Source organism: Rhodanobacter aciditrophus (assembly GCF_050026795.1).
Lineage (GTDB): Bacteria > Pseudomonadota > Gammaproteobacteria > Xanthomonadales > Rhodanobacteraceae > Rhodanobacter_A.
Window position 1 is genome coordinate 675,572 of sequence record NZ_JALBWP010000012.1, and the last position, 226,987, is coordinate 902,558.

The window sequence follows — 226,987 nt, forward strand, 5'->3', positions numbered from 1 at the left end:
AGTCTCGCCTTGTCCGCCAGGCACCGCCATGCGAATCTTCTTGGCCCACCCCCAAGATTTTTTTGAGCGCCGTGAACCCGGAACTGCGCTATCTGCCGGCCTTCCGTGCCGTGTGCGAAGCCGGCAGCCTGCGCGCCGCAGCCGCGGCGATGCACCGCTCCGAGCAAGCGGTGGGCTATCAGCTCAAGCGCCTGGAAGAGACGCTCGGCATGCCCTTGTTCGAGCGCGGCAGCGGTCCTCTCACACCCAACGCAGCCGGCCTGCGCCTGCTTGCCTTCTGCCGCGACATGCGGCACGACTGGCGTCGCATCGGCGAGCTGATTGGTGCTCCTTCGCCGGGCGGAGATCCCCTGCGCATCGCCACGGTCAGCGGTTACGGTCGTTACGCCCTGCTGCCGCTGTTCCACCAGGGCCCCCTGGCCGGCGTCTCCCTGCGCCTGCGTTATCCGCTGGCCGAGGAGGTGATCCGGAGCGTCGAGTCCGGTGATGCCGACCTTGGCTTCCTGCACCGCCAAGTGGCCTCTACCCGCCTGGTGGTGCGCGCCGTGGATCGCGAGGAACTGGTGCTGATCTCGGCACCGGCTCATCCTGCACCGGCGCTCGCCGACCTGGCCGGGGCCGAGTTCGTGACCTACGACGAGAGCGAGGACGTATTCGCCTGCTGGTTCGGCCAGGCAGCCGGCGCCGCCCTGCCGCGGTTGCGTTCCGGCGCGCACTTCGAGGAACTGGAGGAGGTGCTCGACTGGGTTGCTGCCGGCCGCGGCCTCTCCATCGTGCCGATGGACTGCGCGCGGGAGTCGGCGTCGAACGGCCGGCTGGTGGTCCATCGTCCCGAGGGCCGTCGCTGCTTCAACCCCATCTATGCGATCTACGATGCCGCTGCGCCTCATCCGCTGGCGCAGCGCGTACTGGACGCCGTAGCGGCAAGAAGTGCCGCCTAACCGCCGAGCACCGCGACTTCCGCAGGGGTGAGATGCCGCCAGCCGCCCTTGGGCAGCTCACCCAGTGCCAGTGGTCCTATGGCCACGCGAACCAGCCGCAGCACCCCCACACCGTGCGCCGCGAGGAGGCGCCGGATATGCCGGTTGCGGCCCTCGTCCAGCGTCACTTCCAGCCAGGCGTTCTTCTCGCCATGGCGCAGCAGCGTGGCACGCCGCGCCGCCAGCCGCTCGCCCTGCTCCACCACACCGGCCTCGATTGCCGCCAGCAGGGCGGGATCGGGCACGCGATCGACCTGCACGTGGTAGATCTTCTCCACATGGTGCATCGGCTCGGTAAGACGGGCCGCCCATGCACTGTCGTTGCTGAGCAGCAGCAGGCCTTCGCTGGCTTTGTCCAGGCGCCCCACCGGCCCCAGCCACGGCAGGCCGGCATCGCGCAGCAGGTCGTAGACCGTGTCGCGGCCGCGCTCGTCGGCCGCGCTCACCACGATGCCGCGCGGCTTGTTCAGGGCGATATAGACGCGTTGCACAGCCTCTGCAGCGACGCCGTCCAGGCTGAGTTGCTGGCCTGCCTCGACCGGGTACTCGGGATCACGCACCACGCGGCCGTCCACGCTGACGCGCCCCGCTCGCACCGCGGCCTCGGCCTGGCTGCGCGAACACACGCCCAGCTTGCTCAGCACGCGAGCCACGCCGTGGCGCTTGCCGCCTTGTATTCCGGATGGTCGTGCAGGGGACATCGGGCAAGCCTAGGGTGCACGCACTGAAAGAAAAAGCCCGGCATGCGCCGGGCTTTTTCGTGACACTGCCGCAAGTCCGCTTACTGCTGGACCTGCAGTTCCACGCGACGGTTCTGCGCACGGCCCGCGTCGGTGGCGTTGTCGCCGATCGGGTTGTCCGCACCGTGACCGATCGGTCCTTCCAGACGGCTCGCGTCGATCCCGTGGCTGGTCAGGTAGTCGTACACGATCTGTGCGCGACGCTCCGACAGTGCCTGGTTGTACGCCGGCTTGCCCACGCTGTCCGTGTAGCCCGCCACCGTCACGTGCACGTCGGGATAGCGCTTCAGCGTATCCACCGCCTGGTCCAGGATCGCGATCGAGTCCGACGTCGGCACCGCCAGCGCCTTGTCGATTTCCGATGCGTGCACATGGCCCTTCTTCGGATAGTCGAACTTGAAGTTCACGCCACGCAGGTCGATCACCACCTTCTGCGGCGCCGGGGCTTCCACCGGGGCCGGAGCCGGCGGCGGCGGCGGGGCCACCGGAGCCGGAGCTGCCGGCACCGCGCCGAAGCGCGACACGATGCTCAGGCCCAGGAACCAGTCGCCGTAGCCGCTCTTGCTTGGCTGGCTCTTGTCGTCCCAGTCGTAGCGGTAGCCACCTTCCACGCGCACGTCGGAGCTGTCGGTCACCGACTTGGACAGACCCAGACCCAGTTCGGCCGCAGGCGCCCAGCCACTGTCCACCGGGTTCTTGTGGTGGCTGCCCATCACACCCGCCAGCAGGTAGGGGTGCCACGCAGTGCTGCCCAGGTAATAGCGCACGGCAACACCGAGGTTGTTGCTGGCCCATTTGCCCGCGTTATGGTCGATCTTGCGCTTGGTGCGGTCGAAGAACACGTCCACCGAGGTGTTGGACGAAAGGAACTTGCCCACGCCCAGGCCGTAGTAGAACTGGCGGCTGTTGGTGTTGCGATCCGTGTCGTTGTAGTAGCCGCCGATGGTCGGCGCGATGTACCAGCGGTCATCGAAACCCTTCGGCCACGCCGGAGCGGCGGCGCTATCGCTGCTGCCCGTGGTTGCCGCCGTGTTGTCCTGCGCGTGAACGGCGCCCACGCCGCCCAAGGCCAGGGCAACCATGAAATAAAGGCCCTTGTGCTTCATCAGGTCTCTCCTCGTCAATTTGGTCTTCGCGTCCGTTACACGCCAAACGGGGACTGCGTGGCATTGCTTTTTAACGTCTTCGACGGTTTGTAATGCTTTACTGCCTGGCGTCCGTACTCTCTGCAAGCGGAAATGAGTGTAGCAAAATCGTTAAACGCCGCACACGGGGGACAAAACAGCTTTTGCACTTCCCAGTACACTATCGTTCAGGGTCGATGGTCGTTTTCCCTACTCCTGTCCGTGTGTATTTTTTGTATTGAACGGCATCTCCCGCGACCCAGTCCGCCGGTATCGCTCCATTCCACGAAAAAGCCCGGCATGCGCCGGGCTTTTTCGTGACACTGCCGCAAGTCCGCTTACTGCTGGACCTGCAGTTCCACGCGACGGTTCTGCGCACGGCCCGCGTCGGTGGCGTTGTCGCCGATCGGGTTGTCCGCACCGTGACCGATCGGTCCTTCCAGACGGCTCGCGTCGATCCCGTGGCTGGTCAGGTAGTCGTACACGATCTGTGCGCGACGCTCCGACAGTGCCTGGTTGTACGCCGGCTTGCCCACGCTGTCCGTGTAGCCCGCCACCGTCACGTGCACGTCGGGATAGCGCTTCAGCGTATCCACCGCCTGGTCCAGGATCGCGATCGAGTCCGACGTCGGCACCGCCAGCGCCTTGTCGATTTCCGATGCGTGCACATGGCCCTTCTTCGGATAGTCGAACTTGAAGTTCACGCCACGCAGGTCGATCACCACCTTCTGCGGCGCCGGGGCTTCCACCGGGGCCGGAGCCGGCGGCGGCGGCGGGGCCACCGGAGCCGGAGCTGCCGGCACCGCGCCGAAGCGCGACACGATGCTCAGGCCCAGGAACCAGTCGCCGTAGCCGCTCTTGCTTGGCTGGCTCTTGTCGTCCCAGTCGTAGCGGTAGCCACCTTCCACGCGCACGTCGGAGCTGTCGGTCACCGACTTGGACAGACCCAGACCCAGTTCGGCCGCAGGCGCCCAGCCACTGTCCACCGGGTTCTTGTGGTGGCTGCCCATCACACCCGCCAGCAGGTAGGGGTGCCACGCAGTGCTGCCCAGGTAATAGCGCACGGCAACACCGAGGTTGTTGCTGGCCCATTTGCCCGCGTTATGGTCGATCTTGCGCTTGGTGCGGTCGAAGAACACGTCCACCGAGGTGTTGGACGAAAGGAACTTGCCCACGCCCAGGCCGTAGTAGAACTGGCGGCTGTTGGTGTTGCGATCCGTGTCGTTGTAGTAGCCGCCGATGGTCGGCGCGATGTACCAGCGGTCATCGAAACCCTTCGGCCACGCCGGAGCGGCGGCGCTATCGCTGCTGCCCGTGGTTGCCGCCGTGTTGTCCTGCGCGTGAACGGCGCCCACGCCGCCCAAGGCCAGGGCAACCATGAAATAAAGGCCCTTGTGTTTCATCAGATCACTCCTTTTTGTTATTGAAACCATCGCACCTTTGTTCTGATGCGGCCACTCTCGCGCGAATCGGGTCGGCTCATTCGGCTTTACACAAATCTAACATATCGCGGATGCCGTGACAATTTAAAGCCATCGCCTCGTTAAGACCCGTACAGTTTCGACGAGATTTGCTGTCAAGGCGTATTCAGAGCGTGAACAGGCCGAGGAACTGCTGGATCGGCATCGCGTCCAGCTTCGCCGGGTCACGGGTGGCCTCCAGGATCGCCTTGACCTTGTGTGCCGGCAGATGGCCGCGCATGGCCGCCTCGAACTTCTTCAGCAACACCGGAATTCCCTCGGCGCGACGCTTGCGATGGCCGATCGGGTAGTCGATCGAGACTTTCCCGGTGCTCGATCCGTCCTTGAAGAACACCTGCACCGAGTTGCCGATGTAGCGCTTCTCCGGGTCGAAATAATCCCTGGTGAACTGCGGATTCTCGCTCACCACCATCTTCTCGCGCAGCGCGTCGATGCGCGGATCGACGGCCACGTCGTCGTTGTAATCGGACGCTTCCAGGCGGCCGAAGATCAGCGGCACCGCCACCATGTACTGGATGCAGTGGTCGCGATCTGCATAGTTGGCCAGCGGGCCGGTCTTGTCGATGATGCGGCAGCCGGCTTCCTGGGTCTCGATCACCACCTTCTCGATCTGGTCGAGCTTGCCGGCCACTTCGGCATGCAGCTTCATCGCGCACTCCACCGCGGTCTGCGCGTGGAACTCGGCCGGGAAGCTGATCTTGAACAGCACGTTCTCCATCACGTAGCTGCCGAACGGGCGCTCGAACTCGAACGGTTTGCCCTTGAACGCCACGTCGTAGAAGCCCCAGGTCTTCGCCGACAACGCCGACGGATACCCCACCACGCCGCGATGGACCGCGTTGATCGCGTGGGTGACGGCGCGGCGGCAGGCATCGCCCGCGGCCCAGCTCTTGCGCGGCCCGGTGTTCGGCGCGTGACGGTAGGTGCGCAGCGCGCCGTTGTCGATCCAGCTGTGCGAGACGGCGGTGGTGATCTGCTCCTTGTCGCCGCCAAGCATGTGTGTGGCGACGGCAGTGGAAGCCAGGCGCACCAGGATCACGTGATCCTGGCCCACGCGGTTGAAGCTGTTCTTCAGCGCATAGCAGCCCTGGATTTCGTGCGCCTTGATCGCGTAGCCCAGCACGTCGCGCACGGTCGGCGCCTGGCCGCCCTCGCGCTCGGCCCGGCGGCCCTGCCAGTCGGCCACAGCGAGGATCGCGCCGAGGTTGTCGGAGGGATGACCCCACTCGGCCGCGAGCCAAGTGTCGTTGAAGTCCAGCCAGCGGACCTGCGTACCGATCGCGAACGCGGCCTGCACCGGGTCCAGCTCATGGCTGGTACCCGGCACGCGCGCGCCACCCGGCAGCGTGGCACCCGGCACCACGGGGCCGAGGTGCTTCACGCACTCGGGGAACTTCATCGCCATCATCGCCGTGGCCAGCGAATCCAGCAGCATGTAGCGCGCGGTGTCGTAGGCCTCCTTCGACTCGATCCGGTAGTCGGCCACGTAGTCGGCGATGTCGACCATCGGCTGGTCGGGATCGGGACGGACGGCGGAACGGATGTCGTGTGCGCTCATGGCGAATCTCGCGTCGAGGGGAAACGCCCATTGTATCCGGCCCGCGCCATCGGCAGGAACGCAGCGCGCTTGCCCGCTGCCCCGCCCGCCCGGATAATGGCCTGACTACCACCCAAAGGGGAGTAGTTCCGGATGCAGCCACGCATCCGTGCGGTGTTCGTCACCACGAGCGATGCCTCGCTCCGGACACCACGGCGGCCGATGTCGCGAACGAGACTTTTGCGGTGACGGCGGGTCTGCGCGCACCTGCCGTTGCTGCCTGGTCCCGGCGCGTCGGAACCCCGCATGGAAACCCTTGCCAGCCTCCTCTCCGGTCTATTCACCATCGTCCTGCTCGATCTGGTGCTGGCCGGCGACAACGCCATCGTGATCGCGCTGGCCGCGCGCAGGCTGCCCAAGGCGCTGCAGCGGCGCGCCGTGTTCTGGGGCAGTTTTGGCGCGGTCGCGGTGCGTATCGTGCTCACCGCCGCGGTGGTGTGGCTGCTGAAACTGCCGGGCCTGATGTTGGCCGGCGGCCTGCTGTTGCTGCCGATCGCCTGGAAGCTGCTGACGCAGGACGACACGCCCCACGAGATCTCCGCCGCGGGCAGCTTCTGGGGCGCGCTGCGCACCATCATCGTCGCCGACGCACTGATGGGCCTGGACAACGTGCTGGCGATCGCCGGCGCGGCACGGGGCGAGATGCTGCTGGTGGTGCTCGGCCTGCTGATCAGCGTGCCGCTGGTGGTCTGGGGATCGACCCTGATCCTGAAGCTGGTGGAGCGCTTCCCCGTCATCGTCTACCTCGGCGCCGGCGCGATCGCCTGGACTGCCGGCCGCATGATCGCGCACGATCACCTGCTGCACGGCTGGTTCGACCCACACGCCTGGGCAGGCTATCTGCTGGACGCCGTGCTGGTCGCCGGCGTCTGCGGAGGAAGCTGGTGGATGCGGCGCCGTCGCCGCACCCATGCCCGGGAGCCTGTCCAACAACGCTGAGCCTCCCTCAATACGTCATGGGCAGGCGCACGGTCACGGTGGCGTCAGGGGTATCGCGCGTCACGCCAACGCCCAGCGAGAAGTTCAGGGTGCGCTTGTCGTTGAAACGGTAGGAGCCGCCGACCAGCAGGGTGCCCAGCACGGTCTTGGCAGACCCGGCCACCGTCCGGTTGTTCTGCTTGGTGATGCCGACGAAGCTCTGGTCGTAGCCCAGGCTGATGGAGGCCTTGTCGTTGAGCGCGAAGCCCATGCCCAGGCTGACGTCGACGACATCGCCAACGCTCACCGTACCCAGCGGCTCGGTGCCGCCCAGCAGCACGTGCCGGCTGACGTTGTGGCGCGGGAAGTTGTGCAGGTAGCTCACGTTGCCGAAGAACACTACCGGGTCGGACGGGAAGAGCCAGGTCAGGCCGGGCTGCAGCGAGTAGAAACCCGAGCCGGTCGGCACCTGCAGCGGCAGGCCGGTGCCGGTCGCGTTCTGCACACAGCGCGTGACGCAATCGGTGGTGACCTCGAAGGGGTCCGTGCCGGTGCGCGACTTGAAGCGCAACCAGCCGATGTAATACGGCCGGTCCGCGCCGCCGTCGTTGATCTGGTAGCGCGCGGTGGCCTCGATGTCACCGAGGCCGTGGCCGCTGCTGGTGAAGACCCGGTCCTCGGCGCTGCCGGTGAAGATTTCGCGGCTGATCGTGTCGGTGTGGTTGTACAGGTAGGGCACCCGCACCTCGAACTCCAGCCGGTTGGTGAGGCCGTAGCGCATGGCCAGGGTGGCCGTCTGGGTGGTGGTCTTGACCTGGCGCGCATCGATCAGGCCGATCAGGATCGCCGGGATCACCGTGTATCCGATCAGGTCCACCCGGTCGGCGGAGGAGTAACCGAACTGGTAGGACGGCTCCACCACCAGCTTGCCGCGCGGCGTCAGCACGCCTGGCTGGTTGAAGATCGGCGCCACCGCCGGCGGCCCTGAGGACGGCGGCGCCTGCCCGACCGGCGGCTGCTCCTGCACCTGCGCGACGCCTGCCCCATCCGCGGGCATTGGCCGCGCCGATGCGGACGTTCCGGCGACGTTCGCGCTGCCGCCACGCTGCCGGGCAAGGACATCCATTCCCACGGCGTGGCGCAAAGCCCGGTAGTTGGCCTCCTGCACGGCCAGTTCGCGCTGCATGGCCTCGATCTGCCTGATCTGCGCCGCGATCTGGCTGCGCATCGCATCGAGCCGCTCGCCCTGCGCGATGACGCTTTTCCTGATCGTCTCGGACAGCTGCGCCGGATCGTCGCCGGAAGGCGCGGCTCCTCCTGCAGGAGCCGACGCCTCCTGCGCGACCGCGATCCCGCCGAGCATCGCCAGGCCGACGCAGCCGGCCGCACACCTGCCTATCCATGAGTTCCGTGCCATCGTGCCTCCCCATGAGAAAACTGCGATCGAGCGGTGCGGCCCGCGCCAAGCTTGCCGACCAGCCTGACTGCTTCCTTGAATGCGATATCGCGAACCGGCTGCCTCAGTGCCCCAGCGATCGAACCAGGGCCGACTGCAGGCTGTTGGAGAAATTGATGCTGCGGAACGCGTCCAGGTTGTTCACCGAAGTGCTGATCGTGGTCAGGCTCTGGATGTGCTGCGCGTCGAGGCTGTTCTGGATCACGGTCGCTGCCGTCGCATGGTTCAGCACCGCCGGGTCGAAACTGTTGCCCGGACCGTTCCGGATCACGTTGACGGTGCCGACGGCCGTCGCCAGCGCACCGGCCTGCGCCGGGGTCATCCGGGCGATGTCGGGGATGTTCACGCTGATGCGGGTGGCCAGGTTGCCGTTGACGTAGACCAGCCGCTCGATGCCGAAGGAAGCCTGCAGGCCCTGGCCAAGATCGAAGCCGCCGCGCATCGCGTCCAGCCGCCGGTTGCTCACGGCCTGCCAGACTTCGCTCGGCGCGATCGCAATGCCGGTCTGCGCCGGCGTCGTACCCGCCTGCGCAGCGGGCGCTGCGCCCTGCCCGTGCACCACTCCCATTCCCGCCAGCGCGAAGACGGGCAACACCCCCTTCCAGGCGCGTCCGATGCATGTCTGCTTCATGATCGTCACTCCGTTGTCTCGCGCTTCATCAGATGTCTCCCGGCCCGCGCTTGGGCAGGGTGATGTCGCCGAGCCCGGTGCGGTCGACGGCGGAACCCAGCGGCGCCAGCGGGGCGGCGCGCCAGTCGCCGGCACTGTTGAACACCGCCAGCGCGCGCCGGTTGTGGATGACGAACAGCAGCCGGTTCGTCCACTCGCGCTGGAACCGCGCCAGCGGAATCGCACGCGTGCCGCGCGCCGGATCGCCCACCAGCACACGGCCGTAAGCCAGGCCCTTGATCACCACGAAATGGTGGTAACCCTTCTCGTTGATCAGCACGATTGCCGGCAGGTGTTCCTGCTGCAGCTTTTCCAGCGGCACGATGAAGCCATCCGCCACGAAGCCGTTGGCCTGCAGGAAGCGCTTGATGTCCAGCAGCGAGAAACCCTCCTTGCGGATCTTGGCCTGGTCGCCCCGGGCGTACATCTGCTCGAAGGCCCACTGCTCGTCGACGGGATAGCCGTACTGGTAGGTGAGCAGGGTGGCCACCGCGGCCGAGCCGCAACTGAAGTCGTACTGCTGCCGAATCGTGTTGCGGAAACGCACGTCCTTCAGGCTGGTGAGGTGGATGGTGTAGCTGTTGCCCTGGATGCCCGGCACCGACATGGTCGCCGCTGCTGCCGCGCCCACCGGCAACATCGCCGCCATCCATGCCAGGAACAGACGCCGTTTCATGGCTGGAACTGCACGTTGATGATGGTGGCGTTCTGGATCAGCACGTTGTTGCCGGAGTTCTGGATCACCATCGGCACGCCGGCGGCGCCGCCGAATGCGTTGCCGTCGATCAGGTTGAATCCGGTCACCACCTGGTTGTCGGTGTTGTGGTCCACCGAACCGCTGAGCGTCATGGTCTCGGTCACCTGGGTGCCGCCGCGAAGCTGCGCCAGGGTGGCGCCACTCACGCTGACGCCAAGGTCGTCGACATAGCCGGATTTCGCTGGCGCAGCCGCGGCAGCCGGCATGGTGCCGGACGATGACGCCGTTGCGACGGGCCTCGGCGCTTCCGCCGCCGGCACGTCAAGCGCAACGACGCAGAGCAGCAGCATGAATCCGGAACCGCATCGGGACATTCGCATGGTCTGTACTCCCGCCGCGGCTGCCGCCTTGCGGGATACCCTTCGCCGCCGCCCTCGGCAGCTCGGCATCCCGGCGTGCAGTCGCCGCAAAACCGCGGTGGGGCGCGCACGCCCCACCGCGGGAGATTCCACTCAGTGACCCACCGTGAGGTTGGCCTGCACGTTCACGCTCTGCTGCAGCAACGCGGCTGCGCCGCTGTTCTGGGCAATCACCGCGATGCCGGCGGCGGCCGCGGCCGTGCCGTTCATCTGGTTGGCCATGTCGAAGCTGCCGGCATTCGCCGAGGTCGCCCCGCCAGCACCACCCATGCCGCCCGTGCCGGCGCCGCCGGCACCGCCGTTGCCACCCGCACCGCCGGTGCTGGCGCTGGAGCCGCTGCCGCCGCCGTTGGCCGAAGCGTTGCCGCTGCTCGCGTCGGCGCTGCCGCTGGCGGGAGAACCCGCTGCCCACGAGCCGCCGCCGCCGCTGGACGAGCTGGAGTCATTGCCGCCATTGCCGCCACCGCTGCCGAGGAACGAGTTGTTGCCGCCGTTCGACGCGGAGCTGCCGTTGTTGCCGTCGCCGGCGCGGCCGTTGCTGTTGCCGCCGCTGGCCATGCTGGAACCGCCCACCGCGGCGCTGATGCCCAGGCCCGCGCCACCGTCACCGCTGTGGCTGTGTGCGCTGCCGCCGTCGCCGCCGGGAGCGGAGGTGGCGCCCAGGCCGATGCCGCCGGCACCGCCATTGGCGTTGCCGGAGTTCATCGCGTTGTTGCCGATGCCGGAGACGCTGACGCCCGAGACCGTGCCGTTGAGCACGCTGTTCGCCACGACGTTGTTGGTCGAGTTCGAGGTGTTGTTGGAATTGCTCCAGCTGTTGTTGTTGGAGTTGTTCTGGTTGGCCACGTTCTGCAGCGCCGCGGAGCTGTCCTGGGCGTTGGTGCCGCCGGCGTTGGTCTGCTGGTTGTGGCTGCCGGCTAGGGCCGAGAAGCTGAGACCGAGGCCCAGGCAGACGGCGGTAGCGATGAGTGTCTTGCGCATGATTTGTTCTCCTTGAAATAGCCTGATCAGGCTTTGCATCGTCAATTCCGGCGAGCGCCGGAACCGGTTGCCTGCAGCGCCAGACCCCCGCCACGTTCCGGCATGCGTCGGGTTGCGGATCTGCACGGGAATTCCCTGCTGGACGCGGGCCATCCCGCCTAGTCTTGCGTGCGCAGCAAGCTGAACTGGCAAAGGGAATGCCAGCCAGCCCGCCTCGACGAAATCGATGCAAATCAGCAAGTTGAAAGGCGCCGCCAGAACCGGGCGGCATCGGGTCGCCATGCGCGCCGTTCCAGCATCGTTACAGCCGGCAATGGGCGGGAATCGCCCAAGCCGCCACGGATGGCGTCGTACAAAGCTTCGAGCGGCCTGCCCCTGCGTGCTGTGCGCTGTATCAGGAGCGCAACACCTGCAACAGGTGCCTGTGCGTTGGCGCAGGCAGCGCCACGCCCACGAAAAAGGGAGCCTTGCGGCTCCCTCGTCGTTTCGCGTTCCGGCGCTCAGCGCTTGTCGATCGGCACGTAGACCTGGTCTTCCGGGCCGGTGTAGTTCGCGCTGGGGCGGATGATCTTGCCGTCCTGGCGCTGCTCGATCACGTGCGCGCTCCAGCCGGAGGTGCGGGCGATCACGAACAGCGGCGTGAACATCGCGGTGGGCACGCCCATCATGTGGTAGGCGCTGGCCGAGTACCAGTCGAGGTTGGGGAACATCTTCTTGATCTCGCCCATCACCTTCTCGATGCGCTCGGAGACGTCGAACAGCACCGGGTTGCCGCCGTCGGTGCACAGCTTGCGCGAGATCTCCTTGATGATCACGTTGCGCGGGTCGGACACGGTGTACACCGGATGGCCGAAGCCGATGATGATCTCCTTGCGCTCCACTCGGGCGCGGATGTCCGCCTCGGCCTCGTCGGCGCTGCGGTAGCGCGCGATGATCTCCATCGCCACCTCGTTCGCGCCGCCGTGCTTCGGGCCGCGCAGCGCACCGATCGCGCCGGTGATCGCCGAATAGATGTCCGAGCCGGTACCGGCGATGACGCGGGCACTGAACGTCGAGGCGTTGAACTCGTGCTCGGCGTACAGGATCAGCGACTTGTCCAGCGCATTGGCATGCAGTTCGCTCGGCGTCCTGCCGTGCAGCAGGTGCAGGAAGTGCGCGGCGATCGACTCGTCGTCGGTCTCGGTCTCCACGCGCTTGCCGTTGTGGCTGAAGTGGTACCAGTACAGCAGCATGGAACCGAAGCTGGCCATCAGGCGGTCGGCGATCTCGCGCGCGCCGGTGACGTTGTGGTCGTCCTTCTCCGGCAGCACGGTGCCCAGCACCGAGCAGCCGGTGCGCAGCACGTCCATCGGGTGCGTGGCGGCGGGCAGCAGCTCCAGCGCGCTCTTCACCGGCGCCGGCAGGCCGCGCAGGCGCTTCAGCCGGGCCTTGTAGTTCTGCAGTTCGGTCCAGTTCGGCAGCACGCCGTGCACCAGCAGGTGCGCCACTTCCTCGAAGCAGCCCTTGGTGGCCAGGTCATGGATGTCGTAGCCGCGGTAGTGCAGGTCGTTGCCGCTGCGGCCCACCGTGCACAGGGCGGTGTTGCCGGCGGCTACGCCGGACAGCGCCACGGATTTCTTGGCCTTGGGGAGGACTTGCTCGCTCATCGGATATCTCCAGTGATGCAGTGAATGCCGAACGGTGTGTTGCTGCAGGGGCGCACCCGGTGCGCGGGCGCCTTTCGCGAAAAGCTTTCGTGCACGGGACGCACTCCTGCGGCGTGGCGTCAACCCTTGTGGGCGAACAGCGCGTCGAGCTTGTCCTCGTAGGCGTGATAGCCCAGGAAGTCGTACAGCTCCTCGCGCGTCTGCAGGGTGTCGATGATGTGCTTCTGGGTGCCCTCGCGGCGCACCGTCTCGTAGAAGTTCAGCGCGGCCTTGTTCATGGCGCGATAGGCGCCGCAGCAGTACAGCGCGATGTCCACGTTGGCCGAGCGCAGTTCGTCGGTGGTGAAGAACGGCGTGGAGCCGAACTCGGTGAGGTTGGCCAGGATCGGCACCTTCACCGCCGCCTTGAACCTGCGGTAGTCGTCCAGCGTCTTCATCGCCTCGGGGAAGATCATGTCCGCGCCGGCCTCGACGTAGGCCGCCGCACGCTCGACCGCCGCGTCGATGCCTTCCTTCGCCGCCGCGTCGGTGCGCGCCATGACCACGAAGCCGGGATCGGTGCGCGCGTCCACCGCCGCCTTCACGCGGTCGACCATCTCCTCCTTCGGCACCACTTCCTTGCCGGGACGATGGCCGCAGCGCTTCTGGCCGACCTGGTCCTCGATGTGCACCGCGGCCACGCCGACGCGCTCGAAGCTGCGGATGGTTCGAGCGATGTTGAACGCCCCGCCCCAGCCGGTGTCGATGTCGACCAGCAGCGGCAGGCCGGTGGCGTCGACGATGCGGCGCGCGTCGATCAGCACGTCCTCCATCGTCGAGATGCCGAGGTCCGGCATGCCCAGCGAATTGGCGGCCACGCCGCCGCCGGACAGATACAGCGCCTGATAGCCCACGCGCTTGGCCATCAGGCCGGCGTAGGCGGTGATCGCGCCGATCACCTGCAGCGGCGATTCGGTGGCGAGGGCGGCACGGAAACGCGCGCCGGCGGATTCGAGTGGGGACATGCGGGTTCTCCGAAACTGCGTATTGTAGGCGATGCGCCGACCTACCCGTGTCGCGGCGCACGAAGCGCCGCCGCAGCGGCATCGGCGCCGCTCCAGAACACTTCCTGGCCGTGCGCCTGGGCGTCGGCCAGGTGCAGCCCGCGCGGACCGGGCCACAGGTCCAGCTGCAGCGACGGCAGCTGCCGCGGGTCGGCGAACTCGAAACGCAGCCACGCCAGCGGCGCCGCCGCGCTGGCCGTCCGCCCGGCACGCTCCAGCGTCGCCACGATGCGCGCGCGCTCCGCTGTCGACAGGTAGCTCCAGAAGATCGAGTGGTAGACCACGGTGACCACGCCTGTCGTCGGCACGGCCAGTTGCCGCGCCAGCCACGTGTCCGCCTGCTCCCGCTCGACATGCACCGGATGGCGGCGGGCGACGCCCAGCGCCGCGTCGAGCTGGCACAGGCGCCGGTGCTGGTCGGCCCAGACGTAGGAACGCAGGCGCAGGCATTGCGCGGGATCGCCCGCATCGACCGGCGCACGGTCGCAACCCGATCGCGAAGCGATGTGCAACGCCGCCATCGCCGGCAGGTCGCCGTGCCAGGCAGGCGCCAGTTGCAGCGCGCCGTCCGCCCTGCCCCATTTCACCGCGCCGAAGCGGTAACGGTAGTGGTCCCAGTTGAGGTTGAGTCCTGCGCTGGCGCCGAGTTCCAGCAGGCGCAGCGGCAGGCCGATGCGGGAGGCGATCGTCAGGAAACCGCCGAGCAGGACCGCCGCACGGCCCACCTCGTTGGTCTGCGGCGGCGAGGCCAGGTAATCGGCCAGCACTTGCGGATGCGCGCGCAACGCGTCGGCCGCGGCGTGCCACAGCGCTGCGTCGCTGTCCTCGGCGCCGCCGCCCGGATAGTGTCGCGCCAGCTCGCCGGCGCGACCGTCCAGCACCAGCCCATGCAGCGCCCCTGCCAGCCGCAGCGGCAAGGCATCGGCCACCGGGTCGCCCGGCCACGCGGCCAGCGGGCGCAGTACCGGTTCGCCGCGGTCCAGCGCGCGCGCCGCGGCATGCAGCACGCGCGCGGTGAAGGGCGAGCCGTGCTCCCGGCAATACCGCGCCTGCCTGGCGAAAGCGTCGGACACCGGCTGGATCGTGGACATCGCACACTCGCATCAGCGGCAACGGGCGCCACTCTGATGCCGGCCGATGCATTGATCAATCTTGACCGACACGATCAATATGTCGCCATGCATACCGGCTACCTCTCCGCCCGTGACGCCGCCGCGCGGCTCGGCATCAGCCTCGCCACGCTGTACGCCTACGTCAGCCGCGGCAAGGTCGATTCGCGGCCGGGTCCGGACGGCCGCAGCCGCGAGTACCTGGCCGAGGACATCGAGCGCCTGATCGAGCGCCGCCAGGCCGGCCGCGGCGCCGCGCAGGGAGCCGCGCACAGCCTCACCTGGGGACTGCCGGTGCTGGAGACGCGGATCTCGCTGATCCGCCCGCACGGCCACTACTACCGCGGACGCCCGGCCATCGAGCTGGCCCGGGACGGCGCCAGCCTGGAGGACGTCGCCAGGCTGCTGTGGGAATGCGGCGACCGCGATCCGTTTGCCGCGACGCCGCCGGCGTGGCCGCCGGCCGTGCAAGGACTGCTGCGCCAGCGCGGGTTGCCGCCGCTGGAACGCACCGTCGCCGCGCTGCCGCTGCTGTCGCTCGCAGCGCCGTGCTCGCACAGCACCGATCCGCTCCAGCTTCGCAACGGCGCAGCCAGCCTGCTGCGCGAGACGGCGGCCCTGGTCTGCGCCGCGAAGCCCAGCCGGCGCCCCGTCCACCGAGTGTTCGCAGCCAGCTGGCGGCCCGCGGCCGGGCAGGCCGATCCGCTGCTGCGCGCCGCTCTGGTGTTGTGCGCCGACCACGAACTGAACGCCTCGGCCTTCGCCACCCGCGTGGCCGCTTCCACCGGCGCCGGTCTGCACGCGGCCGCCTGTGCGGGACTCGCAGCGCTTTCCGGCCCGCGGCATGGCGGCGCCACCGCGCGCGCCTACGCGCTGATCCGCCAGGCCATGCGCGAACGCCACCCGGACAACCACGTGCGCGAACGTCTGCGCCAGGGCGACGAGCTGCCGGGTTTCGGCCATCCCTTGTACCCGGACGGCGACCCGCGTGCCGCGCTGCTGCTGTGCATGCTGTCCGCGTCGCGCCCGCGGCTGCCCGGCATGGCGCGTGTGCAGCGGCTGGTCGACGCGGCCGCCGCATGTTGCGGCCGCGCCCCCAGCCTCGACTTCGCCCTCGCCGCCGCTGCCCTGCTGCACGGCCAGGATGCGGACGCCGCGCTGTCGCTGTTCGCCGCCGGCCGCATGGCCGGCTGGCTGGCGCACGCGCTGGAGCAACAGGAGGCCGGCGGCCTGATCCGCCCACGCGCGAACTACGCCGGCGCGATGCCCGAGCGCCTGCGCTGACGCGCCCGCACCCGCCGGGCGCCGTGGCGCGCTCGCCAGCCATAGCCAAGATCTATCCAGCCAATCCCAACAATCAATTGGAATGATGAAATGCAATCCCTACAATTGAGCCCATCAACCACCCGCAAACGGAGATCAGCAAGTGTCTTTGATCAATACCGAAGTGAAGCCGTTCAAGGCGCAGGCGTTCAAGGCCGGCCAGTTCGTCGAAGTGACCGAGGCCGACCTCAAGGGCAAGTGGTCCGTCGTGTTCTTCTACCCCGCCGACTTCACCTTCGTCTGCCCGACGGAACTTGAAGACCTGGCCGACCATTACGCCGAGTTCCAGAAGCTGGGCGTGGAGATCTACAGCGTCTCGACCGACACCCATTTCTCGCACAAGGCGTGGCACGACACCTCCGACGCGGTGAAGAAGATCGGCTACACCATGGTCGGCGACCCGACCCACGCCATCAGCCGCAACTTCGAGGTGCTGATCGAGGACGCCGGCCTGGCTGACCGCGGCACTTTCGTGGTCGACCCGCAGGGCAAGATCCAGATCGTGGAGATCACCGCCGGCGGCATCGGCCGCGACGCCAAGGAGCTGCTGCGCAAGGTCAAGGCCGCGCAGTACGTCGCCAGCCACCCGGGCGAGGTGTGCCCGGCCAAGTGGCAGGAAGGCGAGAAGACCCTGGCCCCTTCGCTGGACCTGGTCGGCAAGATCTGATCCACCCGCAGTAGAGCAGTACCGGAACCGGGCGCCGCGGCGCCCGGCTCCCTCCCCCGAGGATGCTTGTGCCAGCGGCTTGCGCCCGGCTTCGCTCCCCCTCCGCAGCCGCCCCCTCCGATGGCGCCGGCCGCTGCCACAAGTGTCCCTTCCCCTCCCCGCATCCGAACCCGGAGTGCTCGCCATGCTCGACGAAGCCATCAAGGCCCAGCTGAAGGGCTACCTGGAAAAACTCACGCAGCCGATCGAACTCGTCGCCGCACTGGACGACAGCGCGAAATCGCGCGAGCTGGACAAGCTGCTGCAGGAGATCGCCGCGATGAGCGGGAAGATCTCGCTGCGCCGCGACGACGACGAGCCGCGCAAGCCCTCGTTCGCGATCAACCGCGTCGGTACCGGCGTCCAGGTGCGCTTTGCCGGCATCCCGCTGGGCCACGAGTTCACCTCGCTGGTGCTGGCGTTGCTGCAGGTGGGCGGGCATCCGTCCAGGGCCACGGCCGAGACCATCGCGCAGGTGCAGAACCTCGAGGGACAGTTCCGCTTCGAAACCTATTTCTCGCTGTCCTGCCAGAACTGCCCGGACGTGGTGCAGGCGCTCAACCTGATGAGCGTGCTGAACCCGAACATCCAGCACGTCGCCATCGACGGCGCGCTGTATCCGGACGAGGTGGAAAAGCGCCAGATCATGTCGGTGCCCACCGTGTACCTGAACGGCGAGCTGTTCGACCAGGGCCGCATGAGCCTGGAACAGATCGTGGCGAAGCTCGACACCGGCGCAGAGCAGCGCGCCGCCGAGGCGATCAAGGCCAAGGACGCGTTCGACGTGCTGGTGGTGGGCGGCGGCCCGGCCGGCGCCGCGGCGGCGATCTACGCCGCGCGCAAGGGCATCCGCACCGGCGTGGCGGCGGAACGTTTCGGCGGCCAGGTGCTGGACACCATGGCGATCGAGAACTTCGTCTCGGTCGACTACACCGAGGGCCCGAAGCTGGGCGCCGCGCTGGAGCAGCACGTGCGCAACTACGACGTGGACATCATGAACCTGCAGCGCGCCACGAAGCTGGTGCCTGCAGGAGAATCGGCCAGCGGCCTCATCGAGGTCGAACTGGAAAACGGCGCCACGTTGAAGTCGAAGGCCGTCGTGCTTTCCACCGGCGCGCGCTGGCGGCAGATGGGCGTGCCCGGCGAAGCGGAATACCGCAACAAGGGCGTCGCCTACTGCCCGCACTGCGACGGCCCGCTGTTCAAGGGCAAGCGCGTGGCGGTGATCGGCGGCGGCAACTCCGGCGTCGAGGCCGCCATCGACCTGGCCGGCATCGTGGCCCACGTCACCCTGATCGAGTTCGACGACAAGCTGCGCGCCGACGAGGTGCTGCAGCGCAAGCTGCGCAGCCTGCCCAACGTGGACGTGATCGTCGGCGCGCAGACCACCGAAGTGCTGGGCGACGGCCAGAAGGTCAGCGGCCTGGTCTACAGGGATCGCGCCGACGGCACCATGCACAGCCTCTCGCTGGAAGGCATCTTCGTGCAGATTGGCCTGCTGCCGAACACCGAGTGGCTGAAGGGCACGCTGGAACTGTCGCCCCGCGGCGAGATCGTGATCGACGCGCGCGGCCAGACCTCGCTGCCCGGCGTGTTCGCCGCCGGTGACGCCACCACGGTGCCGTACAAGCAGATCGTGATCGCGATGGGCGCCGGCTCCACCGCGGCGCTGGGCGCTTTCGATCACCTGATCCGCACGTCGGCACCGGTGGCGGAAGCCGCCGCGGCTTGAGGCTTTTTGGCCCTCTCCCGCAGGCGGGAGAAGGGCGCGCTCCGTGCAAGCAATACCGCAGGCGTCAGGCTTCCGGCCCGCGCTCCAGCGCCTTGCGGATCTCCTCCAGCGCGGCCGGGTCGTCCAGCGTGGAGAGATCGCCCGGATCGCGCTGTTCAGCCAGCGCCTGCAGCGAGCGCCGCAACAGCTTGCCCGAGCGCGTCTTGGGCAGCGTATTGACCACGTAGACCCGCGCAGGTTTCGCCACGCTGCCGAGCTGGTCCACCACGCACTGCTGCATGCCACGCGCCACCTCGGCGGTGCTCTCGCCCGCCGCCTGCTTCAGCGTGGCGAACACCACCGGCACCTGGCCCCTCAATTCGTCGCGCACGCCCACCACCGCCGCCTCGGCCACTGCCGGGTGGCTGGCCACCGACTCCTCGATCTCGCGCGTGCCCAGGCGGTGGCCGGAAACGTTGATCACGTCGTCGGTGCGGCCGAGGATGAAGGTGTAGCCGTCGGCGTCGCGGATCGCCCAGTCCAGCGAGCTGTAGACGAGCTCGCGGAAATGGCTGAAGTAACTGTGCACGTAGCGGTCGTCGTCGCGCCAGATGGTGCTGAGGCAGCCCGGTGGCAGCGGCGGCTCCAGAACCAGCACGCCCTTCTCGCCGGGCGGCACCTCGCGGCCCGAGTTCTCGTCGACAACCTTCATCCTGTAGCCGGGCGCCGGCAGGCCGGGCGAGCCGAGCTTGGCCGGCTTCATCTCCAGGCCCGGCATCAGGGTAATCGCGGGCCAGCCGGTCTCGGTCTGCCAGTAGTTGTCGACCACCGGCACGCCCAGTTCGGCGTTGATCCACTGCGAAGTTGGCTCGTCCAGCGGCTCGCCGGCGAGGAACAGCCACTCCAGCTTCGACAGGTCGTGCGCGTGCAGGAAGCGTGCGTCCTGCTTCTTCAGCACACGGATCGCGGTGGGCGAGGAGAACATGCTGCGCACGCCGTACTTCTCGCACAGGCCCCACCACACGCCCGGATCGGGCCGCGTGGGCAGCCCCTCGTAGAGCAGCGAGGTGGCGCCGCCGATCAGCGGACCGTACACGTTGTAGGAATGCCCCACCGCCCAGCCCACGTCGGAGGTGGAGAACATCACCTGCCCGGGCGAGATATCGAAGATGGTGCGGATCGACATTGCCATCGCCACCGCGTAGCCGCCGGTATCACGCTGCACGCCCTTGGGCTTGCCGGTGGTGCCCGAGGTATAGAGCAGGTAGCTCGGTTCGTTCGACTCCAGCCATGCCACCGGCACTTCGGCGTCCTGGTGCTGCGCGCGCAGCTCGGCGTAATTCTGGTCGCGGCCCGGCACGCGGTTCATCTGCGCATCGAGTCCGCGATCGACCACCAGCACCTTGGGCGGCGGCGCCGAGGCCTCGTTCAGGGCTGCATCCACCAGCGGCTTGTACGGGATCACCTTGCCCGCGCGCATGCCCGCGTCGGCGCAGATCAGCAGCTTCGGCTGGGCGTCGTCGATGCGCAGCGCGAGGTTGTGCGCCGCGAAGCCGCCGAACACCACCGAGTGGATCGCTCCGATGCGCGCACAGGCCAGCATCGCGAACACTGCCTCGGCGATGTTCGGCAGGTAGATCACCACGCGGTCGCCCTTGCCCACGCCGAGCGACTGCAGCACCGCGGCGAACGCATTCACCTCGCGATGCAGCTCGCGATAGCTGAACTCGCGGGTGACGCCGGTCTCGCTGGACACCGCCACCAGCGCCAGCTGTTCCGCGCGTTCGGCAAGGTGCCTGTCCACCGCGTTGTAACAAAGGTTGGTGGTGCCGCCCACGAACCAGCGGCGGAACGGCGGCCGCGACTGGTCGAGGATCTGCCGCGGCGGCGTTTCCCAATGGATGCGCCGCGCCTGCTCCGCCCAGAACAGTTCGGGCTGCTCGACCGACTGCCGGTAGAACGATTCGTAGTCCATGCGCGCTTCCCGTGCCGACCCGCCACAAGCCTAGCCTCGGCGTCGCCGCCTGGGCAGCGCGACGATGGTCGCAGGCGTCGCGACGGCCGCACGGCCGATCCCCGCACCGAAACGAAGAAGGGCGGCCAGGCCGCCCTTCTCCGTCGAGCAAGCGCGTCGCGCCTGCCTACTTCGCGAACAGGTGCTCGACGCCCGCGCGCTCCTCGCGCAGCTCCTTGTTGGTGGCGTCGATGCGGGCCTGCGAGAACGCGTTGATTTCCAGACCCTGCACGATGGCGTACTTGCCGTCCTTCACGGTCACCGGGTAGCCGAAGATCACGCCCGGCGCGATGCCGTAGGAGCCGTCGGACGGAATGCCCATCGACACCCAGTCGCCCTCGGCGGTGCCCTGCGCCCAGGTGCGCATGTGGTCGATCGCGGCGGACGCGGCCGACGCGGCCGAGGACGCGCCGCGCGCCTTGATGATCGCGGCGCCGCGCTGCTGCACGGTGGGGATGAAGTCGTTCTCGTACCAGGCCTGGTCGACCAGGCTCAGCGCCGGCTTGCCGTCCACGGTGGCGTGGTGCAGGTCGGGGTACTGGGTGGAGCTGTGGTTGCCCCAGATGGTGACCTTCCTGACGTCGGTGGTGTGCTTGCCGGTCTTTTCGGCCAGCTGGCCCAGCGCTCGGTTGTGGTCCAGGCGCACCATCGCGGTGAAGCACTTCGGATCCAGGCTCGGCGCGTTCTGCTGGGCGATCAGTGCGTTGGTGTTGGCCGGGTTGCCGACCACCAGCACCTTCACGTCGCGCTTGGCGTGATCGTTCAGCGCCTTGCCCTGCGGGGCGAAGATCGCGCCATTGGCTTCCAGCAGGTCCTTGCGCTCCATGCCCGGGCCGCGCGGACGGGCGCCGACCAGCAGGGCGTAGTCCACGTCCTTGAAGGCCACGTTGACGTCGTCGGTGGCGACCACGCCCGCCAGGGTCGGGAACGCGCAGTCGTTGAGTTCCATCACCACGCCCTGCAGCGCAGGCAGCGCCGGGGTGATCTCCAGCAGGTGCAGGATCACCGGCTGGTCGGGGCCGAGCATGTCGCCGGCGGCGATGCGGAACAGCAAGGCATAGCCGATCTGGCCGGCAGCGCCGGTAACGGCAACGCGAACGGGGGCTTTCATCATGGTTCTCCGGGATGGGTCGTGCGGGATTCGAAAGCGTTCTGCGCCTCAGGCGAGTTCGGCGAAGAACTCCTGGATGCGCTCGAGGCCGGGCTGCAACTGGGCCGCCGGGCAGGTGTAGGAGATGCGCAGGGCGCGCGGTTCGCCGAATGCGGAGCCGGGTACGCAGGCCACGCCCTTGGCTTCCAGCAGCGCCGCGCAAAACTCCACGTCGTTGGAAATCTTCGTGCCGTTGTGGCTCTTGCCGAATGCCACGGATATGTCGGGGAACGCGTAGAACGCACCCTGCGGCCGCGGGCAGGTGACGCCCGGGATCGCGTTGAGCGCGGCGACCACGGTGTCGCGGCGGGCGGCGAACTCGGCGCACTTCGCCTGCGGGATGTCCTGCGGGCCGCTGAACGCCGCCACCGCGGCGGCCGTGATCACTTCCGGGATGCTGGTGATGTGGTTGGAGTTGAGCGTGGTGACCGCCTTGGCCACCGGCTCCGGCCCGGCCATCAGGCCCACGCGCCAGCCCGGCATGCCGTAGGTCTTGGACACCGAGTCGACGAAGACCAGGCGCTCCTTCAGCTCGGGCCGCGCGAACGCGAAGTTGTGGTAGCCCAGCCCGTCGAACACCATCGCGTTGTAGATGTCGTCGGTGACAATCCAGGTGTCGGGGTGGCGCACCAGCACGTCCGCCAGCGCGGCGATTTCCTCACGCGTGTAGACCATGCCGGTCGGGTTGGACGGATTGTTGAACAGGAACACCCTGGGCTTGCGCGCCAGCGCGGCGTCGAGCTGTGCGGGCGTCAGCTTGTAGGCCTGCTCCGGGCCGCAATGCAGCACGTTGGCCTTCGCGCCCACGATGTCGGCGATGTCGCGGTAGGTGGTCCAGTACGGCGCGGCGAAGGCGATCTCGTCGCCCTCGTCCAGCAGCGCCTCGGCCAGGTTGTACAGCACCTGCTTGGCGCCGATGCCCACCGACAGGTTGGCATGGCCGTAGCCGCTGAAGCCCAGCGCCTCGATGTGCTTGAGGAACGCGTCCAGCAGCGCATCGGCGCCGCGGTTGCTGCCGTACTGGCCGCTGTCGTGGCTGAGCGCCTCGCGCGCCGCCGCGTACACGTGCTCGCCGGGCAGGAAGTTCGGCACGCCGATGGAGAAGCTGATGATGTCGCGACCGGCGGCCTTGAGCTGCTTCGCCTTGGCGGCGATGACCATGATCGCGCTGGGCTTGGCGCGGCCGACGCGCTGGGCGAGCTGGGGCATGACTTCCTCGGGTTCGTGGGGGACGGAAGCGGCAAACCCCGTGATTTTAGCATGCGGCGTGGCCGCATCTCCCGTTCCCCCGAATGCCGGCGTCATCACGATCCCTGGATACAAGCCCCCGCGCGCGGATGGCATGATGCCGGCGCCGCGGTGCCTGCAACGGCGCATGCGGCAAGGGGCCGCCAGGACGGGCGGCTCCTGCGCTGTCCAGGGGACGTCATCAACCACGCATGAGGACACACGGATATGCACTGGCTCTGGGTCATCATCATCGGCTTCATCGTCGGCGTCATCGCCAAGTTCATCCGCGGCGGCAAGGACTCGGTGGGTTTCATCGTCACCATCGTCATCGGCATCGTCGGCTCGATCCTCGCCACCTGGGTGGGCGAGAACCTGGGCTGGTGGCCTGCGACCGGCTTCGTGCACTTCATCGCGTCGATCGTGGGCGCGGTCATCCTGCTGGCGATCTACCACGTGCTGTTCAAGCCCAGCGCCTCCTGACGAGGCGCGGCCGTGCGGGCGGGCAAGCACCCGCCCGCACGATGCGTGGCGATGCGCGCGCGTCAGCCGAACAGCTTGTCGGCCAGGCCCGCCAGCGCGCCAAGATCGAAGCCGCCCTGCCCCTGCGGCACCTGGCCGTCGGGCGTGAGATGGTCTACCGCATGCGGCAGCACCTGCGACAACTGGCCCAGCAGCTGGCCGGGGTCCACGCCCAGCCTGCCGGCCGCCTCCTGCACCACCGAACCCAGGCCGCCATTCTGCAGCGCCTGGCCGAGCTGCTCGCCCGACACCGGCTGGTTTGCTCCCGTGCCGATCCACGACTGCACCGCCTCGCCAAGGCCATGCTGCTGCAGCATGCCGGCCAGCCCCTGCACGCCGCCGGCCTGCTGGATCAGCTGCCCGGCCAGCGAAATCAGCGAACTGCCGCCTGCCGCGTTGGCCTGGCCGCCGCCGAGCAGATCATTGAGTATGGACATCGCTACGCTCCCTGGTGGTGACGACAGGTTGAACCCGTCAGGCGAATAGCGCCGGCGGGGTGAGGACGCCGTGAACAGGAAAGCCGCCGTGACACGTCACGGCGGCTTCGATCGGATGCCCCGGTGGGACAGGCGGATCAGCCGCGCTGGTCCAGCACGCCGTTCCACTCCTTCACACGGTCGGCCTTGGCCGCCAGCAGCGCATCCACGTCGCCTTCGACGGTGACCTTCTCGATCACGTCGCCCTGGCTGATCGCGTCGACCACCTGCTGGTCGTTGGCGTCGATCACCTCGCCGAACACGCTGTGCTTGCCGTCCAGCCACGGCGTGGGGCCATGGGTGATGAAGAACTGGCTGCCGTTGGTGCGCGGGCCGGCGTTCGCCATCGACAGCACGCCCGGCTTGTCGTGACGCAGCGAGGGATGGAACTCGTCCTCGAAACGGTAGCCGGGACCGCCGCGGCCGCTGCCTTCCGGGCAACCGCCCTGGATCATGAAGTCGGCGATCACGCGGTGGAACGACAGGCCGTCGTAATAGCCGCGCTTCGCCAGGTTCACGAAGTTCGCCACGGTCAGCGGCGCCTTGTCGTCGTGCATGCGCAGGCGGATCGGGCCGCGGTTGGTGTGGAGGGTGACTTGGATGGCCATGGGCATTCCTCGGCTTGGGCGTGATGGGGCGTCGGCGACGCGCGAACGCCCAAGCATACCGCAGCGCCGGCGGCGCATTCGACGCGCCGGCAGCGCAACACCGCACAAGCGCGTATAATCGACCGATTCGCCCTTCAGAAACCTGCGCGACGATCCCCGCATCGCCCGAGCCCGCCCATGTCCATCGAAAACCTGCGCAACATCGCCATCGTCGCCCACGTCGACCACGGCAAGACCACCCTCGTCGACCAGCTGCTGAAGCAGTCCGGCACGCTCAGCGAGCGCACCGTGCTGGCCGAGCGCGTGATGGACTCCAACGACCAGGAAAAGGAACGCGGCATCACCATCCTGGCGAAGAACACCGCGATCAAGTGGAACGGCAACCGCATCAACATCGTCGACACCCCCGGACACGCCGACTTCGGCGGCGAGGTGGAGCGCGTGCTGTCGATGGTCGACTCCGTGCTGCTGCTGGTCGACGCGATGGACGGCCCGATGCCGCAGACCCGCTTCGTGACGCAGAAGGCCTTCGCGATGGGCTTCAAGCCGATCGTGGTGGTGAACAAGATCGACCGCCCCGGCGCCCGCCCGGACTGGGTCGTCGAGCAGGTGTGGGACCTGTTCGACCGCCTCGGCGCCACGCCTGAGCAGATGGATTTCCCGATCGTCTACGCCTCGGCGCTGAACGGTTACGCCAGCCTCGACCCGGAGGCCCGCGAGGGCGACATGACGCCGTTGTACGAGGCGATCATGCAGCACGCGCCGAAGCCCGACGTGGACCCCGAGGGCGCGTTCCAGATGCGCATCAGCCAGCTGGACTACAACAGCTTCGTGGGCGTGATCGGCATCGGCCGCATCCAGCGCGGCACGATGAAGAAGGGCATGCCGGTGGCGATCATCGACCGCGAGGGCAAGAAGCGCTCGGGCAAGATCGGCCAGGTGCTGGGCTTCATGGGCCTGGAGCGCATCGAGCAGGACAGCGCCGAGGCCGGCGACATCGTGGCGATCTCGGGCATCCCCGAGCTCACCATTTCCGACACGGTCACCTCGCCCGACGTGCCCGAGGCGCTGCCGGCGCTGACCGTGGACGAACCGACCATCTCGATGACCTTCCAGGTCAACAACTCGCCGTTCGCCGGCAACAAGGACATGTCCGGCGGCAAGTTCCTCACCAGCCGCCAGATCCGCGACCGCCTGGACCGCGAGAAGGTGCACAACGTGGCGCTGCGCGTGGAGGACGGCTCGGACGCCGACAAGTTCCTGGTCTCCGGCCGCGGCGAGCTGCACCTGTCGGTGCTGATCGAGAACATGCGCCGCGAGGGCTACGAGCTGGCCGTGTCGCGCCCCGAGGTGATCATCAAGGAGATCGACGGCCAGCAGATGGAGCCGTTCGAGCAGCTGGTGGTGGACGTGGAGGAAACCCACCAGGGCGCGGTGATGGAGCGCCTGGGCGTGCGCAAGGGCCAGCTGAAGAACATGGAGTCCGACGGCAAGGGCCGCGTGCGCCTGGAATACATGATCCCGGCGCGCGGCCTGATCGGCTTCCAGAACCAGTTCAAGACCCTCACCCAGGGTTCGGGCCTGCTGTTCCACGTGTTCGACCACTACGGCCCGAAGGAAGAAGGCCAGATCGCCAAGCGCCCGAACGGCGTGATGATCTCCAACGGCACCGGCCCCACCCCCGCCTACGCGCTGAACATGCTGCAGGAGCGCGGCCGCCTGCTGGTGGGCGACGGCGACGAGGTGTACGAGGGCCAGCTGGTGGGCATCCACGCGAAGGACAACGACCTCACCGTCAATGCCCTGCGCGCCAAGCAGCTGACCAACATGCGTGCCGCCGGCAAGGACGACGGCATCCAGCTGACCCCGCCGATCCGCATGTCGCTGGAGCAGGCGCTGGACTTCATCGACGACGACGAACTGGTCGAGGTGACCCCGAAGGCGATCCGCCTGCGCAAGAAGTACCTCACCGAGAACGACCGCAAGCGCGCCTCGCGCGGCTGAACACGCCGACCGATGCGCCGGAGCAGATGGCCGCCGCAAGGCGGCCTTTTGCTTGGCCGCGGGACTTACGGCCTGCTGCAGGGAAGCGTATCTTCACCCGACTCGCGGCGGCGCCCTTGCGCCATCGACGGACACCCCCCAACCGATCGCCACCCGAAGGACTCGCCATGCAGACACACATCCAGGGAACGACCATGCCGGTGCTCGAAGTGCAGCTCGATCCCGGCGAGAGCGTGTTTGCCGAAAGCGGCGAGCTGTCCTGGATGAGCGCGTCGATACAGATGACCACCCACACCCAGATGGGCGGCGGTGGCGGCCTGCTCGGCATGTTCAAGCGCGTGGCCGGCGGCGGCAGCCTGTTCATGACGGACTACCGCGCCGTGCAGTCCCCCGGCATGGTGGCGTTCGCCACCAGGGTGCCCGGCCACATCGTGCCCGTAACGGTGGCGCCCGGCAGCGAATACATGGTGCATCGGCACGGCTTCCTCTGCGCCACGTCGCAGGTCGCCATCGGCGTGGGCTTCCAGCAGTCGCTCGGCGCGGGCATCTTCGGCGGCGCCGGCCTGCTGCTGCAGCGGATCAGCGGCACCGGCACCGCGTGGCTGGAACTGTCCGGCGAGCTCATCCGGAAGGACCTGGCGCCCGGCGAGACGCTGCGCGTGCATCCCGGCCACGTCGGCGCGTTCCAGGCATCCGTGAATTTCCAGATCACCACCGTGCCCGGCATCAAGAACGCCCTGTTCGGCGGCGATGGCATCTTCCTCGCCTCGCTCACCGGGCCCGGCACGGTGTGGCTGCAGACCCTGCCGATTTCGCGCCTGGCCCACCAGGTTGCCGAATACCTGCCCGGCGAGGGCAACAGGGCGGCATCGACCGGCATCGGCGCCGGCCTGCTCGGCGGCGTCATCGGTTCGGTGCTCGGCAACAACGACTAGGAACGCGGTCTTCCCCCGAAAGCGGGAAGCGGAAATCACGCCTGCAACTGCGCCCGCTCCAGCGCGGCGACATGGCGCTCCAGTCGTGGCCCCACGTAGCAGTGCGAGCCGCAGGGCAGGAGACCCACCCTGCCGAACTCGCGCAGATACCAGGACGGCGCACGCGCCAGGTAGCCCTGGCGGTCGCCGACGACGTCGTCGCGGCTGGTGAACACTTCGAGGAAGGCGATGCCTTCGAGCATCTCGCCGATGCCGACGAGGCCCGCGCGGATTTCTGCGGGCCTGAGGTAATGCAGCACGTCGCTGCACACCACCAGGTCGAAGCGTGCGTCGAAGCGCAGGTGTTCGAGCTGGCCGAAACGCGCGAGGCCGATGTTGCGGCTGCGGCCGTAGCGCGCCACCACGTACTCGCTGGCGTCCAGCCCGCGGTAGTCGAGGCCGGGCCGCAGCGCGCGCAGCGGCGCGCGCCAGCTGCCTTCGCCGCAGCCCACGTCCAGCACGTTGCGGATCGGCCGGCCGAGGTAATACTCCGCCTGCGCCACCGCCATCGCCACCTTGCGCCGCAGCGCGACGGACGAGCCCACCGCCAGGGACGGGTCGCGGTACCACTTGTCGAAATAGGCGCGGTCGTAGGTCTTCGGCATGGCGGCACTCCTGCGGGATGCGCATGGTAACCGGCGTGATACGGCAGCTCACGCAAAATGCTGCGAAAGATGAATCGCCAGCGAGTCCACCTGGCGCATTGCAATGCCGTGGTCATCCACCCCGGCACCCTCGGCGTTGAAGGCCCGACATCCTCGCCGGAGAACGGACGCATGCCTGCCGCACCGATACGCCGCCCCGGCCTCGTGCCGGGCCTGTTGCTGGGATGCCTGCCCATGTTGGCCTGCGCCGGCCAGGCCGCCCCGCGGCGCATGCCTACGACCGCCGTTACCGCGGACGTGGGTGGCCTGAGCCTCTCCGACCTCGCCTGGCTGCGCCGCGACGGGTTCGGCCTGGACAGCGCCACCCTGGCGCACTACCGCGAGCTTGGCCGCACGCGTTTCCTGGACGAGCAACTGGCCGGTGGCGACGACACACTGCCGCCGCAGGTGGCTGCGCAGATCCACGCCCTGCCCGTGGTGCACACGCCGCTGCCGCAACTGTGGGCGGACTTCCGCGACCGTCAGAAGCAGTTCAAGGACACGCCCGCTGGCCCCGCCAAGGACGCCGCGAAGAAGGCGCTCGCGCAATACCGCCGCGACCTGTACCAGCAGGCCGCCCAGGCCGAACTGCTGCACGCGGTGTACGGCGGCGACCAGCTCAAGGAACAGCTGGTGTGGTTCTGGCTCAACCACTTCAGCGTCTACGCCAACAAGGGCCCGGTGCGCGTGTTCGCCGCCGACTACGAGGAAAACGTGATACGCCCGCACGCGCTGGGCAAGTTCCGCGACCTGGTGATGGCCACGCTGAAGAGCCCGGCGATGCTGGTGTACCTCGACAACGTGCACAACATCAAGGGCAAGACCAACGAGAACTACGCACGCGAACTGATGGAGCTGCACACGCTGGGCGTGGGCTCGGGCTACACGCAGGACGACGTGCAGCAGCTGATGCGCGTGCTCACCGGCGCCGGCCTGTTGCCGCCGAAGCTGGCGATGCGTGGCGGACGCTTCGGCCGCGGGCGGCCCGGTCTGGTACGCGACGGCCTGTTCGCCTTCATCCCGGCCAGGCACGACTTCGGCGACAAGGTGTTCCTCGGCCAGACCATCAAGGGCAGCGGCTACGCCGAGATCGAGCAGGCGGTGGACCTGATCGTGCACCAGCCCGCCTGCGCGCACTTCGTCTCGCAGCAGCTCGCCGAGTATTTCATCGCCGACAAGCCCTCGCCCGCCCTGGTGGGCGCCATGGCGCACACCTTCCAGCGCACCGACGGCGACATCGCGGCCGTGCTGCGCACGATGTTCCTCTCGAAAGAGGCCGTCGCCGTGGGCGGACACAAGTTCAAGGATCCGATGCGTTTCCTGGTTTCCGCGATGCGGCTGACCTACGACGGCCAGCCCATCCCCAACGCGGTGCCGCTGGTGAACTGGCTGCGCCAGATGGGGGAGCCGCTGTACGGCCGCATCACTCCGGACGGCTGGCCGCTGGATTCGGCGAGCTGGACCGGCTCGGGCCAGATGAGCAAGCGCTTCGACTTCGCGCGCGTGATCGGCAGCGGCCGCAACCGGCTGTTCGCGGATGACGGCGGCAACGCCCCGCGCGCCCTGCCGCCGGGCCCACCGGACATCCGGGACTCCGCGCTGTATCGCGACGCGATCGCCCCCGTCCTTTCCGACGCCACCGGCGACGCGCTGGCCAAGGCCAGGTCGCCGATGGAGTGGAACACCTTCCTGCTGTCCTCGCCCGACTTCAACTACCGCTGAGGTGACGCCATGAACCGTCGCGAATTCCTGCTTGCCGCCGCCGGCGCAGCCGCTGCGTCCACGCTGTCGTTTTCCAGCCGGCTGTTCGCCGCGCCGGCGAGTTCGCCGCGCTTCCTGCTGGTGTTCCTGCGCGGCGGCTACGACTGCAACAACCTGCTGGTGCCCTGCGGCAGCGATTTCTATTACGCGTCGCGCCCCACCCTGGCCATCGCCAGGCCCGACCCGGGCAATCCGGACAGCGCCGTGGCGCTGGACACGGGCTGGGGCCTGAACCCGGTGGTGCGCGAATCGCTGCTGCCGCTGTGGCAGAAGAAGCAGCTCGCCTTCATCCCGTTCGCAGGCACCAACGACCTCACGCGCAGCCACTTCGAGACGCAGGACCACATCGAGCGCGGCGAACCGCTGGGGCCGGTGGCCAACTACCGCTCCGGCTTCCTCGCGCGGCTCTCCGGCGTGCTCGACAAAGCCACCCCGGCGATCGCCTTCACCAACAACTTGCCGCTGAGTTTCCAGGGCGCGCGGCGCGACATCCCCAACATCTCGCTGAAGGGCGATCCCAAGGCGCATTTCGACGAGCGGCAGGCGGCGATCCTCGCCGGCATGTACAAGGGCACGCCGCTGGCGCAGGCCAGCGCAGACGGCCTCACCCTGCCCAAGACCGTGTCCGCCGACCTGCGCAACGAGATGATCGCCGCCAGCCGCGGCGCGCCCAGCGCGCACAACTTCGCCGCCGAGACGCGGCGCATCGCCACCCTGATGCGCGACCAGTACCGGCTCGGCTTCGTCGACGTCGGCGGCTGGGACACCCACGTCAACCAGGGCAGCACCAGGGGCGGCCTCGCCTACAACCTGAAGAACCTCGGCGAAGGCCTCGCCGCCTACGCCGACGCGATGGGCGACGACTGGAACGACACCGCCGTGGTGGTGCTCTCCGAGTTTGGCCGCACCTTCCGCGAGAACGGCGACCGCGGCACCGACCACGGCCACGGCACTGTGCACTGGGTGTTGGGCGGCAAGGTGGCCGGCGGTCGCATCGCCGGCGAGCAGCTCGCGGTGACCCAGCCGAACCTGTTCCAGAACCGCGACTACCCGGTGCTCAACGACTACCGCGCCGTGCTGGGTGGGCTGTTCGCGCGACTGTGGGGCCTGAACGCCAGCCAGTTGCAGACGGTGTTCCCGCAGGCCAAGCCGAAGGACCTGCGGCTGGTGTAGGCACCTGCCGGGGGGGAGGGCTTGCCGGCGGACCGGGCATGCGGGATTCCGGACCCGCATCGCGCGCACCCTGCCCTTGCCATGGCGCATCCGCGCCGGCGCGGCAGCCTCCCGCGACACCCGCGCATCGACGCAATGCGAGAATGCGCCGATGACCCCGCTGAAATACCTCCAGGCGTACCCGTCCGCCGTGCAGGACAAGGTGCGCCAGCTGATCGCGCAGCAGCGCCTCGGCGAACACCTGGCCACGCGCTACCCGGGCCGCCACGACGTGCAGAGCGACAAGGCGCTGTACGGCTACGTGGCTGCGCTGAAGCAGCGGCACATGAAGCAGGCGCCGGCCATCGACAAGGTGCTTTACGACAGCAAGCTCGACGTGGTGCAGCGCGCGCTGGGCCTGCATACCGCGATCTCGCGCGTGCAGGGCAGCCGGCTCAAGGCGAAGAAGGAGATCCGCGTGGCCAGCCTGTTCAAGAGCGCCGCGCCGGAGTTCCTGCAGATGATCGTGGTGCACGAGCTGGCGCACCTGAAGGAAAGCGAGCACAACAAGGCGTTCTACCAGCTGTGCCAGCACATGCTGCCGGACTACCACCAGCGGGAATTCGACCTGCGCCTCTACCTGACCTGGCGCGAATTGCCTTCGACCAACACACCCCACCCGCAGGAATGACGATGGATAGCGCGGCACTGCAGAAATACCTGTTGCGGCTGTTCGAGCGAAATGGCGTGGAGCTCGACGCCGACGAGGACGGCTGGCTGACCACCGACGGCGACTTCCCCTCCGTGCGCACCCAGTGGCACGCGGGCACGGCCGACGAACCGGGACACCTCGACATCGACGTCGTGCTCAGCGAGGAACGCTGCATCGAGGAAAGCTTCGCCGGCCACGGCACCGACGCGGAAGGCTGCATGGCCGCCCTGCGCGCGTTCGAGCACAGCGCATTCCATCCGTTGCTGGCCGCCTGCTGGTACGTCACCGACGACCGCAAGCTGGCGATCACGGCATGGGAAACCGCCACCCGCACCTGGGACGTGTTCGCCGGGCCCTTCACCCTGCACGGCGCGGACATCACCGACCTGGAGATGCTGGAGCAGGTACCGAAGGCGATCGAGACCGCATGGCAACGCGAGGCCCCGCCCGCCGAACTGCACTGGCTGCGACTGGTGTACCGCCGCTCGGCGGAAGGCGAAACGCGCTGCGAAGTCCTGCTCGACAACGAGCCGTGGGTGGCGGGCACCGATGCGCTGAACACGCTGCCGTGGCCGCCGCTGGGCGACTACGGCGCCCACGGTTTCATGGTGCTGGACGTGCGGGATTACTGAGGGTGGGTGCCGCCCTCAATTCACGTGGTCGAACTCCGGCATCGCCTTGAACAGCTGCCCGCTGCGCCACGCCTCGGCGCCCTTCCGCTGGTACACGAGCTTGCCGCCCACGATGGTGTAGAGCACGCGGGTGCGCAGGATCTGGTCTTCGGGGAGGGTCAGCAGGTTGCCGGAGATCACCACCATGTCGGCGAGCTTGCCGGGGCTCAGCGAGCCGAGGTGGCGGTCCTCGAACACGGCATAGGCGTTGTTCCAGGTGTAGGAGCGCAAGGCTTCCATGCGGGTCTTCACCTGGGCCGGGAAGAAGCGTTGGCCGCGGCCGTCGTCGCGGGTCACCGCGCAATAGAAGCCGGCGATGGGGTTGGTGTCTTCCACCGGGGTGTCGCTGCCGTCCAGCACCATCGCGCCGCTCTGGATCAGCGAATGCCACACGTAGGCGCCCTGCTCGGCGCGCTGCTCGCCGAGGCGGGGGATCACGTACGGCGCATCGGAGCAGGCGTGGATGGACTGCATCGAGGCGATCACGCCGAGCTGCGCGAAGCGCGGGATGTCGGCGGGATCGAGGTGCTGTGCGTGCTCGATGCGCCAGCGCAGCGCGTGCGCCGCCGGGTCCTGCGCGTAGGTCTGCTGGAACACGTCCAGCACCTCGCGGTTGGCGCGGTCGCCGATGGCGTGCACGGAAAGCTGGAAGCCGTCGCGCGCGGCGATCCGGGCGATCTGCCGGATGTCGTCCATCGCCACCACGTTCTTGCCGCTGATGCCGGGCGCGTCCGTGTACGGCTTGAGGAACCACGCACTGTGCGTGCCCAGCGCGCCGTCGGACAGGACCTCGCCGATGCCACGCAGGGTGAAGTGGTCGTCCGCATAGCCGAGCGTGCGGTATCCCGCCAGGTTCGCGTCCAGCGACGCCACCGGCTCGCCGGCGATGTTGGCATACAGGCGCAGCGGAAAGCCCTTGCCCGCCTGCTGCTTGAGCCAGCCCGCCGTCTTGAAGTCCACGCCCATGTCCACGAAACCGGTGATGCCCTTGCTCACCTCGTTCTGCATGGCGAGCTTCAGCGCCTGCTCCTTGTGCGCCGCCAGTTCCTGCGGCGGCAAGGTGGCGAGATAGCGGTTGTAGGCGGCGAATACCGCGTCGCCCGCGGTATCGCGCAGCGCGCCGATGGCGTTGCCCTGCGCGTCGCGCACGATACTGCCGCCGGCCGGGTCGGGCGTGTCGCGGCCGATGCCGGCGAGCTTCAGCGCCATGGCATTCGCGTAGATCGCGTGGCCGCTGGTATGCGACAGCAGCACGGGATTGGCGGGCGACACCGCGTCGAGGCTGGCCGGCAGCGGCAGTCCGTCCACGTTGGGTTGCGGCACCTTGTTCCACTTGCTCTGCTGCCAGCCCTGGCCGACGATCCATTCGCCCGGCCTGGCCTTGGCCACCGCGGCCTTCACCATCGCCACGATCGTGTCCCAGTTCGGCGCCTTGCCGAGGTCCAGTTCCATCAGCGACTCGCCGGTATCCAGCAGGTGGCCGTGGCCTTCCATGAAACCCGGCGCGACGAAGGCACCGTGCAGGTCCATCACCCTGGTGTGCGGGCCGATGTAGCGGGCGATCTCGGTGTCGCTGCCCAGTGCGGCGATCTTGCCGCCCTCCACCGCCAGCGCCTGCGCGTGCGGCTGCAGCGGATCGAGCGTGGCGATGCTGGCATCGCGCAGCACCAGGTCGGCGGCGGGCAACGCGGGCGGGAAGCCCTTGACCGGCGCGTCGGCCGCAGACGCTGCCAGCGAGGCCAGCAGGAAAACCGGAAGCCAGGAGCGGCGCAGGTGCATGATGTTTCCCCGATGAGCGCGCACGGGCGCGTCGAGGCAGCGTAGAAAGCCGGCCGGGCGGGGTCAACCGGACGAAAGGCACCCCGCCCCCTCCCGCGCGGCAACGAAGGGAGCGGCTACGCCACGCGCCGATAGCTTCCCTGCATCACCGGTTCCCAGCGCACGCCGCCGTCGAAGGAGCTCTCCAGCGCCAGCTCGAACGCATCGTCGCGCAACGCGTAGGTGTGCCGTGTCTGCCCCCGCGGCGAGCTGCGCAGGAACACCAGCCGCTCGCCGTCCCAGTGTCCGGGCGCCGGTTGCGCGGGAGCAAAGCCATAGCTGTCGAACCAGTACAGAGCGTATTCGTCGTGGCCGGGGCCGGCGGTGAACACGGCGTGCGCCTGCAGCGCAGGCTGGCCATCGCGCTCCTCGCGGTAATCCATCAACAGCGCGCGGCCACCGAGATCCAGTCGTGCGGAGATGCGCCCGCGAGCCGGCCCACCCTCGCCCCACCGCGTGGTGGCGATGGTCTCCTCGCCTTCCCACTCGCCTGCCAGCAGACCCAGCGCATGCTTCATGTCCATGATCAGGCCCTGCGCACGAGCAGGTGCTTGGCGAGCTGGCCGTGCAGGTAGCCCAGGCCGCGCACCATGTGCAGCAGCAGGAAGAACAGCAGCAGGCCCAGCACGCACAGCACGGTCGCGCCGCCCCAGCCGCTCAGCCACTCGACGCTGCTGCAGATCCACTCGGGCGCGCCGACGCAGGTGCCCACATCCCAATGCCCCAGCACGGCGACCAGCTTCAGGACAGGCGCGGCGATGAAACTCAGCGAAACGGCAAGCCAGGCCACGATCAACGTGAAGTAGAAGATGCCCAGCGGGAGCAGCAGCAGCGCGTACAGCATCGAGCTCCAGCTGCGCGGATCGGTGAACATCGCGCCGATGCGCTGGAACAGCGACATGTGCCTCGGCGGGTACGGCGGCCGGCGCGGCATGCGCACGCCGAGCATGGTTTCCACGAGCCGCCCTTCCAGCAGCGCCAGACCGCGCACGCTGCCGAAGAACAGCACGACGAACGGCAGGCCGATGATGAGCAGCGAGAAGCCCGCCGACATCGCGAGGCCGGCGACCACCCAGGTGAAGTACGCGATGCCGGTGACCAGCCCGAACAGCAGGTAGAACAGCGCTCCCCAGGCACGCGGGTCGGCGATCACGCCGAAGAAGCGGCCGGCGGCCGAGCGGCGCCTCGGCGGCGGCGGCGGACGGATCGCGCGCTGGATCCTGATCTCCTGGTCACGGTAGATCTCGGCCACCTCGTCCGGCGCGCCGTAGCTCTCCACCACGTGCGCGAGCATCGCGGCCTCGTCGCGGCCGGGGCGTTCGTACAGCTCGGCGCGCAGGTGTTCCTCGGCGTCGTAGAGCGCATCCTGGACCAGCGCGGGGTCGGCGCCACGCAGGGCGGCGCGCAGTTGTTCGAGGTATTCGTTGATGGTGCGCGGTGTAGTCATCACAACTCTCCCTGCAGAACCTTGTCGACGGAGTCGCGGCTGGCGCTCCACGCGGCGGTCCACTCGCGCAGCACCTCGCGGCCGAATTTCGTGATGCGGTAATAGCGGCGCGGCGGCCCGCTCACCGAGGGCTCCACTTCGCTGGCCAGCAGGCCGGCGCCCTCCAGGTTGCGCAGCACCGGGTACAGCGCGCTCTGCTTGCCGGCCAGCACGCCTTCGCCCGCCTGCTCCAGCCGCTTGGCGATCTGGTAGCCGTACAGCGGCTGGCGCGACTGCCCCAGCACCGCCAGCAGCACCAGCGACACCGTGCCGGTGGACAGCTCCTTCTGGAACTTCTTCAGTTGGCCGCCGATGTCGTCCACGCGCTTGCCCGCACTGCCTCATAACTTGAAGTGAAGCATAGTGTTTACTTCGTACTAGCGCATGCGCCGGAAGTCATGGAGCGCCGAGGCCCAGGCGTGTGGGCATGACACCAATGTTTGTGCACGTTGTACAAACAATGGTGATAACGGGTGTGTACAAACATTGGTGATAGAGGCGTCGCGGCGATATGGGCAACAGTCGCTTGCAACACACCGGCTGGGCCAGGCGCCCCGCGACGCCAAACCTGCCCGGCGGCGCCGCGCCCGCTCCGCTCGCCATGCACGGGCACAAGATCCGGATGGCCGCGACGAACGTTCCGGCGGAAAGTGGCGCTATCAGCCATCCACGGAACTCTCATGTCTTTCCGCATCAGCGGGCTTTCGCCCGAAACTTTCCGCCATCTGTTCGGCGCGAGCGACGCCACGCTGAAGGCGCATCGCGCGGTGCGCTGCATCGTCGACGTGGCCCACGGCTACCCCGAACGCATTGAGCTGCGCGATGCAGCCGTCGGCGAATCCCTGTTGCTCGTCAATTACACGCACCTGCCCGCCGACACGCCTTACCACGCCAGTTACGCCGTCTACATCCGCGAAGGCGCCGAACAAGCCTACTCCTCGATCGACGAGGTGCCCGACGTGATGCATCGCCGGATCATCGCGCTGCGCGCCTTCGACCGGAACCACATGCTGATCGCCGCCGACCTGGCCACGGGCGATGACATCCGGGACACGATCGAGCGCCTGCTCGCCGACGAACGCACCGGTTACCTGCATGCGCACTACGCCAAACCCGGTTGCTATGCCGCCCGCATCGACCGAGCCTGAACGCCCGCGGGTAGCACGGGCACACCAGGACGACCCGTGGGATGGCGAGTCGCCCACCAGTGGCGCGGCAGGTCGACCCGGCACCCGGGGCCGCTTCGAGTCGTGGATTCCACCGACGAAGACGGCGCGCTGTCAGCCGCATCGGCAGCCGTGGCCGATGCGCCGTAGCGCCACCATCATCGTCCGGCAAGCTGCACGGCCAGCCGTGCCCTCACTCCCGGCCACTCCTCCTGCAGGATGCTGTAGAAGGCCGTGTCCCGCGGCTTGCCGTTGGGTTCGATCTTGTCCTTTCGCAGGATGCCCTCGAACACCGCACCGATCTTTTCGAGCGCGCGCCGGGATCTGACGTTGTCGGCCTTGGCACGGAACTGGATCCGATTGACGCCGAGGGTTCCGAAACAATACTCGAGCAGGAGCAGCTTGCATTCGGTGTTGATGCCGCCGCCCCAGAATTCACTCGCAATCCAGGTGACTCCGATTTCGATCTTCCTGTCGTGCGGCAGGAAATCGAGCAACCGGGTGGTGCCGACAACCCGGCGGCTGCCGGCGAGACACACCAGCAACGGATAAGCGTTGCCGAGCGCCCGATCCTGCAACGCCGCCCTGAAGTTCGGGTAGAAGATGGCGGGATCGGAGTAATCCACCGACGTCAGCCGCCAGATGTCGCGATCGCGGCCGACGTCGAACAGTTCGGCCAGGGTTTCTTCTTCCACCGGTCGAAGTTCGACCAGGCGGCCTTTGAGGATGAGCGGATGTTCAAGTTGTCGGGCGTCCACGGTGCAACCGTTGCCTGTTCGATTCGAGCAATAGAGGGTGCGGCATATTGCGCACCTGTCGACTGGCTTTTCCGCGGCGCAAGCGAGGCGCCCGAAGGGCAAGACCGATGAGAGGCTCCCCGTAGCCGGGATCCGGCTTGCCTCGTGCCGATGTGGTCGCTTCCGACCGAAGGCGCCGCAAGACCCACGACCAGCGCCTCGCGCCGAAGCTGGCCAGTTGACCCGCGCTGCTAACGAGCGTTGCCAGTTCCCCTTGCCGCGACGTTGTCCACGCCCGACCGCAATGCGGGGGTGAGCCGTCGCAGGCTCGCGCGCGCCCGCACGCCTTGCCATCGAGCGGCGCGCAAGCACTGCCGCCCGGTGCCCGTTTGCGATGCATCCCTCGGGGTCATGTCATGGACCGCGGTGCGTCCATGCGCCCGGCGGACATGTCCATGCCGCGACCGCGTGGCGGCGTTCGTTGACCCAGATCAACCTCCCCGCTGCACAGGGTGGTCATCTGCCTGCATGCGTACCTCGATGCCCTCCCATCGCCGGCGGCCCCACGGGCGCCGGCGTCCCACGCGGAGATCACCACGGTGACCGGCGCGTCCGGCGCATGGGCGGGCCGCGTCGAGTCCGTGCAGGGTTCGGTGGTCGACGTCGCCTGCAACGATCCGCCGCTGTTGCGGCAAGCCCTGCTTGCGGGCACCGGGACATCGACGATCCATCTCGAAGTGCAGCAGGAGCTCGGCCCGGGACACGTCAGGACGCTGGCCCTGGGCCGGACCTCGGGCATGCGCCGCGGCGAGGCGGTCACCGACACGCAGGCGCCCGTGTGCGTCCCGGTGTGCCCGGAGGTGCTCGGGCGCCTGCTCGACGTCTTCGGCGCTCCGCTGGACGGAGGCGCAGCCATTCCCGGGGACCGGCGCCTGCCGATCACCGGGCACCCCGTCCCCCTCAGCGACACCAGGCCGCTCAGCGGCATCCTGGAGACGGGCATCAAGGTCATCGACCTGCTCTGCCCTTTCGCGCGCGGTGGCAAGACCGGGCTGTTCGGGGGCGCGGGGGTCGGCAAGACGGTGCTGATCACCGAGTTCATGCACGCCATCGTGCACCTGCATCGCGGCACCAACGTGTTCTGCGGCGTGGGCGAGCGCATCCGCGAAGGCCATGAGCTGTGGCACGACATGCGCGACGCCGGCGTGATGCCACACACCCTCATGGTGTTCGGCCAGATGGACGAGGTGCCCGGCGTGCGCTTTCGGGTCGGCCTTGCCGGCATCACCTATGCCGAATACCTGCGCGACACGCTGGGCGGCGACGTGCTGTTCCTGATGGACAACGCCTTCCGCTTCGCGCAGGCGGGCAGCGAGGTGTCCGGCCTGCTGGGCCGCATGCCGGCCACCGTGGGCTACCAGCCCACCCTGCTCTCGGAGATCGCGGAACTGGAGGAACGGATCTGCTCGACGCAGAGCGGCAGCATCACCTCGGTGCAGGCCGTGTACGTGCCGGCGGACGACATGACCGACCCGGCCGTGATCGCGATCCTCGCCCATCTCGACACCAGCGTGATCCTCTCGCGCGAGCAGGCGGCGCAAGGCATCTACCCTGCGGTGGATCCGCTGGCCTCGCGCAGCCGCCTGCTCGATCCTTCCGTCGTCGGTGCGCGCCATTACGGGGTCGCCACCCGGGTGCGCGAGCACCTCGCCCGCTACAAGGAACTGGAAGACGTCATCGCGATGCTGGGCATCGAGGCCCTGTCGGCGGTGGACCGCAAGCTGGTGCTGCGCGCGCGCCGGCTGCAACGCTACCTGTCGCAGCCGTTCGCGGTGGTCGCCGCGTCCACCGGCATCGCCGGCGCCAGCGTGCCGCTGGAGGGCACCCTGGCCGACTGCGAGGCATTGCTGGAGGGCCGCCACGACGACACGCCCGAGGCGCAGTGCTACATGCGCGGCCGGCTTCCGGGAGCCGGGGCATGAGCAGCTTCGACCTGCACCTGCTGAGTCCCCGCGCCGACGAGCGCATCGTCGGCGTGGCCGCGTTCGCGGGCGAGGATCCGAGCGGCCAGTTCGCCCTGCGCGCGCACCACGAATGCTTCGTCACGGCGCTGGTGCCGGGGCTGTCGCGGCTTCGCTACGACGATGGCCGCGTCGAATACCTGGCGCAGCCGGGGGGTGTCCTGTACTTCGCCGGGAATACCCTGACCTTCGCCGCGCGCGACTACCTGCGCAGCGACGACCTGCATGCCGTGAGCCGCGCACTGGAGGAACGTTTCGCCAGCGAAGAAGCGTCGCTCGGCCAGCTCCACGAGCAGCTGCGCCAGATGGAGCGCGAGATGTTCCGCCGGCTCTGGCGCCTGCAGCGGGAGCGCGCGCGATGACCACGCCGAACGACCGCCACTGGCATCGGTCGACGCTGCGCGAGGTGCGGCGCGCGGTGCGCGCGCAGCGCGAAAGGCAGGGGCTGATCGGCCAGTCGCTCTACCTCGGCACGCTCGGCCTGGTGTTCGTCCTGCCGGTGGTCGCCGCCACCTACATCGGGCTGTGGATCGACGAGAAGCTGCCCGGCTATTCGGTGCGCGGCACGCTGTCCGGCATCGTCGCCGGCATCGCGATCGGCGCGCTGAACGTCTACCTCATCATCAGGGAGCGGCCGTGATGGACGAGAACGGTACCCTCCTGCGCCTGGGCCCCTTGCTGATCACCAACGCGGTGGCGACGACCTGGGGCATCATGGCGGTGCTGGTGCTGGCCTGCTGGCTGGTGACGCGCCGCCTCGCGCTCTCGCCCAGCCGCTGGCAAAGCGTGCTGGAAGGCGCCGTGCTCGCCATGCAGGGAGCCATCGAAGACATCGCTCCCGGACAGTCGCAGCGCCTGCTGCCGTTCGTCGGAAGCCTGTGGATCTACCTGGTGTTCGCCAACCTCGCGGGGCTGATCCCGGGGCTGCATTCGCCGACCGGCCAGCTATCCGTCACCAGCGGCCTGGCCCTGCTGGTCTTCGCCGCCACGCACTGGTTCGGCATCCGCGAAGCCGGCTGGCTGCCGTACCTGCGCCACTACGTGCAGCCCAACCCGATCCTGCTTCCGTTCAACGTCATCAGCGAGCTGTCGCGCACGCTCGCGCTGGCGGTGCGCCTGTTCGGAAACATCATGAGTCTGGAAATGGCGGCGCTGCTGGTGCTGCTGGTGGCCGGCCTGCTGGTGCCGGTACCGCTGCTGATGCTGCACGTGGTGGAGGCGCTGGTGCAGGCCTACATCTTCGGCGTGCTGGCGCTCGTGTACATCGCCGGCGGCCTGGAATCCCATGCTGCCGTCCGTTCCGATGGAGACCCCGCATCATGAAAGACCTGAACCTGTTCGCCCTGTTTTCGACCGTGGGCGCGCTCGCGGCCATCGCCCTCGGCGTGATGTTTCCCGCCCTGGCCATGGGACGCGCGATAAGCCGGGCGCTGGATGCCCTGGCCCGCCAGCCCGAGGCCGAGAAGTCGATCCTGCGCGCCCTGTTCATCGGCCTGGCGATGGTGGAGTCGCTGGCCATCTACGTGCTGGTGATCGTGCTGATCGTGCTGTTCCGCAATCCGTTGCTGGCGTACCTGCTGAAGTAGGCGCGCGGCCATGGGCTTCGACTGGTCCACCTTCGTCCTGGAGACCATCAATTTCCTGGTGCTGGTCTGGCTGCTCCGGCACTTCCTCTACCGGCCGGTGCTGGCGATGATCGAGCAGCGCCAGCGCGCCGTGCAGCAGACCCTGGACGATGCGCAGAAGGCACGCGACGAGGCGCGTGCGCTACAGGCGGATTACCAGGCGCGCAACACCCAGTGGCAGGTCGAACTGGAACAGCGCCGCCAGGCGCTTGGCAAAGACCTGGAAGCGGAGCGGCAACGCCGCATGCAGGCGCTGCAGGCCGACCTGGCCGCCGAACAGCAACGCCAGCAGGCGCTGCGCAAGCACGAACAGGAAGCCTGCGAGCGAGCCGCCCAGACTCGCGCCGCCGGCCAGGCCGCCCGGTTCGCCTCGCGCCTGCTGCACGACCTCGCCACGCCGGCGCTGGCCCAGCGCATCTTCGAGGTGGCGCTGCGGGACCTGGCCGCGTTGCCGCCAGACCGCGTCGAGGCGCTGCACAGCGCGCTGGCGTCCGCCAGGGCCGTCGTCGTGCAGAGCAGCGCGCCCCTCGCGGCGGACCAGCGTGCCCGCCTCGAAGCGACGCTGGCCGCATGGGCCGCCACCCTGCCGGACATCCGGTACGCGGAAGACACCGCCCTGGTCTGCGGGTTGCGCATCCGCATCGATGCATGGGAGCTCGACGCCAGCATCGCAGGCGAACTGCGGGCCTTCGCCGAGGCGGACGGCCATGGCTGACGCCGCCTCGGCGCGTGCCCTCGACCGCCGCGAACAGTGGCTGGCCGACTACGGCTTCGGCCTGCGCGTCCACGAAAGCGGCACCGTCGTCTCGATCGGCGACGGCGTCGCCTGGCTGTCCGGCCTGCCCTCCGCGGCGCTGGACGACATCGTGTCCATCGAGGACGGTGGCGACGCCTTGATCTACCACCTCGAACCGGACAGGATCGGCGTCATCCTGCTCGACGCCGACAGCCGGCTGCGCGCCGGTGCGCGCGCCACGCTGAGCGGCCGCCAATTGCAGATCGGCGTGGGAGACGCCCTGCTGGGCCGCGTGGTCGACCCGCTGGGCCGCCCGCTGGACGGCGGCGAGGCACCGCGGACCGCCGCCATGCGCGCGCTCGACGACGTCTCGCCGCCGCTCATACATCGCGCCTTCGTGCAGCGGCCGCTGTACTCGGGCAACAAGATCGTCGACACGCTGATCCCCATCGGCCGTGGCCAGCGCCAGCTCATCATCGGCGACAACGGCACCGGCAAGAGCGCGCTGGCGCTGGACACCGTCCTTCGCCAGCAGGGCGAAGCCGTCCGCTGCGTCTACGTGCTGATCGGGCAGAAGCGCTCCGACGCGGCCAGCACCATTGCCGCACTGCGCGATCACGGCGCCTTGTCCTACTCCTCCGTGGTGGTGGCCGACGCCAACGCGCTGCCGGGCATGAAGTACCTGGCGCCCTTCGCCGGCTGCGCCATTGCCGAGGCCTGGATGGCGGCGGGTTGCGACACCCTGGTCGTCTACGACGACCTGAGCACGCACGCCAAGGCCTATCGCGAACTTTCGCTGCTGCTGCGCCGGCCGCCCGGGCGCGAGGCGTATCCCGGCGACATCTTCTACCTGCATGCACGCCTGCTGGAGCGTGCCACCGCGTTGTCGGCCGAACAGGGCGGCGGCAGCATGACCGCCCTGCCCCTGGTGGAGACCGAGCAGGGCGAGATCGCCGACTACATTCCCACCAACCTCATCTCGATCACCGACGGGCAGATCTTCCTGGACCAGCGCCTGTTCGCGCAGGGGCAGCTGCCGGCGATCGACGTGACGCGCTCGGTCTCGCGCATCGGCGGCAAGGCTCAGCACCCCGACATCCGCGACCAGGCCGGCCGGATCAAGCTGGATTACCTGCAGTTCCTCGAGCTGGAGGTATTCACGCGCTTCGGCGCCAAGCTCGAGGCCGGCGTGGAGGAACGCATCCGGCGCGGACGCGCATTGCGCCAGGCGCTGAAGCAGCCGCGCTTCGAGCCATGGCCCGCCGCCGCACAGATGGCCTGGCTGGTTGCCTACAACGAAGGCCTGCTGGAACGGATCGCCCCCGGCGACATGACGGCGGCCATGCAGCAACTGCTCGACCATTGCCGGCATGAGCAGGCGGCCGTCGGCGACCCGCCGGACCGCTGGCGCGAACGCGTGCATCGGTGGCTGGAGAAAGGCCATGGCGCGGTGGCGTGAACTGGGCCGCCACATCCAGGCGCTCGAGGACATCGGCACGATACTGTCGGCGATGCGCAGCCTCGCATTCATCGAGGCGCGCCGCATCGCCGAGGGAGCGGCGCGCCAGCAGGAAGCCGTATCCGCCATCCGCGTGGCGATCGACAACGTGGTCGCGCACTACCCCGGGGCCCGCCCCGGCGTGATGCCCTCGCGCGACGTGGTCGTCCTCGTTGGTTCGGAGCGCGGGTTGTGCGGCGACTTCGACGAGCGCATCGCCTCGCGGCTGGATGCCACCGGCCGCTCCGGCACAGTCGCCTGCATCGCGGTGGGCAGCCGGCTCGGCCAAGTGCTGGACGAACGGGGCGTGCCGCATCTTTCCGTCGCCGGCGCGGCCGTCAACGAGGACATCCCGGGCGTGATGTCCGACATCGTGGCCTCCATACAGGCATCCGCCCGGCGCGACCATGAGGCCACCGCCGGGCTGGTGGTCGTCCATCACGACGCGCAGGGCGAGGTGAACCGCGAGCGCATCCTGCCGGTGCCGGCGGCGCCAGCCAGCCGATGCTGGCCGCACAGGCCGCTGCTGCAGCTGCCGGCCCGCGACCTGCACCGCATCCTCATCGACCACTACGTGTTCGCCTCGCTGAACGCCCTTCTGCTCGCCTCGCTGCTGGCCGAGAATCGCCGCCGCCTCGACCAGATGAGCGCCGCGCTCGATCGGCTGCACGAGCGCGTGGGCGTGCTCGACCGCGGCCGGCGGCGCGCGCGGCAGGAGGCCATCACCGAAGAGATCGAGATCATCCTGCTGGGGCAAGGTGCGGCAGTCGCGGGCAACCGGGCGCCGGTTCCGAACGTCGTTCGGCGCGCCCCTTGAGGGACGATGCCCGCGCTGCCCCCCGGGCCTCCCCTGCCGAAGGTCACGTCAAACCGGCGGCGATGCCCCGGCATCCTACGCAGGCACATTCCAACCACTGGAGAGATCCCCATGCGCCGTGCCGTGCTTGCCCTCGCACTCCTGCTTCCGCTCGCCGCGACCGCGGCGGACAACGACATCAATCGCATCAGCGACGACATCCACGTCAAGGCCGGCCAGCACGCCGGCGACCTCAGCACCGTGAGCGGCGACGTGGAGGTGGGCGACCGCGCCGCGGTCGGGAAGGCCGCCACAGTCAGCGGCGCGGTGACGCTGGGTGCGCAGGCCCAGGCCCGCGAACTCGGCACGGTCAGCGGCGACATCCAGCTTGGCAGGGAATCCATCGTCGCTGGCGACGTGCGGAGCGTCAGCGGCAGCGTCCGCCTGGCGCAAGGCGCGCGGGTGCAGGGACACCTGTCCAACGTCAGCGATTCCATAATGCTGGACGACGCGCAGGTTGCCGGCGGCATCGAGACCGTGGCCGGCGACATCACGGTGGGCGCTGGATCGCGCGTCGAAGGCGGCATCCTGGTCGACCGGCCGAACCACGGCGCGATCCACTTCGGCAACGACCGTACGCCGCTGATCGTGATCGGCCCGCACGCAGTGGTGCGAGGCACGCTGGATTTCCGCCAGACGGTGGTCCTGAAGGTCAGCGACAGCGCGCAGATCGGGATGGTGAAGGGGGCCACGGTGGAGAAGTTCAGCGGCGCGACGCCGTAACCCGCGCGCCAGGCCGGGCGGCATCGCTCCGTCCATTGCCCGGCACGGGGCAGCGCGAAGGGCGGCCCGCACGACGCCGCCGGCCCTGCCGCGCCTTCGCGCAGGGAGGTGGCGCCGGTGCGCGGTCGCGCCATCGCGGCGCGGCCGGGCGGTCGCCGCGGGCTGTCCTTCCCAGGGGCCGGGGCGTTTCTTTATGCTGGCGGCCCCTCCCGACCACGGCACCCACATGTCCGCATCCACCGAGCAACCGGAGCACCTGCGGCGCAGCCTCTCCAACCGCCACCTGCAGTTGATCGCGCTCGGCGGCGCCATCGGCACCGGCCTGTTCATGGGCTCGGGCAAGACGATCAGCCTCGCCGGGCCGTCGATCCTGCTGGTGTACCTGATCATCGGCGTAATGCTGTTCTTCGTGATGCGGGCGATGGGCGAGCTGCTGCTGTCGAACCTGGAGTACAAGTCGTTCATCGACTTCTCCACCGACCTGCTGGGGCCGTGGGCCGGGTTCTTCTGCGGCTGGACGTACTGGTTCTGCTGGATCGTCACCGCGATCGCCGAGGTGATCGCGATCTCCTCCTACACGCAGTTCTGGCTGCCGCAGCTCGCGCCGTGGATACCGGCGCTGCTGTGCGTGCTGCTGCTGCTCGGCCTGAACCTGACGACGGTGAAGATGTTCGGCGAGCTGGAATTCTGGTTCGCGCTGATCAAGGTCGTGGCGATCTGCGCGCTGATCGTGGTCGGCGGCGCGCTGGTGCTGTGGGGCTTCCATTCGCCGGCCGGCAACCGGGCCTCGCTGGCCAACCTGTGGAACGACGGCGGCTTTTTCCCGCATGGGTTGTCGGGATTCTTCGCCGGCTTCCAGATCGCGGTGTTCGCCTTCGTCGGCATCGAGCTGGTCGGCACCACCGCCGCGGAAACCGCGGACCCGCGGCGCAACCTGCCGAAGGCGATCAACTCGATCCCGGTGCGCATCATCATCTTCTACGTGCTGGCGCTGGCGGCGATCATGGTGGTGACGCCGTGGCACCTGGTGGCGCCGGACAAGAGCCCGTTCGTGGAGCTGTTCGTGCTGGCCGGCGTGCCGGCGGCGGCCAGCCTGATCAACTTCGTGGTGCTGACCTCGGCCACCTCGTCGGCCAACAGCGGCATCTTCTCCACCAGCCGCATGCTGTACGGCCTGGCCGACGAGAGCCATGCGCCGAAGGCGTTCGCCCACCTGTCGAAAGCGGCGGTGCCGTCGCTGGGCCTGCTGTTCTCCTGCTTCTGCCTGCTGCTGGGCGCGGCGCTGATCTACCTCGTGCCCAACCTGATGACCGCGTTCACGCTGGTCACCACGCTGTCCGCGGTGCTGTTCATGTTCGTGTGGTCGCTGATCCTGTGCGCGTACATGGCCTACCGGCGCAAGCGCCCGCAGCTGCACGCCGACTCTGCGTACAAGATGCCCGGCGGCGTATTCATGTGCTGGGCGTGCCTGGCGTTCTTCGCGTTCGTGCTGGTGCTGCTCTGCCTGCAGTCCGACACCCGTGCCGCCCTGCTGGCCAGCCCGGTGTGGTTCGTGCTGCTGGGGATCGGCTACGCATGGAAGAACCGGCGCGCCGGCAAGCCCGCCGTCGAAACGGGCTGAGCGCGTCCACCGTAGCGCGGCCGCAAGCAAGGTAGAACGGTGCGGCATCGACGGCCTGATCCACGGCCGTGGTATCCCGGCGACGGCACCCACGAGAACCGCAACGGGACGAGCCTGGACCGCTCCGCCGCGGAAACGGCGCCACGCCACACACCTGATTGCGCGAACCGCCGGCTGCCGCCGCTCCTGGACGAAGGACGGCGCCGACCGGCGGCGACGTGGCCGGGAGCAGCCAGCTGGTCGAGCGGCGCGACGCGCACATCCGCATGCCCTACGCCGGGAACACCGCGCTGCGCCGGGTCCAGGATGCCGGCCTCACCGGGCACCTGCTGTACCTGGCCAAACGGGCCTTCGTGCGTTTCCGCAAATGGCGCGCGCACGGCCTTGCGGCTCCTGCTAACGTGCCGCGACGCCAACCATCCGGGGAGAAAACCATGCGCCACCATCTTGCCGCCGCCGTCGCGCTGGCGCTCGGCCTCGCCTCGATACCGGCCTTTGCCGCGCAGGACAAGCCCACGCCCAGCGCGAAGGAGATTCTGGCGGCGTCGCAGCCGTCCGAATGGCGCACGCCCGACCCCGACAACCTGCTCTACATGCAGCTGCCCGCCGGCCGCGTGGTGATCGAGCTGGCGCCGGACTTCACCCCGCTGCACGCAGCCAACATCCGCACCCTGGTGCGCGGGCACTACTTCGATGGGCTGTCGATCAACCGCGTGCAGGACAACTTCGTGGCGCAGTGGGACGATCCGGAGAGCGACGGCGACCGCCCCGACCCGAAGAAGCTCAAGCCGCTGGGCCGGGCGCAGCGCACCCTGCCGCCGGAATACACCCGCGCGATCGATCCGAAGCTGCCGTGGACGCCGCTGCCCGACGGTGACGTGTACGCGCCGGAGGCGGGCTTCGTCGAAGGCTTCCCGGCCGCGCGCGATCCCGCCACCGGCCGCGAATGGCTCACCCACTGCTATGGCGCGGTGGGCGTGGCGCGCGACATCGCGCCGGACAGCGGCAACGGCAGCTCGCTGTACGCGGTGATCGGCCAGGCGCCGCGCGCGTTGGACCGCAACCTCGCCATCGCCGGCCGCGTGCTGGAAGGCATGCCGCTGCTGTCCAGCCTGCCGCGCGGCCCCGCGCCGATGGGCTTCTACACCCGGGCCTCGCAGCGCGTGCCCATCCTCTCGGTGCGGCTCGCTTCCGAACTGCCGCCGGCGCAACGTGCGGACATCCGGGTGCTGCGCACCGACAGCGCCACCTTCGCCAAACTGGTCGAGGCCAAGCGCAACCGCCGCGACGCGTTCTACACCGTGCCCGCAGGCAAGGTGAACCTGTGCAGCATCGACATCCCGGTGCGCGACGGCGGCAAGCCGGTAATTCCCTGATCGTGACCACCACCCCGGCCGGATAACCGTATCCGAACATCCGCGCCGGCCGGTGGGGTTATCGTGGCTGCCGGCAAACCACGGTCCGGCCATCGATGTCGCTGAACGACAACCTGCATCTGCTGCGTGCCTGGCTGCGCGACCCGCGCAGCGTGGGCGCGCTGGCGCCGTCCGGCCCCGCGCTGGCGCGGCTGATGACCGCCCATGTCGACCGTGCACACGGCCCGGTGATCGAACTGGGCCCCGGCACCGGCGTGTTCACCCGCGCCCTGCTGGAACGCGGCCTGCCGGGACACCGGCTGGTGCTGGTGGAGACCGACGCCGTGCTGGCCGCCACGCTGGCGCAACGCTATCCGCATGCCCGCGTGCTGCGCATGGACGCCGCGCGGCTGGGCCGGGCCTCGCCGCTGTTCGGCGACGAACGCGCCAGTGCCGTGATCAGCGGCCTGCCGCTGCGGTCGATCCCGGCCGACAAGGTCGCCGCCATCGTCGAGGGCGTGTTCGAGCGCCAGCTGCAGGCCGACGGCGCGCTCTACCAGTTCACCTACGGCCTGCGCTGCCCGGTGCCGCGTGCGCTGCGGCAGCGGCTGGAGCTGCAGGCCGAACGCGTCGGCGGCGCCTGGCTCAATCTGCCGCCGGCGTGGGTCTGGCGCATTCGGCGCAGGGGCTGACTCGCCCGGGTTGGCGCGCTCTCGTTCGTTTGCGGGTTGTGGCGGGGAGCTGAGCGGTTTGGGGCGCTTGTCGCTGCGGACGAGGTGGTTTCGGACGCCTGGCGCAAGCAACAAGGCGGTTTCGGTCGCCTGACGTTGGGGACAAGGCGGTTTCGGGCGCCTGCCGGCGCCCGAGTCCCTTCTCTTTGCTGGCCCACGCCGCTGCAGGAGCGGTGGCGAACGGTGAAGCCGGCCCGAAGGGCGGAGGGCAGGATGCCCGGAGTCAAGAGAAGGAACCAAGAGAAATGGCCTGATTCGATCCGCCGGAACTACAAGCAGGCTGTGTCGAGGGCTTGGGAGCCACTCCCGCCTATGCGATAGACGTGGCGGCCACCCCGCGACGTATCTGGGAACTGAGGGGGCAAAGCCTCGCAGCGCTGCGCGCTGCTTTGGCTTTGGCTTTGCCGTTGCCTCTGCGCGCTGGGAGCGCGCTGCTTCTCCGGGGCCCCTGGGCGGCGGTGAGGCGGGGACGAGCAGGCCGCGCAGCGGGCGTTGCCATGGACGGCAACGCCTTTTCGCGCGGGCAGGAGCCCGCTCGAAAAGCCCGGCCCCGCCTCACGCACTCGCAGGGCAGGATGCCCGCAGAGCGCCGCCCCGGGGTGTCGTTTCCTCTTGGTTACTTCTCCTTTGGACAAGCAAAGGAGAAGTAACTCGGGCCGCGGCAGCGGCACGAAATCGCCTTGTCCCTTGCGCCAGGCGGACGAAACCGCTTCGTCGCCCGCAAGAAGCATGAGCGCCATGCCCCCAACCGCGCTTGCGGGAACCCACCCCGGGAGTTGCAAACGACATATCTACGATATATCGTATCTTTGTCATTTCGATATATCGGGAGCCGCCATGCGCATGCACCACTTCTTCAGTCACCTCCGCCACCACCATCACCACGACTTCCCCATGGACCAGGGCGGGCACGGCTGCCACGCCGGCCGCCACGGCCCGTTCGGCGAGCACCACGGCGGCGGCGCCTTCGGCGGCTGGGACGGGCTGCGCGGTGGCGGCCGACGCGGCGGCGGCGGGCGCATGTTCGGCCACGGCGACCTCAAGCTGCTGCTGCTGGCGCTGATCGAGCAGCAGCCGCGCCACGGCTACGAGCTGATCCGCATCATCGAGGAGATGTTCCACGGCCAGTACACGCCCAGTCCCGGCGCGATCTACCCCACGCTCGCCATGCTGGAGGACATGGGCTACGCGCAAGTGGAGAGCGAGGCAGGCAACCGCAAGCTGTACGCCATCACCGAGGCTGGCCGCGCCTTCCTCAACGAGAACCGCGCCGCGGTGGACGCGGCGACCTCGCGCACCGAACACAGCGCGCGCCTCGCGGCGAAGATGGCCGCGCCGATGGCGGTGCGCAAGGCGATGCACGCGCTGAAGCATGCCCTGCTGATGCGCACGGGCTGGGACAAGGCCGAGGCGGAGCGCGTGGCCGCGATCCTGCAGCGCGCGGCCAGCGAGGTCGCCGCCGGCAAATCGCACGATTGAACGGTACACGCCGCACCCCGCGGCGGCCCTCTCCATGCGCCAGCCATCGCCAGCGCCCGCCCCACGAGGTAACCACGATGGTCCTTCATGCCCATCAGCGCCTGCGCCACGACATCGTGCTCCGCAGGCTCGAAGTGCTGCGCGTCGAGCGCCTCACCCCGCACATGCAGCGGGTAACGCTCGGCGGTCCCGGATTGCAAGGCTTCCACAGCGCCGCGCCCGACGATCACGTGAAGCTGTTCTTTCCCAACCGCGAGGGCGAACTGGTGCTGCCCGCACTGGGCGCGAACGGCCTGGAGTTTCCGACCGGCCGCGAGCCGTCGCCGATGCGCGACTACACCCCGCGTCGCCATGATGCCGCGCGCGGCGAACTGGTCGTCGATTTCGTGCTGCATGGCGACGGCATCGCCGCCCGCTGGGCGGCACAGGCGTCGCCCGGCCAGCATCTCGGCGCCGGCGGCCCGCGCGGCTCCTTCGTGCTGGCCGCCGACTTCGAGCGCTACGTGCTGGTAGGCGACGAGAGCGCCCTGCCCGCGATCGGCCGCCGGCTGGAAGAGATGCCCGCCGGCGCGCACGCCATCGCGCTGATCGAGCTGCCCGGGGCAGCGGATCGCCAGCCGCTGCACTCGCGTGCCGATGTCGAGATCCAATGGCTCGAACGCCACGGCGAACCTGCCCCGGACAGCCGCCGGCTGGAACAGGCACTGCACGCGCTGCCGGGCGTCGAAGGCGACAGCTTCTACTGGATCGCCGCCGAATCGGGCCGCGCCCGCGCCATGCGCCAATGGCTGGACCAGCGCGGCGTGCCGAAGGACTGGATCAGGGCCACCGGCTATTGGAAGGCCGGCGTGGACGACGACGATTGATCCCTCGCGGCATCCGCAAGTGAACGCACCGTAAGCGGAGCCCGGCCGTCACCACGAAACCTTGCCGCGCCATCGGTTATCGGTAGGCCATCGCCACCACCGGCCGCGCCATGGCCGCAGGAGACGGCATGAAACGCAGGCACAAGCTGCTGGCATGGATCGTCGGCATACCGGTGACCCTGCTCATCGTGCTGGTTTCCGCGCTGGTGACAATGCTGTCGCTGTTCAACTGGAACAAGCTGAAGCCCACCATCGACGCGCAGGCCAGCACGGCGATCGGCCGCCCGTTCGCGATCGACGGCAACCTCGGCGTGCAGTGGATGCGCGAGCCGCGATCGCAGGGCTGGCGCGCGTGGGTGCCGTGGCCGCACATCGTGGCGCAGGACATTTCCATCGCGAACCCGGCATGGGCGAAGCAGCCGCAGTTCGCGCATCTCGACGCGGTGCGCTTCAGCCTCTCGCCGCTGGATCTGCTGCGGCACCGTGTGCGCATCCCCACCCTGCAACTGGTGAACCCCAGCGTGGACCTGGAGCGCGACAAGCAGGGCCACGACAACTGGACGTTCGAGCTGCCGCAAAACAGCACGCCCTCCGCGTGGACGGTGGATCTCGGCGCCATCGGCTTCGACGCCGGCCGGATCGCACTGGACGACGCCGTCGGCCGCGTGCACGTCCACGCTCGCATCGAACCGCTGCAGCAGGCGATTCCCTACGACCAGATCGTGGCGCAGGCGACGGCGGACGCGCGCACGCAGGCGATCAGCAGCGCCGGGCGCGGCGCTGCCAAGGCGATGGCCAAAGGGCACGGACAGGACCGGCCCGACGATGCGGCCGCGCGGCAATCCAGCTACCAGTTCGCCTGGACCGCGCAGGGCCGCTACCAGGGCGCGCCGCTGGACGGCGGCGGCAGGATCGGCGCCGTGCTGGCGCTGCAGCAGGCCGACCGGCCGTTCCCGCTGCAGGCGAAGCTGCGCATCGGCGACACCCACATCGCCCTGGTCGGCACGCTCACCGATCCCCTGCACCTCGGCGCGCTGGACCTGCGCCTGTGGCTGGCCGGCTCAAGCATGGCGAAGCTCTACCCCATCCTCGGCGTGACCCTGCCCGACACGCCGCCCTACGCCACCCGCGGCCGGCTCGCCGCCACGCTGGGGCGCCACGGCAGCCGCTTCGCCTATCACGGTTTCCACGCACGCGTGGGCGGCAGCGACCTCGCCGGCGATGCCGACTACGTCACCGGCGGCGCACGCCCCAAGCTCAGCGGCAAGGTACAGGCCACGCAGCTGCGCTTCGCCGACCTCGCGCCGCTGGTCGGCGGCAGCGGCTCCAGCACCACCGTGCCGCCGCCCGCCGCCTCGGATCGCGTGCTGCCAATGCAGGCCTTCCGCACCGACCGCTGGAAGGCGATGGACGCCGACGTGGACTTCTCCGCCGGGCGCATCGAACACGGCCCGTCGCTGCCGATCCAGTCGCTGTCCACGCATCTGGTGATGGACGACGGCACGCTCACGCTGGACCCGCTGCTCTTCCGCGCGGCCGGCGGCCAGGTGGCTGGCATGCTGCGGCTCGACGGCAACGCCGCGCCGATGCGCGGCACGCTGAAGCTGGGCGTGCGTCGCCTGCGCATCGAGCAGTTGTCGCAGCGCTTCGCGGCGATGCATACCAGCCTCGGCGAGATCAACGGCGACGCTACGCTGGACGCGCGCGGCAATTCCGTCGCCGCCCTGCTCGGCAGCGCCAGCGGCCAGCTGAAGCTGCTGATGGACAACGGCGCGATCAGCCGCAACCTGCTGGAAACGGCCGGCCTCAACGTGGGCAACATCGTGCTCGGCAAGCTGTTCGGCGACCGGACGGTGAAGATCGACTGCGCCGCCAGCGACTTCGCGGCACAGGACGGCCTGTTCCGCACGCGGCTGTTCGTGTTCGACACGCAGGACGCGCTGATCGACGTGAAAGGCACGGTGAATTTCGCCGACGAAAAGCTGGACCTTGACGTGATCCCCCACACCAAGGGCCTGCGCGTGCTGTCGCTGCGCTCGCCGCTGTACGTGCGCGGCACGTTCAAGCAGCCCGATGTGGGCGTGCACGCCGGCCCGCTGCTGGCGCGCGGCGCCGGCGCGGTGGCGCTGGGCGTGGTCGCCGCCCCCGCGGCCGCGCTGCTGGCGCTGGTGGCTCCCAGCCACGACACCGGCAACGCCAACACCTGCACCACGGTCCTGCAGCGGTTGCGCAACTCCACCCGGCGCTGAACCGTTGCGATCGTCCCTGATCGCGAGCCTCAATCGGACGGCCATCCCTGGCCACACTCTTCCATGCCAGGGCAGGTGGGTGCAGCGTAGAATGCCGCGTCTCCCATCGATGCGCCCCCATGCAAGCCACCAGCCAGGCCCGCCTGCAGATCCACTTCTGCGTGCTGTTGTGGGGCTTCACCGCGATCCTCGGCAAGCTGATCACCCTGCCCGCGCTGCCGCTGGTGTGGTGGCGCATGCTGCTGGTGACCGCCGCGCTGCTCCTGATGCCGCGGGTGTGGCGCGGCCTGGCTGCGATGCCGCCGCGGCTGCGTTTTGCCTATGCCGGCATCGGCGTGCTGGTGTCGCTGCACTGGCTCACCTTCTACGCCGCGATCAAGCTGGCCAACGCCTCGGTGGGTGCCACCTGCATCGCGCTGGGGCCGGTGTTCCTGGCCTTCGTGGAACCGTGGATCGCGAAGCGCAGCTTCGATCCGCGCGAGCTGCTGGTCGGCGTGGCCGTGGTGCCGGGCGTGGCGATGGTGGTGGGCGGCGTGCCCCACGGCATGCGCCTCGGCATCGCGGTGGGCGTGCTGTCCGCGCTGTTCGTGGCACTGTTCGGTTCGCTCAACAAGCGCCTGGTGGAACACGGCGATCCGCTCACCGTCACCTGCATCGAACTGGGCACCGGCGCCGCCTTCCTCACCCTGCTGGCGCCGCTGCTTCCGCACGCCGGTGCCGCCTTCGTGCTGCCGAATGCCCATGATGCGCTGCTGCTGCTCGCACTGGCCTTCGGCTGCACCCTCTTGCCGTTCGCGCTGGCGCTGGTGGCGCTGCGCCACCTGAGCGCGTTCGGCACGCAGATGGTGACGAACCTGGAACCGGTCTACGCGATCGTGCTGGCGATGCTGCTGCTCGGCGAGCAGCGACAGCTCGACGGCTGGTTCTACGGCGGCGTGGCGGTGATCCTCGTGGCAGTGTTCGCGCATCCGCTGCTGGGGCGCAGGCAGCAACTAACTGGCCAGCCGGAGTTGCTCGGGACGGCCGAGAGCCACGGCATCGTGGAGTAGCACATGGCGTGACCGGGGTCGGCAGGCCTGTGGCGGGGATGGCCACGCCAAGGTGGGCGATGAAGGCGCGAGCCTCGGCCGGAACGCGCAGGCCGCTGCAGACCTCATCGAGAACGGCGACACCCCGCACCGCCGCATCACCGCGGCTTACCGCGCGGGCGGGGATTCTGTCGTGCCGTCCATGCCGGAATGACCGGCGTCGGCGTGGTCGTGCCCCATGTCCATGTCCTCGTCCGGCGGCGCCTTGGCCACGATGGCCTTGTACTCAGCCGGCGTCATGCCCGGCAGCTTTTCGAGGAAGGCCACCATGCTCCAGATGGTGGGATCGTCGTGGCCGGCCATCCCCCACGCGGGCATCGCGCTCATCTTGATGCCGTGCTTGATCACCCAGAACGCCACCTTCGGATCGACGCGTACCTTGGCAAGATCGGGCGGCTGCGGGTACATGCCCACGCGCAGTTCGGAATCGTCCATGCCGGGTGCGAGGTGGCAGCCGGTGCACATGGCGGCGTACTGGCCCGCCCCCTTGAGGATCAGCTGCGGGTCATTGAGATCGGGAACCTTGATGTCCTCCGCGCGCCGATGGATCGAACGCTCGCGCAAGGTCTGCAACAGGTCGAAGACCGGCCGGGTGTGATGGTCGTCCGCGCCGATGTCGTAGAGGCCGGAGTAGACGAAGACCCCGGTGCCCGCGGCCAGGATCGCCAGCATCGCGGCGACGGCCAGGCTGTGTTGTTTGATGCGTGGTTTCATCTTGGCACTCCCTCAGAACCAGATGCGGAGGCCGGCCACCCACTGCCGGCCGAAGATACTTTGGTGATGGTCGCGGGCGAAACCGGCCGTGCCGCCGAAGCGGCGTACCCACACCACGCCAAGGTAAGGGGCGAACTGCCGGCGGACCTCGTAGCGCAGGCGCAGGCCGAACCGGGCGTCGGACACCCCGCTGCCGAGGTGCCGTGCCGGATCGGATCGGCCATAGGCGTTGACCTCGAACTCCGGCTGCAGGATCAGCCGCTGCGTGAACGGCAGTTCGTACTCCGCGCGCAGGCGGGCCGCGGTTCGCCCGCTGGGTCCAAGGTAGGCGGTGGCCTCCAGCTCGAACCAGTACGGCGCCAGGCCCTGGATGCCGAAGGCGGCCCAATCGCGCGCAGGCCCTTCGCCCAGGTCCTGGCGCAGGCCGAGCTGCGTATCCCAGAACGTTGCGACGGCATGGCTCCACAGCAGCTCGGCGTCGCCGTCCTCGATGCGGCGGCGGCTGCGCTCACCTTCGCTGCGCACCCACAGCTTGTCGCTGTCGTTGCCGTACCAGCCCTGCAGCTCCCAGGCTTGCCCATTGCCGTCGTTGCCGTGGAACGCCTCCAACTGGTCGAAGCGCAACATGCCCAGCGGTGCGGCGTCGCGCATGTCCATGCCGGGCATGGCGCCGTAGCCGATGCCGTCGGAATAGTCGGGGCTACGCGCGCCCGGCGGCGCGCTGCCGCCCTGCATGGGCCCCATCGGCATGCCGGCCATCGCGCCCTGCGCGTGCGACGCGCGGCCCGCAGCAGGCATCGCCGCGTGATCCATGTCCTGCATCGCCTCCGGTCGCATGCCTGGCATCGCGTGCGGACTCACGCCTTCCGTGTTCGCGGTGGCAGCCGGCCGGACCGGCGGCGCCTCCGGCATCGTGTCGTGGCTCATGCCGGGCATGGTGCCCATCGGCGCCGTGGCGCCATGGCTGGTGGCCGGCATGTGGTGCACGGGCTTTGCGGACGGCTTTCGACGGCGCTTGCGTGCCTTGGCTGCGGCGGCCAGCATGGGGACGCTGGCCGATGCCGCCGGCATGGACATGCCGCTGCGGCTCATGTCCATGCCGGGCATCGAACTCATGTCAGTCGTCGCCGAACTGCTGGCCGTGGCGGGCGTCGTCTGCACGGCGGCCACGGCGGGCGCAAGCAGCAGCCCCGCCGCCAGCCACAGGGAATGCCGCAAGGCAGTGATGGTGGTCGACCGGTGCCGGCTCATGACACCACCACCTCGCGCATCATCCCCGCCTCCATGTGGTAGAGCATGTGGCAGTGGTAGGCCCAGCGCCCCGGCGCGTCGGCCGTCACGCCATAGGCCACGCGCTGCGCCGGCTGCACGTTGACGGTGTGCTTGCGCACCTGGAAGCCGCCGTCGGGATTCTCCAGCTCGCTCCACATGCCGTGCAGGTGGATGGGGTGGTTCATCATGGTGTCGTTGACCAGCACGATGCGCAGCCGCTCTCCGGCGCGGAAATGGATGGGCTTGGCATCGGAGAACTTCACGCCGTCGAAGGACCACATGTAGCGATCCATGTTGCCGGTGAGGTGCAGCTCGATCTCGCGACCCGGTTCGCGCGGGTCGAGGGAGCCGCCGAGCGTGTGCAGGTCGGCATAGGTGAGCACACGGCGGCCGTTGCCGCGCAGGCCCGCGCCCGGGTCGTCGAGGTTGCTGCGCGGCGTGTCCACGCGCATGTCCACGCCGGGGCCGTACTCGGTACGGGCGTGGTGCACGGCCGCTGCGGCGGCCGTGGCGGCCCTGTCCATGCCGGCCATCCCCGGCATCGCGCCGTGGTCGTGCGCGCCACCCTGCGCCATCGCCCCCATCATGTCCTGCATGCCCAGCCAGACGAGCGGATCCGGCGCGGGCACGTCCGCCTGCATGCCGGGCCGCGGCGCCAGCGTGCCGCGGGCGTAGCCGCTGCGATCGATGGACTGCGCGAACAGCGTATAGGCGCGATCCTCCCTGGGCTGCACGATCACGTCGCAGGTCTCGGCCACGGCGATGCGGAACTCGTCCACGCTCACCGGCTCCACGTCCTGGCCGTCGGCGGCGACCACCGTCATCTCCAGTCCGGGGATACGCACGTCGAAGAAGCTCATCGACGAGCCGTTGATGAAACGCAGCCGCACCTTCTCGCCGGGTCTGAACAGGCCGGTCCAGTTGCCGGCCGGCGTCCGGCCGTTCACCAGGTAGGTATAGGTGTGTCCCGACACGTCGCTGTAGTCGGTCGGGTTCATGCGCATCCGCTCCCACATCCGGCGCCGGGCCAGTGCCTGCTCCAGCCCATGCTCGCGCACGTCGCGGAAGAAGTCCGGCGCGGTGGGCATGGCGAAGTTGTAGTAGTCGCTCTGCCGCTTCAGCGTGGCGAAGATGTGCGCGGGATCGTCGTCGGACCAGTCGCCCAGCATCACCACGTAGTCGCGGTCGGCGGGAAAGCGTTCGCCGCGTGCGGGCTCGATCACCAGCGGGCCGTACAGGCCGGTCTGTTCCTGGAAGCCGGAATGGCTGTGGTACCAGTAGGTGCCGCTCTGCCGCACGGGGAAGCGGTAGGTGAAGCTTTCGCCCGGCGCGATGCCCGGAAAACTGATGCCGGGCACGCCGTCCATGCCGAACGGCAGCAGGATGCCATGCCAGTGGATCGAGGTCGGCACGCGCAGGCGGTTGCTCACCTTGAGCGTCACCGTGTCGCCCTCGCGCCAGCGCAGCAGCGGCGCGGGCAGCTGGCCATTCACCACGGTGGCGAGGCGCTTGCGGCCCGTGAAATCCACCGGCAACTCGGCGACGGACAGCTCGAAATGCGTGCCGCGCAATTCGCGACGTGTCACGGTGGCCTGTGCCGGCGCGGTGCCGGCGCGCAACCCCAGCCCGGCGGCCACGCCGCCCAGCGCGAGGCCTTGCACGAAACGTCGGCGCGACAGCCGCACGTCGCGCGGATCCTGCGTGTTCATTCTTCACTCCTGCGCGGAATCACCGGGATTCCGCCTGGCGTTGGCGCGCAGATGGCAACGGGCGCGCGACATGCGGTCAGCCGAACGGGTCGGCGTGAAGGGAGGACGTCAGGCCAGCGGCGGCCGCAAGGGCGGCGCACGGGGACGTTCGGAAGCGGCGGTCGGCCATGCCTGCCAGCTCGTGGCAACGAGGCGTACCGGCACCACCGATGCGGCCGGTTCCGGCAACGCCGCCGTCGCGTGCGCGCAGGCGCAACCGTCATGCATGCCGTCCGCGTGCAGCTGCGGCGTACCGTCGCGGTGCGCCGTCACCGTGGCCATGCCACCCATGCCGATGCAGCAATCGGCATGGGCCGATACGGAACCCGCCAGGCCCAGCCACGCGCACAACGCCAGCACGAACAGCAGGCGGCATCGGCGCAGGTGACGGAGGAACGAACGACTCATGCCGCGAGCATAGCGACGCGCTCCGCGCCCGCTCAACCCTGGACCGGGCTTCATGCGGCCGGCATGCCACCCGCAGCCTATACTTGTGCGCCTTGTCCGCGGCCGCCGCCATGAACTACCGCCACGCCTACCACGCAGGCAATTTCGCCGACGTCCTGAAGCACGCCGTGCTGCTGGCGCTGGTCGAGGCGCTCAAGCTGAAGCCCGCGCCGTTCTGCGTGATCGACACCCACGCCGGCAGCGGCTGCTACGCGCTGGATGGCGCCGAGGCCGGCAAGACCGGCGAATACAGGGACGGCATCGCCCGCCTGCTGTTCCCCGACCTGCACGGCGGCGACGCCCATGCCTCCGCGCTGCCGCCGCTGCTGCGCCGCTGGCTGGATGCCATCCTCGCCCTGCCGGGCAACGAGCAGGGCCTGAAACTCTACCCCGGCTCACCGCTGCAGGCCGCGCTGGCCATGCGCGACATCGACGGCGCGCAGCTGTGCGAGCTGCACCCGGAGGAAGCCACGCGGCTGCGCGAGCTGTTTCGCCGGGACGCGCGCGTCCACGTGCACGAACGCGACGGCTACGAGGCGCTGAAGGCCCTGCTGCCGCCCAGGGAAAAGCGCGGCCTGGTGCTGATCGATCCGCCCTACGAGGCGCAGGAGGCCGAATACCGGCTGATCGAGCAGGCCTTGAAGGAAGCGCTGCAGCGCTGGCCCGGCGGCATCTACGCGGTGTGGTATCCGATCAAGCGGCGCAGCCAGGTACAACCCTTCCTGCGCTGGCTGCAGCATTGCGGTGCGAAGCGCGTGCTGCGCGCGGAACTGCTGGTGCACGGCGACGACTCGCCGCTGCGCCTCAACGGCTCCGGCATGGCGATCGTCAACGCGCCCTGGCAACTCGACGAAACCCTGCGCGAGCCGTTGCGCGCGCTGGCCCGCCTGCTCGCGCAGGAGCGTCCCGCCGAGTGGACGCTGGACTGGCTGGTGGCCGAATCCGCCGGCACCCCGCCGAAACCCGCCAGATCCGCGCGGCTACCGCCCACCCCGCGCCGCCGCTAAGCTCACGACGTCAGCCAAACCCGGTCGTGTCGAACGTGGCGGAACGACATTCCGCGAAGTCGGAACACGCCGGCCCTGCTTCGAGACATGTCCCAGCAAGACCTCGGCCCACCGCTTCGGGAGTCCGCCATGCGCCACGCCGCCGTTGCCATCCGCATCCTTCTTCCCGCCCTGCTGCTGGGCCTCGCCGCCTGCGCTCCCGCGCCGATCTACAAGGTCGCGCCCGGCACCCTCTCCGCCACGCCCGTGCAGGTGGCGCAGGCGCCGGAGCAATACGTGCGCGGCCAGGTGATTTGGGGCGGCCGCGTGGTGGGCGTGAAAAACCTGCCCGACCACAGCGAGATCGAAGTCCTCGCCTTCCCGCTGGACTCCTCGCAGCGGCCGCGATTCGGCGCCGGCGGCAACGGTCGCTTCATCGCCCTGGTCCCCGGCTACGCCGAACCGATGAACTATCCCTCCGGCGCGCCCATCACCGTCGATGGCCAGCTGGCCGGCAGTCGCTCCGGCAAGGTCGGCGAGGCCGACTACGTGTTCCCGCTGGTACAGACCGCGCAATCGCACGTGTGGACCGCCGAGGAGATGCGCAGCGGGCACCCGAACGTCAGTTTCGGCCTGGGCGTGGGCGTAGGCATTCATTGAACCGCGGCGCGCGGCCGGCGACCGCGCGCCCTGTCCCTTCACCTCCTACGCATCGCGGCCGCGGGCGACCAGCCGGCTCTGCATCAGCGCCGCGGTATGCAACATCAGGAACAGCGGGACCAGAAACGCGGGGATCACCAGCAGCGGCAGCGTCGCCATCGGGGCGGTCGTGATCTCGCCTGGGGCCCCCGTGGACAGGCTGGCACTCAGCGTGCCAAGCGCGATGGCAACCGAAAGATCGAGCATGCCGAGCACGTTCCAGCGGACGAATGCCCGGCTGGCGGCGAAGTCGCGGCGGCGCACGAGCGCCAGGATCATCCACGGGGCGGCGAAGCCTACCGCCATGTCGCCGAGACCCGCCGGCAACGCGAACATGGCCGGCAATACGCCGTGCGCGTACAGCGACAGGAAACCCAGGCCGGCCCATCGCCAGGCCTGCATGCCGGTGATCAGGCGCAGGTCCAGCGAGAGCACGAACGCACGGAACGACGGCGAGATCCGCAGCGCCGCGAAGAACAGCAATAGCGGCGCCCCGACTCCGATGGCGATGGCGACCGGTGGCTGCCCGGGGCGCCCGACGAAGGCGCCGGCTGCACCAAGCGACATGACCAGCGCGAACCAGGCGGACAGGATCAGGATGATTCCCGGACGGATGCCGCCGCCCATGGGCCGCGACCCGGTCGGGGGCGGAAGAACTGTGGCTGACATGGACACTCTCCTCATGTAACTTGCATTTTGCAAGCGACAGCAAAGCTACCCACGTTTCTTGCATAATGCAAGCGACAGATCTTCCGCTCATGGAGAACCGCAAGCATGGGTCCCGCCAAGCCATTCGCGCGCTCCGCCTGCGCAGTCGCCAACTCGCTGGACATCGTGGGCGACAAATGGTCGTTGCTGGTGGTGCGCGACCTGCTGCACGGCAAGAGCACCTATGGCGAACTCGCGCACTCGCCGGAACACATCCCGACCAACATCCTCGCGGAGCGCCTCAAACGCCTGGAGGCAGCCGGCATCATCCTCGCCACGCCCTACCAGGAACGCCCGGTGCGCTACGCCTACACGCTTACCCCGAAGGGCAAGGAGCTGGGCGATGTGCTGCTCGCGTTCGTACGCTGGGGCAAGCGCCACATACCGGGAACGGTGGTGCTGGACCGGGCACCGGCGGACAGCGGCGCAGCGGCAGCGGCCACGACTACGCGGAGCACGCGCAAGGCGCGCGCGAAATAAGGCCCGCCGGCGAACGCCACGCGACGACCGCGCACGACTACAATGGCGATTCCCCAGACCATGGCTCGCCTGCACGACCATGCCGACGTCGCACGCCGCGCCCTTCACCGCTTGCCCCATCGCCCACCTGCGCTCGCCCTATGCACGGCGCATCGATGCACCGCACCAGTCCACCGTGGTGGCGGGCACCGAAACCGGCGCCGAGGCGGAGGCGCGCATCGAGTTCGCGGACGACCTGCCTGGCGAGGCGTTTCGCGATCTCGCCGGCTTCGAGCGGATCTGGCTGTTGTTCGTGTTCCACCGCAGCGAGGGCTGGAAGCCGCAGGTGCGGCCACCGCGCGGCGGCGGCAAGCGCGGCGTGCTGGCCACGCGCTCGCCGCACCGGCCGAATGCGATCGGGCTGTCCGCGGTGGAACTGGTCGCCGTGGAGGAGCGCGCGCTGCGCGTGCGCGGCGTGGATCTGCTGGATGGCACGCCCATCCTCGACATCAAGCCCTACGTACCTTACGCCGACGCCTTCCCCGCCGCACGGGCGGGCTGGATCGACACGATCGATGCCGCACAGGGCCGGCGTTCCGCCCCCGGTCCGAAGCGTCCGCGCAAACCGGCGGCCAGCGCCGGCCCCTGAACGGCAGTGCTTGCGTGACTGCGGCAAACCGGCGCAAGGGCTTGTGCGTCCGCAGGAATCGGATCATGCTGCACCGCACACAATACGCTAAAGTATTGAGATGATCACCGCCGGCCTGCGCTCCACCGTCCCCCCTCCGCCGCTGCCTCCGCGCAGCCGCGAGCGCTATGCCGGCGCGCTCACCGTGCACACCGCCCATGGCGAGCGAATGCGCAGCCACGACGGTCGCGAACTGTGGCTGCGCGAGATCGAGCCGGGCGACGTGGCCGCACTGCGGCGCTGCTTCACCCGGTTGTCGCCGGAGGAGATCCGCCGCCGCTTCCTGCATGCGATGTCCGAACTGCCCATGCCGATGGCGCAGCGCCTGTGCACCATCGATCCGGTGCGCGAAACCGCCCTGGTGCTGGTGGACGAGTCGGTGCGCCCCGCCGAGATCCGCGGCGTGGGCCGCATTTACGTGGACGATGCGGCCGACAGCGCCGAGTTCTCGGTACTCGTGGAACACGCCTGGGCGCGCGTCGGCCTCGGCTTGCTGCTGATGCAACGGCTGGTCGACGACTGCCGCCGCCGCGGCCTCGCCGAGCTCTGGGGTTACGTGCTGCTGGAGAACCGCCCGATGCTGGAACTGTGCCGGGAACTGGGCTTCACCCGGCGCCTGATGCCGGACGAGCCGGGCACGGCGCAGCTCACGCTGCGGCTCTGACCCCGCGGCGATCCTTCGCTGCACGCGAGCGAGGGAGCCGCGGCGCATCGCGTTACACTTGACCGCTTCGCACGCGGCCGCAGGCTGCGGCACGCCAGCGCGTCCCCATGTCGAACACGATCCCGCATCCACCGCTTCCCACCACCCCGAAACAGCGCCGCTACTGGACCCCGCCGCACGGCTCCGCGCGCGCCCTGCTGCTGGCCGAATCGGCGCGTTCGCACGAAGGCCTGCTGGTGGCGGTGACGCGCGACACCCAGCGCGCCTCGGCGCTGGAGGACGAGCTGCGCATCTTCGCCGGCGACCTGCCGGTGCTGCATTTCCCTGACTGGGAAACCCTGCCCTACGACGCGTTCAGCCCGCACCCGGAGATCGTCTCGCAGCGCATCGCCACGCTGTACCGGCTGCCCGGCGTGAGGCGCGGCGTACTGGTGGTGCCGGTGGCCACGCTGATGCAGCGCATCGCGCCGCGCTCGCACATCGCCGGCTCCGGGCTGGTGGTGGCGAAAGGGCAGACATTCGACCTCGCCACCGAACAGCGCCGGCTGGAAGCCAGCGGCTACCGCAATGTGCCGCAGGTGGCCGAGCCCGGCGACTTCGCGGTGCGCGGCGCGCTGATCGACATCTTCCCGATGGGCGCGGCAGAGCCGTACCGCATCGAGCTGTTCGACGACGAGGTGGATTCGATCCGCAGTTTCGATCCGGAGACGCAGCGCTCGGCCCAGCCGGTGGAGAAGGTGGAACTGCTGCCCGCGCGCGAGTTTCCGCTCACCGACGATGCAGCGAAGAACTTCCGCAACGCCCTGCGCGAGCGCTTCCCCATCGATGTGCGCCGCTGCCCTCTGTACCAGGACATGAAAGAAGGCGTCACGCCCGGCGGCATCGAATACTACCTGCCGCTGTTCTTCCCCCAAACCTCCACGCTGTTCGATTACCTGGCCGGCGACGCGCTGTTCGTGCTCGGCGAAGGCGCCGGCGAAGCCAGCGAAGCGTTCTGGGCGCAGACCGCCGAGCGCTACGACCAGCGCGCCCACGACATCGAGCGCCCGGTGCTGCCGCCAGCCGAGCTGTACCTGTCGCCCGAGCAGCTGCGCGAGCAGCTCAACCGGCGCCTGCGCGTGGAGGTGGTGGAGCGGAGCCATGCCCACGCGGTGGACGCCGGCACGCAGCCGGCGCCGGAGTTGCCGCTGAACCGCAAGGGCGAGGAACCCGGAACCTCGCTGCGCCACTTCCTGGAGAACTACTCCGGCCGCGTGCTGGTCGCCGCCGATTCGGCGGGGCGGCGCGAGGCGCTGCTGGAGACGCTGGCGGGCGCAGGGCTCAAGCCCGAAAACGTCGAAAGTTGGCAAGCCTTTCTCGTTCGTCACCCCGGCGCAGGCCGGGATCCAGTTGCGGCCGCGCACGAGCAAGCGACAAGGTCCCCGGATTCCGGCCTGCGCCGGAATGACGAGCCATCGCGCTTCGCCATCACCATTGCCCCGCTGGAACAGGGTTTCGCACTCAGGAAGCCCGCGCTCACCGTGCTCACCGAGCGCGAGCTGTTCGGCGAGCGCGTGCGCAGCGAACGGCGCCGGCGCCGCGGCGCGGCGCGCGATCCGGACGCGATCATCCGCGACCTCACCGAACTCTCCGTCGGCGCGCCCATCGTGCACGTCGACCACGGCGTGGGCCGCTACCAGGGCCTGCTGTCGATGGAGCTCGGCGGCATGGAAGGCGAGTTCCTGGTCATCGAGTACGCCAAGGGCGACAAGCTCTACGTGCCGGTGGCGCAGCTCGGCCTGGTCAGCCGCTACTCGGGCACCGCGCCGGAACTGGCGCCGCTGCACTCGCTGGGCGGCGACGCCTGGGAACGCGCGCGCAGGAAAGCCGCGGAGAAGGTGCGCGACGTGGCCGCCGAACTGCTGGCCATCTACGCGCAGCGCGAGGCGCGCGGCGGCGAGTCGCTGCCGATCGATCGCCAGCTGGTCGAGGAATTCGGCGCCAGCTTCCCGTTCGAGGAAACGCCCGACCAGGAACAGGCGATCGACGCCGTGCTGCGCGACCTCGCCGCGCCGCGCGCAATGGATCGCGTGATCTGCGGCGACGTGGGCTTCGGCAAGACCGAGGTCGCGCTGCGCGCCGCCTTCGCCGCCGCCACCGCCGGCAAGCAGGTGGCGGTGCTGGTGCCCACCACCCTGCTCGCACAGCAGCACTACCGCAACTTCGCCGACCGTTTCGCCGACTGGCCGGTGAAGGTGGACGTGCTCTCGCGCTTCCGCTCCGCCAAGGAAGTGAACGAGGCCCTGAAGCGGCTCGCCGATGGCCAGATCGACGTGATCGTGGGCACGCACAAGCTGCTGCAGCCGGACATCAAGTTCAGGAACCTGGGCCTGGTCATCGTCGACGAAGAGCAGCGCTTCGGCGTGCGCCAGAAGGAACAGCTGAAGAAGCTGCGCGCCGAGGTCGACCTGCTCACCATGACCGCCACGCCGATCCCGCGCACGCTGAACATGGCGATGGCCGGCCTGCGCGACCTTTCGCTGATCACCACGCCGCCCGCGCACCGCATGGCCGTGCGCACCTTCATCAGCACCTGGGACCCCGCCACCATCCGCGAGGCGTTCCAGCGCGAGCTGCAGCGCGGCGGCCAGGTGTATTTCCTGCACAACGAGGTGGAGAGCATCGAACGCACCGCGCGCGAGCTGGAGGAGCTGGTGCCCGAGGCGCGCATCGGCATCGCCCACGGCCAGATGGCCGAGCGCGAGCTGGAGCGCGTGATGGCGGATTTCCACCGCCAGCGCTTCAACGTGCTGGTGTGCACCACCATCATCGAGACCGGCATCGACATCCCCACGGCCAACACCATCATCATCGACCGCGCCGACCGCTTCGGCCTGGCCCAGCTGCATCAGCTGCGCGGCCGCGTGGGCCGTTCGCACCACCGCGCCTACGCCTACCTGATCGTGCCCGACCGCAAGGCGATCACCGCCGATGCAGAGAAGCGGCTGGAGGCGCTGGCCTCGCTGGAGGAACTCGGCGCCGGCTTCACGCTGGCTACGCACGACCTGGAGATCCGCGGCGCGGGCGAGCTGCTGGGCGACGAGCAGTCCGGCCAGATCCAGGAGATCGGCTTCGGCCTCTATACCGAGCTGCTCGACCGCGCCGTGCGCGCGCTGAAGAGCGGCAAGGTGCCCGACTTCGACCTGTCGAGCGAACACGAGACGGAAGTCGAGCTGCACCTGCCCGCGCTGATCCCCGACGACTACCTGCCCGACGTGCACACGCGCCTGACGCTGTACAAGCGCATCGCCAGCGCGCGCAACGAGGACCAGCTGCGCGACCTGCAGGTCGAGATGATCGACCGCTTCGGCCTGCTGCCCGAGCCGACCAGGACACTGTTCGCGCTGTCCGGGCTCAAGCTGATGGCCACGCCGCTGGGCATCCGCAAGCTGGACTTCGGCGCCAACGGCGGCCGCATCACCTTCCGCGACAAGCCGGAAGTCGACCCGATGGCCATCATCAAGCTGATCCAGAGCCTGCCGCGCGTGTACAAGCTGGACGGCCAGGACAAGCTGCGCGTCACCCTCGACCTGCCCGGTGCCAGCGAGCGCATCCGCAGCGCACAGGAAGTACTGGTGCTGCTCGGCGCGCGGCGGCCAGGTTGACCGCTCCACGCGCCGGCGTTCATCCGCAGAATCCATCCTGCGGACCATCGCCCATGGGTTCGCCGCGTGCACGCCCCGCGCGCGAACCTCGATCCTTCCGCCTCCAGGCATAGGCACTGGCCAGGCATCGCCGCATGGTTTATGCCTGCGTCTCCGGGTGAGCAAGGCACCGCGCCATCCCGGACGCGTGGCATCACAAAACTCCTGCCGAGGTTTCCATGTCAAACAGAACGGCTTCATGCTGCTGCGGACAGCTTCAGGTCGAAGTGCAAGGTGATCCGCTGGGCGCCGGCGTCTGTCACTGCCTCGCATGCCAGAAGCGTACCGGCAGCGTTTTCGCGACGCTTGCCGCCTACTCCACGCCTTTTGCCGTTTCCGGCACCGCCACGGAATACGTCCGGACGGGTGACCATGGCACGCAGTTCCGCTTCAGGTTTTGCCCCATCTGCGGCAGCACGGTTTTCCATACCGAGGAAGGGAACGACGAGTACCTGATGGTGGCAGTCGGTGCATTTGCCGACCCGGATTTTCCCGCGCCGCAAGACTCCGTCTACGAATGCCGCAAGCACGCATGGGTCCGATTGCCCGACGGGATCACCCGTTACGCAAAGGATCCGGACTGACGCCGCATCCCACGTGCCGTATTCCACTGTCCGATCGACGCATGCATGCGATGCGCCGATCGCCTGGCCGCATTCCATCCGCGTGACAGCTGTCACTGGATCGCCAGGCCGGCACACCGGGATGATGAGCGAATCGGCACATGGAGCAGGCGCCATGCTGGACAACATCCGCGGGGTCGAACGCAAGCACGCCAACAGCAAGCCGCACTTCGGCATCGACGCGCCGGGCCTGGTGCTGGGCTTCGCCGCCGGTGGCCCGTTGTTGCTGCTTGCCAGCCTGTTGCACGGCGTCGTGCCTCCGCTGGCATGGACGATGCGCTGCACGGGCCTGGTGATGTGTGGCGAGGCGATCCTGATGACGCTCGGCAGCCTGCACGGCAAGCGCCGGGTGGTGCGCGACATGATCGACTCGCTGCAGCTGCATGGCGACGAACAGGTGCTGGACGTGGGTTGCGGCCGCGGCCTGCTGCTGCTCGCGGCGGCGCGGCACCTGCCGCGCGGGCGTGCCACCGGCATCGACCTGTGGAGCACGCGCGACCAGGGCGGCAACGCGGTCGCGCAGCGCAATGCCTGGCTCGCCGGCGTCGCCGGCCGCGTGCGCACCGACACCGGCGACATGCGCCACCTCCCCTATGCCGACGCCAGCTTCGACGTCGTCGTCTCCGGCCTCGCCATCCACAACCTGCCCACCGAGACCGAACGCGAGCAGGCGGTGCGCGAGATCGCCCGCGTGCTGAAGCCGGGCGGCCAGGTCGCCCTGCTCGACGTCCGCTGCACGGCGCTCTACGCGCAAACCCTGCGCGAAGCCGGGCTGGACGTGCGGCGTTCGTGGCCGGAGTTCCGCATGTTTCCGTGGGCAAGGATCGTGCGCGGGCGCAAGGGCTGAGTCAGGAGCTGCACGAGAGCATCGAGCAACCGGGCCTGTGCCGAGCCCAGTCGGGGCGCTTGCGCGCGAAGGCCTCGCGGCCGGCCTGCTCGTCGCAGGGACGGCGCAACACGTCGAGCAGTTCGTGGATGCCGCCGCAGTCGCCCTGCTCCGCACGCTCGATCGCCTGCTGGGCAAGGTAATTGCGCAGCACGTAGCGTGGGTTCGCGGCGCGCATGCGGGCGCGGCGCTCTGCGACCGGCAGCGGATCGTCGGCGAGGCGGGCAGCGTAGCGCGCCAGCCAGTCCACCAGGGCCGGTTCCTGCGCGCGCCGCTTCGCCTCGTCGTAGAACGCGTCGTGCAGCGGTTCCAGCGCCGGACGCTGCGGATCGAAGTCGACGAGGCCGCGGAACCACAGCGTCATGTCCACCTCGGCCTCATGCAACAGGTCGTGCAGCGACTGCATCAGCGCGGTGTCCCCGTCGCGGCAGGCGGCGAGGCCCAGCTTGGCGACAATGCTGGCGCGGTCCGCCTCCGCGTAGACCGCGACGTAGCGGTCCAGCCCCGCCTGCAGCGGGGCGATGTCGCCGAACAGCGGCGCCAGTGCGGCGGCGAGCCGCGACAGGTTCCACCATGCCACGTCCGGCTGCTGCTCGTAGCGGTAGCGGCGACGCTGCGCGTCGGTGGTGTTCGGCGTCCAGTCCGGGTCGTAGTCCTCGATCCAGCCGTAAGGGCCGTAGTCCAGGGTGAGACCGAGGATGGACATGTTGTCGGTGTTCATCACCCCGTGCACGAAGCCGACGCGCATCCAGTCGGCCATCAGCCGCGCGGTGCGTGCGCAGACCTCGCCGAACCAGTCGCCGTAGAGGCCCTCGCCGTGCCCGGCGAGATGCGGGAAATCGCGACGGATGGTGAAGTCCGCCAGTCGCCGCAACAGGGCCGTGTCGCCGTGCGCGGCGGGCAGCTCGAAACTGCCGAAGCGGATGAAGGACGGTGCCGCGCGACAGACGATGGCGCCCGGCTCCGCGCGCGGATGGCCGTCGTAGAGCATATCGCGCACCACCTGCTCGCCGGTGCCGACCAGGCACAGCGCGCGCGTGGTCGGGATGCCGAGGTGGTGCATCGCCTCGCTGCAGAGGAATTCGCGGATCGAGGACCGCAGCACCGCGCGCCCGTCCGCGCCGCGCGAATACGGCGTGGGACCGGCACCCTTGAGCTGCAGCTCCCAGCGTTTGCCGCCCACCGTGAGCACCTCGCCCAGCGAGATCGCGCGGCCGTCGCCCAGCTGGCCTGCCCACACGCCGAACTGGTGGCCACCGTAGTTCGCCGCGCTGGGTTGCATGCCGGGCAGCAGCGCGTTGCCGCCGAACACGCGGGCGAAGGCGTCGCTCGCGAGTTCCTCGACGCCGAAGCCCAGCGTTGCGGCCATGTCCGCCGAATGGGCGAGCAGGCGCGGTGCCGGCACCGGCGTGGGCATGACCCGCGAGTAGCAGGCATCGAGCACTTCGCGCGGCCCGGGCGCATCGGAGCAATCGCCGGGGAGTTCGCGGAGCAGGACGTTGTCGAAGAGCAGCGAGGGCATGTGGCGATGGTAGCCCGCTGCATGGGCTCTGCCCCAGAGCGGAGCCGGTCCCTGGTGTCCCGGAAGTGCAGTCCCGCACTTCCGGGGCCCACCGGGCCCGGCCGCGGGCCGGCTTCGCTCCACCGGCCGATCTCCTCGGTGACCGGCCACAGGCGCGCCATCCACGGCACGCAGCCGCCGCTTACTTCGGCTTGCGGAAGCGGTAGATGAACTGGTCGGTGTGGCCGCGTATCGACTTGTCGAACACCGCGATGGTATGCGGGTCGGCCGGATTGCGCAGCGCATCGCTCTCGCCGTCGAACACGAAACCGGCAGCCTCCACCTCCTTCCTCACCACCGCGGGATCGATGCGATGCAGGGTGTCGGTGTCGGCGAGGCCCGAGCCGGCCGGCGCAACGTGGTCGATCACCACGAACAGCCCGCCGGGCTTGAGCGCGTCGTAGACCTGCCGGTCGAACTTCGCCATGTCCACCGGCCCCATGAACGGATCGTGGTAGTCGTGGTAGTTCTGCGCGGTGAACACCAGGTCGACCTTGACCGGCACGCTGAGCCGGGCGGCGGGCTGCTTGAGCAGGCTGACGTTCTCGTAATGCGGCGTGGTGACCAGCCGCTGCCAGTTCGCGTAGCTCTTGGCCGAGTATTTCGCCATCTCGTCCGGCCACACGGTGTAGACGTGACCCTGCGGCCCCACGATGGCACTGAACACGCGCGTCCAGTAGCCGCTGTCGGGGACCAGTTCCAGCACCTTCCCGCCCGGTTTCACCTCGGCAAAGCTCATCACCGCGGCCATCTGGCGGCGCGCATCGTCATGCCGGTCGGCGGCGCGCGCGGGATCGTTGATCGCGGCGGTGACATAGGCGGGTACGGCCTGGCTGCCGTGGGACGGTGCGGCAGCCATGGCGGGCACGGCAACCGGGAGGGAAAGCGCAAGCAGCGCGGCAAGAACGGTCGAACGCATGACGAACTCCGTTTTCCAGCGGGGGAAGGTGCATTGTGCGCCGATCCGCGCGCAGCGCGGCCATGACTTGTGGCGCATCAGTCGTGCAGCGGCCAGCCCGCCAGCGTGCGGTAATCATGCCGGCCCACCACGCTCTGGACCAGCGCCACCCCGCTCACCCGCCAACGCACCGGCTCGACCTCCGTCTCCGGCAGCAGTTCGCGGCCATAGGCCAGCGTGACATGCGGCACGAAGCGGCTCTCCAGCCGCAGCCCCGGCACCGTACGCAACAGCGCTTCGCGCCAGCGCCCCCACAGCGCCTGCAACGGCTCGGGCAGCACGCTGCCACACAGTACCCGCGGCGGACGACGACCATGGAAGCTGCGTACGCGGTCCAGAGTCCAGTCGAAAGCCTCGCCGCGCAACACGTCACCAGCGCGCTCCACCGCCGCAACCAGGTCGGGGCGCGGCGACGGGTGATCGCCAAGGAAATGCACGGTGGCGTGATAGCGCAGCGGATCGATCCAGCCGGCGGGCGGCCCCTGCCGCGCGCGCAGGGCGGCTGCCGTCCGTGCCAGCGCGGCGCGCACGCACTCGTCCGGCAGCAGCGCCAGGAACAGCCGATGGACGCTCGCAGAAGGCGCGTTCCCGTCTCCGAACAGGTCATGCTGCAGTACGTGCGGTTTGTTCATCGAGTGCTCGTCACATGGAATCCCGGTTCCACCTGCCTGTGGCGCAGTTTCCGCCGCGGGCCGGCAGCATGAAATCGCCACGGGTTATTGCGACGCAACATGCGATGCCGCGCACAGTCAGCGAACGGCAATTGTGCAAGCGAAGTGAATGCAGGTAGAGTGCGCGACGGCCACGCAGGGGTGGCCGAGGGGTGAAGCATGCATATGCCGCTGACCCGCTCCGCGGTGGAACGCGGAGTACTGAGGGTCGCAGGGATGCTCGCCGGAAAGACTCCCGGGGTACCGACTCCGAAGCGCCCCCCGATGGAAGCGCCCACACTGGTGTCGTGGCTGTCGGAAACCCACTCGCGCCGCGCCGACGAGGATGCGCGGCGCGCGCAGCTTTGCGCAGCGGACTGAAGCCTCGACGCTTTCGACGGCACCCGATGCGTCAGTGCCCCGACGCGGCCGCCGGCGGTCGTGCCGTCAGCAGGTCGCGGATCGTGCGCAGCTTCGCCTTGAGTGCGGCCTCGTTGGCCAGGCCAAGCCGCAGCATCAGTTTCTGCCCCACCGAACGCGATTCCAGCGCGGGGTCGACGTAGCGGTAGCGCCCGTTCTCCAGCTGCAGCGCAGGCGGCTGTGCCGGCTCCGGCGCGGCGAGCATGTCGTCGATCGCCGCGACCAGCCGGTCGTTGAAATAGCCCCTGGGGTAGCCCAGCTCGCGATAGGCCTGCTGGAACAGCGGATAGCCGTGCACGTACCACGCCACCAGCGCCTGCGGATCGGCGTGCTGCACGACGGCCATGTACGGCGCGTAGCGCTCGGCGTTGTGTGGGTCGGCAACTAGGATGCCCTGGGTTTCGCTGGCACGGAACGCGCCGCGCGGCGTCTGCAGCGGCAGGATGAAACTGCTGCCCAGCGTGTGCCGCGGCAACGCGTCGACGGTGGCCACGATGCGTCCCACCACCTGCTGCGGCAACAACAGGCCTTTGAGCTGGTCGCCACCCAGCGCGTACAGCGCCGAACGCACGCTGGCGTCGCTGTCGTCCAGCGCGGGCAGCGGCGCGGTGGAGGCGGAAGCCGGTACATCGGCCCCTGCGATCGGATGCCGGATGCTGGCTGCCGGGACGGGCGCCGTGGCGCCCGGGGCAACGGTTGCGGTGGACGCCGGCGCCGGCTGGCTGCCTGCGTTCGGCCGGGTGGCACGCCACCCCACGTAGACGGCCGCCGCGGCGATGACGGCCACCGCGATCACCGCCAGGGCCCAACCCATGCCACCTGCTTTGCGCCGGTACGTCACCGTCCACCTCCGTGCCGATTGTCTCGATGAAGATTCGACTCGCGCGGGACGGAATCGTTCAGCACCCGCGTCCTCACACTTTCAGCCGGTAACCGGTCCTGAAGATCCACCATACCGCGGCCAAGCACAGTACGAGGAAAACCAGCGTGGCGGCAAGGCTGACGCCCACGCCGACGTCGGCCAGGTCGTAGAAGCTCCAGCGGAAACCCGAGACCAGGTAGACCACCGGATTGAACAGCGTCACCTTCTGCCAGAACGGCGGCAGCATGTGGACGGAGTAGAAGCTGCCGCCGAGGAAGGTCAGCGGCGTGATCACCATCAGCGGCACCACCTGCAGTTTCTCGAAGTTGTCCGCCCAGATGCCGATGATGAAGCCGAGCAGGCTGAAAGTGACCGTGGTGAGCAGCAGGAAGGCCAGCATCACCAGCGGATGCGCGATGGAGTAGTCCACGAACAGGCGCGCCGTGGCCATGATGATCGCCCCCACGATCACCGCCTTGGTGGCGGCCGCGCCCACGTAGCCGAGCACGATCTCCAGGAACGACAGCGGCGCCGAGTGCACCTCGTAGATGGTGCCCACGAACTTGGGGAAGTAGATGCCGAACGAGGCGTTGGACACGCTCTGCATCAACAGCGACAGCATCACCAGTCCGGGGATGATGAAGGCCCCGTAGCTGACCCCTTCCACGCTGGTGATGCGGGAGCCGATGGCCGAGCCGAACACCACGAAGTACAGCGAGGTGGACACCACCGGCGAGGCGATGCTCTGCATCAGGGTGCGCCCGGTGCGGGCCATTTCGAAGCGGTAGATCGCGCGGATGCCGTACCAGTTCATGCGTTTTCCCTCACCAGTTGCAGGAAGATCTGCTCCAGCGTGTCCTGTCGCGTGCTGAGGTCGCGGAAGCGGATGCCGGCCGCGGCCAGTCCGGCCAGCAGCGCGGTGATGCCGGTATGCTCGCCCTGCGTGTCGTAGGTGTAGACCAGCTCGTTGCCGCCGGCGGCCAGTTCCAGCCGGTACGACGCCAGCACCGCCGGCACCTCGTCCAGCGGATCGTGCAGTTGCAGCCGCAGCTGCTTGCGGCCGAGCTTGTGCATCAGCGCGGCCTTCTCCTCCACCACGACCAGTTCGCCCTTGTTGATCACGCCCACGCGGTCGGCCATCTCCTCGGCCTCCTCGATGTAGTGCGTGGTGAGCAGGATGGTGACGCCGCTCTCGCGCAGCCGCCGCACCATCGCCCACATGTCGCGGCGCAGCTCCACGTCCACTCCCGCGGTAGGCTCGTCGAGGAACAGCAGCTGCGGCTCGTGCGACAGCGCCTTGGCGATCATCACGCGCCGCTTCATGCCGCCGGAGAGCATCAGCATCTTGTTGTCGCGCTTGTCCCACAGCGACAGTTCCTTCAGCAGCCGCTCGATGTAGACGTCGTCCGGCGCCTTGCCGAACAGGCCGCGGCTGAAGCGCACCGTGTTCCACACCGTCTCGAACGCGTCGGTCTTCAGCTCCTGCGGCACCAGCCCGATCAGCGAGCGGGTGGCGCGCCAGTCGCGCACGATGTCGTGGCCGTCCACCGTGACGCTGCCGGCGCCGAGGTTGACGATGCCGCAGATGATGCTGATCAGCGTGGTCTTGCCCGCGCCGTTGGGGCCGAGCAGCGCGAAGATCTCGCCGCGCCGGATGTCGAGATCGATGTGCTTGAGCGCCTGGAAGCCGCCCGGGTACACCTTGTCCAGTCCCCGCACGACGAGGATGTCGTCGTGCGTCGCCTGTGCCGCTGCGTTCATGCGTGTCTCCGATTTCGACGGGTGAACTGCCTCGGTTGCCGGTTTCGCTGCGTTCCATTCCGGCCTGCGCCGGGATGACAGGCAAGCATCAAGCCTGCTCCGCCACCACGCCGCCCACGGTAGGCTCGCCATCCCGGCGCAGCGTCAACCGCGCCAGCAGGAAGGCGACCACCGCGCAACCGGCGATGCCGCCCACCATCGGCAGGGCGGTGCCGTCGAGGAAGCGCCCCACCACCGCGATCAGGCCCGCGCCGGTGACGAATTGCAGCGTGCCCATCAGCGCCGAGGCCGTGCCCGCGATCGGGCCATGCCGATCCAGCGCCAGCACCGCAGTGGTCGGCGTCACCAGCCCCAGGAAACCGTAGCCCACGAACAGCAGCGCCATCAGCAGGCCCAGCCGGTCGAGGCCCGCGGCGGTCAACGCCAGCAACAGCAGCATGGTCGCCATGTAACCGGCTACCGCGGTGCGCACCACCCGGCGCAGACCGAAGCGCCCGCCCAGCCGCCCGGTGAACTGCGCCGCGCCGATGAAGGACACCGCGTTCACCGAAAACGCAAGGCCGTACTGGGTCGGCGTGAGCCCGTAATGCCCGATCAGCACGAACGAGGAATTGGCCAGGTAGATGAAGAAGCTGGACACGCCGAATGCGCAGACGAACACCAGGCCCAGGAACTCCGGATCCTTCAGCAGCGTGCGGTACGCCGCCAGCGCCGAGCGCAGGCTGCTCTCCACCCGCTTTGCCTTCGTGCGCGTCTCCTGCAACACGAAGGCCGCAAGCAGCAGGCCAAGCAAGGCCGCACCGGTCACGATCCAGAAGATGCCGCGCCAGTCCGACAGGCGCACCACCAGGCTGCCGGTCAGCGGCGCCAGGATCGGCGACACGCTGAACACCAGCATCAGCAGCGCCATCAGTTTCGCCGCCTCCACGCCGGTATGCAGGTCGCGCACGATGGCGCGCGGAATCACCATGCCCGCGCAGGCGCCCAGTCCCTGCACGAAACGGGCGGCGATCAGGGTGTGGATGTCCGGTGCCAGCGCGCAGCCGATGCTGGCCAGCGCGAACAGGCACAGGCCGAAATAGATCGGCGGCTTGCGGCCCAGCATGTCCGACACCGGCCCGTAGATCACCTGCCCCGCCGCGATGGCCGCGAAGAACGCCATCAGGCTCATCTGCGCCGCGTCCACGTCGGTATGCAGGCTGCGCTGGATGCTGGGCAGCGCAGGCAGGTACATGTCGATGGCGAACGGGCCGATGGCCGAGAGCAGGCCGAGCACCAGCGCCGCTCCGAACAGGCGGGACGTCATGGCGAAACCTCGATGAAGACGGGACGGAGCGACTCGCCCCGCGGACGGCGCGCAGGCACGCGCGCCTGGCCGGGGCGGGTGATACTAAACCAATTGGTTCTGAAATCAACCCGTCCGGCGCAAACATTCCTGACGCCTGTAGACGAGCCTGCCACATCCATTGATGCAACCATATTGTTGCATTTCACCGCACATGACATAACATGCAACCGTAAGATTGCCAAATAGCCCCGCGGAGGCCACCCGATGAATGCCAGCAACAGCACCGACCGCATCGAGCGGCAGATCCACCTGCAGGCGCCGCGCGCAAAAGTCTGGCGCGCGCTGGCCGACGCCGAGGCCTTCGGCGACTGGTTTGGCGTGGACCTGAAAGGCCAGCGTTTCGTCGTCGGCGAGACCACCCGCGGCCGAATCACCTATCCCGGCTACGAGCATCTGGTGTGCGAGATGCAGGTGGAGCGCATCGAACCCGAGCGCCTGTTCGCGTACCGCTGGCATCCCTACGCGGTCGATCCCGCCGTCGATTACTCGGCCGAGCCGACCACGCTGGTGGAATTCGCGCTGGAAGAGGCCGCCGGCGGCACCCTGCTGCGTCTGGTCGAATCCGGCTTCGACCGCATCCCGCTGGCCCGCCGCGCCGAGGCGTACCGCATGAACAGCGGCGGTTGGGATGCGCAGATGGAAAACATCGAAAAGTACCTGGCTGGGCACTGAGCGCGACATGGCGAAGAAGACCGCCTGGCAGAAATCCGCGCCGGTGTTCGCCGCGCTGGGCGACCCGACGCGGCTGCGCCTGGTCGCCGCGCTGTGCGCCAGCGGCGCACTGTCGATCACCCAGCTCACCGCAGGCACTGCGGTCACCCGCCAGGCCGTCACCAAGCACCTGCAGGTGCTCGCCGACGCCGGGCTGGTGCGCGACGCCTGGCAGGGCCGCGAGCGGCGCTGGGAACTGGAGCCGTCGCGCATCGACGAAGCACGCCGCGCGCTGGACGCGATCGCGGCGCAATGGGACCAGGCGCTGGCGCGCCTGAAACGCTTCGTCGAAGGTTGAGCCACGGAGACTGCAGACAGCTTCTCATGCCGCTTCGCTGCAGTCTTCCATCACCTGGCGCAGCTCGCACTCGATCTCCCATTCGTCGCCGTGCACGTCCAGGAAGCGGCGAGTCAGCGCCAGTGCCTCATCCATCGAGGCGGCCTGCAGCATCGCGTAGCCGCCGATCACTTCCTTCGCCTCGGTGAACGGGCCATCGGTCACCGTCTGCGTGCCGCGCGACAGGCGCACCCGCTTGCCTTCGGCGGTGGGCCGCAGTCCCGCGGTATCCAGCAGCGAACCGGCCGTGGTCATTTCGGCCATCAGCCTGCCCATGTCTTCCATCAGTTTTGCGCTGGGCTCCTGGCCGGCGCGCTCGTTGATCCGGATCATCGAAAGGAATCGCATCTGCCCTCTCCCGTGGTGGGTCATGCCGCGCAACCCGCGGCATTCGGCTAGGCGACGAACGGCGTGTCGGCAAATCGACAAGCAGGCAGCGGCCGGCGAGGTCCGTCGTCGCCGCCGGAATGCCCGTGGGGCGGGAAAACGCTTCAGGTCGTTGCCAGCAGGAAAGGTTCCGCGCTACCGGGCCGCAGGCCATCGTCGCGACCGGCGAAATAGCGCTGCGCCAGTTCGGCTGCCGGTACGACCTCCGCATGGCGGAAGCCGGCCCCGCACGCCAGCGCCAGCATCTGCGGCGGCGCGAGCAGGCTGAGGAAAGGCGTGCCGCTGGCGCGCGCGCCACGCAGCGCCGCCTCGAAGCCGGGGCGCTCGTCCGGTTCGGCGCATTCCGGCGGCACGATGAAGGTCATCGCCAGCATCGAGCCCGGCGCGAACGCCGCGATCTGGCGCAAGGTGTCGGCGAGGGCCTCGTGGCTGAGATACATGCTGACGCCCGTGCAGGCAACCAGCGCGGGACGCGCGGCATCGAAGCCGGCCGCCGCCAGCCGTTCCGGCCAGCGTTCGCCCGCCTCGAAATCGACCGGCACGAAACGCAGCCAGCCGGGTTCGCCCTGCCCGAGTTCCGCAAGACGGCGGCGCTTCCACGCCTGCGTGCCAGGCTGGTCGATCTCGAACAGCGTCAGGCGCGCGGCCAACTCCGGCCGGCGCTGGGCGAAACTGTCCAGTCCGGCACCGAGGATCACGTACTGGTCGACGCCACGGCCAACCTGTTCCGCCACCAGATCCTCCACGAAGCGGGCGCGGGCGACGATGCCGGCTCGGAACGCCCGCGTGAACTGCAGATCCATGTCCGGGCGCTTGCGCCAGTCCGCCCCGGGGGCGGCCAGGCGCAGGCCGAACTCGTCTTCCAGCACATGCGGCAGCGGATCGGCCTGCACGTGCAGCGCCCGCCACAGGGCCACACGGACGGCGGTGCTGTCGGGCGTGGTGTCGCGTTCCGTCATGGGCATGCTCCTTGCGCACTGCCGGGCAGGCGATCAGCCCCTGGCCGGCGCCTGCAGCCGCCACAGGCGGCCATCGGGATCACGAACGGTGGCTTCGCGGGTACCCCAGTGGGTATCGGCAAAGGGCTCGACCAGCGCGAGGTTCGGTCCGGGCCGGAACGCCTGTTCGTCGGCCAGCTTCAGCACGGCCTGCATCTGCGGCAGCTGGTCGGCGGGCACCTCGGCGATGAACAGGTACGGCCCGCTGCCGTTGCGCAGCTGGCCGGAGTGGTGGTCGGTCTCGAACTCCAGCGCATAACCCAGCGACTGGAAGAACTTCGCTGCCTTTCCCCAGTTGTGGGTGGTCAGGTAGACGGCCTCGATTCCCTGGGTGCTCATGCTCGGTCCTCCGGTACGGGTGGCGGTTGGCGGGGTGCATCGAGGTAGGCGCGCAGTGCCGCGGCAACCAGCGCCGACAGCGACAACTCGGCCTCGATGGCATGGTGCTTGACCTGCCGGATCAGGCTGACCGGCAGGTACACGTTGAACTGCTTGACGTCTTCCTCGCCCATAGGGCTATTTTGCTAGCAAAATAGCAATTAGGTCAAGCATGTGATGAAACGGCAGGAACGCGGCGAGCCGCTGCTGCTGGACGAGCGCGATCACGCCATCGACGTGCGCCACCCGCACCGCCTACTTCGTGATGCTGACCGGCTTGATCGTGACCGGCGTGGTGATGCCCTTCAGCGACACCGGGTGAACGACTGCCAACACTGCCCTGCTCGCCATCGTGCTGGCCGAGACGGTGCGTTACGTGCCGATCTTGATGGGCTGCCGCAGGACGCCAAGCCATGCCCATTGAAGCGCTGACCCACGAGGTGCGCTTGGCTCCGCATTCCTGGCGCAGGACATGACCCAGGGGCCGAGCTGGGCCGGCGCGTGGGCCTCGCGCGCCAGACCATCGCCGCCATCGAGCAGGGGCGCCATCCGTCGTCGCTGGAGGTGGCTTTCCGCATCGCCGACGGGTTCGGCAAGCGGCTGGGCAAGGGGTTCCATTGGAACTCCAGCCGCACCGCCAGTCCCGACCACGACCCGTAGCGTCATCTTTCTCCTTGCCAGCCTCGCCGGGGCACGGGGCGGCATGCCATCGCGCCTCACTTGATCCTGGTGTAGTCCAGCTTGACCGTGAGCGCCTCGCGTCCGTCGCGTCGCTCGTAGTACGCATAGCTGAAATGGTCGGCGTCGGCGACCTCCATCACTTCGCGCACCGGCACCGTGGCACCCTGCCTGGCGGACATCGCGCCGCGGAAGGTGCAGGCATGCCCGCTGGCATCGCAGCCGCCGTGGGCCAGCACCAGGCCGCCGAAGTTGACGTCCATCCACAGGCTGTCGTAACGGCCAGCCGCCTCGTCGTAGCCGAGGTAACCCAGTCCGCGGAAAGGTTTCGCGGAGTCGATCCGCAGCTCCTGCCGCAGGTGGCGCCCCTCCAGCACGGGAGTGAACACGGCCGTGCCCGTGTCGATGGCCGGCGCCTTGGCCGGGTCGGTCCAGAAGGACTGGCGCACGCTCCAGCGCCCTTCCAGCCAGTCGAGGCGATGCGCGGGCGCGTCGGGCGCGGCGCTTGCCGCCGCGGCGGATTCCGGGGCCGCGGCAGCCGCGCACAACGGCAGGCCGGAAACGACCAGGGCAACGGCGACGGACAGGCGACGGGACAGGCGACGCTGGCGCATGGGGTATTCCTGCGGTGGGGGTGGCGCCAGCGTGCGCGAAGGCCGGCGCCGCCGTCCATGACCTCGCAGGTCATGCCGCCGCCGCGGCGTCCTCCCGCGCCAGGCGGGCACACACCGCCGCCGTGTGCGCGTCCGCCGGGAACGCGCACTCGATGCGCAGTTCCTGCAGCGTCACGTCATGCGGCATCGAGAACGTGGTGATGGTCTCGAAGAAGCGCAGCCCGCCGGCATGGCTGCGGAATTCCAGCGTGAGCACGGGCGCGGGTGCCTCGCCGTCGTGCGGGCTGCCGAGCGCGGGCACGTCCGGGTAGCGCGCGATTTCCGCCAGCAGCCGGCGCGGCACGGGATCGGTGGGCGCGGCGGCAAGCTGCGCGTGAAGGTGATGCAGGAATTTCTCCGCCACCGCGGACCAGTTGGCGATCGCCGGGCGGAAATCCTCCGGGTCGAACACCTGGTGCAGCAGGTTGGCATGGCGGCTTTCGCGCCCATCCATCAGCAGCCGGTTCACGCGCGCCGCGGCACCGTTGGCCATCAGCACGTTCCACTCGCGGTCGAGCACGAACGCCGGGTACGGCTCCTGATGCGCCAGGATCAACTCCACCGCGTGGCGCATGCGTTCCAGCGCGGGCGCCGCCCAGTCGCGCTCGGCGTACTCCGGCGCATAGCCTGCGGCGAGCAGCAGGGCATTGCGCGCGCGCAGCGGCATGTCGAGCGTGGCCGCAATGCGGCCCAGCGCCTCGCGGCTGGGCCGGGCCTTGCCGGTCTCGATGCAGCTGAGGTGGCGGGTGGACATCTCCGCCGCCAGCGCCAGGTCGAGCTGGCTCTGCCTGCGCAGCGTGCGCCATTCGCGCAGCAGCTGGCCGAGGGACGGCGACGGGGGATTCGAGCGTGGAGGGATGGCGACCATGCCGGCGTTTCCTGCCCTCCCCTTCAGGAGAGGATCGAGGTGGGGAATGGGACTCGCGACGAGGCTTCCCGGGCGAGGCCGCCGCAGGCGCGCCTCACCCAGGTCTCTCCCGCATGGGGAGAGGGAGTCAGGCGCCCTAGCGCGCGGCAATGATCTGGTCGAGGTAATCCGGCGTGCCGGCAATGCGCTCCAGGTGCGGGTACTGCAGGCCGCCGTGGTAGTCCACTGGCACGGTCTGCAGCTTGCCCTGGAACTTCAGCAGCAGCTGGATCGGCGCGTTGCCGCCCTTCGCCGCGGCAATCGCTTCCTTCAGCGCGTCGCCCGAATAGGCCTGCCCGTTCACCGCCACCACGGTGGCGCCGGTACTGACGCCGGCCTTGAACGCGGGGCCGCCCCAGCGCACGTCATTGACCTCGCCCCGCTTGGTGAGGGTCAGGCCGATCGACCAGGCGAAGTTGTAGAGGTGGCGCGGGGATTCGGGGCGGCTGTCGTACTGCTTCTCGTAGGCGCTGGGCTGGTCGGTGTAGACCAGCTTCCAGCCCGCGGCGGCGAGGCCGTCCAGCAGCGGCGGATCCAGCGCGTCGGCGCGGGCGCGCAGGAAGCTGGCCCAGTCGTAGCTGGCCACGCCGTTCAGCGCGGCGACCACGTCGTCGAAGGTGTAGGTCTTCGTCACGAAGCTGCCGTCGTCCACGCCGAAGAAGGCCCGCGCGAAATCGTCCAGCGATTTCCTGCCGTGCGTGAGCTCGCGCAGCTTGGCGTCCGCCGCCAGCCACAGCATCTGGCCGCCGGAGTAGTAGTCCTCGCTCATCTGCCAGCTGCGGTACGGCAGCCCGGAGCGATGCGCGGCGGTGGCGTCGTTGGTGGTGTCCTCCAGCGAGCGCCACTGCAGGCCGGGCCGGTTGCGGTCGTAGTTGGCTGCCGTCATCGCCAGCGCGTCGCGGAACTGCTGCGGCGTCCACAGGCCGGCGCGCGCGGTGAGCACGAAGCCCCAGTACTGCGTCTGGCCTTCGTACACCCACAGCAGCGAATCGCCCATCGGCACGTTGAAGTTCGGCGTCCACAGGTCGGCCGGACGGCGGAACTTGCCGTTCCACGAATGCACGTATTCGTGTGCCAGCAGGTCGCGGTTCGGCGCATCGTCGGCCCAGGCGGTGAAGTAGTCCGCGCCCATGCCGTCCTCGCTGGACTGGTGGTGCTCCAGGCCGTTGCCGGCGAGCTGGTTGGACAGCGAGAACAGGAAGTCGTAGTGGTCGTAGTGGTGCGAGCCGAACAGCTTCACCGCCTGGCTCACCAGCGCGCGATGTTCCTTCAGCTGTTCGGGGGTCATCTCCAGGTATTTCGGCGCGTCGGCCACCACGTCCAGGTGCACCGGCGCCTTGCCGCCTGGATTCAGGTCCACGCGCTTGAAGTAGCGGCCCGCGTACATCGGCGAGTCGACCAGCGTGTTGTAGGTCACCGGCTTGAAGGTGGTGCTGCTGCCGGACTGCGCGGCGGTCTCCAGCGCGCTGCCGAACTGCCAGCCCTGCGGCAGCGTCACGCTGGGCGCGAAGCGGATGTCGCGGGTGTAGTGGCCGGCCGGGTACAGCGACACCTTGTCCCACTCCAGCATCAGCATGCGGTCGGTCATCTCGTAGCCGCCGTCGCGCGGCGAGAGGTACTGGAACTCCGCATCGAGGCTGCTGGCGCCCGCGGGCACGTCGAGGTGGAACGCGTACACGTCGTACTTGTCGCGCTTCCACGCGACCGGCTTGCCGTTCGCGCTGAGCTTCAGCCCCGCCAGCATCGCGATCGGGCCGCTGGGCGAGTGGTTGCCCGGGATCCACTCCGGATACAGCAGGGTCAGCTTGCCGGCTTCGACCGGAATGGTCTCGTGCACGCGGAAGATCCCCTGCCGGGTGTCGCTGGCGTCGACATGGATGGCGATGGTGCCGGGGTACGGCGTGTCCTGCGGCACCGGCACCTGCTTGCTGCGCGACACCTGGGCGGAAGCGGCGCCGGCGGCGAGCGCCAGCGACACGGCGAGGGCGACGCGGCCATAGGTGTTCTGCGGACGCGCGGACGAAGCGGAAGACATGGCGGCACCTGCGGACGGTTGGGAATTCCCCCAACTTAGCACCAGCGGCGGCCGGTGCGGGGGTGACGACTGGCACTGTGCGACGATGGAAGACCGCCACCATCGAGGAGCCCGCCATGACCCCAGGCCACCAGCCGCAGGACGTCGTCCGCTTCTGGCGCGACGCCGGCCCCGACAAGTGGTTCGACAAGGACGCGGCATTCGACCGCGACTTCAGCGCGCGCTTCCTCGACGCGCACATGGCCGCCGCGCGACGCGAGCTCGACCGCTGGCTGGATGGGACCGAGGGTGCGCTGGCGCTGCTGATCCTGCTCGACCAGTTCCCGCGCAACGCCTTCCGCGGCACCGCGCATATGTTCGCCACCGATCCGCTGGCGCTGGCCTTCGCGCGTGCCGCCGTGGAACGGGGCCATGACCATGCCATCGACCCGGCGCTGCGCGTGTTCTTCTACCTGCCGTTCGAGCACAGCGAGGCGCTGGCCGACCAGGATCGCGCCGTGGCCTTGTGCGAGGGGCTGGGCGATTACGCCAGGTACGCGCGCATCCACCACGACGTGATCGCCCGCTTCGGGCGCTTCCCGCATCGCAACGCCGTGCTCGGCCGCGACAGCACGGCCGCGGAACGGGCGTTCCTGGATGAGGGCGGCTTTGCCGGCTGAGAGCGGCCGCAGGAGCGCACCCGGTGCGCTCCTGCACGGGGCATCACGCCAGCTTGTGCGCCGCGGCCACCACGTCCGCCTCGCCCGGCAGCACCAGGAAGGCGGCGCCGGCCAGCGGGGTGAAGGTGTCGGCGCCCACCACGCGCTGCAGCGGCGTGGCGCCGAGACCCGCCTCGACGATCGCGGTGATCACGCCCTCGCCCACGCCGGCGCTCTTGCGGCCTTCGTCCAGCACCAGGATGCGCTTCGCGTTCTTCGCCTGCGCGGCAATGAAGGCGTCGTTGAGCGGCGCCAGCCAGCGCAGGTCGACCACGCGCACCTTCCACTTCAGCTCGGCCTCGATGGTGCGCGCGGCGCGCAGCGCCATCGGCACGCCGTTGCCGAAGGTGAACACCACCAGGTCCTTCGCTTTCTCGTTGTAGACGCGCCCCTCGCCCAGCGTCATCGCCTCGCCCGGCGCGGGATAGGCGAACTGCCACGCGCCGTCGCCGGCCTCGTAAAGGTCCTTGGTCATGTACAGCGCGATCGGTTCGAGGAAGGCGCACACGCGCCCGTCCACCTTCGCCAGCGCGGTGAGCGTGCGCAGCATGGTCGCCGCGTCGTCGCCACGGCTGGGGCAGCCGACGACGAGACCCGGGATGTCGCGCAGCGCGGCGATCGAGTTGTCGTTGTGGAAGTGGCCGCCGAAGCCTCGCTGGTAGCCCAGCGAGGCCACGCGCATGACCAGCGGGTTGCGGTACTGGTCATTGGAGAAGAACTGCAGGCTGGCCGCTTCGCCGCGGATCTGGTCGCCGGCGTTGTGGAAGTAGGCCAGGTACTGGATCTCCGGGATCGGCAGCATGCCCATGTTGGCGTAGCCCTGGGCCAGACCGAGGATGATCGTCTCGTCCAGCAGCGTGTTGAACACACGGGTGTTCCTGAACGCCTTGTGCAGGCCCTTGGTGACCGTGTAGACGCCGCCCTTCTGCGCCACGTCCTCGCCGAACAGCAGCGACTCGGGGTACTTCGCCATGATGTCGTGCAGCGCCTGGCCGATCTGGATCGCCAGATGGCGCGGCGGCTGGTTCTCGGGCAGCTTGTCCGCGCCGCCGAAGGCCTTGAGGCGGGCGTCGGCGTAGTCGGCGCGCTCCGCCTCGGCCTTGACCTTGGCCGGCGTGTACGGCGCGAGCGGCGCCATCACGTCGTCGAGGCGCTCCAGCTTCGGACGGCGGTCGGCTTCCTCGGCGGCGGCGAAGCAGCGCCTGCGGATGGACTCGTTGAGTTCGAGCAGCGCGTCCTTCGAGTACAGCCCGGACTCCAGCGCGATTGCCGCCGAACGCAGCAGCGGATCGCCCGCCTCTACCGCCACCAGCTCCTCGATGCTGCGCCACTCGATCTCGAAGTCGGTGCCGGCGTGGCCCATGATGCGGGTGGTCCTGAGGTGCAGGAAGGTGGGTCGGCGCGTGCTGCGGCAGTGCTCCACCGCGCGCTGCACCTGGGCGTAGCCTTCGGCGAGGTCGAGGCCGTCGGCATAGAAGTAGTCGAGGTTGGAACGCGACTGGAAGTTGCTGGCCACCCAGCCGGTCGGTGTCTTCACCGAGATGCCGATGCCGTTGTCCTCGCACACGAACAGCACCGGCGCGGGCAGCTTCTGGTAAGCCGTCCACGCCGCTGCGTTGAAGGCCGTCTGCGCGGTGGCGTGGTTGCTGGAGGCGTCGCCGAACGAACAGATCGCGATGGAGTCGTCGGGAATCGGCAAGCTGTGGCCTATGCGTCGCGCATGGTCGATGGCGATCGCCGTGCCCAGCGCCTTGGGCAGGTGCGAGGCGATCGTCGAGGTCTGCGGCAGCACCCAGAGCGGCTTGCTGCCCCACACCTTGTGGCGGCCGCCGGAGGCCGGGTCGTCCTTGCTGGCGGCGAAAGACAGCGCCGAATCCATCACCGGGTCCATGCCCGGAAGCTTGCGGAAGCGCTCGGCCATGAAGCCACCGGAGCGGTAGTGCAGGAACGCCGGGTCGGTGTGGCGGGTCAGCCGCGCCACCATCGCGTTGCCTTCGTGGCCGGAAGAACCGATCGTGTAGAACACCTTGTTCTGCACGCGCAGCACGCGCGCCATGAGATCCAGGTGGCGCGAGATCAGCTGCGATTCCAGCAGCTCGCGGAAACCCTGCGCATCCAGCGCGCTGCCCGGCAGCACCGGCGCGTCGCCGCGGGGCGCGGTACGCACCTCGCCCCGCCATTCGCCGACGAACTCGGTGAAGTTCTGGTCGACGATCTCGGCGCGGTTGAAGCCCTTGTGGCGGGCGGCGATGGGGGCTGGCATGGTGGTCATGGCGATGTCGTGTCGGTTCGGGGAGCAGCCTGACGGCCGTCAGGAAGAGGAAACGATGGGCAGCACGGACGGCGGCTGGCGCAGCCGGCGCAAGGCGGCGGCGCGTGCGCGATCCTTGTCGCGACCGAAGGATTCGAGGATGCGGACCTGGTCATCCAGCGTGGGCACCGGTACGGCCAGGCCCTGCAGGCCGACCAGCTCCAAGCGGCCCGGCGACAGCCGCTGCCAGCCTTCGCCACGGTTGAATTCCAGCCCGCCCATCACCTCCACCGGCAGGCCGGGGAAACGGAAGCGGGCGAAGTGCGAGCGGAAGCGACCGCTGTCGGCGGGCTCGTAGCTGGTATCGCGGCGATCGGCCCAGTGCGCCATCAGCGTGTCGGCATCGTCGCCCGAGACCAGCACGTCGACGTCGGCCACGTCCACCTCGGCACCCAGCAGGCGCGCTGCCGCACTGCCGATCACGCACCACGGCTCCACGCAGTGCACGTGCAGATCGGGCACCAGCTCGGTGAGCGCGACGAACAGCGCGGGCGGGATATGGCTCATGCGTCGAAATGGGCGCGCGGGATCAGGCGGTTGGTTCCGATGCGGATGTCAGTGGCCAAGACAAGGTTTCGTCGTCTCCCCCTTTGGGGAGAGGATCGAGGTGAGGGGTCGCTCTTGCGTCGATGCCTGATCGAAGCATGCTTCGCACGAAGGCTGCCGCGAACCCGCCCCTCACCCCAGCCCTCTCCCCGGAGAGGAGAGGGAGAAAAATCAGAACGCGTTGATGCCGGTCAGCTCGCGGCCCACCACCAGCTCGTGCACGGTCTCGGTGCCCTCGTAGGTGATCACCGACTCCAGGTTGAGCGCGTGGCGGATCGCACCGTGCTCGGTGGTGATGCCGGCGCCGCCGAGGATGTCGCGGCACTGGCGCGCGATGTCGATTGCCATGCGGCAGTTGTTCCACTTGGCCAGCGAGACCTGGGTGGGCTGCATGGCGCCGGCGTCCTTGAGGCGGCCGAGCTGCAGCGAGAGCAGCTGCGCGGTGGTGATGCGGCGGGCCATGTCGGCCAACTTGAGCTGGATCGCCTGGTTGGCGGCCAGCGGGCGGCCGAACAGCACGCGCTCGGCCGTGTAGTCGATCACTTCCTTCAGGCAGGCCTGCGCCGCGCCGATCGGCCCCCAGGTGATGCCGTAGCGCGCCTGGGTCAGGCAGCCCAGCGGGCCCTTCAGGCCCTTCACGTTGGGCAGGCGGTTCGCGTCGGGCACGCGCACGTTGTCGAGGAACAGCGCGCTGGTGACCGAGGCGCGCAGGCTCATCTTCTTGTGGATCTGCTGGGCGGTGAAGCCCTTGCTGTCCGTGGGCACGATGAAGCCCTGGATGCCATCCTCGGTCTGCGCCCACACCACGGCGATCTGCGCGAGGTTGCCGTTGGTGATCCACATCTTGGCGCCGTTGATCACCCAGTCGCCGCCGTCCTTCTTCGCGTGGGTCTTCATGTTGGCCGGATCGGAGCCGCCGTGCGGCTCGGTGAGGCCGAAGCAGCCGATGACCTCGCCCGCCGCCATCTTCGGCAGGTACTCCATCTTCTGCTCTTCGCTGCCGTAGGCGTAGATCGGGTACATCACCAGCGAGCTCTGCACCGACGCGAAACTGCGCAGGCCCGAATCCCCGCGCTCCAGCTCCTGGCAGATCAGGCCGTAGCTGACGCCGCTCATGCCGGCGCAGCCGTACTTCTCGGGAATCGTGGCGCCGAGCAGGCCGAGGCTGGCGATTTCCGGGATCAGCTCGGTCGGGAAGCGCGCCTGGTCGAAGCAGTCGCCGATGATCGGCAGCACCTTCTCGTCGACGAAACGGCCGACGGTGTCCTGCACCATGCGCTCCTCGTCGGTGAGCAGCGAGCGGACGTCGTACAGGTCGAGCGGGTTCAGGCGGGCGGCAGCCATGGGTGTTCCAGTGCAGGCAGGGAAACCCCGGATTCTACCCGGGGCGGCCCATGCCGGTCATGGCGGGGCGCAGCAGACTTGTCATGCGATCATGCGGGCCTGTCTCCTCCCGCCACGGAAAATCCATGATCAAGGGTGTCCTGCTGGGCTTCGCCAGCTTTGCGGCCTACGCCATCAGCGACGCCTTCGTGAAGTCCCTGCACGGCAGCGTGCCGCCGTACGAATCGGTGTGCATCGGCGCCGCGCTGGGTCTGGCCGCGCTGCCCTTCCTCATGGACAAGGACGACCGCTGGCACGACGTGTTCGCCGCGCGTCGCCCGAAGCTGTGGTGGGTGCGCGCGCTCGCCGGCGCGGTGGGCAACATCAGCTCGGTCACCGCGTTCACCCTGCTGCCGATGGCCGAGGTGTTCTCGATGATCTTCCTGATGCCGATCTTCGTGACCATCCTGTCGGTGCTGCTGCTGAAGGAACACGTGGGCTGGCGGCGCTGGACCGCGGTGTTCGTGGGCTTTGCCGGCGTGCTGGTGGTACTGCGCCCCGGCTTCCGCACGCTGGGCATCGGGCACCTGGCGGCGATCCTGTGCAGTGTCGCCGCGGCGGGATCGGTGGTGGCGCTGCGCATGGCCGGCGGCGACGAGAAGCGCATCAGCCTGTACGGCGCCGGCGCGATCGGCCCGCTGGTGGCCGGTGGCGTGCTGATGCTGCCCCGCTTCGTATGGCCCGACCTGGCGCAATGGGGCCTCCTGGCTGGCTACGGCCTGCTCGCCGGGCTGGCCGGCGTGCTCCTGATGTACGCCACGCGGCTCGCCCATGCGAACCGCGTGGCGCCTGCCCAGTACAGCCAGATGCTGTGGGCGATCGGCTTCGGCTACTGGCTGTTCGGCGACAGGCTGGACTGGCCGATGGTGGTGGGCATCGTGCTGATCCTGGGCGCCGGGCTGTTCACGCTGGTGCGGGAAGAGCAGGTCGCCCACTGGTGGCGGCGCGTAAAGATGATGTGACCGCGTGCCTTGAGGCCGGCCCGCGTGGTTGGCACACTGCCGGCCCGTCCCGCCGCGCCGCCGCCATGTCCGCCAGCCCGCCCGCACTCTCCCCCGTCGTCGCCGGCCTGTGGCGCATCAAGGACTGGAAACTCTCCGTGCGGGAGCGCGTACGCTGGATCGAGCAGGCGCTGGAGCTCGGCATCACCAGCTTCGACCACGCGGACATCTACGGCGACTACGGCGCCGAGGCGCTGTTCGGCGAAGCGCTGCAGGCCGCGCCGGCGCTGCGCCAGCGCATGCAACTGGTGACCAAGTGCGGTATCCGCCTGCGCGCGGCCAGCCGGCCCTACCGGATCAACCACTACGACACCTCGGCGGCCTACGTGTGCGCGCAGGTCGAGCAATCGCTGCGCAACCTGCACTCCGAACGGCTGGACCTGGTGCTGATCCATCGCCCCGACTACCTGATGGATGCCGCCACGCTGGCGGAGACCTTCCGCACGCTGACGCGCGAAGGCAAGGTGGCGCACTGGGGCGTCTCCAACCATTCGGCCAGCCAGTTCGCCCTGCTCAACCGGCAGCATCCGCTGGTCACCAACCAGCTCGAGCTCTCGCCCCTGCACATGGATGCGCTGGATGACGGCACGCTGGACCAGGCGCAAGAGCTCGGCCTGCGCCCGATGGTCTGGTCGCCGCTGGGCGGCGGCCGGCTGTTCACCGGCGAGGACGAACAGGCCGTGCGCGTGCGCGCCGAGATGCGGGGCATCGCCGAGCGCTACGGCATCAGCCTTGGCACCCTGGCGTTTGCCTGGGTGTTGCGCCATCCCTCGCGGCCCTGCCCGATCACCGGCACGGGTCGCGTCGAGGGATTGCGCGAGGCGGTGGCCGCGCTGGACGTTTCATTGGATGCCGAGGACTGGTACGCGATCTGGACGGCGAGCAAGGGGCATTCCGTACCCTGACGCGCGCGCGACCCGACGCAGCCGGGCATGGCTAGCGCGGTTCCGCGCCTAGCGGGTCGGGCACTCTTCGGCGATGGGCCAGACCCACTCGGGCACCTGGCCGTCGTACGCGTAGGAAGGCGGCTGGCCTGCAGGCGCGTCCTCCCGCGGATAGCAGTCGAACTCCGCCAGCCGCCGGCCGTCGTCGACGTCCCGCAAGGTGTAGACGATGGTGCTGATGCCGTGGGGCGCGCGCTGGCGATACGCCACCGCGTGCCCGTTGCGCGCGAAGCCCCAGGCCCAGATCGCCATGCCTTCGGCAAAACGGCGCAGCAGCCTGCCGTCGCGGTACAGCACCAGCGAAGTGGGCAGCGGATAGGAGGTGCAGCAATTGGCTTCCAGCACCAGCCAGCCGACCGTTCGGCCATCGGCCGCGACGCGCGGTTCGTCGAAACCCTGCTGGTCCGGATCGGTACGCGGCGCGTGCACGTCGCCATGCGCGGTATGCAGCACCAGCGTGGCGCGATCGGGCGCGAGCGTGACCGAGCGATAGCGTTCGGCCGCCGCGGGCCAGGGCAGCAAGGCCAGCACGAGCAACGTCAGGACACGCATGTCGCACCTCGCTCCGCGCTCAGCGGCGGTTGCTCACCCCGTGCGGCACGTGCCCCGTCGCCACATGCCTGCGCGCGGATTCCACGTTGGCCGGAGAGTCGTCGAAGAAGATGTCGGCACCGAAGGCGTCGAGGAAGGGGCCCTTGTCGCGGCCGCCGAGGAACAGCGCCTCGTCGATGCGCACGCCCCAGCGGCGCAGGGTGAGGATGACGCGCTTGTGCGCGGGCGCGGAACGGGCGGTGACGAGCGCGGTGCGGATCGGCGAGTTCTCCGCGGGGAATGCCGCCTGCAGGCGGTGCAGCGCGGTGAGGAAGCCGCGGAACGGCCCCACCGACAACGGCTCCTCGGCATGTTCGCGCTCGTTGCGATGGAAGGCCTCCAGCCCCTCCTCGCGCGAGACGCGCTCCCCCTCGTCGCCGAAGATCACCGCATCGCCGTCGAAGGCGATGCGCAGTTGCTCGCTCATGCGCGGCGGCGCGACGCTGGGCAGGATGGTGGCGGCCGCCACGCCGGCCTTGAGCGCGCGGCCCACGTCCTCGGCGTTGGCGGAAAGGAACAGGTCGGCCTTGAACGGCGCGATGTAGTCGGAGGTGGGTGCGCCGCTGGTGAACGCGGCACGGCTGATCTCCAGGCCGTAGTGCTGGATCGCGTTGAAGATGCGCAGGCCGGTGTCGCCGGAGTTGCGCGACAGCAGGATCACCTCCACCGGCGGCTTGTCGCCCGCCAGCTTGTTGAGGTCGAGCAGCTTCTGCACCAGCGGGAACGCCACGCCGGGCTTCAGGATCTCGTTCTCGTGCTCGATCTGGAAGCTGCGGTAGGCATCGAGGCCCTCGCGCTCGAACAGCGCGTGGCTGTCGCCCAGGTCGAACAGCGCTCGCGAGGAGATCGCCACCACGAGGCGGTTGTCGGTGGCGGAAGCAGGGTCGTGGACGGCGGCCGGGTTCATGGCGTGAATCTACTGCATCGCGGCGGAGAGCGCGGGGAAATGACCGAGGGAAGGCCGGTTCCGGCGTTTCTCTCCCCCCTCGCCCCCGCCGCCCGCTTCCGCCCGTGTTCAATCCGCCGCGAACTGCTCGTCGAGAATGCGCTGCTCCAGGTTGTGCTCGGGATCGAACAGCAGGCGCACGCCCTGCTCGGCAGCCTGCGCCACCTCGACCGTGCGCACGTCGCGCACCTCGTGGAAGTCGGCGGTGGCGCTGACCGGGCGCTTGCCCGGGTCGAGCACCCGCAGGCTGACCCGGGTGCGGTGCGGCAGGATGGCGCCGCGCCAGCGCCGCGGGCGGAACGGGCTGATCGGCGTGAGCGCCAGCACGTTCGCGTCCAGCGGCAGGATCGGGCCGTGCGCGGAGAGGTTGTAGGCGGTGGAGCCGGCCGGCGTGGCCACCATCACGCCGTCGCAGATCAGGTTGGGCAGCTTCACCGCCTCGTTGAGCTTCACCTCGATGTGCGCGGCCTGGTTGCTCTGGCGCAGCAGCGAGACCTCGTTGAAGGCCAGCGCGCGATGGGTGTCGCCAGCCGCGTCGGTGGCCAGCATCTCCAGCGGAAACAGCTCGGCCGCATGCGCGCGCGCCACCCGCTCGGGCAGCTCGTCGAGCCGGTGCTTGTTCATCAGGAAGCCGACGCGGCCCAGCTTCATGCCGTACACCGGCACGTTCAGCGCGCGGTGCGCATGCAGGGTGCGCAGCATGAAGCCATCGCCGCCCAGCGCCACGATCAGTTCCGCCTCCGTCGCCGGCACGTCGCCGTAGCGCTCCACGAGCTTGCGCCGCGCCTGCTGGGCGACGCTGGTGTCACTGGCGACGAAGGCGAGACGCATGGCTGGGGTTGGCTCCGATGGGATGCGCCGGAGCTTACCGCATGGGCGCGGCGGCACGCCGGAAAGCGAAGCCCCGGACTGGCCGGGGCTTCGGGTATCGCATGGAGGTTTTCGCGGCGCCGCCCCTCACCCAACCCTCTCCTCCCCAAGGGGGAGAGGGAGTGACAGCACTACACCGGCACCTGCGCCAGCTGGGCCAGCCGGCGCACCGCGACCGAGGCGATCGGGTAGTCGGCGTTCTGGGTGAGGATCTCGGCCAGCATGCCGCGGGTGTGCTGCAGCGTGGGGTCGTCGCGCTGCAGCCACACCTGCACCGGCGAGATGCCCTTGCCGCCGGCGGGCAGCGTCAGTACCTGCTGGGCCAGCGCGCGATGCTGGTGGTTGAGCTCGTCCAGCAGCGAACCGCGCGCCTGCGCATGCCAGTGGCCTTCCACCGGCAGCGCCTCGATCTGGCCGCGCAGCCACTCCAGGTCCAGCACCTCGCCCAGCTCGTAGAACACGCCGGCGACCTTCTCGATCGGCTGGCCGCTCTGCTGCGCCACCTCGACCATGTCGAGCGCGGCGCGCAGCTCGGACAGGCGCGCCAGCCGCACGGCCAGTTCGGCCGGCAGGCCCAGGCCTTCCCATTTCTCCTGGCTGCTGGCGAAGTCGCCCTTGCCGGTGGCGGTGAGCACTTCGGGCAGGGCCTTGCGCAGCGCGCTCACGCCGGCCTGGTAGCGCTCGACGTTGGCGGCGATCTCCAGCGTGCCGCCGGGGCGATTGAGCAGCCAGCGGGTCATGTGGCGCAGCAGCGACCAGATCTGCATCACCGCGTCGACCTGGGTGCCCTCGGCCACCTGGCTGTCCAGCGCCTCGATCTCGGCCCACAGCTCGCGCGCATCGAGGATCTCGCGCGCCGCGGTGTAGGCCTTGGCGATCGCCGCGGGGCCTTTGCCGGTGTCCTCCTGCATGCGCATCATGAAGGTGGCGCCCATGCGGTTGATCGTGGAGTTCGTCACCGCGGTGGCGATGATCTCGCGCTTCAGGCGGTGGCGCTGCATGTGCGCGGCATACTTCTCGTGCAGCGGCGCGGGGAAGTAGCGCACCAGTTCCTTGGACAGGTACGGGTCTTCCGGCACGTCGGAGTCGAGCAGCTGCTGGAACAGGCGGATCTTGTCATAGGACAGCAGCACCGCCAGCTCCGGCCGGGTCAGGCCCAGGCCGCGCGTCTTGCGCTCGGCGAGCTCGGCCTCGCTCGGCAGGTTTTCCACCTGGCGGTCGAGCTGGCCCTCGGCCTCCAGCGTGCGGATGAAGTGCGCCATCGAGCCGATACGCTTCACCGACTGGTGCTCCATCAGCGTGATCGCCTGGTTCTGGCGGTAGTTGTCCCACAGCACCAGCTGGCCGACCTCGTCGGTCATCGCGGCGAGCTGCGTGTTGCGGTCCGACTCGCTCAGCTCGCCGCGATGCACGGCGTCGTTCAGCAGGATCTTGATGTTCACCTCATGGTCGGAGGTGTCCACGCCGGCGGAGTTGTCGATGAAGTCGGTGTTCAGCAGCACGCCCTTCTGCGCCGCCTCGATGCGGCCCTTCTGGGTCATGCCCAGGTTGCCGCCCTCGCCCACGATCCGGCAGCGCAGCTCGTTGCCGTCCACGCGCAGGCCGTTGTTGGCGCGGTCGCGGGCGTCGGCGTGGGTCTCGCCGCTGGCCTTGACGTAGGTGCCGATGCCGCCGTTCCACAGCAGGTCCACCGGCGCCTTGAGGATGGCGTTCAGCAGCTCGTTCGGCGCCATCTGGGTGACGTCGGGCTTGAGGCCCAGCGCCGCGCGCACCTCCGGCGAAACCGGGATCGACTTCGCCGTGCGCGGCCACACGCCGCCGCCGGCGGAGATCAGCGACTTGTCGTAATCCTCCCAGCTCGACCGCGGCAGCTTGAACATGCGCTCGCGCTCGGCGAAGGAGCGCGCCGCATCCGGGTTCGGGTCGAGGAACACGTGGCGATGGTCGAACGCGGCCACCAGCCGGGTGTGCTTCGACAGCAGCATGCCGTTGCCGAACACGTCGCCGGACATGTCGCCGATGCCCACGCAGGTGAAGTCCTCGTTCTGGCAATCGCGGCCGAGCGCGCGGAAGTGGCGCTTGACGGACTCCCACGCGCCCTTGGCGGTGATGCCCATGCCCTTGTGGTCGTAGCCGTTCGAGCCGCCGGAGGCGAACGCGTCGCCCAGCCAGAAGCCGTGCTCGATCGAGATCGCGTTGGCGATGTCGGAGAACGTGGCCGTACCCTTGTCGGCCGCCACCACCAGGTAGGGATCGTCGGCGTCGTGGCGCACCACGTCGTGCGGGTTCACCACCTTGCCCTCGACCAGGTTGTCGGTGATGTCGAGCAGGCCGTTGATGAACAGCTTGTAGCAGGCGATGCCCTCGGCCAGCTGCGCGTCGCGGTCGCCGCTGCCGCCCGTCGGCTGGGGCGGCTTCTTGACGAAGAAGCCGCCCTTCGAGCCCACCGGCACGATCACGGTGTTCTTCACCATCTGCGCCTTCACCAGGCCCAGCACCTCGGTGCGGAAATCCTCGCGACGGTCGGACCAGCGCAGGCCGCCGCGCGCCACCGGGCCGAAGCGCAGGTGGATGCCCTCCACGCGCGGCGCGCACACCCAGATCTCGCGGTACGGCACCGGCTTGGGCAGCTCGGGCACGGCGTGCGAGTCGAGCTTGAAGCTGATGTAGTCGCGGTAGGCGCCGTTCCACTGCTGGAAGAAGCTGGTGCGCAGGGTGGCGTGGATCACCGCCACGAAGTTGCGCAGGATGCGGTCCTCGTCGAGGCTCGCCACGTTCTCCAGCAGCACGTTGATCGCGCCCTCGATCACCTTGGCCTGCTCGGCGCGCGGCTGCGCCAGCGCGGCGGCGAGGTTGCCGACCAGCGCCGGGTTCGCCGCCTGCACGTGCGCCGGGATCAGCGCCGACATCTCGCCGTGGAGCAGTTCCGCGGCGCTCTTGCGCTCGTCGGCCGGCAGCGACTCGCGGCGCGGGTCGAACTTGGCCAGGAACAGCTCCACCAGCAGGCCGGCGATCGCCGGGTAGCGGTTCAGCGTGTCCTCCATGTACGGCTGCGAGAACGTCGTGCCGGCCTGCAGCAGGTACTTGCAGTAGCCGCGCAGCATCGCGATCTGGCGCCAGCTCAGCCCGGCGCCCAGCACCAGGCGGTTGAAGCCGTCGTTCTCGGCGTTGCCGCGCCAGATCTGCTCGAACGCGTGCTCGAACAGCGAGCCCACCTGCTCCACGCTGAAGGTGAGCTTGCCCACCGGCTGCACCTCGAAGTCCTGGATCGACAGCGGCACGCTGTCGCCGGGGATCTCGTAGACGTGCTCTGTGAGCACGCGCAGGCCCAGGTTCTCCAGCTGCGGCAGCACCTCGGACAGCGCGATGTCACCGCCGGAGCGGTAGACCTTGAAGCGCAGCGTCTCCGGTGCCTTCGGCGGGTGATAGAACGACATGCGCAGCGCGTTGTCGCCTTCCAGCAGCGACAGCTGGCGCACGTCCTCGGCGGCCACCGCCGGGCTCACGTCGTCGATGTAGCCGGGCGGCAGCGCGCGTGCGTAGCGGTTCGCCAGCACCACGCCCTCGTGCTCGCCGCACAGCTGCACCAGCGCGTCGCGCACCTCGTCGTGCCAGTTGCGCACGATCGCCGCGACGCCCTGCTCCAGCGCAGCCAGGTCGTAGCCCGGCTGGTCACCGATCCTCGGCCGCAGCACGATGTACAGGCGCGCCAGCGCGGCCTCGCCCAGCAGCACGGAGGAGTCGATCTGCTCGGCGTGCAGGGCCTCGCCCAGCAGCGCCTCGATGCGCTCGCGCACCGACGTGTTGAAGCGGTCGCGCGGCACGAACACCTGACAGGTGAAGAAGCGGCCGTAGCGGTCGCGGCGCATGAACAGGCGCGTGTGCGCGCGCTGGCGCAGCTCCAGGATGCCGGTGGCGATGGCGAACAGCTCGTCCGCGCTGCTCTGCAGCAGCTCCTCGCGCGGCAGCGTTTCCAGGATGTGGCGCAGCGACTTTCCGGAGTACGAGTCGCGCTTCAGGCCGGAGCGCGCCAGCACCGCCTCCACCTTGTGCCGCACCAGCGGCACGTCCTGCGGGCGCGCCATGTAGGCGCTGGAGGTGAACAGGCCGAGGAAGCGCTGCTCGGACACCGCACGGCCGTCGGCGCCGAACTTCAGCACGCCGATGTAATCCATGTAGCCGGGGCGGTGCATGCGCGAGCGCGCATTGGTCTTGGTCAGGATGATCGCGTCGATCGCGCCGGACTGCGGCAGCTCGCTGGCCGCCAGCGTCTTCAGCGAGCGCGGCGCCATCGACTGCTCGCTCTTGCGCAGGATGCCCAGGCCCGAGCTGTCGACCGCGCGCAGCACGCGGTCGCCGTCGGCATCGGCCACTTCGTATTCGCGGTAGCCGAAGAAGGTGAAGTTGTCGGCGGCGATCCAGCGCAGGAAGTCGCCGGCCTCGCGCGCCGAGGCCTCGTCCAGCGCCGGCTTGCGCTGCGGCAGCTCGTCGGCGATCGCCAGCGCCTTGTCGCGCATCGCCGCCCAGTCGCCCACCGCCACGCGCACGTCTTCCAGCGCGGCCTCGACCTGCGCGACCAGCTGCGCCTGCTCGGCCGCGTCGGCCACGCGGTCGATCTCGAAATGCATCACCGATTCGTTCACACCCGTGTCGCCGCCGATGCCCAGCAGCTTGCCGCCCGCATCGCGCCGCACCGTCAGCACCGGGTGGATCACCGCGTGGATCTGCAGGCGGGCCGAGATCGCCATGCTCACCGTGTCGATCAGGAACGGCATGTCGTCGGTGACGACCTGCAGCCAGCTGCGACCGGCATGGCCGGCCTCGGGATTCAGCACGCGCACCGCGGCGCGCGCCGGCGCGCGCTGCTGCATGAAATCCAGCAGGCTGCCGGCCAGCGCAGCCCATTGCGCCGGCGTGTGCAGGCCGCGGTCGCCCTCCGTGATCCGCGCGAAGAAGGCGCCGATAAAAAATTGCGCCTCATCAAGGCGCTGGGTGGGGTATCCGGCTTGCTTCAGTGCCTCGAACACGGCGGATTGAAGCGGAACTTCATGGGCTGCACGAATGGCATTCATGGCATCTGCTGGTAGTGGAGACGAAAGTGACGCGACAAAGCCCCAAAAGGATACGCTCCGCGTCAGGGTGAATCCACCGCGATGCCGTTGTGCAGAGCGTCATCGCGAGGTGCGGCATCCGTACCTTCGCGTAGCGTGCGCGGCGGCGTCGATGCCATGCGCGACACATGGCAGACAGGCCGTCGCCGGCCGCGGAAACCGGCGCGTCGCACGGAGCCGTCGCCAGCTCGTGAGCACCGGAAAGCCGCCGTCACGAACGCCACCACCATGCCCGCGCTGCGGCACGCCGGAAGCCGGCCGCCGCCGCGACTGGTGCATGCAAAGAACCGTTCTGCAAGCCCTTCAATAAATTTTGAACTGTACGGTATAGTAGCACCTCGACCGCCGCGCCCGTCCGCATGGAGCACGGAAATCGCCAACCTTTGACACAGGACATGCTGGTGGCGATGCCGTCATGCTCTGTGCCCTGCGCAGGCTGGATGCGCCGCCTTCGCGACACCTCCAATCACGATCAGCCCGCTCCGGAGTCCCCATGAAATCCCCGTCCCTGCGCGCACCCGCGCTGTGCCTCGGCCTGCTGGCCCTGACCGCCTGCGGAAAGAAGGAGCAAGGTCCGCCGCAGATGCCACCGCCGCAGGTGGGCGTGATCACCGCGCAGCCGCAGAACGAACCGCTGACCAAGGATCTGGTGGGCCGCCTGTCGGCCTTCCGCAGCGCCGACGTGCGCGCCCGCGTGGCGGGCGTGCTGCTGAAGCGCGACTACGTCGAAGGCACCGACGTGAAGAAGGGCCAGCTGCTGTTCCAGATCGACCCGGCGCCGCTGAAGGCCGCGCTGGCCGCGGCCGAGGCCGCACTGGCGCAGGCGCAGGCCACGTACACCAACGCCAGGGTCAACGCCGCGCGGGCACGCGAGCTGGCGCCGAAGGGCTACGTCTCGAAGTCCGACCTCGACAACGCACTGGCCAGCGAACGCACTGCCGCCGCCGCGGTGCAGGCGGCGCGCGCCAACGTGCAGACCGCCCACATCAACCTCGGCTACGCCAGCGTCACCGCGCCGATCGCCGGCCGCGCCGGCCAGCAGCAGGTCACCGAGGGCGCGCTGGTGGGCAACGGCAGCGCCACCCTGCTCACCACGGTGGACCAGATCGACCCGCTGTACGTGAACTTCACCATGAGCGTGGCCGACATGGAGCAGCTGCGCCAGGCGCAGAGCAAGGGCAACGTCACCCTGGCCCAGCCGGACCAGGCCAGCGTGCAGGTGACCCTGCCCGACGGCAGCGCCTACGCCGAAGCGGGCACGCTGGACTTCACCTCCGCCACGGTCGATCCGGCCACCGGCGCGATGGACCTGCGTGCGAAGATCCCCAACCCGAAGCACAGCCTGCTGCCCGGCATGTACGTGACGCTGCAGGCAAAGCTGGGCGAGCAGCACAAGGTGTTCCTGATTCCGCAGCAGGCCGTGCTGCGCGACACCGTGGGCGCCTACGTGTTCGTGGTCGGCGCCGACGGCAAGGCCAAGCGCCACGATGTCACCACCGGCAACATGAGCGGCGGCGACTGGGTGGTCACCGGCGGCATCGCCGCCGGCGACCAGGTGGTGGTGTCCGGCGTGCAGAACGTGCGCGATGGCGCGCCGGCCAAGGCCTCGCCGTGGCAGCCGCAGGCCGCCGGTGACCCCGCCGCAGCCGGCAAGCCGGCCGCCGGCAAGTAACGGAGCCCGACCATGCCGAGTTTCTTCATCGACCGCCCGATCTTCGCCTGGGTGGTGGCCATCCTGATCTCGCTGGGCGGCGCCCTGGCGATCCTCAACCTGGGCGTGGAGTCGTATCCGAACATTGCCCCGCCGCAGGTCACCGTCAGCGCCACCTACCCCGGCGCCAGCGCGGACACCACCGAGAAGACCGTCACCCAGGTGATCGAGCAGCAGCTCACCGGCATCGACCACCTGTTGTACTTCAGCTCCTCGTCCAGTGCCAGCGGGCGCGCCAACATCACGCTGACGTTCGAGACCGGCACCGATCCGGACATCGCCCAGGTGCAGGTGCAGAACAAGGTGGCACTGGCCACGCCGCGCCTGCCGTCCGAGGTGACGCAGCAGGGCGTGGTGGTGGCCAAGGCCAACGCCGGCTTCCTGATGGTGATCGCACTGAAGTCGGACAACCCGAACATCGACCGCAACCGCCTCAACGACATCGTCGGTTCGCAGGTGCTGGACCAGATCTCGCGCGTGCCGGGCGTGGGCAACACCCAGCAGTTCGGCTCCGAGTACGCCATGCGCATCTGGCTGAATCCGGACAAGCTGCAGGGCTACAACCTGTCGGCCTCGCAGGTCTTCGCCGCGATCCAGCAGCAGAACGTGCAGTTCGCCGCCGGCTCGGTCGGCGCCGATCCGGCGATGCCCGGGCAGGGCCTGACCGCCACGGTGTCCACCGAGGGCCGCTTCACCTCGCCCCAGCAGTTCGCCGACATCATCCTGCGCGCGAACCCCGACGGCACCACGGTCAAGCTGGGCGACGTGGCGAAGATCAGCTTCGGCCCGCAGAACTACGGCTTCGACACCACCTGGGACGGCAAGCCGATCGGCGCGTTCGCGATCATGCTGCTGCCCGGCGCCAACGCGCTCGACGTGTCCACCGCGGTGCGCGCGAAGATGGACGAGCTCGCGCCCAGCTTCCCGCCGGGCGTGACCTGGTTCAGCCCCTACGACAGCACCACCTTCGTGCACATCTCCATCGACGAGGTGGTGCACACGCTGGTCGAGGCGATCATCCTGGTGTTCCTGGTGATGCTGCTGTTCCTGCAGAACATCCGCGCCACCATCATCCCCACACTGGTGATCCCGGTGGCGCTGCTGGGCACCTTCCTCGGCATGCTGGTGCTCGGCTTCACCATCAACCAGCTGACCCTGTTCGGCATGGTGCTGGCGATCGGCATCGTGGTGGACGACGCGATCGTGGTGATCGAGAACGTCGAACGCATCATGACCGAGGAGAACCTCTCGCCGAAGGAGGCCACGCGCAAGGCGATGGGCCAGATCACCGGCGCGGTGGTGGCGATCACCGTGGTGCTGGCGGCGGTGTTCGTGCCGTCGGCGCTGCAGCCGGGCGCGTCGGGCATCATCTACAAGCAGTTCGCGCTGACCATCGCGGTGTCGATGCTGTTCTCGGCCTTCCTCGCGCTGTCGTTCACGCCGGCACTGTGCGCCAGCTTCCTGCAGCCGGAGCACCACAAGAAGAAGAACATCGTCTTCCGCGCCTTCAACCGCTTCTTCGAGTGGACCACGCGCACCTACACCGGCCACGTGGGCCACGCGGTGAAGCATGCGCCGCGCTGGATGGCCGTGTTCGTGCTGGTGGCGATCCTCGCCGGCTTCCTGTACACCCGCCTGCCCGGCAGCTTCCTCCCCGAGGAGGACCAGGGCTACGCGCTGTCCATCGTGCAGCTGCCGCCCGGCGCCACCAAGCAGCGCACCGGCGAGGTGATGGCGCAGATGCGCGCGATCCTCGAGAAGGACCCGGCGGTGGAAGGCGTGCTGCAGGTGACCGGCTTCAGCTTCATCGGCTCCAGCGAAAGCGCCGGCATGGCCTTCATCAAGCTGAAGGACTGGTCCAAGCGCGACGTCACCGCGATGCAGTTCATCCAGCGCGCGAACATGCAGCTGTTCTCGATCCGCGATGCGCGCATCTTTGTGATGAACATCCCCACGGTGCAGGGCCTCGGCCAGTTCGGCGGCTTCGACATGTACCTGCAGGATCGCGCCGGCCTCGGCCGCGAGGCACTGACCCAGGCGCGCAACATTCTGCTCGGCAAGGCCGCGCAGGACCCGCTGCTCACCGGTGTGCGCCCGAACGCGCTGGAAGATTCGCCGCAGCTGCACCTGGACGTGGACCGCGTGCAGGCGCAGTCGATGGGCCTGTCGGTCAGCGACGTCTACAACGCGATCAGCCTGATGCTGGCGCCGGTGTACGTGAACGACTTCACCTACGGCGGCCGCGTGAAGCGCGTGATCATGCAGGCCGACGCGCCCTACCGCATGGGGCCGACCGCGCTGCAGCACTTCTTCACGCCCAGCGCCACGCAGAAGAACGCCGACGGCACGCCGGCGATGGTGCCGATCTCCAACGTGGTGCACGCGAAGTGGGAGATGGGTTCGCCCGCGCTGACCCGCTACAACGGCTATTCCGCGGTGGAAATCGTGGGCTCGCCCGCACCGGGGCATGCCTCGGGCGAGGCGATGAACGAGATGCAGAAGATCGTGGGCAACGACCTGCCCAAGGGCTACGGCTACGACTGGACCGGCCAGTCGTACCAGGAAATCCTCTCCGGCAACGCCGCCACGCTGCTGATGGTGCTGTCGATCCTGATCGTGTTCCTGGCACTGGCCGCACTGTACGAGAGCTGGTCGATCCCCGTCTCGGTGCTGCTGGTGGTGCCGCTGGGCCTGCTCGGCGTGGTGGTGTTCACCATGCTGCGCGGCCTGCCCGACGACATCTACTTCAAGGTCGGCCTGGTCACGGTGATCGGCCTGGCCGCGAAGAACGCGATCCTGATCGTGGAATTCGCGGTGGCCGAGCAGCAGGCCGGGCGCACGCTGCGCGAGGCCACCGTGGACGCGGCCCGGCTGCGACTGCGCCCGATCCTGATGACCTCGCTGGCCTTCATCCTCGGCGTGTTCCCGCTGTTCGTGTCCACCGGTGCCGGCGCCAACGCGCGCCATGCGATCGGCACCGGCGTGATCGGCGGCATGCTGTTCGCCACCTTCCTCGGCGTGCTGCTGATCCCGGTGTTCTACATCGTGGTGCGGCGCCTGCTGGGCGACAAGCTGGACGGCGACGGCAGGCCGCACCCGGCGTCAGGGACAGGCATGCAGTCGTTCGACTCCGATCCGCAGCGCGGACACTGACGTCCACGCTCCCTCTCCCCTTTGGGGAGAGGGTTGGGGTGAGGGGCCGGGGCTCGCCTCAGGCCCCAAAACAAAGCCCGGGCGATGCCCGGGCTTTTGCTTGCTACGCGACGACAACGCAGGAGCCCACTCGTGGGCGATGCCTTCCGGAAGTGGGCCCTTGCGATGTTGTCTGCCGCTCAGCGCAGCCCGGTCTCGTTGCGCGCGATCACGATGCGCTGGATCTCGCTGGTGCCCTCGTAGATCTCGGTGATCTTGGCGTCGCGGAAGTAGCGTTCCAGCGGCATCTCCTTCGAGTAGCCCATGCCGCCGTGGATCTGCACCGCCTGGTGGGCGATCCACATGGCCGCCTCGGAGGCCACCAGCTTGGCGACGGAGGCTTCGGTGCCGAAACGGCCGCCGTTCTTCTCGGCTTCGCCCTTGGCCCAGGCCGCGCGCAGCGTGAGCAAGGTGGCGGCATCGAGCTTGCACTTCATGTCGGCGATCTTGGCCTGGGTCATCTGGAAGCTGCCCAGCGGCTGGCCGAACGCCTTGCGGTCGCGCGACCACTGCAGCGTGGCCTCGTAGGCGGCGCGGGCGATGCCCACCGCCTGCGAGGCGATTCCGATGCGGCCGGCGTCCAGCACGCCCATCGCGATGGAGAAGCCCTTGCCCTCCTGGCCCAGCAGGTCGTCCTTCGAGCACACGTAGTCGGTGAACTCGATCTCGCAGGTGGCCGAGGCGCGGATGCCCAGCTTGGGCTCCGTCTTGCCGGCGTGGAAGCCGGGCTTCTGCGTGTCGATGATGAAGGCGGACACGCCCTTGGCGCCGATGCCGGGCGTGGTGATCGCGAACAGCACGATGTAGCGGCATACCGGGCCGGAGGTGATCCAGCTCTTCTTGCCGTTGATCACCCAGTCGCCGTTCTCGTTCTTCGTGGCGCGGGTATGCATCGCCGAGGCGTCGGAGCCGGACTGCGGCTCGGTCAGCGCGTAGGCACCGATCGCCTCGCCCTGGGCGATGGCGCGCACGTACTTCTGCTTCTGCGCCTCGGTGCCGTGCTTGAGGATGCCGTTGCAGAACAGCGAGTTGTTCACCGACATCACGGTGGAGGTGGCCGCGTCGGCGGCGGCGATCTCGATCATCGCCAGCACGTAGGCGATCGGGTCCATGCCGGCGCCGCCGTACTCGTGCGGCACCTCGATGCCCATCAGGCCGAGCTGGCCCATCTCGCGGATGTTGTCCAGCGGGAACTCGCCCCTGGCGTCCAGCTCCGCCGCCACCGGCGCGATGCGCTTCTGGGCGAAGTCGCGGGCAATGGCCTGGATCGACAACTGGTCTTCGGTAAAGCTGAAATCCATGGGGGACTCCGGTAGCAAGACTGGGGATGAAAAGCCGCCCATTTTAGCCGCGTCGGCCACCGCGCCTTGTGCGGATGCAGCAGACGGCGGATCGCCGGCGCCGGCATCTCCGCCATCGCCCCGCCCTTGACGATTCCGCCACCCGGCCCTAGCCTTTGCATCGCTTTATCGCGATAAAAGGATAACGATGGATCTGGCGACTGCCTCCGGCGTGCTGCGCCTGCTGGCCGACCCCACCCGCGTACGCCTCCTCGCCCTGCTCGAAGGCGAGGAGCTCACCGTGGCCGAACTGGCCGCGGTGCTGCACCTCGCGCAACCGCGCGTCTCCACCCATCTGGCCAAACTGAAGGAGGCCGGCCTGGTACGCGACCGCCGCGCCGGCGTCTCCGCGTACTACCGCGCCAACGGCGAGGGCGACGAACACCAGCACGCGCTGATCGCCTCGTTGCGCGAGAACATCGACGACGCCCTGCTGCGCGAGGATGCCGCGCGCCTGCCCGCCGTGCTCGCCAACCGCGCCCGCGCCGAGGGCTGGGCCGACACCGTGGCCGGCGACATGGAACGCCACTACTCGCCCGGGCGCACCTGGGAAACCCTGGCGCGCGCGCTGCTGCAGCTGCTGGGCACCGGCGACGTGCTGGACATCGCCTCCGGCGACGGCATCACCGCCGAGCTGCTGGCGCCGCACGCGCATTCCATCGTCTGCGTGGACTCCAGCGAGCGCGTGGTGGAAGCCGCGGCGAAGCGCCTGCAGGCGTTCCCCAACGTCGAGGTGCGCCAGGGCGACATGCACGCGCCGGACCTGGGCGAGCGCCGCTTCGACCTGGTGCTGATGCTGCACGCGCTCACCTACGCCGAACGCCCCGCGCAGGCGGTGGCCGCGGCCGCCCACCTGCTGCGCCCCGGCGGGCGCCTGCTCGCGGTGACGCTGGGCAAGCACGCCCATCGCGCCGCGGTGGAGCCGTTCGACCACCGCAACCTCGGTTTCACCGAAGCGGAGCTGCGGGATTACGCCAGCGCCGCCGGCCTGCAGGTGGTGAGCTGCAACCGGCTCAGCCGCGAGCGCAAGGCGCCACATTTCGAAGTCATCAGCCTGCTCGCGCAGAAGAAGTGAGGAATCTCCGATGGGTACCCTGCCCTGGCTGCACCCCGACCGCGTCGCCCTGCTCGAGGCCGCGCTCGCCGAACGCATCCTGATCCTCGACGGCGGCATGGGCACCATGCTGCAAGGCCACCGGCTCGACGAGGCCGGCTTCCGCGGCGAACGCTTCGAGCACGGCCATGACGGCGCGTACGAACACCATCACGACGGACATGCCCATGACCATCCCGGCGGCTGCGACCTCAAGGGCAACAACGACCTGCTCACGCTGACCCAGCCGGCGATCATCCGCGGCGTGCACGAGGCCTACCTCGAGGCCGGCGCCGACCTGGTGGAGACGAACACCTTCAACTCCACCCGCATCAGCCAGGCCGACTACAAGCTGGAACACCTCGCGTACGAACTGAACCGCGAAGGCGCGAAGCTGGCCCGTGCCGCCTGCGACAAGTACACGGTGCTGACGCCGCACAAACCGCGCTTCGCCATCGGCGTGCTCGGCCCCACCAGCCGCACCGCCTCGCTGTCGCCCGACGTCAACGATCCCGGCTTCCGCAACGTCACGTTCGAGGAGCTGGCACGGAACTACACCGAATCCGCCGGCGGCCTGATCGACGGCGGCGCCGACATCCTGATGGTGGAGACCATCTTCGACACGCTGAATGCAAAAGCCGCGCTGTTCGCGCTGGACCAGCTGTTCGAGGCGCGTGGCGCGCGGCTGCCGGTGATGATCTCCGGCACGATCACCGACCGCTCCGGCCGCACCCTGTCCGGGCAGACCGCCGAGGCGTTCTACTACTCCGTGCGCCATGCACGGCCGCTGTCGGTGGGCTTCAACTGCGCACTGGGCGCGGACGACCTGCGCCCGCACATCCAGGTGCTGGCCGACATCGCCGAAACCCGCGTCAGCACCCATCCCAACGCCGGCCTGCCGAACGCCTTCGGCGAATACGACGAGACGCCCGAGCACATGGCAGGCGTGATCGCCGGCTTTGCCCGCGACGGCCTGCTCAACCTCGTCGGCGGCTGCTGCGGCACCACGCCTGCGCACATCAAGGCGATCGCCGCGGCGGTGCACGGCCTGCCGCCGCGCCAATTGCCCGGCATATTGCAGGAAGCGGCGTGACACCGCATCGCCACGCGCCCTGCTCCCTCTGCCCTCCGGGGCGAGGGTCGGGGTGAGAGGCCATCCTCGCCACTGCCCGGCCACGAAGCACGCTTCGATGGCAACTTCCGCAAGCCCCGCCCCTCACCTCAATCCCCTCCCCGCAGGGGAGAGGAAGTAAGAGCCGAAGCATGACCACCATCCGCCACACCCGTCTCTCCGGTCTCGAACCGCTGGTCATCACCCCCGAGCTGCTGTTCGTCAACGTGGGCGAACGCACCAACGTCACCGGCTCGGCGAAGTTCAAGAAGCTGATCAAGGAGGGCCGCTACGACGAGGCGGTGGAAGTCGCCCGCCAGCAGGTCGAGAACGGCGCCCAGATCCTCGACGTGAACATGGACGAGGGCCTGCTCGACGCCGAGGCGGCGATGGTGAGGTTCCTGAACCTGATCGCCGCCGAGCCGGACATCGCCAAGATCCCGGTGATGGTGGACTCTTCGAAGTGGAGCGTGATCGAGGCCGGCCTCAAGTGCCTGCAGGGCAAGGGCGTGGTGAATTCCATCTCGCTGAAGGAAGGCGAGGAAGTGTTCCTGGAGCAGGCCAGGAAGATCCTGCGCTACGGCGCCGCCACCGTGGTGATGGCCTTCGACGAGAACGGCCAGGCCGATACCGTGGCACGGCGGCTCGAGATCTGCGAGCGCTCCTACCGGCTGCTCACCGGGAAGGTCGGTTTCCCGCCCGAAGACATCATCTTCGACTCCAACATCTTCCCGATCGCCACCGGCATCGAGGAGCACGCCGACAACGCGGTGAACTTCATCGAGGCGGCGAAGGAGCTGAAGCGGCGCTTCCCGCACTCGCACATCTCCGGCGGCGTCTCCAACGTGTCGTTCTCCTTCCGCGGCAACGACACCGTGCGCGAGGCGATCCACAGCGTGTTCCTCTACCACGCCATCCGGGCGGGCATGGACATGGGCATCGTCAACGCCGGCCAGCTGGCCATCTATGACGACCTCGAGCCCGAGCTGCGCGAGCGCGTGGAGGACGTGGTGCTGAACCGCCGTGCCGACGCCACCGAGCGGCTGATGGAGATCGCCGAGAAGCACAGGAAGGGCGCGCGCGAACAGGACGCCGGCAACACGCTGGCCTGGCGCGAACTGCCGGTGCGCAAGCGGCTGGAGCACGCGCTGGTGCACGGCATCGACCAGTACGTCGTGGAGGACACCGAGGAAGTGCGTCAGACCGTGACGCGCACGCTGGACGTGATCGAAGGCCCGCTGATGGACGGCATGAACGTGGTCGGCGACCTGTTCGGTGCCGGCAAGATGTTCCTGCCGCAGGTGGTGAAATCCGCCCGCGTGATGAAGAAGGCGGTGGCCTACCTCTTGCCCTTCATGGAAGAGGAGAAGAAGAAGAGCGGCGACACCGGCAAGAGCAACGGCAAGATCGTGATGGCCACGGTCAAGGGCGACGTGCACGACATCGGCAAGAACATCGTCGGCGTGGTGCTCGCCTGCAACAACTTCGAGGTGGTCGACCTCGGCGTGATGGTGCCCGCGCAGAAGATCCTCGACACCGCGATCGCGGAAAACGCGGACATGATCGGCGTCTCCGGCCTGATCACGCCATCGCTGGAGGAAATGGCCCATGTCGCCAGGGAGATGAAGCGGCAGAACTTCAGCATCCCGCTGCTGATCGGCGGCGCCACCACCTCGCGCGCGCACACCGCGATCAAGATCGAGCCGCACTACGAGACCGCCTGCGTGTGGGTGAAGGACGCCTCGCGCGCGGTCGGCGTGGCGCAGTCGCTGGTCAGCAGGGAACTGGTGGACGGCTTCTTAGCCAAGGTGCGCGGCGAATACGCCGAGATCCGCGAGCGCCACAAGCACCGCGGCCCCGGCAAGCAGCTGGTGCCGCTGGAGAAGGCCCGCGCGCAGCGCTTCAGCTGCGACTGGGCGGGCTACGAACCGCCGCAGCCGCGCCAGCCCGGCCTCACCGTGTTCGACGACTACAGCCTCGCCGAACTGCGCGAATACATCGACTGGACGCCGTTCTTCCAGGCCTGGGAACTGGCCGGCCGCTATCCCGCCATCCTCGCCGACGCGGTGGTGGGGGCGCAGGCCAGCGAGCTGTTCGCCGACGCGCAGAAGATGCTGGACCGCATCGTCGCCGGGAAGTGGTTGAAGGCGCGCGCCGTGATCGGCTTCTGGCCCGCCGCGAACCTCGGCGACGACGTGGAGATCTACGCCGACGCCGCACGCACGCAGCCGCTGGCCACCCTGCACCACCTGCGCCAGCAGGCCGACAAGCCGGTCGAGCGCCCCGACTTCTGCCTCGCCGACTTCATCGCGCCGAAGGCATCCGGCAGGCCCGACTGGATCGGCGGCTTCGCGGTGACCGCGGGCCTCGGCATCGAGGAACACCTTGCGCGTTTCCACGCCGAGCTCGACGACTACTCCTCGATCATCCTCAAGGCGCTGGCCGACCGCCTCGCCGAGGCCTTCGCCGAACGCATGCACCAGCGCGTGCGGCGCGAGTTCTGGGGCTACGCGCCGGACGAGCAACTGGACAACGAGGCGCTGATCGCCGAGCAGTACCAGGGCATCCGTCCCGCCCCCGGCTACCCCGCCTGCCCGGATCACACCGAGAAGACCACGCTGTTCCACCTGCTCGACGCCACCAGGAACGCCGGCATCGAACTCACCGAAGGCTTCTCGATGTACCCGGCGGCGGCCGTGTCCGGCTGGTACTTCTCGCACCCGGGGAGCCAGTACTTCGTGGTCGGCCGGCTCAGCCGCGAACAGGTGCAGGACTACGCCAGGCGCAAGGGCTGGACGCGCGCGCAGGCCGAGCGCTGGCTGGCCGCCAACCTGGATTACGACCCGGATTAGCCGCAGCCGGAAAGGACCGCGCGCCCTTCACGGCCCATCGGGTCCGCCGCGGCACCGTACCCGGCCCCGCTGCGGGCTCACGCCATCGCGTCGTCGCCCATGCTGTTCCTGCGGTGGCGCAGGTGCACGATCAGGTTGTAGACCGACACGAACACCGGGAAGAAATTCGACAGGATGCCCACCGAGTCGTTCTTGCCGACCACGAAGTACGCCAGCAGCAGGGTGCTGCCCAGCACCGACAGCCACCAGAACGCCAGCGGCATCACCACCCGCCTGTACTTGCGCGTGTAGTACAGCTGCACGAACCAGCGGCTGGTGAACATCAAAGTGCCGGCATAGCCGACCAGTTTCCACGGCGTGAGGTGGAACTGCTCCAGCGCATGCAGGACATGGGCGAGATCGTGGGGCATGGCGCGCGCCGGTCGTCGAAAGGGCAGGCATTCTAGCAAGCCCCGCCGCGCGCTCCTCCCGGTCGCGTCCCGCCGGTTGACCTCGGGGTCGCCACCCCGTATATTTGCGCGCTCCCGGCGGGCGGTTAGCTCAGCGGTAGAGCACTGCCTTCACACGGCAGGTGTCACAAGTTCGATCCTTGTACCGCCCACCAACAGTTTCAACGACTTAGGCCACCCCATCGGGTGGCCTAAGTCGTTGTACGGACGCCTGTACGGAAATTGTCTCTGAAAGTCGCGAAGTCCACCGCACGAAGAATCACGGTTACTGCTGCGCCTCATCGGATCGATAATGCCCAGAGCGAGGACTTGCAGCGCTCGGGATGAGCGAAGGCCCCGATACTGTCGACGATTCGCGCTGGGGCCAAACCAAGCCTCACGGCGGGTAGGCGCCTCTGCAGGTTGCGGTGCCAATGCCAGGGTTTGAAAAGACCTCAGAACATCCGGTCCGGGTCGCGGGATGGTCACCCTACCCCAGCGATGCGCGTGCGATGGGCCGCCGAAGGGCCGTTGAACGAGCCGTACGCGGACCGAATCGTTACCGGCGCCATGGCATCCTGAGCTCATGAACGCCAAGGAACGGAAAGCATTGCTTCGGCGCATCGACGATGACGTGATGCGGATCCAACACCGCCTAGATGAATGCCACGCACAGATCCTCGCGATCCAGGAACGCTTCAAGGCCGAGCGAGGCCAGATCCTCAACGAAATCCGCCGACAGACCAATCGCGGCCAGCAAACCAACCTGATCCTGAAGGTCATGCGTCGCGAGCGGCGCGTCCTTGCCGTTCCGGTCGCAGAGTGGCGAACCATCAAGGCGAAAGGAAACCGTGTTGCCCGCGCGCAGCAGACGTTGGGCCAAGGTGTGGCCAAATACACGGCTCGCGGGCACATGGCCATCTTCTCCAACACCCTGCCAATGAATCGGAAGTGTGGCTGGCGTATCACCGACCTACGCACGCATGCGCATCCGGCCGAGATCGAACTGGTGAGCGAAACGGAGGCGCTGTTGCTACCGATACGAAAGCGAATCGCAGATCTCACGAACACAGGCAAGCGGCTGCTCCAGAGGCGCCACCAGCACCAGCGCCGGCTCGAAACGGAGCCCGCTGTGGCGCCGAAGTGCCCGCCACGTCAACGCAAGACGCCGGCATGGCCGTCAATGGGGAACCCATTTCCTTTGGCACCGGAACCAACGCAGGCGGAAGGACTCTTTGAGCGCCCGCAGCTTCGGAACCCTTACGGGTAGAGCTTCGCGGCGACGTCCCCCCGGTTTTGAGTAGCACGGCCGTTTGGAGTCCAATCCCCCAACCGAAGGAGATTGGACGTGAAGAAGCGCTTTTCCGAAGAACAGATCATCGGCTTCCTGCGTGAGGCGGATGCCGGCCTGCCGATCAAGGAGCTGTGCCGCAAGCACGGCTTCAGCGAGGCCTCCTACTACCTGTGGCGCAGCAAGTTCGGCGGCATGAGCGTGCCGGACGCCAAACGCCTGAAGGAGCTGGAAACGGAGAACACGCGGCTGAAGAAGCTGCTGGCTGAGCAGATGCTTGAGAACGAGGTGATCCGGGACGTCCTGCGAAAAAAACCGTAGGCGCACCGGTCCGACGCGCGTTGGTGCGCCAGATGATCGACAAGGGGCTGAGCGAGCGTTGCGCGTTGCGCGTGGTGGGCATGAGCGCCAGCGCGTACCGCTATCAGGCGCCGCCAGACCGCAACGTGGCGCTGCGGCGGCGGATCGTGGAGCTGGCGCAGCGGCACAAGCGCTACGGCGTGGGGATGATCCACCTGAAGCTTCGGCAGGAAGGCGGCGAGCCGGTGAACTACAAGCGCGTGGAGCGAGCGTGTGCAGAGTTTTGTGTAACCGCACAAATAGTACGAGGCCTCACTGAATCCGTGCTGCCATCTCCCGGGCGTGGAGGTTGGCGGCCAAGTTATGCTTTACGGTCGCGGCCGCTTTATGGTTTCAGGCACACAACAGATCTACAGAGCCCCGGCCACCGGCTGCGCGGTCCTGCCCTCAAGCCGGTTGCGAACGACAACGCCCCCCAGTTCGCAACTTTATTGTCTGGGATAGGACTTTATTGTCCACGATAGAACTTTATTGTCGGTAGACAGCAACGCTCGTCAACAGCAGGAATTGGCCGACCGACTTCGGCCAATTCAAGCCGTTCCAAAGCGCGCGCGTGAATGGCCGTTCGTGCCGGCGCAGGATGCCCGTCCAGAGCCATTGATTTTTCTGGTTGAAATTCACCGGGCGCTGATTTGCCCCCTCGCCCCGTGATGTCTACTTGACAGCTCATACGAAATACCGAGCATAGGGCACTAGGCGCAGCATCGCGGCGAAGACTTCATCAAGCGCGTCGATCTGAGCAGCGACGGATCCTTTGAAGTCGATGGTGGGCACTCGGATCGACAGCCCGGCCTGTTTCCCCGAGGTGAGCGGGATGATGTCAGAGGGTAGCTCGCCCACGCGCGACGAGATGTCAGATTGGGTGAAGCCCTTGAGCCCTAGGTCAACGTGATCGCCGCCCTTGCTGCTCATGTGATGGTTGAGCCAGAGGCCCGGTGGCCAGCCTTGCGCCTGCACGATGACCCAGTGGCCCCGTGCGCCCTTTTCGGTGGGCGGCACCATTCGCAGCGTTGGCTGCGTGCGGCAAAGGTAGGCGTGGTAATCACGATGGAACGCGGTGACCGCTTCGCTGACCACCTTCACGTAGCTGCGGCGCCCCTGGGTGACCGCTTCGTGCATCACACGGCAACGCCAAGTTGCGCGGGCACCAGGCTGCTCGGCGAACCACGCGGCAATCGACTCGTAGGGAACGCGTGCATCGTAGCGCGAGTCGTCGGCCAAGCCGGCCAGGTAGGTCTGAGGCGCAACGATGCACGTCAGGTAACGATCGAACCATGCGTCCTTCAAGCCTTGCGCCCCGCGCCGGTGATAGCGGACGTCCTGCTCGTGCTGCTCACACGCAGCGATCTTGTTTTCGATCAGGACGCCGATGCGCTCTTGGCCAACGTGCACGCGGAGCAACACGTCGGTTTCGCCGTCCGCGTTGCTCACGCTGTGCCAGGCTCCGTCGAACGTGGCCCCCGATAAGCCGAGCAGGGCTGCCCACCACGCCGCAAACGCGGGCGTGGCGTGCAGTTCTTCCAAGATCAGGAGGTCGATGTCCCGCTCCTGAACCGCGAGCACCACGGGCAAATCATCGAGGTGCATGGGTTAGGACACGCGTTCTTTCAACCACGCCAGCAACTCAGTGTCCTTGCGCGACATCGTCATCGGCATCATCAAGGAATGCAGGTGCCTCTTTTGACGGATCCCTGACCCGCCAATTCATTTTCTGGTTGATACCATTCTTCGGGAATGTGAGGCTGAGGCCTACGGTAACGGCTTTGTCCTCTACTTTCCCAGCGCCGCTGAAGTCGGTTGAAACCGTGGGATATATGAGGCATACACCTTGCCTTGGCCTCGCCAAGGCCCTCAGCTTTTCATTGGGATTACCGAGTTGCTCAACGTAGCTCAGATGCTTGGCGACATCACGGTGCCGCGATTCCGAAAACACCTTGAAGCGATCATTCACCACCGCTCGGCTGAATGTTCCAAGTGCCAAGTCTCCCAACGACCAGTGGCTCTTGGAGCTGGGATTCTCAAGAACTAGGATCAGCCACGAGTCGATACCCGGTGAATCTTCTCCGACCCCATTCAGGAATCCAAGTACGGAACTGAACTGACTTTCCACCGTTCCCCACCTGTACGCTTGAAGGAAATGGACGAAACAAAGGGGATCGACACTTCTGACATGACCATGCAATGAGCGCTTGGCCCCATTACCGTCGTACCCGAAAAGCTCCACGGGACTAAGCGCAGCATTCGCCACCAATGTCCTCAGACATTCCGCATTTGCTTTCCGATCCTTCTCGTTGAAGGGAACTCGCGTAGACTCTGCGACATTGCCGCCGAAGTTCTCCATCGTGATTTCGGCGTTGTACATCTTGTTCTTCTGGGTGGGTATCATCATTCCCATAGGAACAAGGGGTGGGACTTGGATCGGCCTGATTCCGTCCTTTGAATACAGCGCGATGCGCTTGCGGAAACGCTCCTCATCCATACAGATGGATTCGAACAGGTCGTACAAGTCGGTCTTCTTTTCAGATTTCTTACCGGCCGACACTTGGGTTCCGATGTAAAGGCGGACCAAGTCCCGGTAGCCGCGCCGAAACCCGAACCAGCGTCCCATCTGCATCAGTGTGTCGGCCGCGGCCGCCTTCCTGAGGAAATAGCTGATGGTCAGTCCTTCGACCGTGTACCCTCGGGACAGCTTCGCCCCGCCGACAAGGATGTTCCAGACATTTTCCTTGTCGAAGTCGGGCATGTCGTCCTTGTGGTCGTCACGCCCATTCACTACTAGGACCTGCTTTCTGGCGGATTCGAACTTTTCGAATGCCTGCGTCAGAAAAGGTTCGAGTTCCGCGAGATTCAGCGGCCTTGCAAGTCCAGGCTCCTGAGCCTCTGAAACGGGGGAAAAATCGTCCAGCCAGAGTCGCCACAGCCTGTCCAAGGCGGACTTCCTCCTATAGGCATTCTGTGCAAGGAGGGTCGTCACAAGGTTACGGTCGTCTTCATGCGCATCCTGACTGGTTGCCCGATGCACGAGCATGGTGTGGTGTCTGGTGCTGACCGATCCTGGATCCCTGTCAGCGCGGAGCAGCTTCATCGCACCCGCGAGGAAGAAAGCATCAATGGCCTTCCTGAAAACCGCGGTGTCGTCGGAGTCCTTGATCTGCCGGACGAAAGCCTTGCGGTGGGAGTGGTATCCGAGCTCCTCGACCTCGGATTTATCCAACGGATTGAAGTCCGCATCGAAATCATGGAAATCGGACACGCCCATGTAGTTTGCAGGGCGCGGCAACAGTTCGATGAAATCTCTCGGAAAGAGGTCTTGTGAATCGCTGGGATTGATCAGCGTGTTCGCTGCCGGGGTTGCGGTATAACCCACATACTGAGAGCGTGGAAACATTGCCAGTAGCTGCACGATGCTTTCGTTCGTGCTTGTCCGGTCCTTGTCGGGCTTTCCCGCCTTCCTCTTCCGGTTTGGATTGACGGTGTTGACGGAAGCCTGATCCGACTCATCGTCGATGATGAGGGTGGGAATATCGTCCAGCGTGACCTTAAGCCCTCTCAGGTCGAGCATGAGCTTCCGGATGACTGCCGGATGCTTCTTGATCACGACTATGCGTGCAGTTGCCGAATGCAGGTTGTCGGGATCGTTGAGCGGCCGATCCGGATATCGCTTTTCAAACTTGAGCACGTCACGCCCCTGCCCAAGGTTAATGTAGTCCCTGGCCGAAGTGGTGATGCGCCGGAGGTTGAATGCCCCCAGCTCGCCGGGAAGCCCCCCGTAGGAGGCGAACTTGTCCCAGTCTTGGTCCCCGCTGTACTCATGGGGTTTGTCCGCTTCCTTGTCCTGCAGGATCTGTTCGCGACCGACAAGTTCCTTGTCAAGGCGACGCTGGGTCTGGAACCGAAGGCTGTCAAGCACACCCGCAAGCACGATAATCAGGCGGTAGCCGGCATCGAGGGATTTCGCAACCACCGCGGTGAAGTTCGCTGTCTTTCCGCTCTGCACGTAGCCAACAACAAGTCCCCGTACCGCGAACGCATCCTGCCGCTCAGGGTCCGACAGGCATCTGAGCACCTTGTCCGTAGACTCGTCGAGCGAGCTTGTCGCGTTTTCATCCCACCCGCCCTGGTTCTGCAGATATCGCTTGTAATGATCCCAGTAGAAGGTTCCTGTCCGCCTCTTCCGCAATTCCGAATACCAGTCTTGGTGTTCCGTCGCGATCAGGGTCGCATCGTCAAAACTTTTGGCGATCGGGATCCGATCAAGGATCTTGGCCTGCTCCCCGGCATCGAAGTTGAGAAGGGAACACACCAGAGACCGACGCTCCTGAGTCAGCCTTTTCGTTCCCGCCGACCAAGGCGCCTCGTTTGCTGCATCCCAGCTTCGAATGTGACGCGCAAAGACGGCATGTCCCGGCTGGCTGGCATCCCCCCCCAGCATTTCACCGAATAACCAAGCAACGGCGCCATCAACGTCTGCGGTCACTTGCCGTTCGTCGAGTTCGAACCTCAATCGGCGCTTCAATGCCGCCGGACCAGGCCCAGTCATGGCCTGAAGCACTCCGTCGAGGATCTCGATGAGTCTCTCCATCTCGGTTTCGTTCATGGGGATTCCATTCGGAAGTCGGCGGCGTCAAAGGGCCTGCCGAGCCCTTCGACGTCTAGAGTCAGGTCAACATCCCGGATCCTAGACGAGGGATCGCTGCCAAGGGCATTGGACAGCCACTGATAGCTGAGGACTGGGAAGTCGCGACCGATCGCGATCGCCATCGGGGGGGCTGCCAGCTGATACGGCACCATGCCTTCAGGTTGGTCGCCGTCATACCCGTAGGTCGTCAGGCACTGGTTGAAGGCTCCCAGTGATGAGGCATCGGGCTCGAGGATGGACCTGATCCCGGCAATCAGGCTGTTCACCGTATATCCGCTGCCGGACCCCGGCGAACCTAAACGGATGCTGATCAAACGCAGTTCGTGGCCCGGTGTCGGACTGAGTTGGTTGAGCCCGTGGATCACGTGCGCCCTGACATTCGAAAGAGTCGTCTTGACTTCGAGCTCAAGTGACCCAAGTCGAAAATCATGGGATGCGCCGTCCGGGCCTATCCAAGAATCGACACCCGCTGACTGTTGCGCGAGCAGTCCATGCAGGACCCATAGCTCACCGAGCAGCCCAATCGCCCTCTCCCTCGAAAACTGGGCTGATTTCGCAACCAGCGACTCGAAATCTTCCAGGCTCAATGCCAATGCCCGCAGACCGTCCCCTTCTCCCTCCGAGACGCGGGACAGGACATCGCACATCAGCAGGTAGATTGGTCTGAACAGGTCCCTAGAATCGGTACTTACCTCAACGTAGTGGGCCCCTGAAACCAAGACAAGCCTCATCGTAACGTTTCGGAGGACACCTGTTGGCGACCACTTCCGACTTGGATCGAGCCTCAAGCGCATCCCAAGACGACCGGCATACGGATCGTAGATGAGGCGAAGCTCGGGCGATCTCATGAGGATCTGTTCGATCGGCAAGGAAGCTGCGATGTAGTCCTCGCGCAACGATCGCCAAGTGATCGGATCAAGCAACGGGCCCATCACCTAGCCTTCGAACTTCAGCGCTGCATTCAACAGTTCGGTTATGGCATCAAGCCGCTTGCGCCTAGGCGCCGACTGGCGAGCCTTGTCGAAGTCTTCTTCAAGGAGGAGGAAGAACAGGAGCTTCACTACCGGCAAGTCGGCTGCCGAAGCGCGCCTGCCTCCTAGGAGTTGTTTGCGCATGCGCTTGTCCAATCGGAGGCACATCTTTTCCTTGTCGACCTCGAAAAGGGCACCAAACTCGCTCAAGTCATCCCAGACAATCTCGACCGACCGCGTTCTTTCACCTTCGGCCAAGACCTCCTTAGCCTTGCGGGCCACATCGGCCGGAAGGCTGCCATCCGGCACCAGAGGGTAGTCACTCTGCGCACGGTTGTCCTTCCTCCGGTACACGCGCTCCGCCAACGCCCGATACTTGGAAAACTGCATGCCGCCCGAGGACGTGGCCTTCTGCACCAGCTCCACGAATGGGGGCGGGACGATGACCAGTGACTTCTGGACATTGAGGCCAAAGTGCTCGTCCATGGAATCTGGAAGATCGATTGCCACCCGGGCGAGCGACGTATGGGGTTCGGTCTCATGCTCCACCACACCGTTCCACCCACCCGGTTGGATCAGCCGCCCGTGGCGGTAGAAATAGAACCCCTGCCTCGCAGCCGCCCGGTTCCCAAGCTTGTACTCTTGGCTTTTGCTGTTCGGTGGCCAGATGTGCGCTATGGCATTGACCTTGCCGATCTCTGGAATATCCACGGTAAAGGTCTGGGGAAATTCCGAGGAACCGCTCTCCTCGTATTTGAAGGGGTTCAGGGCAGCTACATCGACCGCACGGTCCGGTACATCCTCATGCGCACGTTTCGAATCTAGCCTGATCGTCAACCTCCCGGTTTCCAGGAACCGATGGAAGTGCAGGCCGAGATGAACCTTGAGGCGTTGGATCAGGTGCGAGACGGTGGCATCGACACCATTCTTGCCCGACGAAAGCCTGTCAATCCGACTCCACTCGATGACAGTCCCGCACCGCGCCAAGTCAAGACTTGCATAGGGGGCTCCGAGTAGTGCGCGCACTTCGTCCTCAGGAATCGCCTCACAGGTCCAGTCCCTTGATATCCCCTCTACGGTCCATCGGCGCCCCGAACAGGTGCCACCGGAAATTGTGTTTACCGAAAGCGTTTTGGCGTGGCTGAAGGAGGCCAGCTTCATTCCCATGCCAAATTTTCCGAGGGACAGGTCGCCAAGATCTTCGTGGGCACCGAACCGCATCGCCTTGTCCAACACGCGGCCTGTCATGCCATGCCCATCGTCGACAATCAGCAGCCGGCCGATGGCCTTGTCGTCATGGTCGATCCGTATGAGTACGTTGCTCGCCTTTGCGTTGAGGCAATTGTCGACCAAGTCCGAGATGGCCTGTTCAAAGCTGTAGCCGATCTGGCGGAGAGCGTTGATCAGCTGCTCCGCATTGGGTGGTAACTGGAGGTTACCCTCGCTGGGAGAAATGGCGCTGTTGCGCATTGTTTGGCTGTCGTTCATCGCCGGACTATACGTCCTCCGCGATCTGCCCAGCAATTGGTGGCAGCAACCCATGACTGGCATGAAAGTACGGCTGCGCCAAGTTCCTGGGAAACAAGCAGCTGCAGTGAAGCGTTGCCCTTACCGGGACACGTCACCTGCGACCGATGCCCTCCATTTGGGGCAAGCTTGGCGTCCGCTAACATCCTTGAAGCACTCGATGGACCACCTTGGCGATCTGTCGGGCCAAGAGTGGTGGCACAGCATTACCCACCTGCACGAATTGCTGGGTCCGATTCCCAAGGAACAAATAGTCGTCTGGAAACGTCTGGAGCCTGGCCGCCTCCCTAACGGTCAGGCAGCGACATTGCGCGACATCCGGATGGATGAAGGCGTGACCATCCTTAGACAGATGGCTCGTGATGGTGCTGGATGGTGCTCCAATCTTCTGCACGCGGAACCTGTCGGCGAAGGCGCCCGACTCCCAGTTTCCATGGTCCGGTGCAAGTCGACGCGGAAAATCTCCACTTTTGGGTGAGCGGCCAGTGACTTCGGCGAATGCGGCACAAAACATGTAGCGCCCGAGGTCCGACCTCATGTGTGTCCGCGTTTCATGGTTCAAGACCAGCCCAAGGTTCGAGGCCCTGAGCGAGGCAGCCAACGGGTTCGTCTTGCCCGGGACATAGCGCGTCGAACTCCTCGGCAATCCGGAAGCCGGAACGGTAGCTTCCAGGACATCGGCCACCGCGGGCGAATGCGCCCTGACGATATTGGCCACACGATGGCGTTCCTCGTCCATGACCTTGCGCCACGCCTCGCTGCTGTCTGCACGTCGACTCAACCCACTCCGAAGTGGCGGCAAGCCTGCCAAGGCCTGCTCGATACTTGCGGGCTCTTCCTTCAAATCGAGACCTGGAATCCCTGCAACGGCCGGACTCATGCAGTCGGTCCTTATCCCCATGATGATGACGCGATGCCTAGCTTGGGGAACCCCATGCTCCTCACTGCGGATCACGAAACCCGATGGATTGTGCTCGATCAAGGCCTGGGTCCTCGCCGTGGCACTGGGCATGTGGATGGGGAGCAGAACATAGTGCGCCGCTGCTCCAGTGCGGCGTAGCCCCAAGGCATTGGACGGATTTGAAAGATCCTCGAGAATTGCGGAAAACATCGCTTGGTTGCCGACCTTTGATGTCAGGATGCCCTTTACGTTCTCCATGATGAAGACGGCCGGCTTGAATTCAGCCAAGATGGCCAAGTACTGTCTGTAAAGGAAATGCCGTGGGTCTCCCTTGGACGTAAAACCTGCGACGTTCCTCTGCCGTGCACGCCCGACGAGCGAAAAGGCTTGGCATGGCGGCCCTCCGATCAGGACCATCTCGTCGTACCGATTGCGCACTGATCCAATCCGATCAAAGAGTTCCCTGTTGCCAGCGGGCGTTCCCAAGGTGAGGTTGAGTGCTTCCAGCTCAGCTTCCTGCCAAATGCGTGACCAAGGCCCGGATCCGAAGTGGGTTGCAGCATCTGGTGGGGAGCCGGTCGCTGCAGCCTTCAGGAACTTCCAATACTCCGATGGGACGTGTCCCTGCTGCCGTTGCAGCAATCTGTAGAAGGCCCGCAGGCGCAGCGTGGCGTGCGCCGATTTCTCCATCTCGGCCGAGACCGCCAATTCGAACGGATGATGGCCCGAGCCAATCGAGGACGTGTAGCTGCTGAAACCCTCGCCGAGCCCACCAGGCCCTGCGAAGATGTCGATTATCCCAATGGTGCTTCGGTTCTGGTTGCGTGCTTCGGGCAAGTTCAGGACTCTGTTTATATGGTTAACGACACCATGAGCGCCGAAAAGCGCTCGGCGCTAATGTCACGGATCCGGGGCAAGGACACCCGCCCCGAGCTTCTTGTGAGGAGAAGCCTCTGGCGGGCTGGCTTCAGGTACCGACTTCAGGCCAGGGAGCTTCCGGGCAAGCCTGACCTTGTCCTGCCGAAATGGAAGGCAGCAGTGTTCGTGCATGGGTGCTTCTGGCACCGCCATAACGGCTGCGCCTATTTCAGGCTTCCCCGAACCCGACCCCAATTCTGGGATACCAAGCTCAGGAGAAACAGTGACAGGGACGCCGGTGCCATCAGCCGGTTGATGGAGGAAGGCTGGCGGGTGGCGGTTGTTTGGGAATGCGCGCTGCGAGCAAATGCCGACAAGGCCGGGGAAATACTTGCCGCTTGGATCTCTGCTGGGCAGGACACTATCGAGATCACCGGATCGCGGCAAATGGTGCATCATCACCCGTTCGGTGATCGCGTCGACTGACTCCATCGCTCTCCCCACTTGTTAGCCTAGTCTTCCCACAAATAGTTGGGGATTCCTGTCTCGCCTGACGAGATCCTACAATCAGGCACACTCATGCGTAGCCAATGGCAGGCAAGCTGTTCCTTGGACTGCAGTGCGTGGCATTCTATGTGGAAAGGTACGCATCGACCTACTGCCCCATCCCTTGCCTACTGCCCCGCCTCATCCAGCATGGCGCTGGCATGGATGGTGCTGATGGCACCGACCTCATCGCCAGACTCCGTGTCAAAGACGCCTTGACGAGGGATGCCAACACGGGGACCGATGACCCTCATCGATGCGTTGCATCACCTTGGCGACCTTCATGTCGTCGCGCATGCCACGTGTGATCCCTGGTGATCAGCGCCACGACCCTCTGGACGTCCAGCGGCGACGTCAATGGCGCAGCACAACTGGTGAAAAGTCCGCGAATGTCGAGCTGTGATACCGTGCCAACGAAGTTGACGCCGAGCCCCTTCACGTTGCCGAGGCGTGCCTGCGGATGAGTCAGGACGACGGCCCGAAGGATCGGCGGCGGGGTCTGGCGCTTGGCGAGAAAGGTGGCGAGATCCTTCAGCACTTCGTTGACCTGTCCGGCCGGGCTGCGCCCTCCCCGATCACGGATCGGCTCGTTCCGGCCGACGCAGTTGCCATACCGGTCGTAACGGTCGCGTGTCCAAGATTCACCGTCCACATGCACCACACCGGCGATGTGCTTGACCTCGATACCAAGGACACCCGGTGGCCCCACCACGAGCAGGTCGGCCTCGCCCTTGCCATTCCTGTACCCGGCCAAGACCACCCACGCCGGGCCCAACTGCGCCATGAGTTGCGCCTGAACCTTGCCCTCACCCTCGTGGCCGGCGGCCCAGACCTGTTCCTGATAGCCCAGAGCCATCGGGAGCGGACGCACAGGTGGCCGCGTGAACAGGGCATGCCCCACGAGACGCAGGGTAGCGATTATCCATGCTCCCACCCGCCGATCACGCCAGGTCCTTCTTGCCGCGACGCGGCGCACCCAGCGGGTGGCCTCGTAGTCGCGCTGCGCCTCCTCCCACACCTGCAACCGTTCGGCATCGCACGCCGCACGCGCCTCCCGCGCTTCGCGAAGCTTGTCGCCTGTGTGATCCGAAAGCGCGATGACCTGCAGGGTGCCCTGATCGCCCATGTGAAATCCTCCTCGAAGTTCGCCGTGCCGTCTTGGGTATCCCCGTCATCGCACAGGTAGCGGATTGCGCAAGCGGTCGCGTGCCCACGCAACTTCAGAACTTCAATGTCCATGCGGGACAGCGGTCATTTTGGACTACATGTCACGCTGTAGCCGATCATGATCATCGACAAGGATGATCGCGCTATCGCATCCGCGCGCCTGATCCAGACCCGCTGGTGTAACGAGGCCTCTCGCGCGCGGAAGCGCAACCGGCCGAATTTTTCCTTCACCGGCAGGGCCACGACCTGCGGCGCACCGCGCCGGTCGGTTTAGTGCAGGAGACTGCCGCAAAGCTCGTCCAGCAAGGCATGCCAGCCATCCCCCACCATGCATCCCCAGCCCATGCCGCTTTCGCGTGGAGGGACCTGGAGTCCTGCGGAGATAGGGGGATAGCTGTCGTACAAGGCCTGTTCCAGTTCCGGGCTCATGGCGCATCCTGATGATTGGATGCCGTATTTCATCGTCCCGGTAAGACACCGGGCGTCGCCCGACCCACCATCATCGCGCATGCGGCTAGCGACACTACTTGTCGCAGTCGTGGGTAGGATGCCCCTGGTCCATCCACTCTGCCGCAGGCCCATCGATGCCCACCCCCACCATCACCCGCCTCTCGAAGTCGCGCATCGTCTCCGGCCTCCAATGCGAGCGCCGCCTGTGGCTGGAAACGTATCGGCGCGATGCAATGGAAATTCCAGCCGGAAGCCAAGCCGTTTTCGACACCGGCAACGCAGTTGGCGAGCTGGCCAGGCAGCTCTACGGCCCTGGCTTGCTGATCGGCCACGTGGACAACACGTCCAGGGCCCTCGCCGAGACAGCCGAGGCCCTGCAACGGACCGGCAAGCGCCAGACGCTGTTCGAGGCGGCCTTCCAGCACAAGGACGTCCTGGTCCGCGCGGATGTCCTGAGGCCCGTCCCGGGTGGCTATGACCTGGTCGAGGTGAAGTCCTCCACCTCCGTGAAGGACTACCACCTCATCGACTGCGCCATCCAGGCCTGGGTGATCCAAAACGCAGGCATCCCGCTTCGCCGCGTGTACCTGGCACACATCAACACTGCGTTCGTTTACGAGGGCGACGGCGACTACAGCGGCCTGCTGGTGGTAGAGGATGTCACGGACTCGCTGGCCGACCTCAGGGAACAGGTGCCCGCCTGGGTGCACAGGCTCCAGAAAGTCCTACGTGGCGACGAGCCCTCCGTCGCCACGGGCGAACAGTGCTCCAAGCCCTTCGAATGCCCCTTCTTCGAGCATTGCCGTGTGCAAGAGCCCAAGGGCCCCAAGTACCCGGTCACAATCCTCCCGCGATCCGCCGCACTCATCCACGCGCTCCTCGGCGAGGGGTACGTGGATCTCAGGAAGGTTCCCGCCGGACGGCTGACCAATCCGATCCACCAGCGCATCCGCCATGCCTCGGTCACGGGGCGGCCCTTCCTCGATCCGGCCGTGGCCGGACAACTCGATGGGCTCGGCTATCCGCGCCACTACCTCGACTTCGAGACGATCAACTTCGCCATCCCGCGCTGGGCGGGCACGCGCCCCTACCAGCAAGTCCCATTCCAATGGTCATGCCATATCGAACAGCGCGATGGCAGCCTCAAGGAACACGCCTTCCTCGATTTGAGCGGCGACGATCCGACGCGCAACTTCGCGGAGTCCCTGCTTCGCTCGCTGGGCACGCGCGGCCCCATCCTCGTCTACAACAAGGTTTTCGAGGCCGGGAGGGTCGTGGACCTGGCCGACTGGTTCCCGGACCTAGCGGATGCCTTGCTGGCCTTGAACGAACGCATGGTGGACCTGCTGCCCATCACGCGAGAGCACTACTACCATCCCGCCATGATGGGGTCGTGGTCCATCAAGAAGGTATTGCCCACCGTTGCACCCGAGCTCGACTACGACGACCTGGACGATGTCGCCGACGGCGGCCAGGCGCAGCTGGCCTATCTCGAAGCCATCCACCCGGAGACGCCCGTCGACCGGCGCACCACCTTGGACACGGCGCTTCGCCGCTACTGCGGCCAGGACACGATCGCGATGGTTCGCCTGCTCCAGGCGTTGGCGGGCCGTTGATCCGGCACCCACTGCAAAACACCATCCGCCCACCCATCATCGCCAAAGCCACTGACCAGCGTCGTCACCCATCGACCGCTTCCGCCATCGTGTCCAACCACCTGCAGCTTCCGGTCGGGTTGCCACCTTTTCCGACGGGCACTGAACACTTCGCTGACCAGACCAAGGGAAAGCGTGGCACCTTAATGGAGCGATCTTGAAGGCCTAGGCGCCATACCGGGATTCAACTGAACCATGTCCGTTGAAGTCGGTGGTGCTGCCAGTTGCGCCACGATGCTTGGTAGGGCGGAAACAGCGATTTCCAGCTGTTCCATTTGAGCGAACAACTGCCCGGCGCAAGCCTTGCCTTCGCGGCTCGCATTCTCCCACTCGGCCTTGACCTGACCGTAGCCGGCCGCAAAACACAGCTCGAGTAGGGCTGCATCAGGCACGTGCGCGACGAACTGCCTCACCAAATGCGATGCAACCAACATGTCATTGGCCAACGCGGCAGATGCGCTGCCGGGGCGCTCGGCCTTCATCTGCTCAGCAATGAACTCGCATCGGGTGACGAACTTGCCGATCCTCGACAGCAGAGCCCGCTTCTCGGCTTTATCAGTCATATGTCGGCCACATCTGGATCGCGCCATACGCGCCGGAGCTCATCAGGCCGGACGATCGCACTGCCCCAAGACCCGTGCGACCCAGAGCCCGATGCGGGCGTCATTCGCGGTCGTTCCCTCAAGACCGGGGCTACTAGGCGGTACCTTGAGCGACCAGAGCGCCCTCGGGCTGAGATGCGGGACCTCGATGCAAGCGTTGCAAGTGAGTCGATTGGCAACCAAGGACTTCACGTACTGGGCCTTCTTGCCACACCATACGACCAGGTCGCAGTCCTTCAATTCACGAACTACGCGGCCCGTATTACTGGGGCCATCAATTTCATCCGCAGTGGCTTCCGATCGTCCATGGTTTTGCTTCGGCCAGATTGGCTTGTCGTAGGCATTCGTAATGCGGTAGTCGTACCTGTCGCTCGATTCAAATAGGTCGGGCCGTCTACCGTGGAGGACGGCGAGGGCGGACTCCAGGTTCCTTCCTGTGGCGCCAGCGACGGGCCGAGAGTCGCCCTTTTCGTAGCGACCGGGCACACTGAAGACAAAGGCGGTACTTAGTTTTCCCTGCCAGAAGTGCGGAGCTGCGTTAGGACTCATAGGTTCTCCCGATCTACAGCGAGTAGCCACATTTTGACCTGCTGCTGGGGTGATGCCAGAAAGGCCACCAAGCTGAACTCTCCGAAATCCGCAGGTTCAAGCACCATCGCGACTGCCTTGTCGAAACCACGCATGGAGCCGGGCCGAGCCGGTGCGCAAATGGTGAGCCAGAAGGCCGCGGTGGGTCCAATTGCAGCCAGGGTGCGGCGCGTCTTACGGTGGAGGCCTTCCGACGCTCGGGCCAGCGTCGGAGCTTGGTACGCGAAGAGCCGGGCAACTCCGCCCGGCTTGAGCATGACCCTCACATCTGCTTCGTCAACCCCAATCGGGCCTTCGTAGCTCGTGGACAGGACTGTGCATATGAGGAGCTGAAGCAATGCTTCCCGGCAGCTCCCAAGATAGGTGAGTCGAACCGTTGGGACACCTTGAATACGCCGCGGAGCGCCTTCGAGCTCCCGACATAGCAATATCGGCGTGTACTTTGGTAGCGCCAACAAGGGCGCCAGCGACGGGGTCCAAAGGACCACAACATGCCACGCGTCATCCGGGGGTGCGTGGTCGAGCGGCCATACTTGGCAGTCGATAGCCGGATCCAAGTTGTCGAGGTTGCCAAGGGCCGCCACGTCGTCACTTTGCCCAAGCACGTAAACCCGCGTCCGCGGCTTTTCGTACGGAAACAACAGCAGCGGGATGGATTCGCCCATGGATACTTACCTTGGTGAGCGTGCGTGTGGATTTTCGCGCTCGTCCGTCTCACTGGGCGAGACGAGAAGGGAAAGTGCCCGCCTGCGCTGGTCCCGATGGAACCCCCCAGCTGGTGGTCTACGCCCACTGTAAGCAATGCCGCCGCTCCCAGAAGCAAAGTCACCACGAGGAAGTCCCAAGGCCTCGCTCTCTGGTAAATATTCTACAAAGCGTGCCTCGCCCAGCTCGGCGTCATGTCCACCAAGTCCAAAACGACTTCAAGGGAAACTGGAAAAATACGGCCAGTACGAGGCCATCGCGATCATGCGCCGTGGTTACCGTCCTCCTGCTGCCGGTGCAGGTTCACCTGCGCAAGACGCTGGAAGTCCAATGGCACGCCGAAGACACCCGGGATGACTCCACCGCCATGCTGCCGTTTCGCCAGCCCCCACGGGCGCCTCTTCCACCGCATCTGGCGGGGCTTGGGAAGCGTGTTGGACGCGGTGAACCCGTGCGTGCCGGAGCAATGCAGGCCGTCGGTGGACGACTACGCTCCGAACCAGGCGACCACACCCAGACACGACACTACATGTCGCATGGCATGACACGATGGCACCAACCCCGACCAGGGACTTCGAACCAGGAAGCCGCCATGAACGATACCTCCCTGCGCTATTTGGAGATGCTGAAACTGATTCCCCGCCTTCCGAATGGCATCACGGCGACGGAATTGCACCGCAAGTTGCAGGACCTCGGCCACGAGATCGACAAGCGAAGCATCGAGCGGGATCTCATCAAGCTTTCCGGGATGTTCCCGCTGACCAGCAGCGAGGGTCGGCCGGCTAAATGGAGTTGGCTACGCGAGGCCGAGCTGACCCACCTGCCGGCCCTGAATCCCGCGGCTGCGCTGACCCTGGAACTGGCGCATCGCCATCTGGCTGCGCTTTTGCCGCACAACGCTCTCGTGGCCCTGGAGTCGCTGTTCAAGTCGGCGCGCAAGGTGTTGGACGAAACCACCCAGACCGGGTTGGCGCGCTGGTCGGACAAGGTGGCTGCCGTGCCGGAAAACCAGCCGCTGATGCCCGCATCCATTTCCGCAAGCGTGCATGAAACCGTCCACCAGGCACTGCTGGCGGGAAAGCGCCTTGAGATCAGCTATCAGGCGGCAGGCCAGGAGCGCCCCAAGCGCTATCCGGTCAACCCGCTGGGTCTGGTCAGCCGAGGCGGCGGCTACTACCTGGTGGCCACCGCCCGCGACTACCCGGATCCACGCAACTTCGCACTGCATCGCATGGTTTCCGCCACCTTGCTGGACGACCCGTCCATTAAGCCGGCCGGCTTCAACCTGCAGCGCTACATTGCCGGGCACGGTTTCGAGTTGCCGCTCGGTGGCGACATCAACCTCGAACTGCGCGTCTCCCCCTGGCTGGCCAGTTACCTGGACGAACGCAAGCTGTCACCAGACCAGACGCTCACGCCCATTCGCGGCCGCGAGGAACAACGCCTCAATGCCACTGTGGCCAATACCGACCAGTTGCGCTGGTGGTTGCGCAGCTTCGGGCCGAATGTCGAGGTGGTCAAGCCGGCCTCGCTGCGCCGGAAACTGGCCGACGAGTTCGCCGAGATGGCGGAGCTCCACCAGGGGTAGGAACTCCAAAGCGACACTCGATGACGCTGGGATTCGACGTACCATATCCGTGCCCATGCTTCGCTACGACGGTATCTGAATCGAAGATGTTCTCGTAAACCCCATGACCAAGGAACCCCATGAGCACGTGGCCCAACGCTAGATTCGACATCCTATATTACGATGACAAAGCCGACTCTAACGAGCCATGCGAAGTCATCCTCGCTGGTGACGAACTGACCGTGTCGTATTACAACGAACACATTGAAGGCTATGTCATCTACAAAGGCAAGGAAATCGCCCCAGGTCACTTTGAACTGACCGCACCTATGGTCAAAGGCCATGCCACCCTACACCGCTTTCTCGATGCCGAAGTCTTGGTCGGTGAATGGATTGAGGACGGCTATAAAGGGATGTGGCGTATTGAGCTAAATTGAGCGGCCGTCAGCGCTGCTCAATGCACAAATCCGATCTTGGGTTTGGATACCGCCTTGAACATCGTTTCACCCTTCAGGGCCTCCAGGAAATCCCCAAAGTTGACCGCTGCATGGAATCGCTGTTGGCGCATCACAGCAGCGAAATCGCCCGGCGTGACATACTCCAGATGGTCGGCAGCGACGCGCTCCAGATCGCTCGGCAATGCGAGGCCCAGTCTCTCGCCGTATCGCCGCAGCAAGCCAGCAGCCTGCCACGCCTGCAGGTAATCGAACCTCACCTTCAGGTCGAATCGTCGTAGCGCAGCTTGATCCAGCCCAACCATCAGGTTGGTCGACGCAACGAACACACCCTCGAAGGCTTCCATCTGCGTCAGCATTTCGTTGACCAGGGTTGCCTCCCAACTGCGGCTCGCGCCCTCGCGGTCGCGCAGGAAGCTGTCCACCTCGTCGATGAGCAGCAACGCGCCATCGCGTGAGGCCGCGCAAAATGCCGCGGCGATGTTCTGCTCGTTCTCACCGACGTACGGCGACATCAGGTCCGAGGCACGCTTCACCAGCAAGGGCATATCCAACTGCTCGGCCAGCCAGCGGCCGTAGGCCGTCTTGCCCGTGCCAGGCGGCCCGTACAGGCACAGGCGCGCCGAACGGACATCCTTGAGCCGCTCGGCGATCCCCTTCAGATCCACGTCGGCATTGATGAAGGCCGGGTCGTAGATGTCAGGCAACTGTTGCGCGTCCTTTCCACCCACACGGGCATGGCCCTGCGCCGTCAGCGTACTGCCCACCAGATGGAGCAAGACCTTCCCAGCCTGCTCATGCGGCAGGCTGGATCCCAGTCGGCGCATGACGTCATTGGCTTGCGCCACCACGGCTGGCGCAAGCTTTTCTTCCTGCGCCAGTCGCCGGATGACGCCATCGTCAACCGCATCCGCGCACAGCGCACGCACGATGCGTTCGCGCTGCGCCCTGGGTGGAACGGGGACTTCCACCACCATGTCGAAGCGACGGATGAAGGCGGGGTCCATGTCATCGATCCGGTTGGACAACCACAGCGTCGGGACCGCATTGCCCTCCAGCAGGCGATTCATCCACGCCTTGTGCGACTTGGCCGTGCTTTCCCGCATCAGGCCGCCGTCGTTGAACACGTCTTCCGTTTCATCGAATACGATCATGGCGTCCCGGCTGGCGAAGAAGCATTGGCCTGCCCGCACGGCACGCAGGCGCTTTTCTGCATCAAGCGGGTCACCATCCTCATCGGCACCGGCCACCTCGAACAGCTCGCAACCCACCTCGGCAGCAAGTACCCGCGCGAGCTGGCTCTTGCCCGTGCCCGGCGGCCCATGCAGGAAGACGTTTACGCCGGCAAGACCTTCCCGCAGCACCTGCTTCAGGTAAGGCACAAGGATGTCTAGCGGGGTGTCCAGGTGCTGGTAATCCGCCAGCGTCAACGTCGCCTGGGAAGCCACCTCCACCTTGCCGCGAAGCAGTTCAGCCGGATCCGCTTCCTCTCCCAGCATGACGTCCACGAAGTTGCCGGAGATGACATCCAGCCGATTTTTCAGGTCGAAGCAGCTATCCCTGTCCAGCTTCACCAGTCCAGACCGTGACAACACGCTTCGGCTGGAAAACGCATTTCGGACAAGAGCCTCCGGAAGGTGCAGGATGCTGGAAAGATTGGCATACAGTTGCTGCAAGGATTGATCGCCGAGGTAACTTGCTGCCACGCCTAGATGTTTGTCGCTGTGGATCATGACGGCAAAAGCAAGTACGGCCTGCTCGATCTCGTTCAAACCAATCAGATCGGCCATACGCCGGATGTTTCGCCTCAGCGTTTCGGGGCAATCGCATTTCCTTGCCACCCGCTCAATCTCACGATGACGGCTGCGCAACTCGGCGATCACCTTGCCTTGGTCGAATTCTTCGTATTGCCTGTCCACCCAGTCTCCCAAGCCAACGGCGCGGGCCACGCCGTCGTTCTCGAGGTACTCCTTCTGGACAAGCCCGCGGAACCCATGCAGTGGCACGAGGCAGCGCAGCATCCATAGGCAGACGATGGCCGGAGCTTCGACTTCCGCCACGGAATGGTCGACGATCGTGCGCTTTTTTCTTGTCCTGATGGTCATGGAGACAGTCCCTTTGTTCCATGCCATCATCCGTATTGAAGCGACATACGGCGTCGCCTTCTTCTCGGTCACACGCCCATTCATTGAAGCGGTGCTGATGCAAATTCCCGGCTAGACCACGGGATATGCTATGGCCTCGAAGTCGTCGCCTTCGGCCTGCATCATCACCTCGAGCATGATGGGCACCAGCGTCCCCAGGATCGAGGCGCCATCCTTCACCTGTGCCCGGTTGGTCTTTCCACCCCACGTGGCGCCACCGTGCACCAACTGGTTCCGGAGCACATAGAGGCGATCCAGCACGATGGAGAGCAGCGTGCCCGTTTCCTTGCCCATCAAGGCCTTCATGGCGACCTTCTTGCTGGCAACGAACGAAGCTTCCCAGGCCCCGCTGGAATCATGATCACGCAATGCCCGCCAGAACGGCTCAAAGACATGCTTGTTTTCGACCAGCGTACGGACGGGACCGCTGAACTCGCTGAACAGCGCGTGGTGGAGCCTGTCCCCGCCGTCCAGCGCAAGCAGCTTGTCGATGAACTGCTTCACCCGCTGGCGCTCGGCTTGCTCGAAGCCGAATTCGCTGGCATAGGCGGCATTGAAGGCGATCCACAGAAAGATGTAACGGGCATCGGGATCGGCCGTCTCCTGCTCTGCACGCGTCAGCCAACTGATCGCGCGATGGATGCGGACGCGCAGCGCCTCCGGCTGGCCATCCCGCATGCGTCGGTGCCGATCCTTCAATGCTTTTGCGTCGATCATCGTCTCCCCTGTCCCTGTAGACTTCCCAACATAGGCCATCTGGATGGGCTCCGACGCCTTGTCGAACAACGCGGCCACGTCGATCACGATCCGCTTCGTCCTCAACAAGGGGGACGGTGGGAAGTTTCCTGCCCGCCGTGATTTCTCGCCAAGCGAAATCGCCGACCTACGCCAGTGCCTGGCCTTCGTTCTCGAACTCGACCCCGGTAGCATACCTTCCGCATGGAAAGCGGCATGGAAAGCGAAGATCCTTGAGGTGACGTTCCTGTACGACGGCATCACTCCCATCCAAGGCGAGAACTTCGGCTACCGGTTCCAGGCCCGCAAAAGCTATCTTCAAGGCTACCCCGCGCCGATCCTCCGGTTTCTCCTGGATCGCCCAGTAAGGCCATCTCTATTGTGCAGGGTCCTGTCCGGCTCCTGGTTCAGCCTGACCACCGCGTCCCTGTCGGACGCGGACGCGACGCCTTATTACGCCGAAGACCACAACGGCTATACGTCGGCGCTGCCGTCTGCGGAAATCCCTGAATGGCTTGCCATGCTCGAACACCACCATGCGTTAAGCGGCAAGACTTTCGCCTTCCCTGATGGCCTGCCAGAGTACGGCCATCGGTTCAATGCCACCGACTTCGCCTTGCCACCCCACGGTTGAAGTCCAGCTGCAAGTCCGGACCGTCAGCGGCGCAGGCGCTGCCATGCGGCGATCAAGGCATCGCCGACCGCCAAGGCCAAGCACCCGAAGATTCCCAAGGCCATCACCAGCATCGCTATTGCCAGCAACCCACTGGCGACGAGGACAGGGAGTACCACAACTTCGAATGGCCAGTGTCCCGGCGCCAGGTCCGGCGGGCACCCGCGGACAACCCAACCGACCAGGCCAAGCAGGTACAGCAGCCCTACAAGGACCGGGGCCCCCACCGTCAGGCGCAACACGAGCGCAAGACAGCCGGTGACCGAGTTTTTACTGGACTTATGCGACATGGACATGGGCGCTCCTTCCTTCGATGATCATTCCCGTCACCGGGGGTCTGGTCACCACAAAACCACCAAAGCCGATTCGCGCAAGCGCGTCCGATAACCCCTTGCCTTAACCGAGGCCTTCTGGCCTTGGATCGCCAGTGCAGTGGGACAATGGGTCAATGTCCTCCCGTGACGCGGGGCTGCGACGAGACCTGCGATGAGGTAGTCATCGCTCTTACCTATCCCCCTAGGGCCTTCAAGGGCTATCCGCCGTACGGCGTCTTCGTCCTCCGGCTCCAGCGTCTGCGCGATCGCGAAGATGGCGCGGTCCTGATCCCGCCGCCGCTGGAATCCGGGCTTGCCGGACGCCAGCGTGGCGAGCCACAGCTTGATCGCGTCTACCGTACGGCCGCTGAGGGTGCTCATGCGACGAGGATGGCCCTGGCGTGCCGATGCTTGGCAAGGATCGGGCGAGGCGGCGGTACGCGGGCTGCCGGGTTGCCCTCGGCGGCCCACTTCTTCTCCATCGCCTGGCGAAGCCTGACCTGAGCGGGCATCAACGGGCGAAGGCCTGCCTTCATAAGGTCGCACGCATCGTACTGGCCGACGCGGTTGAGGGCTGCCTCCGGGTCGCGAGCGAACTCCTCGACCGTGACACCGAGCTCTTCGAGGTACGCGGCTTTGTAGACGCCCGGGAAGGGGTTGGTAACGTTGGTGGTCATGGCGGACTCCTGGTCCTTGGGGTGGTGCCCCCCTCGATACCATGTTCGGCCGTACGCGCAACACCATTGTCGAACACCCCCTTTTGAGAGGCACCTCGCGCGTTCTGTGTCTCTACTTGGGCACCAATTATCTACATAGATAGGTGCCCGAGTAGATGCGCGCGCGGTACTCGGGCACCTATGTTTAGGCTGCTCTTCGTGGGCGCAGTGGTGAGGGTGTTGCAGGGCGCTCGGACCATCGGTGCGACTGAACGGTGAGCTGGGCACCAGGGTGCTCCGTCCCCATGTACCTTCGATGCGGTTCCCGGGGGACTCGACCATCCCGACCGCAGCGGCAGTGACTTTCGGACAGCGGTTGAAGAGCCTCGTGCGCTCGTAGCGACACGCTGTCGAGGCTCAGGTGCGAGCGACGGCAGCGAAATGTGTGGCCGCCTTGCGCGTGTGCATTTTCGTGCGCCGCCATGCGTTCGTCTGCATCGGCGTGCGTTTTCGTGACCACCGGCACGTCAGGCCGGTTCACGTCCAGCGATTTCCTGCATCGCGGTGCGTTGGCGTGCATTGTCGTTCGCCACGTGCGATCTCGTGCGATGACGTGCGATGTCAAACCATCGCGGAGTCGGTCCGACCGCCAGCGAGTGCATTGCTGTGCATCGTGGTGCGTTTTCGTGACACGTGCGTTTTCGCACCATCGACGCGCGATTTGCTCGATACGGCCGGTTCAATGGGCGGTTTGGAGCAAGGTGCCTAGATGCCCAGTGCGAGCATGAAGACTCATCCCACAGGGGTCTGCATATATGTCGCTGCGTCGTTCTCGAAGGGCCGGCTTGTGGTCAAGTTCTGACGGCGCACGCAAATGTCGGCGTACGACAGAAAACGAACGTTTTAAACCCATTATGGAATCTTTGGATCGTACGATCCAAAATTCTTGATCCACAGGAGGAGGGATACGGCGACCGTTTCTTGACATCCCGGAGGCGAGCAACCTACGACGGGAAGTGATTGACAGCCTGCGCTATGACGATATCTAAGTCAAGCAGCGAGCACAGCGAGCAAGCATATGCGCGAATGGTGTCGTCCAACCCCGGAGGCTAGCGCATTCGTGGGCATGCGCTGGATTCGAAGCACTTGCCTAATGGATCTTTGTCCACGCGGAAGCGGTACCGTCTCCGTCAGCGCGCGTCCGAGTCCCGCACGGACGCCGACCGTCTTCACGCCACACGATACGGCTCGCTGTCGCATGCCCCGTCGGCAGCATTGCGGAAACCCAAAGGCCGGGTAAGTTGGATGCATGAACGATCCTACGCATCCACGATTAACGCTCATCCATGGCGGGCGTGGGATCTTGGAACGCCAGCTGCTCTATTTATGCGTCTATGGCTCGACAGAAGAGCTTCGCACCGCCATCGACGCGCTCAAGCCACGAGGAAAGCTCGTGCTGGTGAAACCTACTGACGCACCCTCACCATCATCACCTATCAGGCCAGGTCCACCCCACGATGAACACTCGCGCGAATGATCACGCCCATTGCCGGGGACTCGCGCGTTCGGGGCCCGTATTGAATTGGAAGCCCTCGCCTAATGCGGCCACGCATGCTGGCTCCAACGGCGAATAGGCACGTCCACAAAGTCTGCCCCCCTTTCACATGTTGGCGGGGACGTGCTGGGGTTAAACGGACGCAATTGTTCGATACGGGCCATTCAATGAGCAATTTCGAGCAAAGCGCCCCCGAGAGAGGGGGCCAAAATAGCCACACCTCATTACTCGCGGTGGACATATGAAACTAAACACCATATATCGCGGCACAGCCCCCGTGGATGCCTCGCCTCACGACCCGGACCACACGGCCCACAATGTAACGTATGGCCCGTTCGTTTCAGTGTGCCGGGCACACGGGATCAGCCGGAGCGTAGCCTACCAGTTGCTCGCCGCCGGGCACCTCGACACCTTTCTCATCGGGAGGCGCCGCTTCGTCCTAATTGACTCGCTGCGTGACCTGCCAGGCAAACTGCTCGCGGCAGAGCCTCGAGGTGAGTTGCGATCACACGCAGGCATCAACCAAGGCGGATCGCATCGTAGTGGACGCAGCGCGGCCCCGGGGCGGGCGACGCGATGCACCGGGTAGACGGCTGCCCTGACGCCCCGGCGTGCCTCCCAGCCACGCCGAAACCACTACGGCTCCGCTACCGCAACTCGGTCGAACCGGTCGCCGCTTAACACGACGCCGTCACGGATCCTTACAGCGCCAGTTCCGCCATCGCCTTTGCCGCGTGATCTTGCAGCAAGTGGCCATAGTGCTTCTCGATCATCGCTAGGGACGTGCCGGCAATCCTTGCCACTGTCAGCGAATCCATGTTGCCAACCAGCATGTCGGTGATGACGCTATGGCGCAGTGTGTAGGCACAAACGCCCGCAGGTAGCCCCGAAGCTTTCGCCGCCTTCTTGATCGGTTGCTTCCAACGCTCCTTGTTCCAGCACGAGCCGTCGTCGTAGGCGAAAAGCGGCGCGGCGGGCAGTTTGTTCTTGGCCTGCTTCTTGAACAAATCGAGGGCATCGGGTGACAAGGCTACAACACGGCCTGCTCCGGCCTTGTCGGAAGTAATGGACAGGTTGCAGTGCTTCACATTGAGATCTGCGACCGTAGCGGCGGCTAGGGCGCTGGGGCGCAAAGGCAGTAGGCACAGACCACGCACGAAAGCCTGCGCGTGCTCTTGCAGGTTCTCCACCAGCGCATGGCGCTGCTCGCGGCTCAGGTAAAGGTCACGGCGCTTCTTGACCTCACAAGACTTCACCCGCTCCCACTCGATGGCCCTGCCCGCCTCCACATAGCGCGATGCCACGGCAAAGTTGAGCGCCGCCTTCAGCGTCGACAGCGTGCGGTTTCTGCTGGCATCGGCCATATTCAGATGCGCTCGCCACTCCTTGATCTGCTCCGTGCGCAGCTTCGAAAGCTTCACCTTGGCAATGCTGCAGCCATACACCGTGCGCTTGAAGCGGCCCTCGGCATCGTCGGCATTGGCGTCGCCCTTCTCGCGGCGGCGATCCTTGACGTATGCCTTGCATGCCTCCCCGACGGTCTGCACTTCGGACGCGTCCACACCAGCATCTACCTGCCTCGCCCACGCTTGCGCCGCTTTCACGGCGTCGTCGTACGGGATCGAATCCGCGTGACCTATGGAACTGTAACGCTGGCATCCCTCGTCGTCGCGCTGACGGGCGACCCAAGTACCGCCCTGCTCCAGCTTGCGGAACCCAAGGAACAGGCCACGCCCAATTGGCGCACCCCAATAAGGCTCACGGCGAGCCGGAAGACGACAGCGGATGCGGGCCTTGTCGATGCTTTCGCGTGCCATGAACTTCACTCCGTACGGAAACTGTACGGAAAACTATAGCAAACCTCCACGGATACCGAAAGACATAAAGTGTTTTATTTCATGTACTTATATAGTCCACGGATGTCCATGAATGTCCCAAAATCTGCCTTCACACGGCAGGTGTCACAAGTTCGATCCTTGTACCGCCCACCACCGAATCGAAGACGAAGGGCCCGGCCATGCCGGGCCCTTCGTCTTTCTGCGCTTCCCGCGGCCCTGTTCTACCCTGCAATCCGCGGCGCCTCCCCGCGCCGATGCGCCCTGTGCCGGCATTTCAATTTCCCGCCGCTCAAACGTCAGGTCCCGGATGGACGAGAGTCCCGTCCCGGAGCCGGAGGGGGCAGGGACGGATTCGCCGCAACGAAATCCGGCATCGCAGTCGATGCATATCCAAACGGGGAGAGATATACGTGAGCAAGTTGAATCTGCGGCCGCTGCCGCTGGCATTGGCGTGCCTGCTGGCACCGTTCCACCAGGCGCTCGCCGCCGACACCAGCACCATCATTCCGCTGGACCTGATCCAGGAGAACTACGGCGGCGGCCAGTACGGCTACCGGTTGGGCATCAACGTGGGCGTCAACGGTGCCGCCCCGGAGGAATACCTGTTCGACACCGGCTCGGACTCCTTCAACATCGACGTGGGCACCGGCAACAACGGCCATGCGCCCGCCTGGTTCCCGAACCAGCCGGGCGTGGCGCAGAGCGCACCGTATGCCTATCTCTATGGCAACGGCACCTACGGCTACTGGCAGGCTTCCACCACCGTCGCGAGCGTGCAGTTCTACGACTCCGCCACCGGTGCGCGGGCCGCCAACTACGCCACGCAGCAGGGCCTGCCCGTGGCCACGGCCATCGACTGGATGGTCACACCGCAGAGCGCCGGCGGCGACACGCTGGGTCCGGCCGTCACCACGCAGGGCGGTGTCACCCTGTACCAGGACCTCACCTGGCAGCAGAACCTCAACCAAGGCAGGCCGCCCGAGGAAGGGCTCTTCTACGGCACCTTCGGCGCCGGCGATTTCGGCAACGGCGTGCCCGGCATGCTCACCAGCAGCGGCTACATCGTCGAGGCGAACGGCACTGGCACGGCGCCGGGCGCGTGTGCCCAGGCCTGCCTCATCGTGGGCCTCACGCCCGCGCTGCGCGCGCAGTTCCTCAGCGTGGCGCCCTGGCTGCCCACCCAGGGACAGACCACGCCGTTCCCGCTGTCGGGCGCGCCGTCGGCGTACCAGTTCGACACCGCGTTCCTGTACACGCTCACCGACGGCAAGGGCAACAGTGTGAGCGCGCCGATGATGACGCTGTTCGACACCGGCACGCCGAACATCATGCTGATCGACAACGGTGATCTCGGCCTCGCCAGCGCCGAGCAGGCGGCCGGCAACCTCAACGCGAACGGCAACCTGGTGCCGGGCATCACGCTCACCGCCACCGGCCTTGCCGTCACCGCCAACGGCCTGGCCATCTCGGGCCAGCCGGCCTCGATTACCAGCGGCAACGACAGCCAGGGCGACTACAGCAACGTGGTGACGCTCGGCGCGTACGGCGGCTTCCCCGACGCGGCGATCTATGGTCTCTCGTTCTTCATGCACAACGCGGTGATGTACGACCTGCAGAACCAGGCCACCGCGTACACGCCGTTCTACATCTCCACCGCGAACATCACCACCGGCTTCACGGTGACGCCGGACATGGGCCCGCTGGGCCTGGCCGGCACGATCTCCGGCAGTGGCCCGTTCCAGGTGGCCAGCGGCGGCATCGCCGACCTCAGCGGCAGCAACACCTATACCGGCGCCACCCAGGTCGCCAAGGGCGGCTGGTTGGCGCTGGCCGGACCGGGCAGCATCGCGGCCTCGTCCGACGTGCACGTGGACGGCATCTTCGACATCTCGCGCACCTGGCAGATCACCACGGTGCAGTCGCTTTCCGGCACCGGTCTGGTGCAACTGGGAGACACCACGCTGGATCTCACCAATGCCAGTGGCAGCTTCGGTGGCCAGATCGCGGACGGCGGCATCGGCGGTGGCAGCGGCGGCCGGCTGATCGTGTCTGGCGGCCAAGAAACCCTCGTCGGCCACAACACGTTCACCGGTGCCACCGGCGTCAGCGCCACCGCGACCCTGGACGTGGAAGGCTCGCTGGCGAGCGGCGTGGTCAACCTCGGCATGCTGGTCGACAACGGCGACATCGCGGGCAACGTGGTCAATGGCGGCCTGCTGGCCGGCCACGGCAGTATCGGCGGCAGCCTGGCGACCACCGGCATCGTGGCGCCAGGTACCGGTCCCGGGCAGTACCGGACGCTCAGTGTGGCGGGCAACTTCAGCCAGAGCGCCGGCTCGACCTATCTTGTGCAGCTCGATCCCGCACAGGCCGGCGTGTCCAGCCTGGTCGCAGTCGGAGGGAGCGCCACGCTGGACGCCGGCGCTGGCCTCGGCGTGGCGACGGCGCCCGGCGGGCTGTACCAGGTCGGCGCGCGTTACACCGTGCTCGATGCCGCGCAAGGCCTGAGCGGCACCTATCGACTGGCCGGGAACGGCGTGCTCACCGCCGTACTCGGCATCACGCCCGGCTACGACGCGAACCGCGTCTACCTGACCGTGGCGCAGACCCGACCGCTCACCGCGGCCGGCGGCACGCCCAACGAGCGGGCCGTCCTGGCTACGGCGCAGGGCGTCGCCGGCGTGGCCGGCCGGGCGACGGATACCGGCATCGGTCCCGCGGCCTGGCGCGCCGTGGCGGTGCCGGCGGCCAGCGGACCCGCAGCCTTCGCCACGGTGTTCACCGCACTTGCCAACCTGCCCACCGACGCGGCCCTGCGTACCGCCGCCGACCAGCTCTCCGGCGAAATCCACGCCACCGCCCAGGGCGTGCTGCTCGATGACAGCCGCTACGTGCGCGACGCGGTCGCCGGCCGCCTGCGCCAGGCCGGTACAGGTGCGGCGGCCGCCGCCGGTGGCCCGTCCGTGCAGGAAGGCCAGGGCGGACTCGCCTGGTGGGGGCAGTTCGTGGGCACTTGGGGCCACCGCGACAGCGACGGCAACGCCGCCACCGCGAAGCACACCAGCGGTGGCTTCCTGCTCGGCGCGGATCACGCGCTGGGTGAGCACGCGCGGTTCGGCATCGCCGCCGGCTATACGCAGACCGCAGTGAACGCTCCGGCGCGCGACTCGTCGGTCTCCAGCCGCGATCTTGATCTCAGCGTCTACGCCGGCGCCCAGTTCGGTGCGCTCGGCCTGCGCGCTGGTGCCGCCTACGGCTGGCACAACCTCGACAGCACTCGCTTCGTTGCCGTGCCAGGCCTGGTCGGGCACGAGTTGGGCAGCTACCACGCCGCCACCGCGCAGCTGTTCGGTGAGGCCGGCTACCGCTTCACGTTCAGGCGCACCACGCTGGAGCCCTTTGCCCAGGTCGCCCGTGTGCGCCTGCGTACGGGCGGCTTCCAGGAGCACGGCGGTATCGCCAACCTGACCGGCAAGGGCGAAAGCCACCCGGTCAGTTACAGCACGCTGGGCGCACGCGCGACCACCGGTTTTCCTTTCCATGGCGACCAGAAGCTGAGCATGCATGCCATGCTGGGCTGGCGTCGTGCCTATGGCCGCATCGGTACGGCCACGTCGATGGCATCCGGCGGCGCTCGGTTCGACGTCGAAGGCCTGCCGATCGCGCGCAATGCGCTGGCAGCCGACGCTGGCCTCACCGTACGGCTGGCCAAACACGCCTCGTTCGACTTGTCCTGGCACGGACAGGCCGCTCGCCACGCAATGGATAGCGGCTTCCACGGCGGCTTCGACTGGCAGTTCTGAGCGCGCAGGCGCAGGCGCACGCCGCGTGCGTGCGCCTGCGCTGCCTCCTGCCGAACGCGGCTCGCACCAGTCGCCGGACCATCCCCGATCGCCCATGGCAAGCTGCGCGCAGCGGCCCGGATGCAGCCTGTCTGATGTACCATCCGAGGCTTCGGCTCAGGGGGAAAATCCGATGGCACACCACGATCTGGAGTCGCTGCTGGCGCCGCTCGCCGACGAGGCACCGAGCGGCCCCGACCTGGAATACGACCCGGACTTCCAGGCACTGGATCGCGCCGCCACGCCGAAGGCCGAGCGCGCGATCGGCGACAGCGTGAAGACCGCCGAGGAGCCCGACTGGGACAAGGTCTCGTCGCTCGGCGAAAGCCTGCTCGGCCGCAGCAAGGACCTGCGCGTGGGCGTGCACCTGACCTGCGCGTGGACGCGCATGCACGGTCTCGCCGGCTGGTCGGACGGCCTGGCGCTGATCCGCGGCCTGCTGCAAAACCACTGGGACACCGTGCATCCGCAACTGGACGCCGAGGACGACAACGACCCTACCGCCCGCGTCAACGCGGTGATGCCGCTCGTCGACATGCAGAGCGTGCTCGGCTATTTCCGCGGCACGCCGTTCGTGCAATCCCCGCGCCTGGGCCGGTTCTCGCTGCGCGACCTGCGCATCGCCAACGGCACGCTGAAGACCTCGGCGGCGGAAGACGATGCCGCGTTGCCGAGCATGACCGACATCGAGGCCTGCTGTCTGGATTGCCCCGAGGAACAGCTGGCCGCCGCCGCCCAGGCGACGACGGAGGCGATGGAGCACGCCCGCGCCATCGATGCCATCTTCACCGATCGCGTGGGCACGGCGGGGCCGGACCTCAAGCCCTTGCTCGGCGAGATCTTCGAGCTCAAGAAATTCCTCGACGCCGAAGTCGCCAAGCGCATGCCGGCGGCCGATGCCGAAGCCCCGGCCGGCGAGGAAAGCGTGGCGCCGGGCGCCGCGCCGGCGAACGCGGCCGGCGGCCGCATCGAAACGCCGCAGGACGTCATCCGCCGGCTGGACGAGATCTGCGAGTACTACGCGCGACGCGAACCGTCCAGCCCGATCCCGCACCTGCTGCGTCGCGCCCAGCGCCTGGTCGGCATGAACTTCGTCGACCTGATGAAGGAACTGGCGCCTGGCGGCCTGTCGGAATTCCAGGTCATCTCGGGCAACAGCGGCGAGGAATGAGCCGGCTTCTGCCGTTCCTTCCCGCCCGTCAACGGTTCGCGCCGGCGTAGCCGGCGGACACGCGGCAGGCCGTCTTCAGTCGCTGCCCCGGCACAGGTCCGTCCCGGCGCGCGCGAACAGCGTGTGGATCGCCGGGTTCCAGCTCAGCGTCAGACCGCCCGGCAGGCCGGCCGTGATGACGGCATCGGCCGGCTGCGTGACCGGGCCGACCGCGGCTTGGTCGTCGTCGCCGAAATGCGCGACCGCGCTGACCGTGTAGCTCTCGGGTTCCGCGCAGGCTGACGCATCGATCGGTTGCGACACGGCGCCGCCCCGGCGCGTGACGGCCGGCAGGCTGCCGTGTCCCAGGATGAGCTTCCCCCGTCCGCGGCAAGTCGCCACGAGCGTGTAGTCGATCACGACATGCAGCGGCGCCGCCGCCTGCAGCGCCGCCACCGCCTCCGGCTGCCGGGTGCAGCCCACCAGGAAGGCCTTGCGCTGCGGTACCACGTGCAGCACGTAGCCGCCCGGCTGCAGGCCGGCGGTGCTCGCGAGCCGGAGCGCGATGCGCTGCGGCGTGATGGCGGTGATGACGGGCTGCGCGGCTGCCGGCTTGCCCTGCGCATCGGTCAGGCTCACCTGCGGGTTCGCGCACTGCGGGTCCAGCAGGTTCGCGCCGAGCACGGCGAAGGCCAGCGGCCGATCGGCGGGATGGATCACGAACAGCGGTTGCCGGTCCGCCGTCTCGACCGCATCGATCACCGGCGGCGACGGTTTGCCGGCAACCGGTGCCGTGGCGAGCTGCCCGATCGCGAGCGCCAGCGCCGCCGCCAGCGCCTTCGCGTCGTTGCCGCGGCAGGCGGCCACAGCCTCCAGATAGGCCCGGGTACGCTGGGCGGCGGCATCCGCGCGCATCGCGGCGGCCTTGGGCTTGTCGTCGAGTATCTCGATGGGCTGCGCCGTGGCGCTGCCCAGTTGCCGGCGCAGCACCGCGTCGATCTGCCCGAGTTGCCGGCCGGCTTCGGCCAGGGCGGGATCCGGATGCGCCGTCGCGCGCAGTGCCAGCGCCTGGCGCACCGCGTCGAGCTGCGCCAGCACGTAGTCGCCGGTGGGACGCGCCGCGTCCTGCGCCGCCACGCCCCTTCCTCCCGCCGCCAGCAGCAGGACTGCGCCCGCCAATGCATGCCGCAGGCGGCGGCTCCGCCACATCCGCCGCGACTCAGTCATTGTCCGCACAGTCGGTCGACGCCGGCTGGCCGGGCTGGCAGGCCTGCTGGTCGGGCGGCAGCAGGATGCCGGACGGCACGATGCCGAACGAACGGTAGTTCGCGGTGATCACGCTGGGATCGATGTACGCGTCGCCGTGGTTGTTGCCGTTCTGCGCGCGGCTGGTGAGCGCCGAGGTCGGCACATTGACACTGGGTGCGCCCACCACCGGCAGCAGGTTGCCCTGCGCGTCCACCGCGTAGAAGTAGGCCGGCGGCATGCCGACCATGGCCACCGTCTGGTCGCTCACGCCAGTGACGTAGATCGGCGCGGCAACCGTGCCGATGCGGCCGGTCGAGGACCAGACGCCGGTGCCGTCGTACGTCCAGTTGGTACCCTGCTGCAGCAGGTCGCCGCCGCTCACGCCCAGGTACAGCGCCGACGTACCGGCGTTCACCGTGTACGCGCTGCCGCCCACCGAGGCCAGCGTCAGCGTCTGCGCGTTGGTGAAGCTGAAGCCGGCCGGCGAGGAGAAGCCGCCCAGTGTGCCGACGTGGTTGCCCATGAACTGCGCGGCCGAGCCCAGCGCGGTCGGGCCGGTCGCGCTGCCGGTCAGCGTGGCGGCGGTGATGCTGCCGCCCGTGCCGCCGTCGATGGCCCCCGCGGATTGCAGCGTGACGAGTTGGGCGGACAAGGCACCGGCGATCGTCACGCCGCCGCTGGTCGTCTGCAGCGCGATGCCGCTGCCGCCGTTGACGCTGCCCGTGACGGTCAGCGCCTCGCCGTCCAGCAGGGTGAAGCCGTTCGCCGTGAAATCGCCCAGCGCGGCAATCGTGTTCGCCGGATCCAGCGTGGTGCTGCCGGTCGAGTGGCCGGTCAGGACGCCGGCGCTGATCGCGCCGTTGCCGCCTTCGCTGATCGTGCCGCCCGAAACCAGCGTGGTCGTGCCGCTGCCGCTGTCCACGCCCGCATTGATCGCGAGGCCACTGCCGCCATCGAGCGTCACGGCGCGGCCGGCGATGTTGCCGTTGATCGTCAGCGCGCCGGCGCTGGTGGCAAGGCGCGTCGCGCCACTGCCGCTGTTCACCGCGCCCGCCACCGTCAGTGCCTGCGCGTTGTTCAGGCTGAAGCCGTTCGCGCTGAACCCGCCAAGCGTGCCGATCCGGTTCGCGCCGTTCAGCGCGGCCGCGCCCGGGGCGTTGCCGATCAACGTGCCTGCCGTGACGACGCCGCTGCCGCCTTCGACGATCGTGCTGCCCGAGGCCAGCGTGGTCGTGCCGCCGCCACTGTCCACGCCGCCGTTGACGGCGAGGCCGCCGCCGCCCGTGAGGCCCACCGTGCTGCCGGCGACGCCGCCGTTCACGGTCAAGGTCCCTGCCGTGGTCGCCAGGGTCGTGGCGCCGCTGCCGCCGCTCACCGCGCCGGTCACCGTCAAGGCCCGCGCGTTCGTCAGGCTGAAACCGCTCGCCGTGAAATCGCCAAGCTGCGCGACCGCGTTCGCGCCGCCGAGGACCGTTGCGCCGCTGGAACTGCCGGTCAGCGTGCCGGCCCTGATCGCGCCGCTGCCGCCTTCGCTGATCGCGCCGCCCGAGTTGAGCGCGGTGCTGCCGGCACCGCTGTCCACACTGCCGTTGACGCGGAGGCCGCCCTGCCCGCCCAGCGCCACCGAGGCACCGGTGACGGTGCCGTACACGGTGAGCGCCCCCGCGGTGGTGGCGATGCGGGTGGTGCCGCTGCCGCCGTTCACCGTGCCGGCTACCGTCAGCGCCTGCGCGTTCGCCAGGCCGAAGCCGTTCGCGCCGAAACTGCCCAGCGTGCCGATCTGGTTCGCGCCGTTCAGCGCGGTCGCGCCGGCGGAGCTGCCGGTCAGCGTGCCGGCCGCGATGGTGCCGCTGCTGCCTTCGCCGATGGCACCGGCCGAAGTCAGCGTGGTGGTGCCGCTGCCGCTGTCCACGCTGCCGTCCACCGCCAGGTTGCCGCTCGTGGTGGCCAGCGTGACGCCTGCCGCGCCACCGCTCACCACGCCGGTCACCGTCAGCGCCTGCGCGTTTGTCAGGCTGAAGCCGTTCGCGGTGAAGTTGCCCAGGTTCGTGACCCGGTTGGCGCCACCCAGCGTGGCCACGCCACCGGCGCTTCCGGTCAGCGTGCCGGCGGTGACCGCGCCGCCGCCTTCGCTGATCGCGCCGCTGGAGTTCAGCGTGGTGATACCGCCGCCGCTGTTCACCACGGCGTTGATCGCCAGCCCTCCGGCGCCAGTCAGCGTCACTGCAGTGCCGCTGACGGTGCTGCCCACCGTCAGCGCCCCGGTCGTGGTGCGGATGGCCGCCGTGCCGGTGCCGCCGTTCACCACACCGCCCACCGTCAGCGCCTGCGCGTTCGTCAGACTCAAGCCGTTCGCGCCAAACGCCCCCAGCGTGCCGATCAGGTTGGCATTGCCCAGCGTCGTCGCACCCGCCGAACTGCCGGTGAGCGTGTTGGCCTTGATCGTGCCGCCGGCTCCCTCGGTGATCGCGCCGGTGCCGGTCTGCGTCAGCGCCGTTGTGCCTGTGCCGCTGCTTACCGCCGCATCGATGGCCAGGTTGCCGGCTGCGCCAAGGCTCACCGCCGTGCCGGTGATGCTGTTGCCCACCGTCAACGCACCGCCCGAATCGAGCGCGATGGTCCCGCCGCTCAGCGCGGTGTTCACGCTCAGCACATTGCCGCTGCCCGTCGTGCGCAGGCTGATGTTGCCGGTGCCGCCGGTCGTCGCGAGAGGCCCCGCCACGGTCAGCGCCTGCGCGTCCACGAGGGTGATGTCCTTGGCACTGAAGCTGCCCAGCGTGCCGACGAGGTTGGCGCCACCCAGCGTGGCGTCGCCGGTCGCGCTGCCGCCCAGCGTGCCTGCCTTCACCACGCCGTTCGCGCCTTCGCCGATCGCGCCGGCCGAAACCAGCGTCGTCGCGCCGCCGGTATTGCCCAGCGCGCCATTGATCGTCAGGCCATTCCCTGCGCCCGTCGTCGTCAGCGTCGTGCCGGCCGCGCCGCCGTCCACCGCGGCACCCGCAGCCACCGTCAGGGCCTGCGCATTGGTCAGGCTGAAACCGTTCGCGGTGAAGCTGCCCAGGTTCGTGACCGCATTGGCGCCGCCCAGCGTCGTGCTGCCCGTCGAGCTGCCTGTCAGCGTCGTCGCATCGACCACGCCGCCGGCACCTTCACCGATGGCACCGGCCGAGACCAGCGTCGTCGCCGTGCCCTGCACCGTGCCGTTGATCGTCAGGCCACCGGACGTCGTCGTCAGCGTCGTGCTGCTGCCGCCGTTGACCGTGTCGCCCACGGCCACCGTCAGTACCTGCGCATTGGTCAGGCTGAAGCCGCTCGCGGTGAAGTTGCCCAGGTTCGTGACCGCATTGGCGCCGCCCAGCGTCGTGCTGCCCGTCGAGCTGCCTGTCAGCGTCGTCGCATCGACCACGCCGCCGGCACCTTCACCGATGGCACCGGCCGAGACCAGCGTCGTCGCCGTGCCCTGCACCGTGCCGTTGATCGTCAGGCCACCNTCGTCGCATCGACCACGCCGCCGGCACCTTCACCGATGGCACCGGCCGAGACCAGCGTCGTCGCCGTGCCCTGCACCGTGCCGTTGATCGTCAGGCCACCCGACGTCGTCGTCAGCGTCGTGCTGCTGCCGCCGTTGACCGTGTCGCCGGCGGCCACCGTCAATGCCTGCGCATTGGTCAGGCTGAAGCCGCTCGCGGTGAAGTTGCCCAGGTTCGTGACCGCGTTGAGGCCGCCCAGCGTCGTGCTGCCCATCGAGCTGCCGGTCAGCGTGCCTGCCGTGAGCACGCCCGAGGTCTGGTTGATCGAGCCATTGTTGCTGTACAGGCCGAGCGTGCCGTTGGCAGCCGTCGTGACATTGCTGCCCAGGCTCAGTCCCGTGCTGCCGGTGAGGTAGACGTTGGCGCCGCTGAGGTCGCTGGTGGTCGCCAGCGTGCCGCCGGAGGACAGGGTCAGGTCGCTGGTACCGGTGGCGATGGCTGCACCCGAGAGGGTGAGGTTGCCGCCGGCGACCAGGCTCACCGCGCCGTTGGCGCCATCGGTCAGCGAGGCGATCGCCAGGTCGCCTGCCGCCGTGATCGCGATGCCGGTGCCGCTGGCCGTGACGGGGCCGCCGAAAACGTTGTTGTTGGTCAGGCTGATCGACTGGCCCACTGCACTGAACGTCGACGGACCTGCCACCGTGAACACGCCGCTGCCCTGGGTGATGCCAGCTGCGGTGGTCGTCACCGAAAGCCCGCCGCTGCCGATGTCCAGGGCGTTCGCGCTGAACGTGCCGCTGCTGGTGGTCAGGCCGGCCAGTGCTCCGTTGGCACCGCCGCCCACCGTACCGGCGAACGACACGAGGCCGTTGGCGGCGTTCACCGTCAGCGCCTCCGACGTGGCGCCCGCGTTGTCCACCGTGCCATCGAAGCTCACGTCGCCGTTGCTGGCGGTGAGCGTGCTGGCGCCATTCAGCAGGACCGCGCTGTGGTAGGTCTGCGTGCCCCCCGTGGTCACGCTGCCGCCCAGCGCGATGCCGCCGCCGGCAGTGAGGTCGAGGGTGCCGCCCAGCGTCAGCGGCGACGTCACGTCGATGGCCGCCGCGGTGTAATCCAGCACCAGATTGGTCGGTGCTGCACCGAGGGTCGGGAACAGCGCAGCGGCATTGCTGTCGGCGAGGCTGAGGGTGCCGATGCTGCCACCGCCACTGGCGTTCACGGTGACCGTCTGGCCGCCGAAGTCGTTCGGCGCGGCCACCGTGTTCAGCAGGATATCGTGCTGGCTCCCGGTTACGGTGAAGCCAGCGGGGCCATTCACGCCCAGTGTGCCGGTTTCGGTGATGTTGCCCGCTGCCGTGGCAGTCAGCGCGCCGCCGACCGCACCCTGCCCCAGGTTCAAGTCGCCATTGAGGGTGGTCACGGTCAGCGCACCCGTGTTCAGCGAGCCCAGCGTCAATGCGCCGCCGCTGGTGATCTGCGTGGTGCCCCCGATGAGATCCACCGTGCCGGAGAACTGGTTGCCGGTATTGGTCAGCGTGATGGCGTTGTTGCCGGCCCCGAAGTTCGCAACGCCACCCACACTGAACGCGCCGCCCTGCATGATCGCACCGCCGGTCGTGGTCACCGACAAGCCGCCTGCGCCGACATTCAGCGCATTTGCGCTGAACGTGCCGCTGGTCGTGGTGAGACCCGCAAGCACGTTGCCGCCGCCCACCGTGCCACCGAACGTGAGCGAGCCGCCGGTGTTCACCGTGAGCTGGTGCGCACCGTCCAGCGTCGAGACGAAGCCGATCGCGCCGCCGCCCGTGCTGGCCAGTGTCACGTCCCCGCCCAGCGTCACCGCATCGGTGTAGGTCTGCGCACCCGTCGTGTCGACGTTGCCGCCCAGCGTCGTGCTGCCGGCCGCGTCCGTCGTCAGGCTGGTCAGCGCCGTCGCGCCGCCCACCGCGCCGCCGAACGTGGTGAGGCCGCCGGTGCTCACCGTCAGGTTGTGCGCGCCATTCACCGTCGAAGCGAAGTCGACCGCACCGCTGCCCGTGCTCGTAAGCGTCGCGTCGGCGCCCAGCGCCACCGCATCGTTGTAGGTCTGCGCGCCCGTCGTGTTGACGTTGCCGCCCAGCGTCGTGCTGCCGGGCGCATCCGTCGTCAGGCTGCTCAGCGCCGTCGTGCCGCCCACCACGCCATTGAAGGTGGTGACACCGCCGGTGCTCAACGCCAGGTTGTGCGCACCGTCCACCGTCGAGGCGAAGTCGATCGCGCCGTTGCCCGTGCTGGTCAGCGTCGCGTCGCCACCCAGCGTCACCGCATCGTTGTAGGTCTGCGCGCCTGTCGTTCTGATGTTGGCACCAAGCACGGTGCTGCCGGCCGCGTCCGTGGTCAGGCTGGTCAGCGCCGTCGTGCCGCCGACCGTGCCGCCGAAGGTGGTGACCCCGGCAGTGTTCACTGTCAACGCACGCGACCCGTCCACGGTCGAGGAGAAATCGACCGCGCCGCTGGCGCCTGCCCCGCTGCTCGCCAGCACGACATCACTGCCGAGCGTCACCGCACCGCCATAGGCCTGCGTGCCGCTGGTGCTGATGTTGCCGTTCAAGGTGGTGCCGCCGGAAACGCTCAGCGAGGCGAGATCCGCGGTGCTGTCGAAGACGCCATTGCCGGTGATCGTGAGGTTTTCGGCGGATTGGTTGAGCGCGTCGTGCAGCGTCACCGCGCTACCCGCGAGCGTCGTGCTGACGCTCACGAAGCTCAGCGCACCGGTATAGTCCTGGGCGCCCGAAGTGCTGACGTTGCTCGCCAGGCTGATGCTGCCGGCATTCACGGTCAGCGACCCCAGCGGGGTGAGGCTGCCGACAAGCTGGCCGAAGCTGACGCTGCCGCTGCTGCTGGTGATGTCGAGGCTCGCGCTGCCGTCCACGAGGGAGCCGAAGCTGATGGCGCCGTTGGCGCCCGCCCCGCTGCTGACCAACGTGGAGCTGCCGGCCAGCGTTACCGCTCCGGTATAGGACTGCACTCCGGTCGTGGTGACCGCGCCCTGCATGGAGGTGGTGCCGCCCACCGACAGGCTCGACAGCGTCGAGCTGCCCTTCAGCACGGCGTTGCCGCCACCGGCGCCGCCGACGATGCTCAACGCGCTGCTGCCGCTGGTGCCGGCGTTGAGGCTCACCGTGCTGCCGGACAGCGTCGTCGCCGCATTGTTGAGCGTCAACGTATCGTTGTAGGTCTGCGTACCCGTCGTGGTGACGTTGCCACCCAGCGTGGTGCTGCCGGCCGCGTCCGTGGTCAGGCTGGTCAGCGCCGTCGTGCCGCCCACCACGCCGCCGAACGTGGTGACGCCCCCGGTGTTTACCGTCAGCGCATGCGCACCGTCCACTGTCGAGGCAAAGTCGATGGCACCGTTTCCGGTGCTGGCAAGGGTCACGTCCGCCCCCAGCACCACCGCACCGTTGTAGGTCTGGCTCCCGCCGGTGGTGACGTTGGCGCCCAGGGCAAGCGTGCCGGCACCTGTCTGCGTGAGACTTCCGCCGCCGCTGACCGCATTGGCCACGGTGAGGGTGGTGCCGCTGTCGTTCAGCAGCGTTCCGCCGCCCGCGCCCAGTGTGATCGCCCGGCTGGTGGTGAACGACGCCGTGTTCTCCAGTGTGCCGCCATCGAGCACGACGCCGCCGCTGCTCGCCCCCAGGTTGTTGTCCGCCGCGACCGCCAGCGTGCCGGCATTCACCGTCGTGCCGCCGCCATAGGTGTTGGTACCGCTCAAGGTCAGCGTGCCCGTGCCGGTCTTGGTCAGGCCGCCGGTTGCGCCGCTGATGACGCCCGATGCCGTGAGCGCGGCATCGGCCTGCAGCGTGCCGCCGCTCGCACCCAGCGCGATCGCGCGGCTGGTGCTGAACGCCGCCGTGTTCTCCAGCGTGCCGCCGTTGAGCGTGATGCCGCCGCCGGCGGCGCCCAGGTTGCCGTCAGCCGCGACCGCCAGCGTGCCGGCATCCACCGTCGTGCCGCCGCCGTAGGTGTTGGCGCCGCTCAAGGTCAGCGTACCCGTGCCGGTCTTGGTAAGGCCGCCACTGGCGCCGCTGATGACACCCGACGCCGTGAGCGCGGCGTCGGTCTGCAGCGTCCCGCCGCCTGCGCCGAGAGTGATGGTGCGGCTGGTGCTGAACGCCGCCGTGTTCTCCAGCGTGCCGCCGTTGATCGTCACACTGCCGGAGGTTGCGCCCAGTGCGCCGTCCGAAGCGACCGCCAGCGTTCCGCCATTGATCGTCGTGCCGCCCGTGTAGGTGTTCGCACCCGTGAGGTTTTCCGTGCCTGCCGTCAACACCAGGCTGCCGCCGGAACCGCCGATGGCACCACTGAACGTGTCCGAGGAGCTGGCGTTGCTCAACGTCAACGCGTTGCCACCCAGGTTCACCGTGCCGTTGCCTGCCAGGCTCGTGATCGTCGCCCCGCTGCTCGTGCCCGAGATGTCGAACGTGCCGTCGTCGGTGAGGCTGCCGATCGACATGGCGCCGGTACCTGCAAGCGACAGGTTGCCACCGCTGCTGATGATGGTGGTGCCGCCGGCCACGGCGTTTTCCTTGCCTGCCCCGGTGCCGTTCGTGGTGGCGGGATTCAACGTCAGGCCAGCCGTTCCGCTGGCCGCCACCAGCGCATTGATATTGATGTTGTCGGCGGCGGTGAGCGTGAGCGTGTTGGCACTCCAGCTCACGTTGTCGTTGACGTTGATGCTGCCGGTGCCGCTCGCGTTCTTCGTTCCCTGGCTGGACAAGATCGTGACGTTGCCGGCCGCCAGGTTGGTGCCCAGCGTTGCACCGGTGATGTCTCCGCCACTGGCGGCGATGGTGAAATCCTCCGGGTCGACCAGCCAGTCGCCGTTTTGCCCGCGCGGCGCAAGCGTGTTGATGCTGGTGGCGTCGGCGACGTGGAGGTGTTCGCCCGAGGTTTCGATGCTGCCGCCGTTGCCGCCCAGCGCGCCGCCGCGGGCGCTGAAGCTGCCCGCGATGGCGCTCGCCCCGTTGCTCCACACGGCGATGGAGCCGCCATTGCCCGACTGCATGGCATCGGCGTTCAACGACGCGCCGGCCTCGACCGTGGTGCCGGCAGCCTGCAGCAGCCCTTCGCCGCCGCGCGCACCGCCGCCCACGCGGATGCTGCCGCCAGCGGACGCGCCGGAAGCATCGATGCTGCCCGCCACATCCACGTTCTGGTCCGAGAGCAGTTGCACGCTGCCGCCGTGCGCGCCGCTGGCGTCGATGCTGCCGCTGCTGGCGGTGTTGCCGCCGATGCCGACCAGCCGCACCACGCCGCCATCGGTGCTGATGCCGTGGGCGTCGATCAGGCCGGTGTTGTTGACCAGGTTGGTGAACAGGTCCTTCGCCGCGGAAGCCTGCAGTACCACGGTGCCGCCGTCGGCCTGCAGGGTGCCCTTGTTCGCCACCGCGGCCTCGTCGGCGCTCAGCCGCCGCTGCAGTGCGCCGGTGACCTGCACACCGATCAGGCCGTCGCCGTCGAAGTCCAGCACGGCCCTGTCGGCGCCGTCGAGGTTGATGTGGCCGTAGTTCGCCACGATCAGGCCGTCGTTCTGCACCTGCCCGCCGACCAGGCTCACCGAGCCGCCGCTGGCGGCCTGGATGGTGCCGTGGTTGACGATGCCGGCGCTGCCGCCGTGCGCGTCGAGGTTGAAATGGTTCGCGAGGAAATCGGCCGGCGTGAGGTCCAGCGTGCTCGCCACCAGGCCACCCACGTTCAACTGCGCGCTGCTGCCGAAGATGATGCCGTGGGTGTTGATCAGGAACACCTGGCCGTTCGAATTGATGTGGCCGAAGATCTGGCTGGGATTCTGGTCGAGGATGCGGTTGAGCGCCACCGCCCTGAACGAAGGCTGCTTGAACAGCACCGTGGCGTCCTTGCCCAGGTTGAAGCTCTGCCAGTTCAGCGCCAGCAGGGCCGACTGCTGGGTGACCACGGTGTCGAGTCCGCTCCGCGCGATCGAGCCCGCGCCGCCCACCACCACGCCGCCGACCGGCGTGCTGCCGGGCGCCACGCCGCCGGACGCGGCCAGCGCGCCGCCCGCGAACGACAGCGAGCCGAGCGCCAGCGACAGGCTGAGCGCCAGCCGCTGCTGCCGCAGCCGCGGCAGTGCCTGCGCCGACTCCGCCGACCGACGGGACGTGCGCTGGGTGGTGCGGGAAGTCGTGGTCATGGTCGTTGTCCGTCAGAACGTGAGGCCGAAACGCGCGTACAGGTGGTAGCCGTGGTCGTCGGAAGCCTTCTGGCTGCCCAGCGGCACCGCGCCGTCGAGGTGGAATTCGAGGCGGTGCCAGAACGGCAGGCGGAAGATGAAGCCCGCGCCGACGCCGCTGTAGGTCACCGGTGCGAGGCCGCTGGCGCGCTCCTTCGCCACCGGGAAGCCGCGCGCGTAGTCGAGGAAGGTCTCCAGTTCCAGCAGCTCGCGCCATGGCCGGCCGCGGAACGGCGAAGGCTTGTTGCTGAAGCCCGGCGCGTCGACGTGGTACTCCAGCGAGGCGTAATAGCCGCGGGCGCTCAGCGCGTCGGCGATCGGGTAGGCGCGCACGCTGTCGGGGCCGCCGATCGCAAACTGCTCCAGCGGTGCCAGCACGTCGTTGCTGTACTGCCCGTTGAGCTTGAAGTACAGCCGCTGGGTGCGGGTGAGGAATTGCAGGCGGGTGTACGACACCCGTTCGGACAGGAAGCTGCCGGAATGGTCGGGGCTGACCAGGTCCGGCTGCGTGGAGTCGTCGCTGATCGACTTGCGCACGCTGACCTGCAGCAGGTCCACGCCGTGGAAGCGCTTGTCGGTGTGCTCCATCCCGAAGCCCAGCTCGGCCACGTTGAAGCGCTCGTCGGACAGCGCGAAGTCGAAGCCGTCCAGCTTGAGCTTCGACTCCTCGCGGATGAAGTGCAGCGAGCCGAGCATCTTCAGGTCGTCGTCGTTGACGAGCTTCCAGTCGGCGCCCCCGAAATACGAGGAGCTGGGGCCTTTCACGTGGAGCTGGGCGAACGTGCCCGAGTTGATCTGCAGCTCGCTGCGGGTGGCGCCGACCACCGCGCCGAGGCCGGGCACCACCACGGTGGGCACGCGATAGACCAGCGAGCCGTAGACGTTCTGGCTGGGGTCCAGCGCATAGTCGATGTTGGCGGCGAGGCTGTCGCCGATGCCCAGTGGGCTGTTCCAGGTGATGCCCGCCTCCGCGCGGTAGCGGCCGGTGAGCGCGGTGCCATAGTTGTTCGCGCCCAGCGTGATGGTGTACGGCCGCTTCGCCTCGCGCGCCACCATGATCAGGTCGGTGTCGCCGGTCTTCTCGCCGGGCTGGAAGGTCGAAGTCACCGACACGCCGGGCAGGTCGCGGTCGTACAGCAGCGCGGTGTCCACCGCGCTTTTCTGCAGCGCCTTGCCGCGCAGCTTCTCGGCCGGCGCCGCGATCACGCCGGGGTGGTAATGCCGGGTGCCCTTCACCACGATGCGGCCGATCCTTCCCTCCAGCACCTGGATGCGCACGATGCGGTCGTCGCCCACCGTCTGTGCCGGCAGGAAGGCAGTGGCCACGATGAAGCCGGCCTTGCGGTAGCGCCCGGTGATCGCATCGGCCACGCCTTGCAGCTGGTCGAAGCCGAGCTTCGCCGGCTGCCCGTCGCCGCCGCCGAGCTTGTGGAACTGCGCGTCGGCCAGGGCCTGGATACCGGCCGGCGTGATGCCGGCATCCTTGTGCTCGCCCACGCCCTCGACGTGGAAGCCGAGCACGGCGATCTGCTGCGTCTGCGCGTTGCCGACGTCGCGATCCTTGAGCGGCGGCACCACCCGGTCGGCCGGCGCGGCGGGTGGCGGCGCGGCAGCCGGCGGCGCCTGCGTCGCGGCAACGGTCGTCCCGCTGGCGCTGGCGGCGTGCACCGTATAGGCCACCACCTGGTCGGGCAGGTAGGCGTGCGCCTCCGGGTAACCGGCCTTGTGCAGCGCCAGGGTGATCCGGTCGGCCAGCGCCTGCAGCTGCACCGCGGTCAGCGCGGCGGCGGGCTGGCCGTCCGCCGTCAGCGTCTGCCGGTACTCGCGGTCGATGATGGCCTGCACGGCCGATTGCGCGGCCGCCCCGGCCGCCGCCGGCACGCCGCTGACCAGGATCTGCGGCGGACTCCCGCCCGCCGCCTGTGCCCATGCTTCTCCGGTCCCCAGGACCAGCGCCAACGCTGCTGCCAGACAGACCCTGCGCACGGCAATCCCCTTACCCATGATCGATGACGAACGTGCACGGGCGCCGGCGGCGCCCGCGCCATCCCGCGGCTCGGTCATGAGGGATCGACGCGGCAGGCCGGAAGCCTGCCGGACCCGGCCCCACGATCCTCGAAACCAGACCGTCCTTGGTATTCAATGCGCAAAGCGGCGGTTTTTCCGGTCACGCCGGAAGCGCCGCCTGCGCAAACCGTGAAGCGGTCTTCAGTTCCCCCGCAGCAGCCAGTACAGCAGCAGCGCGCACAGCGCCACGCCGGAGGCGAAACCCAGCAGCGGTTTCCATGCCACGGCATGGCGGACGGCGAAGGGTGCCGGCAGGGGCTCCGCCGGCAGGGTTTGCGCACGGGCGCCGGGGGCGCCGTGTCCGCCCTGCTGGGTGATGCGGGTACGCAGGGTGTTGCGGGCGGTGATGCCGTGGCTGTCGCACAGCGAACCGAGCAGCTGGCGGCGCCGCAGGCGGTATTCCTCGCGGCTGATCCGCCCGCCATAATGGGCGTCGTCGAGGGCGCGCAGCCCCTGGTTGACCCGTTGCTCCCGCTCGCTCATTTCAGCTCCCGCAGCACCCGGAACCCGACATCCTTCTGCGCGTTGCCATTGTCGCTCCGATGGCTGTCCACCGTGCAGTCCGACCAGTAGCTGTTGTAGCTGCCGCCGCGCACGGTCGTCCCGCCGCTGCCCGTCCACTCCCAGACGTTGCCGGTCATGTTGACCAGTCCCCACGGGTTGGGCTCGCGGCCCAGCGCGGAAATCGGCCCGCCGCTGCCGTCGTCGTTGGACGAGGGCGGGACGCAATTGCTGTCCGGCGACTGCTTCCAGCCGCCGCCCGCATGCGCCGCATGCACCCATTCGGCGTCGCTCGGCAGGCGGTAGGTGTAGCCGCTGGTGCTGCTGAGCCACTGCATGTACCCCCTGGCCTGCGCCAGGCTGATGTTGCTGACCGGCAGGCTGGCGGCATCGCGATCGCCCGCGGGCGCACCGGCGCAGGCATGGGTGGCCCGGCAATAGCGGTTGAATTCGCCCACGGTGATCTCGGTACGGGACATCGCATACGGCTTGCCGCCGCCGATGCCGGGAATCACCACCAGCGCCGGCCCGCGCCCGCTCGCCCCCAGGGTGTCGAAGCAGATGCGCCCCTTGCCGGCCAATCCCGGACGCGCGCAGGGATCGGCGCCAGCCGCGCCGGCAACCGCAACCGGCACCGCCTTGCCGGCCGCCTCCGCCGCCGGCTTGGCGACAGTGCCGGGCACGGGCTGGGCGGCGGCGGCTTCGGCGGGCGCGTGGCCGGGCACGACGGCGGACGGCGCGGATGGTGCGGCCGGCAAGGGCGCGGCGGGCGGCGGCGCTGCTGCAGCCGCGGCATTCGACCTCAGGCTGTCCAGCAAGGCGGCCAGGCTGCCCTGCGGCAGGCGGCCATGCTGCTTCAGGTCCGACTCCAGCTGGTCCAGGCCCTGTGCGTCGGCCTTGCGGGCAACGGCCAGCTGGGTGCGCAGGCGCTGGTAGTCGGCATCGGCCAGCGGCTGGCCGCCGGCCTTCAGCAGCGCGGCGACGAGTTCGTAGCGCAACTGCGCGTTGCGCAGGTCGCTGCGGCTGCCCAGCGCCTTCAGGCCCTGCCCCAGCACGTTCGACGCGGCCTGGTACCTGCCGTGCTGGAACTGCTCGTCGGCCTGGCCCAGATAAGCCGACGCCACCAGCTGCGGGCCTTCCTTGGCAAGGAACGGATGCCCGGGCTGCAGGGTGCGGATGCGGGCCAGCGACTCCAGCGCCTTGGCGCTGTCGTGGGCCGCCGCCGCACGCCGCACCGACTCGATGCGCGAGGCCACCTCGGCCGTGGCCGCCTCCTGGTCGAGCTGCGCCTGCACCTGGGTCTGCAGTGCGGCCAGCTTGTCCCGCTGGGCGAGCAGTGGCGCCGACCGCGGTGCGTACTGCAGGCCGAAATTCACCAGCGCCAGGTCCTGCGGCAGGTGCATGGCGTCGGTCTGCTGTTCCGCGGTGCCGGCGATGGCGGTGCCCAGCGCATCCACCAGTCGGCGCGTTTCCGGCGACTGGTCGTTGCGCAGCACGGCCAGCGCGCTCGCCACCGACTGCTCCCAGCCGGCGTTCGCCGCCGGCTTGGCCACCAGTGCGGCCAGCGCGGCGCGGGCCTGCGCGATGCTCTGCACCGGCACGCCCGGCGCGGTTGCCGCCGCGGCCGGCGCGGCGGCGGCCAAGGCGGCCAGCTGCGCCGCGCGCTGCTTCAGCCGCGTCGAATCGGGGAACAGCCGGGTAGCCAGAGCGAGCTCCTTGCGCGCGGCATCCGCGTGGTCGGCGCTCAGCGAGTGGCCGATCGCGATGTCGTACTTCAGCTCCAGCTCGGCGTTGTGCAGCAGCGCGCTGTGCGGGTCGATCGCGCGGATGCGGTCCAGCGTGGCCACCGCGCTGTCGGGCTGGTCCTCGAAGATCGCGCCGGCGGCGATGCGCTGCGACAGCTCGGTGTCCAGCGTGTTGAGCAGGTCGTTCTTCTGCTGGACCACCTCGGTGCGCCGGGTATCCAGCGTGGGCGAGTACAGCTTCAGCTGGTCGCGCAGCTGGAACACGTGCTGGGCGCCGGGGAAGTCGTAGCGTCCCCTGGCCGGGTTCCAGTAGGCGTCGATGCGCGCCAGCAGGAAGTTCTGGATCGTCTCGCCCTGGTCCAGCACCAGCCGCTTGCGGTCGTCTTCGCCGAGGCTGTCCAGCGCCTGCATCGCCTCGTTCTCGTTCGCGTAGTGGTGGGGGTCGCCGGCCGCGAAGCGCGCGATCACCTGCGCCAGCTGGTGATGGTGCAGGTAGCTCAGCGTGCCCCATGTGCCGGCCGCGATCGCCGCGGCGGCGGCCGCGCCATAGCCCAGCCAGGGCAGCAGCCGCTCGCGCAGGCCGATCTCGCGCAGGCCGTCGATGAGCTCGCCTGCACTCTGCAGGCGCTGCTCGGCGCGGAACGCGATGCTGTCGCAGAGCGCCTTGTACTGGCGCCGGGTCAGGCCCGGCACCGGCGGCGGCTTGCGGCCCTCCTTCATCGCCACTTCGGCGCTCTGCTTGTCGAACGGGTGCCTGCCGGTGAGCAGCTCGAACGCCACGCAGCCCAGCGCGTAGATGTCGTCGGCGGGCGTGGGTTCCTTGCCCTGGATCATCTCCAGGCTGGCGTAGGCCGGCGTCAGCGCGCCCAGCGTGCCGGCGTCGAACACCGTCTCCTCGCCGGTGGCCTCGCTGAGGTGCTTGCCGGCGCGCGCGATGCCGAAATCGAACACCTTGGGCACGCCCGCGCGCGTCACCATCACGTTGCCGGGCTTGAAGTCGGAATGCACGATGCCGGCCGCATGCGCACGCTTCAGCGCCCAGCCCATGCCCTCGATCAGCGGCCGCGCCTCGGCCAGCGGCAGACCGTGGTAGGCGCGCTCGCGGATCAGCGTGCGCAGGTCGGTGCCGTCGATGTACTCCATCGTCATGAAGACGATGGTGCGGTCCTTGTCGAAGTCGTAGACGCGCACGATGTTGTCGTGCGCCAGCAGCTGCGCGCGGCGCGACTCGCGCTGCAGCGCGATCAGCGAATCGGGATGGCGGCGGAACTCGTCGTTCAGCACCTTCACCGCCACGTAGGGATCGCGGTCGCGCGCCTCCACCTTGCGCTCGTCGCGGGCGAGGTAGACCACGCCCATGCCGCCGCGGCCGATCTCGCGTTCGAGCAGGAAGCGGCCCTTCAGCAGGATGCCCACCGTGGCATAGTCGCCGCTCTCGGCCTCGGCCACCTTTTCCCAGCTGGAGCGGTTGAAGCTGCTGCTGGAGGCGGTGCCCTGCGTGCCGGTGACCGCGGTGGCCTGCGGCGCGTCCGCCGCGGGCCGGCGCGAGGCAGGCGCGACCACGGTGGCGTCCGCGTCGCCCGCGGGTGCCGGCGGGTGCGAGGCGGGCTGCACCATGGTCATCTCGGCGTCGGGCGGCGGCACGGCGGCGCGGCTCGACACCTGCACCCTCGTGATGTCGCCGTCCGCCGCGGGCGCCGGTGCCGCCGGCTGCAGGCTGCGCAGCTTCGCGGCAAGCGCGCGGGCGAGCGTCGGCTCGATGCGGCCGTCGGCCGCCATCGCGTCGAGCAGGGCCTGCTCGTCGCGCAGGGTTTCGTCCGGCAGTGCGCCTCGGGCGGCCAGCGCCTCGAACAGTCCGGGCAGCGTGAGCCGCCTGGCCTGGTAGTCGGCAATCAGTTCAGCGATAGGGGTCATGGGGGGCTTCGGTCAATCTTCGAGACGCACGATCACGGCGGAAATGTTGTCGCGCGCGGCACGCTGCAGCGACAGTTCGAACAGGCGCGCCAGCAGCGCCGGCGGGTCGGGCAGGAGGCGGCTTTCCCGGTCGAGCTCTTCGTCGGAGAGCTCCTTGTTGATGCCGTCCGAGCACAGCAGGAACTGCGTGCCGGGCCGGTTGCTCGCCACCGCCCAGTCCATGAACAGGCGCTCCTCGGCGCCGATCGCGCGGCTGAGAACGCCGGCACCGGGCTGCGGTGCGGCCGCGGCGCCACCGAACTGGGTGATGTCGTCCTTGGTGCCGTGCACGTGGTCGCGGGTGATCTGGCGCAGGCGACCGTCCTCGTTGCAGTAGGCGCGGCTGTCGCCCACCCAGCCGCACAGCATGAAGTCCTTGTCGTGCACCAGCAGCACCACGGTGGAGCCGATGATGTCGCTGCCGCGCTCCAGCGCGGTGGCGATCAGGTCGGCGTTGATCCGCTGCAGGCTGTCCTCGATCGCCTCGATGAAGTCGAACACGCTGCCGGTGCGCGGCAGCGCGCCCAGCCGCTCGACGATCATCTGGCTCGCGTAGTCGCCGGCGGCGTGGCCGCCCAGGCCATCGGCGACCACCCACAGGCCGACGTCGTCCCGCAGCAGGATCGAGTCCTCGTTGTGCCGGCGCACCTTGCCGGTCTCGGTACGGCCGGCGGAGTGGTAATGCAGGGTCATGGCTGCACCTCGATCACGGCCAGTGGCCAGCCGGCCACGTTGGAACCCAAGCCCGCCGCGGCGGCGATGTGTGCGCACGCGGCATCCGGCGACGGCAGCGCCAGCGCCTCGGCCAGCAGCGGCGGCGGCAGCTCCGCCAGCCGGCGGGTGGCCAGCAGCAGCAGGCGATCGCCGGTGTCGATCTCGCGGACGATCTCGTCGCAGATCGGCTGCGCGGACGCACCGAGCCCCGGCGCCACCATCGAGGTGCGGCTGAACAGCAGGTCGTCCAGTTCGCCGCCGAGCCCGGCGCCGTCGGCCGGCGGCTCGCCGCCCGCGAACAGCGGATGCAGCTGGCCCGCGCGCCAGTGCCAGGCACTCGCAGTGCCGATGCGCAGGAGATCCGCCCAGCGCCCGGTGACGCGCACGGCGATCACCGCGCCGTCTTCGTGCACTGGCTCGGCGTGGTCCTCGGCCAGCTGGCGCAGGCGCGTGTGCAGCACCAGCAGGCGCGTGCGCAACGCCTGCATGCCGGCGACGAAGTCGCTGGGCACGAAGCGGCCGATCAGCTCGCTCACCGACGCCGCCGCCTGCCGGCGCGGATCGGGCGCGCCGTCGTCGGCCACCACCATGGTGAGCGCGCAGTCGTAGCGGTGCAGCACGCGCGCGCCGCCCACGTCGGCCGCGCGCTGCGTGGTCTCCGCCGCGCTTGGCTCGATCGCGTCCAGTCGCGGCGCGAGGTCGGCGAACAGCTCGGTCAGGTCGTCGGGCAGGTGCACCGGCACCGGCCCGGCCGTCGGCAACGATGCCGGAGTCGGCGCCGGCGGCGGCGCATGCGCCGTGGCGAATGCGCCCAGCGCCTGCCACGCGCCGCCGGCCAGCGCCGCGTCGAGCATGCCCGCGTGCGCGCCCGGTTCCGGCAGGCCGCGGGTGACCAGCACGCTGGCCGGCATCCTCGCCGCACCCACCGTCCACCACAGCGCCGGCCCGGGCAAGGCGTGCAGCGATGCCCACAGCGCCGACAGCAGACCGGTGTCGACCGCGGGAGGCAGCGGCAGCCGCCAATGGTCCGCACTGCGCCAGTCGATCTGCGGCACGGCTTCGCCCGTCGGATCGGGCGGGGCCAGCAGGTCCGGCAGCGCGGCGACACGCGCCTCGAACACGCCGACGCCCTCGCCGCTCGCCTGCGCCTTGCGGTGCGCGCGCTCGGCGGCGGCGAACCAGGCGTCGTGGCGCAGGGCCGCCTCGATCGCGCCGGCATCCGCCAGCGGTACGGCGATCACCATCGGAAAGCAGCGCCCCACCCGGTCCGTGGCGGGCCCCGTCACTCCCGCCCAGGCCGCGTCGCCGCAGATGCCGGGCGCCAGCACGAAGCGCCAGACCGCGGCGTCGCGCCACGCCTGCTCCCAGCCGTCGCCCAGCCGCGCGCGGCTGGCGCTCACCGCCTGTTCGAAGTGGCGGTCCCAGGTGTCCACGAAGGACGCCGGCAGACGCCGCTGCACGAAGTCGCCGGTGCCTGGAAGCTTGCCGAAAAAACCCGCCCCTGTCGGATTCGGCATGCGGTCACCCCCCGCACCGGAAACGTTGCACTTCGGCGTTGAGGAACGGGTTCTTCAGGTTGCTCGCCTGGACCGTCAGCTTCGCCGTCTTGCCGCCGAAGTCGAACGTGGCGAGGAAGCGCAGGTCCGACTGCTTCTGCAGGTGCGCCGCCTGCAGCGCGCGGAAGAACGCCCAGTCGCCCTGGTACTCGAAGGTGCTGAGCAGGGTGCCCGCGGCATCCCAGGCGGAGACCGCGACGCGACCCGGCTGCGGCCCCGGCCACTTCATCGCCATGCTGCTGGCGCCGCCGGGCTGGTAGACGTATTTCTGGCCGTCGACGTCGAACTCCAGCTTGCCGATGCCGGGATCGAGCTGCGGCGCCTGCACGGTGAAATCCACCTCGGGCAGGTTGCCGTTGCGGAAATACATCTGGCGGATGTCGTCGGCCATCTGCGCCTGCGCCAGGATGCCCGGCGGACCGGCCACCGCGCCGGGGCCGGTCTTCCACTGCCAGTTGCGGCCGCTGGCGTCGACCAGCTTGGACAGGGTCTGCTTGTTGAACGTGTCGAAGCTGCCGCCGTTGCCGAACAGCTCGCCGAAGTTCTGCAGCGGGATGTCGGTGCGGCTGTCCGGCGAGAACGGATAGCGGCCGCGCACGAAGCTGGCGCAGTCCTTGCCCACCGCCTGCTGGAACTGGTCGCCCAGCGCGCCCTTGGTGCCGCTGGCCACCAGCGAGGCGCTCTTGCCGGTAAGCGAGGCCACCCAGCCGGATACCGGCGCCGGCAGCTGCGAAGCCTGCTGCTGCGCCAGCAGCAGCTGCGGGTTGGGTTGCCCGGCGGCGTTGCTGAAGTCGGTCATGGTCAGCAGCGTCTTGCTCAGCTGGTCGAGCGCCTGCAGCGTCTGGTCGATCGGCGCCGCGCCCGGCGCACCGGCGCCCAACTGGTCCAGCGTGGCGAAGTGCGCGCTGATCGCCGCACCCGGCGGCTGCGCCGCGGGCGCGGCCGCGCCGCCACTCGATGCGAGCGCACGGGCCAGCGCGTTCTGGGTCAGCTTCTGCGCCGCCTTCTTCTCCGCCGCCTGCTGTGCGCCCGCCAGCGCCTTGCCCTCCGCATCCTGCGGCGGCGCCTTCATCATGTCGCTGGTGTTCTCGCGCACCGTGTTCAGCAGCGCCTTCAGCGGCGAACTGGGGCCGGCGAGCTTGGCGGCAATCGCGCTGGCGTCCTGGATGCTGGCCACCGGCTGCAGCTCGAGGTCGGCAAGCAGGTCATCCCAGGCCTTGATGTAGTCCTGCTCGTACAGCGCCAGCGCCTGCTGCGCGAGGCGCGCCTTCTGCAGCGCGTCGATCTTGGTGGCGCCGAACACCCAGTCGTCCTTGGCGAACTGGTCGACCGCCTGCGCGATGCCCTTGCTCGCCTCGTACTGGAACATTGGCTGGGTGTACAGCGCCGGGATCGGCTCGGAAAGCGACGCGCCGCTCTTGCGGCGGAACACGTTGCCGAGCAGGCCCAGCGCCTTGTCCAACTGCAGCGGCGGATAGTCCGTGCTGCCGGCGCCCAACTTGAGGTTGCCGTAGATGAGCGTGGGCAGGTCGGCGGTGCGCAGGGTGTTGCGCGCCTGCTCCACCAGGGTCGGGTCCAGGCTCAGCGCACGCAGCTTGCCCGGCTCGGCCACCAGCGCGTGGAAGTGTTTCGCCAGCGCCTGCTGCAGCACCGGGTCGCCGGGGAACACCTTGCGCCACTCGATGTCGGTAAGCGCGGCCAGCTCGTCGGCATTCCGATGCCGAGGTTCGCCCAGCATCAAGTAGCCCTTGAGGTAGTAGTACAGCGCCTGCGGGTCGCCGGCGCTGCCGGTGAGCCCGCTGCGGAACTGTGCGGCCACGCCGGGCAGCAGCAGGCCGTTGAGTTCGCGCAGGTAGGCATCGTGCACCTCATCACCCACCGCGCTGCCCTGGTAGAGGCCGAAGCGCATGCCCATCGGCACGTGGCCCTGATACTTGTTCGCCGCCTCCCGCACGGCGGACAGGCCCTCCAGCCGCTCCAGCACGCGGGCGAAATATTCCTTCTGGGTGGTCGCGGCGTCGACGTCGCCCTTGGCCGGGTACGCCTGCAGCGCACTTTGCACCTGGGCCAGGTAATCGCGGTTGCGGCCGTAGCTGGTGCCGAAGCCGACCAGCAGCAGCGCGGTCAGCAGCAGCACGCCGGCGTAGGAAGCCACCTGCAGCAGCACCTTCTGCCGCTCCAGCGCCGGGTTGGTGCCGGCGAAGCCGGATTCGCCGAACAGCACTTCCCTGAGCAGGCGCTCGACGAAGAAGGTGCGCCGCTGCGCGCCGGGCACGTGCAGCTGCGCCGCATCCACGCCGAAGGTGCGCGCCACCGCACCCATCATGCGGTCGATCGGCGTGCCCTCCTGCGTGCCGGAGGTGAGGTAGACGCCGCGCAGCAGCGGCGGCGCGGCGTAGGCATGGCCGCTGAACACGCCTTCCACGAAGCGCCGCGCGATGTCGCGCAGCGCGGACAGCTGCTGCGGGAACGAGAGGATCGCCGCGCGCCGGTTGCGGTCGCGCTCGGCATGCAGGCGGTCGAGGATACGTGTGTCGAGCTGGCGCAGCAGCAGGTCGAACTCCTCGCCGAAGCGCCTGGCGGCGCTGCCGTCCATGGTCGCTTCCAGCGGGAACGAGAAGCCCCACACCTGGTTGCGCAGCTCGGGGTTGAGATCGTCGAAGAACTCGCCGAAGCCCGCCACCAGGTCGCACTTGGTGAAGGTGAGGTACACCGGCACGCCTATGCGCAGGTGCGTGGCCAGCTCGTCCAGCCGGCGGCGGATCGCCTGGATGTGCTCCGCGAGGCCCGTCTCGTCCAGCGTCAGCAGGTCGGACATGCTCATCGCGATCACCACGCCGTTGATCGGCCGGCGCTTGCGGTACTTGCGCAGCAGCTTCAGGAATTCCGCCCACGCCGAGGCGTCGGCGGCGCGGTCGGAATCCTGCATGGTGTAGCGGCCGGCGGTGTCGAGGAACACCGCCTCGTCGGTGAACCACCAGTCGCAGTTGCGGGTGCCGCCGATGCCGCGCAGCGCCTCCTTGCCGAAGCGCTCGGACAGCGGGAAGTTGAGCCCCGAGTTCTGCAGCAGCGTGCTCTTGCCCGAACCCGGCGGGCCGATCACCACGTACCACGGCAGCGCATACAGGTTGCCGCCGCGGCGGCTCTTGCGCAGGGTGTCGACCGCTTCCTGGAAGCGCGCCTGCAGCTGGCTGCGCTCGGCGCTGCCTCGGTCGTCGGCCTGCGCGCCCTGCCCGGCCAGCTCGCCGGACATCTGCTGCGCCTTGCCGCGCGCGCGCCACGCGCGGATCTGCAGGATCGCCAGCCACGCCACCACGATCAGCACGATCAACAGCAGGCGTGCAGTCACGCTGGTGAGCGGCTGCGAGGAACCGAAGCCCAGGTACGGGCCGCCCAGCCAGATCAGCACCGCCAGCAGCACGATGCCGACGAGGGTGATGAACCAGCCGGTTTTCAACAAGCTCACGAACTTGGCCACGGGTTCAACCCTCGGGGATGTACATCAGTTCCACGCGCCGGTTGCGCGCACGGTTGGCCGGCAGGTTCGGCGGCAGCGCGATCGGCTGCGAATCGCCCGCGCCGCTGGCCTCGAGCCGGCCCGGGTTGTCCAGGCCGTCGCCGAGCACCTTGAGCACCGCGTTCGCGCGCGCCGCGGAGAGCGCGAAGTTGTCCTTGAACTTCAGCGAGTGGATCGGCTGATCGTCGGTATGCCCCACCACGATCACCCGCCCCGGCACCTGGTTGAGCGCCGCGGTGATCGCATGCAGCAGCGGCAGCTCGGCATCGGCGACATCCACGCCGCCGGAGGCGAACATGCCGCTGGCCGACAGCCGCACCAGTTCGCGGCCGTTGCCCTGCTCGATGATGGCGAGCCTGCCGGCCTGCTCCTCGGGCGCCAGCAGCTGCTTGAGCGTGGGATGCGCCGGCGGCGGGTTGGTCTTGTCCAGCTGCGCCGTGGCCGGCGGCGTGGCGCTTTCCAGGCCGACCTGCGCGAGCTGGGCGCTGACCGGCGCGGACAGCGCGTTCAGCCGCGTGTGGAAGTACAGGAAGGTGCCCAGCAGCACGCAGGCTGCCGCGGCCACGATCACCCACAGCGGCACGTAGCGGATCAGCGGGTTGCGCCGGTCCTGGATGCCGCGCCAGTGCGGCGCCAGTTCCTGCGCGGCCGGCGCGCGCTGCGCGCGGATGCGCCGGTACAGGTCCTCCTGGATGTCGGCCAGCCTGGCGCGCCCGCCCGCCTCGATCAGGTAGCGCCCGCCGAAGCCCAGCGCGAGGCAGATGTACATCAGCTCGATCAGGTCGAGGTGGCGCGAGAAGTCCGCGCACAGCCGCTCCAGGATCTGGAAGAACTTCGCGCCACCGTAGGACTCTCCGTGGAAGGTCACCAGCAGCGTCTGCTGCGCCCAGCCGCTCTGCTCGCCCCAGGGCGCGTTGAGCACCGCCTCGTCGAGCATGGTGCACAACACGTAGCGCGCGGCCAGCGCGGTCTGCTGGGGAATGTTCGCCTGTTGCGCATGGCTCTCGAACTTGCGCACCTGGGCCACCGCCTGCTCGCGCAGGTGATGCGCGTCCGGCGGCGTGGCGCTGTGGCGCAGCTGCACCGCCAGCAACAGCAGCGGGCTCGCCGCCTGCACCAGCGGGTTCATGCCGCCGCCGAGGAAGGCGCTGATCTCGGCCGGCGTGGCGGCCACGCCGCGCGGCACGGACGCAGGCGCGGCCGCCGGTGGTGCGACAGGCGCGGGGGCAGGCACCGGCGTCGGCGCAGGCGCGGCGCCGCGCGGACGCACCACGGTGGCGTCGCGCATCGCGTCGTCGTCGTAAGGCCCCTTGGGCGTATTCATTGCCTCAGCCCCCCCTGATCGCCCAGAGTTGCAGGTCCAGCCCGGCGAAGCCGCTGCCGAAGTGGAACGCGATGCCGCCGGAGGTCTTCAGCTCGCGCCACATCGCCGCGTGGCGGTCGAACTCGAAATACAGGTAGCCGGCGTTGTACGGGATCTGCCGCGGTGCCACCGGCATCGGCGACACCGGAATGCCCGGCAGCTGCAGGTTCACCAGGTCGCGGATCTTCTCCACCGGACCGATCTTCGATTGCGCGGGCAGTTGCCGGCGCAGCTCCTCGGACTTCACGTCGGCCTTCGCCGCCAGCACGAAGGCGGCGTTGTCCAGCAGGGTGAGGTCGGGCACCACCGCCACCCACACGCCGTACTTGCGCTCCTGCAGCGGGATCGGCATGGCGGTCTGCTCCATCACCGCGCTGAGGCTGGCGCGCAGTGCCGCGATCAGCGGCTCGAAACTCTCGCGCAGGGCCTCGTGGCGGTAGGGCGGCAGCGCGGGCGGCCGCTTGCCCGGCGCGGTGAACGTGGCCAGCTCGCCGGCCATCGACACCAGCGTGCGGTACAGCTCCTCCGGATGCAGCAGCGGCGCCTCGGCCAGATGCGCCACCAGCGGCTGGCAACGGTTCACCACCTGCAGCAGCAGGAAGTCGGCGATCTCCGCCGCGCCGCCGCGGTCGGTCAGCGCCACCCGGCTGGCCAGCGCCTCGCCGCGCTGGTGCAACAGGCCCAGCAGTTCGGTGAGGAAGGTCACCAGCCGCGGCACCGCCTGGCAGGAAAGGCCGGTGGGCATGAACGCGTCGTCCAGCATCACGCGGCGATCGGTGCGGCATTCCACGATGCGCGCCAGCGGCATGCGGGTGAGGCCCTCCATCGGCTGCGACTGCGGCAGCAGGCGGCTGCTCATGCCGCCCACTTCCAGCGGCGTGATGCCGTCGGTGCTGCCCGAGGCATCGCGCACCTCGGCCTCGCGCACGCGGAAGCGGAAGAGCTTCTCCGCCGGCGCCTCGGGCCGCCCGCTGTCGGGCTGGGTGGGCGAGCGCAGCGGCAGCGTGAGGTAGACGGTCTGGTCGCGCCAGTTCGCGTCCACCTCCAGCGGCGGCGGCAGCGGATCGTCGCCGGGCATCGCGAACGGCGTGCCGTCGGGGAAGATGCCGCGCGCGCGCTTGATGCCGAGCTTGCCGATCGCCAGCAGGTCCGCTTCGAGTTCCAGCTCGTGGAAGCCCCAGGCGTGCGGGCGCAGGTTGCCGGCGCGCAGCTCGACGAAGCGCTCCAGATAGCGTTCCTGCTGCTGCATGTGCTGCGGCCGCAGGAACAGCCCCTCGCTCCAGATCACCTTGTTGTTCTGCGTCATGCCTCGCACTCGCTCGTGATTGGTTTCATGCACCCGTCCCCGCCGGGCGCGACGCCTGCCCTGCCCGCCGCGCCGACTTCAGCCGCGCCAGCTGTTCCTCGTAGGCACGCGCGAACTCGTCGCCGAACAGCCGGCGGAAGCATTCGTCGGGGTTGCCCATCAGCTCCTCGAAATGCTCGCGATAGCGGTCCCAGTAGCGGCCCTTGCCGCCGAAGGACGCGCGCTTAGCGCCGCCGTCGGCCTCGTGCTCGAAACGGTCGGGATTGAAATGCACCAGCAGCGACTCGAACGCCGCGCGCACGCCCGCCAGCATCGCCATCTGGTGGCAGCGGATGTCCTCGAAGGCGTCCTGGAACGCGGCGCTGCCGGACAGGAAGGCCGGCCCGGTGGGCGCGAGGATGCGCTGCACCGCCTCGTCCGCGGTAGGCGCGAACTTCAGCGGGTTGTTCTCCGAGCGCTGGATGATCGTCACCGGCAGGCGGAAGGTGTTCTTGATCTCGGCGCGCGCGCGCAGCACGTCCATCACGCCGTCGGCCACGATCAGCAGGATCTGCTGCAGCTCCGCCGGCATCGCCGTCGCTCCAGGCGCGGGGGACGATGCGGCCAGCGGTGGCGCCGCGGGCGGCGCGGCCGGCTCTGCCCTGGGCGCGAAATCGCCCATGGTGAGGTCCCAGTTCTCAGGCAGCAGCTGCGCCTGGCGCTGCGCTTCGGTGACCGGCGGGCGGAAGTGGTCGGCGGTGCCGGGCGTGTGGTTCCAGCTGGGGATCGGCGCCGGCTGCGGCGCCGCGGGTTCCGGCGCCGGTGCGGCATAGGGCGCGTCGAGGAAGCTCAGCGGGTCGAGGCTGCCGCCGCCCGGGGCGGCGATGTCGGGGATCAGGCTGGAGGCCGCGGCAGCCGTGGGCGGCTGCGCGGGTGCGAGCAGGTCCGACAGGCCGAAGTCCAGCGGATCGCCCGCCACCGGTGCGGGCGCGGCCCGCGGCGGTTCGGGCGCGGCGGCGTCCGGCGCGCGCAGCTGCACCTCGACCTCGAACGTGTCGATCTGCAGGCGGTCGCCGTCCTTCAGTGCGGCGGGCTCGCCCTTGGCCAGCGGCGCGCCGTTGAGCAGCATGCCGTTGGTGCTGCGGTCCTCGATGAAGTAGATGCCGTTGAGGCAGCGCACCATGGCGTGGATGCGCGAGACGCCAGGCGCGGCCAGCACCCAGTCGCAATCCTCGGAGCGCCCGATGCTGCCGCCGCCTTCGGGGAAGGATTTCCGGCTGCGGCTGCCGAACTGCGCGGCCTGCCGGCCGAGCACCGTGAGCGTCAGTGTCTGCATCGGCACGTTCAAGCCCCCTGGGTGCCCGCACCGGCCGCGTCGCCGGTGCCGAGCAGGTTCAAGGCGCGGGCGACGAACTCGGCGCGGCGCGCCGCGAAGCGTTCGGCCACCAGCGCCGCCATCAGGTTGATCGCCGCCACCGTGGCACAGGCCGTGAGGTGCTCCGGTGGCGGCACCGGCGTCTCCTGCGTGCTCGGCGCCAGGCTGCCGCCCGACCAGCCGGCCGCCGCGGCCAGCCACGCGCCCAGCGACCGGTAGCCGCCGGAGTTGGCGAACTCGAACGCGGCGCGGCGATTGCTCTCGGTGGGCTCGCGCACCCACTTCTCCGCCAGCGAGGCGCCGGCCTTGTCCTCCAGCTCCAGCGGCTGGTCGCGCGCGCACTGGCACAGCCACGCCACCGCGTAGCGCTTGGGCAGCAGGCGCGCCAGCAGCTTCAGCGCATCCTGCGCCTCGCCGGCATCCAGCAGCGTCCGCACCGCCGCCTGCGGCGTCATCTCCGGGCGCAGCTGCGCGCTGGCGGCGGGCGACAGCCCCATCTGCATCGACGCTTGCAAGATCGCGGACATCTGTGCCTCCTCAGCCGATCATGGTGATGCCGCCGCCCAGCTTCGCCATCCCGTCGCCGGTCAGCTGCAGCATCGGCCCCTTCACCGTGGTCATCGCGCCCCCCTCCACGCTCATCGTCGCGTCCGAGTGCACCTTCACACTGGCGCCGGCACCGATGTCCACCGAGGCCTGGCCTGCCATCTTCACCGTGGCGTCGCCGGTGATCTTGATGTTGACGCCCTTGATCTCGACGTCGCCCGAGCTCTTCAGGGTGATGCTGGCGGCGCCGCACACCAGGTCGATCTGGGTGCCTGCGCTGAGCTTGAACTTCTGGCCGATGCTGGTGGTGCCGTTGGCGGTGACGTCGAGCTTGTCGTCGTTCTGCACGGTGACCTTGCGGTCGTGCTTGATCGTCTCGGTCTGGTCGTTGTCGACGGTGAGCGTCTGGTCGTGCTTCACCTCCACCGTCTCGTCGTGGTCGATCGTCACCACGTGGTCGTTCTCTACTTCCTCGTGCATGTCCTTCTGCGCGTGGATGAAGAAGTCCTCGCTGCCCTGCTTGTCCTCGAAGCGCAGCTCGTTGCAATCGTCCGTGCCGCCGAGCAGGCTGCGGCTCTTGATGCCGCTCTGCGTCTTGTTGTCGGGCAGCCCGTAGGGCACGGTGTTCGTGGCGTTGTAGACGCTGCCGATGATCAGCGGCCGGTCGGGATCGCCTTCGAGGAAGCTCACCACCACCTCCTGGCCCACGCGCGGGATGCTCACCGCGCCCCAGCCCTTGCCGGCCCACGGCGAGGCCACGCGCACCGGGCAGGAGCACTTCGCGTTCGCCTTGTCCGGCATGTTCCAGTGGAAGTTCACCTGCACCCGGCCGTACTGGTCGACGGCGATGTCCTCGTCGGTATCGCTGCCGGTGACGATGGCGGTCTGCAGGCCGACGATCTTCGGCTTCGCCGTGATGATCGCCTTGCGGAAGGGAACGCTGCTGGGCAATGCGCGGAACTGGCACTGGAACTCGAGCGCCTGGCCGCCGCCCGAGGCATGACCGCCGCCGCGCAGGTAGCACTGGGTGGCGGTGAGCAGGTATTCCTGGTTGAGCTCCTTGCGCGGGTAGTCGCTCAGCGTGAACAGGTTGCCGGCCTCCGCGCCGCAGGCATCGGTGGAGCCGTGGTAGCCGGAGCGCGCGGCGGTCAGCGCCTCGGCGCGCACGCTGGCGTAGTGCTGGCCCACGCCGGTGTCCGCGTGCGCGCCGGGAAAATCGAAGGCGCTGAAGGTCGTCGCCGGCTGGTTGCCGTCGCTGGTGTGCGAGGACAGCAGCGAGGCCTTGGGCGTGAGCGGGTTGTAGTCGGTCAGCTTGAAGGTGGCGCCGTCCACGCCGCGCACCGCCCCGAAGCTGGCGATGGTCGCTGCCCTGCCCAGCGCGCCGCCCGCGCCGGCCGCGAACGGCACCTTCTTGAACGCGTCCGCGGCACTGTGCGCGCCCACGCCGTCGGCCAGCACCATGGTGTGCTTGCTGCTGTCGTGGGTGAAGTAGTAGTAGATGCCCTCCTGCTCCATCAGGCGATGGATGAAGGCCAGGCAATCCTCGCGGTACTGCACGCAGTAGTCGCGCTGGGCGTAGTTGCCGGTGAGGCTGTTCTTCACGTCGGTGTAGCCGGATTCCTCCAGCAGCTTCTGGATGATGTCCGGGGCGGTCATCTCCGTGAAGATGCGGCAGTCGACGATCTGTTCCAGCAGCCACGGCCTGGGCACCAGCGTGACGGCATATTGCGCGTACACCAGCGTGTCGACGGTGGCGACGCCGGTCTGCGACGCCTCGCAGACCATGCCGTTGAAATGGCGCGTGAAGCCGTCCGCCAGCGTCAGCGTCACGGTCATCGACGAGCCCAGCAGCGACGTGAGGTCGATGGCCGCGTCCTCGCTCTCGAACTGCAGCTCGAAGCGGAACAGCTCGCCCAGTTCCTCGTCCGCGCTCATGCCGACGAACAGCAGGTTGTCGCACTTGCTGGAAGTGATCGTGATGGGATCGCTCATGCGACTACGCTCCCGGGCAACGGCGATGGGCGCCCGTGGCGGCACCCCTCCCGCAGGGCGTCGCCACCAACGCGGCGCGGCCGCTCGCGCGGCACGGCCGGAGCGCGCGGAGACGCCACGGGAGCGGCGGCCGTGCGGGCAGGCGGATGGGGTGGACGGCGGACGGCGAGCGGCATAGGAACTCCTCCCCCTGTAATGCGCAATCGGGCGGCATTTCGGGTCATGTCCCGGCAAACCCGTCCGCCCGGCGGCCCAAGCGGCTGACCGGCATGGCTTTTCCATTGCATGGCTGGCCGGGACGGCGCGGCGGCACGGCCGGCGTCGCGCATCGGCCCGCGGCCGGACCTAGCGGGGATCCTTCGTGATGCCGCCCGGGCGGCACCGCCGATCCAGCGGCACCCGCCGGCCGCCGATCGTGAGATGGCCGTTTTCCAGGCGCGTCGGCCCGGTGAAACGGCGGCTCCGCCACAGCACGCGGCAGCTTCGGGTGTCCACCGCGTAGAGGCGGTTGTTGCTGCCCGAATAGGTCGGCACGTAAAGAATGCCGTCGCCGAGCAGCACGGGAGCCTCGACGATGGCCACCTCGTCGCTGACCGTGCAGGGGGGCGCGGCGCCGGTCGCGATCCGCAAGGGCCCCTGCCACGCGGTGGGGTGCTGCGGGTCGTCGGCCGCGCCGAACGCCACCGACAGCTCGCCCAGCCGGCCGATGCCGCCGACGATGCCCATGGGCGTCAGCTGGCAGCAGGCGCCGGCGACGGCCGGAACCAGCGCCAGGGCAAGGGTCAGCACGCCATGGATCACTCGCATCAATGCCGCTCCGGCACGGGCTTCGCGTAATAGTCGACCCTGGGCAGGTCGCGATGATTCCACGACCAGTTGATCCCCGTCTTCTCCCGCCCCACGCCACCCAGGCGCCCCCAGTAGCCCAGCGGATAGCGGCTGCCCGGCGGCGTGGGCACGATCACCACGACATGCCCGTGCCCGCCCGCCTTGAGCCCGGCAACCACGAAGTAGCCGCGGTTGGCGTAACCGATCGCCAGCGCCGGGTCGTGTCCCAGGTCGATCCAGCCGTTCGCCTTGGCGCCCATCGCATCGACCATCGCGTTGGCGTTGCCCGCGATGGCGATGCCGAGATCGGCGGCCACCGCATGGACGAAGCCGCTGCAGTCGCTTTTCCAGCGCGGCCATTCGCGCCGGGAAGCCGCTTCGATGGCCGGGGCGCCGGACATGCTCACGCCGTCCACGCCCTGGTTGCCGGCCCCGCATCGCCATCGCGGCATGCCAGCACCACCCAGCTGCGCACCGGCTGCCCGAACTCCTTGCGCAGGCTGTCCCCGGCAATGCGGATATCGCGGAAACCCGAGCGCTCCAGCGCCTGCATCACGTGGGCGCGCGAGTGGCGATAGCGGCCGCTGGCGGTCAGTTCCACCCGGTCCTCGTCGCCCTCCTTCGCCTCCAGCGAGAAAGCCAGCCAGCCGCCCGGCCGCAGCGCCGCATGGGCCGCGGCCAGCACCGGGCCCAGCTCGCCGAAGTACACCAGGGTATCGGCCGAGAGCACCACGTCCCAGGCCGCAGGCTGCTCCTGCAGGTACGCAGTGAGTTCCGCCACGCGCAACGCGTCGTAGCCCCCGCGCTGGCGTGCCTTCTCCACCATGCCACCGGAAAGGTCCACGCCCGCCAGCCGGCGTGCATGCGGGCGCAGCAGCGGCGCGCAGAGGCCCGTGCCGCAACCGGCATCCAGCACGTCGAGCGCGGCGGCGGGCGGCGGCAGCACCTGCGCCAGCGCATCCGCCAGCACCTGCGGCGCACGGTAGTCCAGGTTCTGCAGCAGCTGTTCGTCGAAGCTGTCGGCAAAGCGGTCGAAGATGTCGCGCACGTAGGCGTCGCCCGCGCGCTGCGGCGCCTCCGCGCCGCCGCAGGCGGCCAGCATGTGGCGCGGAATCGGGTTGTCCGGTTCGCGCACCAGCCAGTCGCGATACACCTGCACGGCCTCGTCGGTGCGGCCCAGCACATACAACGACACGCTCAGCGCCTCCAGCGCCTGCACGAAACGCGGCTCCAGCGCACAGGCGGCGCGGAAGCATTCCACCGACTGTTCGATGTGTTCGATGCCCTGCGCGTTGTTGCGCAGGAGCAGTCCCAGCAGGTAGTGCCCCTGCGCGAAGCGCGGCGCCTGCCGCAGCAGCCTTTCGTAGGCCTCGAGCGCCTCCTGCGGCCGCTCCTGCGCCTCCAGCACCACGGCCAGGTTGCTCAAGGCGTTGTGGTGCTGCGGGCCGCACCCCAGCGCCTTGCGGTAGCAGGCCTCCGCCTCGCGCAGCCGACCGCACTCCTTGTGGATGTTGCCCATGTTGTTGTGCGCATCCGGATGCTGCGGCGTGACCTGCAGCGCGGTGCGGATCAGCTCCACACCCTCGTCGCTGCGCCCGCGCTGGTGGCACAGCACGCCCAGGTAATGCAGCGCGTCGGGCTGCGCCACGCGCAGCTCCAGCACCTCGCGGTACAGCTGCTCGGCCGCGTCGAGATCCTCGGCCTGGTGCGCCTGCATCGCCCGCTGCAGCAACGCGCGCCACTCCGGCACCGCCGCGCGTGCAGCCGCTGGACGGACGACGACCTGTGCCGGATCGCGGTTCATGCGCCTGCTCACGCGATCAGCACGGTGAAACAGCCCAGCACGATGGTGCCGCCGTGCGCGCAGGAGTCGCCCAGCCGCGCCGCCGGCTGGCCACCGATCAGCACCGTGGGCGAGCCCATGACGACGCTGTCCGGCGGCCCCACGCATACCGCCATATCGCCCAGCCGCGCCGCCGGCAGGCCGCCAATCAGCACCGTGGGCGCCCCCGGCGACGCGATCGGCCCGCCCACGTGCGGAATGGGCGGAACCCCGGGCGTGACCATGGGGCAGACGTGCATGTCGGTGAGGCGGGCGGCGGGTTGCATGGCGGACACTCTCCGGCTTGATCCGGTTCAAAGGAAATTGCTGAGCATGCTGCCCACGCTCAGCGTACTGCGCACGGGCCGATGGATCGGCACACCGCTGATGACGAAGGGCGAGCCTTGCACCAGGTCCGCCGCCCGGTCCTGCACCGGGTGAATATGCTTCCTGATCAGCAGCTCGATGTCCTCCATCCAGCCGGCCTGGCCGAATTCGTCGAACAGCATGGCCACCAGGTCCGAGGTATCCGAGCACACCAGCATGTAGGCGCCAAGCAAGGGGCACGTCTTGAACGCCCGCAGATCCAGCAGCTCCGGATTCTTCAGCACCTTGTTGACCATCACGGTCTCGCGGAACTCGATGGCGAACTTGGCGATGACTCGCGTCGCGTTCGCCGCCGCCTTGGCCGCCCCTACCGCCGGCGCCAGCACCGCGCCCGCCCCCTTCGCCGCATGCAATGCGGTGTTCGCGGCAAACGCAGCCGAGGTTATCGAAGCCTTCGCGACCTGGTTCGCCGTCTCCCGGGCCAACAGGGTCTGTACCGCGGCGAACGCCGCCGCCGGATCGCCACTGGCGATGGCGAAGCCGTGCGTGGACGTTTCGTACTGCTTGTAGCCCTTGTAGATGGCCATGCCCCATTGGGAGAGCATCTTGCCGCCATCCGCCACCAGGCTGATGATCGGCAGCATGCTGGCCACGTGGTCGATCGCCTGGATGATCCCGGCCGTCCCGGTCTCGGCCACGGCCTGCGCTGCGAAATCCTTCAGCGTCGCAATCTGCGTGCCGAACATGTCGTTGACAGCCTGGGTCACCTCCGGCTGCAGCGCCGCCTTGACCGCCCCCGTACCCGTGGCCTTGGCGCCCTGCACGGCCTCGGCGAGATCCCGGCGAGCCATCTGCAGCTGCGCAAGGCTGTCCACCACACGCAACACCACCCGCTTTCCCTCGAACAGGGTCTGCAGCTTCCGGCGCCGCGAGTCGTCCCAGAACTTCAGCGCCGCCACTTCGTCCGGCGGCAGCCTGAGATCCACGTAGACCGCCTTGCTGAGGTTGGTGAGCGGGAAGTTCGGCGCCCTGTTGCGGTCGCTCGTCTTCCAGCCATCACCCTTCGCGCGTTTCCACGCGGCCAGCGCCTGCCGCACCGCCTTGACCTTGTCCGGCGTCTTCGCCAGATCGTGCGCCTTGATCGCCTCATCCAGCTTCTTCAGCTCGGAACTGCGGGGCTTCATGCGCAACTCGGTCTGTGCCATCCAGGTTGCATGGTTTGGAATGGTGGACATAAAAATGTGCTGACTCCCACGACGACTATCGATCGATTACACAAGCCGATTCCGTTTCCATTTCGAGAAAGCGCAACTGATCCGGTTCACGGCGTCCGGAAGCCCGCCATCCAGCATCCACCGGCATCGATTCGTCCCTCGTCGGACGGGGAATGGATCACGCTCCCAGTCCCGCTTCGCCGCGAAGCCAATCCGCCACCGTTCTGCATTAGTGCGCAATTGGCACATCATCCCTGTCATGCGCCAATGCGTTCGGCCGGTGCGGCACCGGTTCCATCCGCCGGTTCCTGCACGCCCGCGTGCTGGGGCGGTGCTGCGTCAACGGATCGCTAGTTGTAGTCGTCCAGATCCAGATAGTTCGCGGTGTGGGTCGGCCACAGCCGTCCGGAACAAAGGATGACATCGGCCCCTTTGCCGGCCTGGCTCGAGACCGTGGTGCGCTTGCGCTCCACCTTGGGCCCCACCTTGTCGACGGCCACCACGTCGAAGTAAAGCGCCGCGTGCTCCTGGTAGTAGAAGCTCCACACACCCTGGCGCCGACGCGCGATCACCTGACCCGCGCCCACTTGCGGCCCAAGCACGTCATGCTTGGACTGGTCGGTGAGCTTGATGTGATAGCGCCGGTGCGAAAACACGCCGGTTTCGACCCGTTTGCCTTTGACGACCTGATCGGAGATGGCGCGCACGCCCATCTTGGCGCCGTCCGTATAGTTCACCTGCCGGATGGGACCGTCGGGCGGGGCAACCCGGTCATCGCTGTAGTTCTGGAACTGCGCTCGCGTCGGTCCGGCCGGCATGGCGAAACCAACGTTGACCGCCTGTTCCGCAGCCAGGAAACGGGCGTGCAGCTTGTCCACCCGCGCCTTCATCTTGCCTTGGCGCAGGTGTGACGCCTGATCCTTGCAGTTCGAATGCGAGCAATAGGGAGAGGCGGCAGAACCGAATACCTCGAAGGTGCAGCCGTCCTGCGCTGCGGTGATGGCAAACGCCTCCGCGAAACCGTCTTGCGCCTGGCTGGGCAGCTTGACCCCGCGCGCGTTGCCTTCGCGATATGGAATCAGGTACATCGGCACGCCGGTGTTGCTGCCGTCGTCGGGCCCGATCTCGACCTTAACCCTGTCCCGGGAAAACCCAAAGATATCGGTGTTGCGCGCGGGGAGATCGACATTGAAGTATGCATGCACCAGCGGCGCCGTGAGCATGACCTCGGTATGGCGATTGCCGTAGTTGAAACCGGCGCCCTGCAGGTACTGGACCACCGTGCCGCCACCATGCGCCAGATTGGAATCGGCACTGTTGCACAGGGTGATATAGGTGCGCATGTACTCTTCGATGTCATGCAACAGCAAATTCTTCGGCCCCATCGCCTCGACTCCTCCCGCAGCTCGTTTCGATTCTCAGAGTGACCATGCCTCTTCCGCCTGCTTGCGACCGACATGGCTCTTCATGAAGACCGAATCGCTCCGCAACAAGACCGTGTCGCTTCCCATAAGACCGAGCAGGTTCGTCCGGAACTGCTCCTTGCTCGCCTTGGACTGTCCGAAACACACGTTGCCAAGATAGAACTCGATGTTGCTGCCGTAGATGACACCAACCGCTTCGCCACCAAGTGTTTCGCGAATTTTTTCCACTACGCCATCACGCGACAGATCGTCATGGAGGTACTTGATGTGTGGCAGGCGCGCCTTCAGCGAATCGAAACTGCCATTTTTTACCAGAGTGATGAACTTCTGGGCGCTTGCGGGTGTGCACTCCTTGCCGATCGTTTCATGCCAGGCCTCGGCATCCTTCACCTTGCTGGCCCAGTCAAAGACCAGCTTGAGCAGCTCGATATGGTCCTCGGATATGTCCACGATCAGGATCTGAGTGGTCACGGTCGGAACCATCGCCACCCGTATCGCCTCTGAATTCGCCACGGTGACCACCGCGCCCGCCTTCGACCCCTCGGCCATCAGCACCGGCAGCTGATTGTTGGTCCTGGCGCCCACCAGGTCCGAGGCGATGATTTTTGTCAGATCTCGCATGTCGCATGCCTTCCAAATCGACTGTCATTGCCAACATCAACCCTGCAACCCATCGAGGCGGGTACCTCTGCGAAAGACGCCCACACCAATGCCTGTGCCACCCACTGGACTGCGGTCAACCGACGCGTGCCGAGGAAAGCCGAACGCTTTTGATCGTCCCCCAGCTCGTCTTGGTTTCGATGATCTCCTTGTACACCTCGATGAAATGCCCCCATTGGATGCCGCTGATCTCGTATTCGCCGGCATTGGGGTCAAAGAACGTGATCTTGCCCCCAGCCTGACCGAAGATGCCGACAGCATGCCGGGCGTGCTCGCAAATGAGTGTCACGTAGTACCCGCGCGACGCCTTGAAGCCGAACGCCTCAAGGTCTTTGATGTCCATGCTGTCCACTTTCACCTTGGCACTCATCTTCCCCGGCACGTCGGGCGCCAGGATAAGCAGGCAGGGCCGGCTGTCGCCCTTCTTCCTGAGCCTGTGGTACTCCGCGTGCTTCGGCGCAAGGAATCCGGCCATCAGGTTGTGGAACTTCTGCGTCTGCTGCTTGGCGTCCTTCTTGTCCATGAACGAAACGTGCCGCGGGAGGAACCAGCTGTCCTGACGCGTGGTAAGCATCTCCTTCAGCCAGTACACAACCAGCGTTCCGCACATGCCGCCCTCGACATCGTTCGCTACTTCCACCTCGACCATGGCGTTGCCCGACAGGCTGTCGATCATGGCCGACTGGTGCATGCCGTAGGTTTTCGTCGAGTATTTCTTGAGTTCCGCAAAACGATGAATGTCGCCCATAAGCCACTCCCTAGAAACGGGGCTGGGTCACCTGCCGGCCCGGTCGGTCCGGAGCCGTCCAGTCACTTTTTTGATCCGCTTCCTCCGCCACGCCACGCTCGACCCTTCATATCGGGAACACGCCGTGGACCTGGAAACTGGTTCCGTTGATCGCGGTGTAGCTCTGGAAGTAGAACCTCCAGTTCATGCCGCTTCTTATGCCGAAAACCGTCGCCTGCAGCGCACCACCGCCGCCCAGCCGTCGATACTGCGCCGGCTCCAGCAGAGTGACTCCGGCCAGATTGGGGCCGACACCGTTGGCTGCCTGGATATCGGCGCGTTGCAGCAGGGTGTTTCCGCCGTGGTTCGAATGGGTCACGCGACGCGTGTTGTTGACCACCGGACCGATGCCGAATGTGCAACCGTTCAAGTTGGTCGTGAAGCAGAAGTCGGCAGCATTCCCGATGTCTACCGAATGATATTGGTTGGCGGTGTAATTGCAGATGTAGGCCGGCACACCGTTATGGGCTCCGGCACCGTTGCTGCGCAGGTCGAACACATCCATCGGCACGCCAAACCGATTCACGGCGACTGGTGCCGGGCCGCCGGGAAACATCGGCTGTCGCGGCAAGATTGTTGCCCATGCCGTGCCCGGCGGGTTCAGCACGTTCTGCACCGGCCCTGACATCAGGAGATTTCCGTCCAGCCAATCAAGCAACCCTTCCGGGCCCGCTTGCAGTTGATTGAGATCTGGTGCTGGCATTGGCGCCCTCGCTTGATGAAAAAGGATTTGATCTCTCTACCGAGCTCCGGAAAATTCCGCATTGAGAACAGCCCCGGTTTCGTCATCGACTTGCAGTAGCCATTTCCGGCCCAACTGCGATGATGGCGACAAAATCGTGGTGCGTCCGCCTTCATGCCTCAGGCAAATGCATACGAAAATCCTGCATCACCGGCGCCCACCTTCACCCCCGTCACCGGCACGCCCGCGATCATCCGATTGAGGAACTCGCGCGATACGTCGGGCAGCATGGTGTTGGTCAGGATCGCGTCGATCATGCGCCCGCCCGATTCGCCCTCGGTGCAGCGGCTCACCACCAGCTTCACCACCTCGTCGTCGTAGTCGAACGGGATCCGGTAGCGCGCCTCGATGCGCTTCTTGATGCGGCCCAGCTGCAGCTTGACGATCTGGCCCAGCATCGTTTCGCTCAGCGGGTAGTACGGGATCGTCACCAGGCGCCCCAGCAGCGCCGGCGGGAAGATCTTCAGCAGCGGTTCGCGCAGGGCCTTGGCGATGCCTTCGGGCTCCGGCATCAGCTCCGGGTCCTTGCACAGGCCGGCGATCATGTCGGTGCCGGCGTTGGTGGTGAGCAGGATCAGGGTGTTCTTGAAGTCGATGGAGCGGCCCTCGCCGTCTTCCATCACGCCCTTGTCGAACACCTGGAAGAAGATCTCGTGCACGTCGGGGTGGGCCTTCTCCACCTCGTCCAGCAGCACCACGGAGTACGGCTTGCGGCGCACCGCCTCGGTGAGCACGCCGCCTTCGCCGTAGCCCACGTAGCCCGGAGGCGCGCCCTTGAGCGTGGAGACGGTGTGCGCCTCCTGGAACTCGCTCATGTTGATGGTGATCAGGTTCTGCTCGCCGCCGTACAGCGCCTCGGCCAGCGCCAGCGCGGTCTCGGTCTTGCCCACGCCGGAGGTGCCGGCGAGCATGAACACGCCGATCGGCTTGTTCGGGTTGTCCAGGCCCGCGCGGCTGGTCTGGATGCGCTTGGCGATCATCTCCATCGCGTGGTCCTGGCCGATCACGCGCTTGCCCATGATGCTGGCGAGGTTCATCACCGTTTCCAGCTCGCTGCGCACCATGCGGCCCACCGGGATGCCGGTCCAGTCGGCGACCACCGAGCCCACCGCGGTGTAGTCCACGGTCGGCAGGATCAGCGGATGCTCGCCCTGCAATTCGGTGAGCTGCGCCTGCAGTCCCTTGAGCTGCTCCAGCGTGGCGGCGCGCTCGGCGTCGCCGAGGCCCGCGGGCACTTCGGGAGAGGCTTCCGCCTCGGCATTGGCGGCCGCCTCCAGCTTGCTGCCGGTGCCTTCCACCGGCGCGGCGTCGCCGCGCAGCCGGGCGCGCAGGGCGAGGATCTGCTCGACCAGGGCCTTCTCGGCCTGCCAGTCGGCTTCGAGTTTTGCCAGCCGCGCCTGCTGCGTGGCGAGCTTCTCGTTGGCCGAGGCCTCGCGCTCGGCCACGTCCACGCCCACGCTCTTTTCGCGGGCGATGATGGCGAGTTCGGTCTCCAGCGCCTCGATGCGCTTGCGGGTGTCGTCCACTTCGGGCGGCACGGCGTGCTGGCTCACCGCGACGCGCGCGCAGGCGGTGTCGAGCAGGCTCACCGCCTTGTCCGGCAACTGGCGCGCGGGGATGTAGCGGTGCGACAGCTTCACCGCCGCCTCCAGCGCCTCGTCGAGGATCTGCACGCGGTGGTGCTTCTCCATCACGCTGGCCACGCCGCGCATCATCAGGATGCCCTTCTCCTCGCTCGGCTCCTCCACCAGCACGGTCTGGAAGCGGCGGGTAAGCGCGGGGTCCTTCTCGATGTGCTTCTTGTATTCGGCCCAGGTGGTGGCGCCCACGGTGCGCAGGTTGCCGCGCGCCAGGGCGGGCTTCAGCAGGTTGGCGGCGTCGCCGGTACCGGCCGCGCCGCCCGCGCCCACCAGGGTATGCGCCTCGTCGATGAACAGGATGATGGGCCTGGGCGAGGACTGCACTTCCTCGATCACCTGGCGCAGGCGGTTCTCGAACTCGCCCTTCATGCTGGCGCCGGCCTGCAGCAGGCCCACGTCCAGCGTGCGCAGCTCCACGTCCTTGAGCTGCGGCGGCACGTCGCCGCGCGCAATGCGCAACGCGAAGCCCTCGACCACCGCGGTCTTGCCCACGCCGGCCTCGCCCACCAGCATCGGGTTGTTCTGGCGGCGGCGCATCAGGATGTCCACCACCTGGCGGATCTCCTCATCGCGGCCCACGATGGGGTCGATCTTGCCGCTGCGCGCCTGCTCGGTGAGGTCGACGGTGAACTGGCGCAGCGCCTCCTGCTTGCCCATCTGCGCAGGGCCCATCGCGCCGCTGGCCTCGCCCGGCGCGGCGGCGCCGCCCAGCCTGAAGCCGTCACTGGCGCTCTGGCCGTCCTCGGGCGAACCGGCCACCACTTCGGCGAACTTCTCCACCAGGGTCTCGGGCTTGACCTTCTCGAACTCCTTCGACACGCCGAGCAGCGTGTTGCGCAGGTGGCGCAGGCGCAGCACGCCCACCATGAGGTATCCGGTACGCACCTGCGCCTCGCCGAACATCAGGGTGGCGAAAACCCAGCCGCGCTCGACCGCTTCCTCCACGTCGCTGGAGAGGTCGGAGATGCTGGTGGAGCCGCGCGGCAGGCGATCCAGCGCGTCGGTGACGTCACGCGCCAGGTTCGAGGGATTGAGGTTGAACTGCTTGACGATGCGGTGCAGGTCCGAGTCCTGCAGCTGCAGGATCTGGTGGATCCAGTGCACCAGCTCCACGTAGGGATTGCCGCGCAACTTGCAGAACACGGTGGCGCTCTCGATGCCCCGGTACGCCAGCTTGTTGAGCTTGCCGAACAGCGCGCTGCGACTGATTTCTGCCATGGATCTACCCCTGCGGTGGAACCGATGGCTGCGCTCGCACGCCATCGGCGGAATGGAAATTCAAGAAAACGGCGCTGGCGTTCGTGCGGTTCATCGCCTAGCCCACCGGCCGCAGGATCACGTGATCCGCGTCGGCATCCCGGCGCGGCTCGCCGATCCAGGTGGAAAGCCCGATGCGCCCGGACTGACCCAGCCTGGTGGTCGGCACCTCGGCGCGTTGCAGCACCAGTTGCACGTCCCAGGCCTTTTCCTCGCCCACGTAGGTCTTCACCGCCGCCACCAGCTGGCGCAGCGCCTCGCCGCCGGGCAGGAAGTTGTTGAACTGCGCGCGGCTGAGCGGACCCAGGCGCAGACGGAAGCGCTGCTGCGAACCCCACACGCATTCGCCCAGCACCGCGGTGCGGCCCAGGCCGGCCACCTCGGGCGAGGCACCCAGGCGCAGGTGCGCCTCGTGCGGCAGGCGCATCCAGCCCGCCACGAACTCCAGCACGCGCACGGGTATGCGGAAGAAGTGCTCCAGCAGGCTGCGCAGGCCTTCGGCATTGCGTGCCTGCGCCACCAACCGCCCGGCAAAGAAGCGCTTGTACTGGTCAGGCAGCGCGTCGCGCGCTTCCAGCCCGCGCGTGGACAGGCCCACCAGCGCGCCCATGTACAGGCGGAAGCGATCCTCGCCCGGACGGTCGAGCTGCACGGTGGGCTGCGCGCTGGCCCAGGCGCGGTAGAACAGGCTCAGCATGCGGTGATGGAAGATGTCGGCGAACGCGACCAGGGTGGAATCCTTCGCGTTGCGCTGGCGATCAATGGCGTATTCGGTCAGGTGCAACGGCAACGGCGCGTTCGGCCCGAACAGACCAAGGAACAGGCCATGCAGCCGCGCGGGCCGCCCACCGGCGGCCGGTTCGAAACGGTCCACATCGCGCGGCGGGAACGCCAGCGACGGCGTGTGGCACAGGCGCACGGCGTCTTCCGCCGGCTTGGCGGATTCGCCCAGCCGCGGCCTGTCGGGATGCGCGCATTCCAGCCGGCGCAGCGCCTCGAAGAACTCGAAGCCCGCCGGCTGCTCCCGCAGCGCACGCTCCAGCTCCACGGGAGCCGGCGCTACAGGATCTGGCGCTTGCCGAGTCGGGCCGGCCATCGGGCCACCTCGTTGCGTTCCAGGGTGCGCAGCACGGTCTCGGTGAAGGAATTCACCGAGACATGCCGCGCGAAGAAGTGCTGCATCACCGCGCCGAGCAGGAAGGCGCCGGTGCCCTCGAAGGCGCCGTCGTCGCATGTCAGCGTGATCTCCAGCCCGCGGCCGAAGCTGATCGGGCCCGGCACCGGGATGCGCCGCACCACCGGCTGCGCGGCCACCGCCTTGACGCCTTCGATCTGCCGGCGCGCGCCGGCGTCGAACTCGTCGCTGTACAGGGTGAGCATTTCGCGCAGTGCCGCCGCGCCCTCCTCGCCGCTGTCGCCCAGCAGCGAAACGTAGTTGAGCTGCAGGTGGCTGATCAGCCGCCACGCGGTTTCGCCGTTGGCCGTGGGTGCACGCGGCTTGGTGGGGCCGGCCACGCAACGGATCGAGGCCACGGGCGCGCCGGTGTCGAGGGTGAAGTCGGTGCGCGACTTGCCCACCGGCATCTGCAGCGGCAGGTCGCGGTTGGTGCAGAGCAGGCGCATGCCGAGCTGGCGCAGCTGCGTGGCATAGGGCGCGTCGTTGGCATCGACCAGCGAAATGAACACCTCGTTGCCCACGTAGCTGGAGCGCGCACCCTGCAGGCGCTGCCGCGAGGACAGCAGGCGCGGCTCGCGGCGGATGGTGTAGAACGCGGCCGCGCCGCTGTGCCAGGTGCGCTCGTCACTGCCGTAGAACGGCTGGAAGCGCTGCTCCGGCTCCTGGCGATCGCCGAAGCCTTCCACCTCGGCGACGCTGTGGATCTCGAAATCCATCGGCCGGGTGCGGTCGGCCAGGATGTGGTACTCGGCGCGCCCCTGCTGCAGGTGGATGCGGTCGGCGCGACGCGGGAACAGGTTGATCGCCGGCGTGCAGAACAGCCGGAAGTTGCCTGCGTCCACCGCGTTGTGCAGGCGGCTCACGCTGCGGTCGAACAGCGTCACGATCTCGAACTCGCAGGCCGACGAGCGCGCCAGCACCGCCTTCAGGCCCGTGAACACCGCGAACAGGAAGCGCTCCGGGCAGGCGAAGTATTCCTGCAGCAGACGGTAGCCGCTGAAGGAGCGGTCGGTGTACGGCAGCAGCGCCTCGTCGTCGGCGAAACCCTTGTCGCGGATGCAGCGTCCGTCGAAGAACTCGCTGACCAGGCCGCCCGCTCCCGGCGTGCGCACCAGGTAGCCCACCGCGTTCCCGAGCAGTTGCTCGTACAGGCGCTTGGGCAGTTCGTCGGCGCCGGCGATGAACAGCGGCAGTTCGTCCAGCGCCAGCATGTTCGCCTGCACACCGGCGGTGACGGTGAACTTCAGGCGCAGGCCGGCGCGTACGGCGCGGTCCGCCGGCAGCGGCACGCCGGCGGCCGCGAGTGCGGCCGGCGTCTCGAAATACTTGGCCTCGGCCAGCTCCAGCGGCCATAGCGCGACGTCGTGCGCGGTGCGGTATTCGCAGGCGGTGCGCTCGTCGTGGCCGGCGAGGCCGCGCAGCGCGGTCTGCCGTGCCACCACGGGACCGGTGGCGAGCGCGCTTTCCTTGGTGTCGGGATTCAGCTGCACCACCGCCATCGACGGCACCGGCGCGAGGTAATGCGGGTAGATCATCTCCAGCAGGTGCTGGGTGAACACCGGGTGCTGCGCGTCGAGCTTCAGCTGGATGCGCGCGGCGAGGAACGCGAAGCCCTCCAGCAAGCGCTCCACGTACGGATCGGCGCACTCGAAGCCTTCCATGCCGAGGCGGCCGGCGATCTTGGGGTACTCGCGCGCGAATTCGCCGCCCATCTCGCGGACGTGCTGCAGCTCGCGGTTGTAGTAGCGGAGCAGGCGCGGATCCATGGTCAGGACCTGCCCACGAAGCCATCGGCGCTTGGGTTGGCGGAGTGCGTGGAGATCATGGGCAGGCGCTCAGCCGAAGCTCTCCGACACGTTGATCCGCCCGGTCTCCAGGTCCACCTCGGTCTTGAGGTACAGGTTCAGCGGGATCGGCTGCGCCCACATCTCCGAGGCGATGTCGAACACCAGCGACTGGCGGTCCATGCGCACGGTGTCCGCCTTCACGGTGACCTGCAGGGTGCCGGGGGTCAGCCGCGGCTCGAAGGCGAGGATGGCGTCGCGCACCTGCCGCTGCAGCGTGTCGGCCTTGACGCCGGACAGCGCCGCACCGGTGAGATCGGGGATGCCGAAGTTCAGCACCGATCCCGCCACCTCCGGGTAGTCCGCCAGCGCTTCCGATCCGAGGTTCACGCAGTTGAGCAGCCAGGACATGTCGCGGGTCACGCAATCGCGCAGCCGCGAAGCGGAGATCACCCGCTTCTCGCGGCTTTCGTCGGCCTTGCCCGGCTCGTCGTCGGTAAGCCGGTCGAGCAGCGAGGGCTGCAGCCGCTCCTGGGTGGTCAGCTCGGCCATCGTCTCAGGCCGCGTCGAAGACGATGCTGCGGATGTCCAGCAGCGGGTACTCGCCGGCGTCGGTGGCCAGCATGCGCTGACCGCAACCGGCGTAGCACTCGCCGCCGAGGTCGATCCAGTCGGTGCGCCGCGCCAGCACCAGCTCGCTGTCCTGCGCGCGTTCGGAGCCGGGGTAGCGGCACGGCACGAAGCCCACCGCCTCGCCGCCGTTGCTCCAGGTCACCTGCACCGGCGCCCACACCTTGTCGCGCAAGTCGGAGGGCGCCTCGAACACCAGCTTTTTCAGGCGCGTGAACGGCACCCAGGCGTAGCCGCCGTTGACGATCATCTCCAGGCACGGCCCGAAGCGCGGATCGGCGTCGGCGATCCATTCGAACGGCGTGCCGTCGATTTCGCCCCTGGCCGCCTCGGCCTGCTCGAAGGCCTGCTCGCGCAGGGGTTGCGCCTGCGCATGCCGGTCCTCGGCCTGCAGCTTCAGCGACTGCAGCAGCAGCGCCAGCCATTGCGCGGGCTCGCCGATCACCATCGGCGAGCGCGTGCCGGCCATCACCTGCTGCCGCTCCAGTTCGCCGGCCAGTGCACGGCTGTAGGCCTCCATCATCAGCGTGTTGAGCGGGTCGAGCTCGCCGCTCACCTTGAGCTGGTTGTGCGCCCGCTCCCACTGCCCCAGCACGGCCAGCAACTGGAACAGGAACACCCGCGCCTTCGCGTCGGCAGGGTTGCCGCGCACCTGCGCGGTCAGCCCTTGCAGCGCCTCGTCCAACCGGCCTTCTTTCAGCATGTTCTCTGGGGTCATGCACATACCCGGCTAGTGGAGGGTTGGTGGAACGAGGAACTGCAAGAGGCTGGCCGGCCTCAGGCGCTGGCCACCTGCTGGATGTCGTAGGTGAAGTCCTTGGTGCCGCCGTCCTTGCCGCCCTTGTCGTCCTGCGGCTGGAACGAGTACTTGAACTTGCCGAAGTGCAGGGTGACGTTCTCGGTGAGCTTGTCCTCGCCGCCGCTGCCGCCGGTGGACAGCGAGGTGACCAGCACGCCCTCGCTCAACTCGATGGTGAGGAAGTCGGTCTGCTCGCCGGTGGCGTTGGTGACGTACAGCCAGGCGTTCTCCAGGCGCGCACCGGTGCAGCACGCGTTGAGCAGCGCGTTGGAGCAGCCGTCCACGTACTTGGTGAGGGAAATGTCCTGCACGTGCGCCTTGCCGCCGCTGGCCGAACCCGCGCCGGTGTGCAGGTCGCCGGTGTTGCTGACACCCCACGACCACGCCAGGATCGGCACGTCGCCCTTGTGCACCTTGTGGTTGGACGCCCCCTTGATCTCGACCTTGCCCTTGCCGAACTTGATGTGCATGTCGAATGCCATGAACCTTCTCCTCGATCACCTGTTGATGAATTGACCCGCCCGGCCGGGCTGCGCCCTGGCCGGTTGCCACGTGTTTGCCGCCACTTTCCCCGCGATGTCGTCCGGCGCTGGCGCGGCAGCCATCGGCGGCCGCGCCCGCATCCGGCGTTCGTCAGGCCTTGGCCGCCGACGGCAACCGGGACACCAGTCGCAGCGATACGGTGAGGCCTTCCAGCTGGTAGTGCGGCTTGAGGTAGAACTTCGAGGTGTAGTACCCCGGAGCCCCTTCAACTTCCTCCACCACCACCTCCGCCGCCGACAGCGGCTTGCGCGCCTTGGTCTGTTCGCTGGAGTTGGTCGGATCGCCGTCGACGTACTGCATGATCCAGTTCGTCAGCCAGCTCTGCATCGACTCGCGGCTGGAGAACGAACCGATCTTGTCGCGCACGATGCACTTCAGGTAATGCGCGAAGCGGCAGCAGGCGAACATGTACGGCAGGCGGCAGCTCAGCGCCGCGTTGGCGGTGGCGTCCGGATCGTCGTACTCCTCCGGCTTGGCCAGCGACTGCGCACCGATGAAGGCGGCCATGTCCGAGTTCTTGCGGTGGACCAGCGGCATCAGGCCCATCTTGTCCAGCTCGGCCGAACGGCGGTCGGTGATCGCGATCTCGGTGGGGCACTTCATGTCCACGCCGCCGTCGTCGCTGGGGAAGGTGTGCACCGGCAGGCCTTCCACCGCGCCGCCCGACTCGATGCCGCGGATGCGCGAGCACCAGCCGTATTCCTTGAACGAGCGGTTGATATTCACCGCCATCGCGTAGGCGGCGTTCTGCCAGGTGTACTTGGACGAGTCGGCACCCGAGGTGTCTTCCTCGAAGTCGAACTCCTCCACCGGGTCCGTCTTCGCGCCGTAGGGCAGGCGCGCCAGCGTGCGCGGCATGGCCAGCGCGAGGTACTTGGCGTCGTCCGACTCGCGCAGCGAGCGCCAGGAGGCGTATTCGGGCGTGGAGAAGATCTTCGCCAGGTCGCGCGGGTTGGCCAGCTCGTTCCAGTTGTCCATGCCCATCAGGGTGTGGTTGGCCGAGGCGATGAACGGCGCATGCGCCGCCGCGGCCACCTGGCCGATGCCGGCGAGCAGCTCCACGTCGGGCGGGCTGTGGTCGAAGTAGTAGTCGCCGACCAGGCAGCCGTAGGGCTCGCCGCCGAGCTGGCCGTATTCTTCCTCGTACATCTTCTTGAAGATCGGGCTCTGGTCCCACGCCGTGCCCTTGTAGCGCTTCAGCGTCTTGCCCAGCTCCTTCTTGGAGATGTTCATCACGCGGATCTTCAGCTGCGTGTCGGTCTCGGTGTTGTTGACCAGGTAGTGCAGCCCGCGCCAGGCGCTTTCCAGCTTCTGGAAGTCGGCATGGTGCATGATCAGGTTGAGCTGTTCGCTGATCTTGCGGTCCAGCTCGGCCACGTAGGCGTTGATGGTCTGGGTGACGTCGTCGGAGACGATGTCGGCCTTGTTCAGCACCTGCTCGGCGAGCGTGCGGACGGCGGACTCCACCTCTTCCTTCGCGCGGTCGCTCTTGGGCTTGAACTCCTTGCTGAGCAGCGCGGCGAAATCGTCGGGTACCAGGGTCTGGGCTTCACCGCCCTGTTCGGCCAGTTTCTCGGTTGCCATGGTTCTTACTCCCCGTCCTTGCCGGCGTCGCCGGGCTTGGGTGCGGACACCAGCGACTGCAGCAGTGCCGGATCGTTGATGGCCTGGGCGATCAGCTTCTCCGCGCCGGCCTTGCCGTCCATGTAGGTGCCGAGGTTGGCGAGCTGGGTGCGCGCCTCCAGCAGCTTGGCTACCGCGCCCACCTTGCGGGCCACCGCGGCGGGCGAGAAGTCGTCCATGCTCTCGAACGTGATGTCCACGTTGAGATTGCCCTCGCCGGTGAGCGTGTTCGGCACGGCGAAGGACACGCGCGGCTTCATCGACTGCAGGCGGCTGTCGAAATTGTCCACGTCGATCTCCAGCGCCTTGCGTTCCTCGATCGCCGGCAACTCGGCGTTGTTGGCGCCGGACAGGTCGGACATCACGCCCATCACGAACGGCACCTGCACCTTCTTCTGGGCGCCGTAGACCTCGACGTCGTACTCGATCTGCACCCGCGGCGCGCGGTTTCGCGCGATGAACTTCTGACTGCTCTGCTTGGCCATGCGATGTCTCCCGGGACGTAGGTACTGCCTGATTGCAAGGTGCCGGCTTGCCGTGCACGCGAACTGCCGCGGGGAGGACGAAGACGCACGATGGCCTCGCACGCTGCGGTTCCCCTGTCGAGCCTGATCCCGGGGGTGCGCACCGCACCGGCATGCGCAGGTGCGGCGGGACGGACGCCGCCGAGGTTTCCTCTCACTACCCAATGCGCAGCGGCGCGGGAAAGACGGGCACGCCCGCCGGAATCATTCATGATTCGTTCATGTTGAAAACAGGGCGTGCAGACCCGCCTTGCTGCGTCGCGGCACGGCGCGCACGGACCGCCGTACTAGAATGTTCGACTTGGTTCGCCGCACCGACCGGTTCGGGGCGGCGTATTCGTGTCGTTGCAGTCCCCCGGCGGCCATCGCTGCGATGCCGTCGTCCATAGATGCCTGCGGGCACCTCTCCATGGAGTCGCCGTACCAATGATTTTCGAAACCATCGCCAACACGGGTCACGAAGAAGTCGTCTTCTGCCACAACAAGGACGCCGGCCTGAAGGCCATCATCGCGATCCACAACACGGTGCTGGGCCCCGCGCTCGGCGGCCTGCGCATGTGGCCGTACAAGACCGAACAGGAAGCCGTGAACGACGTGCTGCGCCTGTCGCGCGGCATGACCTACAAGAACGCGGTGGCCGGCCTGAACCTGGGCGGCGGCAAGGCGGTGATCATCGGCGATCCGTCGAAGGACAAGTCCGAGGCGCTGTTCCGCGCGTTCGGCCGCTTCGTCAACTCGCTCAACGGCCGCTACATCACCGCCGAGGACGTGGGCATCGACGTCAACGACATGGAATACGTGTTCCGCGAGACCGAGTACGTGACCGGCGTGCACCAGGTGCACGGCGGCTCGGGCGACCCCTCGCCGTTCACCGCGTTCGGCACCCTGCAGGGCCTGATGGCCGCGCTGCACTTCAAGCACGGCAACGAGGACGTGGGCAAGTACAGCTTCGCCGTGCAGGGCTGCGGCCACGTGGGCAGCGAGTTCATCAAACTGCTGCGCGAGCAGGGCGCCAAGGTGTTCGTCACCGACATCAACAAGGACGCCGTGCAGCGCTGCGTCGACGAGTTGGGCTGCGAGGCGGTGGGCCTGGACGAGATCTACGACGTCGACGCCGACGTGTACTCGCCGTGCGCGCTGGGCGGCACCGTCAACGAGCAGACCATCGACCGCATCAAGGCCAAGATCATCTGCGGCGCGGCCAACAACCAGCTGGCCACCGACGCCATCGGCGACGAGCTGCAGAGGCGCGGCGTGCTGTACGCGCCGGACTACGCGGTCAACGCCGGCGGCGTGATGAACGTATCGCTGGAGATCGACGGCTACAACCGTGAGCGCGCGATGCGCATGATGCGCACGATCTACTACAACCTGGGCCGCATCTTCGAGATCAGCAAGACCCAGAATGTGCCCACCTACAAGGCGGCCGACCGCCTGGCCGAGGAGCGCATCAGCGCGATCGGCAAGATCAAGCTGCCGCACATGGGTAACGGCGGCACCCGCTTCCAGGGCCGCATGCGCGGACAGTGAGGCCCCTGCCCCGCCCAGGTTCCAGCGAGAGGCCGCCGCAAGGCGGCCTTTTCGTTGCCGCCCGCCCTGTCGTCCGTCATGCCCGGGCCGCGACGGGGCTCTGTTACACTGCGCAGGGTAGCGGCGCGCCGGCCAGGCCGGCGTCCGCGGCACAGGGGAACCAACTCGTCGGGGAGAACCGGCATCGCCGATGCCGGTCCGGGTTAGGCGTCGCCGACGACGCCGGACCGGCCCGCACGGAACGACTGCCCCGGAAGGCAACACGATACGCATGGAACAACGAGAGCAGAACGCGACATGAGTACCATCCTGGCGGCAGACATCAGCGATACGGACATCCTCGAACGCCTGCGCGAGGTGCTGCACGGCACCTTCGAGATCGAGCCGGCGCGCATCACGCCCTCCGCTCACCTGTTCGCCGATCTCGGTCTGGACAGCATCGACGCGGTGGACCTGGCCATCCAGGTACAGGAAATGACCGGCATGCGCATCAAGCCGGAGGATTTCAGGAACGTGCGCACCGTGGGCGACGTGGTAGGCACCGTGCGCGGCCTGCTCGACCGCTGAGCCGGGCCATGCCGGACGTCCACGGCCGCTTCGCCCCCTGCGCGCTGATCCCTATCTACAACCACGGCAGCACCATCGCTGCCGCCGTGCGGGCGTTGCGCGCACACGGCCTGCCGGTGCTGATCGTCGACGACGGCAGCGACGAGCCCACCCGCGGCGTGCTCGACGCGCTGGCGCGCGACACCGACGAAGTCCGCCTGCTGCGGCTGCCCCGCAACCAGGGCAAGGGCCGCGCCATCGGCACCGGCCTGCTTGCCGCGCGCGAAGCCGGCTACAGCCACGCGCTGCAGATCGACGCCGACGGCCAGCACGACACCAGCGACGTGCCGCGCTTCCTCGATGCCGGCCGCGCGCATCCGCACGCACTGGTTTGCGGCGCCCCCGTCTACGACACCAGCGTGCCGCGGGCGCGCCTGTACGGGCGCTATGTCACCCATGCCTGCGTCTGGCTGGAAACGCTGTCGCTGGCGATCCGCGACTCGATGTGCGGTTACCGCCTGTATCCGCTGGCGGCCGCCTGCGCGGAGATCGAACGCAAGCTGCCGCCCGCGCGCATGGACTTCGATACCGAGATCGCCGTACGGCTGGTCTGGCGCGGCGTGCCGGTGGCCAACCTGCCGACCCGTGTGACCTATCCGGAAGATGGGTTGTCCCACTTCCGCATGTTCCGCGACAACCTGCGCATCTCGGCGATGCACACGCGGCTGCTGCTTGGCATGCTGCCCCGTGCGCCGCGGTTGTTGGGGCGCCGCCTCCGTGGAGAAAGCCCATGCGTCGCATGACGTTCCTGCTGTTGCTGTGCCTTTTTGCGCCGTTCGCGCGCGCGCAGGCCGACGACGCCCTGCTGCAAAGCGTGCTGGCCGCGCTGGGCCAGCACACGGCGGTGCGCGCCGACTTCACCCAGACCCGCAGCAACCCGGCGCTGGAGAAGCCCCAGGTGAGCCAGGGCCAGCTGCTGTTCGTGCTGGGCCACGGCATGCTGTGGCAGACACGGACCCCGTTTGCGGAAACCCTGGCGTTCACCGGCACGCAGGCCGCGCGCATCGGTCCGCAGGGCCAACCGCATCCGATGCGTGACGCACGCGGCGTGACCCGGATCTCGCAGATGCTGCAGGCGATGCTGGCCGGCCGCGCCGACGAGGTGCGCCGCCAGTTCCACATCGCTGCCAGCGGCAGCGCCGCGCAATGGACGCTGCGGCTGGTGCCGAAGCAGGAGCGCATGGCGCGCGTGCTGGGCAGCATCGAGCTGAGCGGCGACGCGTACCTGGAAGGCATCCGCATCGCCATGCGCGACGGCGGCGACACCGACATCCGCTTCAACCGGACCCGCGACGCCGGCGCGCTGAGTGGCCTGGAAAAGCGCGCGCTCGGCCTGCCATGACATCGCGCCTCACGCTGCGCGCCGGGCTGTTCGCCGTCGCCCTGCTGCTGGTGGCCGCGCTGGGCGCCTGGCTGCTGTTCGGGCGCGGCCGCCTGCCGATCCAGACCGACCTGCTGGCGATGCTGCCCGCCACCGAACAGCAGCCGCTGGCCGAGGCTGCGGTGCAGCGCCTGGCCCACGCCAACGGCGACCGCATCGTGCTGCTGGTGGAGAACGCCGACGACGACCGCGCCAAGGCCGCGGCCCGCGCGCTGGGCAAGGCACTGGCGCCGCACAAGGTGTTCGCCTCGGTGCTCGCCGAGCTGCCGCCGTTCGACCTCAAGCAGGTGGTCGCGCCGTACCTGGCGCACCGCTTCTTCCTGCTGTCCGACGCCGACCGCGCCGCGATGACGGCGCGCGACTACGACCCGGCGCAGGCGCTGGCGCAACGGCTGAACGCGCCGTTCGTCGACGGCACGGGCACCTCGCTGCAGGACGACCCGTTCGGCTGGCTGCAGCACTGGCTCGGCGGGCAGCCGTGGAGCCGCTCGCCGCTGCTGCCGGAAGACGACCTGCTGGTCGCGCACCGCGACGGCCGCACCTGCGTGCTGGTGACCGCCACCCTGGCCGGCTCGTCCTACGACGATGCCGAGCAGCGGCGCGTGCTGGCGGCGGTGGACGACGCCGTCCGACGGATCGAACACGACCAGCCCGGCACCCGCGTATCGCGCACCGGTGCGGTGTTCTACGCCGCCGCCGCGCGCGCCGGCGCGGAGCACGACGTGCACCTGGTCGGCTGGATCTCCACGCTCGGCATCGCGCTGCTGCTGATCGGCATGTTCCGCTCGCCCGGGCCGCTGCTGCTGGCGTTCCTGTCCACGGCGGCGGGCGTGGCGTTCGCCACCGTCGCCAGCCTGCTGGTGTTCGGACAGATCTACCTGCTGACCCTGGTGTTCGGTGCCGCGCTGCTGGGCGAGGCGGTGGACTATTCGATCCAGTACCTCACCGCACGCGCCAATGCGGGCCCGCGCTGGCAGGCCGCGGCCGGATTGCGCCAGGTGCGCCCGGCCCTGCTGCTGGCGCTGGCCACCTCGCTGCTGGGCTACGCCCTGCTCGGCCTGGTGCCGTTCCCCGCGCTGCGCCAGATGGCGGTGTTCGCGATGAGCGGCATGCTGGCTGCCTGCCTCAGCGTGTTCTGGCTGTTGCCGGCGCTCGTGCAACGCCCCGCTGGACCCTTGTCGGCGGCACCGGTGCGCTGGGCGCTGGCACTGCAGCGCGGCGTGGGCCGCGCCAGCCACGGTCGGCGCGGATGGCTGCTGGCCGTGCTGTTGCTGCTGCTCGCCCTGCCCGGCTGGTGGCGCCTGGGCCATGACGACGACGTGCACCTGCTGATCTCGCCGCCACGCTCACTGGTGACGCAGGAGCACCGCATCCGCGAAATCACCGGCCTCGGCAACGGCAGCCGGTTCTTCCTGGTGCGGGGCGCCAGCAGCGAGCAGACGCTGCAGCGCGAGGAGCTGCTGGAGCAGCGGTTGCAGGTGCTGGTGCACCAGGGCCGCCTCGGCGACTGGATCGGCCTGGCCCGCATGGCGCCCTCGCAGGCGCGCCAGATGGCCGACCACGCCCTGCTCGCGCGCAGCCTGCAGGCGTCGGGCATCGTTGCCGCGCCGGACGCCCAGCCTTCCTCCGCACAACAGGCGCGGACGCGCGCCGAGCGCACCCGCCTGCAGGCCCTGCTCGTCGCCGGCGGATTGCGCACTGCCGCCGCAACGGCCTACGCCGATGCCTGGCCCGGCACGCCGCTGAACTTCAAGGCCTGGCTGGACACGCCGATGGCCGCGCCGTTCCGCTACCTGTGGATGGGCTGCGGCGCGCACGGCTGCGGTTCCATCGTGCTGCCACAGGGCGGCGACGACGATGCGCGGCTGCGCCACGCCACCGACGGCCTGCCCGGCGTGAGCCTGGTCGACAAGGCGGCCAGCGTGTCGCAGCTGTTCGGCCGCTACCGCCGCTACGCCAGCGTGTGGTTGCTCGCGGCAATCCTGTTGATCGTGCCCGTGTTCGGCTGGCGCTACGGCTGGCGACGCATGCCGCGCGTGCTGACGCCACCGGTGCTGGGCATCGCGTTGACGCTGGCCGCGCTGGGCTACCTCGGTCAGCCGCTCACGCTGTTCCACGGGATGGCGCTGATGCTGGTGCTGGGCGTGGGCGCGAACTATGCCGTATTCCTGCACGAGGGCGAGCCGCACACCGCCGACAAGCCCGGCGCGATGTACGCCAGCGTGCTGCTCTCCGCGCTCACCGCCCTGCTCTCCTTCGGCCTGCTGTCGCTGAGCTCGACGCCGGCGCTGCGCGACTTTGGCCTCACCCTGCTGTTCGGCATCGCGTTCACCGCATTGCTGGTGCCGGCGAGCCGGGCCATCACCGACACCTCCGCGAGGTCGCCACGATGAAACGCGTCGTCGTCACCGGCATGGGCGGCATCACGCCGCTGGGCCACGACTGGCCCACGATCGCCGCGCGCCTGCGCGGGCGCCGCAACGCCGTGCGGCGCATGCACGAGTGGGACTACTTCGACGCGTTGAACGGTCGCCTCGGCTGCCCGGTGGACGATTTCGCGCCGCCGCCATGGCCGCGCCAGAAGACGCGCTCGATGGGCCGCGTCTCGCAACTCGCCGTGGCCGCCAGCGAACACGCGCTGCGCGACGCCGGCCTCATCGACGACGCCTCGATCCGCGACGGCCGCATGGGCGTGGCCTACGGCTCGTCCGGCGGCAGCGTGGAACCGGTGAGGGTGATGGGCCGCATGCTGGACACCGGCTCCATGCAAGGCGTCACCGCCACCAGCTACATCCAGATGATGGGGCACACCACGGCGGTGAACGTGGGCGTGTTCTTCGGCCTGAAGGGTCGCGTCATTCCCACCTCCAGCGCCTGCACCTCGGGCAGCCAGGCCATCGGCTACGGCTACGAGGCGATCCGTTACGGCAGGCAGAAGCTGATGCTCTGCGGCGGCGCAGAGGAACTCTCCGGCCCCGGCGCCGCGGTGTTCGACACGCTGTTCGCCACCAGCACGCGCAACGACGAACCGCGGCTCACGCCGCGCCCGTTCGACGCGAAGCGCGACGGCCTCGTCGTCGGCGAAGGCGCCACCACGCTGGTGCTCGAGGAATACGAGCACGCGAAGGCGCGCGGCGCGACGCTGTATGCCGAAGTGATCGGCTTCGGCTGCAACTCCGACGGCGCACACATCACCCAGCCCACTGCCGGGACGATGGCGGTGGCGATGCGCCTGGCACTGGGCGACGCCGGCTTGCCGGCCGGCGCCATCGGCTACGTCAGCGCCCACGGCACCGCCACCGACCGCGGCGACGTGGCCGAGAGCCAAGCCACCGCCGAGGTGCTGGGCGCGCGCGTGCCGATCAGCGCGATGAAGAGCTACGTGGGCCACACGCTGGGCGCCTGCGGTGCGCTGGAATCATGGTGGGCGATCGCCATGATGCGCGCGGGCTGGTTCGCGCCCACGCTCAACCTCGACCAGCGCGCGAGCGACTGCGCCGAGCTGGACTACCTCACCGGCGACGGCCGCGCCATCGCCACCGACGTGGTGATGAACAACAACTTCGCGTTCGGCGGCATCAACACCTCGCTGATCTTCCGGGCGATCGATTGATGCGCCTGCGCGACGCCAACGGCCTGCCGCGCGTGGCGGTCACCGGCATGGGTGCGGTGAGCTGCGTGGGCACCGGGGTGCCGGCGCTGCTCGATGCGCTGCGCACGCGCCGTCACGGCCTGCGCCGGATGGACGCCTTCGCCGCCCTCGGCATGCGCGGCAGCGTGGGCGGTCCGGTGGACGGGGCCGCGCTGCCGCCCGAACCGCCGCGCAAGCTGCGCCGTTTCTTCGCCGCGCCCGCGCGCTACGCCTGGCACGCCGCGAACGAGGCGCTGGCGCAGGCCGGCCTGTCACCCGAACGCCTCGCCGCGCCCGACTGTGGCCTGATTCTGGGCGGCGGCGCCGCGCTCAGCGAACACGAGGAAGCGCTGGCGAGCCACCGCAGCAGGGGCATCGCGAAACTCTCGCCCTTCATCGTGCCCCGCGGCATGAGCGGCGCGCTGTCGGCCAGCCTCGCGCTCGCCTACGGCATCGGCGGCAGCAGCTGCACGATCAGTTCGGCCTGCAGCAGCGCGGCGCACGCGATCGGCCACGCGATGGAGCTGATCCAGCTCGGCCGGCAGAACGTGGTGCTCGCCGGCGGTGCCGCGGAGCTGCATCCCAGCACCGCGATGTGGTTCGACGCGATGGGGGCGCTGTCGCCGCAGACGGAACCCTCGCACGCCTCGCGCCCGTTCCATCGCCAACGCGACGGCTTCGCGCTGGCCGCGGGTGCCGGCGTGCTGGTGCTGGAGTCGCTGGAGCATGCGCGGACGCGCGGCGCCCGCGTGCTGGCCGAACTCGCCGGCTACGGCAGCGCCACCGACGCCGCCGGCATGGTCGGCCCCGGCGCGGACGGCATCGCCCGCGCACTGCGCCAGGCGCTGGACCGCGCCGGTTGCCTGCCCGGCTACATCAACGCACACGCGTGCGGCACGCAGGGCGACCTCGCGGAGTGGTGCGCCATCGAAACCGTGTTCGCCGGACGTGGCGCCACAGTGCCGCCGATGTCCTCGATCAAGGGACTCGTCGGCCACGCTCCCGAGGCCGCCGGTGCGCTGGACGCCATCGCCTGCCTGCTGATGCTGGAACACGATTTCCTTGCCGCCGGCGCGCCGCCGGACGATCCCGACCCAGGCTTCGCCGATGCGCCCCTGCTCGCCGCGAACCGCGAGCAACGCATCGACGCCGCGCTCAGCAACAGCTTCGGCTTCGGCGGCAGCTGTGCCGCACTGCTGTTCCGTCGCGACGCGGAGGACGCTGCATGATCGATGTGCGTCTCGAGGCTTGGCATGCCTGGGCGCCGGGCTTGCACGTCGCCCAGGACTGGCGCGCCTGGGCAACGTCGCCGCAGGCCGTGGCCGATGACGGCCAGGCACAACCGGCGTGTGCCTTCCTGCCCGCCCTGCAACGCCGCCGCCTGAGCCGGCTGGCGCGGATGACCCTGGAAACCGCCTGGCCGCTGTGCGGCGAGCACGAGCAACTGCCCTTCGTGTTCGGCTCGCGCCACGGCGAAACCCCGCAGACGCTGGCCCTGCTTTCCGACATCGTCGAAAACCAGCCGCTGTCGCCGACCCGGTTCGGCCTCTCCGTGCACAACGCCATCGCGGGGCAGTGGTCGATCCTGCGCGGCCAGCGCGGCGAATCCGCGGCCATCGCCGGCGAGGCCGACACCTTCGAGCATGCCGTGCTGGAGGGTGCGCTGCAGTTGGCCGCCGGTGCGCCGTCGGCGCTGGTGGTGGTGGCCGAGGAGCTGCCGCCGCCGGCCTACGCGCAGTGGATCGCGGACGTGCCGTTCTCCTATGCTGTGGCGCTGCGATTGGGGAAGATCGACACGGCAGCGGCGACACCCGTCGGCGGCGACTGGCGGCTGGCGCAGTCGCGCGGCGACGGCGAGGCGCCCTGCCCGTGGCCACACGCACTGGATTTCCTGCGCGCCCTGCTCGCGGGCGAAACCTCGTCACAACACACCTGGAAGGCACGCCGATGGAACTGGCAACGTATCCGCTGAACCAGCGCCGCGACGCCTGGGCCTGGCGTCTCGTCGCCACCGGCGCCAGCTTCGTGCTGTTCGGGCTGGGCGGCCTGCTGCTGCGCGTGCTGGTCCTGCCGCTGGCGACCTGCCTTCCCGGCGATGCGCCCACGCGCCGGCGCCGCGCGCGCGCGATCATCGGCCGCGCGTTTCGCCTGCATGCCTGGTTCATGCAGCGCAGCCGCGTGCTGGACATCGCGGCCGAAGGCATCGAACGGCTGGGGCAGCCCGGCCAGATGATCGTGGCCAACCACCCCTCGCTGATCGACGTGGTGTTCCTGCTCGGCCTGGTGCCGCAGGCCAACTGCGTAGTGAAGGCCGCCCTGCTCGGCAACCCTTTCACGCGCGGACCGATGCGCGCGGCGCGCTACATCGGCAACGACGGCAGCATGGAGATGCTCGAACGCGCGGCCTCCGTGCTGCGCGAAGGCCAGTGCCTGCTGGTGTTTCCGGAAGGCACGCGCACCACACCGGGCTGCGCGCCGGTGTTCCATCGCGGCGCAGCGGCGATCGCGCTGCGCGGCGCGCGCAGCATCGCGCCGGTGTTCATCAGCGTCGAGCCCACCACGCTGACCAAGGCCGAGCCGTGGTATCGCATTCCCGAACGCCGCGTGCAGGTGCGCCTGCGCGTGGGCGAACCGTTCGACCCAACCCGCTTCGCCGCCGGCGCGCCGCTGCCGATTGCCTCGCGCCGGCTCAACGACCACCTGCACCAACTCTTCCTCAAGGAGCTCGCCGCCTCGTGAACGCACCGACCCATACCGCGCTGGAGCGCGAGATCGCCCAGCTGATCATCGACACGCTGAACCTGGAAGACCTCGCCCCCGCCGACATTCCGCCGTCGCAACCGCTGTTCGGCGACGGACTCGGGCTGGATTCCGTCGATGCGCTGGAACTGGCGCTGGCGCTGCAGAAGCGCTACGACATCCGCATCGCCTCGGACGACAAGGACGCGCGCCGCCACTTCGCCAGCGTGGCCAGCCTCGCCGCCTTCGTCGCCAGCCAGCAGGCCGCATGCGCAAGCTGATCGACATCCTGCTGCCGCTGATCGGCGTCCTGTATCCGTTCCTGGTCTACTTCGGCATGGAGACGGTGCCGCCGCACGTGTTCGCGCTGGCGCTGGCGGCGGTGTGGCTGCTGCGCGCGCCGTTCCTGTGGCGCGAACCCGGCGGGCGCTGGATGCTGGGCGTGGCGCTGGCCTATTGCGCGCTGCTCGGCGTCAGCGGCGAGTCCTCGCTGCTGCGCTGGTATCCCACGCTCATCAGCCTGTTCCTGCTGCTCACGTTCGGGCTGAGCCTGGCCTGCGGACCGCCGGTGGTGGAGCGCATCGCCCGCGTGCGCGAGCCGGACCTGCCGGCGGCGGCCATTCCCTACACGCGCAAGGTCACCTGGGTGTGGGTGGGCTTCTTCGTGTTCAACGCCGGAATGTCGGCCGCACTGACGCTGTGGGCGCCGCTGAAATGGTGGACGCTGTACAACGGCCTGATCGTCTACTTCATCATGGGTCCGCTGTTCGCGGGCGAGTGGCTGCTGCGCCGGCGGCTGCGGGCAAGCGCATGAACGCACGCCGCACCGATCCCACGATCGTTGGCGAGCAGTGCGACGGCGACGGCTGCACGCTGCAGCTTGCGGTACCGGCGGACCTCGACTACTTCCCCGGCCATTTCCCCGGGGCCCCGGTGTTGCCCGGCGTCGTGCAGGTGGCCTGGGCGCTGCAGCTGGCCGCGCCGCGGCTGGGCACATCGCCGCGATGCCGCGAGATGGAGGCGCTGAAGTTCCAGCGCCTGCTGCAGCCGGGTGACCGCGTGACGCTGACGCTGCGCCACGATCGTGCGCGCGGCAAGTTGCACTTCGCCTATCGCGAAGGCGACATCGCGTATTCCTCCGGCCGCCTAGTACTGGACCCGCGCGCATGAGCGAAGCACAGCTCGCCGCTACCAGGCACTGGTCCGCACAGCGCGAGCGCGGCAGCCTGCTGCTGATGCGCTTCACCGCCTTAGTGGCGCGCTGCTGTGGCCGTCGCCTGCTGTCGCCGCTGCTGCATCTGATCGTGCTGTATTTCTTCCTCACCGGGCGCCGTGCGCGGCGCAACATCCGCGAATATCTGGAACGCCTCGCCGCCTGGAGCGGACGGGACGAACTGCGCCCCACCCCGCGCCGCGTGTTCGCGCAGTTCATGGCTTTCGCCGATTGCCTGCTCGACCGCCTCGACGTGTGGCGCGGCGCGCTGCGGCTGGAGCAGGTGCACCTGCTCGACCCCGCCGGCCTGCGCGCGCAACTGCTTGCCAGCCGCAGCGGCGGCCGCGGCCAGCTGCTGGTCGGCACACATCTCGGCAACCTCGACGTCTGCCGCGCGCTGGCCGAGCTGGGCGAGCAGGTGCCGCTGAACGTGCTGGTGCACACGCACCACGTCGCACACTTCAACCGCCTGCTCGGCGAAGCCGGCGAGCAGCGCATGCGGCTGATCCAGGTCAGCGAGCTGGATGCCGCGCTGATGCTGGACCTGTCGCAGCGCCTCGATCGCGGCGAGTGGCTGGCCATGGCCGGCGACCGCGTGCCGCTGCGCGCAGGCCGCCGCGTCGCGGTGGACTTCCTCGGCCACCCGGCCGCATTCGCGCAGGGCCCGTGGCTGCTCGCCGGGCTGCTCGGCTGTCCGGTGAACCTGATGTGCTGCCTGAAGATCGCCGGGCGCTACGAGATCCGGCTGGAGCGCTTCCTCGACGCGCCCGCGTGGGAGCGCGGCCAGCGCGACGCCGCCATCGCCGGTTGGGCGCAGCGCTACGCCGACCGCCTCGCGCAGTGGTGCCTGCTGGCGCCGCAGCAGTGGTTCAACTTCTATGCGTACTGGGAGGCCGCCGATGCGTAGCGCCGGCGTGTTGCACGTGGACACCGAGGTCGTGGTGCCGTTCTTCGACGTCGACTCGATGGACGTGGTGTGGCACGGCCATTACGTGAAGTACCTGGAAATCGCGCGCTGCGCCCTGCTCGAGCTCATCGGCCACGACTACGCGCAGATGAAGGCCGCCGGCTACGTGTGGCCGGTGATCGACCTGCAGCTGCGCTACGCGCGCGCCGCGCGCTTCGGCCAGCGCCTTACGGTGCGCGCCAGCCTGGTTGAGTGGCAGAACCGCCTGAAGATCCACTACGTCATCAGCGACACCGGAAGCGGCGAGCGCCTCACCCGCGCCAGCACCGTGCAGGTGGCGGTGCGCCTCGCCGACGGCGCGATGCAGCTGGTCTCGCCTTCCGCACTGGTGAACGCCGTGGAGGCGTGCATTTCCGCCTGTGTTTCCAGCGATCATCCGTGACCGCGGGAATCAAACGCGTGGCCATCCGTGGCCGCACTGCTGTATTTCCGGCGATCATCCATGATCGCAAAGATCAAATGGGCCGCCATCCATGGCCGCACTGCTGTATTCCGGGCGATCATCCATGATCGCAAAGATCAAACGGGCGGCCATCCATGGCCGCACTGCTGTATTCCGGGCGATCATCCATGATCGCAAAGATCAAATGGGCGGCCATCCATGGCCGCACTCTTCAACAAGAACCATGACCTACGCCAGCCCAACCTACGTCGAAGAAACCCGCATCGGCTTCCGCTTCCTCGCCACCCGCACCTGGCAGCACCACGTGCTGCGAGTGGCGATCAACGACCTGAAGCGCCTCGTCGGCGAGCCGCTGCCGCGCGGCGGCGTGCTGCTCGACGTGGGCTGCGGCCAGGGCAAGTCGTTCCGCCTGCTGCAGGCGGCCTTCGCACCCGAGCGGCTGATCGGGCTGGACGCCGATCCGCACAGCCTGGCGCTGTCGCGCGCCGAGGCGCAGCGCGAAGGCATCGACGTGGAGCTGATCGCCGCCGACTGCGCGCGCATCGACCTGCCCGACGCCAGCGTGGACGTGCTGTTCTGCCACCAGACCTTCCACCACCTGGTGGAACAGGAGCGCGCGCTGGCCGAGTTCTGGCGGGTGCTGAAACCCGGCGGACGGCTGCTGTTCGCCGAATCCACCAAGGCCTACATCGACACCTGGGTGATCCGCTGGTTCTTCCGCCACCCGATGCACGTGCAGAAGAGCGCCGACGGCTACCTCGCCATGCTGCGCGCGCAGGGCTTCGCGTTCGACGACGCCAACATCTCGCTGCCCTACCTCTGGTGGAGCCGCGCCGGGGATTTCGGCCTGCTCGAACGCTGGGGCCTGCGTGCGCCGCCGCCACCGGGCCGGCGCGAGGAAACGCTGGTGAACGTGGCCGCGCGCAAGCCCGCATGAGCGCCACCTACCTCAACGCGCTGGGCGTGGTCTGCGCGCTGGGCGCGGGCAAGGCCGCGGTGGCCGAAACGCTGTTCGCCGGCGACACGGGCGGCCTGCATGCGGAGGCCGGCTGGATTCCCGGTCATGCGCCGCCGCTGGGCGCGGTGCGCGCGACGCTGCCCGCGATCCCCGCGCCGCTGGCGCCCCCGCGCGACAACCGCTGCAACCGCCTGCTGCTGGCCGCGGCGCGGGAAATCGAAACGGACGTCCGGGCGGTCATCGCGCGTTACGGCAGCGAACGCATCGGCGTGGTGTTGGGCACCAGCACCGGCGGCATCGAGGAGGCCACCCGCGGGCTCGCCGCGCGTCGCCAGGACGGCGCCTGGCCGGCGGACTACCGCTACGCGCACCAGGAGCTGGCCGGCCCCGCCGAGTTCCTCGCCGAATGGCTGGAACTGGCCGGCCCGTGCTACGCGATCTCCACCGCCTGCACCGCCGGCGCCCGTGCGCTCGCCAGCGCGCAGCGGTTGCTGCAGGCCGGTCTCTGCGACGCGGTGATCTGCGGCGGCGTGGATACGTTGGCGCGGCTGCCGCTGAACGGGTTCCACGCACTGGGCGCGATGGACCCCGCGCGCTGCAACCCGTTCTCGCGCGAGCGGCGCGGCATCAACATCGGCGAGGCCGCCGCGCTGTTCCTGATGACGCGCGAGCACGGCACGGTGCAACTGCTCGGTGCGGGGGCAAGCTCGGACGCGCACCACATGTCCTCGCCCGACCCCGAAGGCCGCGGCGCCATCGCGGCGATGCGCCATGCGCTGGCCGAAGCACGGCTCGATGCCGCGCAGATCGACTACCTCAACCTGCACGGCACGGCCACAGCGCACAACGACGCGATGGAGGCGGCGGCGGTAACCGCTGTGTTCCCGCGCGGCGTGCCTTGCTCGTCCACCAAGCCACTCACCGGCCACACGCTCGCCGCCGCTGGCGCGCTGGAGGCGGCGTTCTGCTGGCTCAGCCTGCACGATGGCCGCCTGCCGCCGCAGCGCTGGGACGGCCTGGCGGACCCCGGACTCCCCGCGCTGCATTTCGTCGAGGCCGGCGCACGCCTGCCGAGCGCCAAACCCCGCCGGTTGATGAGCAGCTCGTTCGCCTTCGGCGGCAACAACGCCTGCCTGATCCTGGGAGACGCCGCATGACGTCTTGGCCGATCGAGGAGCTGCTGCCGCACGCGGGTGACATGATCCTGCTCGACGCGGTGCTGGAGCACGGCCCCGAGCATGCGCTGTGCCGCCGCCGCGTGCCCGCCGGCGGCCTGTTCCACGAGGCCGGCGGTTCGCTGCCCGCGTGGGTTGGCGTGGAACTGATGGCGCAGGCGATCGCCGCCTGGGCAGGCTGCCGCGCGAAGGCGGCGGGCGAGCCGGTACGGCTGGGTTTCCTGCTGGGCACCCGCCACTACGTCTGCAACGTGGCCGCGTTTGCGCCGGGCAGCGAGCTGCTCATCGAGGCGCGGCGCGACTTCCACGACGACAGCGGCATGGGCGTGTTCGCCTGCCGCATCGCGGCGCCCGGAGTGCTGGCCGAGGCGCGCCTCACCGTGTTCAGCCCGCCCGACGCCAGCCGCTTGTTCCAGATGGATACCGCTCCATGACCGACACCGTCCTCGTCACCGGCTCCAGCCGCGGCATCGGCCGCGCGATCGCACTGCGGCTGGCGCAGGCCGGCTACGACCTCGCCCTGCATTGCCGCGCGAAGCGCGACGAGGCCGAAGCGGTGCGGGCGGAGATCGAACGCATGGGCCGTGCTGCGCGCGTGCTGCAGTTCGACGTCGCCGACCGCGCGGCCTGCCGCATCGCGCTGGAAGCGGACCTGGAACGACACGGCGCGCCCTACGGTGTGGTGTGCAACGCCGGGCTCACGCGTGACGGCGCGTTCCCCGCGCTCACCGACGACGACTGGGATCGTGTGCTGCGCACCAACCTCGACGGTTTCTACAACGTGCTGCACCCGCTGGTGATGCCGATGATCCGCCGCCGCGCGCCGGGCCGCATCGTCTGCATCACCTCGGTGTCGGGCCTGGTCGGCAACCGCGGCCAGGTCAACTACAGCGCATCGAAGGCCGGCGTGATCGGCGCGGCGAAGGCGCTGGCGGTGGAGCTGGCCAAGCGCAGGATCACGGTCAATTGCGTGGCGCCGGGGCTGATCGACACCGACATGCTCGACGCCGACGTACCCGTCGAGGAAATCCTGAAAGCCATTCCCGCGCAGCGCGCCGGCACGCCCGAGGAAGTCGCCGCCGCCGTGGCCTTCCTGCTTGGCCGCGAGGCCGGCTACATCACCCGCCAGGTGCTCGCCGTCAACGGCGGCCTGTGCTGAAGGCGCACCTTTCCAACCGCAAGGAGTAGCACCGCATGAATGCCAAGACCCTCGCTCTCGCCGCCCTGCTCGCCGCCCTGCCCGTGGCCAGCCACGCCGCCGACAAGGTGGTGCACCTCGCCTTCGACAACGCGGTGAAGGCCGCCACCGCCAGCGGCAAGCTGGACGGCAGCGTGAAGTTCTACCTTGCCGGCACTGCGCCGGCCGGCAAGGTCACGGTGGTGAACGACAACGTGGACATCACCCGCAAGACCAACGCCTTCGGCAAGAAGGACCAGGTCACCTGCGACTGGGCGCTGCAGTCCGCGCTGATCGCCCTGCAGGCCGACGCGAAAAGTTCCGGCGCCAACGCGGTCACCGACATCGTCAGCGACTACAACGGCAGCGAATACCGCGACAGCCAGAACTACGAGTGCCACGTGGGCTTTCTCATGTCCGGCGTGCAGCTCAGGGCGAAGCTGGCGAAGGTGCAGTAAGCAGGCCCGCTTCATCCGGGCCATGGATCGCCGGGCGGCTGCGGCCGCCTGGCGCCATGCCGCTCCGACGCTTCATCCGTGCGCGCGCCGGGCCTCGTAGGCCTTCAGGTGGGCGTAGGCCAGCCGCAACAGCGGCGTCTCCACGCCTCGCGACCCGGCGCGCGCCAGCAGGTCGCCCAGCACATGGTCGGCCTCGACGCGGCCGCCGTGCTCCAGGTCGCGCATCATCGAGGCGCTGAACGCCGAACCCGCCTCGGTCAGCATCTCCTGCGCCCGCTGCAGCACCTTGGGCGCAGGCTCATGGCCCCAGGCTGCAGCGGTACGGCGGCAGTCGTCGAGCAGCGCGAGTGCGGCATCGCGGCCGCCGGGTGCCGCCACGATGTCGCCCACCGGCGCGCGCATCAGGCAGGTGATGCCGGCAAGGCTGGCTAGGAAGACCCACTTGTCCCACATGTCCTGCACGACATGGCCGCTTGCGCGCGCCTCGAAGTTCGCACCGGCCATCGCCTGCGCGATGCGCTGCACACGCTCCGAGTCGCTGCCGTCGCGTTCGCCGAAGCCAAGGCTATGCGAACGGTTGAGGTGGCGCACCGTGCCGTCGGCGTCCAGCGTGGCGGCGATCACGCATTGCCCGCCCAGCACACGCGCGGCGCCGAAACGCGCGTCGAGCAGGTCGAGCTGGCGCATGCCGTTCAGGATCGGCAGCACCGCACCGTGTTCGCCCACGGCCGGCGCGAGATCCTCGATCGCCTGCGGCAGGTCCCAGGCCTTGCAGCCCAGCAGCACCAGGTCGAAAGGCTCGCGCAGCGTGGCGGCGGTGGCGGTGGGCGGCGCGGCGATGTCCGCGTCGCCCAGCGCACTGCGGATGCGCAGGCCGTTCTGCGCCAGCAGCGCCGCGCGCTTTTCGCGCACCAGGAAGGTTACGTCCCGCCCTGCCTGCAGCAGGCGCCCGCCGAAATAGCCGCCGGTGGCGCCGGCGCCCACGATCAGGATGCGCATGGCTCACTCTCCTCTTGTCGATATCCGTTCAAGCGTAGCGCCACGACTCGCCGCTGCCGAGTCGCCGCGGGGGAGCGGACTCGGCCAATCGCCCTCACAGGATATTGCGAATCATTCTCGTTTGAATTAACCTCGCCGCCAATCCGTGCGGGTCCACCACGTCATCGCGACAAGCGAAGGCGGTCGTTCCCTGCCCGTCATTCCGAACCGCCGTGGAGCTTTTCATCGATGGACTTCGTCAAGAGCCGCAAGCATCCCGTGGTGCGCCGTGGCGCCGCGCCCTCGCTCACCGCCGCGACGCTGGCGACCAGTCTTGCGCTGGCGCTGCCGGCCATGGCAACCGATGCTTCGCCACCCACCACCGACGCCCAGGTCGCCACGGCCAGGCGCCTGCAAGGCGTTACAGTGGAAGGCACCGTCGTGCCGTACAAGGTCGATCAGCTCTCCTCGCCGAAATTCACCCAGCCGCTGGTGGACACGCCGCAAACCATCGTCGTCATCAGCAACGAGCTGATCCGCGAACAGGGCGCCACCACGCTCACCGAAGCGCTGCGCAACACCCCCGGCGTGGGCACGTTCTTCGCGGGCGAGAACGGCTCCACCAGCACCGGCGACGCCATCTTCATGCGCGGCTTCGACACCTCCGGCAGCATCTTCGTGGATGGCGTGCGCGACCTCGGCACGATCTCGCGCGACGTGTTCAACGTCGAGCAGGTCGAAGTGACCAAGGGCCCGGACAGCACCGAGTACGGCCGCACCGCTCCCTCCGGTGCGGTCAACCTGGCCACCAAGCAGCCGCAACCCGGCAACGCGACGTCGGGTTCGCTGTCCGGGGGCAGCGCCGGCCAGAAGCGCGCCACCGTCGACTGGAACCGGCAGATCGGCAACAACGCTGCCTTTCGCCTCAACGTGCTCGGCCAGGACAGCGGCGCGCCCGGCCGCGACGAGGTGAATAACAAGCGCTGGGGCGTGGCGCCCTCACTGGCCTTCGGGCTGGGCACACCCACGCGCGTGTACCTCGACGACCTGCACGTGAAGCAGGACAACGTGCCCGATGGCGGCATCCCCACCATCGGCCTGCCCGGCTACCGCAGCCCCGACCCCGCGCGGCCGTTCATCGGTAACGCACCCAGGGTCGATCCGGGCAACTTCTACGGCACCGACCAGGACCGCGACCACGTCGTGGAGGACATGTTCACCGCGATCCTGCAGCACGACTTCTCGGAAGACGCGTCGCTGCACGACACCCTGCGCTGGGGCCGCACGCACGAGGACTACCTGCTGACCTCGTTCACCGCCACCGCAGCCCACCTCGGCACGCCCGATCCGCGCGACTATTCGACTTGGACGGTTGCGCGCAGCAACCCGAACTTCAAGGACCAGACCAACCGCATCGTCGCCAACCAGCTCAACCTCACCGCCAGCTTGGCCACCGGTTCGGTCACGCACAACCTGAGCACCGGCATCGAGCTGAGCCGGGAGAAGGTGGACACGGTCACGCTGGCCGCGCTGGACGGCAGCACCTGGCCGGCCGCCAGCCTGTATGCCCCCAACCCCGACATCTCCACCCCGTTGGTCTACGGCCCCAACGGCGGCTGGACGCGTGGCAGGACCGATACGGCAGGCGCCTACGTGTTCGACACGCTGAAGTTCGACGCACATTGGCAGGTCAATGCCGGCGCGCGTCTTGACCACTACCGCACCGATTTCGGCAGCGCAGTGGCCTGCGGCGGCAGGAGCACGCCGGCCTGCGGCAGCCTGCCCACCGGCACCGTCGTGCCCGGCATGGATGCCCGCGCGTCCGGCAACCTGTCCAGCTGGCAGTTCGCCGTGATCTACAAGCCGGCGGAAAGCGGCAGCATCTACGCGAACCTCGCCACCGCCGCACAACCGCCGGGCGGCAACAGCCTGTCGCTCAGCGCATCCGCGAACAGCGTGGACAATCCCGCACTCGACCCGCAGAAGTCCCGCACCGCCGAAGCGGGCACGAAGTGGAACCTGTTCGACGAGCGCCTGCTGCTCACCGCCGCGCTCTATCGCACCACGGTCAGCAACGAACTGGAACAGGATCCCACCAGGCTGCTGTGGCAGCAGATCGGCAACAAGCGCGTGCAGGGTGTGGAGCTCACCGCCGTCGGCCAGCTCACCAAGAAATGGGCGGTCAATGCCGGCTTCACCAGCATGCACACCAGCACCAGCCATGGCGCCCTCAGCGGCGCCACCAGCGGCTCGGCGCCCGCCGCCGACGGCTCCAACGTGCTGGCCTACACGCCGAAGCGCGCGTTCACCAGCTGGACCACCTACCGCCTGCCGTTCGGCCTCGTCATCGGCGGCGGCGCGCGCTACTCCGGCGAAATGCAGCGCGGCGCCGACGGCGCAATCGGCACGCCGACATACGTGGACGCTTATTGGGTGTTCGACGCCATGGCGACCTATCCGGTCAACCGGCACCTCGACCTGCAACTCAACCTCTACAACCTGTTCGACAAGCGATACGCCGCGTCGATCAACAAGAGCGGTTATCGCTACATCCCGGGCGTATCGCGCTCCGGCATGCTGACGGCGACCTTCCGCTTCTGATGGCGCCAGGCGGAGCGACGAGCGTCGTGCAAGAGCACGCCCCGTACGCAATTGCCCGCGACTTCGAGCAGGCACCAAAGCCTTCGCGCACGGGGTGCGCTCCTACTCCAAGACGAGACCGGCCATGCTGCTCCACATCCCCAACATCCTCGGCCGCGGACAGCTGCGGCAACTGCGCGACGCGCTCGATGCCGCCGACTGGACCGATGGCCGCGAGACCGTGGGCGCACAGGGCGCGCAGGTGAAGCGCAACCGGCAGTTGCCCGACGCCTCGCCGCTGCGTCGGCAACTGGGCGAAACGGTGCTCGCCGCGCTGGCCAGGAATCCGCTCTACCACGCCGCCACCCTGCCGCTGCGCACGCTGCCGCCGCGCTTCAACCGCTACGAGGGCGGCGGCGAATACGGCATGCACGTCGACGGCTCGGTGATGACCCTGCCGAACGGCGAGCAGCTGCGCAGCGACATCTCCTGCACGGTGTTCCTCAGCGCACCGGAGGACTACGACGGCGGCGAGCTGATCGTCAGCGACACCTACGGCGAGCACGAAGTGAAGCTGCCCGCCGGCGACGCCATCATCTACCCCTCCAGCAGCCTGCACCGCGTGCAGCCGGTGACGCGCGGCGCGCGCGTGGCGGCGTTCTTCTGGGTGCAAAGCCTGGTGCGCGACGACAGCCGGCGCCGCCTGCTGTACGAGCTGGATGTGGCCATCCAGTCGCTCAGCGCGAGCGGCGCCGAAGCCGGCACCGTGCTGTCGCTCACCGGCATCTATCACAACCTGCTCAGGCAATGGGCGGAGAGCTGAGCGGGCGCGAGTTTCAGCCTCGCGGTCCAGTCATGGAAGCCATCCGCCGATCGATCGCGGCAAGCGGCTGATTCGTGGAGGTGTGTGCGGGCGTCTGCCGGACACCGATGGCGACGAACGTGCCTGGCCGTTGCCGCGAGAATGGCTGGGCGTGGCGCTGGACCACCCGTTCCCAACCGTGCGGTACCGGCCCCGCGTCGCCCCGGCCCGCTGGTGGAACAGTCGCGGATTACGCCGCACGCCACGCTGCAGGCGCCAGAGGCAACCGCGCTCGCCTCCGCTCGTGGCCGAGCCCGGTCACCGGATCCGGAACATCGACACGAGCGCCAGCTCCCGACTTGCGTGATGCAGAGCACAATCTCTCAGCATGTTTCTTGCGGCACCGCTGCCTGCGCCGATCAACGGTCGAGAATCGCTGACGAACGGCGCTCCGGCGCCCGACACCGCCGCGCATAATCGCCCTGCATCCACACCGCTGCGCGCGAAACGGCTGTGGTCAGGGAAATCCGGCAACGGCGCCCGCGGCGATTCCCGCCGCGGTTCGCGACATTGGTGCCGGCAAGGGCGGAACCGGGGGAAACATGCGTAAACCATCCTGTCAGCGCGGCGTCTCGCTGATCGAAGTGCTGGTGGCGGTAATGATCTTCAGCATCGGCCTGGTCGGTCTGGCCGGCCTGTTGATCATGGCCACGCGCTCCAACCAGGCGGCCTACCTGCGGACCCAGGTCGTCTTCCTCGCGCACAACATGGCCGACCGCATGAGCGCGAACCCGATGGCCGTGTGGGACGGCAGCTACAACAGCACCGGCTATCCGGTCGCCACCACCGTCACCACCGCCTGCGACAACGCCTCGCCCTGCACGCCCGACGACCTGGCCACGCACGACAAGCAGATGTGGAGCAGCCAGCTCGCCGCCTTCCTGCCCGACGCCAGCGCCACGATCGCCTGCGACGCCTCCGCCGCGGGCTACGCGCCTACCGCCGCCCAGTACGGCATGCGTCCCCCCTACGGCGGCAACTGCAAGATGACCATCCAGTGGATGGAACGCGGCGCCGGCAACCAGGCGAACAGCACGGCCGTTGCCTCCACCTTTGCCTGGGAGTTCCAGCCGTGATGCCCCGCACCCTTCGCCGTGCCGCCGAGTCCGGCCTCTCCCTGATCGAACTGATGATCGCCATGGTGCTGGCCCTGCTGGTGGCGGCCGGCATCATCAGCGTGTTCATTTCCACCTCCAGCAGCAACCGGGTGCAGACCCAGCTCGCCTCGCTGCAGGAAACCGGGCGTTTCGCGATCAGCCGCATGGATGGCGACCTGGCCATGGCCAACGGCCAGTACTGCACCAACAACGGCGGTATTGCCAAGCCGCAGCTGGCCAGCAGCGGCACCTATCTGGACGGCCTGCGCGCACCGAGCGTCTATGCCTCCAACCTCACCGGCGGCATGTACGACGTCACCACGCCGATGGGTGGCAGCAGCGGCGGCAACACCTACCCGACGGATCCGGGCGCCAAGTACACCTTCCCGTCCTTCCTCTCGATGCGCGGCTACGACTGCACGACCACGGCCTGCACGCCGATCGACCCGCACGACGCCATCGCGGCCATCCCGGCGATGGGCACGGCGCTCGACGATCGCGTGCCGGGCACGGCCGTGCTCACCGTGCGCTACATCAATCCTTCGCGCGGCTGGACCATCGGCCCCGGCCGCAGCAGCATCGCCGGCAGCGGCAACGTGCTGAGCAGCATCACCCTGAACCCGGACACCACCATCGGCGAACCGCCCGCCAGCGATTTCAGGAACGGCGACCTCGCCATGCTCGCCGACTGCTCCAACGCGCAGATCTTCGCCGCCGACGACGCCAGCGGCGTCATCAGCCCGAACACCGCAAACAACCACGGCAAGCCGGCGATGCAGCAGCCCTCGTCGGCACCGAAGCTGTTCGACTTCACCCGCGACTTCCAGACCGTCACGTACTACGTGAAGCTGGTCAGCATCAACAACGACGGCACCGCGCCCTATACCGGTGCGCTGTATCGGCGGGTCAACGGCGGTGCCGCGAACCCGGGCGGCTCCGAGGACGAGATCGCGCGCGGCATCGAGCGGCTGGACTTCAAGTACGGCGTGGAAAACGCCAACGGCACGACCAGCTTCCTCACCGCGGCGCAGGTGGATGCCAGCACCGCCGCGAACTGCCCGCCGCCGGCCCCCACCCCGCTGTCCACCACCGATCCGGGCTGCCTGTGGCGCTCGGTCAAGAGCATCGAGGTCAGCATGCTGGTGGATGGCCAGCAGCCGCTCTACACGCTGAGTGCCGACGAGATGAACTACATCTACAGCCTCGACGGCAGCGGCAATGCGCTCGCGGCGCCGTCCGCGCACACCATCAAGCCCAGCGACCAGGGCTTCGTGAACCAGATGCTGCGCCGCCAGTTCACCGCGCTGGTCTCGCTGCGCAACTTCAACCCGTGATGCGCGAGGAACCCGCCGTGTCCGCACCATCCCAGAACCGCCCGCTGCCCAATCGCGCGGGAATGCGCATCGCCTCTTTCCGTTCGCTGCCGGCAAGGGAGAACCGGGACGGGGCCGCCTCGGTCCGCCGCCAGCGCGGTGCCGTGCTGATCGTGGCGCTGATCTTCCTGCTGCTGCTCACCATCCTCGCGATCAGCGCCACCGGACGCTCGCTGCTGCAGGAACGCATGGCCGGTGGCCTGCGCAACGCGCAGCAGGCCCAGATGAGCGCACAAACCGCGCTGCGCGGCGCCGAGTGGAAGCTGTGGATGAACACCACCAACCTCGTCGGCACGCCGCTGCTGTGCGGCAGCGGCGTGCTGACGGGAAGCTGCTACAAGTACGACCCCGGTAGCGCGCCCTACGGCAACACCGGCGTCGTCACGCAATTCCGCCATGGCCAGGGCTGGATCACCGCGGGCGCCACGAGCTACAAGGGGCCGTCGGGCAGCGTGGACTACACCGCGCTGGGCTCGCTGGGCGTCACCGCGCAGCTGGCCCACAACCCGGTCTACATCATCGAGGACCTCGGCGTAGAACTTCCGCCGGGCATCGACAGCGGCCTGCACGAGTCGGGCGCCACCGGCGCCACCGGCGGCGGCTACACCAGCACCACCCGCCACATCTACCGGATCACCGCCCGCGCCACCGGCGGCAACCCCAATACCGTGCGCGTGCTGGAAAGCACGTTCGCCGCCAAAGGCAACTGAGTCGGAGCCACAGGCCATGACCCGCCACCGCCACTTGCTCGAACATGCCCGGGCGTTCACGCCCGCCCTGCTGCTGACCCTGGCCGGAGGCATCGGCGCCACGATCCCGGTACAAGCCGTTCCGTCGCCGCCGAGCGTTTCCGCCCTGGCAACCACCGCAACCACCAGCAGCACCTCCCCGGCCACCGCCAGCACCGCCGCGCTGGCCGGCGAAGTGCAGCTCAGCGCCACGCCGCCTAACCAGACGCAATCGGTGCCGCCGAACGTGGCGGTGACCTTCGACGACTCCGGGTCGATGGCGTGGGATTACATGGGCGACACGACCCCGTTCAAGAACAGCTCGTGGTCAGGCGGTCCGTGGTACTGCGCTGCCGTGATCGACCCTGGCGCCACCTCGGGCATCGGCGCGCACGTGATGAATGGCGTGTACTACAACCCCAACGTCACCTACACGCCGCCCGTCAACGCCGACGGCACCTCCTTCCCCAACGCCGACGCCACGCTGAAGGCCGTGTGGAACGACGGCATCGCCTGGAACCGTCCGCTGGGTCCGAGCACCGGCGCCGGAACCACCGATTTCACCAACCAGACCAGCTCGTCGCGGTGGGGCGGAACAACCACGACGTATTGGGCATGCCCCTACGATTCGGGCCGCAACTACAACCTCGGCACAAGCGGCAATCGCTACACCAGCACCAACCACTCCGGCGGCACGGGTGGCCCCTACTACTACGAGTACACCGGCACCGCCGTCGCCGTGGACAGTTTCGGCAAGCCGACCAGCACCGGCCTGACGAACCTCTACACCGCCAGCAACTGGACGGCCGTACCCGTGCCCAGCGACCAATACCAGAACTGGGCCAACTGGTGGGCCTATTACCGCACTCGCAACCAGATGGCGCGTACCGCGCTGTCGCGCGTGTTCGGTTCCAGCAACCTGGCCAGCAAGATCAATGATCCGGGCATGTGGGACGACGGCAGTTTCGGCAGCACCATCCGGGTGGCGTGGCAGAACCTGTACAACGGGTACGCGGGCATCTACGACCAGTTCGTGCTGCAGTCGAGCACGCTCATCAGCAGCCTGCTCGACACCACGCCCGACACCTGCAAGAGCAGCCAGCCCACGTTGGGCTCACAGTCCTTGCAGTCGGGCACCGTCAAGACGCCCCCCTCCTGCTACCGCAGCGATTTCTTCAACTGGATCTTCCAGGTGCCCGCTGTCTCCGGCACCCCCACGCGAAGCGCCACCGCTCGGGCCGGACAATTCTTCACCCGCGGCTACGGCAACACCGGCAGCAGCGGCGACCTGCACGACCCCTATTGGCAACCGCCGCAGACCGGCAGCGGCGATGGCCACGAGCTGGCCTGCCGCCAGAACTACCACATGCTGATCACCGACGGTCTGTGGAACGGCGGCACGGACGGCCCCGCGTATTCCACCCTCACGCTCCCCGCATCCGGCCTCAAGCTGCCCGACAAGGTCGTCATGCCGGACCCGACGACCGCCGGCGTCACGTCGATCTACAACCCCGTGCACGACGCCGGGGACACCGGCTACGCCTCGCTGTCCGACATCGCGTTCCACTACTGGGCCACCAACCTGCGCTCGGACCTCTACAAGCCGGCCAGCGGCGACATCGTCTCGCCTTACCTGCCCGACCAGACCGTCAACGTGTTCAACCTTGCCGGCAAGACCAGCTCCGTCGTCGACGCCACGGCCATCAATCCGGAAGTCTATTTCAATCCCAAGAACGACCCTGCCACCTGGCCGCACATGGCCGACTACATGATCGGCCTGGGTGTCAGCGGCAACCTGAATTTCTCCGAGGATACCGACTGCGTTGCCGGCAGCTCCGACAACTCGGATGCCTGCCTGCTGCGCCAGGGCACCGCCAACTCCAGCGGTGCCGCAGGCTGGCCCACGCCCAACGGCAGCGGCAACGGCATTGCCGCCAACATCGACGACACCTGGCACGCGGCGCTGGCCGGTCGCGGGCAGTTCTTCAGCGCCAGCAACCCGAAGCAGCTGGTCGACCAGCTGAGCAAGATCCTCACCAACATCAGCGCCCGCAACGTGCCGCCGGCCACCACCGCACTGAACACCAGCGTGCTGGTGCCCGGCGCCCTGGCCTTCACCACCGGCTACAACGCGGCCGACTGGAGCGGCACCCTGCAGGCCGTACAGGCCAATGCCGATGGCACGGTGGGGAACACCCCTCTGTGGGATGCCGGTACGCTGCTGACGGATACCAAGGTCACCGATCCCACCAAGCGCAACATCCTCACCGCCAAGGAGAACACCGACGGCAGTTTCGGCGGCGGCATTTCGTTCGAGTCGAGCACCACGTTCGACGCCGCGGCGCAAACGGCATTGATGCTGCCCGCCCCCACCGATACCACCAACGACACGCTCGCCAACCGCATCAACTACCTGCGCGGCGACCGCACCGAGGAAACCAAGGACGTGATGCGCAAGCGCACGAGCCTGCTGGGGGCGATCGTCGACTCGCATGCGGTATACGTGGCCTACCCCGCCAGCGGTTACCTGGACAGCTGGCCGGCCGGCTCGCCCGAGGCCGCTGCGGCGGCGTCCGGCGCCACCACCGACGACGGCACCTACGAGCAGTTCGTGCAGAACCACATCGACCGCAAGCCCGTGGTGTACGTGGGCGCCAACGACGGCATGTTGCATGCGTTCGACGCTTCCGAGCAGCAGAACACCGCCACGCCGCCGCAGATCGTGCCCACGTCCGGGGCCGGCCAGGAAGTGTTTGCCTACGTGCCGCGCTCGGTGTACGGCAACCTCGGCAACCTCACCAGCACCAGCTTCTCCTTCCTGCCCACGGTGGACGGCACGCCGGTGACGCGCGACGTGTTCTTCGACGCCGCGACGTCTTCGCCCGCCACCACCACGGCCGGCTGGCACACCATCCTGGTCGGCAACCTGCGCAACGGCGGCCGCGGCGTTTACGCGCTGGACGTCACCGATCCCACCAAGGTGACGGAGGCGACTGCCAGCAGCAAGGTGCTGTGGGAATTCAGCGCGGACCAGACCACCGCCACCTCGGGCTGCTACTCGAATTACGGCACCTGCAATCCGGCCGACCTCGGCTTCACCTACGGCGAGCCGAACATCGGGCGACTCGCCAACGGCAAGTGGGTGGTGCTGGTGCCGGGCGGCTACTTCCCCGACTGCAGCAAGGCGCCCTACCTGGGCAGCAGTTGCCCCACCCCGGCCGGCGCACCGACCGCGGGCAGTCCGGCGGTGGCGTTCAGCTCGCTGTTCGTGCTGGATGCGCAGACCGGCGCGATGCTTGCCGAGCTGAAGACTCCGACCAACCTCACCGGCGTCACCAGTTACGGGCTCGGTTCGCCGGTATTGGGCGACTACAACAACGACCAGATCGACGACATCGCCTTTGCCGGCGACCTCGCCGGCAACCTGTGGCGCTACGACCTCACCTCGAGCTCGAGCTCCGGCTGGACGGTCTCGCTGGCCTACCAGCCCGCCACCGAGGGCGCACAGCCGATCACGGTGATGCCGCGGCTGTTCCCGGACCCCGCCACCAACCGTTTCATCGTGGTGTTCGGCACCGGCAAGTACCTGGGCACCAACGACAACACCAGCGCGGGGGTGCCGACGCAGGCCATCTACGGTATCCGCGACCTGCTCGACAGCAGCGGCAATCCGGTCACCGTATCCGGCACCTCCAACCTCGAGCAGCAGACGCTGGCGGAGGCGTCCGTCACCAACGGTGGCATTACCAATACGCTGCGAGGCGTGACCGACAACGCGGTGAGCGCCACCCAGGATGGGTGGTACATCAACCTCGACCTGACCAGCTCGCCCGGCGAGCGGGTGGTGGTGACGCCCGGTGCGCTGTTCGACACCAACCGCGTGGTCGTCACCACCCTGATCCCGGCCAGCAACGACCCCTGCACGGCCACCATCACCGGCGCAACGATGGTGCTGGACGCCGCGACGGGCGGCTCCGGCGGCGGCCTCAGCACCCCCTCCTACTCGTCATGGACCGGAAGCAGCCCCTACCGGATGGTGGGCGGACTGGTCAACAATCCGCCGACCAGCGGCACGGTGCCGGTGGCCACCGTGGTGGGCGGCGGCAGCCTGCTCACCCCGGGCCTGCCGCTCGCGGGCGGCGGCTCGCTGAAGATCGACGACGCGGTGTGGCGCCGCCGCTCGTGGGGGGCGCTGGACAATGACCAATGAGCAGGGGCAACTCATGACACGCACGCGCGGCTTCACCTTGATCGAACTGCTGGTCGTGGTGGCGATCATCGCCATCCTCGCGGCCATCGCGATACCGGCCTACAGCCGCTACACCTATCGCTCGCGCAGGGTGGACGGCCAGGACCTGCTGCTGCGCATCGCCAACGCGCAGGAGCGGTACTACGCCACCAACAACAAGTATGGCGCGCTGACCGACATCGGTTTCACCAACCCGGCACCATCTGACAAGGGCTTCTACAGCGCCACGGTGGCGATGACCGGACCGGCGGGCAGCAGCTCGCAGGGGTTCACTGCCACCGCCACGCCGCTGGGCGTGCAGGCGGCGGATGCCTGCTCCACCTTGACCTTGAACGACGCGGGCGTGAAGACTCCGGGACCGGCCAGCGCCGCATCGAACGCCAACGGCAATTGCTGGTGACCGACATGACACGCACATCGCCCAGAAATGCGCGCGGCTTCACCCTGATCGAACTGATGGTGACGCTGGCGGTGCTGGCGATCCTGACCATGATCGCGGTGCCCAGCTTCCGCGACACGATCCGCCGCAACCGGGTGAATTCGGCCAGCAACGCGCTGCTGGCCGACCTCGGCTATGCCCGCGCCGAGGCGATCGACCGCGGCCAGACGGTGACGATGTGCCCAAGCGCGAACGGCACCAGTTGCACCAGCAGCGGCACCGCCTGGGGATCGGGCTGGATGGTCTACAGCTACCCCGCCGGAGCGGCCTCGTCCAATGCGGCGTATGCCACGGGCAATCTCCTGTTGCGTGCCGCCGCGAAGCAAAACGGCGTGGCAATCTGGGCAGCGCAGGCAACCTACCCGAGCTTCGGCCAGCAGGGGCAACTCAAGCCCGCCGGCACTAAGCTGCGCTACATCACCTGCTTCAGCGACAGCAGCGGCACGACCAGCAACACCAGTGCGGTGCCCGGCGTGGAGCTGGACGTGAACGGCTCGGGCAATGTCACCAGCATGCCGCTCGCACCGGGGGCCTCCTGCTCCGGCTGAGCGGGTGCCGATGAAACCCGCGGTTTTCGCTGTGCATTGACGCCCGCAACGCGGATAATTGGCGGCCCTTGAACCCAAGCGGCTGCGCAATGTTCGTACCTGGTCAACGCTGGATCTCCACTGCCGAGCCGGAGCTCGGTCTCGGCACCGTGCTGCGCGTCGAGGGACGCGGCGTGCAGGTGCTGTTCGCCAAGGCCGGTGTGTTGCGGCCCTACGCGGCCGACTCCGCGCCGCTGGTGCGCGCCGAGTTCCGCGCCGGTCAGCGCGTGGCAGGCAAGGGCATCGCGTTCCTGGTGGAACGCGTGGAGATCAAGGACGAGTTGCTGATCTACCGCGGCGAGGGCCGCGAGCTGCACGAGGGCCAGCTCGACGACGAGCAGAGCGTGAGCCAGGCCGACGACCGCCTGATCGGCGGGCGTACCGATGCAGTGAGCCAGTTCGAGCTGCGCGTGGAAGGCCTGCGCCGCCGCGCCGAGGCACGCCGCTCGCCGGCCTGGGGCCTGGGCGCCGCGCGCGTGGGCCTGGTGCCGCATCAGTTGCGCGTGGCCGGCATCGCCTCCGCGCGGCGTCCGCCGCGCGTGCTGCTGGCCGACGAGGTGGGCCTGGGCAAGACCATCGAGGCCGGCATGATCGTGGCGCGCCAGCTCGCCACCGGTCGCGCCGCGCGCGTGCTGCTGCTGCTGCCCGACACCCTGGTCTACCAGTGGTTCGTGGAGCTGCTGCGCCGCTTCAACCTCGGCTTCGCGATCTACGACGAGGAACGCTGCGAGGCGCTGGCGCTGGCGGACGAAGGCCAGGACACCGGCAACCCGTTCGAGGACGAGCAGTTGGTGATCGCCGACTTCGCCTTCCTCGAGGCGAACCCGAAACGCGCACAGCAGCTGCTCGACGCACCATGGGACCTGCTGGTGGTGGACGAGGCGCACCACCTGGCCTGGACCCCCGAGGCCGCCAGCCCGCGCTACACGCTGGCGGAACGGCTCGCCGCGAAGACGCCCGGCGTGGTCCTGCTCACCGCCACGCCCGAGCAGTTGGGCCGCAGCGGCCACTTCGCCCGCCTGCGCCTGCTCGACCCGCAGCGCTACCACGACCTCGACGCCTACCTCGCCGAGACCGAGCGCTTCCAGCCGCTGTCGCGCATCGCCGACAAGCTGCTGGACGGCGAGGCGCTGGACGCGGCCCAGCTCGCCACGTTGCGCAGCGCCTTCGCGGGCGATGCGACGCTGGAGGCGCGGCTCGCCGACACCACCCGGCCCGAGCACGCGCGCGAGATCCTCGCCGCGCTGATCGACCGCCACGGCACCGGCCGCGCGATGTTCCGCAGCCGCCGCGCCGGCATCGGCGGCTTTCCGCGGCGCGTGCCGCAGTGGCAGGTGCTGGACGTCCAGGGCCTGGACGAGGCCACACGCCAGGCCCTGCTCGCCGAGTTCCACGCCGACATCCAGCAGCCGCCGCCCGCGCTGGAACACGACTATGCGAACGACCCGCGCCTGGCCGCGCTGGTGGCCCTGCTCGACGCGTACCCGCAGGACAAGTTCCTGCTGATCTGCCGCAGCCAGGCCAAGGTGCTGGCGCTGGAGGAAGCGCTGCGCACGCGCACCGGCGCCGGCATCGCGCGCTTCCACGAGGGACTGGGCATCGTGCAGCGCGACCGCAACGCGGCGTACTTCGCCCAGCCGGACGGGGCGCGCCTGCTGCTGTGCTCGGAGATCGGCTCGGAAGGCCGCAACTTCCAGTTCGCGCACCGGCTGGTGCTATGGGACCTGCCGCTGGACCCCGACCTGCTGGAACAGCGCATCGGCCGTCTCGACCGCATCGGCCAGGCGCACGACATCAGCATCCACATCCTCGCCGTCGCGGGCAGCGCGCAGCACGTGCTGGCGCGCTGGTACGACGAGGGCGTGGACGCGTTCCGCCAGAGCCCGGCCGACGGCCGCGAACTGCTGCGCCGCTACGGCGATACCCTGGCGCAGCTGGCCGACCAGCATGCGCGCGGCGACGACGGCCGCGACCAGGAACTCGATGTCCTGCTGGCCGAGACACGCGCCGCCCACGAGCAGATGGCCGAACTGATCCGCGAGGGCCGCGACCATCTGCTGGAGCTGGCGGCGAGCCGTGACCCGCACGCCGAGGAACTGGCGCAGGCCTTCCGCCGCGAGGACGAGGACCCGGCCCGCGACGCCTTCGTGCAGCGCCTGCTGGAAGCCTACGGCGTCCACGCCGAGGAGCTGGGCGGCCAGGTGCTCCTGCTCGATCCGCAGTACCTCTCCACCGACGCCCTGCCCGGCTTCGCCGAGGGCCCGCAGTCGGCCACCTTCAGCCGCGCGGTGGCGCTGGCGCGCGAGGAGCTGCCGCTGCTGCGGCTGGATCATCCGATGGTCGCCGGTGCGCTCGATCTCGCGCTGTCCGGCGAACAGGGCAACGCCGCCTTCATGGTGGACGACGCGCTGCCGCCGCGCAGCGCGCTGCTGCAGGCGGTGTTCGTGCTGGAATGCGTGGCCGACCGACGGCTGGACGCCGAGCGCTTCCTGCCGGCGCTGCCGATCACCGTCGCCATCGACACCAAACTCGCCGAACGCACGGATTTCCAGCCCAGCGACGCCGCGCTGCGCAAGGCCGCCGACCGCAATATCGAGGTGCCGCGCTACCGCAAGTTCCTCGCCAAGCTGGTGCCGCCGATGCTGGAGAAGGCGGAGCTGGCGGCGCGCGACCGCGCACGGACCATGATCGACGACGCCGTGGCGGAGGCCGGCGCAGCGCTGGATGCGGAGCTGGCGCGCCTGCATGCGCTGCGCGCGGTGAACCCGTCGATCAGCGGCGCGGAAATCGCCACCCTTGCCACCGAGCGCGATGCCTTGCTCGACGCCCTGCCGCAGTCGCGGCTGCGATTGGACGCGGTGCGCTTCGTGGTGAGCGCGGATTTCCTCGCGCTGCGCTGACGCGGTACCTGCAGGAGATCGCGGGTTCGCTGCGCCGCGCCTCAGCCCTTCATCGCCCGCGCATGCCAGGCGAGGTGCTCGCCAATGAAGCTGGCCACGAAGTAGTAACTGTGGTCGTAGCCCGGATGCATGCGCAGGGTCAGCGGGTGGTCCGCCTGCGCGCATGCCTCGCGCAGCAGTTCCGGCTTGAGCTGCGTGGCGAGGAATTCGTCGGCCCCGCCCTGGTCCACCAGCAGCGGCAGCCGCTCGGTCGCCGACCGGAGCAGTTCGGTGGCGTCGTAGCGCGCCCAGGCCGCGCGATCCGGCCCGAGGTAGGCGGCGAACGCCTTCTGGCCCCAAGGCACTTGCGCCGGCGCGGCGATGGGCGCGAACGCCGACACGCTGCGGTAGCGCCCCGGGTGGCGCAGCGCGATCGTCAGTGCGCCGTGGCCGCCCATCGAGTGCCCGCTGATGCCGCGCATGCCGTTGGCCGGAAACGCAGCCTCGACCAGTGCGGGCAACTCCGCCGCCACGTAGTGGTGCATGCGGTAGTGCGCCGCCCAGGGCTGCACGGTGGCGTCGAGGTAGAAGCCCGCGCCCTGGCCCAGGTCCCAGCCCGGATCGTCCGCCACGTCTTCGCCGCGCGGGCTGGTGTCCGGCACCACCACGATCACGCCGTGCTCGGCCGCGTAGCGCTGCGCGCCGGCCTTGACGATGAAGTTCTGCTCGGTGCAGGTGAGGCCGGACAGCCAGTACAGCACCGGCAGCCGTTCCTTCTCCGCCTGCGGCGGCAGGTAGACGGCGAAATTCATCGCGCAGCCCAGCACGGCCGAATCGTGCCGGTACACGTCCTGCCAGCCGCCGAAGCAGGCGCGGTGTTCGATGCGCTCCATCGCGGGCCTCAGTAATGGATCACCGAACGGATCGACTTGCCCTCGTGCATCAGCTCGAAGGCGCGGTTGATCCCGTCCAGCCCCATGGTGTGGGTGACGAACGGCGCCAGCTCGATCTCGCCGCGCATCGCCTCCTCGACCATGCCGGGCAACTGGCTGCGGCCCTTCACGCCGCCGAACGCGGTGCCCATCCACTTGCGGCCGGTGACCAGCTGGAACGGGCGCGTGGAGATTTCCTGGCCGGCGCCGGCCACGCCGATGATCACCGACTGGCCCCAGCCGCGATGCGCGCATTCCAGCGCCGCGCGCATCACGTTGACGTTGCCGATGCACTCGAAGCTGTGGTCCACGCCCCAGCCCGTCATCGCCACGATCACCTGCTGGATCGGCTGGTCATGGTCCTTCGGGTTGACGCAGTCGGTGGCGCCCATCGCGCGCGCCAGCTCGAACTTGGCCGGGTTGGTGTCGACCGCGATGATGCGCCCGGCCTTCGCCCGGCGCGCCCCCTGCACCACCGCCAGGCCGATGCCGCCCAGGCCGAACACCGCCACGCTGTCGCCTGGCTGCACCTTCGCGGTGTTGTGCACCGCGCCGATGCCGGTGGTGACGCCGCAGCCCAGCAGGCAGACCTGTTCGTGGTTGGCCTGCGGGTTGATCTTCGCCAGCGACACTTCCGCCACCACGGTGTACTCGCTGAAGGTGGAGCAACCCATGTAGTGGTAGATCGGCTGGCCGCTGTAGGAGAAGCGCGTGGTGCCGTCCGGCATCACGCCCTTGCCCTGGGTGGCGCGCACGGCCACGCACAGGTTGGTCTTGCCGCTCCTGCAGAACAGGCACTCGCCGCACTCGGCGGTGTACAGCGGGATCACGTGGTCGCCGGGCTTCACCGAGGCGACGCCCTCGCCCACCTCGACCACCACGCCCGCGCCCTCGTGGCCGAGCACGCAGGGGAACAGGCCTTCCGGATCGTCGCCGGACAGCGTGAACGCATCGGTGTGGCACACCCCGGTGTGGCTGATCTTCACCAGCACCTCGCCTTTCTTCGGCGGGGCCACGTCGATCTCGACGATCTCCAGCGGTTTGCCGGGGGCGAAGGCGACAGCGGCACGGGATTTCATGGCATGGCTCCTGCGATGGATCGATGGCTCTCCGGTGAAAGGGATCGGCGAGGCCGGGCTCAGCTTCCGCCTGTGGCGATGGCCTGTCGCATGCGCCGCTCGATGCCGAAGCCGTAATACGCGGCGGTGAGCAGCGCCAGCCAGGCCACACCCACGTAGATCGCCACGCGGGTATCGGGGCTGTAGCCCAGCATCACCCACACGAAGCCGAGGAAGGCCAGGCACAGCACGCTCGACAGCGGCCACACGCGCAGGCGGAAACCCAGCGGTTCGGCCTGCAGGCGACGGAAGCGCCAGTGCGCCACCAGCACCATGCCCCAGGTCCACACCGTGTTGAAGGCGAGGATCGACATCATCATGCCGAAGATGCGCCCCGGCACGAGGTAGTTCATCAGCACGCCGAACAGCAGGAACACCATCGTCACCAGCACGCCGCGCACCGGCACGCCATGCACGCTGGTGCGGCCCAGCGCCGCCGGCGCCTGCCCCTTGGCGGCAAGGCTGTGCAGCATGCGGCTGCCGCTGAAGGTGGTGGAGTTGAAGCTGGACAATGCCGCCGTGATCACCACGAAGTTGATCAGCCCTGCCGCGCTGGGAATGCCCAGCCGCGCGAACGTGGTGACGAACGGGCTGCTGTTCGCGTCCAGCTCGTTCCACGGGTAGATCGCCATGATCACGAACAGCGAGCCGATGTAGAAGATCAGGATGCGCCAGATCACCGAGTTCACCGCGCGCGGGATCGTGCGTTCCGGCTGCGCAGCCTCGGCCGCCGCCATGCCGATGGTCTCGATGCCGCCGAAGGAGAACACCAGCACCGGCAGCGCCAGCACCGTGCCGGTGACGCCGTGCGGGAACCAGCCGCCGTGCGTCCACAGGTTGGACAGGCCCACCGGCTTGCCGCCGTTGCCCCAGCCCAGCCAGATCATCGCGAAACCGCCGGCGATCATCGCCACCACGGTGAGCACCTTGACCAGCGAGAACCAGAACTCCAGCTCGCCGTAAACCTTCACCGCCAACAGGTTCAGGCCGCCGATCATCGCCACGCTGGCGAACGCCCAGATCCACTGCGGCGAGTCGGGAAACCACGCCTTCATGTAGATGCCCACCGCCGTGCTCTCGGCGATGCCCACGCCCATCATCAGGATCCAGTAGTTCCAGCCGGTGAGGTAACCGGCGAACGGCCCGAGGTACTTGTACGCGTAGGCGCCGAAAGAACCGGCCACGGGCTCGTGCGCGGCCATCTCGCCCAGCGCACGCATGATGATGAAGATCATCGCGCCGCCGAACAGGTAGGCGAACAGCACCGACGGTCCGGCCAGCCTGATCGTGCTGGCCGAGCCGAGGAACAGCCCGGCGCCGATGCACATGCCGAGCGCCATGAAGGTGATGTGGCGCGGCGTGAGGCGGCGCTGCAGGTCTTGGCTCATGAGGTTACCGGTTGGGGAGTGGGATTCAGCGCAGCAACCGCTGCTTCGGCTTCAGCGGCAGCTTGCCGCGCCAGTACTGGATCATGACATAGCCACCGACCATGCCGCCGAGGTGCGCGAAGTGCGCCACGCCCGCCTGCGTGCCGGTGACGCCCAGCACCAGCTCCACCACCGCATAGCCGATCACGAACAGCCACGCCGGCATCGGGATCGGCAGGAACACCAGGAACACCTTCTCCTGCGGGTACAGCATGCCGAACGCCAGCAGCAGGCCGAAGATCGCGCCCGAGGCGCCGAGGGTGGGATAGAAGCCGTGGGTGAAGTACTTCACCACGAACAGTTGCGCCACCGCCGCCACGATCGCGCAGACGAAGTAGTAGATCGCGTAGTTGCGGGCGCCGAAGGTGCGCTCAATCACCCCGCCGAACATGTACAGCGCGAACATGTTGAACAGGATGTGGGTGTAGCCGCCATGCATGAAGGCGTAGGTGACCACCTGCCACGGCCGGAAGCCCGCGGTGACCAGTTGACCGTCCGCCACCGTGCCGGTCACGTCCGGCCCCAGCGGCCACAGCGCGAAATGCTGGCTCAGCGCGAAGGTGCTCGCGTCATGCAGAAACAACTGCAAAGCAAACACCAGCACGTTGGTGATCAGCAGGTAGCGGGTGACCGGCGGGAGGTTCGGCATGGAGGATCCGTCGATGCCCGTGCAGCACGGGCAGGACCGCTAGCGTAGCGGCTGCCGCCGGGGCTGGCCATGTGTCGGCAGTCACCGGGCGGCGCATACAAGAAGGCCGCCACGCGGGCGGCCTGTCGATGCGAGCGCGAAACCGGGATCAGCCGTTGCGCGCCAGCGCCAGCATGCCTTCGGGACGCTTGGCGCCCACGAAGCGTTTGGCCCAGTAGGCCTCGTCGAGGCTGGAGATCTGCACCGACTTGCCGGTGGTGGGCGCGTGGATGAAGCGGCCGTTGGAGATGTAGATGCCGACGTGGGTGACGCGGTGGCGGCGGCCGCCGGTGTGGAAGAACACCAGGTCGCCCGGCTTCATGTCGGCGCGCTTCACCTTGAGGCCGGCGAGGAACTGCGAGGCGGAATTGGTGGGCAACTGCACGCCGATGGCATGGGCGAACACGTAGCGCACGAAGCCGCTGCAATCGAACCCGGTGGCCGGGCTGTGGCCGCCGCGCACGTAGCGCACGTCGCGCAGGTGCATCGCCAGCGTGATCAGCGCCTTGCGCAGGTCGGTGATGGTTTCGGCAGAGCCGTCGGCCTGCTCGTCCACCGGGCCGGCAACGGACTTCGCATCGTCGGCCCTGGCCGGAGCGACCGCCACCGGGGCAAGCACGCCGTGGCCAGCGCCGAAGGCCCCCGCGCCGGCGAAGCCCGGCGTGCCGGGCGCGCCGAACATCGGCGACGGGTTGAGGATGGGCAGCTGGTTCAGCGACAGCGGGGAAGCGGAAGAGGAGATACCACCGGCGACGAGCGGGAGGTTGGCGACGGCCCGGGTTTCGGCATGCGAGGGGGTGACGAACAGCAGCATCGAAACGAGCGCGGCAACACCGATCAATCGCTGGATTGGCATGAGGCAGTAACCCCCTACGACGCTACTCGGATGATGCCGCCTGGCGTGCAGGCGACGTGACGAAGAAATGAACTTACCAAGAAGGTCCGGGGGGGTTGTTGGATTGGGGTTAACTGAACCCTGCCGTTCGCAAACGTTTGCCGCGCCGGTCACACTTCAAAAGGGCATGCCTTTCCGCAACTTGCACCGGCGAGGCCGACCCGGACGCCTCAACGCCCGGTTTCGGGCCAGTAGAAGCTGTCCGAGGTGGCGCGCCGGCCGAAGATGGCGGTGCCGATGCGCACCTCGGTGGCGCCCTCGGCGATCGCCAGCGGGAAATCGCCGCTCATGCCCATCGACAGGCGCGGGATGTCGTGCCCGCGGGCAACGGCGGCGTCCCGCAACTCGCGCAGCTGCCGGAAGCAGGCACGGATTTCCGCGGGATCGTCGGTATGGATGGCCAGCGTCATCAGGCCGCGCACGCGCAGCGTGTCGTACCGGCGCAGGCTGTCCAGGAAGGCCGGCAGTTCGGCGGGCGGCAGGCCGTACTTGGATTCCTCGGTGGAGGTTTTCACCTGCACCAGCACGTCCATCCGGCGGCCTTCCAGCTGCAGCCGGCGATGCAGCGCCTCGGCCAGCTCGGGCCGGTCCAGCGACTGCACCTCGCTGGCCAGCCGCGCCACGTCCTTGGCCTTGTTGGTCTGCAGGTGGCCGATCATCACCCAGGCGATGCCGCAATCGGCCAGCGGACCGGCCTTGTCGCGGATCTCCTGCACCTTGTTCTCGCCGAAGCGGTGCAGGCCAAGCGCCACCGCCGCACGCACCACCTCCGGGCCGAAGGTCTTGCTGACCGGCAGGATGGAGACCTCGCCCGGATCGCGCCCGGCGGCGCGGCAGGCCTCGTCCACGCGGCGGCGGACGTCGGCCCAGTTGGCAGCGAGATGGGATTGATCCATGAGCATGGCCCTTTGCGTTCGCCTCCTCCCCCGTTTGGGGAGAGGAAGAACGGCGATCAGCCCTTGGCTCCCTGCGCGTAATGCTGCGCCACCACCTCGGCCACCACGCCCGTCACCTTCTTGCCGGTGGGGATGTGCAGGAACTCGTTGGGGCCGTGCGCGTTGGAGTGCGGGCCGAGCACGCCGGTGATGAGGAACTGCGCCTTGGGGAATTTCTCGCCGAGCATGCCCATGAACGGGATCGAGCCGCCCTCGCCCATGTAGGTGGCCGGGGCGCCGAACTGGTTGCGCGAGGCCTCGTCCACCGCCTGCTCCAGCCACGGCGACAGCGCCGGGGCGTTCCAGCCGCTGCCGTCCTTCTCCAGGTCGAAGGTGACCCTGGCACCGTAGGGCGGATCCTTCTCCAGCAACTGCTTGAGGAAGCGGCCGGCCTGCTTCGCGTCCAGCGTGGGCGGCACGCGCAGGCTCAGCTTCACCGCGGTGAACGGGCGCAGCACATTGCCGGCGCTGTCCAGCGGCGGGATGCCGCCGATACCGGTCACCGCGAGCTGCGGGCGCCAGGTGCGGTTGAGCACCAGCTCGGGCAGCTCCTTCGTCACGGGCTGCATGCCTTCGGCCCACGGGAACTTGCTGTAGATCTCGTCGCCAAGCACGGTGGCCGCGTGCTTCGCCTGCTCCACGCGCTGCGCGGGAATCTCGATGTAGAGTTCCTTCGGCTTGATCGTGCCGGTTTCGGGATCCTCCAGCCGCGACAGGATCTCGCGCAGGATGCGGAAGCTCGACGGCACCACGCCGGAGGCGTCGCCCGAATGCACGCCCTCCTCCAGCACCCGCACGGTGAGGTTGCCGCCGGTCATGCCGCGCAGCGACGTGGTGAGCCACAGCTGGTCGTAGTTGCCGCAGCCCGAGTCCAGGCACACCACCAGCGAGGGGTTGCCGATGCGGGCGGCGAGGTGGTCGACGTAATACGGCAGGTCGTAGCTGCCCGACTCCTCGCAGGCCTCGATCAGGATCACGCAGCGCGCGTGCGGCACATTCTGCTCATGCAGCGCCAAAAGTGCCGCCAGCGAACCGAAGATCGCGTAGCCGTCGTCGGCGCCGCCGCGGCCGTAGAGCTTGTCGCCCTTCAGCACCGGCGTCCACGGGCCCAGGCCCTCGGCCCAGCCGGTCATCTCGGGCTGCTTGTCGAGATGGCCGTACAGCACCACGGTGTCGTCGCCGGCGCCGGTGGCCGGCACTTCGATGTAGATCAGCGGGGTGCGGCCTTCCAGCTGCACCACCTCCAGCGTGGCGCCCGGCAGCGCGGCGAGCTTGGCGTTCGCCCAGTCGCTCATCAGCTTCACCGCCGCATCCATGTGGCCGTGCGCCTTCCAGTCCTTGTCGAACATCGGCGACTTGTTGGGAATGCGGATGTATTCCACCAGCCTGGGCACGATCTCGTCGTCCCACAGGCCGCTGATGTAGCGTGAAAGGCGGGCGGTATCCATGGGCACTCCGGAAACGTGGGGAAGACCGCCATTCTAGCAAGCCACCGTCCCGGGCCTGCCCTACACTGGCGCCCCCTCTCCGT

General features: G+C 68.3%; 191 protein-coding genes, 1 tRNA gene and 1 pseudogene. 88 read left to right on the forward strand and 105 right to left on the reverse strand.

Annotated features, from left to right (window positions below; translation table 11 throughout):
• The first annotated feature begins 71 nt into the window (after positions 1-71).
• Positions 72-941 carry a LysR family transcriptional regulator gene (locus tag ACQGNW_RS16225; protein ID WP_426664278.1) on the forward strand — a complete coding sequence of 290 codons (870 nt, stop codon included), beginning with the start codon at positions 72-74 and terminating at the stop codon, positions 939-941.
• Here the strand turns inward: ACQGNW_RS16225 and ACQGNW_RS16230 are convergent.
• The 4 genes from ACQGNW_RS16230 to ACQGNW_RS16245 all read right to left on the reverse strand — a co-directional run bounded on the left by ACQGNW_RS16230 (position 938) and on the right by ACQGNW_RS16245 (position 5,883).
• Positions 938-1,681: a pseudouridine synthase gene (locus ACQGNW_RS16230; RefSeq protein ID WP_426664280.1), complete on the reverse strand. Its 744-nt coding sequence runs from the start codon at positions 1,679-1,681 to the stop codon at positions 938-940. The two genes, ACQGNW_RS16225 and ACQGNW_RS16230, sit on opposite strands and share 4 nt — an antisense overlap.
• Before the next feature lie 80 nt (positions 1,682-1,761).
• Positions 1,762-2,826 carry an OmpA family protein gene (locus tag ACQGNW_RS16235; protein WP_426664282.1) on the reverse strand — a complete coding sequence of 355 codons (1,065 nt, stop codon included), beginning with the start codon at positions 2,824-2,826 and terminating at the stop codon, positions 1,762-1,764.
• A gap of 356 nt (positions 2,827-3,182) precedes the next feature.
• Complete coding sequence (locus ACQGNW_RS16240; RefSeq protein ID WP_426664282.1) at positions 3,183-4,247, reverse strand: OmpA family protein; 1,065 nt, start codon at positions 4,245-4,247, stop codon at positions 3,183-3,185.
• A gap of 184 nt (positions 4,248-4,431) precedes the next feature.
• Positions 4,432-5,883, reverse strand: coding sequence for a bifunctional 2-methylcitrate dehydratase/aconitate hydratase (locus tag ACQGNW_RS16245; protein WP_426664284.1), 1,452 nt, complete (start codon positions 5,881-5,883; stop codon positions 4,432-4,434).
• 285 nt (positions 5,884-6,168) lie between these two features.
• On the opposite strand from ACQGNW_RS16245, the gene ACQGNW_RS16250 reads away from it, so the two are divergent.
• On the forward strand, positions 6,169-6,861 hold the full coding sequence (locus ACQGNW_RS16250; RefSeq protein ID WP_426664285.1) for a TerC family protein: 693 nt from the start codon (positions 6,169-6,171) through the stop codon (positions 6,859-6,861).
• A 7-nt stretch (positions 6,862-6,868) separates the two neighbouring features.
• On the opposite strand, the gene ACQGNW_RS16255 is transcribed toward ACQGNW_RS16250, so the two are convergent.
• From ACQGNW_RS16255 to ACQGNW_RS16290, 8 genes are all read right to left on the reverse strand, one after another.
• On the reverse strand, positions 6,869-8,257 hold the full coding sequence (locus ACQGNW_RS16255; RefSeq protein ID WP_426664287.1) for a coiled-coil domain-containing protein: 1,389 nt from the start codon (positions 8,255-8,257) through the stop codon (positions 6,869-6,871).
• A gap of 103 nt (positions 8,258-8,360) precedes the next feature.
• Complete coding sequence (locus ACQGNW_RS16260; RefSeq protein ID WP_426664289.1) at positions 8,361-8,927, reverse strand: hypothetical protein; 567 nt, start codon at positions 8,925-8,927, stop codon at positions 8,361-8,363.
• Positions 8,928-8,955: 28 nt separating this feature from the next.
• Positions 8,956-9,642, reverse strand: a complete 687-nt coding sequence (locus ACQGNW_RS16265; protein WP_426664291.1) for a C39 family peptidase — start codon at positions 9,640-9,642, stop codon at positions 8,956-8,958.
• Positions 9,639-9,929 carry a hypothetical protein gene (locus ACQGNW_RS16270; RefSeq protein ID WP_426664293.1) on the reverse strand — a complete coding sequence of 97 codons (291 nt, stop codon included), beginning with the start codon at positions 9,927-9,929 and terminating at the stop codon, positions 9,639-9,641. Before ACQGNW_RS16270 ends, ACQGNW_RS16265 begins: the two co-directional genes overlap by 4 nt.
• 246 nt (positions 9,930-10,175) lie before the next feature.
• The gene (locus tag ACQGNW_RS16275) at positions 10,176-11,063 is read right to left on the reverse strand and encodes a hypothetical protein (protein ID WP_426664294.1); all 888 of its coding nucleotides are present in this window, start codon (positions 11,061-11,063) and stop codon (positions 10,176-10,178) included.
• A gap of 500 nt (positions 11,064-11,563) precedes the next feature.
• A complete protein-coding gene (gene prpC, locus ACQGNW_RS16280; protein WP_426664296.1) occupies positions 11,564-12,709 on the reverse strand; it encodes a bifunctional 2-methylcitrate synthase/citrate synthase in 1,146 nt (381 codons plus the stop codon).
• Between the two features lie 119 nt (positions 12,710-12,828).
• On the reverse strand, positions 12,829-13,713 hold the full coding sequence (gene prpB / locus ACQGNW_RS16285; protein ID WP_426664298.1) for a methylisocitrate lyase: 885 nt from the start codon (positions 13,711-13,713) through the stop codon (positions 12,829-12,831).
• Between the two features lie 41 nt (positions 13,714-13,754).
• Positions 13,755-14,843 (reverse strand): DUF2332 domain-containing protein, encoded by a 1,089-nt coding sequence (locus ACQGNW_RS16290; protein WP_426664300.1) that lies wholly within the window; start codon positions 14,841-14,843, stop codon positions 13,755-13,757.
• A gap of 87 nt (positions 14,844-14,930) precedes the next feature.
• Between ACQGNW_RS16290 and ACQGNW_RS16295 the strand changes: the two genes are divergently transcribed.
• The 3 genes from ACQGNW_RS16295 to ahpF all read left to right on the forward strand — a co-directional run bounded on the left by ACQGNW_RS16295 (position 14,931) and on the right by ahpF (position 18,622).
• Positions 14,931-16,145, forward strand: a complete 1,215-nt coding sequence (locus tag ACQGNW_RS16295; protein WP_426664302.1) for a citrate synthase family protein — start codon at positions 14,931-14,933, stop codon at positions 16,143-16,145.
• Positions 16,146-16,287: 142 nt separating this feature from the next.
• Positions 16,288-16,851: an alkyl hydroperoxide reductase subunit C gene (ahpC, locus tag ACQGNW_RS16300; RefSeq protein ID WP_426664303.1), complete on the forward strand. Its 564-nt coding sequence runs from the start codon at positions 16,288-16,290 to the stop codon at positions 16,849-16,851.
• Positions 16,852-17,035: 184 nt separating this feature from the next.
• Positions 17,036-18,622 (forward strand): alkyl hydroperoxide reductase subunit F, encoded by a 1,587-nt coding sequence (ahpF, locus tag ACQGNW_RS16305; protein ID WP_426664305.1) that lies wholly within the window; start codon positions 17,036-17,038, stop codon positions 18,620-18,622.
• Between the two features lie 64 nt (positions 18,623-18,686).
• Here the strand turns inward: ahpF and prpE are convergent, their stop codons facing one another.
• From prpE to ACQGNW_RS16320, 3 genes are all read right to left on the reverse strand, one after another.
• A complete protein-coding gene (gene prpE / locus ACQGNW_RS16310) occupies positions 18,687-20,576 on the reverse strand; it encodes a propionate--CoA ligase (protein ID WP_426664307.1) in 1,890 nt (629 codons plus the stop codon).
• Positions 20,577-20,742: 166 nt separating this feature from the next.
• Positions 20,743-21,726 carry a malate dehydrogenase gene (locus ACQGNW_RS16315; protein ID WP_426664308.1) on the reverse strand — a complete coding sequence of 328 codons (984 nt, stop codon included), beginning with the start codon at positions 21,724-21,726 and terminating at the stop codon, positions 20,743-20,745.
• 48 nt (positions 21,727-21,774) lie between these two features.
• Positions 21,775-22,974 carry a pyridoxal phosphate-dependent aminotransferase gene (locus ACQGNW_RS16320; RefSeq protein ID WP_426664310.1) on the reverse strand — a complete coding sequence of 400 codons (1,200 nt, stop codon included), beginning with the start codon at positions 22,972-22,974 and terminating at the stop codon, positions 21,775-21,777.
• Between the two features lie 246 nt (positions 22,975-23,220).
• On the opposite strand from ACQGNW_RS16320, the gene ACQGNW_RS16325 reads away from it, so the two are divergent.
• Entirely contained in the window at positions 23,221-23,475 is a 255-nt protein-coding gene (locus tag ACQGNW_RS16325) for a GlsB/YeaQ/YmgE family stress response membrane protein (protein ID WP_426664312.1), read from the forward strand.
• Positions 23,476-23,537: 62 nt separating this feature from the next.
• On the opposite strand, the gene ACQGNW_RS16330 is transcribed toward ACQGNW_RS16325, so the two are convergent.
• A complete protein-coding gene (locus tag ACQGNW_RS16330) occupies positions 23,538-23,951 on the reverse strand; it encodes a YidB family protein (RefSeq protein ID WP_426664313.1) in 414 nt (137 codons plus the stop codon).
• A gap of 137 nt (positions 23,952-24,088) precedes the next feature.
• On the reverse strand, positions 24,089-24,598 hold the full coding sequence (locus ACQGNW_RS16335; protein ID WP_426664315.1) for a peptidylprolyl isomerase: 510 nt from the start codon (positions 24,596-24,598) through the stop codon (positions 24,089-24,091).
• 177 nt (positions 24,599-24,775) lie between these two features.
• On the opposite strand from ACQGNW_RS16335, the gene typA reads away from it, so the two are divergent.
• Together typA and ACQGNW_RS16345 are read left to right on the forward strand one after the other, a co-directional pair.
• Positions 24,776-26,602, forward strand: a complete 1,827-nt coding sequence (typA, locus tag ACQGNW_RS16340; RefSeq protein ID WP_426664317.1) for a translational GTPase TypA — start codon at positions 24,776-24,778, stop codon at positions 26,600-26,602.
• Positions 26,603-26,769: 167 nt separating this feature from the next.
• On the forward strand, positions 26,770-27,537 hold the full coding sequence (locus tag ACQGNW_RS16345) for a TIGR00266 family protein (RefSeq protein WP_426664319.1): 768 nt from the start codon (positions 26,770-26,772) through the stop codon (positions 27,535-27,537).
• A 35-nt stretch (positions 27,538-27,572) separates the two neighbouring features.
• On the opposite strand, the gene ACQGNW_RS16350 is transcribed toward ACQGNW_RS16345, so the two are convergent.
• Positions 27,573-28,181 (reverse strand): class I SAM-dependent DNA methyltransferase, encoded by a 609-nt coding sequence (locus ACQGNW_RS16350; RefSeq protein ID WP_426664320.1) that lies wholly within the window; start codon positions 28,179-28,181, stop codon positions 27,573-27,575.
• Between the two features lie 171 nt (positions 28,182-28,352).
• Between ACQGNW_RS16350 and ACQGNW_RS16355 the strand changes: the two genes are divergently transcribed.
• The 4 genes from ACQGNW_RS16355 (at position 28,353) to ACQGNW_RS16370 (ending at position 32,477) form a co-directional block, all read left to right on the forward strand.
• Positions 28,353-29,942 (forward strand): DUF1800 domain-containing protein, encoded by a 1,590-nt coding sequence (locus tag ACQGNW_RS16355; RefSeq protein WP_426664322.1) that lies wholly within the window; start codon positions 28,353-28,355, stop codon positions 29,940-29,942.
• A gap of 9 nt (positions 29,943-29,951) precedes the next feature.
• The gene (locus ACQGNW_RS16360; RefSeq protein WP_426664323.1) at positions 29,952-31,154 is read left to right on the forward strand and encodes a DUF1501 domain-containing protein; all 1,203 of its coding nucleotides are present in this window, start codon (positions 29,952-29,954) and stop codon (positions 31,152-31,154) included.
• A gap of 151 nt (positions 31,155-31,305) precedes the next feature.
• On the forward strand, positions 31,306-31,824 hold the full coding sequence (locus tag ACQGNW_RS16365) for a M48 metallopeptidase family protein (protein ID WP_426664325.1): 519 nt from the start codon (positions 31,306-31,308) through the stop codon (positions 31,822-31,824).
• A 2-nt stretch (positions 31,825-31,826) separates the two neighbouring features.
• On the forward strand, positions 31,827-32,477 hold the full coding sequence (locus ACQGNW_RS16370) for a DUF6348 family protein (protein WP_426664326.1): 651 nt from the start codon (positions 31,827-31,829) through the stop codon (positions 32,475-32,477).
• Positions 32,478-32,492: 15 nt separating this feature from the next.
• Here the strand turns inward: ACQGNW_RS16370 and ACQGNW_RS16375 are convergent, their stop codons facing one another.
• The 4 genes from ACQGNW_RS16375 to ACQGNW_RS16390 all read right to left on the reverse strand — a co-directional run bounded on the left by ACQGNW_RS16375 (position 32,493) and on the right by ACQGNW_RS16390 (position 36,143).
• Positions 32,493-34,295, reverse strand: coding sequence for an amidohydrolase (locus ACQGNW_RS16375; RefSeq protein ID WP_426664327.1), 1,803 nt, complete (start codon positions 34,293-34,295; stop codon positions 32,493-32,495).
• Positions 34,296-34,411: 116 nt separating this feature from the next.
• Positions 34,412-34,858: a DUF1579 family protein gene (locus ACQGNW_RS16380; RefSeq protein ID WP_426664328.1), complete on the reverse strand. Its 447-nt coding sequence runs from the start codon at positions 34,856-34,858 to the stop codon at positions 34,412-34,414.
• A 2-nt stretch (positions 34,859-34,860) separates the two neighbouring features.
• Positions 34,861-35,781: a sensor domain-containing protein gene (locus ACQGNW_RS16385; RefSeq protein ID WP_426664329.1), complete on the reverse strand. Its 921-nt coding sequence runs from the start codon at positions 35,779-35,781 to the stop codon at positions 34,861-34,863.
• Positions 35,781-36,143 carry a PadR family transcriptional regulator gene (locus tag ACQGNW_RS16390; protein ID WP_426664331.1) on the reverse strand — a complete coding sequence of 121 codons (363 nt, stop codon included), beginning with the start codon at positions 36,141-36,143 and terminating at the stop codon, positions 35,781-35,783. The genes ACQGNW_RS16385 and ACQGNW_RS16390 overlap by 1 nt, the downstream gene beginning before the upstream one ends.
• 357 nt (positions 36,144-36,500) lie before the next feature.
• On the opposite strand from ACQGNW_RS16390, the gene ACQGNW_RS16395 reads away from it, so the two are divergent.
• Complete coding sequence (locus tag ACQGNW_RS16395; protein ID WP_426664333.1) at positions 36,501-36,968, forward strand: DUF1203 domain-containing protein; 468 nt, start codon at positions 36,501-36,503, stop codon at positions 36,966-36,968.
• Positions 36,969-37,144: 176 nt separating this feature from the next.
• On the opposite strand, the gene ACQGNW_RS16400 is transcribed toward ACQGNW_RS16395, so the two are convergent.
• Positions 37,145-37,744: a GNAT family N-acetyltransferase gene (locus ACQGNW_RS16400; RefSeq protein WP_426664335.1), complete on the reverse strand. Its 600-nt coding sequence runs from the start codon at positions 37,742-37,744 to the stop codon at positions 37,145-37,147.
• Between the two features lie 578 nt (positions 37,745-38,322).
• Between ACQGNW_RS16400 and atpD the strand changes: the two genes are divergently transcribed.
• From atpD to ACQGNW_RS16480, 16 genes are all read left to right on the forward strand, one after another.
• A complete protein-coding gene (atpD, locus tag ACQGNW_RS16405) occupies positions 38,323-39,705 on the forward strand; it encodes a F0F1 ATP synthase subunit beta (RefSeq protein WP_426664337.1) in 1,383 nt (460 codons plus the stop codon).
• Positions 39,702-40,106, forward strand: a complete 405-nt coding sequence (locus tag ACQGNW_RS16410) for a F0F1 ATP synthase subunit delta/epsilon (RefSeq protein ID WP_426664339.1) — start codon at positions 39,702-39,704, stop codon at positions 40,104-40,106. The genes atpD and ACQGNW_RS16410 overlap by 4 nt, the downstream gene beginning before the upstream one ends.
• A complete protein-coding gene (locus ACQGNW_RS16415; protein WP_426664341.1) occupies positions 40,103-40,384 on the forward strand; it encodes an AtpZ/AtpI family protein in 282 nt (93 codons plus the stop codon). Before ACQGNW_RS16410 ends, ACQGNW_RS16415 begins: the two co-directional genes overlap by 4 nt.
• Positions 40,384-41,067 carry a F0F1 ATP synthase subunit A gene (locus ACQGNW_RS16420; RefSeq protein ID WP_426664343.1) on the forward strand — a complete coding sequence of 228 codons (684 nt, stop codon included), beginning with the start codon at positions 40,384-40,386 and terminating at the stop codon, positions 41,065-41,067. Before ACQGNW_RS16415 ends, ACQGNW_RS16420 begins: the two co-directional genes overlap by 1 nt.
• Positions 41,064-41,330 carry an ATP synthase subunit c family protein gene (locus tag ACQGNW_RS16425; RefSeq protein ID WP_426664345.1) on the forward strand — a complete coding sequence of 89 codons (267 nt, stop codon included), beginning with the start codon at positions 41,064-41,066 and terminating at the stop codon, positions 41,328-41,330. Before ACQGNW_RS16420 ends, ACQGNW_RS16425 begins: the two co-directional genes overlap by 4 nt.
• Positions 41,331-41,340: 10 nt before the next feature.
• Positions 41,341-42,084 carry a F0F1 ATP synthase subunit delta gene (locus tag ACQGNW_RS16430; protein ID WP_426664347.1) on the forward strand — a complete coding sequence of 248 codons (744 nt, stop codon included), beginning with the start codon at positions 41,341-41,343 and terminating at the stop codon, positions 42,082-42,084.
• A complete protein-coding gene (locus tag ACQGNW_RS16435) occupies positions 42,077-43,564 on the forward strand; it encodes a F0F1 ATP synthase subunit alpha (protein WP_426664349.1) in 1,488 nt (495 codons plus the stop codon). The genes ACQGNW_RS16430 and ACQGNW_RS16435 overlap by 8 nt, the downstream gene beginning before the upstream one ends.
• Positions 43,548-44,420 carry a F0F1 ATP synthase subunit gamma gene (locus ACQGNW_RS16440; protein WP_426664350.1) on the forward strand — a complete coding sequence of 291 codons (873 nt, stop codon included), beginning with the start codon at positions 43,548-43,550 and terminating at the stop codon, positions 44,418-44,420. Before ACQGNW_RS16435 ends, ACQGNW_RS16440 begins: the two co-directional genes overlap by 17 nt.
• Positions 44,421-44,531: 111 nt before the next feature.
• Positions 44,532-45,182 (forward strand): DUF4097 family beta strand repeat-containing protein, encoded by a 651-nt coding sequence (locus ACQGNW_RS16445; RefSeq protein ID WP_426664351.1) that lies wholly within the window; start codon positions 44,532-44,534, stop codon positions 45,180-45,182.
• A 226-nt stretch (positions 45,183-45,408) separates the two neighbouring features.
• Positions 45,409-46,803 (forward strand): D-serine/D-alanine/glycine transporter, encoded by a 1,395-nt coding sequence (cycA, locus tag ACQGNW_RS16450; protein WP_426664353.1) that lies wholly within the window; start codon positions 45,409-45,411, stop codon positions 46,801-46,803.
• 434 nt (positions 46,804-47,237) lie between these two features.
• The gene (locus ACQGNW_RS16455) at positions 47,238-48,179 is read left to right on the forward strand and encodes a peptidylprolyl isomerase (RefSeq protein WP_426664355.1); all 942 of its coding nucleotides are present in this window, start codon (positions 47,238-47,240) and stop codon (positions 48,177-48,179) included.
• Positions 48,180-48,274: 95 nt separating this feature from the next.
• Positions 48,275-48,850 carry a class I SAM-dependent methyltransferase gene (locus ACQGNW_RS16460; protein ID WP_426664357.1) on the forward strand — a complete coding sequence of 192 codons (576 nt, stop codon included), beginning with the start codon at positions 48,275-48,277 and terminating at the stop codon, positions 48,848-48,850.
• 876 nt (positions 48,851-49,726) lie between these two features.
• Positions 49,727-50,368: a PadR family transcriptional regulator gene (locus tag ACQGNW_RS16465; RefSeq protein ID WP_426664358.1), complete on the forward strand. Its 642-nt coding sequence runs from the start codon at positions 49,727-49,729 to the stop codon at positions 50,366-50,368.
• A 77-nt stretch (positions 50,369-50,445) separates the two neighbouring features.
• On the forward strand, positions 50,446-51,234 hold the full coding sequence (locus tag ACQGNW_RS16470) for a siderophore-interacting protein (RefSeq protein WP_426664360.1): 789 nt from the start codon (positions 50,446-50,448) through the stop codon (positions 51,232-51,234).
• 128 nt (positions 51,235-51,362) lie between these two features.
• The gene (locus ACQGNW_RS16475; RefSeq protein WP_426664362.1) at positions 51,363-53,483 is read left to right on the forward strand and encodes an AsmA family protein; all 2,121 of its coding nucleotides are present in this window, start codon (positions 51,363-51,365) and stop codon (positions 53,481-53,483) included.
• A gap of 119 nt (positions 53,484-53,602) precedes the next feature.
• The gene (locus ACQGNW_RS16480; RefSeq protein ID WP_426664364.1) at positions 53,603-54,532 is read left to right on the forward strand and encodes a DMT family transporter; all 930 of its coding nucleotides are present in this window, start codon (positions 53,603-53,605) and stop codon (positions 54,530-54,532) included.
• A 147-nt stretch (positions 54,533-54,679) separates the two neighbouring features.
• On the opposite strand, the gene ACQGNW_RS16485 is transcribed toward ACQGNW_RS16480, so the two are convergent.
• From ACQGNW_RS16485 to ACQGNW_RS16500, 4 genes are all read right to left on the reverse strand, one after another.
• On the reverse strand, positions 54,680-55,285 hold the full coding sequence (locus ACQGNW_RS16485) for a c-type cytochrome (RefSeq protein WP_426664366.1): 606 nt from the start codon (positions 55,283-55,285) through the stop codon (positions 54,680-54,682).
• A gap of 12 nt (positions 55,286-55,297) precedes the next feature.
• Positions 55,298-56,536 (reverse strand): copper resistance protein B, encoded by a 1,239-nt coding sequence (locus ACQGNW_RS16490; protein WP_426664368.1) that lies wholly within the window; start codon positions 56,534-56,536, stop codon positions 55,298-55,300.
• Entirely contained in the window at positions 56,533-58,266 is a 1,734-nt protein-coding gene (locus ACQGNW_RS16495; RefSeq protein WP_426664370.1) for a copper resistance system multicopper oxidase, read from the reverse strand. Before ACQGNW_RS16495 ends, ACQGNW_RS16490 begins: the two co-directional genes overlap by 4 nt.
• A gap of 108 nt (positions 58,267-58,374) precedes the next feature.
• Positions 58,375-58,713 carry a hypothetical protein gene (locus tag ACQGNW_RS16500; protein WP_426664372.1) on the reverse strand — a complete coding sequence of 113 codons (339 nt, stop codon included), beginning with the start codon at positions 58,711-58,713 and terminating at the stop codon, positions 58,375-58,377.
• 110 nt (positions 58,714-58,823) lie between these two features.
• Between ACQGNW_RS16500 and ACQGNW_RS16505 the strand changes: the two genes are divergently transcribed.
• Both ACQGNW_RS16505 and ACQGNW_RS16510 read left to right on the forward strand, forming a co-directional pair.
• A complete protein-coding gene (locus ACQGNW_RS16505; RefSeq protein WP_426664374.1) occupies positions 58,824-59,759 on the forward strand; it encodes a 23S rRNA (adenine(2030)-N(6))-methyltransferase RlmJ in 936 nt (311 codons plus the stop codon).
• 129 nt (positions 59,760-59,888) lie between these two features.
• Entirely contained in the window at positions 59,889-60,398 is a 510-nt protein-coding gene (locus ACQGNW_RS16510; protein WP_426664376.1) for a Slp family lipoprotein, read from the forward strand.
• Between the two features lie 45 nt (positions 60,399-60,443).
• Here ACQGNW_RS16510 and ACQGNW_RS16515 read toward each other — a convergent pair whose 3' ends face one another.
• The gene (locus ACQGNW_RS16515; RefSeq protein WP_426664378.1) at positions 60,444-61,064 is read right to left on the reverse strand and encodes a hypothetical protein; all 621 of its coding nucleotides are present in this window, start codon (positions 61,062-61,064) and stop codon (positions 60,444-60,446) included.
• Positions 61,065-61,211: 147 nt separating this feature from the next.
• Here ACQGNW_RS16515 and ACQGNW_RS16520 point away from each other — a divergent pair, with 147 nt between their 5' ends.
• From ACQGNW_RS16520 to ACQGNW_RS16545, 6 genes are all read left to right on the forward strand, one after another.
• Positions 61,212-61,625, forward strand: a complete 414-nt coding sequence (locus ACQGNW_RS16520; protein ID WP_426664380.1) for a winged helix-turn-helix transcriptional regulator — start codon at positions 61,212-61,214, stop codon at positions 61,623-61,625.
• 79 nt (positions 61,626-61,704) lie between these two features.
• Positions 61,705-62,253, forward strand: coding sequence for a tRNA (N6-threonylcarbamoyladenosine(37)-N6)-methyltransferase TrmO (tsaA, locus tag ACQGNW_RS16525; protein WP_426664382.1), 549 nt, complete (start codon positions 61,705-61,707; stop codon positions 62,251-62,253).
• Positions 62,254-62,353: 100 nt separating this feature from the next.
• Entirely contained in the window at positions 62,354-62,956 is a 603-nt protein-coding gene (locus ACQGNW_RS16530) for a GNAT family N-acetyltransferase (RefSeq protein WP_426664384.1), read from the forward strand.
• Positions 62,957-63,063: 107 nt separating this feature from the next.
• Positions 63,064-66,600 carry a transcription-repair coupling factor gene (gene mfd / locus ACQGNW_RS16535; protein WP_426664386.1) on the forward strand — a complete coding sequence of 1,179 codons (3,537 nt, stop codon included), beginning with the start codon at positions 63,064-63,066 and terminating at the stop codon, positions 66,598-66,600.
• A 218-nt stretch (positions 66,601-66,818) separates the two neighbouring features.
• The gene (locus ACQGNW_RS16540) at positions 66,819-67,223 is read left to right on the forward strand and encodes a GFA family protein (protein WP_426664387.1); all 405 of its coding nucleotides are present in this window, start codon (positions 66,819-66,821) and stop codon (positions 67,221-67,223) included.
• Between the two features lie 154 nt (positions 67,224-67,377).
• On the forward strand, positions 67,378-68,109 hold the full coding sequence (locus ACQGNW_RS16545) for a class I SAM-dependent methyltransferase (RefSeq protein WP_426664389.1): 732 nt from the start codon (positions 67,378-67,380) through the stop codon (positions 68,107-68,109).
• 1 nt (position 68,110) lies between these two features.
• Here the strand turns inward: ACQGNW_RS16545 and ACQGNW_RS16550 are convergent, their stop codons facing one another.
• The 7 genes from ACQGNW_RS16550 to ACQGNW_RS16580 form a co-directional block, all read right to left on the reverse strand.
• A complete protein-coding gene (locus ACQGNW_RS16550) occupies positions 68,111-69,670 on the reverse strand; it encodes a protein adenylyltransferase SelO (protein WP_426664391.1) in 1,560 nt (519 codons plus the stop codon).
• Between the two features lie 181 nt (positions 69,671-69,851).
• On the reverse strand, positions 69,852-70,628 hold the full coding sequence (locus tag ACQGNW_RS16555) for a class I SAM-dependent methyltransferase (RefSeq protein ID WP_426664393.1): 777 nt from the start codon (positions 70,626-70,628) through the stop codon (positions 69,852-69,854).
• 77 nt (positions 70,629-70,705) lie between these two features.
• Entirely contained in the window at positions 70,706-71,299 is a 594-nt protein-coding gene (locus tag ACQGNW_RS16560) for a 2'-5' RNA ligase family protein (RefSeq protein ID WP_426664395.1), read from the reverse strand.
• Positions 71,300-71,729: 430 nt separating this feature from the next.
• Positions 71,730-72,551, reverse strand: a complete 822-nt coding sequence (locus tag ACQGNW_RS16565; RefSeq protein WP_426664397.1) for a DUF3014 domain-containing protein — start codon at positions 72,549-72,551, stop codon at positions 71,730-71,732.
• Between the two features lie 100 nt (positions 72,552-72,651).
• Entirely contained in the window at positions 72,652-73,413 is a 762-nt protein-coding gene (locus ACQGNW_RS16570; RefSeq protein ID WP_426664399.1) for an ABC transporter permease, read from the reverse strand.
• On the reverse strand, positions 73,410-74,360 hold the full coding sequence (locus ACQGNW_RS16575; RefSeq protein ID WP_426664401.1) for an ABC transporter ATP-binding protein: 951 nt from the start codon (positions 74,358-74,360) through the stop codon (positions 73,410-73,412). Before ACQGNW_RS16575 ends, ACQGNW_RS16570 begins: the two co-directional genes overlap by 4 nt.
• 88 nt (positions 74,361-74,448) lie before the next feature.
• Positions 74,449-75,666, reverse strand: coding sequence for a multidrug effflux MFS transporter (locus tag ACQGNW_RS16580; protein ID WP_426664402.1), 1,218 nt, complete (start codon positions 75,664-75,666; stop codon positions 74,449-74,451).
• A gap of 246 nt (positions 75,667-75,912) precedes the next feature.
• Here ACQGNW_RS16580 and ACQGNW_RS16585 point away from each other — a divergent pair, with 246 nt between their 5' ends.
• Positions 75,913-76,380 carry an SRPBCC family protein gene (locus ACQGNW_RS16585; protein ID WP_426664404.1) on the forward strand — a complete coding sequence of 156 codons (468 nt, stop codon included), beginning with the start codon at positions 75,913-75,915 and terminating at the stop codon, positions 76,378-76,380.
• Positions 76,381-76,387: 7 nt separating this feature from the next.
• Positions 76,388-76,717, forward strand: coding sequence for an ArsR/SmtB family transcription factor (locus ACQGNW_RS16590; protein WP_426664406.1), 330 nt, complete (start codon positions 76,388-76,390; stop codon positions 76,715-76,717).
• Between the two features lie 24 nt (positions 76,718-76,741).
• Here the strand turns inward: ACQGNW_RS16590 and ACQGNW_RS16595 are convergent, their stop codons facing one another.
• The 4 genes from ACQGNW_RS16595 to ACQGNW_RS16610 form a co-directional block, all read right to left on the reverse strand.
• Complete coding sequence (locus ACQGNW_RS16595; protein ID WP_426664408.1) at positions 76,742-77,104, reverse strand: YciI family protein; 363 nt, start codon at positions 77,102-77,104, stop codon at positions 76,742-76,744.
• 143 nt (positions 77,105-77,247) lie between these two features.
• Positions 77,248-78,102 (reverse strand): class I SAM-dependent methyltransferase, encoded by an 855-nt coding sequence (locus ACQGNW_RS16600; RefSeq protein WP_426664410.1) that lies wholly within the window; start codon positions 78,100-78,102, stop codon positions 77,248-77,250.
• Positions 78,103-78,135: 33 nt separating this feature from the next.
• Positions 78,136-78,480, reverse strand: a complete 345-nt coding sequence (locus tag ACQGNW_RS16605; protein ID WP_426664412.1) for a hypothetical protein — start codon at positions 78,478-78,480, stop codon at positions 78,136-78,138.
• Positions 78,477-78,653 carry a ribbon-helix-helix domain-containing protein gene (locus ACQGNW_RS16610; RefSeq protein ID WP_426664413.1) on the reverse strand — a complete coding sequence of 59 codons (177 nt, stop codon included), beginning with the start codon at positions 78,651-78,653 and terminating at the stop codon, positions 78,477-78,479. The genes ACQGNW_RS16605 and ACQGNW_RS16610 overlap by 4 nt, the downstream gene beginning before the upstream one ends.
• Before the next feature lie 43 nt (positions 78,654-78,696).
• On the opposite strand from ACQGNW_RS16610, the gene ACQGNW_RS16615 reads away from it, so the two are divergent.
• Both ACQGNW_RS16615 and ACQGNW_RS16620 read left to right on the forward strand, forming a co-directional pair.
• On the forward strand, positions 78,697-78,951 hold the full coding sequence (locus ACQGNW_RS16615) for a hypothetical protein (protein ID WP_426664415.1): 255 nt from the start codon (positions 78,697-78,699) through the stop codon (positions 78,949-78,951).
• 57 nt (positions 78,952-79,008) lie between these two features.
• Positions 79,009-79,179, forward strand: coding sequence for a helix-turn-helix transcriptional regulator (locus ACQGNW_RS16620; protein ID WP_426664786.1), 171 nt, complete (start codon positions 79,009-79,011; stop codon positions 79,177-79,179).
• Positions 79,180-79,235: 56 nt separating this feature from the next.
• Here the strand turns inward: ACQGNW_RS16620 and ACQGNW_RS16625 are convergent, their stop codons facing one another.
• From ACQGNW_RS16625 to ACQGNW_RS16635, 3 genes are all read right to left on the reverse strand, one after another.
• Positions 79,236-79,811, reverse strand: a complete 576-nt coding sequence (locus ACQGNW_RS16625) for a DUF1579 family protein (protein ID WP_426664417.1) — start codon at positions 79,809-79,811, stop codon at positions 79,236-79,238.
• A 70-nt stretch (positions 79,812-79,881) separates the two neighbouring features.
• A complete protein-coding gene (locus ACQGNW_RS16630; protein ID WP_426664419.1) occupies positions 79,882-80,718 on the reverse strand; it encodes a helix-turn-helix domain-containing protein in 837 nt (278 codons plus the stop codon).
• Positions 80,719-80,854: 136 nt separating this feature from the next.
• The gene (locus ACQGNW_RS16635) at positions 80,855-82,792 is read right to left on the reverse strand and encodes a M61 family metallopeptidase (RefSeq protein WP_426664421.1); all 1,938 of its coding nucleotides are present in this window, start codon (positions 82,790-82,792) and stop codon (positions 80,855-80,857) included.
• A 116-nt stretch (positions 82,793-82,908) separates the two neighbouring features.
• On the opposite strand from ACQGNW_RS16635, the gene ACQGNW_RS16640 reads away from it, so the two are divergent.
• Complete coding sequence (locus ACQGNW_RS16640) at positions 82,909-83,451, forward strand: DUF924 family protein (RefSeq protein ID WP_426664423.1); 543 nt, start codon at positions 82,909-82,911, stop codon at positions 83,449-83,451.
• A gap of 43 nt (positions 83,452-83,494) precedes the next feature.
• Here the strand turns inward: ACQGNW_RS16640 and ACQGNW_RS16645 are convergent, their stop codons facing one another.
• The 3 genes from ACQGNW_RS16645 to ACQGNW_RS16655 form a co-directional block, all read right to left on the reverse strand.
• Positions 83,495-85,762, reverse strand: a complete 2,268-nt coding sequence (locus ACQGNW_RS16645; RefSeq protein ID WP_426664425.1) for a thiamine pyrophosphate-dependent enzyme — start codon at positions 85,760-85,762, stop codon at positions 83,495-83,497.
• Between the two features lie 39 nt (positions 85,763-85,801).
• Positions 85,802-86,308 carry a hypothetical protein gene (locus ACQGNW_RS16650; RefSeq protein WP_426664427.1) on the reverse strand — a complete coding sequence of 169 codons (507 nt, stop codon included), beginning with the start codon at positions 86,306-86,308 and terminating at the stop codon, positions 85,802-85,804.
• Positions 86,309-86,518: 210 nt separating this feature from the next.
• A complete protein-coding gene (locus tag ACQGNW_RS16655; RefSeq protein ID WP_426664429.1) occupies positions 86,519-87,691 on the reverse strand; it encodes an acyl-CoA dehydrogenase family protein in 1,173 nt (390 codons plus the stop codon).
• 125 nt (positions 87,692-87,816) lie between these two features.
• On the opposite strand from ACQGNW_RS16655, the gene ACQGNW_RS16660 reads away from it, so the two are divergent.
• Both ACQGNW_RS16660 and ACQGNW_RS16665 read left to right on the forward strand, forming a co-directional pair.
• On the forward strand, positions 87,817-88,692 hold the full coding sequence (locus ACQGNW_RS16660) for a DMT family transporter (RefSeq protein ID WP_426664431.1): 876 nt from the start codon (positions 87,817-87,819) through the stop codon (positions 88,690-88,692).
• A gap of 65 nt (positions 88,693-88,757) precedes the next feature.
• Positions 88,758-89,636, forward strand: a complete 879-nt coding sequence (locus tag ACQGNW_RS16665; RefSeq protein WP_426664433.1) for an aldo/keto reductase — start codon at positions 88,758-88,760, stop codon at positions 89,634-89,636.
• Between the two features lie 48 nt (positions 89,637-89,684).
• Here the strand turns inward: ACQGNW_RS16665 and ACQGNW_RS16670 are convergent, their stop codons facing one another.
• From ACQGNW_RS16670 to ACQGNW_RS16685, 4 genes are all read right to left on the reverse strand, one after another.
• Complete coding sequence (locus ACQGNW_RS16670) at positions 89,685-90,227, reverse strand: hypothetical protein (protein WP_426664434.1); 543 nt, start codon at positions 90,225-90,227, stop codon at positions 89,685-89,687.
• Positions 90,228-90,246: 19 nt separating this feature from the next.
• The gene (locus tag ACQGNW_RS16675; protein ID WP_426664436.1) at positions 90,247-91,173 is read right to left on the reverse strand and encodes a 5'-nucleotidase; all 927 of its coding nucleotides are present in this window, start codon (positions 91,171-91,173) and stop codon (positions 90,247-90,249) included.
• Between the two features lie 108 nt (positions 91,174-91,281).
• Positions 91,282-92,043, reverse strand: a complete 762-nt coding sequence (locus ACQGNW_RS16680) for an NAD kinase (protein ID WP_426664438.1) — start codon at positions 92,041-92,043, stop codon at positions 91,282-91,284.
• Between the two features lie 170 nt (positions 92,044-92,213).
• A complete protein-coding gene (locus ACQGNW_RS16685; protein WP_426664440.1) occupies positions 92,214-97,154 on the reverse strand; it encodes an NAD-glutamate dehydrogenase in 4,941 nt (1,646 codons plus the stop codon).
• A gap of 532 nt (positions 97,155-97,686) precedes the next feature.
• Between ACQGNW_RS16685 and ACQGNW_RS16690 the strand changes: the two genes are divergently transcribed.
• Positions 97,687-98,865: an efflux RND transporter periplasmic adaptor subunit gene (locus ACQGNW_RS16690; RefSeq protein WP_426664442.1), complete on the forward strand. Its 1,179-nt coding sequence runs from the start codon at positions 97,687-97,689 to the stop codon at positions 98,863-98,865.
• Between the two features lie 12 nt (positions 98,866-98,877).
• Positions 98,878-102,057: a multidrug efflux RND transporter permease subunit gene (locus ACQGNW_RS16695; protein ID WP_426664444.1), complete on the forward strand. Its 3,180-nt coding sequence runs from the start codon at positions 98,878-98,880 to the stop codon at positions 102,055-102,057.
• A gap of 179 nt (positions 102,058-102,236) precedes the next feature.
• Here the strand turns inward: ACQGNW_RS16695 and ACQGNW_RS16700 are convergent, their stop codons facing one another.
• Positions 102,237-103,397, reverse strand: coding sequence for an acyl-CoA dehydrogenase family protein (locus ACQGNW_RS16700; RefSeq protein WP_426664446.1), 1,161 nt, complete (start codon positions 103,395-103,397; stop codon positions 102,237-102,239).
• A gap of 187 nt (positions 103,398-103,584) precedes the next feature.
• On the opposite strand from ACQGNW_RS16700, the gene ACQGNW_RS16705 reads away from it, so the two are divergent.
• The 3 genes from ACQGNW_RS16705 to metH all read left to right on the forward strand — a co-directional run bounded on the left by ACQGNW_RS16705 (position 103,585) and on the right by metH (position 108,492).
• Positions 103,585-104,511, forward strand: coding sequence for an ArsR/SmtB family transcription factor (locus ACQGNW_RS16705; protein ID WP_426664448.1), 927 nt, complete (start codon positions 103,585-103,587; stop codon positions 104,509-104,511).
• 10 nt (positions 104,512-104,521) lie between these two features.
• Complete coding sequence (locus ACQGNW_RS16710) at positions 104,522-105,622, forward strand: homocysteine S-methyltransferase family protein (RefSeq protein WP_426664450.1); 1,101 nt, start codon at positions 104,522-104,524, stop codon at positions 105,620-105,622.
• Positions 105,623-105,792: 170 nt separating this feature from the next.
• Entirely contained in the window at positions 105,793-108,492 is a 2,700-nt protein-coding gene (metH, locus tag ACQGNW_RS16715) for a methionine synthase (RefSeq protein WP_426664452.1), read from the forward strand.
• A 77-nt stretch (positions 108,493-108,569) separates the two neighbouring features.
• On the opposite strand, the gene ACQGNW_RS16720 is transcribed toward metH, so the two are convergent.
• Entirely contained in the window at positions 108,570-108,902 is a 333-nt protein-coding gene (locus ACQGNW_RS16720; protein WP_426664454.1) for a lipid-A-disaccharide synthase N-terminal domain-containing protein, read from the reverse strand.
• Between the two features lie 119 nt (positions 108,903-109,021).
• Here ACQGNW_RS16720 and ACQGNW_RS16725 point away from each other — a divergent pair.
• The 3 genes and pseudogenes from ACQGNW_RS16725 to ACQGNW_RS16735 form a co-directional block, all read left to right on the forward strand.
• Positions 109,022-109,096 (forward strand) — tRNA-Val (locus ACQGNW_RS16725).
• 410 nt (positions 109,097-109,506) lie between these two features.
• Positions 109,507-110,190 carry a hypothetical protein gene (locus ACQGNW_RS16730; protein ID WP_426664456.1) on the forward strand — a complete coding sequence of 228 codons (684 nt, stop codon included), beginning with the start codon at positions 109,507-109,509 and terminating at the stop codon, positions 110,188-110,190.
• A 78-nt stretch (positions 110,191-110,268) separates the two neighbouring features.
• Positions 110,269-110,792: pseudogene (locus tag ACQGNW_RS16735) on the forward strand (transposase); the annotation flags it as partial.
• 445 nt (positions 110,793-111,237) lie between these two features.
• On the opposite strand, the gene ACQGNW_RS16740 reads toward ACQGNW_RS16735, so the two are convergent.
• The 5 genes from ACQGNW_RS16740 to ACQGNW_RS16760 form a co-directional block, all read right to left on the reverse strand.
• Entirely contained in the window at positions 111,238-112,158 is a 921-nt protein-coding gene (locus tag ACQGNW_RS16740) for a PDDEXK-like family protein (protein ID WP_426664458.1), read from the reverse strand.
• Positions 112,159-112,195: 37 nt separating this feature from the next.
• Positions 112,196-115,168: a Z1 domain-containing protein gene (locus ACQGNW_RS16745; RefSeq protein WP_426664459.1), complete on the reverse strand. Its 2,973-nt coding sequence runs from the start codon at positions 115,166-115,168 to the stop codon at positions 112,196-112,198.
• Entirely contained in the window at positions 115,165-116,142 is a 978-nt protein-coding gene (locus ACQGNW_RS16750; protein ID WP_426664461.1) for a PD-(D/E)XK motif protein, read from the reverse strand. The genes ACQGNW_RS16745 and ACQGNW_RS16750 overlap by 4 nt, the downstream gene beginning before the upstream one ends.
• A 3-nt stretch (positions 116,143-116,145) precedes the next feature.
• Positions 116,146-117,669, reverse strand: a complete 1,524-nt coding sequence (locus ACQGNW_RS16755) for an ATP-binding protein (RefSeq protein ID WP_426664463.1) — start codon at positions 117,667-117,669, stop codon at positions 116,146-116,148.
• Between the two features lie 178 nt (positions 117,670-117,847).
• Positions 117,848-119,446, reverse strand: a complete 1,599-nt coding sequence (locus ACQGNW_RS16760; RefSeq protein ID WP_426664465.1) for a DNA cytosine methyltransferase — start codon at positions 119,444-119,446, stop codon at positions 117,848-117,850.
• A gap of 33 nt (positions 119,447-119,479) precedes the next feature.
• Here ACQGNW_RS16760 and ACQGNW_RS16765 point away from each other — a divergent pair, with 33 nt between their 5' ends.
• A complete protein-coding gene (locus ACQGNW_RS16765) occupies positions 119,480-119,953 on the forward strand; it encodes a very short patch repair endonuclease (RefSeq protein WP_426664467.1) in 474 nt (157 codons plus the stop codon).
• A gap of 310 nt (positions 119,954-120,263) precedes the next feature.
• On the opposite strand, the gene ACQGNW_RS16770 is transcribed toward ACQGNW_RS16765, so the two are convergent.
• Positions 120,264-121,139 carry a nuclease-related domain-containing protein gene (locus ACQGNW_RS16770; RefSeq protein ID WP_426664469.1) on the reverse strand — a complete coding sequence of 292 codons (876 nt, stop codon included), beginning with the start codon at positions 121,137-121,139 and terminating at the stop codon, positions 120,264-120,266.
• A 311-nt stretch (positions 121,140-121,450) separates the two neighbouring features.
• A complete protein-coding gene (locus tag ACQGNW_RS16775; protein ID WP_426664471.1) occupies positions 121,451-121,609 on the reverse strand; it encodes a hypothetical protein in 159 nt (52 codons plus the stop codon).
• Positions 121,610-121,764: 155 nt separating this feature from the next.
• On the opposite strand from ACQGNW_RS16775, the gene ACQGNW_RS16780 reads away from it, so the two are divergent.
• Positions 121,765-123,246, forward strand: coding sequence for a DUF2779 domain-containing protein (locus ACQGNW_RS16780; protein WP_426664473.1), 1,482 nt, complete (start codon positions 121,765-121,767; stop codon positions 123,244-123,246).
• 182 nt (positions 123,247-123,428) lie between these two features.
• On the opposite strand, the gene ACQGNW_RS16785 is transcribed toward ACQGNW_RS16780, so the two are convergent.
• Together ACQGNW_RS16785 and ACQGNW_RS16790 are read right to left on the reverse strand one after the other, a co-directional pair.
• On the reverse strand, positions 123,429-123,848 hold the full coding sequence (locus ACQGNW_RS16785) for a hypothetical protein (RefSeq protein ID WP_426664475.1): 420 nt from the start codon (positions 123,846-123,848) through the stop codon (positions 123,429-123,431).
• 584 nt (positions 123,849-124,432) lie between these two features.
• A complete protein-coding gene (locus ACQGNW_RS16790; protein ID WP_426664477.1) occupies positions 124,433-125,140 on the reverse strand; it encodes a hypothetical protein in 708 nt (235 codons plus the stop codon).
• Positions 125,141-125,772: 632 nt separating this feature from the next.
• Here ACQGNW_RS16790 and ACQGNW_RS16795 point away from each other — a divergent pair.
• Both ACQGNW_RS16795 and ACQGNW_RS16800 read left to right on the forward strand, forming a co-directional pair.
• Complete coding sequence (locus ACQGNW_RS16795; RefSeq protein ID WP_426664479.1) at positions 125,773-126,768, forward strand: helix-turn-helix transcriptional regulator; 996 nt, start codon at positions 125,773-125,775, stop codon at positions 126,766-126,768.
• A gap of 119 nt (positions 126,769-126,887) precedes the next feature.
• On the forward strand, positions 126,888-127,184 hold the full coding sequence (locus ACQGNW_RS16800) for a hypothetical protein (protein ID WP_426664481.1): 297 nt from the start codon (positions 126,888-126,890) through the stop codon (positions 127,182-127,184).
• A gap of 17 nt (positions 127,185-127,201) precedes the next feature.
• On the opposite strand, the gene ACQGNW_RS16805 is transcribed toward ACQGNW_RS16800, so the two are convergent.
• Both ACQGNW_RS16805 and ACQGNW_RS16810 read right to left on the reverse strand, forming a co-directional pair.
• Positions 127,202-129,379 carry an AAA family ATPase gene (locus ACQGNW_RS16805; RefSeq protein ID WP_426664483.1) on the reverse strand — a complete coding sequence of 726 codons (2,178 nt, stop codon included), beginning with the start codon at positions 129,377-129,379 and terminating at the stop codon, positions 127,202-127,204.
• Between the two features lie 39 nt (positions 129,380-129,418).
• On the reverse strand, positions 129,419-130,150 hold the full coding sequence (locus ACQGNW_RS16810; protein ID WP_426664485.1) for a hypothetical protein: 732 nt from the start codon (positions 130,148-130,150) through the stop codon (positions 129,419-129,421).
• On the opposite strand from ACQGNW_RS16810, the gene ACQGNW_RS16815 reads away from it, so the two are divergent.
• Entirely contained in the window at positions 130,107-130,715 is a 609-nt protein-coding gene (locus ACQGNW_RS16815; protein ID WP_426664487.1) for a hypothetical protein, read from the forward strand. The two genes, ACQGNW_RS16810 and ACQGNW_RS16815, sit on opposite strands and share 44 nt — an antisense overlap.
• 23 nt (positions 130,716-130,738) lie before the next feature.
• Here the strand turns inward: ACQGNW_RS16815 and ACQGNW_RS16820 are convergent, their stop codons facing one another.
• From ACQGNW_RS16820 to ACQGNW_RS16835, 4 genes are all read right to left on the reverse strand, one after another.
• On the reverse strand, positions 130,739-131,050 hold the full coding sequence (locus ACQGNW_RS16820) for a hypothetical protein (RefSeq protein WP_426664488.1): 312 nt from the start codon (positions 131,048-131,050) through the stop codon (positions 130,739-130,741).
• Positions 131,051-131,095: 45 nt separating this feature from the next.
• A complete protein-coding gene (locus tag ACQGNW_RS16825) occupies positions 131,096-131,449 on the reverse strand; it encodes a hypothetical protein (RefSeq protein WP_426664490.1) in 354 nt (117 codons plus the stop codon).
• The gene (locus ACQGNW_RS16830; protein WP_426664492.1) at positions 131,446-131,745 is read right to left on the reverse strand and encodes a hypothetical protein; all 300 of its coding nucleotides are present in this window, start codon (positions 131,743-131,745) and stop codon (positions 131,446-131,448) included. The genes ACQGNW_RS16825 and ACQGNW_RS16830 overlap by 4 nt, the downstream gene beginning before the upstream one ends.
• Positions 131,746-133,980: 2,235 nt before the next feature.
• The gene (locus tag ACQGNW_RS16835; protein WP_426664494.1) at positions 133,981-135,096 is read right to left on the reverse strand and encodes a tyrosine-type recombinase/integrase; all 1,116 of its coding nucleotides are present in this window, start codon (positions 135,094-135,096) and stop codon (positions 133,981-133,983) included.
• Between the two features lie 431 nt (positions 135,097-135,527).
• On the opposite strand from ACQGNW_RS16835, the gene ACQGNW_RS16840 reads away from it, so the two are divergent.
• Together ACQGNW_RS16840 and tssA are read left to right on the forward strand one after the other, a co-directional pair.
• Positions 135,528-138,920, forward strand: a complete 3,393-nt coding sequence (locus ACQGNW_RS16840) for an autotransporter outer membrane beta-barrel domain-containing protein (RefSeq protein WP_426664496.1) — start codon at positions 135,528-135,530, stop codon at positions 138,918-138,920.
• Between the two features lie 172 nt (positions 138,921-139,092).
• Positions 139,093-140,130 (forward strand): type VI secretion system protein TssA, encoded by a 1,038-nt coding sequence (tssA, locus tag ACQGNW_RS16845; RefSeq protein ID WP_426664498.1) that lies wholly within the window; start codon positions 139,093-139,095, stop codon positions 140,128-140,130.
• Positions 140,131-140,205: 75 nt separating this feature from the next.
• On the opposite strand, the gene ACQGNW_RS16850 is transcribed toward tssA, so the two are convergent.
• From ACQGNW_RS16850 to tssB, 31 genes are all read right to left on the reverse strand, one after another.
• Positions 140,206-141,246 (reverse strand): hypothetical protein, encoded by a 1,041-nt coding sequence (locus ACQGNW_RS16850; RefSeq protein ID WP_426664500.1) that lies wholly within the window; start codon positions 141,244-141,246, stop codon positions 140,206-140,208.
• A gap of 82 nt (positions 141,247-141,328) precedes the next feature.
• Positions 141,329-144,823 carry a beta strand repeat-containing protein gene (locus tag ACQGNW_RS16855; protein ID WP_426664502.1) on the reverse strand — a complete coding sequence of 1,165 codons (3,495 nt, stop codon included), beginning with the start codon at positions 144,821-144,823 and terminating at the stop codon, positions 141,329-141,331.
• 14 nt (positions 144,824-144,837) lie between these two features.
• Positions 144,838-151,017 (reverse strand): two-partner secretion domain-containing protein, encoded by a 6,180-nt coding sequence (locus ACQGNW_RS16860; protein ID WP_426664504.1) that lies wholly within the window; start codon positions 151,015-151,017, stop codon positions 144,838-144,840.
• Between the two features lie 12 nt (positions 151,018-151,029).
• Positions 151,030-152,724, reverse strand: a complete 1,695-nt coding sequence (locus ACQGNW_RS16865; protein ID WP_426664787.1) for a ShlB/FhaC/HecB family hemolysin secretion/activation protein — start codon at positions 152,722-152,724, stop codon at positions 151,030-151,032.
• A 540-nt stretch (positions 152,725-153,264) separates the two neighbouring features.
• Entirely contained in the window at positions 153,265-153,606 is a 342-nt protein-coding gene (locus ACQGNW_RS16870; protein ID WP_426664506.1) for a hypothetical protein, read from the reverse strand.
• A complete protein-coding gene (locus ACQGNW_RS16875; RefSeq protein WP_426664508.1) occupies positions 153,603-157,283 on the reverse strand; it encodes a protein kinase domain-containing protein in 3,681 nt (1,226 codons plus the stop codon). The genes ACQGNW_RS16870 and ACQGNW_RS16875 overlap by 4 nt, the downstream gene beginning before the upstream one ends.
• 12 nt (positions 157,284-157,295) lie before the next feature.
• Positions 157,296-158,015, reverse strand: a complete 720-nt coding sequence (locus tag ACQGNW_RS16880; RefSeq protein ID WP_426664510.1) for a PP2C family protein-serine/threonine phosphatase — start codon at positions 158,013-158,015, stop codon at positions 157,296-157,298.
• The gene (gene tagF / locus ACQGNW_RS16885; protein ID WP_426664512.1) at positions 158,012-159,553 is read right to left on the reverse strand and encodes a type VI secretion system-associated protein TagF; all 1,542 of its coding nucleotides are present in this window, start codon (positions 159,551-159,553) and stop codon (positions 158,012-158,014) included. The genes ACQGNW_RS16880 and tagF overlap by 4 nt, the downstream gene beginning before the upstream one ends.
• A gap of 4 nt (positions 159,554-159,557) precedes the next feature.
• Positions 159,558-163,070: a type VI secretion system membrane subunit TssM gene (gene tssM, locus ACQGNW_RS16890; RefSeq protein ID WP_426664514.1), complete on the reverse strand. Its 3,513-nt coding sequence runs from the start codon at positions 163,068-163,070 to the stop codon at positions 159,558-159,560.
• A 4-nt stretch (positions 163,071-163,074) separates the two neighbouring features.
• Positions 163,075-164,433 carry a type IVB secretion system protein IcmH/DotU gene (icmH, locus tag ACQGNW_RS16895; protein ID WP_426664516.1) on the reverse strand — a complete coding sequence of 453 codons (1,359 nt, stop codon included), beginning with the start codon at positions 164,431-164,433 and terminating at the stop codon, positions 163,075-163,077.
• A gap of 4 nt (positions 164,434-164,437) precedes the next feature.
• Positions 164,438-165,778: a type VI secretion system baseplate subunit TssK gene (tssK, locus tag ACQGNW_RS16900; RefSeq protein ID WP_426664518.1), complete on the reverse strand. Its 1,341-nt coding sequence runs from the start codon at positions 165,776-165,778 to the stop codon at positions 164,438-164,440.
• A 25-nt stretch (positions 165,779-165,803) separates the two neighbouring features.
• Positions 165,804-167,099: a type VI secretion system-associated FHA domain protein TagH gene (tagH, locus tag ACQGNW_RS16905; RefSeq protein WP_426664520.1), complete on the reverse strand. Its 1,296-nt coding sequence runs from the start codon at positions 167,097-167,099 to the stop codon at positions 165,804-165,806.
• Positions 167,100-167,101: 2 nt separating this feature from the next.
• Positions 167,102-167,659 (reverse strand): DUF6931 family protein, encoded by a 558-nt coding sequence (locus tag ACQGNW_RS16910; RefSeq protein WP_426664522.1) that lies wholly within the window; start codon positions 167,657-167,659, stop codon positions 167,102-167,104.
• Between the two features lie 10 nt (positions 167,660-167,669).
• Positions 167,670-169,670 carry a type VI secretion system Vgr family protein gene (locus ACQGNW_RS16915; protein ID WP_426664524.1) on the reverse strand — a complete coding sequence of 667 codons (2,001 nt, stop codon included), beginning with the start codon at positions 169,668-169,670 and terminating at the stop codon, positions 167,670-167,672.
• Between the two features lie 345 nt (positions 169,671-170,015).
• The gene (locus ACQGNW_RS16920) at positions 170,016-170,459 is read right to left on the reverse strand and encodes a PQQ-binding-like beta-propeller repeat protein (protein WP_426664526.1); all 444 of its coding nucleotides are present in this window, start codon (positions 170,457-170,459) and stop codon (positions 170,016-170,018) included.
• Positions 170,460-170,476: 17 nt separating this feature from the next.
• Positions 170,477-170,899 (reverse strand): hypothetical protein, encoded by a 423-nt coding sequence (locus ACQGNW_RS16925; RefSeq protein WP_426664528.1) that lies wholly within the window; start codon positions 170,897-170,899, stop codon positions 170,477-170,479.
• A gap of 2 nt (positions 170,900-170,901) precedes the next feature.
• On the reverse strand, positions 170,902-172,215 hold the full coding sequence (locus ACQGNW_RS16930) for a class I SAM-dependent DNA methyltransferase (protein WP_426664788.1): 1,314 nt from the start codon (positions 172,213-172,215) through the stop codon (positions 170,902-170,904).
• Between the two features lie 95 nt (positions 172,216-172,310).
• A complete protein-coding gene (locus ACQGNW_RS16935) occupies positions 172,311-172,607 on the reverse strand; it encodes a PAAR domain-containing protein (protein ID WP_426664530.1) in 297 nt (98 codons plus the stop codon).
• A gap of 27 nt (positions 172,608-172,634) precedes the next feature.
• On the reverse strand, positions 172,635-173,831 hold the full coding sequence (locus tag ACQGNW_RS16940) for a hypothetical protein (RefSeq protein WP_426664532.1): 1,197 nt from the start codon (positions 173,829-173,831) through the stop codon (positions 172,635-172,637).
• Positions 173,832-174,211: 380 nt separating this feature from the next.
• Complete coding sequence (locus ACQGNW_RS16945) at positions 174,212-175,225, reverse strand: hypothetical protein (RefSeq protein ID WP_426664534.1); 1,014 nt, start codon at positions 175,223-175,225, stop codon at positions 174,212-174,214.
• A 54-nt stretch (positions 175,226-175,279) separates the two neighbouring features.
• Positions 175,280-175,906: a hypothetical protein gene (locus ACQGNW_RS16950; RefSeq protein ID WP_426664536.1), complete on the reverse strand. Its 627-nt coding sequence runs from the start codon at positions 175,904-175,906 to the stop codon at positions 175,280-175,282.
• A 115-nt stretch (positions 175,907-176,021) separates the two neighbouring features.
• Positions 176,022-176,693: a hypothetical protein gene (locus ACQGNW_RS16955; protein ID WP_426664538.1), complete on the reverse strand. Its 672-nt coding sequence runs from the start codon at positions 176,691-176,693 to the stop codon at positions 176,022-176,024.
• 106 nt (positions 176,694-176,799) lie between these two features.
• Positions 176,800-177,435, reverse strand: a complete 636-nt coding sequence (locus ACQGNW_RS16960) for a hypothetical protein (RefSeq protein WP_426664540.1) — start codon at positions 177,433-177,435, stop codon at positions 176,800-176,802.
• Between the two features lie 158 nt (positions 177,436-177,593).
• Positions 177,594-180,332, reverse strand: coding sequence for a type VI secretion system ATPase TssH (gene tssH, locus ACQGNW_RS16965; protein ID WP_426664542.1), 2,739 nt, complete (start codon positions 180,330-180,332; stop codon positions 177,594-177,596).
• A gap of 97 nt (positions 180,333-180,429) precedes the next feature.
• Positions 180,430-181,467, reverse strand: coding sequence for a type VI secretion system baseplate subunit TssG (gene tssG, locus ACQGNW_RS16970; RefSeq protein WP_426664544.1), 1,038 nt, complete (start codon positions 181,465-181,467; stop codon positions 180,430-180,432).
• Positions 181,431-183,314, reverse strand: a complete 1,884-nt coding sequence (tssF, locus tag ACQGNW_RS16975) for a type VI secretion system baseplate subunit TssF (RefSeq protein ID WP_426664546.1) — start codon at positions 183,312-183,314, stop codon at positions 181,431-181,433. Before tssF ends, tssG begins: the two co-directional genes overlap by 37 nt.
• Positions 183,315-183,383: 69 nt before the next feature.
• A complete protein-coding gene (gene tssE, locus ACQGNW_RS16980; protein WP_426664548.1) occupies positions 183,384-183,884 on the reverse strand; it encodes a type VI secretion system baseplate subunit TssE in 501 nt (166 codons plus the stop codon).
• A gap of 4 nt (positions 183,885-183,888) precedes the next feature.
• Positions 183,889-184,686 carry a type VI secretion system accessory protein TagJ gene (locus ACQGNW_RS16985; protein ID WP_426664550.1) on the reverse strand — a complete coding sequence of 266 codons (798 nt, stop codon included), beginning with the start codon at positions 184,684-184,686 and terminating at the stop codon, positions 183,889-183,891.
• Between the two features lie 53 nt (positions 184,687-184,739).
• Complete coding sequence (locus ACQGNW_RS16990; protein ID WP_426664552.1) at positions 184,740-185,243, reverse strand: Hcp family type VI secretion system effector; 504 nt, start codon at positions 185,241-185,243, stop codon at positions 184,740-184,742.
• Between the two features lie 151 nt (positions 185,244-185,394).
• Positions 185,395-186,888: a type VI secretion system contractile sheath large subunit gene (gene tssC, locus ACQGNW_RS16995; RefSeq protein ID WP_426664554.1), complete on the reverse strand. Its 1,494-nt coding sequence runs from the start codon at positions 186,886-186,888 to the stop codon at positions 185,395-185,397.
• 5 nt (positions 186,889-186,893) lie between these two features.
• A complete protein-coding gene (tssB, locus tag ACQGNW_RS17000; protein WP_426664556.1) occupies positions 186,894-187,412 on the reverse strand; it encodes a type VI secretion system contractile sheath small subunit in 519 nt (172 codons plus the stop codon).
• Positions 187,413-187,877: 465 nt separating this feature from the next.
• Between tssB and ACQGNW_RS17005 the strand changes: the two genes are divergently transcribed.
• The 20 genes from ACQGNW_RS17005 (at position 187,878) to ACQGNW_RS17100 (ending at position 203,689) form a co-directional block, all read left to right on the forward strand.
• Positions 187,878-188,981 carry a Glu/Leu/Phe/Val dehydrogenase dimerization domain-containing protein gene (locus ACQGNW_RS17005; protein WP_426664558.1) on the forward strand — a complete coding sequence of 368 codons (1,104 nt, stop codon included), beginning with the start codon at positions 187,878-187,880 and terminating at the stop codon, positions 188,979-188,981.
• A gap of 297 nt (positions 188,982-189,278) precedes the next feature.
• A complete protein-coding gene (locus ACQGNW_RS17010; RefSeq protein ID WP_426664560.1) occupies positions 189,279-189,548 on the forward strand; it encodes an acyl carrier protein in 270 nt (89 codons plus the stop codon).
• An 8-nt stretch (positions 189,549-189,556) separates the two neighbouring features.
• Complete coding sequence (locus ACQGNW_RS17015) at positions 189,557-190,330, forward strand: glycosyltransferase family 2 protein (protein WP_426664562.1); 774 nt, start codon at positions 189,557-189,559, stop codon at positions 190,328-190,330.
• The gene (locus tag ACQGNW_RS17020; protein WP_426664564.1) at positions 190,318-190,929 is read left to right on the forward strand and encodes a LolA family protein; all 612 of its coding nucleotides are present in this window, start codon (positions 190,318-190,320) and stop codon (positions 190,927-190,929) included. Before ACQGNW_RS17015 ends, ACQGNW_RS17020 begins: the two co-directional genes overlap by 13 nt.
• A complete protein-coding gene (locus ACQGNW_RS17025) occupies positions 190,926-193,361 on the forward strand; it encodes an MMPL family transporter (protein ID WP_426664566.1) in 2,436 nt (811 codons plus the stop codon). Before ACQGNW_RS17020 ends, ACQGNW_RS17025 begins: the two co-directional genes overlap by 4 nt.
• Positions 193,358-194,581, forward strand: a complete 1,224-nt coding sequence (locus tag ACQGNW_RS17030; RefSeq protein ID WP_426664568.1) for a beta-ketoacyl-ACP synthase — start codon at positions 193,358-193,360, stop codon at positions 194,579-194,581. The genes ACQGNW_RS17025 and ACQGNW_RS17030 overlap by 4 nt, the downstream gene beginning before the upstream one ends.
• Positions 194,581-195,828, forward strand: coding sequence for a beta-ketoacyl-[acyl-carrier-protein] synthase family protein (locus tag ACQGNW_RS17035; RefSeq protein WP_426664570.1), 1,248 nt, complete (start codon positions 194,581-194,583; stop codon positions 195,826-195,828). The genes ACQGNW_RS17030 and ACQGNW_RS17035 overlap by 1 nt, the downstream gene beginning before the upstream one ends.
• Complete coding sequence (locus ACQGNW_RS17040) at positions 195,825-196,571, forward strand: beta-ketoacyl synthase chain length factor (RefSeq protein ID WP_426664572.1); 747 nt, start codon at positions 195,825-195,827, stop codon at positions 196,569-196,571. The genes ACQGNW_RS17035 and ACQGNW_RS17040 overlap by 4 nt, the downstream gene beginning before the upstream one ends.
• The gene (locus tag ACQGNW_RS17045; protein ID WP_426664573.1) at positions 196,547-197,338 is read left to right on the forward strand and encodes a lysophospholipid acyltransferase family protein; all 792 of its coding nucleotides are present in this window, start codon (positions 196,547-196,549) and stop codon (positions 197,336-197,338) included. Before ACQGNW_RS17040 ends, ACQGNW_RS17045 begins: the two co-directional genes overlap by 25 nt.
• Complete coding sequence (locus ACQGNW_RS17050; protein ID WP_426664574.1) at positions 197,335-197,619, forward strand: phosphopantetheine-binding protein; 285 nt, start codon at positions 197,335-197,337, stop codon at positions 197,617-197,619. Before ACQGNW_RS17045 ends, ACQGNW_RS17050 begins: the two co-directional genes overlap by 4 nt.
• Entirely contained in the window at positions 197,607-198,152 is a 546-nt protein-coding gene (locus tag ACQGNW_RS17055) for a COG4648 family protein (protein WP_426664575.1), read from the forward strand. Before ACQGNW_RS17050 ends, ACQGNW_RS17055 begins: the two co-directional genes overlap by 13 nt.
• On the forward strand, positions 198,149-198,508 hold the full coding sequence (locus ACQGNW_RS17060; RefSeq protein WP_426664576.1) for a 3-hydroxyacyl-ACP dehydratase FabZ family protein: 360 nt from the start codon (positions 198,149-198,151) through the stop codon (positions 198,506-198,508). The genes ACQGNW_RS17055 and ACQGNW_RS17060 overlap by 4 nt, the downstream gene beginning before the upstream one ends.
• Positions 198,505-199,458 (forward strand): lysophospholipid acyltransferase family protein, encoded by a 954-nt coding sequence (locus ACQGNW_RS17065; RefSeq protein ID WP_426664577.1) that lies wholly within the window; start codon positions 198,505-198,507, stop codon positions 199,456-199,458. Before ACQGNW_RS17060 ends, ACQGNW_RS17065 begins: the two co-directional genes overlap by 4 nt.
• The gene (locus ACQGNW_RS17070) at positions 199,451-199,900 is read left to right on the forward strand and encodes an acyl-CoA thioesterase (protein WP_426664578.1); all 450 of its coding nucleotides are present in this window, start codon (positions 199,451-199,453) and stop codon (positions 199,898-199,900) included. The genes ACQGNW_RS17065 and ACQGNW_RS17070 overlap by 8 nt, the downstream gene beginning before the upstream one ends.
• A 60-nt stretch (positions 199,901-199,960) precedes the next feature.
• On the forward strand, positions 199,961-200,092 hold the full coding sequence (locus ACQGNW_RS17075) for a hypothetical protein (protein WP_426664579.1): 132 nt from the start codon (positions 199,961-199,963) through the stop codon (positions 200,090-200,092).
• Positions 200,093-200,144: 52 nt separating this feature from the next.
• A complete protein-coding gene (locus ACQGNW_RS17080) occupies positions 200,145-200,858 on the forward strand; it encodes a class I SAM-dependent methyltransferase (RefSeq protein ID WP_426664580.1) in 714 nt (237 codons plus the stop codon).
• Positions 200,855-202,036 (forward strand): beta-ketoacyl-[acyl-carrier-protein] synthase family protein, encoded by a 1,182-nt coding sequence (locus ACQGNW_RS17085; protein ID WP_426664581.1) that lies wholly within the window; start codon positions 200,855-200,857, stop codon positions 202,034-202,036. Before ACQGNW_RS17080 ends, ACQGNW_RS17085 begins: the two co-directional genes overlap by 4 nt.
• On the forward strand, positions 202,033-202,488 hold the full coding sequence (locus ACQGNW_RS17090; protein ID WP_426664582.1) for a hotdog family protein: 456 nt from the start codon (positions 202,033-202,035) through the stop codon (positions 202,486-202,488). Before ACQGNW_RS17085 ends, ACQGNW_RS17090 begins: the two co-directional genes overlap by 4 nt.
• Positions 202,485-203,213, forward strand: coding sequence for a 3-oxoacyl-ACP reductase FabG (fabG, locus tag ACQGNW_RS17095; RefSeq protein WP_426664583.1), 729 nt, complete (start codon positions 202,485-202,487; stop codon positions 203,211-203,213). Before ACQGNW_RS17090 ends, fabG begins: the two co-directional genes overlap by 4 nt.
• A 35-nt stretch (positions 203,214-203,248) precedes the next feature.
• Entirely contained in the window at positions 203,249-203,689 is a 441-nt protein-coding gene (locus ACQGNW_RS17100; RefSeq protein ID WP_426664584.1) for an excinuclease, read from the forward strand.
• Positions 203,690-203,761: 72 nt separating this feature from the next.
• Here ACQGNW_RS17100 and panE read toward each other — a convergent pair whose 3' ends face one another.
• Positions 203,762-204,688 carry a 2-dehydropantoate 2-reductase gene (gene panE / locus ACQGNW_RS17105; RefSeq protein ID WP_426664585.1) on the reverse strand — a complete coding sequence of 309 codons (927 nt, stop codon included), beginning with the start codon at positions 204,686-204,688 and terminating at the stop codon, positions 203,762-203,764.
• A gap of 228 nt (positions 204,689-204,916) precedes the next feature.
• Between panE and ACQGNW_RS17110 the strand changes: the two genes are divergently transcribed.
• From ACQGNW_RS17110 to rapA, 9 genes are all read left to right on the forward strand, one after another.
• Positions 204,917-207,268 (forward strand): catecholate siderophore receptor Fiu, encoded by a 2,352-nt coding sequence (locus tag ACQGNW_RS17110; RefSeq protein WP_426664586.1) that lies wholly within the window; start codon positions 204,917-204,919, stop codon positions 207,266-207,268.
• A 124-nt stretch (positions 207,269-207,392) separates the two neighbouring features.
• The gene (locus ACQGNW_RS17115) at positions 207,393-208,070 is read left to right on the forward strand and encodes a Fe2+-dependent dioxygenase (protein WP_426664587.1); all 678 of its coding nucleotides are present in this window, start codon (positions 207,393-207,395) and stop codon (positions 208,068-208,070) included.
• Between the two features lie 581 nt (positions 208,071-208,651).
• Positions 208,652-209,185, forward strand: coding sequence for a type IV pilus modification protein PilV (gene pilV, locus ACQGNW_RS17120; RefSeq protein ID WP_426664588.1), 534 nt, complete (start codon positions 208,652-208,654; stop codon positions 209,183-209,185).
• Entirely contained in the window at positions 209,185-210,540 is a 1,356-nt protein-coding gene (locus ACQGNW_RS17125; protein ID WP_426664589.1) for a PilW family protein, read from the forward strand. Before pilV ends, ACQGNW_RS17125 begins: the two co-directional genes overlap by 1 nt.
• A 17-nt stretch (positions 210,541-210,557) precedes the next feature.
• Positions 210,558-211,289 carry a pilus assembly PilX family protein gene (locus ACQGNW_RS17130; RefSeq protein WP_426664590.1) on the forward strand — a complete coding sequence of 244 codons (732 nt, stop codon included), beginning with the start codon at positions 210,558-210,560 and terminating at the stop codon, positions 211,287-211,289.
• A 16-nt stretch (positions 211,290-211,305) separates the two neighbouring features.
• Positions 211,306-215,517: a pilus assembly protein gene (locus ACQGNW_RS17135; RefSeq protein WP_426664591.1), complete on the forward strand. Its 4,212-nt coding sequence runs from the start codon at positions 211,306-211,308 to the stop codon at positions 215,515-215,517.
• Positions 215,518-215,530: 13 nt separating this feature from the next.
• On the forward strand, positions 215,531-215,956 hold the full coding sequence (locus ACQGNW_RS17140; protein ID WP_426664592.1) for a type IV pilin protein: 426 nt from the start codon (positions 215,531-215,533) through the stop codon (positions 215,954-215,956).
• 5 nt (positions 215,957-215,961) lie between these two features.
• Positions 215,962-216,543, forward strand: coding sequence for a GspH/FimT family pseudopilin (locus ACQGNW_RS17145; RefSeq protein ID WP_426664593.1), 582 nt, complete (start codon positions 215,962-215,964; stop codon positions 216,541-216,543).
• Positions 216,544-216,632: 89 nt separating this feature from the next.
• The gene (gene rapA, locus ACQGNW_RS17150; RefSeq protein WP_426664594.1) at positions 216,633-219,482 is read left to right on the forward strand and encodes an RNA polymerase-associated protein RapA; all 2,850 of its coding nucleotides are present in this window, start codon (positions 216,633-216,635) and stop codon (positions 219,480-219,482) included.
• Positions 219,483-219,523: 41 nt separating this feature from the next.
• Here the strand turns inward: rapA and fghA are convergent, their stop codons facing one another.
• The 7 genes from fghA to ACQGNW_RS17185 all read right to left on the reverse strand — a co-directional run bounded on the left by fghA (position 219,524) and on the right by ACQGNW_RS17185 (position 226,904).
• Positions 219,524-220,354 carry an S-formylglutathione hydrolase gene (gene fghA / locus ACQGNW_RS17155; protein ID WP_426664595.1) on the reverse strand — a complete coding sequence of 277 codons (831 nt, stop codon included), beginning with the start codon at positions 220,352-220,354 and terminating at the stop codon, positions 219,524-219,526.
• An 8-nt stretch (positions 220,355-220,362) separates the two neighbouring features.
• On the reverse strand, positions 220,363-221,472 hold the full coding sequence (locus ACQGNW_RS17160) for an S-(hydroxymethyl)glutathione dehydrogenase/class III alcohol dehydrogenase (protein ID WP_426664596.1): 1,110 nt from the start codon (positions 221,470-221,472) through the stop codon (positions 220,363-220,365).
• Positions 221,473-221,531: 59 nt separating this feature from the next.
• On the reverse strand, positions 221,532-222,899 hold the full coding sequence (locus ACQGNW_RS17165; RefSeq protein WP_426664597.1) for an amino acid permease: 1,368 nt from the start codon (positions 222,897-222,899) through the stop codon (positions 221,532-221,534).
• A 25-nt stretch (positions 222,900-222,924) separates the two neighbouring features.
• Entirely contained in the window at positions 222,925-223,587 is a 663-nt protein-coding gene (locus ACQGNW_RS17170; protein ID WP_426664598.1) for a rhomboid family intramembrane serine protease, read from the reverse strand.
• A 148-nt stretch (positions 223,588-223,735) separates the two neighbouring features.
• Positions 223,736-224,482 (reverse strand): C40 family peptidase, encoded by a 747-nt coding sequence (locus ACQGNW_RS17175; RefSeq protein ID WP_426664599.1) that lies wholly within the window; start codon positions 224,480-224,482, stop codon positions 223,736-223,738.
• Between the two features lie 209 nt (positions 224,483-224,691).
• Positions 224,692-225,417, reverse strand: coding sequence for a YggS family pyridoxal phosphate-dependent enzyme (locus ACQGNW_RS17180; protein ID WP_426664600.1), 726 nt, complete (start codon positions 225,415-225,417; stop codon positions 224,692-224,694).
• 56 nt (positions 225,418-225,473) lie between these two features.
• The gene (locus ACQGNW_RS17185) at positions 225,474-226,904 is read right to left on the reverse strand and encodes a M20 family metallopeptidase (protein ID WP_426664601.1); all 1,431 of its coding nucleotides are present in this window, start codon (positions 226,902-226,904) and stop codon (positions 225,474-225,476) included.
• Between the last annotated feature and the right edge of the window lie 83 nt (positions 226,905-226,987).

What these genes read in the sequence shown, in the direction of transcription:
- tssH (WP_426664542.1), bottom strand. Translation starts at nt 180,332, where the DNA reads ATGGCAGAAATCAGTCGCAGCGCGCTGTTCGGCAAGCTCAACAAGCTG.
- ACQGNW_RS16960 (WP_426664540.1), bottom strand. Translation starts at nt 177,435, where the DNA reads ATGCCAGCACCAGATCTCAATCAACTGCAAGCGGGCCCGGAAGGGTTG.
- ACQGNW_RS16695 (WP_426664444.1), top strand. Translation starts at nt 98,878, where the DNA reads ATGCCGAGTTTCTTCATCGACCGCCCGATCTTCGCCTGGGTGGTGGCC.
- ACQGNW_RS16260 (WP_426664289.1), bottom strand. Translation starts at nt 8,927, where the DNA reads ATGAAGCAGACATGCATCGGACGCGCCTGGAAGGGGGTGTTGCCCGTC.
- ACQGNW_RS17065 (WP_426664577.1), top strand. Translation starts at nt 198,505, where the DNA reads ATGAGCGAAGCACAGCTCGCCGCTACCAGGCACTGGTCCGCACAGCGC.
- ACQGNW_RS16330 (WP_426664313.1), bottom strand. Translation starts at nt 23,951, where the DNA reads ATGTCCATACTCAATGATCTGCTCGGCGGCGGCCAGGCCAACGCGGCA.
- tssG (WP_426664544.1), bottom strand. Translation starts at nt 181,467, where the DNA reads ATGGCCGGCCCGACTCGGCAAGCGCCAGATCCTGTAGCGCCGGCTCCC.
- ACQGNW_RS17035 (WP_426664570.1), top strand. Translation starts at nt 194,581, where the DNA reads ATGCGCCTGCGCGACGCCAACGGCCTGCCGCGCGTGGCGGTCACCGGC.
- ACQGNW_RS17115 (WP_426664587.1), top strand. Translation starts at nt 207,393, where the DNA reads ATGCTGCTCCACATCCCCAACATCCTCGGCCGCGGACAGCTGCGGCAA.
- ACQGNW_RS16625 (WP_426664417.1), bottom strand. Translation starts at nt 79,811, where the DNA reads ATGCGCCAGCGTCGCCTGTCCCGTCGCCTGTCCGTCGCCGTTGCCCTG.
- ACQGNW_RS16915 (WP_426664524.1), bottom strand. Translation starts at nt 169,670, where the DNA reads ATGAGCGATCCCATCACGATCACTTCCAGCAAGTGCGACAACCTGCTG.
- ACQGNW_RS16345 (WP_426664319.1), top strand. Translation starts at nt 26,770, where the DNA reads ATGCAGACACACATCCAGGGAACGACCATGCCGGTGCTCGAAGTGCAG.
- ACQGNW_RS16325 (WP_426664312.1), top strand. Translation starts at nt 23,221, where the DNA reads ATGCACTGGCTCTGGGTCATCATCATCGGCTTCATCGTCGGCGTCATC.
- ACQGNW_RS16530 (WP_426664384.1), top strand. Translation starts at nt 62,354, where the DNA reads ATGATCACCGCCGGCCTGCGCTCCACCGTCCCCCCTCCGCCGCTGCCT.
- ACQGNW_RS16440 (WP_426664350.1), top strand. Translation starts at nt 43,548, where the DNA reads ATGGCGCGGTGGCGTGAACTGGGCCGCCACATCCAGGCGCTCGAGGAC.
- ACQGNW_RS17080 (WP_426664580.1), top strand. Translation starts at nt 200,145, where the DNA reads ATGACCTACGCCAGCCCAACCTACGTCGAAGAAACCCGCATCGGCTTC.
- ACQGNW_RS17185 (WP_426664601.1), bottom strand. Translation starts at nt 226,904, where the DNA reads ATGGATACCGCCCGCCTTTCACGCTACATCAGCGGCCTGTGGGACGAC.
- ACQGNW_RS16425 (WP_426664345.1), top strand. Translation starts at nt 41,064, where the DNA reads ATGAAAGACCTGAACCTGTTCGCCCTGTTTTCGACCGTGGGCGCGCTC.
- tssC (WP_426664554.1), bottom strand. Translation starts at nt 186,888, where the DNA reads ATGGCAACCGAGAAACTGGCCGAACAGGGCGGTGAAGCCCAGACCCTG.
- ACQGNW_RS17075 (WP_426664579.1), top strand. Translation starts at nt 199,961, where the DNA reads ATGATCGCAAAGATCAAATGGGCCGCCATCCATGGCCGCACTGCTGTA.
- ACQGNW_RS16275 (WP_426664294.1), bottom strand. Translation starts at nt 11,063, where the DNA reads ATGCGCAAGACACTCATCGCTACCGCCGTCTGCCTGGGCCTCGGTCTC.
- ACQGNW_RS16600 (WP_426664410.1), bottom strand. Translation starts at nt 78,102, where the DNA reads ATGACGGAACGCGACACCACGCCCGACAGCACCGCCGTCCGTGTGGCC.
- ACQGNW_RS16705 (WP_426664448.1), top strand. Translation starts at nt 103,585, where the DNA reads ATGGATCTGGCGACTGCCTCCGGCGTGCTGCGCCTGCTGGCCGACCCC.
- ACQGNW_RS16825 (WP_426664490.1), bottom strand. Translation starts at nt 131,449, where the DNA reads ATGAGCACCCTCAGCGGCCGTACGGTAGACGCGATCAAGCTGTGGCTC.
- ACQGNW_RS16445 (WP_426664351.1), top strand. Translation starts at nt 44,532, where the DNA reads ATGCGCCGTGCCGTGCTTGCCCTCGCACTCCTGCTTCCGCTCGCCGCG.
- ACQGNW_RS16790 (WP_426664477.1), bottom strand. Translation starts at nt 125,140, where the DNA reads ATGGGCGAATCCATCCCGCTGCTGTTGTTTCCGTACGAAAAGCCGCGG.
- ACQGNW_RS16630 (WP_426664419.1), bottom strand. Translation starts at nt 80,718, where the DNA reads ATGGTCGCCATCCCTCCACGCTCGAATCCCCCGTCGCCGTCCCTCGGC.
- ACQGNW_RS16465 (WP_426664358.1), top strand. Translation starts at nt 49,727, where the DNA reads ATGCGCATGCACCACTTCTTCAGTCACCTCCGCCACCACCATCACCAC.
- ACQGNW_RS16935 (WP_426664530.1), bottom strand. Translation starts at nt 172,607, where the DNA reads ATGCAACCCGCCGCCCGCCTCACCGACATGCACGTCTGCCCCATGGTC.
- ACQGNW_RS16910 (WP_426664522.1), bottom strand. Translation starts at nt 167,659, where the DNA reads ATGTCCGCGATCTTGCAAGCGTCGATGCAGATGGGGCTGTCGCCCGCC.
- ACQGNW_RS16700 (WP_426664446.1), bottom strand. Translation starts at nt 103,397, where the DNA reads ATGGATTTCAGCTTTACCGAAGACCAGTTGTCGATCCAGGCCATTGCC.
- ACQGNW_RS16505 (WP_426664374.1), top strand. Translation starts at nt 58,824, where the DNA reads ATGAACTACCGCCACGCCTACCACGCAGGCAATTTCGCCGACGTCCTG.
- icmH (WP_426664516.1), bottom strand. Translation starts at nt 164,433, where the DNA reads ATGAATACGCCCAAGGGGCCTTACGACGACGACGCGATGCGCGACGCC.
- ACQGNW_RS16420 (WP_426664343.1), top strand. Translation starts at nt 40,384, where the DNA reads ATGGACGAGAACGGTACCCTCCTGCGCCTGGGCCCCTTGCTGATCACC.
- tssA (WP_426664498.1), top strand. Translation starts at nt 139,093, where the DNA reads ATGGCACACCACGATCTGGAGTCGCTGCTGGCGCCGCTCGCCGACGAG.
- ACQGNW_RS16690 (WP_426664442.1), top strand. Translation starts at nt 97,687, where the DNA reads ATGAAATCCCCGTCCCTGCGCGCACCCGCGCTGTGCCTCGGCCTGCTG.
- ACQGNW_RS17040 (WP_426664572.1), top strand. Translation starts at nt 195,825, where the DNA reads ATGATCGATGTGCGTCTCGAGGCTTGGCATGCCTGGGCGCCGGGCTTG.
- ACQGNW_RS16455 (WP_426664355.1), top strand. Translation starts at nt 47,238, where the DNA reads ATGCGCCACCATCTTGCCGCCGCCGTCGCGCTGGCGCTCGGCCTCGCC.
- ACQGNW_RS17145 (WP_426664593.1), top strand. Translation starts at nt 215,962, where the DNA reads ATGACACGCACATCGCCCAGAAATGCGCGCGGCTTCACCCTGATCGAA.
- ACQGNW_RS16830 (WP_426664492.1), bottom strand. Translation starts at nt 131,745, where the DNA reads ATGACCACCAACGTTACCAACCCCTTCCCGGGCGTCTACAAAGCCGCG.
- ACQGNW_RS17020 (WP_426664564.1), top strand. Translation starts at nt 190,318, where the DNA reads ATGCGTCGCATGACGTTCCTGCTGTTGCTGTGCCTTTTTGCGCCGTTC.
- ACQGNW_RS16435 (WP_426664349.1), top strand. Translation starts at nt 42,077, where the DNA reads ATGGCTGACGCCGCCTCGGCGCGTGCCCTCGACCGCCGCGAACAGTGG.
- prpB (WP_426664298.1), bottom strand. Translation starts at nt 13,713, where the DNA reads ATGTCCCCACTCGAATCCGCCGGCGCGCGTTTCCGTGCCGCCCTCGCC.
- ACQGNW_RS17005 (WP_426664558.1), top strand. Translation starts at nt 187,878, where the DNA reads ATGATTTTCGAAACCATCGCCAACACGGGTCACGAAGAAGTCGTCTTC.
- ACQGNW_RS16430 (WP_426664347.1), top strand. Translation starts at nt 41,341, where the DNA reads ATGGGCTTCGACTGGTCCACCTTCGTCCTGGAGACCATCAATTTCCTG.
- ACQGNW_RS16635 (WP_426664421.1), bottom strand. Translation starts at nt 82,792, where the DNA reads ATGTCTTCCGCTTCGTCCGCGCGTCCGCAGAACACCTATGGCCGCGTC.
- ACQGNW_RS16595 (WP_426664408.1), bottom strand. Translation starts at nt 77,104, where the DNA reads ATGCGATTCCTTTCGATGATCCGGATCAACGAGCGCGCCGGCCAGGAG.
- rapA (WP_426664594.1), top strand. Translation starts at nt 216,633, where the DNA reads ATGTTCGTACCTGGTCAACGCTGGATCTCCACTGCCGAGCCGGAGCTC.
- ACQGNW_RS16680 (WP_426664438.1), bottom strand. Translation starts at nt 92,043, where the DNA reads ATGCGTCTCGCCTTCGTCGCCAGTGACACCAGCGTCGCCCAGCAGGCG.
- ACQGNW_RS16740 (WP_426664458.1), bottom strand. Translation starts at nt 112,158, where the DNA reads ATGCACCTCGATGATTTGCCCGTGGTGCTCGCGGTTCAGGAGCGGGAC.
- ACQGNW_RS16880 (WP_426664510.1), bottom strand. Translation starts at nt 158,015, where the DNA reads ATGACCCTGCATTACCACTCCGCCGGCCGTACCGAGACCGGCAAGGTG.
- ACQGNW_RS16240 (WP_426664282.1), bottom strand. Translation starts at nt 4,247, where the DNA reads ATGAAACACAAGGGCCTTTATTTCATGGTTGCCCTGGCCTTGGGCGGC.
- ACQGNW_RS17140 (WP_426664592.1), top strand. Translation starts at nt 215,531, where the DNA reads ATGACACGCACGCGCGGCTTCACCTTGATCGAACTGCTGGTCGTGGTG.
- ACQGNW_RS16985 (WP_426664550.1), bottom strand. Translation starts at nt 184,686, where the DNA reads ATGTGCATGACCCCAGAGAACATGCTGAAAGAAGGCCGGTTGGACGAG.
- ACQGNW_RS16560 (WP_426664395.1), bottom strand. Translation starts at nt 71,299, where the DNA reads ATGAACAAACCGCACGTACTGCAGCATGACCTGTTCGGAGACGGGAAC.
- ACQGNW_RS16925 (WP_426664528.1), bottom strand. Translation starts at nt 170,899, where the DNA reads ATGTCCGGCGCCCCGGCCATCGAAGCGGCTTCCCGGCGCGAATGGCCG.
- tsaA (WP_426664382.1), top strand. Translation starts at nt 61,705, where the DNA reads ATGCCGACGTCGCACGCCGCGCCCTTCACCGCTTGCCCCATCGCCCAC.
- ACQGNW_RS16385 (WP_426664329.1), bottom strand. Translation starts at nt 35,781, where the DNA reads ATGACTACACCGCGCACCATCAACGAATACCTCGAACAACTGCGCGCC.
- ACQGNW_RS16800 (WP_426664481.1), top strand. Translation starts at nt 126,888, where the DNA reads ATGAGCACGTGGCCCAACGCTAGATTCGACATCCTATATTACGATGAC.
- ACQGNW_RS16870 (WP_426664506.1), bottom strand. Translation starts at nt 153,606, where the DNA reads ATGAGCGAGCGGGAGCAACGGGTCAACCAGGGGCTGCGCGCCCTCGAC.
- tagF (WP_426664512.1), bottom strand. Translation starts at nt 159,553, where the DNA reads ATGCCGAATCCGACAGGGGCGGGTTTTTTCGGCAAGCTTCCAGGCACC.
- ACQGNW_RS16360 (WP_426664323.1), top strand. Translation starts at nt 29,952, where the DNA reads ATGAACCGTCGCGAATTCCTGCTTGCCGCCGCCGGCGCAGCCGCTGCG.
- ACQGNW_RS17085 (WP_426664581.1), top strand. Translation starts at nt 200,855, where the DNA reads ATGAGCGCCACCTACCTCAACGCGCTGGGCGTGGTCTGCGCGCTGGGC.
- ACQGNW_RS16575 (WP_426664401.1), bottom strand. Translation starts at nt 74,360, where the DNA reads ATGAACGCAGCGGCACAGGCGACGCACGACGACATCCTCGTCGTGCGG.
- ACQGNW_RS16670 (WP_426664434.1), bottom strand. Translation starts at nt 90,227, where the DNA reads ATGCGTGTCCTGACGTTGCTCGTGCTGGCCTTGCTGCCCTGGCCCGCG.
- ACQGNW_RS16470 (WP_426664360.1), top strand. Translation starts at nt 50,446, where the DNA reads ATGGTCCTTCATGCCCATCAGCGCCTGCGCCACGACATCGTGCTCCGC.
- pilV (WP_426664588.1), top strand. Translation starts at nt 208,652, where the DNA reads ATGCGTAAACCATCCTGTCAGCGCGGCGTCTCGCTGATCGAAGTGCTG.
- fghA (WP_426664595.1), bottom strand. Translation starts at nt 220,354, where the DNA reads ATGGAGCGCATCGAACACCGCGCCTGCTTCGGCGGCTGGCAGGACGTG.
- ACQGNW_RS16660 (WP_426664431.1), top strand. Translation starts at nt 87,817, where the DNA reads ATGATCAAGGGTGTCCTGCTGGGCTTCGCCAGCTTTGCGGCCTACGCC.
- ACQGNW_RS16930 (WP_426664788.1), bottom strand. Translation starts at nt 172,215, where the DNA reads ATGCAGGCGCACCAGGCCGAGGATCTCGACGCGGCCGAGCAGCTGTAC.
- ACQGNW_RS16355 (WP_426664322.1), top strand. Translation starts at nt 28,353, where the DNA reads ATGCCTGCCGCACCGATACGCCGCCCCGGCCTCGTGCCGGGCCTGTTG.
- ACQGNW_RS16835 (WP_426664494.1), bottom strand. Translation starts at nt 135,096, where the DNA reads ATGGCACGCGAAAGCATCGACAAGGCCCGCATCCGCTGTCGTCTTCCG.
- ACQGNW_RS16235 (WP_426664282.1), bottom strand. Translation starts at nt 2,826, where the DNA reads ATGAAGCACAAGGGCCTTTATTTCATGGTTGCCCTGGCCTTGGGCGGC.
- tssB (WP_426664556.1), bottom strand. Translation starts at nt 187,412, where the DNA reads ATGGCCAAGCAGAGCAGTCAGAAGTTCATCGCGCGAAACCGCGCGCCG.
- ACQGNW_RS17045 (WP_426664573.1), top strand. Translation starts at nt 196,547, where the DNA reads ATGGAACTGGCAACGTATCCGCTGAACCAGCGCCGCGACGCCTGGGCC.
- ACQGNW_RS16795 (WP_426664479.1), top strand. Translation starts at nt 125,773, where the DNA reads ATGAACGATACCTCCCTGCGCTATTTGGAGATGCTGAAACTGATTCCC.
- typA (WP_426664317.1), top strand. Translation starts at nt 24,776, where the DNA reads ATGTCCATCGAAAACCTGCGCAACATCGCCATCGTCGCCCACGTCGAC.
- ACQGNW_RS16245 (WP_426664284.1), bottom strand. Translation starts at nt 5,883, where the DNA reads ATGAGCGCACACGACATCCGTTCCGCCGTCCGTCCCGATCCCGACCAG.
- ACQGNW_RS17055 (WP_426664575.1), top strand. Translation starts at nt 197,607, where the DNA reads ATGCGCAAGCTGATCGACATCCTGCTGCCGCTGATCGGCGTCCTGTAT.
- ACQGNW_RS16990 (WP_426664552.1), bottom strand. Translation starts at nt 185,243, where the DNA reads ATGGCATTCGACATGCACATCAAGTTCGGCAAGGGCAAGGTCGAGATC.
- ACQGNW_RS16255 (WP_426664287.1), bottom strand. Translation starts at nt 8,257, where the DNA reads ATGGCACGGAACTCATGGATAGGCAGGTGTGCGGCCGGCTGCGTCGGC.
- ACQGNW_RS16500 (WP_426664372.1), bottom strand. Translation starts at nt 58,713, where the DNA reads ATGAGTCGTTCGTTCCTCCGTCACCTGCGCCGATGCCGCCTGCTGTTC.
- ACQGNW_RS16475 (WP_426664362.1), top strand. Translation starts at nt 51,363, where the DNA reads ATGAAACGCAGGCACAAGCTGCTGGCATGGATCGTCGGCATACCGGTG.
- ACQGNW_RS16540 (WP_426664387.1), top strand. Translation starts at nt 66,819, where the DNA reads ATGTCAAACAGAACGGCTTCATGCTGCTGCGGACAGCTTCAGGTCGAA.
- ACQGNW_RS17110 (WP_426664586.1), top strand. Translation starts at nt 204,917, where the DNA reads ATGGACTTCGTCAAGAGCCGCAAGCATCCCGTGGTGCGCCGTGGCGCC.
- ACQGNW_RS16585 (WP_426664404.1), top strand. Translation starts at nt 75,913, where the DNA reads ATGAATGCCAGCAACAGCACCGACCGCATCGAGCGGCAGATCCACCTG.
- ACQGNW_RS16290 (WP_426664300.1), bottom strand. Translation starts at nt 14,843, where the DNA reads ATGTCCACGATCCAGCCGGTGTCCGACGCTTTCGCCAGGCAGGCGCGG.
- ACQGNW_RS16230 (WP_426664280.1), bottom strand. Translation starts at nt 1,681, where the DNA reads ATGTCCCCTGCACGACCATCCGGAATACAAGGCGGCAAGCGCCACGGC.
- ACQGNW_RS17010 (WP_426664560.1), top strand. Translation starts at nt 189,279, where the DNA reads ATGAGTACCATCCTGGCGGCAGACATCAGCGATACGGACATCCTCGAA.
- ACQGNW_RS16565 (WP_426664397.1), bottom strand. Translation starts at nt 72,551, where the DNA reads ATGGGTTGGGCCCTGGCGGTGATCGCGGTGGCCGTCATCGCCGCGGCG.
- ahpF (WP_426664305.1), top strand. Translation starts at nt 17,036, where the DNA reads ATGCTCGACGAAGCCATCAAGGCCCAGCTGAAGGGCTACCTGGAAAAA.
- ACQGNW_RS17100 (WP_426664584.1), top strand. Translation starts at nt 203,249, where the DNA reads ATGAATGCCAAGACCCTCGCTCTCGCCGCCCTGCTCGCCGCCCTGCCC.
- ACQGNW_RS16710 (WP_426664450.1), top strand. Translation starts at nt 104,522, where the DNA reads ATGGGTACCCTGCCCTGGCTGCACCCCGACCGCGTCGCCCTGCTCGAG.
- ACQGNW_RS16415 (WP_426664341.1), top strand. Translation starts at nt 40,103, where the DNA reads ATGACCACGCCGAACGACCGCCACTGGCATCGGTCGACGCTGCGCGAG.
- ACQGNW_RS16950 (WP_426664536.1), bottom strand. Translation starts at nt 175,906, where the DNA reads ATGCGAGATCTGACAAAAATCATCGCCTCGGACCTGGTGGGCGCCAGG.
- ACQGNW_RS17135 (WP_426664591.1), top strand. Translation starts at nt 211,306, where the DNA reads ATGACCCGCCACCGCCACTTGCTCGAACATGCCCGGGCGTTCACGCCC.
- ACQGNW_RS16940 (WP_426664532.1), bottom strand. Translation starts at nt 173,831, where the DNA reads ATGAAGCCCCGCAGTTCCGAGCTGAAGAAGCTGGATGAGGCGATCAAG.
- ACQGNW_RS16250 (WP_426664285.1), top strand. Translation starts at nt 6,169, where the DNA reads ATGGAAACCCTTGCCAGCCTCCTCTCCGGTCTATTCACCATCGTCCTG.
- fabG (WP_426664583.1), top strand. Translation starts at nt 202,485, where the DNA reads ATGACCGACACCGTCCTCGTCACCGGCTCCAGCCGCGGCATCGGCCGC.
- ACQGNW_RS16395 (WP_426664333.1), top strand. Translation starts at nt 36,501, where the DNA reads ATGTCTTTCCGCATCAGCGGGCTTTCGCCCGAAACTTTCCGCCATCTG.
- ACQGNW_RS16875 (WP_426664508.1), bottom strand. Translation starts at nt 157,283, where the DNA reads ATGACCCCTATCGCTGAACTGATTGCCGACTACCAGGCCAGGCGGCTC.
- ACQGNW_RS16780 (WP_426664473.1), top strand. Translation starts at nt 121,765, where the DNA reads ATGCCCACCCCCACCATCACCCGCCTCTCGAAGTCGCGCATCGTCTCC.
- ACQGNW_RS16410 (WP_426664339.1), top strand. Translation starts at nt 39,702, where the DNA reads ATGAGCAGCTTCGACCTGCACCTGCTGAGTCCCCGCGCCGACGAGCGC.
- ACQGNW_RS16645 (WP_426664425.1), bottom strand. Translation starts at nt 85,762, where the DNA reads ATGACCACCATGCCAGCCCCCATCGCCGCCCGCCACAAGGGCTTCAAC.
- panE (WP_426664585.1), bottom strand. Translation starts at nt 204,688, where the DNA reads ATGCGCATCCTGATCGTGGGCGCCGGCGCCACCGGCGGCTATTTCGGC.
- ACQGNW_RS16380 (WP_426664328.1), bottom strand. Translation starts at nt 34,858, where the DNA reads ATGGACATGAAGCATGCGCTGGGTCTGCTGGCAGGCGAGTGGGAAGGC.
- ACQGNW_RS16490 (WP_426664368.1), bottom strand. Translation starts at nt 56,536, where the DNA reads ATGAGCCGGCACCGGTCGACCACCATCACTGCCTTGCGGCATTCCCTG.
- ACQGNW_RS17160 (WP_426664596.1), bottom strand. Translation starts at nt 221,472, where the DNA reads ATGAAATCCCGTGCCGCTGTCGCCTTCGCCCCCGGCAAACCGCTGGAG.
- ACQGNW_RS16510 (WP_426664376.1), top strand. Translation starts at nt 59,889, where the DNA reads ATGCGCCACGCCGCCGTTGCCATCCGCATCCTTCTTCCCGCCCTGCTG.
- prpE (WP_426664307.1), bottom strand. Translation starts at nt 20,576, where the DNA reads ATGGACTACGAATCGTTCTACCGGCAGTCGGTCGAGCAGCCCGAACTG.
- ACQGNW_RS17125 (WP_426664589.1), top strand. Translation starts at nt 209,185, where the DNA reads ATGCCCCGCACCCTTCGCCGTGCCGCCGAGTCCGGCCTCTCCCTGATC.
- ACQGNW_RS16555 (WP_426664393.1), bottom strand. Translation starts at nt 70,628, where the DNA reads ATGCGTTCGACCGTTCTTGCCGCGCTGCTTGCGCTTTCCCTCCCGGTT.
- ACQGNW_RS16350 (WP_426664320.1), bottom strand. Translation starts at nt 28,181, where the DNA reads ATGCCGAAGACCTACGACCGCGCCTATTTCGACAAGTGGTACCGCGAC.
- ACQGNW_RS16515 (WP_426664378.1), bottom strand. Translation starts at nt 61,064, where the DNA reads ATGGGCGGCGGCATCCGTCCGGGAATCATCCTGATCCTGTCCGCCTGG.
- ACQGNW_RS16370 (WP_426664326.1), top strand. Translation starts at nt 31,827, where the DNA reads ATGGATAGCGCGGCACTGCAGAAATACCTGTTGCGGCTGTTCGAGCGA.
- ACQGNW_RS16755 (WP_426664463.1), bottom strand. Translation starts at nt 117,669, where the DNA reads ATGAACGACAGCCAAACAATGCGCAACAGCGCCATTTCTCCCAGCGAG.
- ACQGNW_RS16640 (WP_426664423.1), top strand. Translation starts at nt 82,909, where the DNA reads ATGACCCCAGGCCACCAGCCGCAGGACGTCGTCCGCTTCTGGCGCGAC.
- ACQGNW_RS16770 (WP_426664469.1), bottom strand. Translation starts at nt 121,139, where the DNA reads ATGGGCGATCAGGGCACCCTGCAGGTCATCGCGCTTTCGGATCACACA.
- prpC (WP_426664296.1), bottom strand. Translation starts at nt 12,709, where the DNA reads ATGAGCGAGCAAGTCCTCCCCAAGGCCAAGAAATCCGTGGCGCTGTCC.
- ACQGNW_RS16610 (WP_426664413.1), bottom strand. Translation starts at nt 78,653, where the DNA reads ATGGGCGAGGAAGACGTCAAGCAGTTCAACGTGTACCTGCCGGTCAGC.
- mfd (WP_426664386.1), top strand. Translation starts at nt 63,064, where the DNA reads ATGTCGAACACGATCCCGCATCCACCGCTTCCCACCACCCCGAAACAG.
- ACQGNW_RS17175 (WP_426664599.1), bottom strand. Translation starts at nt 224,482, where the DNA reads ATGCCAATCCAGCGATTGATCGGTGTTGCCGCGCTCGTTTCGATGCTG.
- ACQGNW_RS16375 (WP_426664327.1), bottom strand. Translation starts at nt 34,295, where the DNA reads ATGCACCTGCGCCGCTCCTGGCTTCCGGTTTTCCTGCTGGCCTCGCTG.
- ACQGNW_RS16460 (WP_426664357.1), top strand. Translation starts at nt 48,275, where the DNA reads ATGTCGCTGAACGACAACCTGCATCTGCTGCGTGCCTGGCTGCGCGAC.
- ACQGNW_RS16495 (WP_426664370.1), bottom strand. Translation starts at nt 58,266, where the DNA reads ATGAACACGCAGGATCCGCGCGACGTGCGGCTGTCGCGCCGACGTTTC.
- ACQGNW_RS16320 (WP_426664310.1), bottom strand. Translation starts at nt 22,974, where the DNA reads ATGCCCCAGCTCGCCCAGCGCGTCGGCCGCGCCAAGCCCAGCGCGATC.
- ACQGNW_RS16765 (WP_426664467.1), top strand. Translation starts at nt 119,480, where the DNA reads ATGAGCGCCGAAAAGCGCTCGGCGCTAATGTCACGGATCCGGGGCAAG.
- ACQGNW_RS16750 (WP_426664461.1), bottom strand. Translation starts at nt 116,142, where the DNA reads ATGGGCCCGTTGCTTGATCCGATCACTTGGCGATCGTTGCGCGAGGAC.
- ACQGNW_RS17070 (WP_426664578.1), top strand. Translation starts at nt 199,451, where the DNA reads ATGCGTAGCGCCGGCGTGTTGCACGTGGACACCGAGGTCGTGGTGCCG.
- tssE (WP_426664548.1), bottom strand. Translation starts at nt 183,884, where the DNA reads ATGGCCGAGCTGACCACCCAGGAGCGGCTGCAGCCCTCGCTGCTCGAC.
- ACQGNW_RS16270 (WP_426664293.1), bottom strand. Translation starts at nt 9,929, where the DNA reads ATGCCGGCTGCCGCGGCTGCGCCAGCGAAATCCGGCTATGTCGACGAC.
- ACQGNW_RS16580 (WP_426664402.1), bottom strand. Translation starts at nt 75,666, where the DNA reads ATGACGTCCCGCCTGTTCGGAGCGGCGCTGGTGCTCGGCCTGCTCTCG.
- ACQGNW_RS17170 (WP_426664598.1), bottom strand. Translation starts at nt 223,587, where the DNA reads ATGCCGAACCTCCCGCCGGTCACCCGCTACCTGCTGATCACCAACGTG.
- ACQGNW_RS16545 (WP_426664389.1), top strand. Translation starts at nt 67,378, where the DNA reads ATGCTGGACAACATCCGCGGGGTCGAACGCAAGCACGCCAACAGCAAG.
- ACQGNW_RS16485 (WP_426664366.1), bottom strand. Translation starts at nt 55,285, where the DNA reads ATGAAACCACGCATCAAACAACACAGCCTGGCCGTCGCCGCGATGCTG.
- ACQGNW_RS16650 (WP_426664427.1), bottom strand. Translation starts at nt 86,308, where the DNA reads ATGAGCCATATCCCGCCCGCGCTGTTCGTCGCGCTCACCGAGCTGGTG.
- ACQGNW_RS16775 (WP_426664471.1), bottom strand. Translation starts at nt 121,609, where the DNA reads ATGAGCCCGGAACTGGAACAGGCCTTGTACGACAGCTATCCCCCTATC.
- ACQGNW_RS16295 (WP_426664302.1), top strand. Translation starts at nt 14,931, where the DNA reads ATGCATACCGGCTACCTCTCCGCCCGTGACGCCGCCGCGCGGCTCGGC.
- ACQGNW_RS17180 (WP_426664600.1), bottom strand. Translation starts at nt 225,417, where the DNA reads ATGGATCAATCCCATCTCGCTGCCAACTGGGCCGACGTCCGCCGCCGC.
- ACQGNW_RS16815 (WP_426664487.1), top strand. Translation starts at nt 130,107, where the DNA reads ATGGGCTCCGACGCCTTGTCGAACAACGCGGCCACGTCGATCACGATC.
- ACQGNW_RS16520 (WP_426664380.1), top strand. Translation starts at nt 61,212, where the DNA reads ATGGGTCCCGCCAAGCCATTCGCGCGCTCCGCCTGCGCAGTCGCCAAC.
- ACQGNW_RS16685 (WP_426664440.1), bottom strand. Translation starts at nt 97,154, where the DNA reads ATGAATGCCATTCGTGCAGCCCATGAAGTTCCGCTTCAATCCGCCGTG.
- ACQGNW_RS16720 (WP_426664454.1), bottom strand. Translation starts at nt 108,902, where the DNA reads ATGCCCCACGATCTCGCCCATGTCCTGCATGCGCTGGAGCAGTTCCAC.
- ACQGNW_RS16615 (WP_426664415.1), top strand. Translation starts at nt 78,697, where the DNA reads ATGAAACGGCAGGAACGCGGCGAGCCGCTGCTGCTGGACGAGCGCGAT.
- ACQGNW_RS16570 (WP_426664399.1), bottom strand. Translation starts at nt 73,413, where the DNA reads ATGAACTGGTACGGCATCCGCGCGATCTACCGCTTCGAAATGGCCCGC.
- ACQGNW_RS16335 (WP_426664315.1), bottom strand. Translation starts at nt 24,598, where the DNA reads ATGGCCATCCAAGTCACCCTCCACACCAACCGCGGCCCGATCCGCCTG.
- ACQGNW_RS16265 (WP_426664291.1), bottom strand. Translation starts at nt 9,642, where the DNA reads ATGAAACGGCGTCTGTTCCTGGCATGGATGGCGGCGATGTTGCCGGTG.
- ACQGNW_RS16665 (WP_426664433.1), top strand. Translation starts at nt 88,758, where the DNA reads ATGTCCGCCAGCCCGCCCGCACTCTCCCCCGTCGTCGCCGGCCTGTGG.
- ACQGNW_RS17015 (WP_426664562.1), top strand. Translation starts at nt 189,557, where the DNA reads ATGCCGGACGTCCACGGCCGCTTCGCCCCCTGCGCGCTGATCCCTATC.
- ACQGNW_RS16365 (WP_426664325.1), top strand. Translation starts at nt 31,306, where the DNA reads ATGACCCCGCTGAAATACCTCCAGGCGTACCCGTCCGCCGTGCAGGAC.
- ACQGNW_RS16820 (WP_426664488.1), bottom strand. Translation starts at nt 131,050, where the DNA reads ATGTCCATGTCGCATAAGTCCAGTAAAAACTCGGTCACCGGCTGTCTT.
- tssK (WP_426664518.1), bottom strand. Translation starts at nt 165,778, where the DNA reads ATGACGCAGAACAACAAGGTGATCTGGAGCGAGGGGCTGTTCCTGCGG.
- ACQGNW_RS16655 (WP_426664429.1), bottom strand. Translation starts at nt 87,691, where the DNA reads ATGGCTGCCGCCCGCCTGAACCCGCTCGACCTGTACGACGTCCGCTCG.
- ACQGNW_RS16785 (WP_426664475.1), bottom strand. Translation starts at nt 123,848, where the DNA reads ATGACTGATAAAGCCGAGAAGCGGGCTCTGCTGTCGAGGATCGGCAAG.
- tssF (WP_426664546.1), bottom strand. Translation starts at nt 183,314, where the DNA reads ATGGATCCGCGCCTGCTCCGCTACTACAACCGCGAGCTGCAGCACGTC.
- cycA (WP_426664353.1), top strand. Translation starts at nt 45,409, where the DNA reads ATGTCCGCATCCACCGAGCAACCGGAGCACCTGCGGCGCAGCCTCTCC.
- metH (WP_426664452.1), top strand. Translation starts at nt 105,793, where the DNA reads ATGACCACCATCCGCCACACCCGTCTCTCCGGTCTCGAACCGCTGGTC.
- ACQGNW_RS17025 (WP_426664566.1), top strand. Translation starts at nt 190,926, where the DNA reads ATGACATCGCGCCTCACGCTGCGCGCCGGGCTGTTCGCCGTCGCCCTG.
- ACQGNW_RS16675 (WP_426664436.1), bottom strand. Translation starts at nt 91,173, where the DNA reads ATGAACCCGGCCGCCGTCCACGACCCTGCTTCCGCCACCGACAACCGC.
- ACQGNW_RS16730 (WP_426664456.1), top strand. Translation starts at nt 109,507, where the DNA reads ATGAACGCCAAGGAACGGAAAGCATTGCTTCGGCGCATCGACGATGAC.
- ACQGNW_RS16605 (WP_426664412.1), bottom strand. Translation starts at nt 78,480, where the DNA reads ATGAGCACCCAGGGAATCGAGGCCGTCTACCTGACCACCCACAACTGG.
- ACQGNW_RS16550 (WP_426664391.1), bottom strand. Translation starts at nt 69,670, where the DNA reads ATGCCCTCGCTGCTCTTCGACAACGTCCTGCTCCGCGAACTCCCCGGC.
- ACQGNW_RS17090 (WP_426664582.1), top strand. Translation starts at nt 202,033, where the DNA reads ATGACGTCTTGGCCGATCGAGGAGCTGCTGCCGCACGCGGGTGACATG.
- ACQGNW_RS17030 (WP_426664568.1), top strand. Translation starts at nt 193,358, where the DNA reads ATGAAACGCGTCGTCGTCACCGGCATGGGCGGCATCACGCCGCTGGGC.
- ACQGNW_RS16315 (WP_426664308.1), bottom strand. Translation starts at nt 21,726, where the DNA reads ATGAAAGCCCCCGTTCGCGTTGCCGTTACCGGCGCTGCCGGCCAGATC.
- ACQGNW_RS17165 (WP_426664597.1), bottom strand. Translation starts at nt 222,899, where the DNA reads ATGAGCCAAGACCTGCAGCGCCGCCTCACGCCGCGCCACATCACCTTC.
- ACQGNW_RS16955 (WP_426664538.1), bottom strand. Translation starts at nt 176,693, where the DNA reads ATGGGCGACATTCATCGTTTTGCGGAACTCAAGAAATACTCGACGAAA.
- ACQGNW_RS17060 (WP_426664576.1), top strand. Translation starts at nt 198,149, where the DNA reads ATGAACGCACGCCGCACCGATCCCACGATCGTTGGCGAGCAGTGCGAC.
- ACQGNW_RS16480 (WP_426664364.1), top strand. Translation starts at nt 53,603, where the DNA reads ATGCAAGCCACCAGCCAGGCCCGCCTGCAGATCCACTTCTGCGTGCTG.
- ACQGNW_RS16745 (WP_426664459.1), bottom strand. Translation starts at nt 115,168, where the DNA reads ATGAACGAAACCGAGATGGAGAGACTCATCGAGATCCTCGACGGAGTG.
- ACQGNW_RS16590 (WP_426664406.1), top strand. Translation starts at nt 76,388, where the DNA reads ATGGCGAAGAAGACCGCCTGGCAGAAATCCGCGCCGGTGTTCGCCGCG.